Raw genomic sequence first — 230,124 nt, 5'->3', positions numbered from 1 at the left:
TCATCGTTTTGCTAATGGCGGCCAGCACGGACTCTTTAAACTCCGCATTGCGGCGAAAACGTACGCCGTTGGCCGCAATCACCAGGGCAATAATCAGGATGTAGATTTGCGATCCGGTGAGGATAAAGGCGTTTCTGTCCGCTTTAAATAGCGCAAAAAAGAAATGCCGTTCGTAAAACCACGTGAAGAGATAGATAAACGGTATGGCAATCACCGCTGCCCTGACCACATTTTTGCGGCCGATCCACGCCGCAATCTGCGGATCGCAAAAGAGCTGCCCCGTCAGATAAAACAGCAGCCACGTCCACAGGCGATACTGCGGCGACAATGAAAGCACGTGGACATCAGGATAGAGGGCTGACAGCAAATCGTACCCGTATGAGAAAAGCAGCAGGGTGACAATCACCCCGCAAAACAGCGTTCGCCGCTGGCTGAGCCACTCCACCGCCGGATGAAAAGTGTAAATCACGACAAATGCGAACACGAACCAGGGCTGGATAAGATATCCGCGCTGATAGGGCTCCCACAGGTAGTAAATGGTTACCCAGAACAGAAAGACGATCACCAGGCTTTTGATCTTATCCAGCTGCCAGCGCGTGCCGTGTCGGGATTGCCCATCCAGATATCCTGCAACCACAAAAAACAACGGCGTGGCGATGGTCGAAATGAAGGTAAAAAAACCGAGGATCCAGTGATAGTCATAATCGTAATGGTCCCAGGTGTTGTAGATGGTGAAGAAGGTGACCGCCGTCATACAGCCCAGCGTCTTGATGATGTTCAGCCCTGTCGCATTCATTGTTGTTCAGCTTCGTCCTTACGATGAAAACACGCGTAAATTACGGGGAGTACCAGCAGCGTCAGGATTGTAGCAAACCCAAGCCCAAACATAATCACAACGGCCATGCTCTGGAAGAACACATCCAGCAGCAGGGGGGCGAGGCCAAGCACGGTCGTAAAGGCGGTGAGCAGGATGGGACGCAGGCGCGACGTGGCGGCGTAAACGATCGCACTGTGCTGATCCTGCTGCGCTTTCTGCTGCTCTATCTCTTCCACCAGCACAATGCCGTTGCGGATCAGCATCCCGCTCAGGCTCAGCAGGCCAATCAGTGCCATAAAGCCAAAGGGGATCCCGGTAAGTAAAAAACCGGGCGTAACGCCGATCAGCGCCAGCGGCACGGTCAGCCAGATAGCGACGGCGTTTTTCACCGAACTGAACATCAGCACCGTGATCACAAACATCACCAGATACCCGAGCGGCAGCGTGGTAAATAGCCCCTGCTGCGCTTCGCTGGAGTTCTCCGCGTCCCCGCCCCATTCGATGCTGTAGCCGTGGGGCAGAGGCAGGGCATCTATTTGCGGCTTCACGCGGGCGAGAATATCGCCGGACGTTTGCTGGCTTAGCGGGTCAGGATCGGTCTGCACGGTCAGCACGCGCGAGCGGTCGCGACGCAGGATCAGCGGATCTTCCCACTCCAGCGCGAAGCCGCTGACGACGTTGCTCAGCGGAATATACTGCTGCCGGGTCTGGCTCCAGACCAGGACGTTATTCAGGTGATTGGCGTCCAGCCGCTCACTTTCCGGCGGGCGCACCACCACGGGTAACAAGTCGCTTCCTTCTCTGTACAGTCCCGCCCGGCTGCCGGAGAAATTCATCTCCAGGGCGTTATCGACGTCTTGCTTATCCACGCCAAGCTCACGTCCCAGCGCGGTGACGTACTGCGGGCGGATCACTTTGCTGCGGTTTTGCCAGTCGTTCCTGACGCTGTCCGTCGCCGGATCGCGCGTAAGAATACTGTCTACATGGCTGGCGATCAGACGCAGCCTGTCCGGATCGGGGCCCTTAATACGTATTTCAATGGCGCTGTCACCGGAGGGGCCAAACATCACCCGTTTCGTGCTGGCGTTAACCTGCGGGTAGTTCCGTGCAATGTACTCATCAACGTGGCGGGTCAGGGCGGGGATGTTACGCTGGTCGTCCATTCTCACCATGATTTGTGCATAGTTGCTGTACTGCCGCTGTCCGCTGTAGGTCAAAATAAATCGCATACTTCCCTGACCAATCGTCGAGACCGTAGTTTCCACGCCAGGCTGGCCGTTAATGGTTTTCTCGATATCACCGGTCATCTTCTCGGTCCAGTTAATGTCGGTCCCGTAAGGGAGCCAGAGATCGACAAAGAAAATTGGCGTACTGGATGAGGGGAAGAAGTTCTGCCGCACCGAGCCAAAGCCCCAGATGGCGGCAGCCAGCAGCGCGGCCATCACCATCAGCGTTGGCGCTTTACGCCGTAACAGCGCGTTGAGCACCGCCTGATAGATCCGATAGATGCGTTTGTCGTAGGGATCCGTTTCGTCGGCGTCTGGCGGTGCAGCGTCATGTTTAAACAGCCACCATTTAATCAGCACCGGCGTAATGGTGAGGGCTGAGAACCAGCTCAGCATCAGCGAAATCAGCAACACCTGAAACAGCGACTTACAGTATTCGCCGGTGGAGTCCTGCGACAGCCCGACGGGCGCAAAAGCCAGGATGGCGATGACCGTCGCACCCAGCAGCGGCAGCGCAGAGCGGCGAATAATCGCGTTAATGGCGTTAAGCAGGGGCGAGCCCTGCTGCCGGGCTATCAGTACCCCTTCGACAACCACAATGGCGTTATCGACCAGCATACTGAGGGCGATGATCAGCGCCCCCAGTGAAATACGCTGTAGTTCTATGCCCCAGAGATACATGATCAGCAGCGTGCCCAGCACGTTGAGCGCGAGGGAAAAGGCGATAATGAGCCCGCTGCGTAAGCCCATAAAGATCAGCAACACACCGACGACAATCGCCAGCGCCATCAGGAAATTAATGATAAATCCGTTGACGGAATGCCCGACCTCCGCCGCCTGATCGTAAAACAGGTCGATATGGATACCTGCCGGTTTCTCGGCTGACATCTGCTCAAGCTTCGCCTCCAGGGCATGTCCCACGTCGATCACGTTAACGCCGGGTATAAAGGAGACGCCCATGGTGACGGCTTTTCTGCCGTTGGCATGGTAGATGCTGGCAGGGGACGCATCCAGCCCGCGTGACAGGGTGGCAATATCCCGTAAACGGGTAGCCGCCCCAACGCCGGGCGGGGTCACTATGAGATCGGCCAGCTCGTCAATACTTTCGAATTCACCGGTAGGATGCAGACGAATTGACTCAGTACCGGAGGGGATCTCTCCCGCGCTGGAAACCACGTTCAGCCTGCTGAGCTGGGCAGAAAGCTGGTTAAGCGTAATCCCGCGCGCGGCCATTTTGCTCAGAGAAATGTCCACGTTAATCTGCTGGGTGAGGGCTCCGCCGATGGCCACTTTGCCCACGCCCGGCACGAGGACCAACTCCCGGCGCAGCTGCTCGGCATACCGCACCAGTTCCGGATTGCTGAATTCATCGCCGGAAATGGCAAAGAAAAAGCCGAACACATCGCCAAAATCGTCATTCACAAACGGGGTCACTACCCCCGGTGGAAACTGTCGGGCGGCATCTCCCACCCGGCGTCGCAGTTCATCCCAGATTTGCGGCAGCGCATTTGAGTGGTAGCGCGAGGCTATATTGACCGTGATCTGCGACAGGCCGCTGGAGGAGATGGAGCTGACGTTATCCAGGTAAGGTAACTGCTGAAGCGCGTTTTCCAGCGGCAGGGTGACCTCTTCCTCAACCTGCTGCGCCGACGCGCCCGGATAATGAGTGATTACCACCGCCGTTTTGATGGTAAACGCCGGATCTTCCAGTCTGCCGATGTTCAACAGGGCAATAATGCCACCTACGCCCAGCAGCAGAATAGTCAGCCAGACGCGAACCGGGTTGCTGATAAACTGACGAGAGATATCCATTACAGTCCCCGTTCACGCGTCCAGATACGTACCGGCTGGTTGGGATGTAACTCCCCAACGCCTGCGGCCACCACGCGTTCACCCGCCTTAAGCCCACCGACGATGACGACCCCCTCAGCGCTGACTTGCCCGACGCTGACCTTACGATCTTCCAGGTGCAACGTATCGCCTTCGCCCGTCACCACCCAGACGTGTGGCTCATTGCGCGGGCGGTTATCGGGGTTAAAGACCGCTTCAACCGGCACCACCAGCGCCTCACTGCCCACGCCCGCCGGTAGGTTGGTTAAATTGATGGTGACCGTTCCGCTGACGCCGCCCACGACGGGAAAATCATCCGGGCGGGGCATGGTTAAAATCACCTGCCAGGTCAATGTGTTGCTGTCGCTACTGCCTGAGTGCTCTTTGTACACAGCGGTAAACTCGCGACCGGGCAGGGCGTTGATCCTCACTACCGGTTTGTACTGCGCATTGCGGATATCGAAGGTGTTAAACAGGTTCTCTGGAAGGCTGAACACCACGTCCAGCAGGTCGGTACGGGTCAGGGTGACGACGGGCTGGCCGGCTGAGACGACCTGATGATTTCGCACATGTACGCTGGCCGCTGTCCCGCTAAAGGGGGCGACGAGCGTCATCTGGCTTAATTCCTCGCGAGCAATCTGTAGCGCGGCGTTTGCAGAATCGCGGTTTGCGCGCTGGACATCCATCTCGGCCTTCGACACGGCCTGGCGTCCTGCCAGGGTCTGGAAGCGGTCGAATTGCCGCTGAGCCAGGGTCGCCGCCGTTTGCCTGTCGTTCAGACGCTGCCGGGCTTCGCGATCGTTAAGACTGGCGAGCCTTTGCCCCTGTTTGACAACGGCACCCTGGCGAATGTCCAGGGTCTCAATCTGCCCGGCACGTTTGAACGCGAGATCGGTGGCGTCGCCGGATTCGATACGCGCGGGAAATACGCGCTGCTGCGCGTTGCCGGCCTTCACCACCTCTGCGACTTTTACCATTTTTGGCAGGGGCGCGGCGCGGTCGGGTTTGGGGTCGCACGCCGTCAGCAGCAATAAAACAGCAGGCAGAAGAGAGAGGTAGCGCTTCACAGTATTCCCCTGATAATAATTGTTTTATTTATTTCGTCATCAATGCTGGGGTGGCACTATTCCGCCAGGGCCGAGACGACCACATAGGTAAATAAACCGATTGCTGTGCTGGCGATAATGGCAAGCGCAATAAACAAACCAAGGCGAATCAGGCTTAAACCGTACATGCATTCCTCCATGAGGTTGAAGGTGGCGCGGGATAATGAGAATGAACGTGTTGCATGTCTGACTATGAGCATAGTCGGTGAATAAATAAATGTTAAATAACCATTATTAGTGGCGTGACATACTCAGGCGAAACAAGCGATACGATAGCGTATCCCCTTTGAATAACATCCTGATATTCCTGTGCTACGTTTAATAGCATCCATTCCTTTTTTCCGTAAAAGGCATTCACGCCTGTACCCATGGGTTTGATGCGATCTCTCCTGATTCACTCACTGTTGTGTTGGTTATAAAAAGGATGCTCGATATGTATAAAACACTTCTGGTGCCGGTGGATGTATACGAAACAGCGTTGTCTGATAAAGCGCTACAGCATGCCCAATTCCTGGCGCAAAGCGCATCGGGTAATGTCCATCTGCTGTACGTTATGCCAAAGTTCTCGGCGGAACTGACCCGCGGTTTTATTGCAGACGCGAGAAAGATGGATGAATATATGATTAATAATGCTAAAGAAAAACTGGCCGCGCTGGTAAAAAAAATCAGCCTGCCGGAAGCAAATGTCCATCTACATGTTCGCAGCGGGAATATACGTGATGAGGTAATCAAACTGGCGGATGAACTTAACGTCGGCGCGATTATTGTGGGGTCGCGCAATCCCAATATTCAAACCCATTTATTAGGGTCAGAGGCGGCGAGTATCGTTCGTTATGCACATGTTCCTGTTTTCGTTATTCGTTAATGACATGAAAGCAAGGTGATTTCTGAAAAGAACCCGAGGAAGGAACGATGATAACAGAAAAGCCTCACCATCCGTATTATCAACAGACCGTTGATGAAACCCTGACAAATATCCAATCCAGCCTGGACGGACTTACCAGTGCAGAAGCCACCGCCAGACTGGAAAAATACGGTGAAAATGCCTTACCGCAAAAACCGGGTAAACCTGGCTGGCTGCGCTTTCTGGCCCATTTCAACGATGTCCTTATTTACGTCCTTCTGGCGGCGGCGCTGCTGAAGCTGATAATGGGACACTGGGTGGATATGTTTGTCATTCTTGGGGTGGCCATCATCAACGCCCTGATTGGACATATTCAGGAGAGCAATGCGGAGAAATCGCTGCAAAGCATTCGTAATATGCTCTCCAGCGAGGCTGTGGTCATCCGGCAGGGCAACCATGAAACTATCCCGACGACAGCGCTGGTGCCGGGAGATATCGTGGTGATACGCGCCGGGGATCGCATTCCTGCCGACCTTCGCGTAATAGAGGCGCACAACCTGCGGGTGGAAGAAGCTATTCTTACCGGCGAATCCACGGTAGTGGAGAAAAGCAGCGATGCGCTCCACGGGGAGTTGCCGTTAGGCGACCGTTACAACCTGCTTTATTCTGGCACCACCGTCAGCTCCGGCGGGGGAAAAGGGCTGGTGGTGGCGACCGGTGGGGAGACCGAACTCGGCCATATCAACCAGATGATGTCGGACATTGAAAAACACCGTACCCCGCTGATGGTGCAAATGGACAAGCTCGGCAAGACCATTTTTATCACCATTCTGGTGATGATGCTGGCGCTGTTCGTTTTCAGTCTTATCTTCCGTGATATGCCCGTATCAGAGCTGGTGCTGTCGCTGATTAGCCTTGCGGTGGCGGCGGTGCCGGAAGGTTTACCGGCCATTATCTCTATCATCCTCTCGCTGGGCGTGCAGGCGATGGCGCGTCGCAAGGCGATTATTCGCAAGCTGCCTACCGTGGAAACGCTGGGGGCGATGACGGTGATCTGCTCGGATAAAACCGGCACCCTGACCATGAATGAGATGACGGTAAAAGCGGTGATTACCGCGGACACCACCTACCGCGTGGAGGGAGACAGCTACGAACCGGTGGGCAATATTCACCCTGTTGACGATCCAACACCGGTAACCGTGACCCAGGGGTCTGTGCTGGAGCGCTACCTGCGCACCGTCGATCTCTGTAATGACAGTCAGCTGATCAAAGATGAGCAGGGGCTGTGGAAAATCACCGGCGGGCCCACCGAAGGCGCGCTGAAGGTGCTGGCGGCAAAAATCCCGCTTCCGGCAATTGACGCCGAATTGCGCAGTAAAATCCCATTCGATTCGCAATATAAATACATGTCCACCCTTTATCGCCTGGGCGACGAAGAGGTGATGTTAATCACCGGTGCGCCGGACGTCCTTTTCCGTCTTTGCCAGCACCAGCAGACCCAAAACGGGCTGGAGCCGTTCAACCTGCACTATTGGGAAGAGAAGATTGAAGAGTATGCGCGCGAAGGATTGCGCATGGTGGCTGCGGCCTGGAAACCGGCCGCCAGCGGGCAGCGCGAGCTGACGCATGCGGATCTGCAAGAGGGGGTCATACTGCTCGGCATTGCGGGCATGATGGATCCCCCGCGCCCGGAAGCCATTTCGGCCATTGCCGACTGCTTGCAGGCGGGCATTCGCGTGAAAATGATTACCGGGGATCATCCACAAACGGCGATGAGCATTGGTCAGATGCTGGGTATTGGCAACGCGGCGAGCGCCATTACCGGGCGCGAACTGGAGGCGATGGACGACCACCAGCTGAGCGAGGCGGCGCAAAAATACGATATCTTTGCCCGAACCAGCCCGGAAGATAAATTCCGTCTGGTGCAGGCGCTGCAAAGTAAGCAGGAAGTGGTCGGGATGACCGGGGACGGCGTGAACGATGCGCCTGCGCTGAAGCGGGCGGATGTCGGCATCGCGATGGGGATCAAAGGTACTGAAGTCACCAAAGAAGCCGCCGATATGGTGTTAACGGATGATAACTTTGCCACCATTGCCCGGGCGGTCCATGAAGGGCGTCGGGTCTACGACAACCTGAAAAAGACCATTCTGTTCGTTATCCCGAGCAACATCGCCCCAGGCCCTGCTGATCATTATTGCCCTGCTGGCGGGGAACCTGATCCCGTTAACACCGGTACTGATCCTGTGGATGAACATGGCAACCTCGGCAACGCTGTCGTTTGGTCTGGCGTTTGAAGCGGGTGAGAAGGACATCATGAACCGGCCGCCGCGTAAGTCTAACCTGCACGTGATGGACGGTTACGCCATCTGGCGCGTGGTGTTTGTCGGCCTGATGATTGCCATCAGCGCCTTTGTGCTGGAGGCCTGGCTGCAACCTCGCGGCTACTCGCCGGAGTTCATCCGCACCGTGTTGCTGCAAACGCTGGTCACCGCCCAGTGGTTTTACATGCTCAACTGCCGCGTCACCGACGGCTTCTCCCTGAGTAAAGGTCTGCTGGCTAACAAGGGCATATGGATCGTGAGCGGCGTACTTCTGGCCCTTCAGCTTCTGATCGTCTATGCGCCGTTTATGCAGATGTTGTTCGGTACCGAAGCGCTGCCGTTCCGCTACTGGATCATTACCTTCCTGATCGGGTTCGCAATGTTCATGATTGTTGAAGCGGAAAAAGTCCTTACCCGGAGATGGCGCACGACGAAAGGATAACTGAATGAGTAGGCTAAGCCTGCCCACCGGCAGGCTTTCTCTTTGACCGAGTACAGAACACTATGATTCGATTTGCCGCGTTTGTTTTTACGCTTTGTATACTGGTTCCCGCTGCATCTGCTGTAACCTACCCACTCCCACCCGAGGGGAGCCGCCTGGTGGGAGCGCCGATAACTGTCACCGTACCTGAAGGCAATACCCTGCCGCTCGAAGCGTTTGCAGCGCAGCACGGGCAAGGGTTAAGCAATATGCTGGAAGCTAACCCGGGGGTAGATCCGTTTTTACCACGTGCCGGTACAGCGCTGGTGGTGCCGCAGCAGCTTATTCTGCCGCCAACCGTGCGTGAAGGGATTGTGGTGAACGTCGCGGAAATGCGTCTTTACTATTATCCACCCGGCAGCAACACGGTTGAGGTGCTGCCTATTGGCATTGGTCAGGCCGGGCGCGAAACGCCGCGTAACTGGGTAACCGCCGTTGAGCGCAAACAGGAAGGCCCAACCTGGTCACCCACGCCAAATACGCGACGTGCTTACGCGAAGGAGGGGAAAACGTTGCCCGCGTTCGTGCCCGCCGGGCCGGATAACCCGATGGGGCTGTATGCCCTTTATATCGGCAGGCTGTACGCGATCCACGGTACTAACTCAAATTTCGGCATTGGCCTGCGCGTCAGCCAGGGCTGCATTCGCCTGCGTAATAACGATATCAAATACCTGTTCGATAACGTTTCGGTGGGGACGCGGGTACAGCTTATCGATCAGCCCGTAAAAATGACCACCGAGCCGGATGGTAGCCGCTGGCTAGAGGTTCACGAGCCGCTTTCACGCAATCGCGCGGAATTTGAATCAACCCGAAAAGTGCCGCTGCCCATTTCGGCCGCGCAAAGGACGCAGCTGATAAGTGAAGGGGCGGGCACTGAGCTGGAACGGCGGTCGGGGATGCCGGTGAGGCTTGCAATGCCCGGTGGCGTTGCGCTTACCGGGCCTACAGGACCGTAGGTCGGATAAGCGGAGCGCCACCCGACAAACTTACCAAACGCAGAAAAGCAAAAAGCCTGCTTTAAAAGCAGGCTTTTCAAATTTGGCTCCTCTGACTGGACTCGAACCAGTGACATACGGATTAACAGTCCGCCGTTCTACCGACTGAACTACAGAGGAATCGTGTGAACGGGGCGCATATTATCGACCTGCGTACGCCTTGTCAAAGGATGGATCGCCGACTTTAGACTGTTTGCTGACAAAAACAGCAAACTGACGTTTTTGCCAACGGAATGCACCATTATTGTGCAGATATACCCCGAATGGGGCAGATCGGAATCCGTTGTCACTGTCTGAAAACAGGCACCAGCGATTGGCTTTCCTTATTTTCAGCCGCTTAGCAAAGATATTTATTCGCTGCCAAAACCTGGCATCCATATTGCAAAACCTGTTTAACAACACAGCCGTTACCGGCACGCTATTTTCGAACAGGGGGCAACATGAACTTAAGACGACTGAAATACTTCGTAAAAATCGTCGATATCGGCAGCCTGACCCAGGCGGCTGAAGTGCTGCATATCGCGCAGCCTGCGCTGAGCCAGCAGGTCGCGACTCTGGAAGGCGAAATGGACCAGCAACTGTTGATCCGCACCAAGCGCGGCGTAACGCCTACCGAAGCGGGAAAAATTTTATATACCCATGCCCGTACGATCCTGCGTCAGTGCGAACAGGCGCAGCTGGCCGTGCACAACGTGGGTCAGACCCTCAGCGGGAATGTCTCCATCGGCCTGGCGCCGGGAACGGCCGCATCGTCGGTAACCATGCCGCTGCTTCAGGCGGTGCGCGCGGAGCTACCAGAAGTGCTGGTTTATCTGCATGAGAACAGTGGTTCCGTGCTCAATGACAAACTGCTCAACGGTCAGCTGGATATGGCGGTGCTGTACGATCGCTCACCGGTTGCCGGGATCACCAGCCAGCCGCTGCTGAAGGAAGATCTTTATCTGGTCGGGACCCGTGATTGCCCCGGCCAGAGCATTGATTTAACCGCCGTGGCAGAGATGAACCTGTTCCTGCCGCGCGACTACAGCGCCGTGCGCGTTCGCGTTGACGAAGCGTTCTCGCTGCGCCGTCTGACGGCGAAGATTATCGGGGAGATTGATTCCATCTCCACGCTGACTGCCGCCATTGCCAGCGGCATGGGGGTAACGGTACTGCCCGAGTCTGCCGCACGTTCACTGTGCAGCGCGGCGAATGGCTGGATGGCCCGCATCACCACGCCATCCATGAGCTTACCGCTGTCGTTGAATATGTCCGCGCGCGGCTCCCTGTCACCGCAGGCGCAGGCGGTGAAAGAGATCCTGATGTCTCTGGTCAGTAAGCCGTCGCTGGAAAATCGCGAGCTGCAACTGGTCAGCTGATATTCCAAATAAGCATAAGATGCTGGTTTTTATTATTTGTTCTCCAGCCCGGCTGACTCTAACAATAGCCTTATGTCAGATGCGCCGGAGTGAATCGTGAATTTCCAGCAACTTAAAATTATTCGTGAGGCGGCCAGGCGGGATTACAACCTGACCGAGGTCGCTAACATGCTTTACACCTCCCAGTCGGGTGTCAGCCGACATATCCGCGAGCTTGAGGAGGAGTTAGGCATTGAGATTTTTATCCGTCGCGGCAAGCGCCTGCTGGGCATGACGGAGCCAGGCAAGGCATTGCTGACCATCGCTGAGCGCATTCTCAATGAGGCCAGCAACGTTCGTCGGCTGGCAGATCTCTTTACCAACGACGCGTCAGGTGTGCTGACAATCGCCACCACCCATACGCAGGCGCGCTACAGTCTTCCGACCGTTATCAAAGCATTTCGTGAGATCTTCCCGGACGTACGTCTGGAACTGATCCAGGGCACGCCGCAGGAAATCGAAGTGCTGCTGCATAACGGTGGGGCAGATATTGGTATCGCCAGTGAACGGCTGAGCAACGACCCGCTGCTGGTGGCGTTCCCGTGGTTCCGCTGGCATCACAGCCTGCTGTTACCCGCCGATCACCCCCTGAATCAGGTTTCGCCGTTGACGCTGGAAGAGATCGTCAAATGGCCGCTGATTACCTACCGGCAGGGCATTACCGGACGCTCGCGCATTGATGAAGCGTTCAAGCGTAAAGGGCTCACACCGGACGTGGTGCTGAGCGCGCAGGATTCCGACGTGATCAAAACCTACGTCGAGTTAGGGCTGGGGATTGGCCTGGTGGCCGAGCAGTCTGGCGGAGAATATGAAGCCGGAAATCTGGTGCGCCTGGATACGCGTCATCTTTTCGACGCGAATACCGTCTGGCTGGGGCTAAAGCGCGGGCAGCTTCAGCGCAACTACGTGTGGCGATTTATCGAGTTGTGCAATGCAGGGCTGTCCGTGGATGAGATCAAACGCCAGGTGATGGAGCCGGAAGAGGTGGCGATTGATTATCAGATTTAGTCGCTAATCAGTAGGTCGGGTAAGGCGCAGCCGCCACCCGGCAAATTTACCGAACCCACAAAAGCAAAAAGCCTGCTTTAAAAGCAGGCTTTTCAAATTTGGCTCCTCTGACTGGACTCGAACCAGTGACATACGGATTAACAGTCCGCCGTTCTACCGACTGAACTACAGAGGAATCGTGTGAACGAGGCGCATATTATCGACCTCAGTGCGCCTTGTCAAAGGGGAAAACACCGTTTTTGTTCGTTTGCCGACAATTTCAGCAAACCGATGATTTAATAGCAAATTTGCTTTCAAATTGCACAGCAAATCGCGCCGCCCGCAGACAGGCGGCGCGCAGGATCAGAACAGAACGGAGTAGTTCAGACCAAACGTACGGCCACGGCCTTTATAAGTATAAAGACCCGGTGCACCGTAGGTTGGACTATACAGCCCCGGTGCGCGCTGGCCCCAGGCGGTGGTGTAGTCTTTGTCCAGCAGGTTCTCCACGCTGAAGCTGACTTTGCCCACCGGCAGGGCGTAGCTGCCCAGGAAATCAACGGTGTTATAGGCATCGATCTTCTTACCGTCGGCGTCAGACACGTCGAAGGTTTGTGTGCTCTGCACGCGCAGGGCCCAGTCGCCCGGCGCCCAGTTCACCCATGCGCTGGCTTTCGACGGGCTGGCGCTGTCGACCGTCAGCTTCTCCCATTTCCCGTTTTCACGCGTTTCGGACTTGATGGCGTTAAAGTTCGCCCCGGTGCTCCAGTCGCTGTCGGTGAAGAAATAATCCACCTGGCCTTCAATCCCGTAGATACGACGTTTGTCGTCTTCCAGGTTGATGGTCATGTCGCTCTTGTTGATGGTGATGGTTTTATCCGAGAGCGAGTAGTAGGCCGCCACCTGGGTACGCAGGTTATCGCCGGTGAAGCGCCAGCCCAGCTCGTAAGCATTGACCTTAATACCGTCCAGCGTTGAGTCGTTCACGTTCACGCTGTTTTGCAGGCGATAGTGACCATCGACCAGCTGATAGGTGCCGGAGCCGTAGTACTTCGCCAGGTCCGGAATTTCGAAGCCCTGGGAGAAGTTAAACCACAGCTGTTGCTGTTCGGTCAGACGTCCAAGGATCCCGGCGTTAAACAGGAAGTTGTTGTAGTCGGTTTTCCCGCCCGGCACCGCGTCAGCGGAGGTGGCTTTGCCCGTGGCGATTGCCTGCTGCTGGGCGTAACCGACAAAATCGTCCACCTTGTTTTCGGTGTACTGGTAGCGCACGCCGCCGCTCAGGGTGATAGCGTCAATGTCATAGCTGGCTTGCAGGAACGGCGCGAGGTTGGTAATGCTGTATCCCGGGTAACGGCCCACGTTGTAGGCGTTGTCCAGCTCCATGCCGCCGCTCGCCGCCGCTTTGCTTAAGTCGAAGAACTGCTGGTTGGCGTCGAACGTTTCGTGATCGGCATCCACACCCCAGGTGAGGGTCAGGTCATCCATCGGCTTGCTGTTCAGCGTCAGCTTGCCGCCGTAAAAATCGGTTTTCTGCTGGGACGCGCCAATGCTGGTCACCGCGCCTTTGCTCAGCGTCGGGAACGGGTAGTAGGTAAGGCTCTCATCACGGTAGTAAATCTGCGCAACCAGATCCTGCCCCCAGAAGTCGGTGTTCGAGTACTGCAGGTTGATCAGGTGACGCTCTGTGCCCGGGATACGGTCAGAGTCCAGGTTGTCTTTGTTATAGGCTTTGGCATCGCCCGTGACCGCAGCGAAATTCTCTCCGAGGAACAGCCCGTGTTTGCCGTCGGATTCGCTCTTGTAGTACTGGGTGGTTAACTGGAGCTGCTGATGATCGTCGATGTTGATGGTGCCCGTTCCCATCACGTCGATACGGTCGGAATACTGCAAGCCGGTCTGGGTGTTATCGATAATCACCTCGTCGCCGTTGCCGTCATACCAGCCGCCGTAGCGCTGATAGGAGACCGACAGACGTCCAGAGGCGTTGTCGTTGCCGCCGCTCACGGCTGCTGAGACGTTCTCATCATGGTCGTTATGGCTGTTAAACCCGCTTTTTGCCCCGGTCTGGAACTCCACTTCGGTCTCCGGCTGGCCTTTTTTGGTGACGATGTTCACCAGACCGCCGGTACTGCCGCCGCCGTACAGCGAGGTGGCGCCGGAAATGACTTCGATACGGTCAATGTTGAACGGATCGATAGAGTCGAGCTGGCGGCTGTCGCTGCGGGACGAGTTCAGGCGCACGCCGTCCACCATCACCATCATGGAGCGACCGCGCAGGTTCATGCCGTAGTTGGTACGTCCCTGGCTGCTGACGTCCATGCCGGGGATCAGCTGGGCCAGCACCTCTTTAATCTCTTTCCCGCCCTGAACCTGCTGCTCAATTTCCGCCCGCTCTATAACCCAGGTGGTTTGCGCCATCTCTGCCACGCTGCGATGTGCCCGGCTGGCAGAAACCACAATATCTTCTTCCTTTTGTTCTTCCGCCCACGCAGAGGTAGAAAGCATGGCAAGCAAGCACGGATTTAAAACCCAAAGATGAGAACGTTTCATTGTTATGTTGATCCTGAATGTGTGTGTCAGTACTCGGTGGTCTTCATTAATGATTTAAAAACCTGGCTGCTCTCCGGGCTGGTGGTGCTCCGCCAGTGGATCACGCCGGGGGTGGTTGCCAGTTCAAACGGCTCGTCATCGTGAGCGCGATTCAGAATTCGCGCCGCGCGCCAGGCCATCAGGCTGAGCTGGGGTTCGGCAATACCGAGACGGTGCATCCCGGCATTGACGGCAAACAGGCGGTTGCTCTGCGGGCCGTCCCATTCAAGGGTAAAATCGTTGTTGATGCAGAAGGCTTCATCCTCATCCAGACGCAGTCGGGAAGAGAGCGGAGCGAGGAAAGCAGGCTGCACGGCGCGGTAGCCGGTGGCGAAAATCACCACGTCGCTCTCCAGCTGTTCGCGACCGCCGTCCAGGTGATGCTGGATGCTGAGGCGCTGCCCGTTCTCCTGGCGCGTCAGCGCCGTCACCGAGCGGGACGGCATCAGGTGCGCCCAGGGTTTTTCGCGCAGCACTTCGAAGCGGTGATACATAGCACGATAGATGGCCAGCAGCGACTCCGTGGTGATCCCGTCGGAGGTCATCTTCTGCTCCTGCAACATCTGGCGACGGGCGTCGTCACCGAGGGTGGAGAAGCTGTCCACATACTCCGGCGTGAAATATTCGTTAGCAAACGCGGCTTCATCCAGCGCGTTGAAGTTGTTGCGACGCGAGATCCAGTTGAGGCTCAGCGGCTGGCCCCATTCCCCACGGAAGATATTCAAAAACAGATCCGCACCGCTCTGGCCGCCGCCGACGACGGTGACGCGCCTGCCTGCTAAATCCGGCGTGCGCAGCATCATTTCGCTGGCGTGGAAGCAGGTGTCGTCCTGCGCGGTGACGCAGTCAGGAAGATTGATCTGCTTCCCAATCCCCACGCAGACGTGGCGCGCCAGGAAGCGATCCCGCTGGGTCACGACCTCAAACAGACCGTTTTGCTCATCAAAGCTGACCTGCTGCACCTGCTGGCTGAAGGCCAGATTAGTCAGGTTATCCGCCGCCCAGCACAGGTAGTCGGCAAACTCCTCGCGCGAGACGGTGCGCTGCTCGGTAGTGAGGAAACGGTAGAACTTTTTGCGCTGTACCAGGTAGTTCAGGAAGCTGTGGCGGTTGGTTGGCTCCACGGCGCTGACCAGATCCTTCAGGAAGCTGGTCTGCATGTGGCAGTCCGGTACCATCATTCCCGGGTGCCAGGAGAAGTGCGGCTTGCGTTCAAGAAACAGCGAGCTAAAACCGTCCAGCCCCTCTGCCAGCGCGGCAATACTGAGGTTGAACGGACCGATACCAATGCCGATGAAATCATAGGTTTTCATTGCGCTGACTCCTGGGAGACCAGAAAAAGAGGGTTATCAAGATCGCAGACGTAGTTCGGCAGCATGCGGCTGCCGCCGTCGTGTTCAGAGAAGGTCAGTTTGACCGGGTTGAGGATCACACGAATAATCTGCGGCTTAAACAGGTCGAACTTCGCGAAGCGCGCCGCAAGATCCGGATGGGCGGCCATATAGCGACGTAATACCTGCGCCAGGATCTGATAGAAGCGGGTTTCGCTCACGCCGGTTTGCAGGGTGAGACGGGAAATAAAGCGCAGCACCGTGACAAAGTTGCCGGTTTGCAGGTCGTGGATGATGTAATCCGCACTGAGGCGTGCGGTGACGGCTTTTACCTGCTCCGGCAGGCTCTGCGCCTGCGGGAAATCCTCGTCCACCAGGCGCATGTCGCCCTGGAAATCCTTCAGCAGAATGCGCTGTGGAACGTAATCTTTCATCACCAGCGTGACGTTCTGGCCGTGGGCGATGAGCGCCACCCCGTAGCGGCAGAGCAGGTGATAGAAGGGGATCACCGTCGCCTCAAACAGCTTTTCCAGCCATGCGTCTGCGGTTAACCCCGAGCGTTTGATCCATGCGTCAATCAGCGGGCGCCCGTCGTTATCGGTTTCCATCAGCGCGGCCATCAGCACCGCCTGTTCGCCATCCTGTAAATAGCAGGATGGGTTCTCGCGCCAGATCACCCCCAGCATCTCCTGATAGCGGTACGGCGCCTCAGGCAATGCGGCATAACCCGGATGCGACAGATATCCGGCTGCGGGTTCGCCAAGCACCTGCGCCCCGGAGTGAATCAGCGTGGCATCGCTGGCGAACTGCTGCTGTAGCCAGCGCGAGGCCAGCGGACCGGCGGCAATATACTTGCCCGGAATACCGCGGTAGCAGGAAGTGTTGTAGATGGTCAGCGGCAGCTTGATGTCATACGGCGCGCGACGGCTGGCATTGGTCAGCGTGCGCAGGGACTGCTGCGCCAGATACTCATCGCCGAACTCTCCCAGCTCCACCATCTCACCGCGCGCGAGCTGTGCCAGGAAATGAATGGCAATTTTTTGCTGCCACTGCCACGGATGCAGCGGCACCGGCAGCCAGCTGTCGTCCAGATCCAGCCCCTGCCAGCGGGCGTCGAATCGGGTGCGCTCGGCATCATCCATGGCGCTGGCGAGCAGGGTGTTGATATCGCAATCGGCGTCACTGCTCCAGACCAGACGATCGCGTTGCACGGCGACCCAGTGCAGACGAAAACGCCCGCGATATTCCGGCGCGTACTGGCGCAGGGCATCCAGCCCCCAGCCGCGGCGTCCCTTGTTGAAAATAAACTTCGGGTGACCGCGCATAAGGCACTGTAGTTCGTCCGGGTCGAGGTGGATCAGCGCATCGGCATCCAGCGTGTCACGCGCCTGCAACAGCTGCATGTCGCCCCGCAGCGTGGCGTAGAGATCTTCCATGTGCTCCGCCGTTTGCGCGTCGCTCATCTCCAGCACGGTGGCCAGTTGCAGCAGCGCGTTTTCCGCTTCGACCGCCGCGCCACTGGCGGTGGTCAGGGTATCAGGGTCAATATGCAGCCAGCCCCAGATCCCACGCGTGGCGCTAAACTGCCAGGTCGCGTTGCCCATACTGATGCGCCAGTAGTCCGCCGAAACCGGCTCGGCGCGCAGGGTGCGTTCATATTCCAGTTCAGCGAGGATCTTCGCCACCATCTCGCGGTTCACTTTCTGCCAGAGCGCGTTCACAGTTCCACCTCATGGAAGAAGCGGTGCCGCTCGCTCATGATGAGACGGGAGCGTTTGTGCGGGAAGTCGAACTCTTTCACCGTGTCAAAACCGGCGGGCGCCAGATGGCGGAACAGACGCTGGTTGTCGAAGCGCGGTTCCGCCACAATGCGCGCCGTACGCGGTTCATCGAGATACAGATAGTGGCTGAGGCCGCGCAGCCAGCTGCGGATATACTGCGCCCCGCGCCAGTTCTCTTCACCCACCAGCATGTGCAGTCCGCGATCATAGGGCTGCCAGCGGTAGTGGCGGCCAATGCGGTCTTCCGCCGCCCAGTAGAGTTCAAAATAGCCGAACGGCTGGTCGTCAAAACAGCCGATCACCGGGTAACAATAGGTCGAGTCGAGCTGACGGCGCAGGTAGTTTTCCTGCTCGGCCTGCGGGCCCGCCATCTCCCAGAAGGCGTTCACGCGTGGGGTGTTCATCCAGCGGGTAAAACGCTCGCCGTCCAGCGCCACGTCCGCCACGCGGAAGCTCAGGGTGCGCTTAATCTGCGGATCGTAACGGCGATACACTTCGCCCTGCGGACGATGAGGGCGCAGCGGGAAGTACAGCTGACGGCTTTCATCAAACTGCATTCCGCCGCTCGCCTGCGGACGTTCGCCTTTCAGCCACAGCGGCAGCTGCCAGAATATTTCGCGCGCCAGATAATCCCCGTTTGCGAGGCTAAACAGCGCCTGCGCCTGAGGTTCATCCTGCCAGGCGGCCCACGGCAGGGTAATGCCGGTCAGGGCGGGGGCGGCAACAAACAGCTGGTCGAGGGCGTCCACCAGCCAGCCGTCCGGGAGCCCGGCCAGACGCGCAAGGACCACGCTGCCGTCAAGACCCAGCGTCAGCGGCAGGTTTTGTTCCGTGGCCGTACAGCGAAAGCCGTAGCCGGAATGGACGATATTCGCGTTTGCCATCACGCCTTCTCCTTATAAAACGGGTTGCTAAAGTCGAAATAGATCACCGCCGGATCGACGATGGTGTTTTCGTTGCGATCGTGCAGGTAGCAGAAGAAGTTGCCTTTGCAGTTCCAGGTCGGGCTGTCGAGCACATAATCAAGGCAGCGGGTCTGCTTCGCCGTCATGCGCAGTTTGGCCAGCGCGTCACGCACGCGGGGCATCAGGTTCTCTTCGCTGTCGAAGCCGGCAGCGGCGAGCGCGGCGGTGACGGCAAGGGTAGAGTTCAGCAGCAGGTAATAAGGGAAGTAGCGCAGCAGCTGGCTCTCACCGAAGCGGTTTTCCACCTCGGTTTCGCCTGCCTCTTTCAGCCACGCGTCGGCCCCTTCGGTCCAGGCGCTGCCCTGACAATCGCGGTAGATCAGCCCAACGGGGAAATCCTGCTGCATCTCAACGAGGATATTTTGCTGGTGCGCCAGCAGGACCAGACCGTAGTCCGCCTCGGCGCTGAACAGCGGAAGCAATACGCGGTCGCAGTAGGCGTCCAGCCAGCAGCGGGCGGCCTGAGCGAGCGGGAGATCCAGACGCTCGCTCAGACGGCGCACCGCCGCCGCCAGCAGGCTGTCGCCGCCGTCCGGTGCCGCCTGGGTCAGGCTCACCAGCACGTTGGTTTGCGTTTCAGGGGTATCGAACAGCAGGTTGACGCGCAGGGCCATCAGGCTCTCTTCCTGAATGACGCCGTGCTCATCGCACAGCCCCGCCCAGCCGTCCTCCTGCATCACGCGCATGGTCGGGTAGCGCGCCTGAAGTTCCTGCCAGCGTGCCGTTTTCGCCAGCCGCGCCAGGCGCATGCCGCGCTTAACTTCTTTGACCGACAGCGTGCGCACGGAGTTGGTCAGCCGCACGCTGAGGGAAAACTTAATCATGTCGCTATTGGTTTCGCTGTACAGCGAGCGGGAAGAGCTGGTAGGCAGCCACTGTGCGCCCGCCTCGCCAAGTTCCCGCAGGGCACCTTTTTCAACCAGACGCTGGCACCACGGCTGCTCCAGCAAATAGGCAGCCTGCCACGGATGCATCGGCAGCAGCCAGCGGGTGTCGGTGAAGTGGCCGAGAAGATCCGGCGCACTCTGGGCCGCGAAGCGCAGCAGACGTTCACGCAGGGAGACGTTCAGGCTGTCCCCGGCAATCAGTTCATGCTCAACCGCAAACCAGCGCAGCGGGAAGCGCGAGGCGAAATCCGGCAGATAGCGGCGCGCCTCGGCCTCGTTAAACGGCTCGTGCGACTTTGGGGCAGGATGAAAAGCATGGCCGACCAGCAGCGCCTGTTCCGCTTCGGCAAAGGTCAGCGGCTTATCGCGCAGGTTTGCCCAGTTGTGGCGTAAATCAATGGCCTGCCAGGTGTGCGTATGGCTCTCCAGGACGCGCTGCTTAAAGCGCGCCAGCGTATCGGCGTCCAGAGCGCCTTTTACTGTCTCTTTTTCAAGAATGAAATCAATCAGTTGATGGAATGTGACCGTGTCACCGCCGTCGCTGTCGGCCTGAATCAGCGTGGCCGGGAAACAATACTGGTGATGCTGCGTGGGGGAGAAATAGCGTACCGGAACCCGGATGGCCTGGGTTGGGGAGAGCGGGATATGTATCTGCGATAACTCATCCGCACGGGTTGCGGGAAGATAGTGCCAGTCCTTCGTTTCGCGCAGCAGCGCGTTCAAAAAACACTGGGCCGCAACATCTGTACCGGCGGAGCGGGGCAGAGCACGCATAGATGTACCTCATTCCATGACTGATAATAATTCTCGTTATGATATTCATTCTGTTTACAGCCGCAACTATTTTTGCAATATTTGTTTTCATAAACTTCATAATTTCCACACATTTATTGACATTATCTTCACAATTCTATGCGCACCTGTACTGAGAACATCACTGACAATATGGCCCCGAAGGCAAACTGGCCCCTTGCACTGGGCGCTGGTTTATTGGGTATCGGACAAAACGGTTTGCTGGTCATGCTGCCGCAGCTGGTCTCCCTGACCGGACTGTCGCTCTCCGTCTGGGCCGGGCTGCTGATGTTCGGCTCGATGCTCTTTTTGCCCGCATCGCCCTGGTGGGGACGCCAGAGCGAGCGGCACGGCTGTAAGGTCGTGATGCTGGCCTCGTTAGGCGGCTATCTGGCGAGCTTCGTCCTGATGGCGCTGGTGGTCTGGGCGATGGCCAACGGCGCGCTGAATGCCCTCTGGGGAATGGCGGGCCTGGTTCTGTCGCGCATGCTGTACGGCCTGACGGTATCGGGGCTGGTGCCTGCGGCCCAGACGTGGGCCATTCAACGCGCGGGGCTGGATAAAAGAATGGCGGCGCTGGCAACGATTAGCTCTGGCCTTAGCTGCGGGCGTCTGCTGGGACCGCCTCTGGCCGCGCTGATGCTCAGCGTCAGCCCGGTCGCACCGCTCTGGCTGATGGCGCTGGCGCCGTTTATCGCGCTGCTTCTGGTGCTGCGCGAAGCCGCCGATCCCCCGCTGCCGCCGGTGGCGCACCAGTCGACGCGGTTACAGGCCTCTATGATGCCTTTCCTGCTGCTGGCGCTGCTGCTGGCGGCGCTGGTCAGCCTGATGCAGCTTGGTTTATCGCCGCATCTTCATCCTTTATTTAATGGCGATGCCGTGCAAATCAGCCATCATGTCGCCCTGCTGCTGAGCCTGGCCGCGCTGGCGACCCTGGCGGCGCAGTTTCTGGTGGTACGCCCGCAGCATTTTAGCCCGAGGGTTTTACTCTTAATTGCCGCGGTCTTGATGGTGGCGGGGCTTGGGCTGATGTGTCTCGCCAGTTTAGCCCTGTTCTACGTGGGCATTGTCATCACCTCGCTGGGTGCCGCCATGGCCACGCCGGGATACCAGCTTTTGCTCAACGATCGGCTGACGACGGGCAAAGGGGCAGGGGTGATCGCCACCAGCCATACGCTGGGGTACGGGGCCAGTGCGCTGCTGGTACCCGTGGTGACGCGCTTTTACGGTGAGCAGTTTTTGATTACTGCCGCATGGGGAATGGCGCTGCTGTTTCTCGCGGTGAGCGTGTGGGTACGATCGACCGATCGTACCCCTGCTGAACATTAGTGGAACGGATGAGAGGAGGTGCTGGCTGCGTCCTCACTTTGCCGCAGACGCTGGAGCGGATCCTGCTGGTAAAACTGGCAGAAACGCTGCCACAGCGCCGGGAAGCGTGGGGCGAAAAGCTCAGGTGCGCTAAAGAAATACTCGGACAGCACCGCAAAGCACTCGGCGGGATCGGTCGCGGCATAGGCATCAATGCTGGCCGCGCTTTCACCCACCAGGTCTATCTCATCCTGAATGTTTTCCATCGCCGCGTGCAGGTCGTGCTCCCATCCCGCGACTTCACGCAGCGGGATCAGCGGCACGCCGCTGGCGCGATCGCCGTTGCGGGTATCCAGCTTATGCGCTACTTCGTGAATGATCAGGTTGAAGCCCGAGGCATCGAACGAGTCCTGAATATCCAGCCAGTTGAGGATGATCGGCCCTTGCTGCCAGCTCTGCCCGGACTGCACCATACGCTGGTTGTGCACCAGCCCGATGTCATCCTCCCACTCATCATCGACGATAAACGGCGCCGGGTAGATCAGCACTTCGTGGAAGCCATCCAGCCATTCGATACCCAGCTCCAGTACCGGTAAGCAGAAGAGCAGGGCGATGCGCGAATTTTTAAGCGGATCCAGTTCGAAGCCCTGTAGCGGCACCAGCCGTTTTTGCTGTAAAAAACGCTCGGCCAGCTGAATCAGCTTTGATTGCTCTTCAGGCAAGAGATTCGCCAGCACGGGGATCGCCAGAGCCTCATCCCAGGGCAGCGCCATATTTCGACCAGCTTCGTTCGTTTTCCAGGGCCACTTAATCATCGCTTTGCTCGTTACTCGCACGTGAACAAAATGGAAAGGTCAGGGGCTGTTAGCATGCCAACATACTCTGTTAAGCAGTATGACACTCCTCTTCGGCGGCATGCAGACTGGCAGCCTGTTTAAGAGGAATCCAGCCCGCATAAACTATCACTATGTGCCGTAAGGTTGATAGCGCTTTAGGGGTATCCCCTTCATTTTGTGAAGTATGTCGTACGCGGCTATGATAAATCTCTTCTTACCCTACCGTGCTTAAGGATCCCGTCAGTATTATGCCCGTCAATTTTGACCTCAACGATCTCTATGCCTTCCGCGCTTTACTGGAATACGGCAATTTCCGTCTTGCGGCGGAGTCTATCTGCCTTTCCCAGTCGGCGTTGAGTCGCAGAATTGAAAAGCTGGAGGCGGCACTGGGGACAAAACTGTTCGACAGAACCACCCGGCGCGTCACGCTGACCCTGTATGGACAGACCTTTGCCGACCGGTGCGGGCAACTGCTTGTCGACGTGGAGTCCATGCTTTCGGATATCGATAAGGCCAGCGAGGAGCGCACGGGATTGATCACCGTGGCGACGGTGCCGTCAGCCGCCTGTTACTTTATGCCGGATGTGATCCGCCGCTTTCAGTCCCGTTACCCCCGCGTGCGCATTAAACTTATCGACAGCAGCGCCGGAAATGTTATCGAGGACGTCACCCGCGGACAGGCGGATTTCGGTATCTGCTTTGCCCGGAGTTTACAGCCCGACATCGAGTTTGTCCCCCTGGTGGAAGACGTCTACGTGGCCGCCTGCCGACGAGACAGCCCGCTTGCAAAAAGAAAAAGCCTGACGTGGCAGGCTTTTTATCAGCAGGATTATATCGGTCTGGATAAGACCTCCGGCAACCGCAATCTTCTCGACCAGCGGGTCGGACATATTCGGCCTGAGCGCCCCAGCATCTGCGAAACGCGGCACGTGACGACTATGCTCGGGATGGTTGAAGCCGGGATCGGCATTGCGGCCGTTCCCGCCATGTCAATGCCCCGCGCAGAGCATTCGCTGCTGACGTCGGTGCCTTTAACAGAGCCAGAGGTCAGGCGAACCGTGGGGTTGATTCGCCGCCGCGGGCGGATCCAGTCCTACATTGCTGCCGAACTCGAAACGCTGATCACCGAGCAGTATCGCGAGGTGCACTGACGGGCGTTAAGCCCGTTGCCGTAATGACGCTGGCCGCCTGTGGCGAGGAGAGAAAGGCCAGCAGCGCTTTTCCCTGCTCAGGATGGTCGGCCTTCTGCGTTACGGCTCCGGCGAAACGGGTAATGTACTGTATGTCGTCAGGCAACTTACCCACAAACGTCACGCCCGGGACCGGCAGAAGCTCGCTCACCTGCTGAAAGCCGAGATCGTATTTCCCTTTTGCCACTTCAGACGCCACCGGGATGCGCTCAACCCGGTGCGCTTTATTTTGGACCTGGCCGTCGATGCCCAGCTTACGGAACAACTGGCTCTCAACATACCGGCCGCTGGCGCTGTCGGAATAAGCCATGGAATGCGCCTTCAGCAGCGTTTGCCGCAGGGCGGGTACCGTACTGATATCCGGCACCGGCGCGCCCGCTTTGACGACCATCCCGACGGGCGAATCCGCCAGCTCCACGCGGGAGCCCGCCGCCGTCCTGCGATCCTGTTCCAGTTTCGCCAGCGCATCTCCAACCATAATCACCACGTCCGCTTTTTCGCCCCGGGCGAGCCGGGCCGGAATGGCCTGCGGTGTTTTGCCCATCGACGGGCCGGAGACCACAATGAGCCTGTCGCCGCTTTGCGCTTCGTACTGCGGCGCCAGCTTCTCCAGCGCCGCTTTGAAGCCGCCAGAAATCATCACCGTCACCTCCTGCGCAAGCGCGCCCGCGCTGAGGGTGGTGAAGGTCAGGGCGGCAATCACCGTTCTGAATGTAAGCATGAGGGATCACTCCTTAACGGTGGTTTGCAGAATTAACGTGCGACGACGATAGAGATAAAGCGTTGCCAGCAGGGCGCAAACGGCGGCAAAGCTCATCCAGTACCCCGGGGAGGCTTTGTCGCCGGTGTACTCAATTAAGGCGGTAGAAATCACCGGCGTGAAACCGCCAAAGACCGCCGTTGCCAGGCTATAAGCCAGCGAGAAGCCCGCCACGCGCACCTCTGCTGGCATGATCTCCGTCAGGGCCGGGATCATCGCGCCGTTATACAGGCCGTAGAGGAAAGAGAGCCACAGCAGCACGGTCAGCATCATTGAGAAACTCGGGGCTGCCGCCAGCATCGTCAGTGCCGGATAGCTGGTCGCCAGCGCCAGCAGCGTCATGGCGATAAGCACCGGTTTGCGTCCGAAGCGGTCCGATAGTGCACCGCCAATCGGTAGCCAGATGAAGTTAGAAATGGCTACCAGCAGCGTGACCAAAAGACTGTCCGAGGCGCTGAGCATCAGGACTTTTTTACCGAAGGTCGGTGCGTAAACGGTGATCAGGTAAAACGCGGTGGTGGTCATCGCCACCATCAGCATGCCCGCGATGACTACTGGCCAGTTGGCGAGCAGCGTTGTGAAGACCTGACGCATCGCCAGATGGTGGCGACGGGCGCTGAATTCCTCGGTCTCCTCCAGCTTGCGGCGCAGGAAAAAGATGAACGGCACAATCAGACAGCCAAACAGGAACGGAATACGCCACCCCCATTCGCGAATGGCACTCTCTTCCAGCACCATATTCAGCGCAAAGCCCATCGCCGCCGCGATCATAATGGCGACCTGCTGGCTACCCGACTGCCAGCTGGTGTAGAAACCCTTGCGGCCCGGCGTGGCGATCTCCGCCAGATAAACCGAAACCCCGCCCAGCTCGGCGCCTGCCGAAAAGCCCTGCAACAGGCGGCCGGTCAGCACCAGTAGCGGCGCCCACAGGCCAATGCTCTGATAGGAAGGGATCAGCACAATCAGAAAGGTTCCGGCGGCCATAATCGACAGGGTGACGATCAGCCCTTTACGGCGGCCCACTTTATCAATGTAAGCCCCCAGCACAATGGCCCCGATCGGACGCATCAGAAAGCCCGCGCCAAAGACGGCGAAGGTCATCATCAGTGACGCAAATTCACTGCTTGCCGGGAAGAACGTGTGGGCGATGTAGGTGGCATAAAAGCCGAACAGAAAGAAGTCGAATTGCTCAAGAAAGTTGCCCGACGTGACGCGGAAAATCGCGCCCGCTTTCGAACGAACCGTTGCAGGTGAGGTTGAGGAAACCATGATTATCTCCAGTTTTATAGTGACGTTATGCTCGTCTGTTTCTGAAAACTGGATCAGGAAGTGGAAATTGATAAGCGCAAATCGCGCATGGACTGATGCGTGTGGTGCATTAATGACAAAGCGTTGACCAGTATTTACATATTCAACAATAACTTAACATTTCAGTAATCTGTTATTTACCACATTTCGCTAAGTTGCTGATATATCAGTTTTGTGACACCGCGCAGGTGAGAAGCCAGGCGGGGCCTGGCTTGGGATTATCAGCGCAGCGCGTTCGCAATCGCGCTAAACATCAGCGACGCTTCCAGCGGCTGGGCGCTGAATGACGGCTCTGCCTGCGGCCAGGTGGACCACTGGACGATAACCAGATTTTCTTTCTGATTAACCACGATCATCTGACCAAAAATACCCAGCGCCCACAGGGAATCCTTCAGCGAATTTTCGACTTTCGGCTCCACGTTTGTGGCGGTGGCCGGCACTTCGTTGTTCCACCACTGGTAGCCGTACAAGCCCTTCGGATGCGCGGCGGACACCGATCCTTTGGCCTGTGTCCAGGCTGAGGACTGTTTCACCCAGCCCTCGGGGAGGATCTGATTTCCGTCCGGCAGTGTACCGTTATGCAGGATAAACTCCCCGAAACGCCCCCAGTCTTCCAGCGTGGCGTTAAATCCATGCGCACCCACGTCGTGCTGGCCTTTGCTGTAGGCATGCCACACGCCGTCGCTCGCCATGCCGTAAGGCTGCCAGATGCTTTTCTCCAGATACGCCGCGAGCGTCATGCCGGTGGCGCGCTCAAGCACATCGCCTAACAGCCAGGCGCCACCCGAGGAATAGGACCAGTTTTCACCCGCCGGGTGTTCACGGTGTAATCCTTTCACCAGGGTGCGCACGCAGTAGTAGGTGCCCGGTTTCGCTTCGCATTCGGTAAGCCGGGCGAAGTCTGACTGCGAGTTAGTGTAATCTTCGTTCCACGCCACGCCCGAGGTGTGGGTGATGAGCTGTTTTAGCGTTACGCCCTCCCAGGCGGTGCCTTTTAAATCCGGTTCGTACTGGGTGATGAGGTCGTCCAGGGAGTGGATTTTACCCTCTTTTATCGCAACGCCCACCAGCGCGGAAACCACCGATTTGCCCACGGAACGCGACGTCCAGAGCGTTGAGTTGGTATTGCCTTCTCCCAGGTATTTATAGGCCACTTTGCCATTTTTCAGCACCAGCATGCCGCTGACGTTCTGGCGTTTCAGGTAATCCTGAAGATTGTAAATCTTACCCTTCACCTGATAGCGGGCATCGGTGAGCGGTTTTTCTGCGGGCAGCAGCGGCGTTGCGTTGCCGTGGCGGAACACATCGCCCGCGTAGTTGCGGTAGTCATTGCGAAAGCCCACCACGCGATCGGCCTGGCTCCAGGTGAGCATGGTATGTGCGTCCGGGAGTCTGGCATCGAAAGGCGTCGGACAGGTCGTGAGGTCGGTACCGTTGCAGGCCGCCATGACGGCGGGCGAGAGCAGGCTGCTGACAACCAGCGCCGCGAGCAGCGTGCGGTTTGTTTTGATTTTCATATTTATCTCGTTTGGCTCAGGAAGGACTTCAGTTTAAGAACCTGCGGCCTATAATAAAAAACGCGTTATGGGGGAAAATCCCCCGGAAAAATCGCGTGGAGAATGACGTGGCATCCCTGATCTATTCCTTTGCCCAACTTGAGGCGTTCACCGCCGTCGCTGAGCACGGCAGCCTGATGAAGGCGGCCAGTAAACTCGGCAAAGATCGTACAACCTTGCGGGATCTGATCGATTTTCTTGAGGATGGGCTGGGCTACGCTCTGTTCCTGCGGGAGGGGCGCAGCCTGCGCCTGACGCCGGAGGGGGAGCAGCTTCAGCGGCAGGCGCACCTGCTGATGCGGCAGGCGCACCTGCTGATGCGGCAGGTCAAAGCATTTGAGGCGTTTGCCCGATCGGTGCCCGACAGCGCCACGCAGGACATTGCCCTCGTTTACGATCCGTTCACCCCCAGAGCTTTTTTACAGGCGCTGATTGCCACACTGGCGGCGAAAAAGATCCGCCTGAGCCTGACCAGCGCATCGCGCGATGAGGCGGAAGCCATGCTGGCGGACGGTCAGGCCGATCTGGGGATCTGCCAGGCGCGCAACCGCAGCGTGGGCAATGAGATGGAGTGGCGGGCGCTGGGGGCGATCGAAATGGATTTTTACGCCGCAACGGCGCTTTTTGCGGAGGTTGCGTCGCCGGTGTCGCTGCTCGATCTCTCTCTGGTTCCGCAGGTGATTATGCATGCCGCGTCAGACGAGCCGGTTGCCCGTCGCCTGCAAATTTCAGGGCACACGCTTTTCACTAACGAACTGGAGATGCTGCGCGGCCTGCTGGAGCAGGGCTGCGGCTGGGGGTTTTTGCCGACCCATCTTCACGCAACGCAGTGGAAAAATGTAAAAAGGCTGCCCACCGAAGTGGGCAGCCAGGGGATAAGCCAGACGATAGTCACCATCTGGAAGCCGGGCAGCGACAAGCGCGGGCTAATCAACGATACGCTCTCGCAGCTTCCGGCGTTATGGAAACGCTCAGCGCTGTGAACACCCTTTGCACTGTTTATTCTGGATCTGCTGGAAGAAGTCGTTGCCTTTGTCATCCACCAGGATAAACGCCGGGAAGTTCTCCACTTCAATTTTCCAGATCGCTTCCATTCCCAGTTCCGGATACGCCACGCACTCCAGACTCTTGATGCTGTTTTGCGCCAGCACCGCCGCCGGGCCGCCAATGCTGCCGAGGTAGAAGCCGCCGTGCTTATGGCAGGCGTCCGTCACCTGCTGGCTGCGGTTACCTTTGGCCAGCATGATCATGCTCGCACCGTGGGATTGCAATAAGTCCACGTAGGAGTCCATACGCCCGGCGGTGGTTGGACCTAAGGAGCCAGACGCGTAGCCTTCTGGCGTTTTGGCCGGGCCTGCATAGTAAATCGGGTGATCTTTGACGTACTGCGGCAGGGCTTCGCCGTTATCGAGCAGCTCTTTCAGCTTCGCATGGGCGATGTCGCGCGCCACAATAATGGTGCCATTCAGCGACAGGCGGGTGGAGACCGGGTGCGCGGAAAGCTGCGCAAGAATATCGGGCATCGGCTTGTTCAGATCAATGCTTACCACGTCGCCTTCTCCCTGCTGGCGCAGGGATTCAGGAATATACTGGCCCGGATTGTGCTCCAGCTTCTCAATCCAGATCCCCTCGCGGTTAATCTTCGCCTTGATGTTGCGGTCGGCGGAGCACGAAACACCCATGCCGATCGGGCAGGAGGCACCGTGGCGCGGCAGACGGATCACGCGAATATCGTGGGCGAAGTATTTCCCGCCAAACTGCGCGCCAAGGCCGAGGTTTTGCGCTTCCTGAAGCAGTTCCTGCTCGAGCTGGACGTCGCGGAACGCCTGGCCGTGCGCATTGCCTTCGGTTGGCAGGCCATCATAGTAGCGCGCAGAGGCGAGCTTGACGGTTTTCAGCGTGGCTTCCGCTGAGGTGCCGCCGATAACGAAGGCGATATGGTAAGGCGGGCAGGCCGCGGTGCCGAGGGTCCGCATCTTCTCAACCAGATAATTTTTCAGCTTCGCCGGGGTGATCAGCGCTTTGGTTTCCTGATACAGATAAGTTTTGTTGGCGGAACCGCCGCCTTTCGCCATGCAGAGGAATTTGTACTCGTCACCATCCACGCTGTAGAGGTCGATCTGCGCGGGCAGGTTGGTGCCGGTATTCACCTCTTTATACATATCCAGCGCCGCATTCTGCGAGTAGCGCAGGTTGTCTTCAATATAGGTGTTATACACGCCCTGGCTCAGCGCTGCTTCGTCACCGCCGCCGGTCCAGACGCGTTGGCCTTTCTTACCCATAATGATTGCCGTGCCGGTATCCTGACAGGTGGGCAGCACGCCTTTCGCCGCAATCTCGGAGTTGCGCAGGAATTGCAGGGCAACGTACTTATCGTTCTCGCTGGCTTCCGGGTCGCTCAGAATAGCCGCAACCTGCTTCTGGTGAGAGGTGCGCAGCATAAACGCCGCGTCGTGGAAGGCCTGCTGGGCCAGCAGGGTCAACGCCTCTGGCTCGACTTTCAGCACTTCCTGACCGTCGAACTCGGCAACGGAAACGTGCTCTTTGGTCAGCAGATAATATTCGGTGTCGTCATGCGCGAGTGGGAAGGGGTTTTGGTAGATAAAGGGTTTGTTTGACATAGCTTGCTCCACAAAAATTTAACCGCCGGAGGAAATGTCCGGCGGTCAGAAATCAGAACATCATGGACATCCACGGGTAACCAATCAGCAGCAGAGCTGCCAGGAAAATGGCGCCGAAGATGGTGCCGAGGCGCCAGTAGTCTTTGGTTGGCAGGTAGCCGCTACCGTAGTAAATCGGGCTTGGGCCAGTACCGTACGGGGTGATGATCCCCATCACGCCCAGCGAGGTCACCATCAGCAGGACGAACACTTCCATATTCATGCCCGGAATGGTGGAGGCGATAGTCAGCATCGCAGGCAGCAGCGCCGTGGTGTGCGCGGTGGTGCTGGCGAACAGGTAGTGCAGCAGGTAGAACGCCAGCAGCAGGACGATGGTGGCGACACCCGGCGAGATACCGCTCATTAGCAGGCCGCCTTCTTTACCCAGCCAGCTGATAAAGCCGGTGGAGGAGAGACCATCCGCCAGTGCCACCAGGGTGGCGAACCAGACGAAGGTATTCCACGCGGCTTTGTTGCCGGTGATGTCGTTCCACTCCAGCACGCCGGTCCACAGCATCAGGCCAACGATCAGCAGGGCAGCCATGGCCGGTTCAATCCACGCCGCGGCGAAGATCCACATCAGCAGCGCGCAGCACACGAACACCAGCAGCAGGATCTCATTGCGCGACAGTTTGCCCAGTTTTTCCAGTTCGCGGGTCGCCCACAGAGGTACTTCATTGTTTACCTTCACTTCTGGCGGGTAGAACCAGTAGGCCAGCAGCGGCATGGTCAGGATCAGCAGGATACCCAGCGGCAGGAAGGCGAGGAACCAGGTCCCCCAGGAGATATCAATTCCAACGGTGCTTTTCACCAGCGCCAGTGCCAGCAGGTTAGGTGCCAGAGCGGAAAGGAACATCGAGCTGGTGATACAAGCCGCGGTGATTGCCACCCACATCAGATAGGAACCGATTTTGCGCGCGCTTGGGTCGTTGGGTTTTGAACCGTACAACGGCGGCAGGTTAGCGATAATCGGGTAGATGGTCCCACCGCTGCGCGCGGTATTGGACGGGGTGAACGGGGCCAGCAGCAGGTCCGCGAAGGTAATGGCGTAACCGAGCGTCAGGCTGCGACGGCCCAGGTACTTCACCAGAATCAGCGCCAGACGGCGGCCGAAGCGGGTTTTGTCGTAGCCTGCGGCAAACATAAAGGCACCGAAGATCAGCCACACGGTGGAGTTACCAAACCCGCTCACCGCCCATTTAAAGGAGGCGCCCGCCAGCTTGAATTTCGGGTCAGCCAGCTGTTCGGGGCTAAAGAGCACCCACTGGCTGCACAGCGCAATCGCCACCACGCCGGTGAGGCCGATTACGGCGCCCGGCAGCGGTTCGAAAATCAACCCGACGATGACGCCAACAAAGATGGCGAAGTAGTGCCACGCATAAGGCGGCAGACCTTCCGGAACGGGGACAAACAACAGCAGGACGGCGACAATGACGGGCAGGGCCATCATCAGCAGGCGTTTTGCTGTTCCATTTGATGCCAGATTCGCCGCAGGAGGCGTTACAGCAGTTTTTGTTTTCATAGTTTCACGTCTTAAGTTGTCAAAAATTCGTCGTACAGCGAAAACACAAATTCGATTGCTTTATTCGTTTTGCTTTTTTTAGTTATTTAAGGTGCGTTTTTGTGTTTTCAGTAATAGCGATTTAACGCATTATTGTTTGCGCTAAATAAAAAATGATGATGTTTTTATATTGCGCCTTTGGATGCCATTACTATTGATCGCGATCAAAAAAACAGAATTGAGGACGTAATTTTATACTTTTTATAATAACCACTCTGAGTAGTGTGGTTATTCGCTATTTTTAAGCATTTTATTTATCAATTCTATAACATTATTATTTTGGACTGTGTTTTAAGTTTTGATTTCAAAGGGTTTTTGATGTGATTGGTGTATTGGCTTTACCATTGTTGATTTAACTTTTTTTAAATTAATGTGAACGTATAAAACATTCACGCTAACACCAATGTGTTATTAATGTTATCGCAGGGATTAAATAGTTTATTAACTAACGTAATGACTTTAGAAACTAAAAAAAGCTTTATATTAATGTCATGACATCGGCAAAAACACGAAATAAAAAATCCATACCGATAACGAATTCTTAATTTTTAAAGTTTGGAGTTTCTATTATGAGCACTAACGAACGTATTTTAAGCCCCTTCACATTACCGAATGGTACTGAACTGAAAAACCGTTTGTTAATGGCCCCGATGACAACCTGTACGGGGTATTACGATGGCACCGTGACCAGCGAGCTGGTGGAGTACTACCGTGCCCGCGCTGGCAGCATCGGCACCATTATCGTTGAATGCTGTTTTGTTGACGATCTCGGCCTTGCGTTCCCGGGCGCAATTGGTATTGATAACGACGAAAAAATCGCCGGACTGGCAAAAATCGCTGACGCCATTAAGTCCAAAGGTTCCAAAGCCCTTCTGCAAATTTACCACGGCGGCCGTATGGTCGACCCAAAACTGATCGGCGGCCGGACGCCGGTTGGCCCAAGCGCGGTTGCCGCGCCGCGTGACGGTGCCGCGACGCCGGTTGCTCTGACTTCAGAAGAAGTGGAAGGCATGATCGGCAAGTTCGGCGAAGCCGTACGCCGCGCAATTCAGGCCGGCTTCGATGGCGTCGAAATCCACGGGGCGAATACCTATCTGATCCAGCAGTTCTACTCCCCGAACTCTAATCAGCGCGACGACGAGTGGGGTGGCAGCCGCGATAACCGTGCGAAATTCCCGCTGGCGGTGCTGGACATTACCCATAAGATGGTGCGCCAGTACGCGGACGACGCGTTTATCATTGGCTACCGTTTCTCACCGGAAGAGCTGGAAGTCCCCGGCATTCGCTTCGAAGACACCCTGTATCTGCTGGAAAAACTGGCCGCTCGTGGGGTGGATTATCTGCACTTCTCCCTTGGCGCCGCCCTGCGTCCTTCTATCGTCGATACTCAGGACCCGACGCCACTTATCGAAAAATACTGCGCCATGCGCTCTGACACGCTGGCGCAGGTACCGGTGATGGGCGTTGGCGGCGTGGTGAATGCCACGGATGTGAATGAAGCGCTGGATCACGGTTACGACCTGATAGCCGTTGGCCGCGCCACCATCGCCTATCCGGACTGGACCGATCGCATCGCGGCGGGCGAAAGCCTGGAGCTGTTTATGGACAGTACCCGACGCGAAGAACTGAGCATCCCGGAACCGCTGTGGCGCTTCTCGCTGGTGGAAGCGATGATCCGCGACATGAGCATGGGCGAATCTAAATTCAAACCGGGCACCTTTATTGAAAAAGTGCAGGACGATGCTAACGAACTGGTGATTAACGTCAGCCTCGAAACCGACCGCATCGCCGATATCGAACTGGCCTCCGGCCCGAGTGAAGACGTGGCGTTTGTGACCAGTTTCGAAGAGATCCGCACCCGAATTCTGGATGCCAATACCCCGCACGTGGATGCTATCACCGGCGCGACCAGCCAGAGCGAGGCGGTGAAAAAAGCGGTCTCGAAGGCGATGCTGAAATCCAGCAAAGCGCTGGCGGCAGAAGAGGGCGCTGACCCGAATGAGACTAAAAGCGTGGACGTGGTGGTGGTCGGCAGCGGCGGCGCCGGTCTGGCGGCGGCGATTCAGGCTCACGACGAAGGCGCGAGCGTGCTGATCGTTGAGAAAATGCCGACTATTGGCGGGAACACCATCAAAGCCTCTGCCGGTATGAACGCGGCTGAGACCCGCTTCCAGCGCGTGAAGGGCATTCAGGACAGCAAAGAGCTGTTCTACCAGGAAAGCCTGAAAGGCGGTGGCAATAAGAACAACCCTGAACTGCTGCGTCGCTTTGTCGAGAACGCGCCGCAGGCCATCGAATGGCTGGCAACGCGCGGCATTATGCTCAACGACATCACCACCACCGGCGGGATGAGCATCGACCGTACGCACCGTCCGAAAGATGGTTCCGCGGTGGGCGGATATCTGATTAGCGGCCTGGTGCGCAATGTCAACAAACGCAACATCGAGGTGATGCTGGATACCTCCGTGAGCGACATCATCTTCGAAAACGGCCAAGTGACCGGCGTGCGTCTGACCACCGAAGAGAACGAAACCCTCACCGTGGCAACTAAAAGCGTAATTGTCGCGACGGGCGGCTTCAGCGCCAACAGCCAGATGGTGGTGAAATACCGTCCGGACCTGGAAGGGTTCGTGACGACTAACCACAAAGGCGCAACCGGCGGCGGTATCGCACTGCTGGAGCGTATTGGCGCAGGCACCGTCGATATGGGCGAAATCCAGATCCATCCAACCGTTGAGCAGAAAACGTCGTACCTGATTTCCGAATCCATCCGCGGCGGCGGGGCGATTCTGGTAAACCAGCAGGGCAACCGCTTCTATAACGAAATGTCGACCCGCGACAAAGTTTCGGCGCAAATCATCGCGCTGCCGGAGAAATACGCTTACATCGTCTTTGACGAGCATGTTCGCGCCAAAAACAAAGCCGCGGATGAGTACATCGCGAAAGGGTTTGTCACCAGCGCCAGCTCACCAAAAGCCCTGGCGGAAGCGCTGGGGATGGATCACCACCAGTTCCTGGCAACGCTGGAACGCTACAACGGCTTTGTGGAAAAACAGCATGACGATGATTTTGGCCGCACCACCGCGCTGCGTGCGCCTATCAACGAAGGGCCGTTCTATGCCATTCAGATTGCGCCGGGCGTGCACCACACCATGGGCGGTGTGACCATCAATACAGAAACCTGCGTGCTGGACAGCAACCACAACGTATTACCGGGAGCGTTTGCTGCGGGTGAGGTTGTCGGGGGTATCCACGGCGGTAACCGCATCGGTGGTAATGCGGTGGCAGATATCATTATTTTTGGTACGCTTGCCGGACATCAGGCGGCTATGCGTTCGAAAACACGGTAAGGCTCCTGTTTCCCCGGCGGCGCGGTGCTTGCCGGGGCTACATCTGAGGACTTATGCAATGCCTGATAGCCATCGCGTTTACAGTTACAACGCCGTTCTGATGGGCTCGCCCATCCTCCTGAAACTCTTCTCCCATGACGAAGCCCTCGCGTCCCGCGTGTTTCGCCTGATCAAACAGTACGAAGATCTCCTCACCGTCAACCGTGCGGATTCGCAGGTGATGGATGTCAACCATGCTGCCGGTCAGCATCCGGTTGTCGTCAGTCGCCCGGTGTTTGACCTGATCCGCTGCGCGAAAGCGGCCAGCCAGCCTACAGACAGTGCGTTCAACCTGGCGATAGGTCCGCTGGTCAAACGCTGGAAAATTGGCTTTAAGGGGGACGCTGTACCGCCCGCGGACGAGATCGCCGCCTTGCTGAGTATCACGGATCCTGCGAACGTGGTACTGGATGACGCCAACAGCAGCGTGTTTCTTACACGCCAGGGAATGGAGATCGATCTGGGGGCTATCGCCAAAGGTTATATCGCCGACAGGGTGCGGGATTACCTGCATAAAGAGGGCGCCGAACTCGGGTTGATCAACCTTGGCGGCAACGTCCAGACGTTAGGCTCGCCGGAGGGTGGCTGGCGCGTCGGGCTGAAAAAACCGTTCGCTGGTGACGCGCTGATTGGCGCCATAACGGTAGAAAACCGGTCGGTTGTGACGTCAGGCACCTATGAGCGCTACTTCGAGCAGAACGGCAAACGTTATCATCACATACTTGACCCGCGTACCGGCTACCCGCTGGATAACGAACTGGACAGCGTGACGATTATTTCGCAGGACTCCCTCGACGGCGATATCTGGACCACGCTGATCTACGGCATGGGCGTGGAGCAGGGCTGCGCCGCGCTGCGTTCGCGCCCCGATATTGAAGCCATTTTTGTCACCAAAACAAAAGAAGTGGTGATCTCCTCGATGCACCACTTCCGTTTTACCCTTCTGGACGACAGCTACCGAATTACTGGCAGTACTGTTTGAGCAGGCCGACCTGTTCCGGCTGCAAACGATAGCGATATACCGGTCGACCGGTGGCACCGTAGTGAATGCTAGTGAACAGGATATTGATTTGCGCCAGCCAGATCAGGTATTTGCGGCAGGAGACGCGGGAAATGTTGACCGCATTCGCCAGATCGTCGGTGGAAAATTCTATCTCCGGATGGCTGTCGATCCACTGGCAAATGGTGCGCAGCGTCTGCGGCGTTAAGCCTTTCGGTAATTTTTTGCTGTCGGCCAGCTCCGGCGCGCCGCCGTGGATCAGCCTGTCGACGTCGGCCTGTTCATAATACTGATGCGAGCCCATCAGACTGCGCTTTGCCTTCCAGCCGTTCAGCGCCTCTTCAAAACGCGGGAACTGGAACGGTTTAATCAGGTAATCCACCACGCCATAGTGTATCGACGTCTGGATCGTTGCGGCGTCGGATGCTGACGAAATCATGATAACGTCAATCGGGCGGCCCGATGCGCGGATGATGGGCAATAGATCCAGCCCGTTATCCTGCTGCATATAGACATCCAGCAGCACCAGATCGATCGGCTGGCCTGGGTTTGCGATCAATGCTTCGGCCTGGTTGAGCGTGGAAGCGACGCCGCAGCAGTTAAAACCCTCAACGCGGTTAACATACAGACGGTTGAGGTCGGCTACCATGGCGTCATCATCGACAATTAATACATTTATCACGCGATATTCCTCTCGCTATCCCAGGGGATCTGAACAAAAAATTGGGTAAATACGCCAGGCTCCGACTCGACGGTAATATCTCCGCCCAGGTTCTGGATCTGCTGACGTGCAAGGAACAGCCCAACGCCACGGTTTTCACCTTTTGTTGAGTAGCCCTTTGTAAAAATAGCCTCCAGCCGCTCGGGATCAATGCCGGGACCGTCATCGCTGACCTCACCGCTCAGCCAGCCGTTCTGATAATGCAGCAGCAGGCCGATCTCGCCTTCCGGCTGACCTTCCATCGCATCCAGGGCATTTTCGATTAAATTGCCCAGCACGGTGATCAGAACCGCAACCTGCTCTTCATTGCTGGTGTCAGGAAGCTGACTCTCCTCGGCCAGCGTCAGGGTCACTCCCGCCTCTTTGGCGCGGTTGATTTTACCCAGCAGGAAACCCGCAATGACCGGCGATTTAACCTTGCGCTGTATCGCGCCGATATCCGTCTGATAATTCTGTGCGGTCTGGATGATGTACTCTTCCAGCTTATCGTAGCGCTTCATGTGCAGCAGGCCGAGGATCACGTGCAGCTTGTTCATAAACTCATGCGTATGTGAGCGCAGGGCATCAACATAGTTGACCATACCATCGATACGCTGCATTAACTGGCTGATTTCGGTCTTATCGCGGAAGGTGCTGATTGCCCCGATGACCTGATTCTGGCTTTTCACGGGGACCATGTTGCACAGCAGTAGCCGTCCGTTACAGCCGATCTCCTGATCCTGGCGAGCAATGCCGGTTTTCGCCACTTCCCTAAGGCTGGCCAGCAGTGGTTCGCCGCTGCTCTCGGAGTGCTCACCCGAGCTCAGGAGCAAAATTTCTCTGGCGGTGTGGTTAATCATCGTCACGCGCCCGTGCATATCAACAGCCATCACGCCTTCGCGCAGGGACTGCAACATGGCCTGGCGCTGCTCAAAGAGGGCGGAGATCTCGTAAGGCTCAAGCCCGAAGAGAATACGTTTCAGAACCCGGACCAGACCCCATATCGCCACTGAGCTCATCAGAACGCTGAATAAGATGGTCCACACGGCATTGAGCCGACCGCGGGCAATCTGATCTTCAACTTTATTCAGCGAAATACCCACCACGACCACGCCGATCTGGTCGTGCCGATCGTCATAAACGGGCGTAAAGACGCGCAGTGCTTCCGCGAGCGCGCCGCGGTTCACGGAGACATTCTCTTTCCCTTCGAGGGCGGGCGTCAGATCGTCGCCAATAAAATGCAAACCTAACAGCGCTTCGTTTGGATGGGAATAGCGGATCCCACGCAAGTCGGTAACCACGGTAAACAGCAGGTCGTTGCGCTTCGTCACCGCCTGGGCAATCGGCTGGATGATGCCAGCCTGCGGCGATTCCATCAGGCCACGCTTGATCTCCGGGCTGTCGGCCAGCGTTCGGGCGATACCCAGCGCGGTATCTTTCACGTCATCGCGCGTGGCACGGGTGATCTGCACAGAGTACAGCGCGAAGACCACCAGCAGCACAGAGCCGATAATGGCGCACACCATCAGCGTAACCAGCGTATTCAGCTTAATAGGGCGCTTGCGCGTCGGGGGGAAGGGCTGCAAATCGCTCATTAACACTCCGCGATGAAAAAGAAAGGGCTAATTATCGCTGATGACGGGCATTTCATAAAGCCATGTAAAGAGAGGCGTTTCGTGAGCCTTCTCTCATGTGACCTGTATAAAACACTTTATAGTGTGGGGGTACTCATAATAAGGAGGCAGTTTATGAGCATTATGCTTACCGGTACGGCCAGGGAAAGACGGCACGCCAGCACGATGAACATCGACAGATTATCTACGCTGGATATGCTTAATGTCATACACCAGGATGACGCACAAATCTCTTCTGCACTTACCCCTCACTTAAGTATGCTGGCTCGCGTGGTGGATAACGCGGCGGCGACGCTTAGTCACGGTGGACGTCTGGTGCTGATCGGCGCAGGCGCGTCCGGAGGCGTGGCGAAGCAGGCGGCAGAAGCGTTCGCGCCGGGAAAACATCCGGTCATTGCGATGACAACAGGCGATAACGCCGGAAGCTACGCGCGCGGCGTTGCAGACCTTCAGACGATAAAATTCGGCGAGCACGACATGATGCTGGCGCTGTCCGTCAGCGGCAAAACGCCATGGGTTTGGGGCGCGATGCGTCATGCGTGGTCTCTGGGCTCAACGGTCGCGCTCATTACGGAGGATGCGCAAAGTGAAGCGGCGCAGCTGGCGAGCATGGTTATTGCCCCCGATCTGGGCGCGGATGTGGTTGCCGGGTATACCAACGCCAAAGCGGGCATTGCGCAAAGCATGATAATGCATATGGTCACCACCGGTCTGGCGATACGGACAGGACGGGTGTACAGCAACCTGCGTGTTGATCTGGAGGCAAGCAATACCAGATGGGCCGAGCGACAAATTGCCATTGTAATGGAAGCGGGGGGATGCTCTCGGGCGCAGGCGAAGGCGGCGCTGGAAAGCTGTAACCATCAGTGTAAAACGGCGGTGCTAATGGTGCTGACGGGTATGGATGCCTGGAAAGCACATGAATTACTTGCGCAGAATAACGGGTTTGTTCGCCTGGCCTTGCAGGAAGCGCCGTAATATTTCAGCGTCAAATAAAAAAAGCCCGCGTTGCGGGCTTTGCTATTTATGGGGATCAGAACTGGTAGATCATACCGATGCCAACGATGTCATCGGTTGCAATACCGTTGTCATTGTAGAAGGCATCATCTTCGTCCAGCAGGTTGATTTTATAATCAACGTAGGTGGAGAAGTTCTTGTTGAAGCTGTAGGTCATGCCCACGTCGATGTAGTTAACCAGATCCTGGTCAACATAGTCATAACCATTGCCTGGATGATAATCGTTACCACCCAAATCGATGCCTTTTGAATAGACCCACGCCAGGGATGGACGCAGACCGAAGTCAAACTGGTACTGCGCTACGGCTTCAAAGTTCTGAGTTTTGTTGGCGATGCCATCGTTGCCGTACGGAGTCATGTTGCGGGTTTCCGCATACATCATTGCCAGGTAGACATCATTCGCATCGTATTTTGCACCGATTGTCCACGCTTCCGCACGTTCACCGCCGGCATATTTGCTGAAGCGATTATAGGTACCTGCGCCGTAAGCAACCTGGTCGTTGGTACGGTCAGACGATGAATAAGCGGCACCCAGCGACAGACCGAAATCGAAGTCATAGGTAGTTGACATACCGAAGCCGTCGCCGTTCTGGAAACGAACATCATCATGGCCATTTTTGGTGCCTTCCTGATTTTCGTTTGCGTTAGCACCTTCATTAGCACCCTGATATTGCAGTGCGAAGTTCAGGCCGTTAACCAGACCGAAGAAGTCATTATTACGATAGGTCGCCACACCGTTAGTACGGCCAACCATATAGTTGTCGGTCCAGGTATAGGAGTCGCCACCAAATACTGGCAGCATATCGGTCCAGGCTTCAACGTCATACACGACGCCGTAATTACGGCCATAATCGAATGAGCCATATTCGCCGTATTTCAGGCCAGCAAAGGCCAGACGGTTAAAAGAGGTGTCGCCTGCGCCTTCGGTATCGTTAGCGTAGGTTTTATATTCCCACTGGCCGTAACCAATAAGATCGTTATTAATTTGTGTTTCGCCTTTGAAACCAATCTGGACATAGGTTTCATCGCCGTCGTCGCCTGGGTTGTCGGAGAAGGTATGACGTGCATCAACTTTACCGTACAGGTCAACTTTGTTGCCGTCTTTGTTATACATTTCCGCCGCATTTGCTGCGCCAGCCATTAATAACGCGGGTACAAGAATTGCCAGAACTTTTCTTTTCATTATATATTCCCTTTAAATATAAATTGTCTGAATATATGTAATTACCCTCCGTAACTACATGGCTGATACTATTCTATGGATTATTATTTAGGTTCAAAAATAAATGTAATTAAACTGGTAAAAATATTACAAAATATTTCGTTTTATTTCTTTATTTTTCGCGTGAATTAATTCATTGAAAATATAGCGGGTAATTATTATTAAGTATTTCTAAATTCTATTTATTAAGGGTTTTGATTCGGGTGTATTATAATTCACTCTCTTTTGAGCAACAGGATGGGATGATGGAACTTGCGCAGTGGCAGCACCGTTTTGAGCGCTGGCTCGACGAAAATCATTTTACTGATGATGCGGCGCACGATATCGCCCATTTTCGCCGCGTCTGGATGACGGCGCAGGCCATTATGGCTGACGGGGATTGCGATCCGCTGGTTGTGCTGACCGCATGCTACTTCCATGACATTGTCAGCCTGCCGAAAAATCACCCGCAGCGTAGTCACTCCTCGCGGCTGGCAGCGCGAGAAACGCGCCAGATCCTGAGCCGCGATTTTCCTGATTTTCCGCCCGATCGGTATGCGGCCGTTGAGCATGCCATTGAAGCGCACAGCTTCAGTGCCGGTATCGCGCCGCAAAGCCCGGAGGCCAAAACGGTCCAGGATGCCGACCGGCTGGAGGCGTTAGGCGCCATCGGCCTTGCGCGCGTCTTTGCCGTGTCCGGTGCGCTGGGCACCGCGTTGTTTGATGCCGACGACCCGTTTGCCGGGGCGCGTGCGCTGGATGATAAAGCTTTCGCGCTCGATCACTTTCAGACCAAACTCCTGCGCCTGCCGGACACCATGCAAACCGCACGGGGACGCGAACTTGCGCGTCACAATGCCGATTTTCTGATCCAGTTTATGGCGAAGCTGAGTGCTGAATTACAGGGCGATTACCTCGGAACCGACAGCCAGATATTGACCCATTTCCGTCGCAGTGTGCGATCCTGAACTGTGGTACTCTGTTTTCTGTCTTTATTGTCCGGTTAAGAGAATGCAGGAAAATCGATCAGTGACTGTGCCCGCGCCTGAGCGGGTTGAGAAATCAACGGCAGCCGTGCAGGCACTCCTGCGTCAGCTGCTGGAAATGTATGATGCTAAAACGCTGGCAAACCAGCTGGTGGCACATGGCGAGAGCCACTGGAGCCCGGCAATACTCAAGCGGCTGCTGATAAGCGACAGGGCAGGGCACCGCCTGAGCGACGGCGAGTTCTGTTATCTGCGTAACCTGCTGCCGCACCCGCCTGCTGCGCATCCGAATTATGCCTTTCGCTTTATCGATCTCTTTGCCGGTATTGGCGGCATTCGCCATGGCTTTGAAGCTATTGGCGGGCAGTGCGTGTTCACCAGTGAATGGAACAAACATGCCGTCCGCACCTATAAGGCGAACTGGTACTGCGACCCCAACGAGCACCAGTTTAATGCCGATATCCGCGACGTCACCCTGAGCCACAAAACCGGCGTCAGCGACGAAGAAGCCGCTGAGCACATTCGCAACACCATTCCGGCGCACGATGTGCTGCTGGCAGGCTTTCCGTGTCAGCCGTTCTCACTGGCTGGCGTGTCGAAAAAGAACGCGCTGGGACGTGCGCACGGCTTTGCCTGTGATACGCAGGGCACACTGTTCTTTGATGTTGCCCGGATTATTGATGCCCGCCGCCCGGCAATTTTTGTGCTGGAGAACGTCAAGAATTTAAAGAGCCATGACGGCGGCAAAACCTTCCGCATTATCATGCAAACGCTGGATGAACTGGGTTACGACGTGGCGGATGCAGAGGACATGGGGCCGGACGATCCGAAAATTATCGACGGCAAACACTTCCTGCCACAGCACCGCGAACGCATCGTGCTGGTGGGATTCCGCCGCGATCTCAATCTGAAAGGCGATTTTACGCTGCGCGATTTGCCCTCGCTGTATCCGGCGCGCCGTCCGACAGTGGCCGATCTGCTGGAGCCCGCCGTCGATGCGAAATTCATTCTGACGCCAGTGCTGTGGAAATACCTCTATCGCTATGCCAAAAAGCATCAGGCCAAAGGCAATGGCTTTGGGTTTGGCATGGTCAATCCGCTTAATCCTGACAGCGTGACGCGTACGCTGTCGGCGCGCTATTACAAAGATGGCGCGGAAATTCTTATCGATCGGGGCTGGGATAAGGCGCTGGGCGAAAAAGATTTCGACGACCCTCAGAATCAACAGCACCGACCGCGGCGCTTAACGCCGCGCGAGTGCGCCCGCTTAATGGGCTTTGAGGCGCCGCAGGGCTACAGTTTTCGCATTCCGGTGTCGGATACACAAGCCTATCGTCAGTTTGGCAACTCGGTGGTGGTGCCAGCCTTTGCCGCCGTCGCAAAACTACTGGCCTCACGCATCAGCAAGGCCGTTCAGCTGCGTCAGAGTGAGGCCGTCAATGGCGGACGTTCACAATAAGGCCACGCGGAGTAAAAACATGCGTGCCATCGGCACGCGTGATACCGCGATCGAAAAACGGATCGCTGGCCTCCTGACCTCCATCGGGTTTGAATTCAGGGTTCAGGATGCCACGCTTGCCGGGCGTCCTGATTTCGTGATCGATGCGTATCAATGCATCATCTTTACCCACGGCTGTTTCTGGCATCACCACGACTGCTATCTGTTTAAAGTCCCGGCGACACGCACCGACTTCTGGCTGGAGAAGATTGGCAGGAACGTCGAGCGTGATAAACGCGATGTTTCGCAGCTTTACGCCCAGGGCTGGCGGGTGCTGATTGTCTGGGAGTGCGCACTGCGCGGAAGAATGAAGCTGAATGACGTGGAACTGACGGAGCGGCTGGAAGAGTGGATCTGCGGCGGCGGTCAGGCCGCGCAGATCGATACCCAGGGCATTCACCCGATCACGGTTTCTCCACCTCACACGCCGTGACAATGGGTTTCGCGGGCAGTAAATATTTACCCAGCGTGACCAGCACCACGGCAAAGACAATCACGCCCAGCGCCAGCCATTCAATCGTCGACAGCACTTCGCCCGCAAAACCGGTACCCAGAAGCACGGCAACCACCGGGTTAACGTAGGCGTAGCTGGTGGCAACCGCCGGTGAGACGTTGCGGATCAGGTACATATAGGCGTTGATGGCAATAATCGAGCCAAACAGGGCCAGATACCCGACGGCCAGGAAACCTGAGAGATCTGGCATTGCCGTCAGTTTTTCACCCGTCAACGCCGAGGCAATCAGCAGCACGATGCCTGCCGCGAGCATTTCAATGGCACCCGCCATCATCCCGGAGGGCAGCTCAATGCGGGAGCCGTAGACCGAGCCGAAGGCCCAGCTCATCGAGCCGATCATGATCATAACGGCAGCCCAGGGGTTTCCGCTCAGGTTACCGCCGCTGTTCAGCATGATAATACCCACAAGCCCAATCGCGATGCCCAGCCATTCGAGCTTACGGGTGCGGATCCCGAACAGACGACTAAAGCAGAGCGTAAACAGCGGCACGGTCGCGACGACCACGGCGGCGATGCCCGACGGCACGTTCTGGTGTTCGGCGACGGTTACTGCGCCATTGCCCACCGCCAGCAGCAGCAGGCCAATCAGGGCGGCGTTAAGCAGGGGACGCAGCGGCGGTAGCTTGTGGCCGCGCAGCAATAAAAACGCCATCAGCAGCACGCCAGCCGTAAGGAAACGAATACCGGCCATCATCAGCGGGGGCCAGCTTTCCACGCCAATACGAATGACAAAGTAGGTGGATCCCCAGATGATATACAGGGAAAAAAGTGCTCCAATGAGCGGTAATAAATGCCGAAAACGCATAGTCCCTCACGACGAAATAAAAAGTTCGCTCATAGTTAACGCCAAAACTATCGGGCTGGCGAGTGCTTTAATTGTGTTGTTAATGTGAAATTTTTGTTGACGTGAGGTGCCTGTTTCCGGGCGCTGAGTTTTGTTCCATACTATTCACTTAATTAGCAAAAAAAGAAGGATAGAGATTTTGGCAGGAAGTAGCTTATTAACATTACTGGACGATATCGCCACCTTGCTGGATGACATTTCAGTCATGGGGAAACTGGCGGCGAAAAAAACCGCCGGGGTACTGGGGGATGACTTGTCACTTAACGCGCAGCAGGTCAGCGGCGTGCGAGCGAACCGTGAGCTGCCGGTGGTGTGGGGCGTAGCGAAAGGGTCATTTATTAACAAGGTGATCCTTGTTCCGCTGGCGCTTCTGATTAGCGCCTTTATACCCTGGGCCATTACGCCATTGCTGATGATTGGCGGGGCGTTCCTGTGCTTCGAGGGTGCCGAAAAAGTGTTGCATATGTTTGCCGCACGCAAAGAGAAAGACACCCCGGAAATGCGCCAGCAGCGTCTGGAAGCGCTGGCCGCGCAGGATCCAAAAACGTTCGAGCGCGATAAGGTCAAAGGTGCGATCCGTACTGACTTCATCCTTTCGGCCGAGATTGTGGCGATTACGCTTGGGATCGTATCCGAAGCACCGCTGATGAATCAGGTCATGGTGCTTTCGTTGATTGCCATTCTTGTAACGGTTGGGGTGTATGGGCTGGTCGGTCTGATCGTCAAGCTGGACGATATCGGCTTCTGGCTGGAAAAAAAATCCAGCGCAATTGCGCGCGGCATTGGGAAAAGCCTGCTGGTGCTGGCGCCGTGGCTGATGAAAACCTTGTCGGTGGTGGGAACCCTGGCGATGTTCCTGGTCGGCGGCGGAATTATCGTGCACGGTGTTGCTTCGCTGCATCACATGATTGAACATTTTGCGTCAGGCCAGGGAGCGGTAGTTGCTGCAATTCTGCCCACACTGCTTAACCTCGTACTGGGCTTTATCGTCGGTCTGATTGTGGTAGCCGTTGTTAAGCTGGTAGAAAAAGTACGCGGAAAATCGCACTAATTTTTGCTGACCCCGGATGCAAAAAGACCATTCCTCGTCTAAATTGAAAACGTTTCACCCTGATACAGGAGGCAGGTATGGTCTTTTTGGTCAGTGATGAAGTTAAGCCAAAGAATGGTGGTCCATGCATGATTGTCACCGGTTATTCCAGTGGAATGGTGGAGTGTCGGTGGCATGACGGATACGGCATTAAGCGGGAGGCTTTTCGTGAAGATGAGCTTCAGCCTGGTGATAAAAGGCAAAAACGCGATAAGGCTTAATCACACAACGCCCGGCCTTGCCGGGCGTTTTTACTGGCAGAAGACTTATCATATCGGATGGTGAGCGACACTCAGGGAGTGCGTGTGCAGCACAATACCTTTGTTGTAAAACAATCTTTTTTGCAGTGGCTGCATAAGCGTAGCAATCCCCGTTTGGTTGTTAACCTCTGTTTTATCGTTGTCCTGATCTTTTCCACCCTCCTGACCTGGCGCGAAGTTGTGGTACTGGAAGATGCCTATATCTCCAGTCAGCGTAACCATCTGGAAACGGTTGCCAGTGCGCTGGACAGACAACTCCAGTTCAGCGTCGATAAAATGCTGTTTTTTCGCCACAGCATGCGTGATGCGCTGGAAACGCCGCTGGCGTTTGGCGTGCTACATGATGCGGTAAAGCGTTTTGCCCGTTTGCGCGCATCCCCCACCTGGCAAATTGAGGTTGATAAACAGCGCACATTGCCGATCAACGGTGTGTCTGATGCCTTCGTTGAAAAGACCACCCTTCTGAATCGCGATGATGAGTTTCTTGATAATGAACTGTCCGCCGCGCTTGAAGTGGGGTATTTATTGCGTCTGGCATCCAGTTCTTCCGGCAACGAAGAGCGCGTGATTTATGTCTCTCGCGCCGGATTCTTTCTGGAAACGGATACGCCGGAAAATGCCAGCGATATCGTGCAGCGTTACTACTATCTGGTCACTCAGCCCTGGTTTACCCAACAGTCCGAGCGTGAGAACCGTGCGCGTGCCGTGCGCTGGTTTATCTCGCCTCCTTCCTCCTTTGTGGGCAAAAAGCCGCTGATCACCGCAAGTGTGCCTGTTTATTACAATCACGTCTGGTATGGCGTGGTGGCGATGGATTTCACCTTTGCCACCCTGCGTCGTCTGCTGGTGGAGGCCGTAGGCGATAACCCGGAAGGGGAATACCAGCTGTATGACAGTCGTCTCACCCTGCTCGCGACGTCTGGATCATCTGCTGCGGACGTTAATCATTTTGACGCGCCCGAACTAGCGCAGATAGCGCACGCAATAGAATCGGATTCCGAAGGCGGCATTCGCCTGGGGAGTCGTTTTGTCAGCTGGGAGCGTCTCGACCACTTTGATGGCATCGTCCTGCGCGTGCACACCCTGGAAGAAGGGGTGCGCGGCGATTTCGGCAGCATCAGTATTGTGCTGGCATTGCTTTGGGCGCTGTTCACCGCGATGCTGCTCATCTCATGGCTGGTGATCCGGCGCATGGTCAGTAATATGTATTCGTTGCAGAATTCGCTGCAATGGCAGGCCTGGCACGACCCTCTGACCCGGTTGAATAATCGTGGGTCGCTGTTTGAGCGGGCGAAAATACTGGCGAAGCAGTGTGAACAGCAGGCGCTGCCTTTCTCTGTCATCCAGATCGATCTTGACTGCTTTAAGAGCATTAATGACCGGTTCGGGCACCAGGCGGGTGATAAGGTGTTGTCCCATGCTGCGGGGCTGATTGCCAGTACCCTGCGCACTAAAGATATTGCCGGGCGCGTCGGCGGCGAAGAGTTCTGTGTGGTGCTGCCCGGCATGACGCTTGAAGAGGCGGCGGAAGTTGCAGAGCAGATCCGTGAGCGTATCGACAGCAAAGAGATCCTGATTAAGAAAAGTACTACCCTGCGCGTGAGCGCGTCGTTTGGCGTCTCTGGCGCGCAGGAGAAGGGCAATTATCACTTCGAAAATCTGCAATCCACCGCCGATGCGCGTCTGTATGAGGCGAAACAGCGCGGGCGTAACCGGGTCATCTGGCAGGATCACGTTAAAAAGTAATCAAGCCCCTCGCGCCAGCCGGCCGGTCCGGTGTGCTGAGTGCGATAAACCCGTGTGGGATCGTTGTTCTTAAGGCTGACCCCCTCCCGGTTGAAGCCTTTCACCACCACGGCGAAGGCTACGCTGTCCAGCAGAGGGGCATCATTGGGGCCGTCGCCCAGGCCCAGCGTTGTCGGGTCAAATCCGTCGTGCAGGCGATACTGTTCCACAAGCCAGTGCACCGCCACGTCTTTGCCACAGCTCGTGTCCAGAATATGCCAGAAGCGAGCACCCGGGACGATCTTCAGCCCCTGCCGGGCCAGTTCGGCTGCGAAGCGTTTCATTTGTTCATCACTGTCACGCCAGATCAGCGTCACGGAAGCCTCGTGTTTACGTGCAAGCGCCGCACGGGGACGGCTTAGCCCGGTCCATTCGGCGACCACGCGCTCATCCACATCGTCGAAGGTGGTGAATTTCAGATGCATCTCCTGGCGTACCCGGGCAATAAACTGCCAGATATCGTCATGCTTCTTTTCTGAGATGAACCGTGCGGCGTTTTCCCACCGTACGTCAGGCTGGATCGCCGCGCCGTTTTCCGCAATGTAGGGCAGCCCGCCAAGGCCAAGTTCCTGCTGGATGTCACGCATTTCGGACGCGGTTTTGCTGCTGCACAGAATGACTGGTACCTGTTCATCCTGTAATCTCTTCAGCCAGGAAGCGGCAGGCTGCCAGTCGAGAGTGTGAAAATCCAGCAGCGTACCGTCGAGATCGGTAAAGACGAGCAGAGTCTCCTTTAGCGAAGGCATAACGTCTCCTGAATAATGATGTTCATCTAAGAAAAGTCTTAAAAAACTCAGCATTGATGTCCCGTTGAAGTGGAAACGATCCCGATAAACCCACACGCGGCGCATGTTTATACTCATAACCAAAATTCACATGTATAAAATATAATATTCGCTAAGAGAATATATGCTTGTAAGACAAATCTGTTGGGGATAATGTCTTACCTGCATCAGATTTCCTGGTGTAACGAATTTACAAGTGCTTCTTGCATAAGCAAGTTTGATCCCGGTCATCCCCATGACCGGGATTTTTTTCGCCTTAGCGGTTCGTTTCCGAGACGCTAAAGTCATGGATATCCAGCTCGAATGCTTCAGCCAGTTCACGGTAGGTATGGTAATCACGACCATTGACCACGACACGGTCTGAATTATCCTCCGCGCGATGAACTTCGGACTCACTGATTTCATTAATGGCGGCAAGCAGGGCATCGACATCCACTTCCACCTCACGCTTAATGGTGTCGCTGTACTCTTTGTCAGTCTTCATGGCGGGCTCCTCATTTAACCGTCTCAACAGCTAAGTATAGACCGCACACAAAAACGCCATTCGCGTCAGGCGGCGATGCCAGCCAGGGTAATTTGTTCTACACTGGCTCAAAACCACAGGAGGAATGTATGAAGGTCAACGATCGGGTAACCGTCAAAACGGACGGTGGGCCGCGCCGCCCGGGCGTGGTGCTGGCAATAGAAGAGTTTAATGAAGGCACAATGTATCTGGTGTCGCTGGAAGATTACCCGCTCGGCATCTGGTTCTTCAACGAACTGGGGCACCCGGATGGGATCTTTGTGGAAACGGCGGAATAGGTCGGCGTCGGGGGCGTCTTCTCCCCGGCCCGGCTGCTGAAAAGCAAAATCTCTGGCCAGGCCAGAGATCAAGGTAGGGTACAACATGGCCGTGCAAATTAGCGCATATTAACGAAAATCCCATTCGTCACATTATCTGTCAGGCGTACGACATGGTATATCACTTGCTTATTATGCGTTTTAATTTTCCTTTTAATATTTCCTTTGTGTGACGATACTGTTTTTGCCTTGATATTCATCTGGTCTGAGATCTGAATTGTCCCTTGTCCAGCCATCCACATTCTTAGCATACTTGATTCAGTTCTGCTTAATGATAGGGTGGGTAAGTTAACCGCCCCTACATTCTTAACTTCTTTATTCAAATAATCGCCCAGAATGTCATCAAGCGACTCTGGTTTAATCGATTTCGAACTGATTAATAAGTTTTTACGCACCAACAAATACTCATCGAAATGAATATTGGCGATCGCCATAAAAACAATAAACAGGGTTCTGGGATGCTGATTAATGATCTGCTTAATGTGCTGACTGTTAGCGGGGTCGTGAATGAAACAGTCCTCATTAATAAACACCACGCCGGGCTTGTGAGTCTCACAAGCGGCTGCGAGTTCTTCAACGGTGTGTGCATCGTTGATGTCTCTCTTTCTTACCCCTCTGCTTGCTAAGTACCCGGTTAACCCTAGCCGGGTGTAGCTGCATAAATCCATAATGATCGTTGACATGGCATACCCTCACTCAATGCGTAACGATAATTCACCACCTGCCTGAGAGCTCATAAACAGCCATACGGGATGGAAAAAATCTAATAAAACCTGTGAGCATGACAAAGACTTTCAGGCGAACTCACTATCCCGTAAAGTTACGTATAATTTGCCAGGAATCATCTTAAAGTAAAGTAAATATTAAGTATTGTGAGGTGGTTAGAAACATTTAAACCGCGTCAGATATATCCTGGTAGATGTTTTTCAAGATTATTTTTAGGAATATCCTCAGAAAGACATTGCAAACACTGCGGGTTATTATTTGCGTGGAAGTTCGCTGACAATATCCGCTAAGAGATTGAATATCTCGCTGAATAAATGCTCGCAGAAGGGGGCGATAAGTGGCATCAATAATGACATTAATAAAAGGCCAACCGTCAACGTCACCGGAAAGCCGATGACGAATACCGACAGCTGCGGGGCCATTCGGTTGAGTAAACCCAATGCGAGGTTAACGGTGAGCAACAGGGTTATGACAGGCAGCGCCAGCATCAGCCCGTTGAGGAAGATCAGCCCGGCAGCCCGCACCAGCGCCAGAAAAGCGTTACTGTTCACCGGGTTGTCGCCAATCGGCAGCGTGTGGAAGGTGTCCACCAGCATAGAGATGAGCCACAGGTGGCCGTTGAACGAGAGAAACAACAGCATCGCCAGCAGGTCGATAATACGCGCCAGCACGGGCATATTCAGATGGCTGCCCGGGTCAACGAACGTCGCGAAAGACAGACCCATCTGCAAACCGATCAGTTCGCCCGCCGTTCGTACCGCGGCGAAGGCGAGCTGCATCGTAAACCCGACCGCCACGCCAATCATCACCTGTTGCAGGGCAATCCATATCGCATTCGGGGAAAAAATCGGGATATCCACCGCCGGCAGGGAAGGGGCAACGATAATGGTGATAACCATGCCCAACCCAATTTTGATGCGTTTAGGCACCGACTTTTCACTGAGTATGGGGGCGGTGGAGATCAGCGCCATGATGCGCAGCATCGGCCAGAAATAGATCCCGAGCCACTGAACAAACTGATCGCTGGTGAATTGCAGCATCGTCCGTCAGCCGATGATGTAAGGCAGATTGGTGAACAGGTTGCGCATGTAGTCCAGCAGCAAATTGAGCATCCAGGGCCCGGCAACGATAATCGCCACGAAGACGGCGATGATCTTCGGGATGAACGACAGGGTCATTTCGTTAATCTGCGTGGCGGCCTGAAGAATACTGATAATCAGACCGGTTACCAGCGCAACCAGAAGCAGGGGCGCGGCGACGGCAATCGCGACTTTCATCGCTTCCGTGCCCATCATCATGACCGACTCAGGCGTCATTGCGCGCTCCTCAACTGTAGAAACTCTGCGCCAGCGAGCTGACCAGCAGCTGCCAGCCGTCGACCAGCACGAACAGCATGATCTTAAAGGGCAGGGCAATGGTTGCGGGCGGGACCATCATCATCCCGAGCGCCATCAGGACGCTGGCGATCACCAGGTCAATAATCAGGAACGGAATGAAAATGGTGAAGCCAATCTGGAACGCCGTTTTCAGCTCACTGGTCACATACGCTGGCAGCAGAATGCGCATCGGCACCGCTTCCGGTCCCTGTAACTCGCCCGTGTTAGCGAGACGGGCAAACAGGGCCAAATCCGCTTCGCGCGTCTGGCGAAGCATAAATTCACGTAATGGCTGAGCCCCCTTTTCCAGGGCAACCTGCATGGAAATTTTATCTTCGCTGAACGGCTGGTACGCCTCGGTGTAAATCTTGTCGATCACCGGCGACATAATGAAAAAGGTCAGGAACAGGGCTAAACCCAGCAGCACCTGATTGGGCGGCGCGGACGGCGTGCCGAGCGCATTTCGCAGCAGACCAAACACAATGATGATGCGGGTGAAACTGGTCATCATCAGCAGGATCGCCGGGATAAAGGTCAGTGAGGTGATGAACACCAGCGTCTGCACGGAGAGGGACCAGCTTTGTCCCCCGTTCGCCAGCGGCGTGGAAACCAGCCCCGGCAGCTGCGCATACACAGAAGGCGCGAACAGGCCCAGACCTGCCAGCGTAAGCAATAACAAACGGCGCATCAGGATCTCCCGGAACGCTTGAGCAAACTCTTCATAACGGACTGAAAATCCGCAGGGGCCTGGGCGTTAGCCTCCACCGTGACAGGCGCAGGGGGCAGCGTGTGAAGAACGTTAATGCTGGAGGCGGTCACGCCCAGCACCAGTCGCGCATCTTCCACTTCCACAATGACCACGCGCTCGCGTGGGCCGAGTGTGGTGCTGGCGCTGACCTTCAATCCGCGCGTGCCGGCCGTTTTCCCCGCCAGCCCGAAACGCTTTGCCAGCCAGGCGGCGATAAGGATAAAGGCAATAATACCGAACAGCGCGCCGCTCACCTGAAGCAGCGGGGAGCCGGGTACGGCGGAGGGCGCGGACAGTGTTGCCTGGGTTTTCATACTTAACGGCTCAGGCGACGCATACGTTCGGAAGGGGTAATGATGTCGGTGATACGTACGCCGTATTTATCGGCCACCACCACTACTTCGCCCTGTGCAATCAGGTAGCCGTTGATCAGAATATCCAGTGGCTCACCCGCTAAACCGTCCAGGGCTACCACGGAACCCTGCGTCAGGCGCAGCAGTTCTTTAATAGTCATGCGGGTGCGGCCCAGCTCAACGGTCAGCTTGACCGGAATGTCCATAATCAGGTCGATGTCCTGCAACGTCCCGCTGACGTCGCCGCCGCCTAACTGCTGGAAGACCGCGTCTGCCGCGCTTTTCGTCGGCGTCGTTTTTTGCTCGTTTAACGCGTCAGCCCACAGATCGTCCAGTGCTCCGCTGTTTTCATCGGACGGATTGTTCATGTCACTCATTTGGGCTGTTCCTCATTCAGCGAATTCAAAATCGGGTTGATCAAGTGCTCAACGCGTAACGCATACTGGCCGTTAATCGTGCCGTACTGGCTTGTCAGCACGGGTACGCCATCCACATGGGCAATAATGCGGTCGGGTTTATCTATCGGCAAAACGTCGCCGGGTTGTAATTTCAGGATCTGCGATAACCGCATGGAGATGTCGGCAAAGTTAGCCACCAGCTCCAGCTGCGAGTGCTGAACCTGGCGCACCAGGTTCTCACGCCAGTTCTGATCTTCATGGCGTGAGTTCTCCAGCGGCGGGTTCACCAGCAGTTCGCGCAGCGGTTCAATCATGCTGAACGGCAGGCAGATGTTGAACTCGCCCGTCAGGTTGCCGATCTCGACGTGGAACGGGGTGTTCACCACGATGTCATTCGGTGAAGTGGTGATGTTGGTAAACTTCACCTGCATCTCGGAACGGACGTACTCCACTTCCAGAGGGTTAATCGCTTTCCACGCGTCGCTGTAGGATTCCAGCGCCAGCTTCAGCATGCGGTTGATAACGCGCTGTTCGGTATGGGTAAACTCGCGGCCTTCCACTTTGGTCGGGAAACGGCCATCGCCACCGAACAGGTTGTCCACTGCGATGAATACCAGGCTTGGCGAGAACACCACCAGACCGGTACCGCGCAGCGGTTTCAGATGGATCAGGTTAAGGTTGGTTGGCACCGGCAGGTTGCGGGCAAACTCATGATACGGCTGAATGCGGATCGCACCGACGGTGATATCCGGGCTACGACGCAGCAGGTTAAACAGCCCCATTCGGAACTGACGTGCGAAACGTTCGTTGATGATCTCCAGCGCCTGTAAACGCTCGCGCACCACGCGACGCTGGGTATTGGGATCGTAGGGACGAATATTATCGTCGCCGGTCAGACCCGGCTTCGGATCGTCACTCTTATCGCTGTCGCCATTGAGCAGCGCATCGATTTCTGCCTGAGAAAGAATACTGTCGCCCATGTCGTTACCGCAGAATGAAGGCTGTATACAGAACGTCAGTGACTTCCTGCTTAGGTTGGCCGTTGACCAGCGGGGTCGCCAGCGTCTGTTTGATCGCATCGACCAGCTTTTGCTTGCCCACATCGGTGGCGAGCGCGGAGGCATCCTGACGAGAAAACAGCAGCAGCAGACGGCTACGCACTTCTGGCAGGTAGTCGTTCAGACGTGCACGGGTAGCTTCATCTTTCAGACGCAGCGTAATGCCCACGTAAAGCACGCGATCCGCATCGCCGAGGTTCACGGTGAATGTATCCAGCGGGTAGAAGACCGGCGCCGGTGGAGGCGGCGCTTCAGCTTTGGCGGCTGCGCTGGAGGGTTCCTGCTGCATACGCCAGTAACTGTAGCCTGCGGTGGCGCAGGCCGCGAGGGTAATCAACACCAGCAGCGGGATCCAGATGGAACGCTTGCTTTTTTTGGTGATAGCGGAGTCTGTCATCTGATACGAGCTTCCTGTTTCGGTACAGCTTAATACGGTGATTATCCCGTGTCCGGCTTAGGTCAAAGCGTGGAAAAGACGGGGATAATCACGTTACCTCTGGCGTTTAGGCAAAGATGTCTACGGCACGGCTGCCGCGCGCGGCGGATTGCAGGGCGGCAGGGGCAGGCAATAACTCTTCGCTCTCCTCGTTAAACCCGCCATGCTGGCCTGAACGCGAAGCATGCTGTTGTTGCCCGGATGAAGATTGCTGCTGCCCGGCAAAGCCTTCGCTGCTGACGCTGCTTTGGGAAAGCTGAATGCCGTTTTCCGCAAGCTGCGTGCGCAGGATCGGCAGGGCCGCTTCCAGCGCCGCACGAACGTGGCTGTGGGGCGAAACCATCTGCAACTGCGCCTGGTTGTCATCCAGCTTAAGCGAAATTTGCACCTGACCCAGATCTTCCGGGTGCAGGCGTAGCTCTGCGGTCTGTTGGCCCTGTCTGGTGAACAGGGTGATGTGCTGGCTTAGATTCTGCTGCCATTCGTGCGTGCCCAGCGGCTGGCTTAACACCGGCGCGGTCGCAACGGTAGCGGCAGACTGGGGGGGTGCCAGGTGACTGATGATCGGTGCCAGCGTCGCGGTTGGGCTGGCGGCAGACGACGCCGTGCTCACTACGTCCTGCTTCTCCGCGACGGCGGCAACAGCTGGCGTAACGGCTGCCGTGGCGGGCAGCGACGTGTCGCTGTCCTGAACCGACGTTTTTTCCTGACCCGTTAACGCATGGCTAAGTGGCTGATGCTGGCCGTTGTCCGTCTGGGCTAGCGCAGAGGGTAGGGCGGCACGAGGGGCGACCTCCCCGGTGCTTGCTGGCTGCGTCGCCATTGGGGTGGTAGTCTGCTGGTGCGGTAACATCGCCATCAGCGCGCTTAACCCGGCCAGCTCCTCTTCTTCAGTCGTGGTCTCGCTGTTTGCTTTCGCGTCCGTCCGGGTCAGCGCCTTCAGCGCATCCGTATTCGCTGCGGGTTTCAGGCCGGAGACGAGGCTTTGCAGGGAGACGGCGGTATCTTCACCGGTCAGCGTCTCCTGGCGCGAGAGCAGCTCGGCGATTTTGGCCTGGAGCGTGGTATCACCGTTTTTTTCCTGTGCCGCTGTCGACAGCTTGCTTCCCGCCGCTTTCAGATCGGCCAGCGTCAGCGGAGCATCTTTGCCTTTGCCGGTGGTCTCGGTCAGCGCGCCCGCCAGCAGAGAGAGAAAATCTTGCGCGCCCTCAGCGCCTTTTCCGGTCAGTGTGCCGCCGGACGGGTCGCTGTCGGTCATCAGCAGTTGTTGCAGTGTGATCATTCTGGTTTCCTCATTGATGCGCGCTGGGCAAACTCATCCATTTTTTTCTGATCCAGACGGTTTTCCGCCAGGGTCGAGGCTGCAATCTGCCGGTCCTGTAAGGTTTGCCAGGCCTGCAACCGCTGTTTTTTCTCGCGCCAGAAATTCAGCGCGGTATCGACTTTTTGCGTCCACTGGTTAAGCTGCTGGCGATGCTGCTCAATCGCCTTTTCCAGCGTCTGGATAAACTGCTGATAGTTAATCCAGCGCTGGCTACCAATGCCCTGCGTCATGTCGGTGTTAAGGTTGGTGCGATATTCATGCTGATAGTCGATTAACATCTTCAACTGTTCTTCAGCCTGCTGGCACCCGCGTCGCATTGCGCCAAGTTGCAATGCGGCATCATCAACTTCTTTTTCAGCCAGATCTTTCAGCGTTGATAACGCGCTGTTCTGCGCCATGACCTTCGCCCTCCACCTGTGTTACACCTGCGGGAAAATCAGCTCCAGTGCCTGGAGGGAATCTTCCCAGTCGGCGCGTTCAAAAATACCCTGTTGCAGAAATGCCTCCAGCTGCGGCCACAGGGCAATCGCTTTATCGAGCATCGGATCGCTGCCTTTGGCGTACGCCCCGACGCTTACCAGATCGCGGTTGCGCTGGAAGCTGGAGAGCAGTTGTTTGAAGTTACGCACGCGGGCGTAGTGTTGTTCGGTGATCAAGGCCGTCATCGCACGGCTGATCGACGCTTCAATATCAATCGCCGGGTAGTGCCCGGCTTCGGCCAGACGGCGCGACAGCACGATATGGCCGTCGAGGATCGCGCGCGCGGAGTCGGCAATCGGGTCCTGCTGGTCATCGCCTTCGGTCAGTACCGTATAGAACGCGGTGATGGAGCCTCCGCCGCTGATGCCGTTCCCCGCACGCTCAACCAACGCCGGGAGCTTGGCGAAGACCGACGGCGGGTAACCTTTGGTCGCGGGCGGCTCGCCGATGGCCAGCGCAATCTCACGCTGCGCCATCGCGTAGCGGGTCAGGGAGTCCATAATCAGCAGCACGTGCTGGCCCCGGTCGCGGAAATCCTCCGCGATACGCGTGGCGTAGGCGGCACCCTGCATACGCAGCAGCGGCGACACGTCCGCAGGCGCGGCGATCACCACCGAGCGGGCGCGGCCCTCCGTACCAAGAATGTTTTCGATGAAATCTTTGACTTCGCGGCCACGCTCACCAATCAGGCCGACGACGATAACGTCCGCCTGGGTATAACGCGCCATCATGCCGAGCAGGACCGATTTACCCACGCCGGAGCCGGCAAACAGCCCCATACGCTGGCCGCGTCCCACGGTGAGTAGGGCGTTAATTGGCCGCACGCCGGTATCCAGTACGTGCTCGATTGGCGTGCGTTGCAGTGGGTTAAAGGGTTGGGTGATCAGCGCGCCGGTTTCGGTGGTATCAGGGGAGGGCAGGCCATCGAGCGGTTTGCCGCTCCCGTCCAGCACGCGGCCCAGCAGCGCCGGACCGAGCGGGAGCTGTTTGCCGCTTTGCAGGCCGTCACCGCTGATGTTTTTCGCGTAGACGCGGGCGCCGGGCAAAATCCCTTCCACTTCCTCAAGGGGCATGAGGAACAGTCGCTGGCCGTTAAACCCGACCACTTCACTTTCCACTTCACGCGTCTCACTCCCGTCCTGACGCTCAATCACGCAGGTGGCGCCGAGCGGAAGTTGCAGACCCGTGGCTTCCAGGACCAGACCGGTGGCACGCGTCAGGCGTCCATAACGACGAACGGATGGCAGCTGCGCCATCTTCGTTTCAAAATTATCGAGCGTGTTAAGCCAGCGCGTAAGGCGTGCGGTCATCAGACGACTCCCGGTGCCGCCAGGCGGCACAGTTCCTGCCAGCGGGTCGCGACGCTGGCATCCAGATCGCCCTCATCCGCCGAGACCTTACAGCCTCCGTGATGGAGCGACGGATCGCCGCGCAGCCGCCAGCCGTGCAGGCTCAGCGTCGCGCCGAGGCTCTCTTCCACGCGCTGCAAATCATCAGGATGCACGCGCAGCTGCGGTTTGCCGCTGAACAGCGGCTCCTGCTGGAGCAGCCCCTGGATTTGCTTAATCAGCGCGGCGTTATCCACGACCGGCGTCTGGCCGATCACCTGACGGGCCGCCTCCAGCGCCATCTGCATCAGGCGCGAGGCAATCACGCTGTCCAGCGCATCCAGCGTGTGCTGAAACTCGCTCACCAGCTGCTGCATGCGGGCATGCAGCGGCGCCTGCTGCTGGCGCGCCTGCTCAATGCCCTGCTCTAAACCTTTCGCCAGCCCTTCCTGATAACCCTGTGCGTGCCCGGTCTGACGGCCTTCGTTCATCCCGGCGTTGAAGCCTTGCTCGTGCGCCTGCATTTGCATCTGGGCCAGCATCTGGGCGCGCTGTTCCTCTTCACTCAGCTCGGGCACGCCCGCCCCGGCGTCGCCCTCATCGGACGACACTATGGCAGGGGTGAACTCTGCGGTGGGAGGGGAGAGGTCGTCAGGCGTCCAGCGCTTCCACGACAGTTCATCAGACATAGGTGTCGTCTCCGCTGCCAATCACCATCTCGCCGGTTTCTGCCAGACGACGAACAATAAGCAGGATCGCTTTCTGTTCGTTCTCCACCTGAGACAAACGCACCGGGCCACGGTTGGCCAGGTCGTCGCGCAGGATATCGGCCGCACGCTGGGACATGTTGCGCAGGAACTTCTCGCGCAGCGGCTGCTCGGCGCCTTTGAGGGCGATAAGCAGGGACTCCGAATCCACTTCCTGAAGCAGGCGCTGGATGCTGCGATCGTCCACTTCGACCAGGTTTTCGAACAGGAACATCTCGTCGATAATTTTCTGCGCCAGTTCGCCGTCGAACTCGCGCACCGCCGTAATAACCGCCTCTTCCTGCTGCGTTTTCATCAGGTTGATGATTTCCGCTGCCGTTCTCACGCCGCCCATTTTGCTGCGCTTGAGGTTCTGGCCGTCGAGCAGGTTGTTCAGCACTTCGGTCAGCTCCGCCAGCGCGGCTGGCTGGACGCCGCCGAAGGTGGCGATACGCAGCATCACGTCGTGGCGCAGGCGCTCGTCGAACAGCGCCAGAATATCGGCCGCCTGGCCCCGTTTGAGGTGGACCAGAATGGTGGCGATAATCTGCGGGTGCTCGTCGCGAATAAGATCGGCGGCGCTTTGCGGCTCCATAAAGTTGAGCGTTTCGATCCCGCTGGCGGTGTCGCGCGTTTCGAGAATATCTTCCAGCAGGCTGGCGGCGCGCTCTTCGCCCAGCGCCTTAACCAGCACGGAGCGCAGGTATTCGTTGGCGTTGACGTTGAGCGCAGCAAACTGCTCGGCTTCCTGCTCAAACTCCGCCAGCACTTCGGTCAGTTGCTTGTTGGAGATCTGGCGCACGTTGGCCATCGCCGCGCTGAGGATCTGCACTTCTCGCTGAGAGAGGTGTTTAAACACCTCCGCCGCGCGATCTTCGCCAATGGTCATCAGCAGGATGACGCTCTTATCGGTGCCTGTAAGCGTATTACTCATGTTCGTTACCCATCCAACCGCGGATGACCAGCGCGACGACGCGCGGATCGTTATCTGACATTTCGCGAATGCGCTGGCTCATCACCTCTGCGCCCATACGCTGGTTAGCACGACGCTGCTGCATCTGTTCATCTTTGCTGAGACGAACTTCAACCGCTTCTTCCTCGTCCGGACGCGCGTTCTTCTGTTCCAGCGCAGCTTTTTCGGCTTCAGCGCGACGCTGAAGCTGAGGACGGACACCCTTACGCCACAGCAGCCACGCGACAATCAGCACCAGCAGCCAGCGACCTGCGGACATCAGCTGATCGAAGAACGCCTGCTGTTGCCAGAACGGCAGTTCGCCACCGGTCTCATCCACCGGGTTGAACGGTGAGTTCACAACGTTGAGGGTATCGCCACGTTTTTCAGAGAAGCCCATCGCTTCGCGGGTCAAATCTTCGATCTGCTTCATCTGCTCTGCCGTGAGCGGCAGCGGTTTACCGTCCGGCAGCGTTTTGTAGTTCACCACCACGGCAACAGAGAGACGCTGAATATCTCCCGTGTTCAGTTTGGTATGGCGGATAGTCCGGTCGACTTCGTAGTTGGTCGTTTCGTTACGGCTGCTGTTACGCGGGCCGGCACTGTTCGCGGTCGAGGTCGTCTGCTGATTCGTTTGCTGACCGTTCTGCGGGTTGGCCGGCGGCGTGGAGATTGGCGCGGCGTTGGCAGGCGCAGGCTGGTTAGAGAGCGCACCCGGCACACCGCCAGGATACTGGCCACCGACCTGTTCCGTCTCATTGATCTGACGCGAGCGTAACACGGCGCGAGAAGCATCCCCGTTCGGGGCGTACTGCTCTTCGGTCTGTTCTTTATTCGAGAAATCAATCTGCGCGGTGACCTGCGCATGTACGTTGCTGTTACCCACCACCGGGCCCAGAATAGCTTCGATACGGCGCTGGAGACGGCCTTCCACGTCGGCAGCGTATTTCAGCTGGGCGTCGTTGAGATCGCGCCCGGCGGTGTTGGACTGCGTCAGCAGGTGACCGCTCTGATCCACCAGCGTAACGTTACCCGGCGGCAGACCGGCTACCGCACTGGAGACCAGGTGCGTGACGGCGCTGATCTGCCCTTCATCCAGCGCACGGCCAGGTTCGAGGTTAACCGTCACAGAGGCAGAAGGGGACTTTTGTTCGCGGACAAACAGGGACGGCTTAGGCATCGCCAGGTGCACGCGGGCACTTTTCACCGGGCCTAAGGTTTCAATCGTACGGGCCAGCTCACCTTCCAGCGCGCGCTGGTAGTTAACCTGCTCGCTGAACTGGCTGATGCCGAATTTTTCCTGATCCAGCAGTTCAAACCCAACCGCGCCGCCTTTCGGCAGCCCCTGCTGGGCGAGACGCAGGCGAAGCTCGTGCACTTTATCTGCCGGCACTTCAAGCGCACCGCCGTTATCGGCAAAGCGATACGGGATGTTCATCTGGGTCAGCTGGGTGACGATGGCACCGCCATCCTGGTCGGAAAGGTTGCTGTAGAGCGTGCGGTAATCCGGGCTTTTTGCCCATAAGACCATCGCGACAACGATCGCAATGGCGGCAGCGCCTGCCACAATCAACGGGATCTTAGGGTTGGCGCGAAGGCGGTTCATCCACTCGAGTGATTTATTCTGCGGCGCTGTCGATGCTGCTGTCGCACTCATTGCGCACCTCTTAAATCCTGGTGGTTTACGTTATTCGTGTAGAGAAACAAAACTGACTCCCGGGTCGGCAAACACGACAAAAGTTCCATACTGATGGCCCTGCCATTATTTGATGAATCGGGATTTTCTATGCGTCAAATAACCTGGTTTTTTAACGCTATTTACCGCCATTATCTTATTGACAAGCTGTTAGTCTTGACCTCGTAAAAAACCATCCAGGGGAGAGTCATGGCTATACAGGGCATTGAAGGGGTACTCAGTCAGTTACAGGCGACGGCGATGACCGCCCGTAATCAGAGCGTAACTGACCAGCCGCAGGGCATTAGCTTCGCCGGTCAACTGCATGCGGCGCTGGACCGGATCAGCGATAAGCAAAACGCGGCCCGTACCCAGGCTGAGAGATTTACCCTCGGTGAACCCGGCGTGGCGCTCAACGATGTGATGGCCGATCTGCAAAAAGCGTCGGTGTCATTGCAGATGGGGTTGCAGGTGCGTAACAAGCTGGTGTCGGCGTATCAGGACGTGATGTCGATGCAGGTGTGAAACCTTCCAATCTTACGCTGGCAGCCTGATGGCTTTAATGCCACAATATTTTTTTCTTCGCATGCAGGAAAGATGATGAAAAAAGTAGCAATTGTGGCTGCAATGCTGACGTTAGCGGGATGCGTTCAGGTCGAAAACTATCAGGAAGTGGTTAAGCATCCGGCACCTTCGCATCTGGCAGGTTACTGGCAGTCGAAAGGGCCGCAGAGCGCGATGGTGAGCCCGGAGGCGATTGCCACGCTGGTGGTGACGCCAGAGGGTGATACCCTGGACTGCCGTCAGTGGCAGCGCGTTATCGCGGTGCCGGGTAAGATCATGCTGCGTTCAGATGATTATTATAACGTGACCGAAAAACGAGACGTCTATCCGCTCGATCGTGATGGGGCGGCGCTGGAGTATGACGGCATGGAACTGTACAAGGTTGACCGCCCAACGGTGGAATGCGCAGATTACCTGAGCAAGAATCCGCTGGAGAGTAAGCTTCCGTAACCGTTTTGGAGTTTGCGCCCTACCCGTGGTCTGAGGGATCTCCACAAAATAATGCCTTCACCGTCGGCCCCCTCTCCCTGGAGGGAGAGGGCTGGGGTGAGGGGGAACATACGGCTCTGGTGGTCATTCCGTTCACTTTATGTTCCTTGCTACTCTGTAGCGACATGAGCGGTGAACGTGCCAGGGTGGCTCAGTCGCCACCACCCTGGCGACCCGGGCTCCCGGCGGAAAATCGCCGCTTCGCGGTACCCTCAGCTTTTTCCTTCAGGCTATCGGGACGGGCATGAGCCTGCATCCATGCAGGCCACGCCCTCTCGGCGCTTCCCTGCGCCTCGCCCCGGCCTTACGGAAACGCTTCGGCGATTTACAGCCGGACCAGGGCATTGCTGAAAGTCCTCAGTTATTATGAAGGCAACGTTATTGCTTCTGCTTTCAAATTACTGGGGATATCTCTCCCTGTGGGAAAGGGTCGGGGTGAGGGCATCAGGCCGCACCTTTCCCGTACTACAGTGCGTCTTCAATCACCCAGACGCTGACGCTTCCCCCGTTACAGAAGAACGTCCCTTCGCCATCCGCCGCCGTGGTCACGGTTTCCTCGCGGTTGCCTAAAAAATCCCGCCAGGTCTTATTGCCGTAATTCTCGCCGAGGCAGATCGTCTTCTCACCGTTATCACCATTCGACAGCACCACCACACAGCCCGGGTGCTCCTCTGTCCCGCTGCGGCTAAACGCAATGCAGTTTGGATGATCGAAAAAGAGGGTTTGCACGCCGTGGGCAAAACGCTGCCGGGCGAGGATCAGCTCGTGGAGCTGTTCAATCACCGGCATATCGATGTGATACGTCTCGCCATCCCCGCCGGTGTCGTCATAGCTGGCGCCAAAAAGATCCGGATAGAACACGCTCGGCACGCCGTTTTCACGCAGCAGGATGAGCGCGTACGCCAGCGGTTTGAACCAGGCTTCAACCGGGGCTTCCAGCGCCTGCAAGGGTTGGGTGTCGTGGTTGGCCACCAGCGTCACGGCATGGAACGGATCGGCTTCCACCAGCGTACCGGTGAAAATCTGGCTCATATCGTAGTCGCGTCCCTGGCGTGACGCTTCGTGAAATTTCATTTGCAGTGGCGCATCAAACAGCATGGTTTTGCCGTCTACCTGATTGATGTAGTGCTGCAATTTATCCACTTCGTGAGACCAGTATTCCGCCACAATAAACAGCGGCTGCGGGGCCACCTCCTGGACATGTTCAATCCACTCTTTATAGAACCAGGCCGGAATGTGTTTTACCGCGTCCAGGCGGAAGCCGTCGCAGTGGGTTTGCTCCATCACCCAGCGCGCCCAGTATTTGATCTCCTCCGTCACCGCGTGGTTGCGAAAATCAATATTTTCACCCATCAGGTAATCGAAATTGCCCATCTCGTCGTCGACCTGATCGTTCCAGCCTTCGCCGGTGTAGTCGTTCACGATTTTGAAGATACCGTCCTCACTGGGATTTTCAATGTGGTCGATACCGCTAAAGCATTTGTAATCCCAGATGAACTGCGAATACTGGCCGGCCCGAACGGGAAAGGTGTAGCGCGTCCAGGCTTCACATTCGATGATCTCATCGCTGATTTGGGTGCGATCCTGAGCATCCACGCGTTGCACGCGGACAGGTTCCTTTTCATCGGCGCCCATTTTGTGGTTGACCACCACGTCCAGAAGCACCGCAATCTGGTTACTTTTTAAGGCGTTGATGGCCTCCAGCAGCTGGGCTTTATCGCCGTATTTGGTGGCGACACTGCCTTTCTGGTCAAACTCACCGAGGTCGAAAAGGTCATAAGAGTCATACCCGACGGAATAGCCGCCGGATGCGCCTTTGTAGGCCGGGGGTAACCAGACCATATTGATGCCGATTTCGTTCAGGTTGGGGGCTAATGCCGTGACTTCTCGCCACAATTCACCGCCGGTGGGGTAGTACCAGTGAAAACATTGTAAAAGTGTTGGGTTGCGCATGCACCATCTCCATGAGGTCGCGAAACTCAAGTATGGAGCAGGTTTGGCAGAAATGCCTGGCGAACGAAACGGTTAACGCTTGCCCGCCAGTTAAATGGCTAATTAATATCGCTATTACTTTGCGGAACAAGGACATGACCGCCCTGATTACCGTAGGTGGAGAGAACGGTTTTCTGGATGGAGGATTGCCCAACCAGCTTCGCCAGCTCATCCATTCTGGCTTGCAGCAATGTTTTTACCTGGCCTTCGTTGTCCAGGATCACCCGCAGCGTCGGGCGAAGCTGCTCCTGAATCTGCATCGAAGGTTCACTTTCCTGAGTGAGACGAGCCAGTGAGTGCACCGCATTAACATAGTCGGTTTCACAGATGATCAGATCATCCCATAGTCCCTGCCGCGCCAGTCGCAACATCAACTGGCTCTGCTCAAGGAGTTGCTGATAAAGGGCATAAAGTTGCGGTGCGTTACTCATTAGACGGCGTCCTGCATCAGTTGTGGCGTACCGGCAACCTCCTTCCACCCGTCAGCGATATTGCGCAGCAGGTTTTCCACCTCTTCGATGGCGCTGGCGTCGTTATTCACGTTGGCGTGCAGGAGGCGACGTACCATATAGGCATAAAGGGCAATCAGGTTTTGCGTAAGCTCATCACCGTTATTTTCCACCAGGCCAACCTTCAGCCCGTTTTCGATAATGTTGATGGCTTTTGAGAGCGCCAGCCCTTTAGCAGGAATATTACCGTCTGCCAGGAACAGACGCGCGCGTACCAGCGCGCTGAGGGCTCCATCAAATAGCATGATTACCAGCTGCTGCTGGCTGGCGCTCATCACCGCGCTTTCAACTTCTATCTTTGCGTAGGCCTGCGTGCCTTTTGCGCCGTACATGTTATCCCCCTCGGGTCTGATTAGCGTTTACTACTTGTTACTGGACGTATTTTCGAACTGCTGCGTCAGGTAGCTGCTGGTAGAGTTCAGCGAGTTCATCATGACGTCTAATTGCGTAAACTGTTCTTTATAACGCGCTACCATGGTGTCGATACGCTCGCTGGCCGCGTTATATTGCTTAGTTAAATTGTTCAGGGTTTTACTGACACCATCTTTGGCAGCCTGAATGATGCCGGTACTGGAGAGCCAACCTGTGAGGTTTGTTCCAACGGTGGTGGTGATACCGGATGTTTTCCCGTCACCGATCAGCAGGTCTTTGATACCAGCCGCGCTTTTTTTCATTGCCGCGCTAAGCTTGTCATCATCCACTTCCAGTTTACCGGTGCTTGGGTCGGTAGTGATGCCAGCTTGAGCCAGGGTCTTGATATTGGAACTGGTGTGAGGATTATTCAGCACGCTTCTCAACTGAGTCTGAATAGTGCGTAGCGTACTGTCGCCTAATAACGCGCCGTTACTGGTATTCTGAGCGTCTGAACCCGCATCCACAGCAGTATATTTTGTGAGGCTGCTGAAAGTATCTTGCAGGGAGTTATACGCCGTCACCCAGTCGTTTATCGCTTTGGTCGCTTTAGTGTTATCGGTAGTGATCGTTAAGGTCTGATTACCGGTTGTCACGTCGTTCAGGTTGAGAGTGATATCTTCCAGCGCATCACTGATTGTATTGCTGCTGTTTTCAATATCAACGTTATTAACTTTCAATAGCGCATTTTGGGCCGTAACGCTTTCCATCATGCCGTTAGTGGTATCTGCGCTATTACCGTTGTAGCCCATGAAGGACTGAAGTGCCGTATCGCCGCTGACACTAATAGTCATGGCATTGTCTTTACCGGTATCTTTTGACGTAATGGACAGACGATACTCACCATTACCGACGTTAATAATACTGGCACTTACGCCAGCATCCGCTTTGTTGATCGCATCTCGGATTCCACTCAGAGATGAGTTTTCCGCACTGATATCAATAGTGACAGGTTTCTTGTCACCACCTTGCTGAATGGTGATGGCGCTGTCCGCCGTCGCAATCGCCGTTTTATTATCACTTTGCGTTTTAGCTGTTGTCAGGGTTTGCGCCTGCGCAAGCTGCGATACGTTAATGGTGTATTTACCCGCAATCGCGCTGCCGGTGGTTGTGGCACTGAAGGCTGTGCTGCTGCTGGCGGTGGTAGTCGCTGTAAACAGATCGGCTTTGCTAAGTGCAGTATTTGCCGTCTGGAAGGATTCCAATGCACTTTTCAGCGTGCCGTAGGCACTAAGTTTTGCTGTATAGGAAGTCTGCTGCTTAGAGATCGGCGTCAGTTGTGCTTTTTGTGCAGCGGTCAGACTGTCCAAAATGTCGCCTAACTGCAAACCTGATCCGACTCCCAACGTAGAAATACTTGCCATATTTATTCCTTAATGTAACGACACGTAGAACGAATAGTGGGGTTATCGGCCTCAACTCAGGAAAGTTTACGGTTAGGTTCAAATTTTTAATGGCGAGAATAACGCTATTGGAGAAGAGTATTTCTGTGGCTAAAAAAAATGATGCGATCCTGAAAAAAAATCTAAAGGTTGGTTTGGACCAGACGATAACACCATTGACGGCGATGAAGCCGAAGGGTGGAAACCCAAATCTAACCCACAGATTTGATGAACAACAGGAAACGTAATCATGGCACAAGTCATTAATACCAACAGCCTCTCGCTGATCACTCAGAACAACATCAACAAGAACCAGTCTTCAATGTCTACCGCCATTGAGCGTCTGTCATCTGGTCTGCGTATCAACAGCGCAAAAGATGATGCTGCTGGCCAGGCGATTGCTAACCGCTTCACCTCCAACATCAAAGGTCTGACTCAGGCTGCACGTAACGCTAACGACGGCATCTCTGTTGCACAGACTACTGAAGGCGCACTGTCTGAAATCAACAACAACTTACAGCGTATTCGTGAGCTGACCGTTCAGTCTTCTACCGGTACTAACTCCCAGTCTGACCTGGACTCAATTCAGGATGAAATCAAATCCCGTCTGGACGAAATTGACCGCGTATCTGGTCAGACCCAGTTCAACGGCGTGAACGTGCTGGCAAAAGACGGCTCCATGAAAATTCAGGTTGGCGCGAACGATGGCCAGACCATCACCATCGACCTGAAACAAATAGACTCTAATACTCTGAAACTGTCCGGTTTTAACGTTAACGGTAAAGGTGGCGTAGCCAACGCAGTTGCAACTGCAGCCGATATGACCGCTGCTGGCTTTACCCTGGCTGGTAATACGTACACAGGTTCTGCAGGATTTAAAGCTGCATCTTCTGCAGATGTATTAGGTAGCCTGGCAAATGGTGACACTGTCCTCAGTGCTGGCACTGTTGCTGATGGTCTCTCAGGAGCAGCAAATACCTACACCTACGATAAAGCAAACGACAAGTTTACTTTCGGTGTAACAGGCGCGACCTCTGCACAGGTTCTGAGCTACCTGAACCCATCTGCGGGCGACACTACCTCAGCTACCGTTACTATCGGTACAACTAAACAAGACGTCATCATTGCTAAAGACGGTACTTTAACCGCTAAAGATGATGGTGCTGCTCTGTATCTGGATACTACCGGCAACCTGACCAAAAACAGCGCGGGTACCCCACCAGTTGCAACACTGGCTGGTCTGCAGGCTAACGGCGGTGGTACTGCGATTGCTTCTTCTATTACCACTGCATCTGGCGAAACCCTGACTCTGGCAGGCGGTACGGCTGGTACTATCGATGTTACTAATGCCTCTATCAGCGCTGACAAACTGCAGAGCGGTGCTGCTGCAGCAGGTTATACAACATCTACCGGCTATGCCGTAGACAACGCCGGTGCGGTTAAAAACGGTGCTGCGGATGTGTATGTTGATAACAACGCTGCATTAACCACCACAAATACAGCTACTTATTTTGTTCAGACTGATGGCTCTATCACCAATGGTTCTGGCAAGGTTGCGCACAAAGATGCGAATGGTAAGATCACCACTGACGCTCAGACTGCTACTACTGCCACTACTGACCCACTGAAAGCCTTGGACGACGCTATCAGCTCCATCGATAAATTCCGTTCTTCTCTGGGTGCGGTACAAAACCGTCTGAGCTCTGCGGTAACCAACCTGAACAACACCACCACCAACCTGTCTGAAGCGCAGTCCCGTATTCAGGACGCCGACTATGCGACCGAAGTGTCAAATATGTCTAAAGCGCAGATCATCCAGCAGGCTGGTAACTCCGTGTTGGCCAAGGCTAACCAGGTTCCTCAGCAGGTTCTGTCTCTGCTGCAAGGCTAATCGCCTGATTACGCTTAAACCCCGCTTCGGCGGGGTTTTTTCTATCCACGCACAAGCGTAACCCCCCAAATAACCCCTCATTTCACCCACTATTCACCCGATTAAAACCCCTCCAGAATCGGATAATCATGCCGATAACTCAACTAACGCAGGGCTGTTTATCGTGAATTCACTCTATACCGCTGAAGGTGTAATGGATAAACACTCGCTGTGGCAGCGTTATGTTCCGCTGGTGCGTCACGAAGCATTGCGCCTCCAGGTGCGTTTGCCGGCGAGCGTGGAACTGGACGATCTGCTACAGGCGGGCGGTATCGGGTTATTGAATGCAGTTGACCGGTACGACGCTCTGCAAGGAACGGCATTTACGACTTACGCAGTGCAGCGTATTCGTGGTGCGATGCTGGACGAGCTGCGCAGCCGCGACTGGGTGCCGCGCAGCGTTCGCCGCAACGCGCGCGAAGTGGCGCATGCGATGGGGCAGCTGGAACAGGAACTGGGGCGCAACGCGACGGAAACCGAAGTGGCGGAGCGTCTGGGCATTCCTGTTGAAGAGTATCGCCAGATGTTGCTCGATACTAATAACAGCCAACTCTTCTCTTATGATGAGTGGCGCGAAGAGCATGGCGATAGCATCGAGCTGGTGACGGATGAACATCAGCAAGAAAACCCGTTACACCACTTACTGGAAGGGAATTTACGCCAGCGCGTGATGGAAGCGATTGAAGCTTTACCGGAACGTGAGCAACTGGTGTTAACCCTCTATTACCAGGAAGAGCTCAATCTCAAAGAGATTGGCGCCGTGCTGGAGGTGGGCGAGTCACGGGTGAGCCAGCTGCACAGCCAGGCCATTAAACGCCTGCGCACAAAACTGGGTAAGTTATAGGTGAGTCATTCGCCTTGGAAATGCCGCACAACGTATTGACAACCAGGAGTTATCATGACGGTGCAGCAATCTAAAAGACGGCCTTTAAGCCGCTACCTGAAAGACTTTAAACACAGCCAGACGCATTGCGCCCACTGTAAAAAATTACTCGACCGCATCACGCTGGTTCGTCGCGGTGAAATCGTGAATAAGATTGCGATTTCCCGCCTCGACACGCTGATGGATGAAGCCGCCTGGCTTGAAGAGCGAAAAGAGTGGGTAGCGCTTTGCCGTTTCTGTGGCGATCTCCACTGCAAAGAGCAAAGCGACTTCTTCGATATTATCGGCTTCAAGCAATTCCTGTTTGAACAAACGGAGATGAGTCACGGCACCGTGCGTGAATACGTGGTTCGCCTGCGCCGCCTGGGTCAGCATTTGACCATGCAAAATATCTCCCGCGATCTGTTGACGACCGGATACCTGGATGAAAATCTGGAGCCCTGGCTGCCCGCCACCAGTACCAACAATTACCGCATCGCGCTGCGAAAGTACGCGCAATATAAAGTCCAGATGCCGGGCGTCATAAAGCAGAAAGTCCACGCCGGAACAACTTCTGATATATATTAAAAAAGAATAAGATGTAGCGCAGCCGCCTTTGACGTTGCAGGCGATTTCTCTACACTACTCAAAAATTCCACTGTATCGGAGTACTTATGAAATTAGCAGTTCTGGGTCGTCAGGCGCTGATGGGGATGATGGCCGTTGCGCTGGTCGCGGGGATGAGCGTGAAAACGTTCGCGGCAGATAATCTGCTCAACAAAGTCAAAGAGCGCGGCACGCTGCTGGTTGGGCTGGAAGGAACCTATCCTCCGTTCAGCTTCCAGGGCGACGACGGTAAGCTGACCGGTTTTGAAGTGGAGTTTGCGCAAGAGCTGGCCAAGCATCTCGGCGTCAAAGCCTCCCTGAAACCGACCAAATGGGATGGTATGCTGGCGTCACTGGATTCCAAACGTATCGACGTGGTGATTAACCAGGTGACCATTTCTGACGAGCGTAAGAAGAAGTATGACTTCTCCACGCCGTACACCGTGTCCGGTATCCAGGCGCTGGTGAAGAAAGGTAACGAAGGCAGCATCAAATCCGCCGCGGATCTGAAAGGTAAGAAAGTCGGCGTCGGTCTGGGCACCAACTACGAAGAGTGGCTGCGCCAGAACGTGCAGGGCGTGGACATCCGCACCTATGATGATGACCCGACGAAATACCAGGATCTGCGCGTAGGCCGTATAGACGCCATTCTGGTTGACCGCCTGGCAGCGCTGGATCTGGTGAAGAAAACCAACAATACCCTGGCCGTCGCGGGCGATGCGTTCTCCCGTCAGGAGTCCGGCGTGGCGGTGCGTAAAGGTAACGAAGATCTGCTGAAAGCCATTGACGGCGCCATTGCTGAAATGCAGAAAGACGGCAGCCTGAAGGCGCTTTCTGAGAAGTGGTTCGGCGCAGACGTGACGAAATAAGTCTCTGACCGACAAAAAAGGCGCTTTTAAAAGCGCCTTTTTTATTTCTCGTGCGTCTGCGTGCATAATGAAATAACAATTGTTTGCGTGACCGGAGGAACCATGTCACTACAGAATTTAACGCGCTTTCCCCGTCTGGAATTTATCGGCGCACCCACGCCGCTGGAGTATCTGCCGCGATTTTCTGACTATCTGGGGCGCGATATTTTCATTAAGCGTGACGATGTGACGCCCATGGCGATGGGCGGGAATAAGCTGCGCAAGCTGGAATTTCTCGCCGCCGATGCCCTGCGCGAGGGCGCGGATACGCTGATCACCGCCGGGGCAATTCAGTCTAACCACGTTCGCCAGACGGCGGCAGTGGCGGCGAAGCTGGGCCTTCACTGCGTAGCCCTGCTGGAGAACCCGATTGGCACGCAGGCAGAGAATTACCTGACTAACGGTAACCGCCTGATGCTGGATCTGTTCAACGTCCAAGTTGAAATGGTTGACGCGTTGACCGACCCGGCTGCACAGCTTGATGAACTGGCGACGCGCCTGGAAGCGCAGGGCTTTCGTCCGTACGTCATCCCGGTTGGCGGCTCGAATGCGCTGGGTGCCCTCGGCTATGTTGAGAGCGCGCTGGAAATCGCCCAGCAGTGCGAAGGCGCGGTGAGTTTGTCCTCGGTGGTAGTGGCGTCCGGCAGTGCCGGGACCCATGCCGGTTTAGCGGTCGGGCTTGAGCAACTGATGCCGGACGTAGAGTTGATTGGCGTGACGGTTTCCAGAAGCGTTGCGGATCAAAAGCCGAAAGTCGTCACCCTGCAACAGGCGGTGGCAGAACAGCTTGCGCTTCAGGCGAAGGCGGAAATATTGCTGTGGGATGACTACTTCGCGCCGGGCTATGGTACCCCCAATGATGAAGGGATGGAGGCCGTTAAGCTGCTGGCCCGCCTCGAAGGTATTCTGCTTGACCCTGTCTATACCGGTAAGGCGATGGCGGGCCTTATCGACGGTATCGCCCGCAAGCGCTTTAAGGATGAAGGACCCATTTTGTTTGTTCATACTGGCGGGGCGCCTGCGCTGTTTGCCTATCATCCCCATGTCTAAAAATCAGGTAGAAAAATAATAATGCAAGAAAGTATTCAACTGGTTATTGATTCGCTGCCGTTCTTGCTTAAAGGCGCGGTGTTTACTTTACAGCTCAGTATCGGCGGTATGTTCTTCGGGCTGGTGCTCGGGTTTGTGCTGGCACTGATGCGCATGTCGAACGTCTGGCCGGTGCGGTGGCTGGCGCGGTTTTACATCTCCGTGTTTCGCGGAACGCCGCTTATCGCCCAGCTGTTTATGATTTACTACGGGCTGCCCCAGTTCGGTATCGAGCTGGATCCGATCCCGGCGGCGATGATTGGCCTGTCGCTGAATACGGCGGCGTACACCTCTGAAACGCTGCGTGCGGCGATCTCGTCCATCGATAAAGGACAGTGGGAAGCAGCGGCCAGTATCGGGATGACCCCGTGGCAGACGCTGCGCCGGGCGATCCTGCCCCAGGCGGCGCGCGTGGCGCTACCTCCGCTGAGCAACAGCTTTATCAGCCTGGTGAAAGACACCTCGCTTGCGGCGACCATTCAGGTGCCGGAGCTGTTCCGTCAGGCGCAGCTGATCACCTCGCGCACGCTGGAAGTGTTTACCATGTATCTGGCGGCCTCGCTGATTTACTGGGTAATGGCGACGGTGCTGTCCGCCCTGCAAAACTATTTTGAAAACCAGCTTAACCGCCAGGAGCGAGATCCAAAATGAGTGCAATTGACGTCAAAAACCTGGTGAAAAAATTCCACGGGCAAACGGTGCTGCACGGCATCGACCTTGAGGTTGAGCAGGGCGAAGTGGTAGCAATTATCGGCCCGAGTGGGTCAGGGAAAACCACGCTGTTGCGCAGCATTAATTTGCTTGAGCAGCCCGAAGGTGGGACGATCCGCGTGGGCGATATCACCATTGATACCGGGAAACCCATCAGCCAGCAAAAAGGGCTGATTCGCCGCCTGCGTCAGCATGTTGGCTTCGTATTCCAGAGCTTTAATCTCTTTCCGCACCGTACGGTGCTGGAAAATATTATCGAAGGTCCGGTCATCGTAAAGGGTGAACCAAAGGAAGACGCGACGGCCCGCGCCCGCGAGCTGCTGGCAAAGGTTGGCCTGGCCGGGAAGGAGACGAGCTATCCGCGTCGGTTATCTGGCGGGCAGCAGCAGCGTGTCGCCATTGCGCGCGCGCTGGCGATGCGCCCGGATGTGATCCTGTTCGACGAACCCACATCCGCACTCGATCCTGAGCTGGTCGGGGAAGTGCTTAACACTATCCGACAGTTGGCGCAGGAAAAACGCACGATGGTGATTGTGACGCATGAAATGAGCTTCGCTCGCGACGTTGCCGATCGGGCAATTTTCATGGATCAGGGGCGAATAGTAGAGCAGGGGCCAGCTAAGGCGCTGTTTGCCAATCCTCTGCAGCCTCGAACCCGCCAGTTCCTTGAAAAATTCTTAATGCAGTAGCATTTTCACGCTCAATTTGCTCCAGATGTCACTTCTGGAGCAAATTATCCTCCCATAAATTCAGTTTTGTTGATTTTTTATTCCACCCGATGTGGGTAAGCCATCGCCAAATTAAAGATAATCCGTCTGTGGTCGATATTTTATATAAATGATCCTGCTTTATGTGTTAGGTTATATTCACCATAATAATGATTATCTTTATCAGAGGCTTCATTCGGCAAGTATGAGGGATATAGACTTTTTCACCTGGCGACGGGAATGCGTCCTCCGGTTTCAGGAAATGACCTGTGCTGACGAGGTATATCAGGAACTTCAGCGACAAACGCAGGCGCTTGAATTCGATTATTATGCGCTTTGTGTTCGACACCCTGTGCCATTTACCCGCCCGCGAACATCCGTCCATTCCAGTTATCCGCAACAATGGATGGCGCAATATCAATCCGAGAATTATTTCGCCATTGACCCGGTACTGAAGCCGGAGAATTTCATTCAGGGTCATTTGCCCTGGACGGATGAATTATTCACGGATGCCCAGCAATTATGGGACGGCGCGCGGGACCACGGTTTACGTAAGGGAATAACGCAGTGTCTGATGCTGCCAAATCATGCGCTCGGCTTCCTCTCCGTGTCATGTACTAGCTTACAGGCACACTCGATATCCAGTGAAGAGATTGAGCTGCGTTTACAAATGCTGGTTCAGATGGCGCTCACTACACTGTTGCGCTTTGAACATGAGACGGTGATGCCGCCGGAAATGAAATTCAGCAAGCGTGAACGGGAAATTCTGAAGTGGACCGCAGAAGGGAAGACGTCGGCAGAAATTGCCATCATTCTTTCCATCTCGGAAAATACCGTCAACTTCCATCAGAAGAATATGCAGAAGAAATTCAACGCGCCGAATAAGATCCAGATAGCGTGTTATGCCGCGGCGACTGGGCTTATTTGACTGATATCACGTTCTGCGTGTCAGACGAGGAAAAGGCTGAATGCACTGCATCCAGCCTTTTTTGTTACTGGCGGTAGGCTTGTTTAATTTGCTTAACTGTATTGGCAAAAACAGCGGATTCCGCCTGATCTTCCATCTGCGCGATCTGTTTTTCCATTTTAATGATCACACGCCCAGCATCAGCCTGGCCCATCGCCTGTAGCATAAGCGTCAGCAGCGACTTCAGGCAGTTTACTTCCTGTGCCAGTTCCTGGTTATTCTCGGCAGTGGCAAATTCAGGTGTGCTCATTTATTTTCCTCATTATAAAACAGCGCATGAGCGCGACGATGAAAGTTAAGGCGGCGGAGTATACCACAAGCTGCGGCAAAAAATGCAGTGGTTGTTTTTTATACTTTTACGCGTATTGATTATTGGCCGGTGTGGATTATGAAGGTAATCTGCCCAATATGTTAGCGACAATTAAATGTTTATCGCCGGTACGCCATCCGTTAATTGTTGTTACAAAAAAATGAGAGCATTTTTTAGTTTACGTTAACAAATGTTTTGATGGCTTTTTGAATGCTGGTGCTAAAAAAATAGCGGTAAAGCCCAGTACACATGGGTTTTCTTTCCACTTACTGTACAGCCTAATTTCCAAAAACGAGACCCGAATCGTATAGCCGATTTTTTAGCGTTTTAATCTTGCATGGAAAACCGTTAATATAAACCCAATTAGCAGTCAGTAGCGTTATCCCTATTCTGGAGACATTTCCTTTGATCAACGTCCTTCTTGTTGATGACCACGAACTGGTGCGCGCAGGGATACGACGCATTCTTGAAGATATAAAGGGTATTAAAGTAGCCGGCGAGGCGTGCTGTGGCGAAGATGCCGTCAAATGGTGTCGCGCGAACTCCGCAGACGTGGTGCTGATGGATATGAACATGCCCGGTATTGGCGGGCTTGAAGCCACGCGCAAAATCGCGCGCATGTTCGTTGATACCAAAGTCATCATGCTGACCGTCCATACCGAAAATCCGCTGCCCGCCAGGGTCATGCAGGCGGGGGCTGCGGGGTATCTCAGTAAAGGCGCTGCGCCGCAGGAAGTCGTCAATGCGATCCGCACCGTTCACGCAGGGCAGCGCTATATCGCTTCTGATATTGCTCAACAGATGGCGTTGAGTCAGATTGAACCGGAAAAAACGGAATCTCCGTTTGCCAGTTTGTCTGAGCGCGAATTGCAGATTATGCTGATGATCACTAAAGGTCAGAAGGTGAATGAGATTTCTGAACAACTGAATCTCAGCCCGAAAACGGTCAACAGCTATCGCTATCGGATGTTCAGTAAACTGAACATCCACGGTGATGTCGAACTGACTCACCTGGCCATTCGCCATGGTTTGTGCAATGCGGAGTCGTTAATAAGTCAGTGAGTGAAGCGTTCGATTCAAAAGCATTTCTGAAAACCGTCACCAGCCAGCCAGGCGTCTACCGGATGTATGATGCTGGCGGTACGGTTATCTATGTCGGTAAGGCGAAAGATCTGAAGAAACGCCTTTCAAGTTATTTCCGCAGCAACCTTGCCTCCCGTAAAACCGAAGCGCTGGTCGCACTTATACACAACATTGATGTCACCGTAACGCACACGGAAACGGAAGCGCTGCTCCTTGAGCACAACTACATTAAGTTGTATCAGCCGCGCTACAACGTTCTGCTGCGTGATGACAAGTCCTATCCGTTTATCTTCCTGAGCGGCGACACGCACCCGCGGCTGGCGATGCATCGTGGCGCAAAGCATGCGAAAGGTGAATATTTCGGCCCCTTCCCGAATGGTTATGCCGTGCGGGAAACGCTGGCGCTTTTGCAAAAAATCTTCCCTGTTCGCCAGTGCGAAAACAGCGTTTATCGCAACCGCTCCCGGCCATGCCTGCAATATCAGATTGGCCGCTGCCTGGGACCATGCGTTGAAGGGCTGGTGAGCGAAGAAGAGTACGCGCAGCAGGTGGAATATGTCCGCCTGTTTTTAGCCGGGAAAGACGATCAGGTGCTGACGCAACTGATTACCCGCATGGAAAAAGCCAGCGCGGCGCTGGAATTTGAGGAGGCCGCACGCATCCGCGACCAGATCCAGGCGGTGCGCAGGGTGACCGAGAAGCAGTTTGTTTCCAATACGGGCGACGACCTCGATGTCATCGGTGTTGCCTTTGACGCCGGCCTGGCCTGCGTTCACGTGCTGTTTATTCGTCAGGGCAAAGTGCTCGGCAGCCGCAGTTACTTCCCGAAAGTGCCGGGCGGGACTGAGATGGGTGAAGTGGTGGAGACCTTTGTCGGCCAGTTTTATTTGCAGGGCAGCCAGATGCGTACGCTGCCCTCGGAGATCCTGCTTGACTTCACGCTGGACGATAAAACCCTGCTGGCGGACTCACTTTCAGAGCTGGCAGGTCGCCGGGTGAATGTCCAGACGAAACCGCGCGGCGATCGTGCGCGTTATCTGAAGCTGGCGCGAACCAATGCCGCCACGGCGCTGACCACCAAACTTTCCCAGCAATCGACCGTCAGCCAACGTTTAACCGCGCTTGCTGCGCTGCTCAAGCTGCCGGAAGTGAAACGCATGGAATGCTTCGACATCAGCCATACGATGGGTGAGCAGACCGTGGCGTCGTGTGTGGTCTTTGATGCCAATGGACCACTGCGGGCAGAGTATCGTCGCTATAACATCACCGGCATTACGCCCGGTGACGATTATGCCGCCATGAACCAGGTGCTGCGCCGTCGCTATGGTAAAGCGATTGAAGAGAGCAAAATCCCGGACGTTATCCTTATCGACGGCGGGAAAGGGCAGTTGGGGCAGGCGAAGGCGGTATTCGAATCGCTCGACGTGGAGTGGGATAAGAACCATCCGCTGCTGCTAGGGGTAGCGAAAGGGGCAGATCGTAAGGCTGGCCTGGAAACGCTGTTCTTTGAGCCGGAAGGCGAGGGCTTTAGCCTGCCGCCAGATTCCCCTGCACTGCACGTGATCCAGCACATCCGAGATGAGTCGCACGATCATGCCATTAGCGGACACCGCAAAAAACGGGCGAAAGTGAAAAATACCAGTACCCTTGAGACGATTGAAGGCGTCGGGCCAAAACGTCGCCAGATGCTGTTGAAGTATATGGGCGGATTGCAAGGATTACTCAACGCCAGTATGGAAGAAATTGCAAAAGTGCCGGGTATTTCGCAAGGGCTGGCAGAAAAGATCTACTACTCGTTGAAACATTGAGGGCTCTGTAGCAACATAGAGCTAAATTTTACTGACAACAGACAGTTACCGTCATCATGCGATTTAATATCCCTACGTTGCTTACTCTCTTTCGCGTTGTGCTCATTCCGTTCTTCGTCCTGGCATTTTACCTGCCGGTCGTCTGGGCGCCTTTTGCCTGTGCGCTTATTTTCCTGATTGCCGCCGTGACGGACTGGTTTGACGGTTATCTGGCGCGTCGCTGGAACCAGAGTACCCGCTTTGGCGCGTTCCTCGATCCGGTTGCGGATAAGGTGATGGTGGCAATCGCGATGGTGCTGGTGGCGGAACATTATCATACCTGGTGGGTGACGCTGCCTGCCGCGACCATGATTGGCCGTGAGATTATTATCTCTGCCCTGCGCGAGTGGATGGCGGAGCTGGGTAAACGCAGCAGCGTGGCGGTGTCCTGGATCGGTAAAGTTAAAACCACTGCGCAGATGGCGGCGCTGGTGTGGATGCTGTGGCGTCCGAATGCCTGGGTAGAGTGGGCCGGCATTGGTCTGCTGTGGGTTGCGGCGGTGCTGACATTGTGGTCAATGCTGCAATATTTGAACGCTGCGCGCGGTGATTTGCTTGAACAGTGATCGTTTCGGCTTAATTTTCAGCAAACGATCCTGAGATGCAAAAAATAACGTTGACTCATAACGTCATATCAGTAGAATGCAACGCATCGAACGGCGGCACAGTAAGCCGGACGATAATGAAATCAAGTGCTTAGCAAGTCGTTAAATAGTTACTTGATAACATGCGGGAATAGCTCAGTTGGTAGAGCACGACCTTGCCAAGGTCGGGGTCGCGAGTTCGAGTCTCGTTTCCCGCTCCAGATTAATGCATCGGCAGTTTGCGGGTGCTGGTCGAAAGACAAAAGATTTAAGGCGCGTTAGCAAAGCGGTTATGTAGCGGATTGCAAATCCGTCTAGTCCGGTTCGACTCCGGAACGCGCCTCCACTTTCTTCCCTGGCCGGATGGTGGAATCGGTAGACACAAGGGATTTAAAATCCCTCGGCGTTCGCGCTGTGTGGGTTCAAGTCCCACTCCGGCTACCATGGGAAAAGTATAATAAAATCAATGATAAGCAGTGTCGTGTAAACCACCGAAAGGTGGTTTTTTATTGCCTAATTTTCGCCATTCGCCATTCGCCATTCTTTCGCCATTCGGCTTCACCATAAAAAGAGGGCATTACTGCCCTCCGACTACCGGAACTATAGGAATTTTTCTATCATAACGTGCTGTCTGTGACGCGTTTTTATGACCAGCGTTTCCCTGTTTTTCGTTAAGCGTTCCTTCCAGATCCGATATCCCTTTAGATTTGCTGCTACGAAGTTAGGTTATGGTAATAACCAGGCTGACTTAGTCTATGGCGTCGTTGATCTCTCTTTATCGGCATATGGTGCGGGCAGAAAAATTTTGGGTCCCAGAGAGAGGTCCTGGAGTTCATTCCACGATTATATCAGAGGTTGGCAAGAGGCATCTAAAACCGCAATGGCGCTGGATTTGACCAGTGGAAGTATTACGGGGTGGCAGATGTACCAGATAGCAAAAGAGAATTGATTATGTCTCAAGAGTTAGAATTTTCGCTTCATCCACCTGTTTGGCCTGTCGTGGCCTATTTCATTGTATCTATTGCAATTTTTCTCTTGCTTTATCTCGGCAAACTAAAAGTTAACAGGCTGCATAAATACCCGCTATTTATCGCGTATAAGGTGTTTGTAATCACTATTGCAGCCGTTCAAATAAACATCTTTGCCAATGGCTACGAGTTTGTCAGCAGCTTTTTGCATATAGATTTTGACCCCTATCGCTATGACTCGGTATATTGGGGCTCATTGTTTTTCTCCATAATTTACTTGCTGGCATTGCCCCGGAACAAGTTTTAGCATAATGAAATTTTCATTTAAGGGACGCTATGTCTTTACCGCCATTGTATGCACTGCGTGCGTTTGAAGTTGCTGCGCGGTTGAACTCCTTCAGAAAAGCCGCTGAAACGCTCAATATTACGCCGGGCGCGGTCAGCAGACATGTCCGTACCCTTGAACTGTGGTTCGACTGCGAGCTTTTCAAAAGGCAAGGTCCTCGCGTGGAGGTCACTGAAGCCGGGCGAGTGCTTGCCGGACAGCTGAACGAAAGCTTCACGAGCATTGAATGGGCCTGCCGGGCATTTCGCAGTGAAAACCATCTGCTGCGGTTAAAAACACCCAGCACCCTGACCATGAGATGGCTTCTCGACGTGCTGCGATCTTTTCGCAACAACCATGCAAAACCGCAGGTGGAGATTGCCAGCGTCTGGATGGACATTGACACCGTTGATTTCAATCTTGAGCCATACGACTGCGCCATCCTTCTCGGTAATGGCCGTTTTGGTGAGACAACGGAAAGCCAGCTGCTTTTTCATGAATGGCTTATCCCGGTTTGCACCCCATCGCTTATCGAACCGGCCCGGCAGCAGCTTTCACAATGCGATTTGATCCATCCTTCACCGGACAGACGTGACTGGCGGCGCTGGCTGCGAAGAACAGGATTGTTTCCGGGGCTCGATATGAGCAGCGGCATGGTGTTTGATACCCTTGAACAGGGAAGTATCGCCGCGATGAACGGGCACGGCATCGCTATCGCCGACCTGCATCTCACGCTTGATGCCCTGAAAAGCGGCCTGCTGGGCCTGCCGTTCAGGGAAGCTATCGCGACGGGAGATGGTTACTACCTCGTCTGGCCAAAAAATTCGCTCAAAAGAGAGAGCATCCAGCACCTTCTGGGCTGGCTGCAAAACCATACCCCGGTCGTTCCGGCTCTGGATATCGATTACCTGGAATACGATGAAAGCCGGGTTTATTAAAACCGTTATGAGTAAGAGATGTTTGCCATCTTTTTATAGCGTTCTGGCAAAGCGCTGTTCAGGCTGAGTACCTTATCCAGAATATAAAATGCTGGCGTGTTTTTCTGCTGCTCAGCGTCAATAATTGCACCGCGTAATATCGTGGCGGCAGACGAAATCCTGTGAAAATATTCTTCAGTCTCAGGCGTCTGTAATTCACCCGACGTGGCGTAGCGCACGTGCGGCCAGCCGGAGAAGTCGAGCATCGGAAGGGGCTTTCCTGCTTCAGGATGACAGGCTGAAATCAGCGCAGCCGCTTGCTTAGGGTCGCGATGGGCAACGGACAGCATGTATACGCGCTGCGAAAACGGTGAAAGAGCCTCAGAGTGATGTTTCTTAGCCATAAGCATGGCCATAAAATCCTGTAAATCATCGGCTGAATCGGTGTCAGGTGGTAATACAGTTTTCAATAACTGATATAACGCATCAAGTGTCATATTTGCCCCGGATCCTCTTATCATTATTATTCAGTTTGCGGCTGAACGTTTTATCGACCCGCGCAAAGGCGGGTCGTAAAGATGATATTTGAATGCGGTCGCATCAGAAAAACGATTAATAATGGCAATCACTGTGAGTTTTTCTCACTATAGCCTCCAGGCTTCACACGCCGCCCAGGTACGCCTTCCTCACCTCTGGATCCTTCAGCAACGCCTCGCCGCTGCCGCTTAACCGAATCTGGCCGTTAACCATCACATAGCCGCGGTCGGACAACTTCAGCGCGTGGTGGGCATTCTGCTCGACCAGAAAAATCGTCATTCCGTTACGGGCCAGTTCGCGCAGCGTCTGGAAGATCTGTTTAACCACGATGGGTGCGAGGCCGAGGCTGGGTTCATCCAGCAGCAGAAGTTTAGGACGGCTCATCAGCGCCCGGGCAATAGCCAGCATCTGCTGTTCACCGCCGGAGAGCGTCATCGCCCGCTGGTTACGCCGCTCCTTGAGGCGAGGGAAGAGGTCGAACATGCTTTGCATATCTTCAGCTGCATGCTGATTGCCGACGGGGATTGTCCCCATCAGCAGGTTCTCTTCTACAGACATATCCGGGAAAATGCGTCGTCCCTCAGGTGCCTGCGCGATGCCGCCGGTGGCAACATAGTGGGTGGATTTGTGGCTGATATCCTCGCCGCAGAAGAGGATCTGCCCGTTGCGGATCCGGGGCTGACCAAAGACTGACATCAGTAATGTTGACTTCCCCGCGCCGTTAGCGCCAATCAGGGCCACGGTTTCCCCTTTGTTTACCTCAAGTGAAACCTGCTTCAACGCCTGGATCACCCCGTAAAAAACGTCCACATTATGAAATTGAAGCATCGGTGCGCTCACAGATTTACCTCGCTTTCGTCGGTGCCCAGATACGCGGCAATCACTTTTTCATTGTGCTGGATCTCAGCCGGTTTACCTCTGGCAATCACATCGCCGTGATCGAGCACAATGATGTCATCTGAAATGCCCATCACCATCCCCATATCATGCTCGATCAGCAAAACCGTGATGTCGTGGTGGTCGCGCAGGAACCGGATGATCTCGCTCAGCTTGTGCGTCTCCACCGGGTTCAGGCCGGCAGCAGGTTCATCGAGACAAATCATCTCCGGGTCGGTGCACATGGCGCGGGCGATTTCGAGGCGTCGTTGCTGGCCATAGGACATTTCCCCGGCCAGACGGTTCGCGCAATCTACCAGATCCACCACCTCCAGCCAGTAAAACGCCCGGTCCAGCGCCTCGTTCTCTGCCCGACGATACGCAGGGGTGTTCAGCACCCCCGCCAGCAGATTGCGGTTGACGCGCATGTGCTGTGCCACCAGCAGGTTTTCCACAACGGACATCTCGCGGAACAGGCGGATGTTCTGAAACGTGCGCGCAAGACCCGCGCGGTTCACCAGATGCGTGCCGCCAAACATCTTATAGAACAGGCGTTGACCAAGCTGCGCCGGGCTGAGCCAGTCGCCCGGCTGGAGTTTCTGGCCGAGCACCTGAATGACATTGGTGGTTTTATTTCGTGCATTGAACAGAATGTTGCCGCCGGAGGCCCGGTAGAAACCGGTCAGGCAGTTAAAGACGGTTGTTTTTCCCGCGCCGTTAGGCCCAATGAGTGCAGTAATAGAGCCGCGCTGCACCTCAAGATTGACGTCGTTTAAGGCCTTGATCCCGCCGAAGTGCATCATCAGATGTTCTACACGCAAAATCGTTGCGTTCATGGCGCCACTCCTTTACGCACGGCAAATCCGCTGCGGTTGATGCGGATCAGACCGCGAGGACGCCAGATCATCATCACCACCATCAGCATGCCAAACAGCAGCACGCGGTATTCCGCAAAGCTGCGCAGCAGTTCCGGCGTGACGGTCAGCACAAAGGCGGCCAGTACGACGCCGACGGTGGAGCCCATCCCGCCCAGGACCACAATCGCGAGGATGAGAGCCGATTCAAAAAAGGTGAAAGAGGTGGGGTTAACAAACCCCTGCCAGGTGGCAAAAAACACCCCGGCGATACCTGCCGTCGATGCGCCCAGGGTGAAGGCCGAGAGTTTGACCAGAACGTGGTTGAGCCCCATGGAACGGCAGGCAATCTCATCCTCACGGAGCGCTTCCCACGCCCGTCCAATGGGCATTCGGGTCAGCCGGTGTTTAATGTACAGCACCAGCATGACTACCAGGAAAAGCACCGCATAGATGAAGATAAACTTCATGTTGGGGTTATAGTTCAGGCCGAAGAACTCGTGGAAAGGGACGCCGCCTTCTTTGGCGCGTCGGCCAAACTCCAGGCCAAAAAAGGTCGGGGCAGGGGCTGAAACGCCGTTAGGCCCGCCGGTGAAGGTAAGCCAGTTGTTCAGCACCAGACGGATGATCTCGCCAAACCCGAGCGTGACGATGGCGAGATAATCCCCGTGCATGCGTAACACCGGAAAGCCGAGCAGGGCGCCCGCGCCCGCAGCCATTAGCGCCGCCAGCGGCAGCATGCTCCAGAACCCAAGCCCCAGATACTGATACCCGAGCGCCAGCCCGTAAGCGCCGATGGCATAGAAGGCGACATAACCCAGATCCAGCAGCCCTGCCAGGCCAACGACAATGTTCAGCCCAAGACCGAGCAGGACGTAGATCAGTCCGAGTATAGCGACCGTCAGAACGTATTTTGTGGCCACAAACGGGAAGCAGATCGCCAGCGTGACAATCAGCGGAATGATCCAGCGCATGCGGCTTTTATACGCCGGTGGCCGGACATACACCCCCGCATTGTCGGATTCAAACCGCGCCTGTAAACGTCTTCCGGCCGCCGTAGCTGAAAAGGCGCTCAGCAAAAAGCGTCCCAGCATCACCGTGCCTACAATCCACGCCAGCCGCTGGCCGTCAAAGGTAAAGCTGTAACCATCCAGTATGACGCCCGCAATCGGGCCGAAAATAATCAGGGCGATCATTCCGGAAAAAATCGCGTCCAGAATGCAGCGCTTCAGGGAAAAGCCGTCAGAGGTCATCGCGTTGTTCCTTACACTTTAGCCACGACAGGGCGGCCCAGCAGCCCCTGAGGACGGAAGATCAGGATTAATACCAGCAATCCAAACGAGAACACGTCTTTATAATCCGAGTTCACCATCCCGGAGAATTGCGCTTCTGCGACGCCCAGAATCAGCCCGCCAAGCATCGCACCGGGCAGAGAGCCGATGCCGCCCAGCACCGCTGCCGTAAAGGCCTTGATGCCGATAACGAACCCGACGTAAAAATCAAAGGTGCCGTAATTCATGGTGATCAGCACGCCCGCCAGCCCGGCCATGGCTGCGCCGATAACAAACACCAGCGAAATAATTCTGTCGGTGTTGATACCCAAAATGGAGGCCATCTTACGATCCTGCTGCACCGCACGGCACATGCGCCCTAAGCGGGTACGGTTGATAATCCAGGTCAGCACCAGCATGCCCGCGAACGAGGCGATGAGAATAAAGACTTTGGTATAGGTTATCTGGACAAACCCTTCGCCGAGGTGAAAACGCAGCACACCATCCAGCATGGTCGGTACGCCCTGCTGCCGTGGGCCCTGGCTGAGCTGGACGTAGTTTTGCAGTATCAACGACATCCCGATGGCCGAAATCAGCGGCGCCAGACGCGTCGAATTGCGTAGCGGCTTATAGGCGATGCGCTCAATCGTCCAGCCATAAACGCCGGTGACCACGATGGTGAAAACAAGGGTTCCCAGGATCAGCAGCGGAAAGGAGTGGAGTCCAAAAAACGCCAGCAGGGCCAGGCCAATGGCCGAGAGATAGGCGGAGATCATATACACTTCGCCGTGGGCGAAATTGATCATACCGATGATGCCGTACACCATGGTGTAGCCGATGGCGATAAGACCGTAGACCGAACCCAGCGTTAAGCCATTAATTAATTGTTGCAGGAAGAATGTACTCATGGTCGCGCACCTGAATAAAGGGTTACGCCGACAGTCAGACCTGCCGACGTTGAGCAGATTCCGTCCCGTTATGGCACTTCTTTATATTTGCCTTTGTCGTCCCACTGGTAGACCACGTAGTCAGACACTTTGAGGTCACCTTTGCTGTCCCAGGCTTTTTTACCCATCACCGTGTCGACAGGGTTGGCCTTCAGCCACTCGCTGGCTTTTACGGAATCCGTCCCTTTCGTGGCCTTGAATGCCGCTGCGATAGCCTGCACAGACGCGTAGGCGTAGAGGGTGTATCCTTCTGGTTCAAATTTACCGGCGCGGAATTTCTCGATGACGGCTTTTCCGTCCGGGATCAGGCGCGGGTCTTTACCGAAGGTCATGTAAATACCGTTGGTGTACTTCGCCCCACCGGCGGCGGTGACCATCTCTTCATTGACGATACAGTCTCCCGAGAAGAACTTCGCCTGCACGCCCTGTTCACGCATCTGGCGAACCAGCGGGCCCGCTTCCGGGTGACAGCCCCCGAAGAACACCACGTCTGGTTTTTGTGCGCCAATTTTGGTCACCAGCGCGTTAAAGTCTTTCTCCCCGCGGGACAACCCTTCGTACATCACTTCCTTAACGCCGCGTTTCGCCAGCGCCGCTTTAGTGGCGTCCGCCAGCCCCTGACCGTAGGTGTCTTTATCGTGGATGATGACGACCCGTTTGGCTTTAAGCTTATCAAGAATAAAATCGCTGGCGACCTGGCCCTGCTGGTCGTCACGTCCGCACATGCGGAACATATCGCTCATGCCCCGCTCGGTAATAAGCGGGTTCGTTGAGCCGGGGGTGATGGAGAGGATCCCGGCATCGCTATAGACCTCGGAGGCGGGCATGGTCGACGAGGAGCAGAAGTGGCCGACGACCGCTTTCACTTTATCCTGATCGACTAAGCGGTTGGCGACGGCAACGGCCTGTTTGGGTTCGCAGGCGTCATCGCCCTGAACCAGTTTGATTTTCTCACCGTTGATCCCGCCAGCGGCGTTAATGTCTTCCGCCGCCTGCGTAGCGCCATGCCAGTATTGATCGCCATAGGTTGCGTTCGGGCCTGTGAACGGCCCGGCCACGCCGATCACGATATCGGCCTGTGCAGAAAAGGCCGTCACCAGACAACCGGCCAGCAACAGGGAGAGGGGAGTTTTGGTAAATTTCAGCGACATTATTATGTTCCTTAGCAAAGAGGTTTTTGCACCAGGTAGAAACCCGAACGCCTGATGGCATCGTAAATCCAAAAACAAGAGCGAGAACAAAATGCACTTTAGAAGCAATCTCGTGCTTAATACGGCGAGGATCCCACGCACCGCGAAGCGCGCAGAACATTAAGCAAAAAGGTTGCCAGAATGGTTAATCCCTTGACCGGGTCACAACACGTTGAGTATAGAGCGCCGTTTTATGCGCCTTTGCGGGATGAGATGAATTTACAGCGGAGATCACATCTCCTTAACAACAAAGCCCATAAGTTGTGCAACGGTCACGATTTGCACGTTTTTGCAGCAATAAAGACCTAAACTTCAGATAGGCATGCGCGGCGATATATGTCAGGATCGTTTTTTTTATCAGGAGTATCAGCAATGGCTGAAGGCCCATTAACTGAAAGCGAGATGGCGTGGCTGGAAGAGACATTAATCTCTTACGGACACGACGATGCATCCGTGATTGACGTGTCCGAACTGGACGGCATGCTTACCGCAGTACTTTCCGGTCCCGTTGTGGTGGAGCCCGACACCTGGCTGGTGGCGGTATGGGGTGGCGAGAAGTATATTCCGCGCTGGAAAAACGATCGTGAGATGAACCGTTTTATCGATCTCTGCTTTAAGCACATGAACGATATTGCCGAGCGCCTGAGCGAATACCCGGATCAGTTTGAACCGCTGTTTGGCTATAACGACGTTGACGGTCAGAGCTATACCGTAGTGGAAGAGTGGTGCTATGGCTACATGCGCGGCGTGGCGCTGACGGACTGGTCATCCCTGCCGGAAGCGCTGGAAGCGGATCTGGCGGTGATTGCCCTGCACGGAACGGAAGAGCACAGCGAGAAGCTGGAAGCGCTGACCGAAGAGGAGTATATGGCCAGCATCGAGAGCATTCAGCCTGCGGCGCTGCGTTTGTACAACTACTGGGTGGCTAATCCGCAGCAGCCGGAAGCGAAAAAGCCGATCGTGAACGGGTCGAAGGTGGGACGTAACGATCCGTGTCCGTGCGGGAGCGGGAAGAAGTTTAAGAGTTGCTGTCTGCACTGAAAAAAGGGGCTATTCATAGCCCCTTTTTTTATCCCACTTCCGGCAGCATCCCCGCTGCAATCAAAATCTGCACCAGAATAATCACCACCCCACAACCAAACACCACGCACAGCAGCGGCTTACCACCCGCCACGCGGTATCCTTGCTGCGGATGTTGCTGGCGGCTCTTCCACGCCAGCAGGGAAGGCAGCAGCAGGGCCAGTACCGATAACGCCACGCCAGCATACCCTAGCGCCATCACAAACCCGCGCGGATAAAAGAGCGCGAAGGCCAGCGGCGGCAGGAAGGTCATCGCCCCCGTCTGTAAGCGTCCGGCAACGGTATTGCGACGCTGGAACAGATCCGCCATATAGTCAAACAGGCCAAGCGCCACGCCGAGGAAGGAGGTTGCCAGCGCCAGGTCTGCAAACAGATGTACCGCCAGCTCCACGTGTGAAGAGGCCACCACGTTACGCAGGGCAACCAGGAATCCATTCAGACCAGAATGCTCTGCCATCAGGCCGATAAAGGTGGTGGAATCAATACTGCCCAGCGTCACCAGCTGCCAGAACAGGTAAGCAATCAACGGAATGGCGCTGCCGATCACAAAGACGCGGCGCAGCTTGCGAATATCCCCGTTCATATAGCTCACGATGCTCGGCACGCTGCCATGAAAACCGAAAGAGGTGAAAATCACCGGGATGGCCGAAAGCGCCAGACCTTTCTCAAGCGGGAGGGAGAGCAGGTTAACCTTGTGCACATGCGGTGCCAGCAGCACCAGCATCACAACAAGGAAGAGAATTTTGGCGCTGAACAAAAAACGGTTAAACAGATCGACCAGCGACGTGCCCGCACAAACCACACCGCCACCGATCAGCGTAAAGACAATGGCGCCTGTTTCCGGTGAAAGCGACGCACCGAAGCCGTCATTGATACTTGACGCAATTAGCTCCCCGGCGCCGCTGATGTAGGCGGCGGTCAGCGCGTACATCAGGAACATCATGCTGAAACCGGTGATCCACTGCCCGTAGCGTCCAAGATAGCGTGCAGCCAGGGAGCCTAAGCCGGTATCGGCAGGGACATGTTGATAAACCTCCAGCAATAATAGCGCGGTGTAACACATCAGGGCCCAAAGACCGCCCAGCAGCACTACGGTAACCCCAAACCCGACGCCGGCGGCAGCCAACGGCATGGCCAACATTCCTGCGCCAATTGTCGTTCCGGCGACGATAAAAATACTTCCCAGAGTTCTGTTCTTCACGCTTTCCTCTACAACGCTTCCATACCGCGACTCATTCTGCGGCGCAGAGTAAGGGAAAAGCACCATCTCGTCAAATCACCGTTACATAGGGTGTAATGATTAATTTACAAAAAGAAAGGGGGAACCTGCGCCAGCGCAAAGCGTGCCGTGGAGGGAGCATTTAGTCTGCTTTTTATTTGCGAGAGGTAATGATGTCAATTCACGGACACGACGTGCTGAATATGATGATTGAGTCAGGTGAGCGTTATACGAAGGAGAGTCTGGTTGAGGCGATACATGCCCGCTTTGGCGAAGCGGCGCGTTTCCATACCTGTTCAGCTTCGGAAATGACAGCCGCGGAGCTGGTGGCGTTTCTGGCGGCGCGCGGAAAATTCATTCCGGCAGCAGACGGATTTTCCACGCACGAAAGTAAAATTTGCCGTCATTGAATAAAGCGGTGCTGAAAACTCAGCACCGCTTTTCTATTAATTCTGCGTGTCGAGCGTCGACAGCTCTTTATCAATGAAGTACAGACCTTCCCCGGATTTACCTGCCAGAGATAATTTATCCAGCACGGATTTAAACAGCTTCTCTTCTTCGTGCTGTTCAGCCACATACCACTGAAGTAAATTAAAGGTTGGATAATCCTGACTGGTCATGGCGGCATGAGCCAGTTCATTTATTTTCTGGGTGATCAGCTGTTCGTGCTCATAGGTGGCACGGAACAGTTCATCAAGAGAGCCGTACTCGGCGAAAGGCGATACCACGTTATCAATGCGCGGCAGGCTGCCGGTGTCCGTCAGGTAATCAAACAGACGCTGCATGTGCGTCATCTCTTCCTGGGCATGACGACGCAGGAAGGCGGCAGCCCCTTCAAAGCTGTGATAGCTGCACCAGGCGCTCATCTGCTGATAAAGCAGGGAAGAAAATAGCTCAAGATTCATTTGCGCATTGAGCTTGTCGATCATTTCAGTTTTCAACATGGTGCAGCTCCGGTTTATTAATTCTGGTTCACGATGAGCGACACTATAATTTGTTATTTAATTATTTGCAAAAAGTAAAATAAATATTTATTTATTAAAAATACGAATGGGAATAAAACGCATTGCCGCCATTTGTATTTATTAATGAGAATTGTTTTTGTTCTTATTAAATAAACTGCCAGCGTGACTGGCAGTCGCGGTTAATACCACGGATTCTGGCTGGAAGAGGTAACGGCATATCCCTGACATTTATACTGAATGGTCACACTTTCGTTCAGACAGAGTGAACCGCTGATCAGGGTGCAGGTTTTAATCGGCTGCCCGTAGGCTGACGCGGAGGCGTAGCCCATACGTTGGCAGGCCTTTGTTGCCGTACCGTTATTAACATAGTCATCAGACCAGGCGTTTTGCAGCATGGTCTGGCCATAGTCGAGGCGCACAATTCCGTTTGGGGCATCCGTACTACTGACTTCTGCCTGACGGTTGATGCTGCACCCGGCGAGCAACAGGATCGTTCCGGCTATGATTACACGTTTCATGTTTCACTCTGCGTGACGGGAAATACGCCATTGTAACCAACGCGACGGGACGCAATGGCCGGAATAGCCGGAGGATCTGCCCTTTCACTCTACAACGAGCCGGGCCACCGAGCGAAATTGTGAGCGCATCTTTGTTTTTTAAAACAAGTTTTCACTTAATTTGAAAGTGCGTTTGTTTGATAGTAAGGTTAAGTTGAAAAGGTATCCACAGCGGGATCGCCCGCCATGCATTCAGGAGAGACAAGATGAAAATTGCACTGATGATGGAAAACAGCCAGGCCGCTAAGAATCCCATCATCCTTAATGAGCTGAAAGCCGTTGCTGATGAGAAAGGTTTCCCGGTCTATAACGTCGGTATGAGTGATGAGAACGATCATCATCTCACTTATATTCACCTGGGCATCATGGCGAGCATTTTGCTTAACGCAAAAGCCGTTGATTTTGTTGTCACCGGCTGCGGTACCGGGCAGGGCGCGTTGATGTCCCTGAACATCCATCCGGGTGTGATTTGCGGTTACTGCATCGATCCTGCGGATGCTTTCCTGTTCGCGCAAATCAACAACGGTAACGCGCTTTCTCTGCCGTTTGCGAAGGGCTTCGGCTGGGGGGCAGAACTGAACGTACGCTTTATCTTTGAGAAAGCGTTTACCGGACGCAATGGCGAAGGCTATCCACCAGAGCGTAAGGAGCCGCAGGTGCGTAACGCCGGTATTCTGAACCAGGTGAAAGCGGCGGTGGTAAAAGAAAACTATCTGGATACCCTGCGTGCAATCGATCCTGAGCTGGTTGAAACCGCCGTCTCAGGCCAGCGCTTCCAGCAGTGCTTCTTCGAGAACTGCCAGGACAAAGAAATCGAAGCCTTCGTGCGCGGTATTGTTGGCTGATTTCCTTTGCCGGGCGGTGCGTTGCCCGCCCGGCACAGAGCCTTACTTTTTCGATGATACCGCGCTGCCTGCATTTTTGGTCAGACGCAGCGTGTCAACCATTCCCACCAGGCAGATCAGCGCGATCGCCACAAATGCCAGCCGGAAGCTCATTCCCGGCATGCCGGCAATCCCCATCGTCTCACTGACTTTTTCCCCGATACGAATACCAATGGCCCCGAGCGTGATCCCAAGTCCCACGGCAAGCTGCGTTGCGGTTGAAAACAGCGTATTGGCATAGCTCATCTGCGCCGAGGGTACATCCGCAAAGGCCAGCGTACTGATGGCTGTAAACTGGATCGAACGAAAAACGCCACCCAGATAGAGGATCAGCATGACGAGCCACACAGGAGTCTGCGGCGTAAGAAAGGCGCAGGCCAGCAGCGCCAGGACATTCAGTGAACCGTTAATCAGCAACAGCCGCTTAAACCCCAGGCTGCGGATCAGGGGCGTCGTTGCCGGTTTAATGGTGAGATTGCCTACGAAAACGGCCAGCACCAGCAGGCCAGAATGGAACGCGTCCATGCCAAAGCCGACCTGGAACATCAGCGGTAACAGGAACGGAACCGCGCTGATGGAGGCGCGAAACAGCGATCCGCCGTACAGGGTGACGCGAAACGTCGGCACTTGCATCGCATCGAGCCTGATCATCGGCCAGGTTGCCCGCTTAAAGTGGCGAAGCGCCAGGCTCAACGCGACGACACCGACGATAAACAGCGTGGCGGTTAATTCTGTCCGCAGAGGCTCTGCGCCCATCAACTCCATCGCATAAACCAGGCTCACCATGGCAAGGGTGGTGACCACAAAACCCGGCAAGTCAAACGGTCGGCGCGTATCTTCATGCAGGTCCGGAATGATTCGCAGTGCCAGCAAAATGGCGATTATCCCCAGCGGCACATTAATAAAGAAGATCCAGCGCCAGTCGGCATAGCTTGTAATGAACCCGCCCAGCGGCGGGCCGATGATCGGCGCGACCAGCGCAGGCCACGTCAGGGTGGCGATTGCCGTGATGAGCTGATGCTTTGGCGTTGTACGTAACACGGCCAGGCGACCCACGGGCACCATCAGCGCGCCACCCATGCCCTGGAAGACGCGCATTGCGACAAACTCCTCGAGCGTGGTGGACAGGCCGCAAAATACCGAGGCCAGCGTGAAGATCGCCAGCGCGAGGGCAAATACTTTTCGCGCGCCGAAGCGGTCGGCGATCCAGCCGCTGGCGGGGATCAGCACGGCAAGGGTGATCAGGTAGGCGCTGATGCCGATATTCAGATCCACGGCCTGTACGCCGAAGCTTTTTGCCATATCCGGCAATGCGGTGGCGACCACCGTCCCGTCCAGAAACTCCATAAAGAAAGCACCGGCCACCAGCAGTGCCGCTGGCGATAATCCACGGCTCTCTTTGCCGGATACGTTTTCACTCATTCTCTTCCTGCCCGCTCAAAAAATTTTATAAAAATTTACTGGAATTTATAAGTCTGTAACGTGCGGATTTATCGTGCCTTTTTTTAACAAACTGGCAGCACTGAGGGTTTATTAACCGTGATGCAGGTCACAAAATGGTTGATTTTTGTGATGGTGGTCATATTATAAGCGTATTGATAATAACACCTGCATAACACGTTACTGGAGCAACATAATGAAACTGCGCAAAATCCTGAAAAGCATGTGGGCTAACTACTGCACAACGTTTAAAGACGTCCCACCGGGTGCGATGTTCTGATAAAAAAACCTGCTTCGGCAGGTTTTTTTATGTCTGCGGACGACGAGAGGGAGATGGAAGGGCGTCTGTTTTGCTACTATGGCGGCCTTTGAATAAGGAGAACCCCATGTCACAAAACCTGAGCGCCGATCAGGAACTGGTATCTGACGTCGTCGCCTGCCAGCTGGTTATCAAACAAATCCTTGATGTGATTGACGTTATCGCGCCGGTTGAGGTACGCGAAAAGATGTCGACCCAGCTAAAAAACATCGATTTCACCAATCATCCTGCTGCGGCGGACCCGGTTACGCTCCGCGCGATCCAGAAAGCGATCGCGCTGATTGAACTGCGCTTCACGCCGCAGGGTGAGTCACACTAAAATAAACCGATGTTTTAAAATTAGAAACCGTTTTCTGATTTTACGTCGAAGGGCGACAGAGTCTGTCGCCCGCAGAAGGTTCAAAAGAACGTCTGCACCAGCAGATAGCTCACCACGCAGGCACAGCTGACGCCAATCAGACCCGGCAGAATAAAGCTGTGGTTGATGATGAATTTACCGATGCGGGTGGTGCCGGAGCGATCGAATCCAATACAGGCCAGATCGCTCGGATAGGTGGGCAGCACAAAGTAGCCGTAGGAGGCCGGGAAGAAGGCCACCAGCATTTTCGGATCGATGCCTAACATCAACCCCATCGGGGCGACCGCGGTCAAGGCCGCGGCCTGGCTGTTGACCAGTTTCGACACCAGAAACAACACGATGGCATACGTCCAGGGATGACTCTTCACTACCCCCTCCAGTGCCATTTTCAGTTCGTCGAGATGCGCCTGGAAAAAGGTATCGCTCATCCATGCCACGCCAAACACCGAGAAGATGGCGACCATCCCCGCCTTAAATACCGCTCCGTTTGAAATGGCCGACGCATTAACCTTACAGGTCATCAGCATGATGGCCCCGGCAATAAGCATCATCATTTGAATGACAAGGTTCATCGACAGGGCCGTCATTTTGCCTTTGATCTCAAACGCCGGACGCAACTCGGGCAACGCACCCAGCAGGACCACAACCGCAATCCCGGCGAAGAAGATCCACGTTGACCAGTAGGCCTGTTTAGGGAAACGCTGATCCATCAACGTCTCCGTTCCCCCATAGATAAACTCCCGCTGTTTCGGATCTTTCAGCTTTTCCTGAAATTCAGGATCGTCTGCGAGGTTTTTGCCCCGGCGCAGGCTCCACAGTGCCGCAATGGCGACGCCAGACAGTGAGGCCGGTACGGAAACGGCGAGGATTTCGAGGATCCCCCACGCGTGGCCGATACCGTGCTGCGCACCCAGAATTGAGACCAGCGAAACGACGGCCACGGAAACGGGGGAGGCGGTGATCGCCATCTGTGAGGCCACCGAGGCCACCGCCATCGGCCGTTCCGGGCGAATGCCTTTTTTCAGGGCGATATCCGCGATAATGGGAAACATAGTGTAGACGACGTGGCCGGTCCCGCAGAGAAAGGTCAACATCCAGGTGGTAAACGGCGCGAGAAGGGTGATGTGCTGGGGATGTTTTCGCAGCAGGCGCTCTGCGAATTGCATCATCACGTTCAGGCCACCGGCGGTCTGTAGTGTTGCCGCGCAGCCGATGACGGCGAGGATCGTGAGCATCACGTCAACCGGCGGTTTACCGGGTTGCAGACCAAAGACAAAACTCAAAATAAACAGGCCGATGCCGCTTATCAGCCCCAGGCCCATCCCGCCGAAGCGGGTACCTACCAGCAGGCAGAGGATAATGACAATAAACTCAATGGTGATCATGATGCTCCCTCGTTAATGAATGTAATTAAACAAATCATTACACGTTGTGTGGTTATTCATTGGGAGCAAGATCTGATTTGTTAAATGTCAGCAAAAGCAGGGAGTTGGCACCCACTCCCTGACGGAAGCGGGTGAAGGGACTTAGTGGTGTTGCACGGTAGCTATGTCGAGAAGATGGCGGTCCGTCTGCTCCAGACAGATCCCCGCGCGTTTCGCGTTGCGGATTTCGTCTGCGAGCGTTTTCAGCAGCATGCCATCCTGCTGCTGTTCTCTGTCCATATCACGTAAAAACTTGAGGGTAATGATGTCCTGTTGCGCTTTGGCTTCATCGGCCAGCTTGTTCAGCTTCGTACAGCGTTGCTCATACTCTTCAAGCGTTTTCTGGAACAGTTCCTCCAGAGAGGAGTAATTATCTTCAATCGTTTCAAGCTCTTTGACTGTGGGATTGGCGCCGATGGCTTTCAAAAAGTTAAAGACACGCATCATGTGCGTGACGTTACTTTGCGCCTGAGTACGAAAGAAAGTGGCAGTGCCGTTGAGGCTTTTTCTGGAACACCAGGCGCTCAAATGCAGATGCAGATTTGAAGCATAAAACTCCAGGTTCATCTGGGCATTCAGTTTTTGCATCATCGTTTGGGTAGTCATACTCATATCCTTATTGACTGTGGGACTTGATGTCCGCTACGAAACCTGACCCGGCAGGTACTGACGATTGAATAACAGAAAAAGATTTCTGCAAGGTAAACAAACTCGAAAATTCACGTCCTGTGTTCGATTTAAATAAGCATACGCTTCTCTTGGAATTAAGAAAACTCTTAGTTGGGCTGTGTTTACCATACATTACAAATTTAAATATAGCGCAGAACAGAAAACAGGTGACGAGATATAATATTTTTTATCTATATGATTTCAATGATATTAAAATCAGTGCTTCCCATTTTTATCGTTTCAGGAAACCTTCTGTGGCGGGAAATTCTGTGAAAGTGTTAAATCAGAAATAATAACTGCAAATATATCCTGCTGTAGCAAATTTGAGCTAAATCAATTTTCACATAATATACCGTTCTGTGATCGCGTCGTAAGATTGTTATCTAACAAATCTGGAAAATGAAACGATGTTTTATATCTTTTCACTTGTAGGGGTTTATGATGACAAAAGTTGCGGTGCTGCTGGCACCTGGTTTTGAAGAAGCAGAAGCGATTATCACAGTGGATATCCTGCGTCGCTTGCAGATCGAGGTGGAAATGCTGGCCTGCGCGGAGTCCCGTGCGGTAGTGAGTTACCACAATATCCCCATGGTGGCTGACAGTACCTTAACGGAACGTATTAATACGCTGTATGACGCGGTCGTGTTACCCGGTGGGCCGCAGGGGAGTATCAATCTGGCGGCTAACCAGGAGGTGATACGCTTTGTTTCCGCGCATGACGAGCACGGCAAACTCATCTGCCCGATCTGCTCTGCGGCTGCGCGGGTGCTGGGCGCAAACGGGCTACTGAAGGGGCGGCGCTACGTCTGTTCCGGCGATCTTTGGCAGACCGTTGATGATGGAGTATATGTGGATGCGCCGGTCGTGGAGGATAACAACCTCATCAGCGGCAAGGGGCTGGGGCACGCTTTTGACTTTGCGCTGACGCTCTCTGCGCGTCTGCTGGGCGACGACGCCCCCGTGCGCGATCATGCTGAACACATCTATTACCGCTGGTAAATTTTCTGCCGGACGCTAAGGCGTCCGGGTTACAGGGATTTCTTAGCTGACCTTATGGATAATCCTGCTTAACTCCTTTCCATTTGTAGGACAATTACGTCCTTTTTTATGTCATTTTTCGCTGAATTTATGTACGCAATTACTGTAATTCTGCGGTGTGATGTCGCTCTCTTATGGATGATTAATTTCCCGCTAAAACTATCACCAGCAATAACGCTTATGAAGAGGTAAGCGCTAATGCCTTGTTTTAAGTCCGATTAAATAAGTTGTTCGCCATTATTCCCTACAGATAAGAATGCTAAAGCTGGAGTTTACCATGCACAAATTTACTAAAGCGCTGGCGGCCATCGGCCTGGCTGCCGTTATGTCACAATCCGCTATCGCTGAAAATTTAAAGCTCGGTTTTCTGGTTAAACAGCCGGAAGAACCGTGGTTCCAGACCGAATGGAAATTTGCTGATAAAGCCGGAAAAGATTTGGGATTTGAGGTAATTAAAATCGCCGTACCTGACGGCGAGAAAACGCTTAACGCCATTGATAGCCTGGCGGCGAGCGGCGCGAAAGGTTTCGTTATCTGTACGCCGGATCCAAAGCTGGGTTCAGCGATTGCCGCGAAAGCGCGCGGTTATGACATGAAAGTGATTGCGGTGGACGATCAGTTCGTGAATGCCAAAGGCAAACCGATGGATACCGTTCCGCTGGTGATGATGGCGGCCACCAAAATCGGCGAGCGTCAGGGCCAGGAGCTATATAAAGAGATGCAAAAACGCGGCTGGGATGTAAAAGAGACCGCCGTGATGGCGATTACCGCTGACGAGCTGGATACCGCCCGTCGTCGTACCACGGGCTCCATGGACGCGCTAAAAGCGGCTGGCTTCCCGGAAAAACAAATCTACAAAGTCCCGACCAAATCCAACGATATCCCGGGCGCCTTTGATGCGGCGAACTCCATGCTCGTTCAGCATCCGGAGGTGAAACACTGGCTGGTGGTGGGGATGAACGATAACACCGTGCTGGGCGGCGTGCGTGCAACGGAAGGCCAGGGTTTTAAAGCACCGGACATTATTGGGATCGGCATCAACGGCGTGGACGCCGTGAGCGAACTGTCTAAAGCGCAGGCGACCGGCTTCTACGGCTCTCTGCTGCCAAGCCCGGATGTCCACGGCTATAAATCCAGCGAAATGCTTTACAACTGGGTGACCAAGGGGGTTGAGCCGCCGAAATTCACCGAAGTAACCGATGTGGTGCTGATCACCCGCGATAATTTCAAAGAGGAGCTGGCGAAAAAAGGACTGGGCGGTAAGTAATACGCTGTGATTGCGCCCCTCACACGCCGTGAGGGGCCTGACGTACACACTACAGGAATCACGGAGTCGTTATGCAACAGTCTGATCCGTATCTCTCTTTCCGCGGCATCGGTAAAACATTCCCCGGCGTAAACGCGCTGACCGATATCAGCTTCGACTGCTATGCCGGCCAGGTTCATGCCCTGATGGGGGAGAACGGCGCGGGAAAATCCACGCTGCTAAAAATTCTCAGCGGCAACTACACGCCCACCACCGGCACGCTGGCCATTCGCGGCGAAGAGGTGGCCTTTGACGATACCACGGCAGCGTTAAACGCGGGCGTCGCCATCATCTATCAGGAGCTGCATCTCATTCCTGAAATGACCGTGGCGGAGAACATCTACCTGGGCCAGCTTCCGCATAAAAGCGGCGTGGTCAACCGCTCGCTGCTCAACTATGAAGCGGGCTTGCAGCTCAGGCACCTTGGGCTGGATGTCGATCCGCAAACGCCCCTTAAGTATCTCTCCATCGGCCAGTGGCAGATGGTGGAAATTGCCAAAGCGCTGGCGCGTAACGCCAAGATCATCGCTTTTGACGAGCCAACCAGCTCGCTCTCGGCGCGTGAAATTGAAAACCTCTTTCGCGTGATCCGCGAGCTGCGCAAAGAGGGCCGCATCATTCTGTACGTCTCCCACCGTATGGAAGAGATTTTTGCCTTAAGCGATGCCATCACCGTGTTTAAGGATGGCCGCTACGTGCGCACCTTCACCGATATGCAGCAGGTCAATCATGACCAGCTGGTGCAGGCGATGGTTGGGCGCGATCTGGGGGATATTTACCACTGGAAGCCGCGCGAGTACGGCCCTGAGCGTCTGCGTCTGGATAGCGTTAAAGCCCCAGGCGTGCGCACACCTATTTCACTCTCGGTGCGCAGCGGCGAAATCGTCGGGCTGTTTGGCCTTGTCGGGGCAGGGCGCAGCGAGCTGATGAAAGGGCTGTTTGGCGGGACGCGCATTACCCAGGGCCAGGTCTTCGTCGACGGGAAAAAGGTCGATATACAGAAGCCTGCGCAGGCGATTAACGCGGGCATCATGCTCTGTCCGGAGGATCGAAAGGCCGAAGGCATTATTCCAGTGCACTCGGTGCGCGACAACATCAACATCTCTGCCCGGCGCAAGTTCATCCGCGCGGGATGTCTGATTAACGACGGCTGGGAGGCGAGCAACGCTGATCACCATATCCGTTCGCTGAACATCAAAACTCCCGGGGCTGAACAGCTGATCATGAATTTGTCCGGCGGCAACCAGCAAAAAGCCATTCTGGGGCGCTGGCTGTCGGAAGACATGAAGGTCATTTTGCTGGATGAACCAACGCGCGGTATCGACGTGGGGGCGAAACACGAAATCTATAACGTCATCTATGAGCTGGCAAAACGCGGCGTGGCGGTGCTGTTCGCCTCCAGCGATCTGCCCGAGGTGCTGGGCGTCGCTGACCGCATTGTAGTGATGCGTGAAGGCGAAATTGCCGGTGAATTGCTGCATGAACAGGCGAATGAACAACAGGCGTTGAGTCTCGCCATGCCTAAAGTTAGCCAGGCTGTCGCCTGAGTAAGGAGTCAATGATGTCCTCTGTTACTACATCCGGAGCGCCGAAGTCGGCTTTCAGTTTTGGCCGCATCTGGGACCAGTACGGCATGCTGGTGGTTTTTGCCGCCCTGTTCGTTGCGTGCGCGATTTTTGTGCCAAACTTCGCGACCTTCATCAACATGAAGGGGCTGGGGCTGGCCATCTCCATGTCCGGCATGGTGGCCTGCGGAATGCTATTCTGCCTGGCCTCCGGCGATTTTGACCTGTCGGTCGCCTCGGTGATTGCCTGTGCCGGGGTCACCACTGCCGTGGTGATCAATATGACCGAAAGCCTGTGGATCGGCGTGCTGGCGGGGCTGATGCTCGGCGTGCTGAGCGGTCTGGTGAACGGCTTTGTGATTGCGCGCCTGAAGATTAACGCCCTGATCACGACGCTTGCGACCATGCAAATCGTGCGCGGTCTGGCCTATATCATCTCCGACGGTAAGGCGGTGGGGATTGAAGACGAGCGCTTCTTTACGCTGGGCTATGCCAACTGGCTGGGCTTGCCTGCGCCTATCTGGCTGACAGTAGCCTGTCTGATCCTGTTTGGTTTCCTGCTTAACCGCACCACCTTTGGTCGTAATACCCTGGCGATTGGCGGGAACGAGGAAGCGGCGCGTCTGGCGGGTGTCCCGGTCGTACGGACCAAGATCATTATCTTCGTGCTGTCCGGGCTTGTGTCGGCAGCGGCGGGGATTATTCTGGCGTCGCGTATGACCAGCGGCCAGCCAATGACCTCTATCGGTTATGAGCTGATTGTCATTTCAGCCTGCGTATTGGGGGGCGTATCCCTCAAGGGCGGCATCGGAAAAATCTCATATGTGGTGGCGGGGATCCTGATTCTGGGGACCGTGGAGAACGCCATGAACCTGCTTAATATTTCTCCGTTCTCTCAGTACGTCGTACGCGGCCTGATCCTGCTGGCAGCAGTGATCTTCGACCGTTACAAGCAAAAAGCTAAGCGTACCGTCTGATTTATTTTTAGCCACTCATCTGCTCAACTATTAACCATAGTTGACCCCCTGACCGGCCCGCCAGTTATGCTGACGGGCCGGTTGCTAAATGGCGAGCGCCGTCACACTGTCTATACTTACATGGCTGTTTTGTTCACTGTAAGGAGGATTAGGGTGGCTGACTTGTTAACCGCACCGCCTGTACTGCCCGGAAAATTTGCTTTCTTTTTTGACCTCGACGGGACGCTCGCCGGGATTGAACCGCATCCTGACGACGTTGTTGTACCGGATCTGGTGTTAGAGAATTTGCAGCAGCTCTCCCGACAGAACGAGGGGGCACTGGCATTGATTTCAGGGCGCTCAATGGCCGAGCTGGATGTGCTCGCCAGTCCTTATCACTTTCCGCTGGCCGGTGTGCACGGAGCGGAGCGCCGCGATATCCATGATCAACTGCATATAGTTTCACTCCCCGATACGCTGGTTCAGGCGCTGCATGCGCAACTCTCTTCTGCTCTGGAACTGCTTCCCGGTACGGAACTGGAAGCCAAAGGCATGGCCTTTGCGCTGCACTACCGTCAGGCGCCTCACCATGAGGCGGCGATCTTTTCGGTAGCAAGAAGCGTGGCGGAAGCCCATCCGGAGCTGGCGTTACAGCCGGGTAAATGTGTGGTCGAGATTAAACCAGCAGGAATTAATAAAGGCGCTGCCATTGCAGCGTTTATGGCGGAAGCGCCGTTTAAAGGGCGTACGCCAGTATTTTTTGGGGATGACCTGACCGATGAGGCCGGGTTCAGCGTGGTAAACCAGGCCAGTGGCATGTCTGTCAAGGTAGGGCCGGGTGAAACCGTTGCCGGATGGCGGCTGGAAAACGTCGCCAGCGTCTGGCAGTGGATATCTGATGTCGCTAACCAGCAACAACAACAAATAGCGCAAAACAACGGGAGAAATCATTATGGGTCGCTTAGTCGTCGTCTCTAATCGCATCGCACCGCCGGATGATAAAAAAGCCAGTGCCGGTGGCCTGGCGGTCGGGGTATTAGGTGCCCTCAAAGCCGCGGGTGGTCTCTGGTTTGGCTGGAGCGGGGAAATCAGTAATGATGAGAAACCGCTTAAAAAGGTGTCACGGGGCAATATCACGTGGGCTTCCTTCGCACTCAGTGAGAAGGACTATGATGAATATTATTCCGAGTTCTCAAACGCCGTGCTGTGGCCAGCGTTTCACTATCGTCTGGACCTGGTGAAATTCCAGCGTGAATCCTATGAAGGCTATATGCGCGTTAATGCGCTGCTGGCAGATAAACTGCTGCCGCTGATCGAAGAAGACGATATTTTATGGATCCACGATTACCATCTGCTGCCTTTCGCCAGAGAGCTGCGAAAACGTGGTGTGAATAACCGAATCGGTTTTTTCCTGCACATCCCTTTCCCGACGCCGGAGATTTTCACGGCACTGCCGCAGCATGAAGAGATCCTTGAGGCGCTGTCCGATTACGACCTGCTCGGTTTCCAGACGGAAAACGACAGGCTGGCCTTCCTCGACAGCGTGTCCGGTAAAACCCGACTGGTCACTCACGGCGGCAAATCTCACACCGCGTGGGGACGTAATTTCCATACCGAGGTCTACCCGATTGGTATTGAGCCAGACGAAATTGCCGAGCAGGCCTCCGGTCCATTGCCTCCGAAGCTTGCCCAGCTTAAGGATGAACTCAAGCACGTTAAGAATATCTTTTCGGTTGAACGACTTGATTATTCCAAAGGGTTGCCGGAGCGATTCCTCGCGTATGAAACCCTGCTGGAAAAATTTCCGCAGCATCACGGCAAGATTCGTTATACCCAGATAGCGCCGACCTCACGCGGTGAGGTTCAGGCCTATCAGGATATCCGTCACCAGCTTGAGACCGAAGCAGGGCGCATCAACGGGCGCTACGGGCAGCTTGGCTGGACACCACTTTTCTATTTGAATCAGCACTTTGAGCGCAAAATTCTGATGAAAGTGTTCCGCTATGCGGACGTCGGGCTAGTCACGCCCCTGCGCGACGGGATGAATCTGGTGGCAAAAGAGTATGTTGCAGCACAAGATCCTGCTGACCCGGGTGTGCTGGTGCTGTCTCAATTTGCCGGTGCGGCAAACGAGTTAACCTCAGCGCTGATTGTAAACCCTTACGATCGCGATGACGTGGCAAATGCCCTGAACCGTGCGTTAACTATGCCGCTTGCGGAACGTATTTCACGCCATTCGGAAATGATGGAGACCATCATGAAGAATGATATTAACCGCTGGCAGGCGCGTTTTATTGACGATTTGCGCGCGATCCAGCCGCAAAGTCAGGAAGGTGATCTGCAAAAAAAGATCGCGACCTTCCCTAAACTCGCCTGATTTTCTCCGGGGGCATTAATTGCCCCCAAGAGGCACCAGCAGGACATCAACCTGGCTTGACGAAACGATAGATTTTGCCGAGCATGCCGCACGAGAAAAAAAACTCTGGTTATGATTTCCGCAAATAACCAGGTCAATATTCTCTTTCTGACAGATGTCGAGTATATGCGCGCTTAATTCACCGGTCGCGATAACGGTCTGATGAATCGGATAGTCTGCCCTCTCCACCAACTCTTGCAGGAATTGGTGCGTTTCCTCCTGCAATACCTCACGTATATCTTCCAGCATCGGCGCAGCCAGCTGATTATACATTTCGGGTTCTGCAGCCAGCGTGATCAGGCTGATGCGGGCATTGGCGGGGCGGGCGATGGATACGGCTCGGGCGACAAGCTGGTGGCTTTCGGGAGAAACAGCAACTGAAACAAGCAGATGGGAGTAACTCATCACGCACTCCTTTGATGTCAGAATGACAAGTTTCCCCAGCTTTACCGCGAAAATGTCATTACTGCAAGAGGTGAATGCGTCATTAGTGTGAAGCTTATCATAATTATTCATTAATTATTCTTATAAGAAGAATAACTGAAAAGATGGCCTAAATGAAAAAAATTAACAGCTTAACGTAAATTACACATTTTCCCTTCCGGGTGGTTAACACGCCTTAACTCATCATCAACCCGGCGTAGATCGTTACGCAACGAAACTGATTTTTGTGTTGCCAGCGTTAACCCCCTGTTTTTACTTTATTAATTAATGGTAGTTTCAACGTGAAGTTTTCCCCATAGCAGATCAATGCGGATTTGCCCTGTCTTTACATTTCCCAGACCCAATTCCCCCGTCAGGATGCATGAGTATTCGTTCCTAAAGAATATAAACAAGCTTGGGTTGGATAAAAAACACCCAAATTACAAGTCACGCTGATGGATTTATGGGTTACATTCGCGTAAATTATGTGACACAGATCACATTTTTTTTAAATTCCAGGGGGGGCTGCATTGTATGTGTCAAAACTGACGAGTAGAGTTTGCGTCGAATTAGGAAAAATCTTAGTTATTTGTAAGAAAAGATAAAATGTGTAACCGACATTTTGGCCATGTTAACCGGTCACGCGCTTTACGACGTACAAACCTAAATTCAACTATGCATTTGGCCTTTTCTTTTTATACCGGGTGATTTCCCGGCGACATCACGGGGTGCGGTCTTTCCGCATAAAAATAATAGTTGGTTATTCGGGATGGGAAAAATGCATACATCCGAGTTGCTAAAACATATTTACGACATCAATTTGTCGTATTTATTGCTCGCGCAGCGTTTGATTAGTCAGGACAAACCGTCAGCGATGTTTCGTCTGGGTGTTAACGAAGAGATGGCAACCATGCTGGGGGGATTAACACTTCCGCAGATGGTCAAGCTGGCTGAAACCAATCAGCTTGTCTGCCAGTTCCGTTTCGATAACCCGCAGACCATTACGCGTCTGACTCAGGAATCCCGCGTAGACGATCTGCAACAGATCCACACCGGTATTCTTCTCTCCACCCGCCTGCTCAACGAAATCAGCCAGCCTGACGACGTAGCCCGGAAGAAAAGGGCTTAACAATGAGCGAAAAAAGCATTGTTCAGGAAGCCCGTGATATCCAGCTGGCAATGGAACTCATCACGCTGGGTGCGCGTTTACAAATGCTGGAAAGCGAGACGCAACTGAGCCGTGGTCGTTTGATCAAGCTGTACAAAGAATTGCGTGGTAGCCCACCGCCAAAAGGCATGCTGCCGTTTTCGACTGACTGGTTCATGACCTGGGAGCAGAACATCCATGCTTCCATGTTCTGTAACGCCTGGCAGTACCTGCTTAAAACAGGCTTATGCAGCGGCGTGGATGCCGTGATTAAAGCCTACAAACTTTACCTTGAGCAATGCCCGCAGCAGGAACAGGGACCCCTGCTGGCGCTGACCCGCGCCTGGACGCTGGTGCGTTTTGTTGAAAGCGGAATGCTTGAATTGTCGCGCTGCAACTGCTGTGACGGCAATTTTATTACCCACGCGCACCAGCCTGCGGGCAGCTTCGCCTGTAGTTTATGCCAGCCTCCATCCCGAGCCGTAAAAAGACGTAAACTTTCCCGGGATGCTGCCGATATTATTCCACAACTGCTGGATGAACAGATCGAACACGCTGTTTAACCCGAACCTGTGGGCAAGATTCCAGCAGCGGTAAGCGATTACCGCTGCTTTTTTTTACCCTGCGTTCAGGTCACGCGCTCGAAATGAACGTCCTGCCATAGTCACTAGCGGAAGGATGATGTCGTGCTTATCTTATTAGGTTACCTGGTAGTTCTCGGTACAGTTTTCGGCGGTTACATGATGACCGGCGGGCACCTTGGAGCACTCTATCAACCGGCTGAACTTGTCATCATCGGCGGTGCAGGGGTAGGGGCTTTTATCGTTGGTAACAACGGTAAATCGATCAAGGGCACGCTGAAGGCGATTCCGCTGCTGTTTCGTCGCTCGAAATACACCAAAAGCATGTATATGGATCTTCTGGCGCTGCTCTATCGCCTGATGACGAAGTCACGTCAGCAAGGAATGTTCTCGCTGGAGCGGGACATTGAAAACCCGAAAGAGAGCGAAATTTTCGCCAGCTACCCGCGTATTTTGGCTGACGCGATGATGCTCGATTTTATCGTCGATTACCTGCGACTGATCATCAGCGGCAACATGAACACCTTCGAAATTGAAGCCCTGATGGACGAAGAGATCGAAACCCACGAGAGCGAATCCGAAGTTCCGGCCAACAGCCTGGCGCTGGTGGGCGACTCGCTTCCGGCGTTCGGTATCGTGGCGGCGGTCATGGGCGTCGTTCATGCCCTGGCCTCGGCGGATCGCCCGGCGGCTGAACTGGGCGCCCTGATTGCCCACGCAATGGTGGGAACGTTCCTCGGTATTTTACTGGCATACGGCTTTATCTCCCCGCTGGCGAGCGTGCTGCGCCAGAAGAGCGCTGAAACCACCAAAATGATGCAGTGCGTGAAAATTACGCTGCTCTCAAACCTCAACGGTTATGCGCCACCGATCGCCGTCGAATTTGGCCGTAAGACGCTCTACTCCAGCGAACGTCCGTCGTTTATCGAACTGGAAGAGCATGTGCGCGCGGTGAAAAACCCCAACCAACAGACGACAACTGAGGACGCATGAAAAACCAGTCCCATCCGATCGTCATCGTAAAAAAACGCAAGCATAAGGGGCACGGGCACGGTTCTCACGGCTCATGGAAGATCGCGTACGCCGACTTTATGACCGCCATGATGGCCTTCTTTCTGGTGATGTGGCTGATCTCCATCTCCAGCCCGAAAGAGCTTATTCAGATTGCGGAATATTTCAGAACGCCGCTGGCGACGGCGGTCACCGGCGGGCCGCGCATATCGAACAGCGACAGCCCGATCCCCGGCGGCGGTGACGATTACACCCAGCAGCAGGGCGAAGTGAAAAAACAGCCTAACATCGATGAGCTGAAAAAACGGATGGAGCAGGCGCGCCTGAAAAAACTGCGCGGTGACCTGGATCAGCTGATTGAGGCGGACCCTAAACTGCGCGCGCTGCGTCCGCATCTGAAAATTGACCTGGTGCAGGAAGGGCTGCGTATTCAGATCATCGACAGCCAGAACCGACCGATGTTCAAAACCGGCAGTGCCGACGTGGAGCCCTACATGCGCGATATTCTGCGTGCGATTGCACCGGTGCTGAACGGCATTCCGAACCGCGTTAGCCTCTCCGGTCACACGGATGATTTCCCGTACGCCACGGGAGAGAAGGGATACAGCAACTGGGAGCTTTCTGCCGATCGCGCCAACGCCTCGCGTCGCGAGCTGGTGGCGGGTGGGCTTGATGATGGCAAGGTCCTGCGCGTGGTCGGCATGGCTGCAACCATGCGCCTGACCGACCGCGGACCGGATGACGCCATCAACCGTCGTATCAGTCTTTTAGTGCTGAACCAGCAGGCGGAGCAGGCCATCCTGCATGAAAACGCCGAAAGTCAGAATGAGTCACTGGACGATTTAAAACAGCCTGGGGCCGTCCCTTCGGCTGCCGTTCCAACATCGCCACCAGCCAATCCGAGGTGATAGCGTGAGCATGGATATTACCGATTTTTACCAGACATTTTTTGATGAAGCCGACGAATTGTTGGCCGATATGGAGCAACATTTGCTGGATCTGGTGCCCGAGGCACCGGACTCAGAACAGCTCAACGCCATCTTCCGTGCGGCGCATTCCATTAAAGGCGGAGCCGGAACGTTTGGATTTACCATTTTGCAGGAAACGACCCATTTAATGGAAAACCTGCTGGATGAAGCACGACGCGGTGAGATGCAGCTCAATACCGACATTATCAACCTGTTTTTGGAAACGAAAGATATTATGCAGGAACAGCTCGACGCCTATAAAAGTTCGGCAGAGCCTGATGCCGCCAGCTTTGAATACATCTGCAACGCGCTGCGTCAGTTAGCGCTGGAAGCCAAAGGTGAGGCGTCTGCGCCCGTTGTCCCTGCGGCAAAACTGAGCGTTGTTGACGCCGCGGCCAAACCAGACAGTGCGCCTGATGCGCCCGCAGGAAAATTGCGCGTAGTGCTGTCACGGCTGAAAGAGAACGAGGTCAACCTGCTGGAAGAGGAGCTGGGTAACCTGGCGACGCTCAGCAACGTGGTGAAGGGTAAAGACAGCCTGGCCGCGACGCTCGACGGCGGGATCGGTCAGGATGACATTGTGGCGGTGCTGTGCTTCGTGATTGAAGCGGATCAAATTGCGTTTGAAACCGAGGCGGCGGCCGTTGAAGTGCCCGCGCCGGCAGAAATTGCCCCTGCGGTAGTTGCCGCTGCCCCTGCACTGAAAGCCGTGCCCAAAGAGACGGCCGCCCCGGCCCGCGGTGAAAAACCGGCGGCGCGCTCCAGCGAGTCAACGAGCATTCGCGTGGCGGTGGAGAAAGTGGATCAGCTGATCAACCTGGTGGGTGAACTGGTGATCACCCAGTCGATGCTGGCCCAGCGCTCCAACGAGCTGGACCCAGTGACCCACGGCGATCTCATCACCAGCATGGGCCAGTTACAACGTAACGCCCGCGATTTGCAGGAATCGGTGATGTCCATCCGCATGATGCCGATGGAATATGTCTTCAGCCGCTTCCCGCGCCTGGTGCGCGACCTGGCCAGCAAGCTCAACAAACAGATCGAACTCACGCTGATGGGCAGCTCCACCGAGCTGGATAAGAGCCTGATTGAACGCATTATCGACCCGTTAACGCACCTGGTGCGTAACAGCCTCGACCACGGCATTGAGCTGCCGGAAAACCGCGTGGCAGCCGGAAAATCGCCAGTGGGCAACCTGATCCTGTCAGCAGAACATCAGGGCGGCAACATCTGCATCGAAGTGACCGATGACGGCGCGGGCCTGAACCGCGAGCGCATTCTGGCGAAGGCGATTTCGCAGGGCATGGCGGTCAACGAAAACATGACTGACGAAGAAGTGGGCATGCTGATTTTTGCCCCGGGCTTCTCAACCGCAGAGCAGGTCACCGACGTTTCCGGCCGCGGCGTGGGCATGGACGTGGTGAAACGTAACATTCAGGAGATGGGCGGTCACGTTGAGATCCAGTCTAAGCAGGGCGCGGGCACCACGATCCGTATCCTGTTGCCGCTGACGCTGGCCATTCTTGACGGCATGTCCGTTAAAGTGGCGGACGAAGTCTTTATTCTGCCGCTGAACGCGGTGATGGAATCCCTCCAGCCGCGCGAAGAAGATCTGCATCCGCTGGCGGGCGGCGAGCGCGTGCTCGAAGTGCGCGGCGAGTACCTGCCGCTGGTGGAACTGTGGAAAGTGTTCGAAGTGGACGGGGCAAAAACCGAGGCCACGCAGGGTATCGTTGTGATCCTGCAAAGCGCCGGACGCCGCTACGCGCTGCTGGTCGATCAGCTGATTGGTCAGCATCAGGTGGTGGTTAAGAACCTGGAAAGTAACTACCGCAAAGTGCCGGGGATCTCTGCTGCCACCATACTGGGTGATGGTAGCGTCGCGCTGATCGTCGATGTATCGGCACTTCAGGGATTAAATCGTGAACAACGTGTGGCGAACACAGCCGCCTGATTAAGTAAAAGGTAATAACATGACCGGTATGAGTAACGTAACGAAACTGGCGGGCGAGCCATCTGGGCAGGAATTCCTGGTTTTCACTTTAGGTGATGAAGAGTACGGTATCGACATCCTGAAAGTGCAGGAAATTCGCGGGTACGATCAGGTAACGCGCATCGCGAACACGCCAGCGTTTATCAAGGGTGTGACCAACCTGCGCGGTGTGATTGTGCCTATCGTGGATCTGCGCGTGAAGTTCAGCCAGGGTGATGTGGAGTACAACGATAACACGGTGGTGATTGTTCTGAATCTGGGGCAGCGCGTGGTGGGGATTGTGGTGGACGGCGTGTCAGATGTGCTGTCGCTGACCGCCGATCAAATCCGTCCTGCGCCGGAGTTTGCGGTCACGCTGTCGACGGAATACCTGACGGGGCTGGGTGCGCTCGGCGAGCGTATGCTGATTCTGGTGAATATTGAGAAGCTGCTGAACAGCGAAGAGATGGCGCTGCTGGATATTGCGGCGAATCACGTGGCATAAAATAATGCCGGGTGGCGGCTTCGCCTTACCCGGCCTACAAATGGCTCCAACACGTAGGCCGGGTACGCGCCAGCGCCACCCGGCTCTTTTGTATCTTTACGCCTCCTGCTCCACCAGCTCTGCCTCCGCTTCCCGCGCCCCTTCATTCTGCGACAGCATCGCCGTCGCAATCCCGTTCCCCAGCACGTTAATGGCCGATCTCCCCATATCCAGGAAATGGTCAATCCCCATCAGCAGCAGGATCCCGGCTACCGGAATGTTAAAGCTCGGAATGGTTGCCGCCAGCACCACCAGCGACGAGCGCGGTACGCCCGCAATGCCCTTCGAGGCCAGCATCAGCGTTAACATCAGCACCGTCACCTCGGTAAAACTCAGGTGAATGTTGTACGCCTGGGCAATAAACATTGAGGCGAACGAGCAGTACACCATGGAGCCGACCAGGTTAAACGAGTAGCCGATCGGCAGGACGAAAGAGGCGATATTCCGTGAACAACCAAAGCGCGCTAACTGCTCCAGCGTTTTTGGGTATGCCGCTTCAGAGCTGCTGGTGGTAAACGCCACCAGCACCGGATCTTTCAGCATCGCCACCAGACGGAAAATCTCTTTCTTCAGTACCATGTAACCCACGGCCAGCAATACAAGACAGGTCAGGAGGATCGCCACATAATAACCGCCAATAAACGAGGCATAGTTCAGCAAAATGCCCAGCCCCTGGGTGGCAATGACGGACGAAATCGCCGCGAAAATGGCCAGCGGCGCAACGTACATCACGTAGCCCGTCACCTTCAGCATAATGTGGGATACCACATCCAGCGCCGCGACCAGCGGGGCGTTGAATTTTTGGCCCAGTGACGCGCCGCCAATGCCGAAGAACATCGAGAAGACCACAATTTGCAGGATCTCATTGTTCGCCATCGCGCCGGCAATGCTGGTTGGAATGGTGTGTGACAGGAAGGCTTTCAGCGACATCCCGCTCACGGCCAGGCCGGTATCAACCGTCTCTGTCGGAATGCTCAGGTTCAGACCGCTGCCGGGTTGTTCAAGGGTAACAATAAACAGCCCCACCAGAATGGAAAGTACGGATGAGCTGATAAACCACACCATCGCTTTACCCCCGACGCGCCCAATCGTAGACGTTTCACCCAGCCTCATAATGCCCACCGTCAGGGTGCTGAACACCAGCGGGGCTATCACCATCTTGATCAGCCGCAGGAAAATATCGGTCAGCAGGGTGATGTTCTCCGACCAGGCCTGTATCGCGTCGGGCGAAGCATACTCATGGATCGCCGCACCGGAAAGAATGCCCGCCAGCATGAAAATCACGATGAAGAGCGTGAGTTTGTTTGCACTTGCCACAAAAAGATCCTCTATGCGCTAAAAGAGTTTCCTGCGTCAATGCATACAAAATTTTTATTTAAGCGCAGGAAAATATTCGGGGCATAAATTGAAGTATAGCTGCTTGAGTTACAACTTGTTTTTAATTTTTATGAAATTCGTTGTTTTTATCATGACGATATATTGTGACTCAGATCACACTACAGGCGATATATCCTCAAGTTAAGCAAGAATAATGCCCATTTTTTTTTGCTAACCCTTTGTAATGTTTGTTAATAACCTGTTAATTCGAGCGGGGTTGCCCTCTTTTTGATGAAAGTGGTTGAAGTGCTAACCATAAACTAAATTCTCAGTAACCGCGCCGGGGAATGTTTAAGCGGGGCTAACATACTGAACAGTATGAATAAAATATGGCAAGCGAACCTATATTTCTTCTGGAGGGTGGTAAATGAAAAGAAAACTTCTTTTTATCTGCGCGGGAACGCTGCTGACGGCGGCAACGGTCGGTCAGGCTCTCGCGGTCACCAGTAGCGGCACTATCGGCGCGACGTTGACGCTGACCAACGGCTGCTTGATCAACGGCTCGCCAACGCAAAACGGCATTAACTTCGGGACGCTCGATTTCGGCACTCATCCTGCAACATTCTCCACCCTGACAACCCAGTTAACCGGTGCCAGCGGAGGAAACACCTTTACCATTCAATGTACCACTGCCAGTTACACGGTGGCGATCACCGGCAACACTAACGCTACCGCACCCGGAACCGTTGTCGGCACCCCAGGTACGCCGGGCCGCTATCTGGTCAACACCGCCAATGCGGCGCAGGGCGTTGCCTACAGCCTGTTCAGCGATAGCGGTTACAACAACGTGGTTGCGAACAATGCCGCGTTGCCGGTCGCCTCTACTGCGGGTGGGGTGGATAGCTACACCCTCTATGCACGCATTACGGGCGGCGGCAATAGCGTGACGGTCGTACCGGGAACCTATACCGACACGATTAACGTCAGCGTCACCTACTGATTCAGCCATGAAGGCATTGTTATGTCTGCGCGACAGCGCAGAGGGCGTCGTGCACCCTTTTTTGACCCTGTTGGTCGGGCTGATGTTGATCCCAGACGCCGGGGCGGTGACGTCTCAGTCATTCAGGGTGAGCGCGACGGTTGTGCCTGGATGCTCGGTGAGCACCGGCACCGGCGGGCGTTTCGGTACGCTGAATTTCGGGACCCGCAGCGGCGTGGAGAGCGCACCGGTCAGCACCAGCTTTGTTGCCGACGGCGCGTTGTCCATCGCCTGCACACCGGGTGTGGCGCTAAGTATGAGCATTAATGGCGGTCAGAATTATAGCTCTGTGCGGCGGATGACGCGTTCAGGCGGGACAGAGGTGGTCGGTTACCGGCTCTACAGCAGCAGCTCTCTGGCCGCAAACAGTGAAATTGGGGTTAACCAGGCAATACCGATTACCTATACCAACAGCAATAACATCGCGCTGCCTCTTTTTGGCGTCGCGCTTTTGACCGGGTTTAGCCCGTCAGGAACGTATTCAGATCAACTCACCGTGACCTTGTCATGGTAGGAAAGGGAGAGCATTGATGAAGCCATTTTTCAGGCGGTCAGGCCTGTTGAGTCTGTTGGGGATAACGGCCCTTACAGCGGTTAAGGCGCAAGCAGCCGCAACCATTCTTCTTTGGCCTATCGATCCGTGGCTTTCGGCAGACGCCAGAGCAACTGAATTGTGGATCCAGAATCAGGGCAACAGCGCCACGACAATGCAGATACGCATTGTGCGCTGGAAACAGGAGGGCGGATATGAGCGTTACACCGCCCAGCAGGATGTGGTCGCCAGCCCGCCGATCGTGACTATCGCTAAAGGCAGTAAACAGCTTATTCGCCTGATTAAGCAGGGGACGATCCCGTCCGGCGTCGAGCAAGCCTACCGTATCATTGTGGATGAGATTCCCCAGCCGGATGCCAAAGCGGAACCGTCTATGGGCCTCAAACTGCAAATGCGCTATTCCATTCCCTTATTTGTTTATGGACAGGGGATCCCCACCCTCAACGAAGGAGAGCATCACGCGCTGGCGAACACTCAGCAGCTCAACTGGCGGGTCATTCAGGAGGAGGGGAAACCCGCGCTTGAGGTCCGCAATCAGGGGCAGGTTCACGTCAGGCTCAGCCAGGTTGCGGTTGAGCAGGGCGGGCAAAAACGCACGGTTGCCGAGGGGCTGCTGGGTTATGTGCTGCCAGGCAGCACCCGAAGCTGGCCGCTTCCGGCAGGGATTTATCAGCCGAATCGGATGAGCGCGCAAATTAATGCCAGGGATACGCAATGGCAATCGACGCCCGTCAACTGAAACCGGCGATGATGATCCTGCTTTGCGTCAGTACCAGCGCATTTGCCGAAACCGGCGACGACAGTTTACCGCCGCCGCCGGACGCGCGGACGATGAACGGCGAAGCTGTATTCCAGCTCGCCCTGGTGCTGAACCACTATGACACGGGTCTGGTGGTGCCGGTGACGCAGCGCGAGGGCGCCTGGTTTATTTCAGGAGCGGATTTGCTTCGCGCCGGACTGCCGCAGGAGCATGTGCCTGCCGGAGAGGTGAACCTTTCAACGCTCTCATCGGTACGCGTAGAGTATGACAGCAGCGCCCAGCGGCTCATGCTGACGGTCCCCCGGGACTGGGTTGCGGCACGGATCACGTCGTTTAGCGGTCAGAGCGCGCAAAGCAAGCCGCATTATGGCCGGGGCGCGCTGCTCAACTACGACGTTTATACCAACCATACCGAACATACGGGCGGCCAGGCGTCGGTGTGGCATGAGTTCCGCTATTTCAACGAAGACTATTCGTTTTCTTCGACAGGGTACGCCCGACAAAATTTCGCCGGAAGCAGCGGGCAGCAGGAAGGATACGTGCGCTATGACTCAACCCTGCTGATCACCAACGAGGAGGATGCCACCACCTGGACCGTCGGGGACGTCATCAGCGATGCGCTGAGCTGGAGCACCAGCGTGCGGATGGGCGGGATCAGCTACGGGCGCGACTTCTCCCTGCGTCCGGATCTGGTGACCTGGCCGCTGCCGGCGTTTTCCGGTGAGGCGGCCGTCCCGACCTCGGTCGATCTCTTTATTAATGGCTACCGTTCCGGCTCCACCCGCCTTCAGCCGGGGCCGTTTACCCTCACTAATCTGCCGTACATCAACGGCGCAGGGGATGCGGTACTGGTCACCACCGACGCGCTGGGACGTCAGGTGAGCACCACGCTGCCGTTTTATGTCAGCAGCGATCTGCTGAAGCAGGGGTTAAGCGACGGCGCCGTGACGCTGGGCAGCCTGCGGCGCAACTACGGTATAGAGAATTTTGACTATGGCCCGGCGGCGGGCAGCGGATCGTATCGCTACGGGGTGACCGACTGGCTGACGCTGGAGGGGCATGCGGAAGGGGCGGAGTCGCTGGCGCTCGGCGGCGCGGGCACGGTGCTGAAGCTCGGGCGTTTTGGCGTGGTGAATACGTCTTATACCCAAAGCCGGATGCGCGGCGACGAAGGGGGCCAGATGAACTGGGGCTATCAGTACAGCACCAGCGAGTTTAGCGTAGCGACCCAGCATACCCGACGCGACCGCGGCTTCGGCAACCTCGCCCTGTACGATCAGCCCACCGTTTATGATGAATATGATAACCCCGTTGCCAGCCTGAGCCGCAATACCGACCAGTACTCCTTAACCTTTAACCTCGGTGATTACGGCAATATCGGTGCGGCGTGGATCGGCGTGGAGAGTTTTGACAGCCGGAAAACCGAGCTGCTTAACCTCTCCTGGAGCCGAAATCTGTGGCGCTCAAGCAGTATTTACCTGGCGGCCAGCCGTGACCAGCAGCGGGACGACTGGACGGTTGCGCTGTCGTTGCAGGTCCCTCTGGGCGAACGTGACAGCGCCGCCGTTACCTTTGAAAACACGCCTGACGCAGGCAGCACTCAACGCATTAACTACAACCACTCGATGCCGTCTGACGGCGGCTTTAGCTGGAACATGGCCTGGGCCAACCAGTCGTGGTCGAGTAACTATCAACAGGCCACGCTCGGCTGGCGGAATAACAATGTTGAGCTTCAGGGCGGCGGCTACGGTGAGAAGGGGATGATGACCTGGTGGGGCGAGGCGATGGGCTCTGTCGTCCTGATGGACGGTGAGCTGTTTGCGGCGAACAAAATCAACGATGCGTTTGTGGTGATCAGCACCGACGGACATCCGGACGTACCCGTCAGCTACGAGAACCAGCCGGTTGGTAAAACCAATAATAAAGGTTATCTGCTGGTCAGCGGCGTTTCCGCCTATTACCCGGCGAGCTACCGCATTGATACCCTGAACTTACCTGCGGATACCCGGCTGAAAGAGACCGAGCGTCGGGTGGCGATTCGTCGGCATAACGGTTATCTGGTGGATTTCCCGATGGAGCAGGAGCGGGTTGCCAGCGTGATCCTGCATGACGCGCAGGGCAATGCGATCCCGGTGGGAAGCCAGGTCAAACGCGCGTCCCGCAGTAGCGCGGTTGTTGGCTACGACGGCCTCGCCTGGCTGGAAAACCTCAACGATGTGAATCCTCTGGAGGTCATCACCCCGGACGGTAAACGCTGTATCGCAACGTTGAACGTGGGCGAAAATCCCGAGCATAAGCTGCAAACCTACGGTCCGCTGACCTGCCGGGAGGCACCGTGAAACGCCTGTTGATAGCCATACTGCTGCTGTTCTCGGGCAGCGGCTGGGCGGCCTGCACCGTCAGTACGGTGAACGCCTCGTTTGGCAGCGTCACCTCATTCGCCCTGAGCAGTACGGGGGAGGTGCAAACCACCGGCACGCTGGTGGTGTCCTGCGATACTGTTCTCAACCTGCTAACCAACGACTCGGTGACGCTGACCTACACCTCGGCGTCGATAGCCGCCAACAGCCGCGCCACCATGAAACGTACCGATAATGCGGCCATCGCGGACGTTATCCCCACGCGCCTGTGCGGTGCCACTGGCTGCGGCGGAAACAGTGAAGTACAAATCAGCAAAACCTATACCTGGAATGGCAACACCCTGCTCGGGCTGCTGGGGTCAAGGCGCTACAACATTCCGCTTTATTTTCGTACTGTGCCGGGGCAGAACGTCACGGCCGGGCCGTACCAGGTGTTGTTAACGTTCAGCATCAACTACAACGTGTGCGCCGTTGGCGCGGGCGGGCTATGCCTGACCCCGCAAACCGGCACGGCAACTACCTCCATTCTCCTCAACATGACCGTCACCAACGATTGCAGCACGATGACCACGCCGGACGTGAATTTTAACAGCGCGCCGCTGGTGCAAAATTTTCCCACCGTTTCGCAGTCGATCGCCGTCACCTGCACCAAGGGCAGCACCTACACCATAGGCATTAATAATGGAGCAAACGCCCTGAACAACGTTCGTCGTATGGTTAGCGGCAGCAATTTTATGAGTTACGACATCTATAAAGAGGCGACCAGCAACCGCTGGGGCGGCAGTGGCGGCGAGCGCTGGGCCAGCGCCAGCTCATCCCAGGTCAGTACCGACGGGCTTTTACGCACCTATAACTACAGCGCTAAGGTCCTGACCAGCCAGGCCACGCCTCCTGCCGGAACCTACACCGACACGCTGATCGTTGACGTCGCGTTCTGACACCCCGCGCTTTTCCCTTTCGCAAATGTAAAGTTCCCGTGGCCCCTGCCGATAACACCGTTAATCAATCGATGAGAAGGTGTTGTATGTTGAACCGTATCCGCGTTGTCACAATGCTTATGATGGTGCTGGTCATTTTCGCACTTCTTCAGCTTATTTCTGGCGGCCTCTTTTTCTCCTCGTTAAAACAGAACCAGGACAGCTTCGCGGCCTCGAACGATTTGCGGATGCAGCAAAGCGAACTGACCACAACCTGGGATCTGATGTTGCAGACGCGTATCAATCTGAGCCGCTCGTCTGCCCGCATGATGATGGATCCGAACAACCAGCAGAGCAGCGCAAAAACGGAACTGCTGAAGAATGCGCGCGCCACGCTGGCAGACGCGGCGAAACATTACGAGGCCTTCAAAAAAATCGCCCCTCAGCCCGCAATGGCGCAGGCGAGCGCGAACATAGATGAAAAATATCAGGCCTACTTCGCCGGCCTCACGGAGCTGGTGCAGTTCCTGGAGAAGGGCAATATGGACGCCTATTTCGCGCAGCCGACCCAGGGCATGCAGAACGCCCTCGGCGCGGCGCTCGGCGAGTACGCCAAAGCCAGCGGCGAGCTTTATCACTCCGCCTTTACGCAAAGCCAGAACGACTACCGTTTCGCGAAATGGCAGATGGCGGTGCTCGCCCTCGCGCTGGTCATCGTGCTGGTGGCCGTGTGGTACGGCATTCGTCATATCCTTCTTAATCCGCTTGGCCGCGTCATTGCCCATATCCGCGATATTGGCCGGGGCGATCTCACGAAAACGCTGACCGTTTCTGGTCGCAACGAGATCACCGAGCTGGCGACCAGCGTCGACCATATGCAGCGTTCGCTGATTGATACCGTCGCCAACGTGCGCGAGGGGGCGGATGCCATCTATACCGGCACGAGTGAAATCGCGATGGGCAACAACGATCTCTCGTCCCGTACCGAACAGCAGGCGTCCGCTCTGGAAGAGACGGCGGCAAGCATGGAGCAGCTCACCGCGACCGTGAAGCAGAATGCCGACAACGCCCGTCAGGCGTCGCAGCTTGCAGAAAGCGCGTCCGACACCGCCCAGCGCGGCGGTCGGGTGGTCGACGGCGTGGTGAAAACCATGCATGACATTGCCGACAGCTCGAAGAAAATCGCCGATATCATCAGCGTTATCGACGGCATCGCCTTCCAGACCAACATTCTCGCGCTGAACGCGGCCGTTGAAGCGGCGCGTGCGGGCGAGCAGGGACGTGGGTTTGCCGTGGTCGCTGGCGAAGTACGTAACCTCGCCAGCCGCAGCGCCAATGCGGCGAAAGAGATCAAAGCCCTGATTGAAGACTCTGTTTCACGCGTGGATACCGGCTCGGTGCTGGTGGAAAGTGCGGGTGAAACCATGAATGACATCGTGAATGCCGTGACGCGCGTGACGGACATCATGGGTGAAATCGCCTCTGCATCGGATGAGCAGAGTCGTGGTATTGACCAGGTCGCTCTGGCGGTATCGGAAATGGATCGTGTGACGCAGCAAAACGCCGCCCTGGTGCAGGAGTCCGCTGCCGCGGCCGCTGCGCTTGAGGATCAGGCGAGCCGCCTGAAAATGGCCGTCTCGGCGTTCCGTCTTACTTCAAAAACAACAAATACGGTCAGCTCGCGGTCAGCGTACAGCGAAGCAACCCCGGCGCCCGTGACAACACCTACGCGCGCAGCGGTGACCGGACAAGATGAAAACTGGGAAACATTTTGACTGACAATTAAACCGCGGCTGCTTGCCGCTTGATGGGAGCGTGGATGTTAAATCGTATTCGTATCTCGACCACACTGTTTTTGATTCTGATCCTGTGTGGGGTTTTACAGGTTGGCAGTAACGGGTTGTCTTTTTGGGCGTTTCGCGATGGCTATCAGAATTTGCAGGAAGTTGAGACGAGTAATCAGCAGCGCTCCGCACTGGCACAAACGCGTGCCGTGCTGTTGCAGGCAAGCACTGCGCTGAACAAAGCAGGGACGTTAACCGCGCTGAGCTATCCGCCGGATGATATTAAGGCGCTGATGGTCGTGGCCCGCAGCAGCCTGAAGCAGGCCGACGCGCAGTTTAAGACGTTTACGGCGCAGGAGGCGGTGAGTGAGAAAGAGAAAACGCTGAAAGTCGCCATGAAAAAGACCTTTGATGTGTGGTACGGCGATCTCGACCATCAGGCGACGTGGCTGGAGAACAACCAGCTTTCTGACTTCCTGACCGCGCCGGTGCAGGCGTCTCAGGCGGCATTTGACGACAGCTTTAACGCATGGCAGCAGGATATTAACCAGTTTGTGGCGCGTGCCGGTGCGGACAGCCGTACCAGCTACCGCATGTCAGGGGTGATTTTCCTGACCATGGTGATCCTGGCCGCCCTGCTGACCGGCGGCTCGCTGTGGTGGTCGCGCAAAATGATCGTCCAGCCGCTGGCGATCGTCAGCAGCCACTTCGACAGTATTGCGAAGGGAGACCTGGCGCGTCCGGTGGCCGTGTATGGCAGGAATGAAATATCAGCGATTTTTGCCAGCCTGAAGGCGATGCAGAGTTCGCTGCGGGAAACGGTAAGCAACGTTCGTCAGGGCAGTTACGCCATGCATACCGGGATCTCAGAGATTGCGGCAGGCAATAACGATCTCTCATCCCGCACCGAACAGCAGGCGGCATCGCTGGCGCAGACGGCGGCCAGCATGGAGCAACTGACCGCGACGGTAAGCCAGAACGCCGATAACGCGCGTCAGGCGTCCGACTTGTCAAAACAGGCGGCGATGACGGCGAAACGTGGGGGCGACCAGGCTTCTCACGTCGCCAGCACGATGCAGCAGATTGCCGCCAGCTCGCAGAAAATTGGCGACATTATCAGCGTCATCGACGGTATCGCGTTCCAGACCAATATTCTGGCGCTGAACGCGGCCGTTGAAGCGGCGCGTGCCGGAGAGCAGGGGCGCGGGTTCGCGGTGGTTGCCGGTGAAGTCCGAAACCTCGCCAGTCGCAGCGCCAACGCGGCGAAAGAGATCAAAGGGCTGATAGAAGAGTCGGTCTCCCGCGTTCAGCAGGGCTCCGCGCTGGTGGATACCGCCGCGCAGACCATGCACGAGATTGTCACCTCCGTGACGCGGGTTAACGACATTATGGGCGAGATTGCCTCGGCGTCTGATGAACAACGCCGTGGTATTGAGCAGGTGGCGCAGGCCGTTACACAGATGGATCAGGTTACGCAGCAGAACGCCTCACTGGTGGAAGAGGCGGCGGCGGCTACCGATCAGCTGGCAAACCAGGCGGATCACCTTACCGGGTTGGTCGCCGTATTTAATGTGAAAGAGCACGTTGAAGCAGTAACAGAAGTCGGACGGTCACAGGCCGTGCCCGTTGTATCCTGAATGTGATTGAGAAGGCGCTATGACATCACCCATGCCCTCAGGGCAAACGTCATTATTGTTGCAGATGACACAGCGCCTCGCGCTGTCCGACGCGCATTTTCGTCGGATATGTCAGTTAATCTACCAGCGTGCGGGGATCGTGCTTGCGGACCATAAGCGAGACATGGTCTACAACCGGCTGGTGCGGCGCTTGCGCACGCTGGGGCTGGATGATTTTGGCCGCTATCTGAGCATGCTCGAAGCGAACCAGAACAGCGCCGAATGGCAGGCATTTATCAACTCATTAACCACCAACCTGACCGCGTTTTTCCGCGAGGCGCATCACTTCCCGGTGCTGGCGGAACACGCCCGTCGCCGTAGCGGAGAGTATCGCGTCTGGAGCGCGGCAGCCTCTACCGGGGAAGAGCCGTACTCGCTGGCCATCACCCTTGCAGACACCCTGGGAATGGCGCCGGGCCGCTGGAAAGTGTACGCCAGCGACATCGACACCGAAGTGCTGGAAAAAGCCCGTAACGGCGTTTATCGCCAGGATGAACTAAAAACGCTGTCTCCTCAGCAGCTACAGCGTTACTTCATGCGCGGTACCGGCCCGCATGAAGGACTGGTACGCGTACGCCAGGAGCTGGCGAACTGCGTGGAATTTGCTCCCGTTAATTTACTGGATAAGCAGTACAACGTGCCGGGGCCATTCGACGCCATTTTTTGCCGTAACGTGATGATCTATTTTGATAAAACGACGCAACAGGACATTCTGCGTCGCTTTGTTCCGTTGCTCAAGCCTGACGGTTTACTGTTTGCCGGGCACTCGGAAAACTTCAGCAACCTCGTGCGTGAGTTTAGCCTGCGTGGGCAAACGGTTTATGCGCTGAGTAAGGAAAAAGCATGAGTAAAATCAGGGTATTGTCTGTCGATGATTCTGCGCTGATGCGTCAGATCATGACCGAAATCATCAATAGCCACAGCGATATGGAGATGGTGGCAACAGCGCCCGATCCGCTGGTCGCGCGGGATTTAATCAAAAAATATAACCCCGACGTGCTGACGCTGGATGTCGAAATGCCACGCATGGATGGCATCGATTTCCTGGAAAAATTAATGCGCCTGCGCCCGATGCCGGTGGTGATGGTGTCATCTCTGACCGGTAAAGGTTCAGAAATCACCCTGCGCGCGCTGGAGCTGGGGGCGGTGGATTTTGTCACCAAGCCGCAGCTCGGCATTCGCGAGGGGATGCTGGCGTACAGCGAGATGATCGCCGAGAAAATCCGTACCGCGTCGCGCGCAAAACTGGCGGCCCACAAGCCGATGGCCGCGCCGGCAACCCTGAAGGCCGGACCATTACTCAGCTCGGAAAAACTGCTGGTCATTGGGGCCTCAACCGGAGGAACAGAGGCAATTCGCCATGTACTCCAGCCATTGCCGCTCTCAAGCCCGGGTATCCTGATTACGCAACATATGCCGCCGGGCTTTACCCGCTCATTCGCGGAGCGCCTGAATAAGCTGTGCCAGATCAGCGTGAAAGAGGCGGAAGACGGCGAGCGCGTGCTGCCAGGTCACGCGTATATCGCCCCGGGTGACAAACATATGGAGCTGGCGCGCAGCGGGGCGAACTATCAAATCAAAATTCATGACGGGCCGCCGGTTAACCGGCACCGTCCGTCGGTGGATGTGCTGTTTCATTCGGTGGCGAAACATGCGGGGCGCAACGCCGTGGGGGTGATCCTGACGGGGATGGGCAACGACGGCGCCGCCGGAATGCTCGCGATGCACCAGGCTGGCGCCTGGACGATTGCGCAGAATGAAGCAAGTTGTGTGGTGTTCGGCATGCCGCGCGAGGCCATCAATATGGGTGGCGTAAGCGAAGTGGTCGATCTTAGCCAGGTAAGCCAGCAGATGCTGGCGAAAATCAGTGCCGGACAGGCAATACGTATTTGACTCAGGAGTATTATTTTATGGCGGATAAAGAGCTTAAGTTTTTGGTTGTGGATGACTTTTCCACCATGCGTCGCATTGTGCGCAACCTGCTAAAAGAGCTAGGCTTCAACAACGTTGAAGAAGCAGAAGACGGGGTGGATGCGCTGAACAAACTCCAGGCTGGCGGGTTTGGTTTTGTGATTTCCGACTGGAACATGCCGAACATGGACGGTCTCGAACTGCTGAAAACCATCCGCGCGGATGCAGGCATGGCCTCTCTGCCGGTGCTGATGGTGACCGCAGAAGCGAAGAAAGAGAACATTATTGCCGCTGCACAGGCGGGCGCAAGCGGCTACGTGGTGAAGCCATTCACCGCGGCGACTCTGGAAGAGAAGCTCGGGAAGATCTTCGAGAAACTCGGCATGTGAGGTGATTGAAATGTTGCAACCTGCTATGAAACCCGTTGAAGAACATTCGCCGAGCGACATTATTGCCCGTATTGGTAGCCTGACCCGCATGCTGCGCGACAGCCTCCGTGAGCTGGGGCTGGACCAGGCTATCGCCGAAGCGGCGGAAGCCATCCCCGACGCGCGCGACCGTCTGGACTACGTGGTGCAGATGACCGCGCAGGCGGCCGAGCGAGCGCTGAACAGCGTTGAGGCGTCACAGCCGCACCAGGATGCGATGGAGAAGGGGGCGAAAGCGCTGACCCAACGCTGGGATGAGTGGTTTGAGAACCCCATTGAGCTGGCGGATGCCCGCGAACTGGTAACGGACACCCGTCAGTTCCTGGGCGATGTGCCAGGGCACACCAGCTTCACCAATGCGCAACTGCTGGACATCATGATGGCGCAGGATTTCCAGGACCTCACCGGCCAGGTGATCAAGCGCATGATGGATGTGATTCAGGAGATTGAACGTCAGCTGTTGATGGTGCTGCTGGAAAATATTCCGGAACCGGCTGCCCGTCCGAAACGCGAGAACGAAAGCCTGCTCAATGGTCCACAGCTTGACACCAGTAAAGCGGGCGTGGTGGCAAGCCAGGATCAGGTGGACGATCTGCTGGACAGTCTTGGTTTCTGATTGCCCTTCTGCCTCAGGCTGTGAACGCGGCCTGAGGTTGTTCAGAACAAAAACAGCGAAAAGAGCCCGAATAAACGGGCTTTTCCCGCCATTGGATTTTCTCTGCGCTGGCATGATACCCGTGAATTAATGGGCTGCGAGCAGGCACAGTGGCAGAAGAGAACGACGACAAAACAGAAGCCCCCACACCCCACCGACTTGAAAAAGCCCGTGAGGATGGGCAGATCCCCCGATCCCGAGAGCTGACCTCCCTGCTGATCCTGGTGGTGGGCGTCTGCATAATCTGGTGGGGCGGGGAGATGCTTGCCCGCAGACTGGCGGGAATGCTCTCTGCTGGCTTACGTTTTGATCACAGCATGGTCAATGACCCCAATCTGATCCTCATTCAGATCATCAACCTGGTTAAAAGCGCCATGATCGCTCTGCTGCCGTTGATTGCCGGGGTGGTCATCGTGGCTCTTGTTTCGCCGGTCATGCTCGGTGGCCTGGTGTTCAGCGGTAAATCGCTGCAACCGAAATTCTCCAAGCTCAACCCGCTACCCGGTATTGCGAAAATGTTTTCAGCTCAAACCGGGGCTGAGCTTCTTAAAGCGATCCTGAAATCGCTTCTTATGGGCAGTGCTGCCGGGTTTTTTCTGTGGCACCACTGGCCGGAGATGATGCGTCTGATCAGTGAATCCCCCATGACGGCGATGAAGAATGCCCTGAACCTGGTCGGATTAGGCTCGCTGCTGGTGGTTCTCAGCATTATTCCGATGGTGGCGTTCGACGTTATCTTCCAGATCTTTTCCCATATCAAGAAGCTGCGAATGTCGCGTCAGGATATTCGCGATGAATATAAACAGATGGAAGGCGACCCGCACGTCAAGGGCCGTATCCGCCAGATGCAACGTGCTGCCGCGCGTCGTCGCATGATGGAAGATGTGCCGAAAGCCGATGTGATTGTCACTAACCCGACCCACTACTCCGTGGCGCTTCAGTACGACGAAAACAAAATGAGCGCACCGAAAGTGGTGGCGAAAGGGGCCGGGCTAATTGCGCTGCGCATTCGTGAAATCGCGACGGAAAACCGCGTACCGATCCTTGAAGCACCGCCATTAGCCCGTGCGCTGTATCGCCACGCGGAAATTGGACAACAGATCCCGGGCCAGCTCTACGCCGCTGTCGCAGAGGTGCTGGCCTGGGTGTGGCAACTGAAACGCTGGCGTTTAGCGGGCGGTCAACGACCTGTAAAACCTGAGAACCTTCCGGTGCCTGAAGCACTGGATTTTTTGAACGAGAAGGACACTGATGGCTAATCTGGTGGCAATGTTGCGCCTGCCCGGCAACCTGAAATCGACGCAATGGCAGATCCTTGCCGGACCGATTCTGATCCTGCTAATTCTGTCGATGATGGTGCTGCCGTTACCGGCATTTATCCTCGACCTGCTTTTCACCTTCAACATTGCGTTGTCCATCATGGTGCTGCTGGTGGCGATGTTCACCCAGCGCACGCTGGAGTTCGCCGCGTTTCCAACGATCCTGCTGTTCACCACGCTGCTGCGCCTCGCGCTGAACGTTGCCTCCACGCGTATCATCCTGATGGAAGGGCACACCGGCGCGGCGGCGGCGGGCAAGGTGGTCGAAGCCTTCGGTCACTTCCTGGTGGGCGGCAACTTCGCCATCGGTATCGTGGTGTTCGTCATTCTGGTGATTATCAACTTCATGGTTATCACTAAAGGGGCGGGGCGTATCGCAGAAGTGGGCGCGCGCTTCGTGCTCGACGGGATGCCGGGCAAGCAGATGGCAATCGACGCCGACCTGAATGCCGGGCTGATTGCGGAAGATGAAGCAAAAAAACGCCGTGCCGAAGTGACCCAGGAGGCAGATTTCTACGGCTCCATGGACGGTGCGAGTAAGTTTGTGCGCGGTGACGCCATCGCGGGCATTCTGATCATGGTGATTAACGTCGTCGGCGGCCTGCTCGTCGGCGTGCTGCAACACGGCATGGACATGGGCCACGCAGCGGAAAGCTATACGCTGCTGACCATTGGTGATGGTCTGGTGGCGCAGATCCCGGCACTGGTGATCTCCACCGCGGCGGGGGTGATTGTGACCCGCGTCAGCACCGATCAGGATGTAGGCGAGCAGATGGTGGGGCAGTTGTTCAGCAACCCGCGCGTTATGCTGCTCTCCGCGGCGGTACTGGGCCTGCTCGGTATGGTGCCGGGCATGCCAAACCTGGTATTCCTGCTGTTCACTGCCGCGCTGCTGGGCCTTGCCTGGTGGATGCGTGGCCGCGAAACGCAGCCTAAGGCAGAGCCAGCGCCGGTCAAAATGCCTGAGAATACCCAGGCGGTGGAAGCCACCTGGAACGACGTTCAGCTCGAAGATTCGCTGGGGATGGAAGTGGGGTACCGCCTGATCCCGATGGTGGATTTCCAGCAGGATGGCGAACTGCTTGGCCGTATCCGCAGCATTCGTAAAAAATTCGCCCAGGACATGGGCTTCCTGCCGCCGGTGGTGCATATCCGGGACAATATGGATCTCCCGCCCGCCCGCTACCGCATCCTGATGAAAGGGGTGGAAATCGGCAGCGGTGATGCGTACCCCGGCCGCTGGCTGGCGATTAACCCTGGCACTGCCGCAGGCACGTTGCCGGGTGAGCAGACGACCGACCCGGCCTTTGGTCTGGCGGCCATCTGGATTGAGAGCGCCCTGAAAGAGCAGGCGCAGATCCAGGGTTACACGGTTGTTGAGGCCAGTACCGTGGTCGCGACGCACCTCAACCATCTTATTGGCCAGTTCTCCGCGGAACTGTTTGGACGTCAGGAGGCGCAGCAGCTGCTTGACCGCGTAACGCAGGAGATGCCAAAGCTAACCGAAGATTTGGTGCCGGGCGTGCTGACCTTAACCACCCTGCACAAAGTGCTGCAAAATCTGCTTGATGAGAAGGTGCCGATCCGCGATATGCGCACCATTCTGGAAACACTGGCCGAGCATGCGCCGCTCCAGAGCGATCCACATGAGCTGACGGCGGTGGTGCGCGTGGCGCTCGGGCGCGCCATAACCCAGCAATGGTTCCCGGGAACCGGCGAAGTGCAGGTGATTGGCCTGGACACGCCGCTGGAACGTCTGCTGCTTCAGGCCCTACAGGGCGGTGGCGGGCTGGAGCCGGGTCTGGCGGACAGATTGCTGGCGCAAACCCAGGAGGCGCTGGCGCGTCAGGAGATGCTGGGCGCGCCGCCGGTGCTGCTGGTGAATCATGCGCTGCGTCCGCTGCTGTCGCGCTTCCTGCGCCGGAGCCTGAACCAGCTGGTGGTGCTGTCGAATATGGAGCTGTCCGATAACCGCAATATTCGCATGACGGCGACCATAGGAGGGAAATAATGCGTAAGTGGCTGTGGATCTTATTTTTCCCGCTGGCGGTGCAGGCCGCAGGCGAGGGGGCATGGCAGGCCAGCAGTATCGGCTTAACGCTCAACCATCGGGGGGAGTCGATCTCCTCCCGTCCGCTGTCAGCCTCTGAGCCCGTCTCCGGGCAGATGACGCTGGTGGCCTGGAGTTACACCCTGACGGGACCCACACCGGCCGGGTTGCGGGTGCGGCTGTGCTCGCTGACCCGCTGCGCGGAAATCGAGGGCCAAAGTGGCATCACCCAGGCCTTCAACGGGGTGTCTGCTCAGGAACCTTTACGCTTTATCTGGGAAGTGCCAGGCGGTGGACGTCTGATCCCGGCGCTGAAGGTTCAGCGCAACGAGGTGCTCGTCAACTACCGCTAACTGCCCGCCTTTTCGCCAGTCTTCAGGCATTTCTGAAGGCTGGCTCGCAAAATTGACCTTCCCTTTTGATACAAAAGAAACGCTGTTTTATAAATCAGTGACACGCGTATTGACACTCTTTGCATTTTTGCCATTCACCACCCTGTGATGGCAGAAACAGAAAGGTTTCACCAGGTCGATACTTTTACTGTAGCCGTGTAAAAACTCCCGGACGAGGTTTGCTTACAGGGAGTCTCCCAAAACTGATTAGGGTTGACGGCAATGAAAACACGTAAAATTGGACTCGCAAATTATCTTGCTTACGGTTCAGGGGACTTCCTCGGAGCGGGGACTACCGCCCTGACGGCCGCCTGGCTTTTGTATTTTTATACGACCTTCTGTGGACTCACACCGATTGAAGCAACCTTTATCTTCGCCGCCGCAAGGGTGCTGGATGCGGTTGTCAGTCCGTTAATGGGCTTTTTAACCGATAATTTTGGTACCACCTGGCTGGGTAAGCGTTTTGGCCGGCGTAAGTTCTTCATCCTGCTCGGTATTCCCTGCGTTTTCAGCTACTCGCTGATGTGGGTAGGGGACATGAGTTTCTGGTATTACCTGCTGACGTATCTGATCTTTGATATTGTTTACACCATGATTCTGGTGCCGTATGAAACGCTGGTGCCGGAAATGACTGACGATTTCAAACAAAAAACCAAATTCTCCGGGGCGCGTATCTCCATGGCCCAGATGTCCGCCATTCTGGCCTCCTTCCTGCCGGGGATCCTGCTCACGCATTTCGGCAAAGACAACGCGATCTCCTTCTTCTATGCAAGCCTGGTCTTCTCCGTACTTTGCGCGCTGATGCTTACTTTCGTCTGGTTCTTCACCTGGGAGCGTCCGCGGGAAGAGTGGTCTGAAGCAGCCCTGCGCGCTGAAGAAGAGAAGAAAAAGCTGACCCTGGGACAGAGCCTGAACCGTCTTTTTGTCGAATTAAGTTCGACGCTGCGTATCAAGATTTTCCGCCAGCATCTGGGCATGTATCTCGGCGGCTATATTGCCCAGGATGTGTTCAACGCCGTATTCACCTATTACGTGGTGTTTGTGCTGATGCAGGAAGCATCCATGGCGTCCAACCTGCTGGGCACGATGGCCATCTTCCAGTTCCTCGCCGTGATTGGCATGATCCCGCTGTGCATTCGCTTCGGACCTGCGCCGTCTTACCGCATGGTGGTCGTGCTGTTTGGCCTGGCCTCGCTCTCTTACGCGGTGCTTTATTACGCGGGTCTGAGCGACGTTTACGCTCTGCTGCTGCTGATCTCTGCGGTTGCCGGTCTTGGCCGCGGGGGTATTAACTACGTACCGTGGAATACCTACACCTACATTGCTGACGTGGACGAAGTGATCACCGGTCAGCGTCGCGAAGGGATCTTCGCGGGCATCATGACGCTGACCCGTAAAGCGTCCCAGGCCGGTGCGGTAATGCTGGTGGGGATCGTGATGCAGATGTCTGGCTTTGTCAGCGGTCAAAAAGTGCAGCCTGCGGAAGTGAGCCACACTATCCTGATGATCCTGAGCGTCGGCACCATTCTGGTACTGTTCTGCGGCTTCCTGGTCTCCCTGCGCTTCAAACTCAATTTGCAGACCCACAGCACCCTGCGTGAAGAGACCGCGAAAATGCGCGAGTCCGGCCATGCGATGCCGGAGGCGGCGACCCCGCAGGCCCGCGCCACCGTGGAGATGCTGGCCGGTATGCCGTATGAATCCCTGTGGGGCAACAACAATATCGGTTACCTGAATCGCAACAAGCCGGCGGCCCCTTCGCTGAAGGATCGTGCGGTACTGAATTCGACATACAACAGAGGTTAAGATGATGAAAGTTTGGCCTGTCAAACATAGCCCGTTACTGCGTCAGCCTGAGCGCTTTATCGCCAGGGATGAACTGAAATCGCTGATTCAAAAGGTGACGCATAATCTGGTCAATATCCACGACAAAACGGGTGAGTTTTTGCTGCGGCTGGACGACGGGCGCGTAATCGACACCAAAGGCTGGGCCGGATGGGAATGGACGCACGGCGTTGGTTTGTACGGTATCTGGCAGTATTACTGCCAGACCGGTGACGCAGGCATGCGCGAGATTATCGACAGCTGGTTTAATGACCGTTTCGCAGAAGGCGCAACCACCAAAAACGTGAATACCATGTCGCCGTTCCTGACACTGGCGTATCGCTACGAAGAGACCAAAAACCCGGCCTGGTTGCCGTGGCTGGAAAGCTGGGCGGAATGGGCGATGAATGAGATGCCGCGCACCGAACATGGCGGCATGCAGCACATCACACTGGCGGAAGAGAACCATCAGCAGATGTGGGATGACACGCTGATGATGACGGTGCTGCCGCTGGCGAAAATCGGCAAGCTGCTTAACAAGCCGGAGTACGTCGAGGAGGCGATCTATCAGTTCCTGCTCCACGTACAGAACCTGATGGATCGTGAGACGGGGCTGTGGTTCCACGGCTGGAATTACGACGGCAATCACAACTTTGCCCGGGCCCGCTGGGCGCGCGGCAACAGCTGGCTGACCATCGTGATCCCGGATTTCCTCGAATTGGTGGATCTGCCAGAAAACAACGCCGTTCGTCGCTATCTGGTGCAGGTGCTAAATGCGCAGATCGCCGCACTGGCAAAATGTCAGGATGAGAGTGGATTGTGGCATACGCTGCTGGACGATCCTGATTCTTATCTGGAGGCGTCGGCCACGGCAGGGTTTGCCTACGGCATTCTGAAAGCCGTGCGCAAGCGGTATGTCGGCGCAGAGTATGCAGAGGTGGCGGAGAAAGCGATCCGCGGTATCGTGCAAAACATCTCGCCGGAAGGGGAACTGCTGCAAACGTCCTTCGGGACGGGGATGGGCAGCGATCTGGCGTTTTACCGCCAGATACCGCTGACCTCGATGCCGTATGGCCAGGCAATGGCGATTCTGTGTCTGACGGAATATTTGCGGAAATATTTTTAATACCTGAATAATAATCTCATTACTGCAAAGCCTCTTTTAGAAGAGGCTTTTTTTTATAATGGCACCGGGAAAATACCTTACGCTATCAATATCAGGCGTGTTATATATTGATGTGGTGAATACTAGGCTGGAAATACATTACGCTTAATATTAAATCGTGATTTTCTTCACAAAACATAATTCGTATTTATCCTGTTTTTTATCTGCGTTAAGATTCTTCTAATATTCATACAAGGAGTGATGCAATGGAAAATACAATGGGCGGTATTATCGTTAACCCTGCTGTAAATATGCATGCCGATAAAATGTCTGATGAACATATCAATATGTTCGACACGGTTTTCAAGGATATTGATGGTGCGGGTTATTTCCCACTACTGTATGTCGGAAGCCAGCTTGTGGCTGGCCAGTTCCATACCTTTATTGCGCTTCGCCGTTTTATCCATGCGGAAGGCCCGGAAAAATCACTGGTTAAGGTGATTATTTTTCAAAGCCTGAATAATGACTTTGCCATTCATTCAATTTCTGAGTTTTAATGATTTTAACTACGGATAATTATTTAGACTGAAAAGGACATCATTATGTGGAAATCAGCGAAAAGAGATGAGTTTATCCCATTGGACGCGCCTGTAGCAGGTTATGAAATAGGTGTTCCTGGTATCAAAGGACCATCTCCATTGTTTATTATTCGCGCAAAAGTGAATGGTGGGATTCATCCGGGGAAATGGGTGTTCGGCAATACGGCATGGGTCCCATGGGGAGGAAGAGAGCACTTTTGTAATGAATTTGAAGTTTACGTGGGCGCTTTAAAATGGGTAGACGTTAAGGATAAACATTTCCCACCGAATATGGTTGAGGCGGGACATGAAGCCAATGGCACTAAGCTCTACGTTGCCCGCGCAAAATTCGATAACGGTCTCTTTGTGGGTAAAGCTGGAAGTCACCTCAGCAGAGGTTGCTGCATCGGCTATAACGGCAGAGAGTATGAATTAGATACCTTCCAGGTACTCGTTCACGACTGATGGCGTTCATTTATAAAAAAACCCGGCAACCGCCGGGTTTCTTTTTTACATACGTTCTATGGTTTCGATACCCAGGGTATCCAGACCCAGTTTCAGGGTCTTCGCCGTCAGCTGCGCCAGCTTCAGGCGGCTGTTACGCACCGCTTCGCTCTCGGCGGTCAGGATAGGGCAGTGTTCGTAGAAGCCAGAGAACAGACCGGCCAGATCGTAAAGGTAAGCGCACATAACGTGCGGCGTACCGTCGCGCGCGACCACAGAGAGCGTCTCTTCGAACTGAAGCAGGCGGGCAGCCAGTTGTGCTTCACGGTCTTCGGTAAGGGTCACCGTGGCGTTCGCCAGCACGCTTTCGTCAATACTGGCTTTACGGAAGACGGAGAGTACGCGGGTGTAAGCGTACTGCATGTATGGCGCCGTGTTGCCTTCAAACGCCAGCATGTTGTCCCAGTCGAAGATATAGTCGGTGGTACGGTTCTTGGAGAGATCCGCGTATTTTACCGCACCGATCCCAACCGCGTTAGCCAGTTTCTCCAGCTCGTCAGCAGGCATATCCGGGTTCTTCTCGGCCACCAGGCGACGGGCGCGCTCCAGCGCTTCATCCAGCAGATCGGAGAGCTTCACGGTGCCGCCTGCACGGGTTTTGAACGGCTTACCGTCTTTACCCAGCATCATGCCGAACATGTGGTGTTCCAGCGGCACGGAATCCGGCACATAACCCGCTTTACGCACGATAGTCCACGCCTGCATCAGGTGCTGGTGCTGACGGGAGTCGATGTAATACAGCACGCGGTCCGCATGCAGGGTTTCGTAACGGTATTTCGCACAGGCGATATCGGTGGTGGTGTAGAGATAGCCGCCATCCTTTTTCTGGACGATCACGCCCATCGGTTCGCCTTCCTTGTTTTTATACTCATCAAGGAATACTACCGTTGCGCCTTCGCTTTCCACCGCCAGGTTTTTGGCTTTCAGGTCCGCCACAATGCCCGGCAGCATCGGGTTATACAGGCTTTCACCCATTACGTCGTCGCGGGTCAGGGTCACGTTCAGACGGTTATAGGTAAGCTGGTTCTGGGACATGGTGATGTCCACCAGCTTGCGCCACATCTCGAGGAAGTACGGATCGCCGCCTTGAAGTTTCACCACGTAGCTGCGCGCGCGCTCGGCAAAGGCTTCGTCTTCGTCGTAGTGTTTTTTGGCTTCACGGTAGAAACCTTCCAGGTCTGCCAGCGCCATTTCGCCTGCGTTTTCCTGCTGCTGTTTTTCCAGATATGCGATCAGCATACCGAACTGCGTGCCCCAGTCGCCTACGTGGTTAGCGCGGATCACCTTGTGACCGAGGAACTCCAGGGTACGCACGGCCGCATCACCGATAATGGTGGAGCGCAGGTGACCGACGTGCATCTCCTTCGCCACGTTTGGCGCGGAGTAGTCAACCACCACAGTCTGCGCTTCTGGCTGAGCCACGCCAAGACGGTCAGATTTCAGCGCCGCGTCAACGTGGCTTGCCAGGAACGCAGGCTCAAGGAAAATGTTGATAAAGCCCGGACCGGCGATTTCGGTTTTGCTGGCGATGCCGTTGAGATCCAGATGCGTCAGTACCTGCTCAGCGAGCTGTCGCGGCGGCATGCCCAGTTTTTTAGCCACTGCCATCACGCCATTAGCCTGATAGTCGCCAAACTGTACTTTCGCTGACTGACGAACCTGTGGTTCGCAATCCGCAGGCGCACCTGCGGCAATCAGTGCCTGACTGACTTTTTCTGAGAGAAGAGCCTGAATATTCACCTGGATACCTTACGTTTTTGATGCGGGTAAAAAACACCCACGCCAGTTTAAGAATTTAGGGCGGGAGTATACTGCAAATGCCCTCGGGCGTCAGCCCTGCGGGGGGCGAAGATCGCTCAGAATCCAGGCGAAGACGGTATGCATAATCATGCAGTCAAAAAAACCGTGATTCTGCGGTTGGTCGACAGAGGGCAACAGAGTAAATTAGCGGCTTTGCGACACGAAACGAGACTGACCTATGGCGAACTGGCACACCATTGACGAACTGCATGATATTTCCGCAGATTTACCGCGCTTCATCCAGGCGTTCACAGAACTTGCCACCCGTCTCGGGCTGGATATCGCGCCGCTTGAGGCCGATCACATCTCTTTGCGCTGCCACCAGAATGCCACCGCCGAACGCTGGCGGCGTGGCTTTGAACAGTGCGGTGAACTGCTGTCAGAGAATATCATTAACGGTCGCCCGATTTGCCTGTTCAAACTTCACGCGCCGGTTACGGTGGCGCACTGGCAATTCACCGTTGTGGAACTGCCCTGGCCAGGAGAAAAGCGTTATCCGCACGAAGGCTGGGAGCATATCGAAATTGTTCTGCCTGGGGAGCCCGAGACGCTGAACGCCCGTGCGCTGGCGCTGCTTTCCGAAGAGGGGTTAAGCCAGCCGGGTATTTTCGTCAAAACCAGCTCGCCAAAAGGTGAGCGCGAACGCTTACCAAACCCTACGCTTGCCGTAACGGACGGCAACGTGACGGTGAAATTCCATCCCTGGACTATTGAGCAGATCGTCGCCAGCGAAGCGTAAGCACTGTGAGCGTCGATCCAGACACGAATCGGGCAACGTGCCACGATGGTACGTTGAGTGAAATTTAAGGAGGATGACATGGCGCTGCTGGAAATTTGTTGTTACAGCGTGGAGTGTGCCGTCACTGCGCAACGGCAGGGGGCCGATCGCATCGAGCTTTGCGCGGCACCGAAAGAAGGGGGATTAACCCCGTCCTTTGGCGTGCAGAAATCAGCCCGTCAGGCCATCACCATTCCGGTGCACCCGATTATTCGCCCGCGCGGCGGTGATTTTTGTTATACGGCGGGTGAGTTCAGTGCCATGCTTGAGGATATCGCCCTCGTCCGTGATTCCGGTTTTCCGGGCCTGGTGATCGGTGTGCTGGACGAAGACGGAAACATCGATCTTTCGCGTATGCGCCAGGTCATGCGTGCAGCCCAGGGAATGGCGGTCACTTTTCATCGTGCGTTCGATATGTGTCAGGATCCGATACAAGCCTTTGATACGCTGGCAGAACTGGGCGTGGCGCGCGTTCTGACGTCGGGCCAGCAGCCCTCGGCTGAAAAAGGACTGAAATTAATTACGGAACTAAAAGTACATTCCGGTGTTCCAATAATCATGGCGGGCGCAGGAGTACGCGCCAGCAATCTGGAACTGTTTTTAAACGCAGGGGTGGAAGAGCTACACAGCTCGGCGGGTAAATGGATACCTTCACCCATGCGTTATCGCAATACAGGGTTGTCAATGTCGACGGATGCTGAAGCGGATGAGTACTCGCGCTACGGTGTGGATGGAGAGTCGGTTGCGGAAATGAAATCGCTGATTGAACGTCATCACGTGTAGCAACGTACCGATTTTTACCGCGCATCATGTCGCCCAATATGATGCTTGCTTGTACCAGGCCCCTGCAAATTACACAGGGGCCTTTTTTTCTCCTTCATATTTCAAGCCGCAGCCGCGTTGGCCGCCTCGCTCACCCCGGTCACTTACTGATGTAAGCTCCCGGGGATTCGCTGCGTTGCCGCCTTGCTGCAACTTGAACTATTTTGGAGAAAACGTGCGACGCGTAGGCCGGGTAAGGCGCAGCCGCCACCCGGCACAAACTACGGCTTGGTCGCAATCAATACCGCACGCATCGGGGCCGGATAGCCTTCGATGGTTTTACTGTGATCGTCCGGGTCGAGGAACTGCTCCAGCGATTCGGTGATCATCCAGTCGGTGCGACGCTGTTCCTCAACCGACGTCACGCACACATCGGCGATGCGTACATCGACAAACCCACATTTCTCCAGCCAGTTCTTCAGCGCCAGCGCGGAAGGGATGAAGTAAACGTTGCGCATCTGCGCATAGCGATCGCCTGGCACCAGAACGGCATGTTCATCCCCTTCGATGACCAGCGTTTCCAGCACCAGCTCACCGCCGCTGACCAGCTGATCTTTCAGTTGCCAGAGATGCTCCAGCGGGGAACGACGGTGGTACAGCACGCCCATCGAGAACACGGTATCAAAGGCTTTCAGAGCAGGGAGTTGCTCGATACCCAGCGGCAGCAGGTGCGCGCGCTGGTCGTTACCTAGCAGCTTTCGCACCGCTTCAAACTGGCACAGGAACAGCTGCATCGGATCGATACCGACGGCCAGATGCGCGCCTGCGCCGATCATGCGCCACATGTGATAGCCGCTACCGCAGCCCACGTCCAGAATGGTGCGCCCGGTCAGGTCGGATAAATGCGGCAGAACGCGATCCCACTTCCAGTCTGAGCGCCATTCGGTATTGATGTTCACGCCGTACAGCGAGAACGGCCCTTTGCGCCACGGCATCAGGTTACGCATCAGCGTTTCGATGCGGTTGATCTGCCCGGCCGGGAGCGGCTCTTCGCTCTCCGCCGTCACGCTGTGCAGTAAATCCAGACGATGAGGCGTCAGTTCAGGCAGAAACTCCACGGCGTTGGACCACTGCTTCAACAGACCATGCTGCTGATCGCGCTGCCAGGTGGCAATTTGCGCAGGCAGGGTTTCCAGCCAGTGGGATAGGTGGTTTTTGGCAATCAGCTGATAGAAATTACCGAACTCGATCATGCTGCGTCTCCGGCTTTCAGCGCCACCAGAGAACCAAAGTTAAAGCACTGGAACCACAGTTCGCTGTGTTCAAATCCGGCTTTGCGCAGGCGCGCTTTGTGTGTTTCAACGGAATCCGTCAGCATGACGTTTTCAAGCATGCTGCGCTTCTGGCTGATCTCCAGCTCGCTGTAGCCGTTTGCACGCTTGAAATCATGGTGCATGTTGAACAGCAGTTCGCCCACGCTGGCGTCTTCAAAGCTGAATTTCTCAGACAACACCAGCGCGCCGCCCGGGTTGAGGCCCTGATAAATTTTATCCAGCAACCGCTGACGATCGTCCGGCACCAGGAACTGAAGGGTAAAGTTCAGGACCACCATCGAGGCGTTCTGGATGTCGATATCGCGGATATCGCCTTCCACCACCTCCACAGGCGTAGGGGCTTTATATGCGTCAATGTGGCGACGGCAGCGTTCAACCATGGCCGGTGAGTTATCGACAGCCACAATCTTGCAGCCTTCGTGATGAACGTTACGACGAATGGACAGCATTGCCGCTCCCAGCGAACAGCCCAGGTCATAGACCTGCGTGCCGGGTTGAACGAAACGCTCCGCCAGCATGCCGATCATGGAGATGATATTGGAATAACCGGGAACAGAGCGCTGGATCATATCCGGGAAGACTTCGGCTACCCGTTCATCAAAGGTCCAGTCGCCCAGGCTGGCGATAGGCGCGGAAAAAAGCGTGTCGCGATCTGACATAACGTAAAAATCCGGGAAAAATAAAGGGGCATATTGTGCGCTAATGGAAGGAGAAAACCAACTCCCACGGCATATACCAAAGGTTAGCCAGCACCATCAGCAAAAGCGAGCACCAGGTCGCGCTCATGCCGGAACGACGCCAGCGGATCAGGCGGTGGTGAAAACCATAATAATGCATCAAACGCCCTGCAATCAGCAGCAGCCCACAGACGTGCACCATCCAGGTTTCAGCGCCATCCATCTCCATTAACAGCAGTAAAATTAACGCGACGGGAATGTACTCGACCGCGTTGCCGTGGATCCGGATTGCGCTTTGCAGCTCAGAAAAGCCCCCGTCACCGTAGGAGACGCGGTACTGCATTCTCAGGCGCACAACATCAAATGAAAATTTAATCAGCAGTAATGCACCTAACACCGCATACAGCGCGCTGACCATACTAACTCCCTGTTTTTGGCAGATGGCACGTCTCTATGATAGGGGGTGATTTCAGAAAAGAGAAGATTGTTGTGGGATGGACGGCGCGGGGCCAACCGACGGAACCGCCTGCTGCAAGGCCTGCCAGAGAGCATCGACCAGTTCAGGTGCCTGGGCAATATCCGGCGTATGTAAAAACAGGTACGGGGTGGTGGTTTGCTCCCATTTCGCGAGCGTTTGCAGCCAGACGGCGAACATCTCTTCATTCTGTTGCATGTTATCGCTGCCGATAAACCGGACCATCGGGTTCTGCGCGGTAACAATGGCGTGAACCGGTACTTTCGGTTTTTTGCGCTGGGCATCAACAACGGCTTCGCTGTGCGGGATTGCGTTGTGCACGGGGCGGCTGTCGAGGATCACGCGGTTGACCGATCGTTTATGCAGGCCGCGATTCAGCGCTTTCTCCGCGTCGCCTTTGGCAAAGAAATCTGGATGCCTCACCTCCACACCGTACGTGAAATCGTGGGGCAGGGCGTCGAGAAACTGCCAGAGGGCTTGTAGATCGCGCGGGCCGAACGTGGCGGGAAGCTGGAGCCAGTACTGGCCAACACGGTTTGCCAGGGGCGACATCCGGGTGAAAAACTCGTGGGTTAAATCATCGCAGTTTCGCAGCGCGGCGTTGTGGGAGATGGTTGCCGGAAATTTGAAGCAAAAGCGGAAATCGTCGGTGGTTTGCTCGCGCCAGCGCTCGACGATCTCCGTGCGTGGCAGAGCGTACAGCGTGGTATTGCCCTCCACGCAGTTAAAGTGTCGGGCATACTCTTCAAGGCCAGTAATACCCAGGCGCACCCATTTCGGGTGCGACCACTGGGGCAAACCCACGTACATCATAGCGCGCTGAGGATCTCATCCGTGCTGCGCACGCGACCAATACGCGGGAAGATATGGGTCATGCTGCCCTGATGCTGATCCGCAGAGGCTGCGCTGCACGCATCTTCCGCTATCACCAGATTAAAGCCCAGCTCCCAGGCGTTACGGGCGGTGGATTCCACACCGATGTTGGTGGAGATCCCGCACAGAATAATAGTGTCTATCCCGCGACGGCGCAGCTGGAGCTCCAGGTCAGTGCCATAGAATGCGCCCCACTGGCGTTTGGTGACTTCTAAATCGCTGTCGCGTTTACCGAGCGAGACCGGGTATGTCCACCAGTTGTCCGGCAGCGCATGCGCCGGGGCCTGAGCATCAACTGGCTGCTTTAGCGCTTCGGCGAAATCAGTGGACCAGCCGACACGCACCATGACGACAGGCGCACCGCTGGCCCGGCATTTTTCCGCCAGACGCGCAGCACGGCTTACAACATCGTCAGCGGTGTGTGGACCACCGGCAAAAGGCAGGATCCCTTCCTGTAAATCAATGACCACAAGGGCGGTTTTGGTGGCATCAAGCGTTAACATTGTCACTCCAGTAAAATTAATTGCTTTTTTACACCTTACGACGGGATGGCCTGTTATCGGTCGGATAATTTTGTTAATTTTTGTGAGAATAGACAATAAGAGCACAGCAAACACGCGTCAGGCCGTGCTTCGCTCTTATCGTGCGGCAGAATTTCCAGTATAATAGCCGCCTTTTTTCATCCAGTTGTGACATACAGAAAGCTGCGACATCGTAGCCTGTAAGACAGGCGACAATCAGCCTGCGGCTAATTAAGGGATATCTCATGCGTACAGAATATTGCGGGCAGCTGCGTCAGTCCCACGTCGGGCAGCAGGTCACCCTGTGTGGTTGGGTCAATCGTCGTCGCGATCTTGGTAGCCTTATCTTTATTGATATGCGTGACCGCGAAGGTATCGTTCAGGTGTTCTTCGATCCGGATCGCGCTGATGCGTTGAAGCTGGCCTCTGAGCTGCGTAATGAGTTCTGCATTCAGGTGACGGGCACCGTGCGTGCGCGTGACGAGAAAAACATCAACGCCGATATGGCGACCGGTGCTATCGAAGTGCTGGCGTCCGATCTGGTGATTATCAATCGCGCAGAAGCGTTGCCGCTGGACTCCAACCACGTCAACACCGAAGAAGCGCGTCTTAAATACCGCTACCTAGATCTGCGTCGCCCGGAGATGGCTCAGCGCCTGAAAACCCGTGCGAAAATCACCAGCCTGGTGCGTCGCTTTATGGATGACCACGGTTTCCTCGATATCGAAACCCCGATGCTGACCAAAGCCACGCCGGAAGGCGCGCGCGACTACCTGGTGCCATCCCGCGTCCATAAGGGCAAATTCTACGCGCTGCCACAGTCACCACAGCTGTTCAAGCAGCTGCTGATGATGTCCGGCTTCGACCGCTACTATCAGATCGTGAAATGCTTCCGCGATGAAGATCTGCGTGCAGACCGTCAGCCAGAATTTACCCAGATCGATGTCGAAACCTCCTTCATGACCGCCGGGCAGGTGCGTGAGGTGATGGAAGCCCTGGTGCGTAGCCTGTGGAACGACGTAAAAGGCGTTGAGTTGGGCGATTTCCCAATCATGACCTTCGCGGAAGCCGAGCGTCGCTACGGCTCCGACAAACCAGACCTGCGTAACCCGATGGAGCTGGTGGACGTGGCAGACCTGGTGAAAGCCGTTGAGTTCGCGGTCTTTGCTGGTCCGGCTAACGATCCGAAAGGCCGCGTGGCTGCCCTGCGCGTACCGGGCGGTGCTGCGCTGAGCCGTAAGCAGATTGACGACTACGGCAACTTCATCAAGATCTACGGTGCGAAAGGTCTGGCCTATATTAAAGTAACCGAGCGTGCTAAAGGTCTGGAAGGCATTACCAGCCCTGTTGCGAAATTCCTGAATGCGGACATCGTGGAAGCTATTCTGGAGCGCACCGGCGCGCAGGACGGCGATATGATCTTCTTCGGCGCAGACAACAAGAAAGTCGTTGCGGATGCGATGGGCGCGCTGCGTCTGAAGCTCGGCAAAGACCTGAACCTGACCGATGAAAGCAAATGGGCGCCGCTGTGGGTGATCGACTTCCCGATGTTTGAAGACGACGGTGAAGGCGGCCTGACCGCGATGCACCACCCGTTCACCTCGCCAAAAGACATGACGGCGGCGGAACTGAAGGCTGCACCGGAAGATGCGGTAGCGAATGCCTACGATATGGTTATCAACGGCTACGAAGTGGGCGGCGGCTCCGTGCGTATTCACAGCGGTGAAATGCAGCAGACCGTGTTCGGCATTCTGGGCATTAACGAGCAGGAGCAGCGCGAGAAGTTTGGCTTCCTGCTTGACGCCCTGAAATACGGTACGCCTCCGCACGCGGGTCTGGCCTTTGGTCTTGACCGTCTGACCATGCTGCTGACCGGCACCGACAACATCCGTGATGTTATCGCCTTCCCGAAAACCACCGCAGCGGCGTGTCTGATGACTGAAGCGCCAAGCTTTGCCAACCCGGCCGCGCTGGCTGAGCTGGGCATTGAGGTGGTGAAGAAGGAAGAGAAAAACTGATATGACATATAAGCGTCCCGTTTCGGTTCTGGTGGTCATTTATGCAGAAGACTCGAAGCGGGTGCTGATGTTGCAGCGGCGCGACGATCCTGATTTCTGGCAGTCGGTTACCGGCAGTCTGGAAGAGGGGGAGTCCGCGCCGCAGGCCGCCGCGCGTGAAGTAAAGGAAGAGGTCGCCATTGACGTTGCTCGCGAGCAACTGACCCTGAAGGACTGTCAGCGCACGGTGGAGTTTGAAATTTTTAGCCATTTACGTCATCGCTATGCACCGGGAATTGAGCGCAATACGGAATCGTGGTTCTGCCTTGCGCTTCCCCATGAGCGGGAGATCGTGTTCACGGAACACCTGACCTACCGCTGGGTGGATGCGGCGGATGCCGCCGCACTGACCAAGTCATGGAGCAACCGGCAGGCGATAGAAGAATTTGTAATTAACGCTGCCTGAGAAGGCGCGATTTTTGGAGAACTTTTTATGGCAGGTCATAGTAAGTGGGCCAACACCAAACACCGTAAAGCGGCACAGGATGCCAAACGCGGTAAAATCTTTACCAAAATCATTCGTGAGCTGGTAACAGCGGCGCGTCTGGGTGGCGGCGATCCGGCCTCTAACCCACGTCTGCGCGCGGCGGTGGATAAAGCCCTGTCCAACAACATGACGCGAGACACCCTGAACCGTGCAATCGCACGTGGCGTGGGCGGTGATGAAGACGCGAACATGGAAACCATCATTTATGAAGGTTACGGTCCTGGCGGTACGGCGGTGATGGTAGAGTGCCTGTCCGACAACCGTAACCGTACCGTTGCGGAAGTGCGCCACGCGTTCACCAAAACCGGTGGTAACCTGGGCACTGACGGTTCTGTAGCGTACCTGTTCAGCAAAAAAGGCGTCATCTCCTTCGAGAAAGGCGACGAAGATGCGATCATGGAAGCGGCGCTGGAAGCCGGTGCGGAAGACGTAGTGACCTACGACGACGGCGCTATCGATGTCTACACCGCATGGGAAGAGATGGGTGCCGTGCGCGATGCGCTGGAAGCGGCAGGTCTGAAAGCGGATAACGCTGAAGTGTCCATGATCCCTTCCACAAAAGCGGACATGGATGCAGAAACCGCACCGAAACTTCTGCGTCTGATCGACATGCTCGAAGACTGCGACGACGTGCAGGAAGTGTATCACAACGGTGAAATCTCTGATGAGGTTGCAGCGACTCTCTGATGAGAGCCTGTAAACCGTTTACGGGAGACGCGTGATGTCGATTATCCTCGGGATTGACCCCGGCTCACGCGTCACCGGGTATGGCGTTATCCGTCAGGTGGGACGCCAGCTAACCTACCTCGGCAGCGGCTGTATTCGTACCAAAGTGGACGATCTGCCGTCGCGCCTGAAGCTCATTTATGCGGGCGTGTCGGAGATCATCACCCAGTTTCAGCCGGACTTTTTCGCCATCGAGCAGGTCTTTATGGCGAAGAACGCTGACTCGGCGTTAAAGCTCGGGCAGGCGCGCGGCGTGGCGATAGTTGCCGCCGTGAACCAGGACCTGCCAGTGTTTGAATACGCGGCCCGTCAGGTTAAGCAGACGGTGGTGGGCATAGGTAGCGCTGAGAAAAGCCAGGTGCAGCACATGGTGCGTACACTGCTGAAGCTCCCGGCGAACCCGCAGGCCGACGCCGCCGATGCGCTGGCCATTGCGATTACCCACTGCCACGTCAGCCAGAACGCGATGCAAATGAGCGAGTCGCGGCTCAATCTGGCGCGAGGCAGATTACGATAATGACAAATCAGGCTGGATGTTTATCCAGCCTTTTTTTATTATGTCGGCAGTTAATTTCATCCAGAACGCAGGAGCGTCACGTGATAGGCAGACTCAGAGGCATCATCATTGAAAAACAACCCCCGTTAGTGCTGCTGGAAGTGGGTGGCGTGGGCTATGAAGTCCATATGCCGATGACCTGCTTCTACGAGTTGCCGGAGGCGGGCAAAGAGGCGGTTGTCTTTACCCAGTTTGTGGTGCGTGAAGACGCTCAGCTGCTGTACGGATTCAATAACAAACAGGAACGCACCCTGTTCCGCGAATTAATTAAAACCAACGGCGTCGGGCCCAAGCTGGCGCTGGCGATTCTGTCCGGTATGTCAGCGCCACAGTTTGTGAATGCCGTTGAGCGCGAAGATCCGGCTGCGTTAATTAAACTTCCGGGCATCGGCAAGAAAACCGCCGAGCGCCTGATTGTCGAAATGAAGGACCGCTTTAAAGGTCTGCATGGCGATCTGTTCACTCCGGCAGCCGATCTGGTGCTGACTTCACCGGGCGGGCCAGCGACGGATGATGATGCCGAGCAGGAAGCGGTTGCCGCGCTGGTGGCGCTGGGCTATAAACCTCAGGAGGCCAGCCGTATGGTGAGTAAAGTTGCCAAACCGGATGCCAGCAGTGAAACTCTGATTCGTGAAGCGCTGCGCGCTGCATTGTGAGGTAAAGGATGATTGAAGCAGACCGCCTGGTATCGGCAGGCACCATTCAGCCAGATGACGTGGTGGATCGCGCGATCCGTCCCAAACTGCTGGATGAGTACATCGGCCAGCCGCAGGTTCGTTCTCAGATGGAGATTTTCATCCAGGCGGCAAAGCTGCGCGGCGATGCGCTCGATCACCTGTTGATTTTTGGTCCGCCGGGGTTAGGTAAAACCACTCTGGCGAATATCGTCGCCAACGAAATGGGCGTTAACCTGCGTACCACCTCCGGCCCGGTGCTGGAGAAAGCAGGGGACCTGGCGGCGATGCTGACCAACCTCGAACCGCATGACGTGCTGTTTATCGATGAAATCCACCGCCTGTCACCGGTGGTGGAGGAAGTGCTCTATCCGGCGATGGAGGATTACCAACTGGATATCATGATCGGCGAAGGCCCGGCCGCGCGCTCGATCAAAATCGATCTGCCACCGTTTACCCTGATTGGTGCCACGACCCGCGCCGGCTCGCTGACCTCACCGCTACGCGACCGTTTTGGTATCGTGCAGCGTCTGGAGTTTTATCAGGTGCCCGACCTTCAGCATATTGTGGGGCGCAGCGCGCGCTACATGGGGCTGGATATGAGCGAAGAGGGAGCGTTTGAAGTGGCGAAACGTTCCCGCGGTACGCCGCGTATCGCCAACCGCCTGCTGCGTCGCGTGCGTGATTTTGCCGAGGTGAAGCACGATGGCACCATTTCGGCTGACATTGCTGCGCAGGCGCTGGATATGCTGAACGTTGATGCCGAAGGCTTTGACTATATGGACCGTAAGCTGCTGCTGGCGGTGCTGGATAAGTTCTTTGGCGGGCCGGTGGGGCTGGATAACCTGGCGGCGGCAATTGGCGAAGAGCGTGAGACTATCGAGGACGTGCTGGAGCCGTATCTGATCCAGCAGGGCTTTTTACAGCGTACCCCGCGTGGTCGTATGGCGACGGTGCGGGCGTGGAATCATTTCGGCATAACGCCGCCCGTGATGCCGTAAGTAGCGATTAATGGTAGCCCCGGTAAGCGAAGCGCCACCGGGGACATGCTGACTACTGCGCAGTCTTTTTCATCATACTGAAAATAAACAACACCGCCGCGCACAATACCACCGACGGCCCCGCTGGCGTGTCATAAAACGCCGAGAAGGTTAATCCGCCCGTCACTGCGATCATCCCGATTATCACCGCGATACCGGCCATTTGCTCCGGCGTACGCGCAAAACGACGCGCCGTGGCGGCAGGGATTATCAACAGCGACGTGATGATCAGCGCGCCAACAAATTTCATCGCCACCCCGATGGTTAACGCCGTCACCAGCATCAAGAGCAGCTTCACGCGCTGAAGCTTCACGCCGTCGACAAAGGCCAGATCGGGGCTGACGGTCATTGCCAGTAAATTCCGCCACTGCCACAGCAGGATCCCGAGCACCACCACCACGCCAATGGCAATGGAAATCAGATCTTCGGGCGTGACGGCCAGCAGATCGCCGAACAGATAAGCCATCAGGTCCACGCGGATGTTTGACATCAGGCTCACCACCACCAGGCCCAGCGACAGGGCGCTGTGCGCCATAATGCCGAGCAGGGTATCAATGGCCAGGTGAGGGCGTTTTTCCAGCCAGACCAGACCGGCGGCCAGCAGCAGCGTGACGACAATCACCGCATAAAAAGGGTTCACGTCCAGCAACAAACCAAACGCGACACCCAGCAATGACGCATGGGCCAGCGTATCGCCGAAATAGGACATTCTGCGCCAGACGACAAACGAGCCGAGTGGACCCGCGGCGCAGGCAAGCATAATCCCGGCCAGCCAGCCGGGCAGTAACAGTTCAATCATGAGTGTCCATTTCCCCGACGCAGGACAATTCGTCCCTGTAAATCATGGCGGTGATTGTGATTATGGCGATAGATGCCCAGCTGTTCGGCGCCACGATGGCCAAACATGGAGATAAATTCGGGATGCATTGACACCACTTCCGGCGTGCCGGAACAACAGATGTGATGGTTCAGGCACAGCACTTCGTCGGTTTTGGCCATTACCAGATGCAGATCATGGGAGACCATCAGCACCGCGCAGTTAAGCTCCCGACGGAGCTGGTCGATAAGATCGTACAGCGCAACCTGACCGTTGACGTCGACACCCTGCGTCGGCTCGTCCAGGACCAGCAGCTGAGGGCTGCTGAGCAGGGCGCGGGCAAGCAATACGCGCTGGGTTTCACCGCCTGACAGCTTTTGCAAAGGCGCCTCAACAAGATGTCCCGCCTGAACGCGTTTTAGCGCCGGTAGGATATCCGCTTTACGCGTACCGGGACGGAGACGCAGGAAGCGGCTCACCGTCAGGGGCAGGGTGGCATCAAGATGTAATTTTTGCGGCACATAGCCGATACGCAATTTGTCCTCGCGGACGATAACACCTGCGTCAGGGGCTACCAGGCCTAATACGACGCGCACCAGCGTCGATTTGCCTGCACCGTTAGGGCCGAGCAGCGTGAGTATTTTGCCGGGCTTCAGATTCAGCGACACGTCAGAAAGGACGCGGCGCTGGCCGAATGAGACCGAAACATTTTCAAGAGAAACTAAAGTCGTCATGTCAATTTAAGCTTGCAGAAGTCATCGAATGTTATAATATCACATTCCACGCATTCATTACGATGATTAGTCGCATTATGTTACAGAAAAATACGCTTCTTTTCGCAGCTTTATCCGCTGCTCTTTGGGGGACAACAGCACAAGATGTTAACGCTGCCGTTGTCGCTTCGCTTAAACCACTTGGCTTTATCGCCGCTGCCATCGCCGACGGTGTGACGGACACAGAGGTTCTTCTGCCTGACGGGGCCTCCGAGCATGATTATTCTCTGCGTCCGTCTGATGTAAAACGCTTACAGAACGCGGACTTAGTCGTCTGGATTGGTCCTGAGATGGAAGCGTTCATGCAGAAATCCGCTAAACAGGTCCCTGCGGAGAAACAGGTGACGATAGGTGAGCTGTCCGCTGTGAAACCGTTGCTGATGAAAGGGGCTGAGGACGAGGGCGACGAACACGACCACGACCATGCTCATGGCGAAAAAGGTGACGACCATCACCATCACGGTGAATACAACATGCATCTCTGGCTCTCCCCAGAGATAGCGCGGCTTACAGCGGTTGCAATCCACGACAAATTAGTGGAACTTATGCCGCAAAGTCGAATCAAACTCGACGCCAACCTGAAGGATTTTGAGGCTCAATTAGCCGCAACCGACAAACAGGTAGGTAACGAGCTCGCACCGCTTAAAGGAAAAGGGTACTTCGTTTTTCATGATGCCTACGGGTATTACGAGAAACATTACGGTCTGACCCCATTGGGGCATTTTACCGTCAACCCTGAAATTCAGCCTGGTGCGCAGCGTTTACATGAAATCAGAACACAGTTGGTTGAGCAAAAAGCGACATGCGTTTTTGCTGAGCCACAGTTCAGGCCAGCGGTCGTAGAAGCCGTGGCCAGGGGAACATCCGTGCGCATGGGAACCCTTGACCCGCTAGGTACGAACATCCAGTTGAGCAAAGCGAGCTATTCGCAGTTCCTCAGCCAACTGGCGAATCAGTATGCGAGCTGCCTGAAAGGAGATTAACGAGGAAGTGAATACGTGCAACAGATAGCCCGCTCTGTCGCCCTGGCATTTAACAATCTGCCTCGACCCCACCGCGTTATGCTGGGGTCGCTTACAGTTCTCACGTTAGCGGTCGCCGTCTGGCGGCCCTATGTTTACCACCCGAGTTCTGCCCCTATTATTAAAACCATCGAACTGGAGAAGAGCGAGATCCGCTCTCTGCTGCCTGAGGCCAGCGAGCCTATCGATCAGGCCGCACAGGAAGATGAAGCTATTCCCCAGGATGAGCTGGATGACAAGATCCAGAATGAAACCGGCATTCATGAATATGTTGTTTCTACTGGCGATACGCTGAGCAGCGTCCTGAACCAGTACGGTATCGACATGGGCAACATTAGCCAGCTTGCCGCATCCGATAAAGAGCTGCGTAACCTGAAAATTGGTCAGCAGCTTTCCTGGACCTTAACGCCCGACGGCGATCTGCAACGTCTGACCTGGGAGATGTCCCGTCGCGAAACCCGCACCTACGATCGCACCGCAAACGGTTTCAAAATGACCAGTGAAATGCAGCAGGGCGACTGGGTTAACAGCGTGATGAAAGGGACCGTCGGCGGCAGCTTTGTTTCCAGTGCCCGCGATGCTGGCCTGACCAGCGCTGAAATCAGCTCGGTGATCAAAGCCATGCAGTGGCAGATGGATTTCCGCAAACTGAAAAAAGGCGATCAGTTCTCTGTCCTGATGTCCCGCGAAATGCTGGACGGAAAGCGCGAGCAGAGCCAGCTGGTGGGTGTTCGCTTGCGTTCAGACGGCAAAGACTACTACGCCATTCGCGCGGAAGACGGTAAGTTCTATGACCGCAGCGGTACGGGCCTTGCAAAAGGCTTCCTGCGTTTCCCAACGGCGAAACAGTTCCGCGTCTCCTCCAACTTTAACCCGCGTCGTCTGAACCCGGTAACGGGTCGCGTAGCGCCGCACCGTGGCGTTGACTTCGCCATGCCGCAGGGCACGCCAGTGCTGGCGGTAGGTGATGGTGAAGTGGTCATGGCGAAACGCAGTGGTGCTGCTGGCTACTACGTGGCTATTCGTCACGGTCGTACGTACACCACCCGCTACATGCACCTGCGTAAACTGCTGGTCAAACCGGGCCAGAAGGTGAAACGTGGCGATCGCATCGCGCTGTCCGGTAACACAGGCCGTTCGACGGGGCCGCACCTGCACTACGAAGTGTGGATCAACCAGCAGGCGGTTAACCCGCTGACGGCGAAACTGCCGCGCACCGAAGGGCTGACCGGGAAAGATCGCAAAGATTACCTGGCGCAGGTGAAAGAGGTGATGCCACAGCTGCGCTTCGACTAAGCTAACACCCTCAAAAATAAGCCGGCGTCAGTGTGCGCCGGCTTTTTCTTTTGTACGCGGACGGCTGCCTCGCTACACTATCTGAATATATTTTTGCGTCACCAGACCCTGGAACCCGCATGGAAACCAAAAAAAACAATATTGAGTACATTCCCGAGTTTGAAAAATCCTTTCGCCACCCGCGTAACTGGGGCGCCTGGCTTGGCGTATACGCGTTTGCTGGCATGGCGTTACTACCTGCTTCCCTCCGCGATCCGGTTCTCGGAAAAGTGGGGTGCCTGGCAGGGCGCTTAGGTAAAAGCGCACGCCGCCGGGCGCAAATAAACCTTCTGTACTGCTTCCCGGATAAAACCGACGTCGAACGCGAAGCAATCATTGATGACATGTATACCACCGCGCCACAGGCCATGGCGATGATGGCGGAACTGGCGCTGAAAGGGCCGGAAAAGATCGTCGACCGCGTTGACTGGAAAGGGCTGGAAATCATCGACGAGATGCGTCGCAATGATGAAAAAGTGATTTTCCTGGTGCCGCACGGTTGGGGGGTCGACATTCCGGCAATGTTAATGGCATCGCAGGGCCAGAAAATGGCGGCGATGTTCCATAATCAGGGAAACAAAATCTACGATTTCGTCTGGAATACCGTGCGCCGTCGCTTTGGCGGACGCCTGCACGCCCGTAACGATGGCATTAAGCCTTTCATTCAGTCGGTACGTCAGGGTTACTGGGGCTACTATCTGCCCGATCAGGACCACGGTCCTGAGCACAGCGAGTTCGTCGATTTCTTCGCGACCTATAAAGCTACGCTACCCGCGATTGGTCGCCTGATGAAAGTCTGCCGCGCCCGCGTGATCCCGCTGTTCCCGGTTTATGACGGTAAAACGCATCGCCTGAGCATTGAGGTACGTCCGCCGATGGACGATCTGCTGACCGCGGACGATCGCACCATTGCACGCCGCATGAATGAAGAGGTGGAAGTGCTGGTGGGGCCACATAAGGAGCAATATACGTGGATCCTGAAGTTGCTCAAAACGCGTAAACCTGGCGAAACAGAGCCGTACAAGCGTAAAGAGCTTTTCCCGAAGAAATAGGAAACCTTCACCCCTCTCCCCTTAGGGGAGAGGGGATCGGAGCTTACTCTACGGTCAGTACGCGGGTGGTATTGGTTGAGCCGATGGTGCTCATCACGTCACCCTGCGTCACGATAACGATATCACCGGATACCAGATAACCTTTGTCGCGCAGCAGGTTCACGGCATCGTGCGCGGCGGCCACGCCATCGTTGGTGCTGTCGAAGTAGACTGGCGTCACGCCGCGATACAGCGCCGTCAGGTTCAGCGTACGCTCGTGACGGGACATGGCGAAGATCGGCAGACCGGAGCTGATGCGAGACGTCATTAGCGCGGTACGGCCAGATTCGGTCATGGTGATGATCGCCGTGACCCCTTTCAGGTGGTTGGCTGCGTACATCGCGGACATCGCAATCGCTTCTTCCACATTGTCGAACTGGATATCCAGGCGGTGCTTGGAGACGTTAATGCTTGGGATCTTCTCCGCACCCAGGCAGACGCGCGCCATGGCGGCCACGGTTTCCGCCGGATACTGACCCGCAGCGGTTTCTGCTGACAGCATCACTGCGTCAGTACCATCCAGCACGGCGTTCGCCACGTCCATGACTTCCGCACGGGTTGGCATTGGGTTGGTGATCATGGATTCCATCATCTGGGTGGCGGTGATCACCGCGCGGTTCAGCTGACGCGCGCGACGGATCAGCGCTTTCTGGATACCGACCAGTTCAGGGTCGCCAATTTCCACGCCCAGATCACCACGGGCAACCATCACCACGTCAGACGCCAGGATCACGTCGTCCATCGCGTCCTGATCGCAGACCGCTTCAGCGCGTTCCACTTTCGCAACGATTTTCGCATCGCAGCCTGCATCACGCGCCAGGCGGCGAGCATAGTTCAGATCTTCGCCGCAACGGGGGAAGGAGACGGCCAGATAATCCACGCCGATCTGCGCTGCGGTCACGATATCCGCTTTGTCTTTATCGGTCAGCGCTTCGGCAGACAGGCCACCGCCGAGTTTGTTGATGCCTTTGTTGTTGGAGAGCGGGCCGCCGACGGTCACTTCGGTGAACACCTTCATACCCTGAACTTCCAGCACTTTCAGCTGTACGCGTCCGTCGTCCAGCAGCAGGATGTCGCCAGGCACAACGTCAGCAGGCAGACCTTTGTAGTCGATACCCACTTTTTCCTTATCGCCTTCGCCTTTGCTCAGGTTGGCATCCAGCAGGAATTTATCGCCGATGTTGAGGAAGACTTTGCCTTCTTTAAAGGTCGATACGCGGATTTTTGGACCTTGCAGGTCACCGAGGATAGCAACATGGCGGCCCAGTTTAGCTGCGATTTCACGCACTTTGTCGGCACGTAATTTATGGTCTTCTGGCGTACCGTGAGAGAAGTTCATGCGCACCACGTTGGCACCCGCGGCGATAATCTTCTCGAGGTTATTATCGCGGTCGGTGGCCGGGCCTAGGGTGGTGACGATCTTGGTTCTGCGAAGCCTTCTGGACATGTAATACTCCGTTGACTGAAACAACTTTGGTGTTGCGTGAACATAGAATCGGCCTTCATCTATCGCAAGGCAGTAGCGAGGGGACCGAATGCCGTAAATCGTACATCGTCGTTATTAGGGAACATCGCTCTTTATAAGCAATTCTTTATCAAAACGCGATTCTTTCAGGGCTTCCTTGACCCGCTTCAAGTTATCCCGGAATTTTGCGCCCCGGCGTAAAGTAAAACCGGTCGCCAGCACGTCGATGACCGTCAGCTGCGCCAGGCGGGAGACCATCGGCATGTACATGTCGGTGTCTTCCGGTACGTCCAGGGTAATGGCGAGCGTTGCTTCCCGGGCCAGCGGCGTACCTGCCGTCGTCAGGGCGATGACCATCGCATCGTTGTCACGCGCGAGTTGCGCCAGCTCCACCTGGCTCTTGGTGCGGCCCGTATGGGAGATGAGTACCACGACATCATCTTCGCTACAATTCATACAGCTCATGCGTTGCAGCACAATGTCATCGGAGTAAATCACCGGCACGTTAAAGCGAAAGAACTTATTCATGGCGTCATGCGCCACGGCGGCGGACGAGCCAAGGCCAAAGAAGGCAATCCGTTTGGCCTGCGTAAGAAGATCGACCGCGCGATTCACTGAACTCATGTCCAGAGACTGGCGAACATGGTCGAGCGTGGCCATTGCCGATTCAAATATTTTTGCGGTGTAAGCATCAACGCTGTCGTCTTCATCTACATTGCGATTAACATACGGGGTACCGTTTGCCAGACTTTGTGCCAGATGCAGTTTAAAATCAGGAAAGCCGCGGGTGTCCAGACTACGACAGAATCGATTGACCGTCGGTTCGCTGACGCCCGATTCCTGTGCCAGAGCGGCGATGCTTGAATGAATCGCCTGAGCGGGCGCGGCGAGAATAACTTCGGCCACTTTGCGCTCGGATTTGCTAAGGTGTTCCAGTTGAAACTGGATTTTTTCCAGCATGTTCATTGTTAACAAGACGCTCATGAGGGCATAAACGATTTCATAGAGATGAAACCTTGATTCGATTTAGCCGATATTACCCCCGGGACACCCGAAAGGGTAATCGTCGACAAGAAATGTTGTTGTTTTTTTTCATTACTTGATCGACGTCGGGTTTTGCTCTGCCCCTGTTGCGCAAAGAATCGACGTTTGTTGCGTCACCAGACGGGCGTAATGGCCCGCGCGACGAAAAATCACCGTATCGCACGTGACGTTAAGCGCTAATGGTTTCAGGAAACGCGTAAAAGCAGTACAGTGCATTGTAATAAAATTACAACGATACCTGGCAGAGTACCAGGAGATCTAACTGAGGAGAATGACATGGCGGTAACGCAAACAGCCCAGGCATGTGACCTGGTCATTTTCGGCGCGAAAGGCGATCTTGCACGCCGAAAATTGCTGCCTTCCCTGTATCAGCTCGAAAAAGCGGGCCAGATCCATCCCGATACCCGAATCCTTGGGGTAGGGCGCGCCGACTGGGATAAGGAGGCTTATACCAAAGTCGTGCGCGAGGCGCTCGAAACCTTCATGAAAGAGAAAATCGATGAAAGCCTTTGGGATAAGCTGAGCGGGCGTCTCGATTTCTGCAATCTGGACGTCAACGATGTAAGCGCCTTTACCCGTCTGGGTGAAATGCTGGACCAGGAAAATCGCGTCACCATTAACTATTTCGCCATGCCGCCAAGCACCTTCGGCGCCATCTGCAAAGGTCTGGGCGAAGCGAAGCTGAACGCCAAACCGGCGCGCGTGGTGATGGAGAAGCCGCTGGGTACGTCGCTTGCAACCTCGCGTGAAATCAACGACCAGGTGGGCGAGTTCTTTGAGGAGTGTCAGGTTTACCGTATTGACCACTATCTTGGTAAAGAGACGGTTCTGAACCTGCTGGCGCTGCGTTTTGCCAACTCCCTGTTTGTGAACAACTGGGACAACCGCACTATCGACCACGTGGAAATTACCGTGGCGGAAGAGGTGGGCATCGAAGGCCGCTGGGGCTACTTCGACCAGGCCGGCCAGATGCGTGACATGATCCAGAACCACCTGCTGCAAATTCTGTGCATGATTGCCATGTCTCCACCGTCAGATCTGACGGCCGACAGCATTCGTGACGCCAAAGTGAAAGTGCTGAAATCACTGCGCCGTATTGACCGCTCCAACGTGCGTGAGAAAACCGTGCGCGGCCAGTACACCGCAGGTTTTGCCCAGGGGAAAAAAGTCCCTGGCTATCTGGAAGAAGAGGGCGCGAACAAGTCCAGCAACACCGAAACGTTTGTGGCGATCCGCGTGGATATCGACGACTGGCGCTGGGCCGGCGTGCCGTTCTACCTGCGTACCGGGAAACGTCTGCCGGCAAAATGCTCCGAAGTGGTGGTCTACTTCAAAAATCCGGAACTGAACCTGTTCAAAGAATCCTGGCAGGAACTGCCGCAGAACAAACTGACTATTCGTCTGCAACCGGATGAGGGGGTGGATATTCAGATCCTGAACAAAGTGCCGGGTCTTGATCACAAACACAACCTGCAAACCACCAAACTCGACCTGAGTTACTCTGAAACTTTCAACCAGACGCATCTGGCCGATGCTTACGAGCGTCTGCTGCTGGAAACCATGCGTGGTATCCAGGCGCTGTTCGTCCGCCGCGATGAAGTGGAAGAGGCGTGGAAGTGGGTCGACTCAATCACCGAAGCGTGGGCAGCCGACCAGGACGCGCCAAAACCGTATCAGGCGGGAACATGGGGACCTGTCGCCTCCGTTGCGATGATCACCCGTGATGGCCGCTCCTGGAACGAGTTTGAATAACCCCCATCTCTAGCCCAAAGGTGTTATTTTACCGGTAACATGATCTAACACAGCAAGTGGCATAATTTTTAATCTTTTAAGCTCCGCGTGGATTCACCCGCGGAGCTTTTTTTATTACACTCCCTTCAGACATTTTGCCCCTGCGCTCCGGATATCAGGCGTTTCAGCGTTGTTAACAACCGTCAGAAACTGTGTAAACTCCCGAGCCTGGACAGATAAATTAGAGGAGCTTTTATGAATCCGACATTGTTACGCGTAACACAACGCATCGTTGAACGCTCGAAAGAGACCCGTGCTGCCTACCTTGCCCGCATCGAACAGGCGAAGAGTGAAACGGTCCATCGCTCACAGCTGGCCTGCGGGAATCTGGCCCACGGCTTTGCCGCCTGCCAGCCTGGTGATAAAGACGCGCTGAAAAGCATGCTGCGTAACAATATCGCCATCATTACCTCCTATAACGACATGCTTTCAGCCCACCAGCCGTATGAGGTTTACCCGTCTATCATCCGCAATGCGCTGCACAGCGTGAACGCGGTGGGCCAGGTTGCAGGCGGCGTGCCGGCCATGTGTGATGGCGTGACTCAGGGACAGGACGGTATGGAGCTGTCTCTGTTGAGCCGCGAAGTGATCGCCATGTCGGCGGCAGTGGGCCTCTCTCACAATATGTTTGATGGCGCGCTCTACCTGGGCGTATGCGACAAAATCGTCCCGGGGCTGGTGATGGCCGCGCTGTCGTTTGGCCATCTGCCAGCGATTTTTGTGCCGTCAGGCCCGATGGCAAGCGGTCTGCCAAACAAGGAAAAAGTCCGTATCCGCCAGCTGTATGCCGAAGGAAAAGCGGACCGTCAGGCGCTGCTGGAAGCGGAAGCCGCGTCCTATCACGCGCCGGGCACCTGTACGTTCTACGGTACGGCTAACACCAACCAGATGGTGGTGGAGTTTATGGGGATGCAGCTGCCGGGCTCGTCGTTCATCCAGCCGGATGCGCCACTGCGTAAAGCGCTGACCGAAGCCGCAGCCCGTCAGGTGACGCGTCTGACCGGTAACGGCAACGAGTGGATGCCAATGGGCAAAATGGTGGATGAAAAAGTCATCGTCAACGGGATTGTCGCCCTGCTGGCGACCGGCGGTTCAACCAACCATACCATGCACCTTGTCGCGATGGCGCGCGCGGCGGGCATTCTGATCAACTGGGATGACTTCTCCGAGATCTCCTCCGTGATACCGCTGATGGCGCGTCTGTACCCGAACGGTCCGGCGGACATTAACCACTTCCAGGCCGCGGGCGGCGTGCCGGTGCTGATGCGCGAGCTGCTGAAAGGCGGCCTGCTGCATGAGGATGTCAACACGGTGGCGGGCTTTGGCCTGCATCGCTATACCCTTGAGCCGTGGCTGAACAACGGTGAGCTGGACTGGCGCGAGGGGGCGATCAACTCGCTCGATCCTCAGGTTATCGCGACCTTCGAACAGCCGTTCTCTCCTCACGGCGGCACCAAAGTGCTGAGCGGTAACCTTGGGCGTGCCGTAATGAAAACTTCTGCCGTGCCGGAAGAGAATCAGGTTATCGAAGCCCCGGCGGTGGTGTTTGAAAGCCAGCACGACGTTTTACCTGCCTTCGACGCGGGTCTGCTTGATAAAGACTGCGTAGTCGTGGTGCGTCATCAGGGACCAAAAGCGAACGGGATGCCAGAATTACATAAACTTATGCCGCCGCTTGGTGTATTATTGGACCGCCGTTTCAAAATTGCGCTGGTGACCGATGGACGCCTCTCGGGGGCATCCGGTAAAGTGCCTTCAGCGATTCATGTCACCCCGGAAGCCTACGACGGCGGCCTGCTGGCGAAAGTCCATGATGGAGACATGATCCGCGTTAACGGTCAGACAGGCGAGTTAACCCTGCTGGTGGACGAAGCAGAGCTGGCGGCGCGTCAGCCACATATTCCTGACCTGAGCGCATCCCGCGTGGGTACCGGACGCGAAATGTTTGGTGCGTTGCGTGAGAAACTCTCCGGTGCGGAGCAGGGCGCAACCTGTATTACGTTTTAAGACGACTTGATTTTAACGATCTGGCGAGAGAAAACTCTGATGAAAAACTGGAAAACAAGTGCAGAAGCAATCCTGACTACTGGCCCTGTCGTGCCGGTTATTGTGGTAAACAAACTGGAGCACGCTGTCCCAATGGCGAAGGCGCTGGTTGCGGGTGGCGTTCGTGTTCTGGAAGTGACCCTGCGTACTGCCTGTGCGATGGATGCGATTCGCGCTATCGCCAAAGAAGTGCCGGAAGCGATCATCGGTGCTGGTACGGTTCTGAATGCGCAGCAGCTGGCGGAAGTGACCGAAGCGGGCGCACAGTTTGCCATCAGCCCGGGCCTGACCGAGCCGCTGCTGAAAGCCGCAACCGAAGGTTCTATTCCGCTGATCCCGGGTATCAGCACCGTTTCTGAACTGATGCTGGGTATGGACTACGGCCTGAAAGAGTTTAAATTCTTCCCTGCTGAAGCGAACGGCGGCACCAAAGCGTTGCAGGCGATTGCAGGCCCATTCTCCCAGGTGCGTTTCTGCCCAACGGGCGGCATCTCTCCGGCCAACTACCGCGACTACCTGGCGCTGAAAAGCGTGCTATGCATCGGTGGCTCCTGGCTGGTTCCGGCGGATGCGCTGGAAGCAGGCGACTGGGATCGCATTACTAAACTGGCTCGCGAAGCGGTAGAAGGCGCGAAACAGTAACAAATGCTCAATGCATAAAGCAGGCCCTCTGGCCTGATGCTGGTCACTTTATGTGACCAGCATGTATAAGTTCTTCTTCTTCTCCCCACAAACATTTTTAATATCCCTAACCCCAGGCGTATCATTCTTCATTATTAAATAATCCCTCACTTATATATTTGATGAATAATTCATTCTTAATTTATCTGTGATGAGATTGCCTGGGCTCTTTTTATTTGTTCTGTGAATAATATTACTTCCTTTGAGTCAATTCAACTTGAGGTTGGGTATTTTAATAGGAGAGCGATAGGTGTATTGTTTTTAATAAACGGAATGTTTGTTAAAAGGATAGATAATAATGTCAGGGGAATCTGAGGTGGCTCAACGGTGGGACACGTTAAACAGATATTTATTGTATTTCCCGCGTAGCAAAAATGTTATTTCTGATGTTCATTCTTTTACAGGAAAAGAGATATTAAGCGAGCCTTATCGCTATACCATTCGCTTTACCAGTCCGGATCAAAACATTGCCATTAATGCTGTTCTTAATCAAAGGGCTGAGTTTATTCTGCGTGCACCCAATCTGGAAGCCTCATGGCATGGGCAAACCTCCTGGCTGCCGGTTCGCCAGATTAATGGCACGATCACCCAATTTTCCCGGCTGATGTCTTCAGGTGACGAAGCACTGTATGAATGCGTGCTGGAGCATGTGCTGGCGCTGCTGGATCAAAATTACCGTTCTGCGGTTTACATGAACATGACAGTCCCGGAGCTCGTTACAAAGCTGATGAAGGACAGTGGTCACTTTGACGGCTACAACATTGATTTTGACCAACTGAGCCACAGCTATCCACGACGGGAAATGATCGTTCAGTGGAAAGAAACCGATTTGCGGTTCATCCGTCGGCTGCTGGCAGAGATAGGGATCTGGTTCCGTTTTGAGAATCACAACAAAGTGAAAACGGAAACCGTCGTTATTTTTGGGGATTCTGCGCGTCGTTACAACTTCAGCGACAAACAGATGCCTTATGTCCGACATTCAGGCATGACCAGTTATAACGAATACATCACCGATCTGGAGGAGCAGCACGGCCTGATCCCAAAAAATGTGTTGGTTCGCACCTATAACTACCGTGACCCGCAATCGCCGCAGACGGATAAGACCGTTAAAACGAGCGATATTCCCGAAGGTGTAACGACAGGCCAACACTATCACTATGCCGATCACTATCTTGCTGCGGGGGATTTTCACGGTGAAGAGGCGGAAACCGCCGCATTTTACGCCCGTCTGCGTTATGAACGCCTGTTGAACGGACAGAGTCTTCTGGGGGCGACAACCAGCGATCCCGAGCTTCAGCCAGGCATTATGTTTTATCCCTCAGGGCCTGTACCTGACGGTTTTAAGTCCGGGTTTGTGATAACTGCGATGACTATCCGCGGCAGCCGTGCTGAACACTATCGCGCCGTACTTTCTGGGATCCCCTATATCCACGGCTATAGCTTCCGTCCTGAATACTTATCCCGGCCGATGATAGCCGGAACGGTGCCCGCCAGAGTGAAGGCTATCGGGGGAGATAAAACCTATGCCGGACTTGATGCGGTTGGACGCTACCGGGTTAAGTTCGATTTTGACCTTGATGAAAAACGGGTCGGATTTGAAAGCGCCCTGGTACGCCTCGGCAGACCGTACGCCGGTGACACTTTTGGTATTCACTTTCCGTTGCTGGAGGGGACTGAAGTTGCTGTTGGTTTTGAAGGCGGCGACCCGGACAGACCTTTTATCGCCCATGTCATGCACGACGGCAGCCACCCGGATTTAGTCACAAACCGTAACGATACCCGAAACGTGATCCGCACGGCCGCGTTGAACAAGATCCGTCTTGAAGATCGTCGCGGGCAGGAACACATCAAAATCTCTACCGAGTACGGCAAAGGGCAAGTGAGTGTGGGCCACCTGGTTGATGCTGAGGGCAAAAAGCGCGGGGAAGGTGTGGAGGCTCGCACCGACGACTGGATGGCGCTGCGTGCTGCCAAAGGCGTGATGATCACCACGGAAGCACAGCCCCGCGCGGGGGGTAAGCAACTGGATATGACAGCGGCTATTGCACAACTCGAAAAGGCGCTATCGCTGGCGATGACCCTACAACAAAGTGCGCTTACGGCAGGTGCGAGTAATGTGGAAACCGATCGGCAAAATGCGCTCAGCCAGACGCTGAGTCATCTCGCGGAGCCCGGTATTTTGGCATATGGAAAAAGTGGAATTGCGCAGGTTACGCCGGACAGCCTGCAATTGTCAGCCGGGAAAGACCTGATTGCCACAGCGGGCGGGAATGCCAGCGTGAATGTGGTGAAAAAATTCTCGCTGGCCGTAGGGGAAAAACTGTCGCTGTTTGCCCGCAAACTCGGCATCCAGATGATTGCCGGTGCGGGGGATATTACGACGCAGGCGCAGCGGGGCGAAATGCACATGCTGTCGCAGCAGGATTTCACGCTGACGAGCACCGCCGGGAAAATGAACGGCAGTGCCAGAAAGGGAATGCAGTTTGTCTGCGGGGGCGGCGGGATCCGGATCAGCCCGACCGGACTGGTCACGATTTTCTCGCCGACGGGCATTGAGCTCAAAGCGCCGAGCCTGAAATACGACGGTCCGGAAAGTGTGTCGGTACCGACGCCATCCTTTGACAAAGGCGCCTTTAAACTTCGCTACAAACTGCACGCCGGCGATGATCCGGAGCAAATTCTGGCAAACAAAAAATTCAGGCTGACCAGTGCATCCGGACAGGTGGTGGAAGGCGTGACGGACAGCTGCGGTCGTTCACCCCTGCTCGATGCTGACGACCTCGACAGCTATAAAATGGAGATAATGGAATGACGGAGGCGAAGACAAAACCCTACGCTCCACGGGTGGTATCAGAAGGCGATATTCCGGTACACAAAACCCTGGGCGAAGTCGCCCAGACGCGCAACGTCGGGATACCGCGTCCGATGCCCGGCATTGTGATCCTCGTCCATGGCGTGAACGACGTGGGTGAAGCTTACCAGAATCAAGAGAAAGGAATACTTGTCGGGCTGGGTAAGCGACTCAACCGGCAGGATTTTTACGCCCACGAATGGAAAGACTACAGAATTATCACTCCCGGGCGTTCCCCCATCATCCCGTTTTACTGGGGATATAAACCGGTTACGCATGCTGACTACCGGGCGGACCAGAAGCGCTACCGGGAGGAAGTCGGGAAGCTGAGTGACAAAGCGCATCTGCCCTATGATGCGTACCAGGAAGATAACGAGACGAATAAAAAGTCGCTGGGTAATGACGGGAAAGGGCCGTTTCAGTACCAGAACGATAACTTTAAAAATGCACTTGATACGAGTTTTGCCAAGGGGGGCGGGACCTTTGCCAACGCAACGACGACGATCCCGGATATGCTGGGACCCGGCGCCGGTGGCTTCGGCGTTGCCGCTGCGGGATTTGCCTCGCTGCACTTCAATGATGGCGATTTTACCCATCCCATTTATGAAAACCCGCACCGCATTTACCAGTTTTTTGCCGCTCAACGGCTGGCGGATTTGATTATTCAGATTCGTCAGCCGTTAGTAACTCAAAACGATGTTATCAATATCGTCGCTCACAGTCAGGGCACGATTATTACTATGCTGGCAAATATGCTGGTGAAACAGGCCGGATACGATCCGGTAAATTGTGTGATTCTTAATCACTCACCATATTCTCTTGAGTCGCGCGTGGCTGAAAATATTCAGCCGGGCTATCAACAGACCGACGACGCCAGACAGCAGACATTTAAAAATTTCTGTCGCCTGATGCATACGCAATGGAAAGGGGGTGGGAAAATGGCAGAGAGCGAATTACTTGCTCTGGAGGCCTCCTGTACCCTGCGTAAACCTTCCGATAATCCGCTGCGAACGGATGGCAGATATTGCCGAAGCAACGACGGTAAAGTGTATAACTACTTTTGCCCGAACGATGGCGTCGTGTCGCTGGAGAATGTGCAGGGGTTTGGCTGGCGGGGCATTCCTCAGAATATTGCCAGTGATATACCGAATCTGTTTCAGCGTGTGTTTTACCAGCATGGTGAAGTAGGAAACATCCCTGACGCTAACCCCTTTGAGTTACAGCCGCGAAATGAGGGGGATGCAAAATATGCCTTTCTCACGAACGCCAGTTACAGCGCTCGCGATGTGGTGATAAATGGTGAGGAGTTACCGGAACCTTTTATTTTCAAACTTCAGGGGGAGGATAATCACCCGGATAACGATCCTAAAACCAGTGATAAACCGTATACCTATTATGTCGATCCGGACAGCCCGGACGCCTACATTTCCTATTCCGCCAAAGCCAGCGCCATTAAGCGCACAGTAACGACAACCTTTGCTGTGAACCGCTATCAAAATATTGGCTGGCAGCCTGGTCACGTTTTATCTGCTTCAGAGCTTAAAGAAGAGAGTTTTGAACGCAAGCATGAAGTTATTTATGGTGAGGTGTCAGGTTCGCGTGATTTTCAGTTAGTTACCCTTACCTGGAAGAAAACACCGGAAGAACTGCAAGCGGAATGGCAGAAAATTGACCCGGTAGGCTACAGCCAGCACTCCTCTATTGTGATGAGTGAATTTGTGCCATCGCACGCTATGGCGTTTGATTTGGCTATTGGGCAGTGCAAATCATTCGATTATCAGGCGGGGAAATTTTGGGAAGGGTTGCTACATCGGGCAGACTGGCGCGATCCGCAGAACGGTTATCCTGCCGCTAAAGAATATTACCGTACCGGAATGCTAGATGAACAGCGTACGAAATGGTTTATGAATAAGCCTGATGAGGTGCTTCCAAAAGGGGAGTACGGTGTGGAAAACCACTTTAATAATGCCTCGCCAGCCATGCCGTCACGCGAACTGTCCATCAGAAATCAGGATGTGGCAAATTTGCAATGGGATATGCCAAAGCCCATGAGTGATAGTCAACTGGCTAAAGGATAGAGCATGAAAATATTTATTATCGGCCTGACGACCTTAGCTGTTTTGCTTGTGACCGGATGCCTGGCTAAAGAACCGCCGACGCAGGTAGTTTATCGATTCGATGATCATCGTTATCTCGAACTGAAAGGGTGGGATTGTGAAGGCGAACTCTGGTACACGGATACTAAGCGAGGCATTCACACCGAACCAGTTAGTCAGTTTTATCGACTCTTTACCCGTAAATTTATTCATCCATCAGAGCGATATATTGCACTGACGGGATGGGGAGTGAGTGGATTCATAGTATCTAAGGACTATGGGAAAACGTGGCGCTCAGTAGCGTTTTCACCAAATCATAATGAACCCAATGGTGATGACTACGCGCCGTATGAGGATATTATTTCTTTCACCGTCGTCAACGATCAGGGCTTTTTACTAACCAAGCACCGGCTGTATATGTCATCAAAGCCATTTGAAGACCCGCGCATTCTGCCCGGTGGGCCGGGGATTGCCTATACCGTGGATGACGGAATGGGAAATAAAGTCAGCGGGAAGCTGGAACCCCGTTCCCCTGGCTGGGCCTGGGGAATGGTCTACATGACTAAACAGGGGCTTGAGGGCAGCACGCAGCAACTTAAGGCAAACTGGCAAGATTTACCCGACAGCGTACCCGAAGTGAAGGAGTACACCGGCTGGGATCATATGCGCTGTGATATGGATGCGGGGCGATAACTGATGAAAGGATTATGTACCGTTCTCGCAGCTACGTCCGTTGTGCTGGCAACCGGATGCCAGGCGAAAGAACCGCCGACACAGGTTGTTTACCGGTTCGATGATCATCGTTATCTTGAGTTAAAAGGCTGGGGCTGTGAAGGCCAGCTCTGGTATACAGATACGAAAAGGGGTATTCATTCACAGCCTTATTTTCAATTTTATCGAGTATTTACCCGTAAGTTTATTCATCCATCAGAACGATATATCTCAATTCCTAACTGGGAGGTGGATGGGTTTCATGTATCGAAAGACTATGGCGAAACATGGAAAGCTGTCGGTTTTTCCCCAGCGGGTAATGAACCAAATGGAGATAACAGAGCACCCGCAGAAGATGCAGTGTCTTTTACCGTCGTCAACGATCAGGGCTTTTTACTGACCAAGCACCGGCTGTACATGTCGTCAAAACCATTTGAAGACCCGCGCATTCTGCCCGGTGGGCCGGGGATTACCTATACCGTGGATGACGGAATGGGAAATAAAGTCAGAGGTAAGCTGGAACCCGGTTCTTCTGGCCCTGCTTGGGGGCTGGATTACATCACCAAAGAAGGTCTGCACGAAGATATAGCTCAATTTAAGACAAACTATCAGGACCTACCCGACAGCGTACCCGAGGTGAAGGGCTATACCGGCTGGGATCATATGCGCTGTGATATGGATGCGGGGCGATAACTGATGAAAGGATTATGTACCGTTCTCGCAGCTACGTCCGTTGTGCTGGCAACCGGATGCCAGGCGAAAGAACCGCCGACACAGGTTGTTTATCGGTTCGATGATCATCGTTATCTCGAACTGAAAGGCTGGGATTGCGAAGGTGAACTCTGGTTTAGCGATACTAAGAAAGGTATCCATTCACAAATTGCCAGTCAGTTTTATCGAATCTTCACCAAAAAATTCGTGCATCCTTCAGAGCACTATCTTGCTATTCCGTGGTGGGGAAATGTTACTGGTGGTTTTTCAGTATCAAAAGACTATGGGAAAACGTGGGAAAGAGGTGGTGCATCTATGTCACCAGGGAGCAATGAACCTGATGGAAGTAACGCTCCTTATTATGATGATGTCATATCTTTCACCGTCGTCAACGATCAGGGCTTTCTACTAACCAAGCACCGGCTGTACATGTCGTCAAAACCATTTGAAGACTCGCGCATTCTGCCCGGTGGGCCGGGGATTACCTATATCGTGGATGACGGAATGGGAAATAAAGTAAGCGATACGCTGGACCCCCGTTTCCCTGGCTGGGCCTGGGGAATGGTCTATATGACTAAGCAGGGGCTTAAGCACAGCACGCAGCAATTTAAGGCTAACTGGCAAGATTTACCCGACAGCGTACCCGAAGTGAAGGAGTACACCGGCTGGGATCATATGCGCTGTGATATGGATGCGGGGCGATAACTGATGAAAGGATTATGTACCGTTCTCGCAGCGACGTCCGTTGTGCTGGCAACCGGATGCCAGGCGAAAGAGCCACCGACGCAGATAGTTTACCGGTTTGATGATCATCGCTACCTTGAGTTAAAAGGCTGGGGCTGCGAAGGTGAACTCTGGTATACGGATACTCTTCGGGGTATTCATACCAGGCCCGTCAGTCAATTTTATCGGATTTTCACCAAAAAATTTGTTCATCCTTCTGAACGATATATTGCCATACCCACCTGGGATGACCCAGGAACAATGATTTCAAAAGATTATGGTAAAACATGGTCTCCCCAGTTTTTTTCGGTAGGGCCTAATGAGCCCGATGGTACTAACCAACCATCCTATGAGGATATTATTTCTTTCACCGTCGTCAACGATCAGGGTTTTTTACTGACCAAACACCGGCTGTATATGTCATCAAAGCCATTTGAAGACCCGCGCATTCTGCCCGGTGGACCGGGGATTGCCTATACCGTGGATGACGGAATGGGAAATAAAGTAAGCGGGAAGCTGGAACCCCGTTCCCCTGGCTGGGCCTGGGGAATGGTCTACATGACTAAACAGGGGCTTGAGGGCAGCACGCAGCAACTTAAGGCAAACTGGCAAGATTTACCCGACAGCGTACCCGACGTGAAGGGCTATACCGGCTGGGATCATATGCAATGCAACATGGATGCGGGAAAATAGGAAGATAAAGTGATGAAAGGCGTCATTAGGTTAAACGATCCGCTGATAAGCGGAGGAAAAGTCACTAAGGCCTCTGGGGCAGACTTTATGGGTCAGCCCGTGGCCTTGAAAGATGATCTTGTGCAGTGTCCGCTCCATAAAGGGACGTTCCCAATCACTGAATGTCACCCAACCTGGACCATGCATGGCCGTGGGGTTGTGGTAGATGGCTGTCGCGCGGCGTGTGGATGTGAAATCAAAAGTACCTTACCTGTGGCGGGAGCTTCGTAATGCGCGCGTGGTGGTTATACAAAAAACAGCCAGACCCGGATTCCACTCTGCCAGTCGTCATGATTGTTTTCCTCTATGTGATAGCCGTCGCAATGGGCCTCGCGATCCGGGCTCTAACCTGGCCTGAACAGGAACACGTTACGGCTCTCTTTTTTGTGCCTTCAGTTATTCTGCCCATCTGTGTTGTGTCGTTGTTAGTTTTTACAAGTTTCATATTTCATGACGCCAACATTCATTATGCTGAAACCCGAAAATTCATAGCAAAAGAGCAGGAGATTAATTTAAAGGCGTATGCGCGGAAAAATATGGCTATCGCAGCATGGTCTTCAATAACCCCCCTGGAGCAACCCGCGCTGAATATGTTGAAACTGGAAGGCGAATTTCCGCTGGCACCGAAAACGCCGGTTAACATTCAGCTGGAAGATCGCTTCGACCAGACCAGGAATGAACAGATGTTTTACCGCTTACTGGACCCGATGGCAGAAAAATTGAAGGGCTATAACTACCGTATTTTTGAAACCGTTGTCTGGGTTCGCGGAGGGATTGGATCCTGCATTGATGAACTGAGACGCACTCTGGAGCGGTTGGGTATTGAAACGGCCAGCACGTGTAAAATTGAGTACAGCACAGAATGCCCTGACTACGTGATCGTTAGCCAATGGATGAACTTATCTGATTACAGAGTTGAAAACCGGCTGATTGTTATCGTTGATTTACATGAAGAAAGCGGCGAATCAAAGAGCATGGAAAATGCATGTGCATTCCTGCTGACTAGTCATTATGTCCGGGAGGAGGGCGAAAAACCGGTATATTTATATCAGCCTATGTCTGATGTGACCGATGTAGAGGACAAAATGGCGGTCTTCCTTGAGACGGGTTCGGTACTTACGCCGAAAAATCTCTGGTATACCGGGCTGTCCCGTATTGAAAAATATCCATTAATGCAGGCACTGGACAAAAAAGCGCTCACGGTGGAACGGCTGGATATCGATGCCTCTCTGGGCGCAAAGAGTGCCGGGTATCGGTGGCTGGCTCTGGCATTTGCGGCGGATGCGGTAAAATATGCCCAGGGGGAGCAACTGGTAGCTTATTCAGACAAAAACAAATTTTGTATTACTGCGCTTTCCTCCATGAAGACAGCTATCCCAAAAAAACTTACCTGGTGTAACTGGAGTAATCCCCTTTATCCTGCGGGGATGGCGGCTTTATTCTGCGTGTTATCCCTCATTGCCTATCGTATCAGTTTCCTGGCGCAAAACGATCCGCCAGCAATCTGGGAACTGATTGCGAGCATAATCATTCCCTTCGTTATTTTTATAGGCCTCGGTAGTTTTGTTTTCATCTCGAAAACGAATGAAGCCCACGAGGACATGGAATACGAATGGAAGCGATAGAAACGAAACAACGTTAATCATGCTATGTGGCTGGTCGCTTACTTGACCAGCCTTTAGTTATTTACCCTGTCACTTTCACCGCAGTGGCCGCTTTTTTCGCTCTCGCGACGGCTTCGTCCACGTTTTCCCCGGTCGCTAATGCCACGCCCAGACGACGGCTTCCGTCGATCTCCGGTTTGCCGAACAGCCGAACCTGCAAGCCTGCGCCTACCGCACCTTCGACGTTATCAAAGGTGACATTCTGGCTGGTCAGCTGCGGCAGGATCACCGCCGAGGCTGCCGGGCCGTACTGACGGATGCCGCCAACCGGCAGGCCGAGGAAAGCACGTACGTGCAGCGCGAACTCAGAGAGATCCTGCGAAATCAGCGTGACCATCCCGGTATCGTGCGGGCGAGGGGAGACTTCACTGAAGATCACCTCGTCGCCGCAAACAAACAATTCCACGCCGAACAGGCCGTAGCCGCCCAGCGCCAGCACCGTTTTGCGGGCGATCTCCTGCGCGCGTGCCAGCGCCAGCGCGCTCATTCGCTGCGGCTGCCAGGATTCGCGATAATCGCCGTCTTCCTGGCGATGACCAATCGGGTCGCAGAAATAAACACCGTCCACGGCGCTGACGGTGAGCAGGGTAATTTCAAAATCAAACTTCACCACGCCTTCTACGATGACGCGCCCGGCACCGGCACGGCCGCCCTGCTGGGCATAGTCCCAGGCTTTGTCCAGCGTGCTGCTGTCGCGGATAAAGCTCTGCCCTTTGCCGGAGGAGCTCATTACCGGCTTAATGATGCACGGGTAGCCAATCTCCTCTACGGCCTGGAGAAACGCAGCTTTATCCCCGGCAAAACGGTAGCTGGAGGTCGGGAGCTGTAATTCTTCTGCCGCCAGGCGACGAATGCCTTCCCGGTTCATGGTCAGTTTTGCCGCTGTGGCACAGGGCACCACGCGCTGGCCTTCCTGTTCAAGGGCAACCAACATCTCAGTGGCAATGGCCTCAATTTCAGGTACCACGAAATCCGGTTTTTCGTCGGCAATTAACGCCCGCAGGGCATTACCGTCAAGCATATCGATGACGTGCGAGCGATGCGCGACGTGCATGGCGGGCGCATTCGCATAACGGTCCACCGCAATCACTTCCACACCCAAACGCTGGCATTCAATGGCCACTTCTTTACCCAGTTCACCCGATCCCAACAGCATAACGCGCGTCGCGGCAGGACGCAGCGCGGTTCCTAAACGAGTCATAAAAATCCCCCTGAAAAAGATGCGGGCAGTATAAACGAAAACGTTTGCGTCTGTCTTGTATGGGGATAACCGGACACGGGGGAAATTTGCGCTTCTTTAGCACTGACAGACATTTCCTGACACCCGCTCGCTTAGGCTGTGAAGGTTACGCACTGTTACGTGAGGAAAAATATGTCAGGCTGGATGAATCAACTGCAATCCCTGTTGGGACAAAAAGGCTCGTCGTCCGGCGAGCAGGGTCTGAGCAAGCTGCTTGTGCCGGGTGCGCTCGGCGGGCTGGCCGGTTTGCTGGTTGCCAATAAATCATCGCGGAAACTGCTTACCAAATACGGTACCGGCGCGCTGCTGGCGGGCGGAGGGGCTATTGCAGGCTCCGTCTTATGGAACAAATACAAAGACAAGGTGCGCAACGCGCATCAGGATGAACCGCAGTACGGGAAGCAGGTTTCGCCGTTAGATTTACGCACCGAGCGTCTGATCCTCGCCCTGGTCTTTGCAGCCAAGAGCGACGGGCATATTGATGCCAGTGAACGTGCCGCAATTGAACAGCAGATGCGGGAAGCGGGCGTTGAGGAGCAGGGCAGGGCGCTGGTGGCGCAGGCCATCGAACAGCCGCTCGATCCGCAGCGTCTGGCGCAAAGCGTGAAAAACGAAGAAGAGGCGCTGGAACTCTATTTTCTGAGCTGTGCTGCCATCGATATCGATCACTTTATGGAGCGCAGCTACCTGAACGCCCTGGGTGATGCGCTGAAGATCCCACAGGACGTTCGTGAGGGAATTGAGCAGGATATTCAGCAGCAGAAGCAGACCCTCGCGGGCTAGAAGGCCATGTTTCGCTTGCATCATACGCGTGTTTTGCCAACCTTATAGGATGTAAAACGAAAAAGTAAGAATGCCATGCCTCCAAAAGCCCGACGTACTCCTTATGCGATCACCACGCATGGCGATACGCGTATCGATAACTACTACTGGCTGCGGGACGATTCTCGTTCCCGGCCAGAGGTGCTCGACTATCTGCACGAGGAAAACGACTATGGCCGCCAGGTCATGGCCAGCCAGCAGGCGCTTCAGGATCAGCTCCTGAACGAAATGGTGCAGCGTATCCCCCAGCGTGATGTCTCTGCCCCGTGGTGCAAAAACGGTTATCGCTATCGCCATATTTATGAGCCGGGAAACGAATATCCCATCTACCAGCGCCAGTCTGTGCTAAGCGCCGAGTGGGACGAATGGGAGATCCTGCTGGATGCTAACAAACGTGCTGCCCACAGTGAGTTTTATACGCTGGGCGGCATGTCCATTTCCCCCGATAACGCCATTATGGCGCTGGCTGAGGATTACCTCTCCCGCCGCCAGTACGGTTTGCGTTTCCGCAATCTTGAAACGGGAAACTGGTATCCCGAAATGCTGGATAATGTCTCCCCCGATTTCGTCTGGGGTAACGATTCAGAAACGGTCTACTACGTTAAAAAGCATGCCTCAACGCTGCTGCCTTATCAGGTCTGGCGTCATACGGTGGGGACCGATTCCGCCGACGATGAGCTTGTGTATGAAGAAAAAGACGAGACGTTCTACGTCAGCCTGCATAAAACCTCGTCTCGCCACTACGTGATTATCTTCCTTGCCAGCGCCACCACCTCTGAGGTGCTGCTGCTGGATGCCGAACTGCCGGATGCCCAGCCGCTGTGCTTCCTGCCGCGCCGTAAAGATCATGAGTACAGTCTGGATCACTTCCAGCACAGCTTTTACCTGCGTTCGAACCGCGAGGGTAAAAACTTTGGCCTTTATAAAACCAAAGTGCGCGATGAACGGAAGTGGGAAGTGTTAATTCCTGCGCGCGATCAGGTGATGCTGGAGGGGTTCACCCTGTTTACCGACTGGCTGGTGGTGGAAGAGCGTCAGCGCGGACTGACCAGTATCCGCCAAATCAACCGCAAAACCCGCGAAGTGGTGGGCATTGCGTTCGATGACCCGGCTTACGTGACGTGGATCGGCTTTAACCCGGAACCGGAATCGTCCCGCCTGCGGTACGGCTATTCGTCAATGACTACCCCGGACACGTTGTTTGAGCTGGATATGGACACCGGGCAGCGTCAGGTGATTAAACAGGCGGAGGTCCGGGGATTTGAGTCGGAAAATTATCGCAGTGAACACCTGTGGGTGACCGCGCGCGACGGCGTTGAAGTCCCCGTGTCTCTCGTCTACCACAAGGATCACTTCAACAAAGGTAAAAACCCCATCCTCGTCTACGGTTACGGCTCCTACGGATCCAGCATGGACGCCGATTTCAGCAGCAGCAGGCTGAGCCTGCTCGACCGCGGTTTTGTTTATGCGATTGCCCATATTCGCGGCGGCGGCGAGCTGGGTCAGCACTGGTATGAAGACGGAAAATTTCTCAAAAAGAAAAATACCTTCAATGACTACCTTGATGTCTGCGATGCGCTGATCGCGCAGGGTTATGGCGATCCGCAACTCTGCTTTGGCATGGGGGGCAGCGCCGGAGGCATGTTAATGGGAGCCGTGGTAAACCAGCGGCCTGAACTGTTTAAAGGCGTTATCGCTCAGGTGCCGTTTGTGGACGTGGTGACGACCATGCTGGACGAAACCATTCCGCTGACCACCGGGGAGTTTGAGGAGTGGGGGAACCCGCAGGATGAAACCTATTACCGCTACATGAAAGAGTACAGCCCGTACGATAACGTCGAGGCGAAAGCCTATCCGCATATGCTGGTGACCACCGGCCTGCACGATTCCCAGGTGCAGTACTGGGAGCCCGCGAAATGGGTGGCGAAGCTGCGTGAGCTAAAAACTGACGATAATCTGCTGCTGCTGTGTACCGATATGGACTCGGGGCACGGAGGGAAATCAGGGCGATTTAAATCCTATGAAGGGGTGGCGCTGGAGTACGCCTTTTTGATTGGCCTGGCGCAGGATACGCTGCCAGGCCGCGCGGGAACTCAGGCTTCGCCTAAATAATGCTTCAGCGTCAGGCGCAGTTCCGGGCTCATTCTGTCGAGGTTGTTGTACAGCCAGCGCAGATAGCCCGGATCGTTGTCCGCCACTTCCGATACCGGTTTTCCACGATATTTACCGAACGTGAAGGTGGTCAGTAGGGCGGGGCGGCCGGTAATGGTCGCCATATCGTCCGGCGTCCAGCCGGAAGTATTCATGATATCAATCAGGAGCGCTGCGGTGATGTAGCAGTCATAGAGGGCGCGGTGATGATGCAGCCCTTCCGGCGTCCGCACGCTTAGTTTGCGCGACTTATACAGCGCCATATTGCTGTATTTGATCCCCGGCCACAGACGGCGCGCCAGCTTCATGGTGCAAATCCATTCACCGGGCATCTCCGGCAGCACGCGGCGGTCAAAGCTGGCGTTATGGGCGACATACCACTGGCTACCGTGGTAAAGAGGGATGATCTCTTCAATCCACGGCTTATCCGCCACCATCGATTCCGTAATGCGATGAATTGCCATCGCCTGCGCACTGATGGGACGGTCCGGGCGCACCAGGTGGCTCATTGGATTGACTATCTTTCCGTCAACCACGTCGACAGAGGCGACTTCCACAATTCCACCCTGCAAATCGCAGGTTTCGGTATCGATAACGCGCAGCATTGATCGCTCCTGATCCTAAAATGCCTAGCCTAATGGAATGATATCCCCTTGCCAACCCTGTCGGCCCAAAGAACCGGTTAACAGCAACTCTCCCTTATCGGCACGCACGATCAGCTGACCTTTTTCATCCCATAAGGCGCTACCGCTGCGCGCGTTCGCCATTAATACCGCGATGGCGTACTTATGCGCGAAGCGTTGTAACGAACTGATGGATTGCCGCCAGCGTTGCTCACCCACCGCCAGGCTGCTGGTGAACAGCGTTGCCTCTGGGTCTAGTTCCGGGGCGTCAGCCTGATTATCAACGATGGTTAACCGTTTATTGCCAGGATTAACACCCGCACCGTTACCCTGCGGATAGCGCCGGATGGTCGACAGGTTAGGGGTGAAAAGCGCGAGTCCTTTCTGTTGCTGGAGAGTAATACCGGCAATCACCGTGATGAAACGTGACTGCGCCGCGTGAAGGAGGGGGGCAAGCTGCAAATCGTCGGGGGGTGGGGGTAAGGTTGTTCCGCCAGGGCCGGTAAGCGAAAGCTCCGGAAAGACGACTAAATCGCACCCATGCGAGGCAGCCTCGGCAATAAAGTGCAGGTGATGTTTTACGTGCTCATCAACACAGTTGTGCCGCGGAGCATACTGAGCCGCGGCAATAGTCCATCGTGACATCGTGACTTCCTTATACACTAAGTCGCTGGGATTTTAAGATTACACCTAAATTTATCAGGGTTTTCTTATCCTGCCACATAACGCGTAAGGAAGTGTAACGGGACGTTAAGCTTATTTAACTTTAGGTTCGTACGGCAGGCGCGAGAGATTAACGGAGGCGAGGCGATGCGCAATAAGACGTTCGCGGAACCAGTCGCGCAGATGCGCGGGTTGTTCACGCTCTACCACTTCAGCCACGACGGGCATGTTGTAACGCTCTTTGAATGCGACCCCCGCGGCGGCGAGATCGACATTCACTTTGTCCATCTCGTCCTGAGGAAGGGCGGCCAGGTTAACGTTCATTTCCTTCTCCTTTTTCTGCGGCGGCAACGTTACCGCGATTGTTCAACGATGACAAGGGAGCAAAGGATGTTCCTCGACTCGTTAATTATACAGAGTTATTCTTTAGCATTCAGGCATAACGAAAAGGAATGATTGTGATGCACTTTACCCCTTCCCGCGTCGGGTGTGCGCTGGTGTTTCTGCTCTCTTCGGCAATCGCGCCATCAGCTCTGGCCCATGCGCACCTTAAGCAACAATCCCCGCAGGAAAATACCGTCGCGACGGCACCCGACGTCATTACCCTGAATTTCTCGGAAGGCATTGAACCTGCCTTCAGCGGCGTCGTGGTGACGGACGCGCAGCAGCACAAAATCCAGACCGGCGCGGTGAAGCGTGACGAGAAGGATAACGCAAAGCTGATTGTTCCTCTTGAGAAACCGTTGACGACCGGCACCTATACGGTGGACTGGCATGTGGTCTCCGTGGACGGCCACAAAACCAAGGGCAGCTATCACTTTAGCGTGAAATAGTATGCTGGCCCTGAGCTACGTAGCGTTTCGCTTTATCCATTTTGTTGCGCTGATACTACTGTTCGGCAACGCGTTATACAGTGTCTGGTTTGCACCGTCTTCGTTGCAGCGCCTCATGACGCAGCGTTTCCAGCGCCAGCAGAATATCGCGGCCTTAATCAGCCTGATGGCTGCTCTGCTGATGTTCGGCCTGCAAAGTGGGTTAATGGGCAACGGCTGGGGGGATGTCATTCGCCCGGCGGTCTGGCGCAGCGTGCTGGGCACGCAGTTTGGTGGCGTCTGGCTGTGGCAAATGGTGCTGGCCGCTGTGACCGCGGGTGCTGCATGGCTTACCCCGCAAAAGGGCTCACGGCTGTTACTGCTCGCGATGGGGCAACTGTTGCTGCTGGCGGGCGTGGGACATGCCGCGATGAACGGTGGCGCGCCGGGTGCGTTGCATCGTCTGAACCATGCGCTTCACCTGCTCTGCGCCGCCACCTGGGTGGGCGGTTTACTGCCGCTGCTGTTCTGTATGCGGCTGGCGAAAGGCCGCTGGCAGCCAGCCGCTATCTTTACCATGATGCGCTTCTCCCGCGTGGGGCATTATGCCGTGGCGGGCGTGCTGCTGACCGGGATAATCAATACGCTCTTTATTGTAGGCATAGACGTGCCGTGGGAAGCGCCTTATGTACGGCTGTTGTTGTTCAAATGTGCGCTGGTCATCATGATGGTGGCAATTGCGCTGGCGAATCGGTATTTTCTTGTGCCACGCTTTCGCCCTGATGCCGGGCGGGAACAACAGATTTTTATCAGGATGACACAGGCAGAAGTGGTGCTGGGCGCGCTGGTACTGGCGGCCGTCAGCCTGTTCGCGACCTGGGAACCCTTCTGACAAGGTTTAATAACTTATGAAAAAGACACTGCTTTCTCTTTTACTTCTCACCTGTGCCAGCAGTGCGCTGGCCGCGCCGCAGGTCATCACCGTCAGCCGGTTTGAAGTGGGTAAGGACAACTGGGCATTTAATCGTGAAGAGGTCATGCTCACCTGCCGTCCCGGTAACGCGCTGTATGTCATCAATCCCAGTACGCTCGTGCAGTATCCGTTAAATGACGTAGCGGAGCAGCAGGTTGCCAGCGGGAAAAGTAACGGACAGCCTGTCAGCGTGATCCAGGTGGATGACCCGGCAAACCCCGGGCAGAAGAAGAGTCTGGCACCGTTTATTGAGCGCGCTAAAAAGCTCTGCTAGCCGTCAGGTTTCCAGTAAAAAAAAACCGCAGGTGCTTGTAAAAGCTCTGCGGTTTTTCACATTTAGTGATGTTCTGACGCTTTTTTTCAGACCACTTTTACTGTGGACTGGAAAACCTGACGTCGTCATCTATTCTTAAAGGGCAAGGCGATTGAGCCTGCATTAATGCCAACTTTTAGCGCACGGCTCTCTCCCAAGAGCCATTTCCCTGGACCGAATACAGGAATCGTATTCGGTCTCTTTTTATCTGCATGAAAATAAACGATAAAATCCGGTTTTCGTCTCAGCAGAAGGTTCACTTCCTGTGCGCCTGCTTCAAACATACCACAACCCGGCAGGCGTAAGTCCAGTCCTTTTTGGCTGTTTTGTTAAATTTTTGTTTGTATTTTGCCTGAGACGACTGCGGGATCAATGCGCGCATGTACGGAAGCCGCAATATCATCAAGTAACGCAAAGCGGCGACGGTATTCGGCGCGTTTTTTGCTGGCAATCTCCTCCAGTGCTTTACGCTCCATCTGGAGCGGCAACTGCCAGCAGAAGGGGGAGAGTTTCTTTCCGTTCAGGCCTTCCCAGAACTCGTCGTAGCTGGCGTGAAAATGACGCCCTTTGCTCAGACGGTAGCGCAGCGCGCGGAAAACATGGCCTTCATCGCTGACGGCAAAAATCGCGCTGATGTTCGAGCGTGAGGCAAGCTGGAAGATCACCTCCATCAGCACGCGTTTCGGGAAAAGCCCATGGCAGGCACGGGTAGCCTGCTTAATCACCTCCCGTGAAACATGACGACGTGGACCCTGGAGGCCGCCGATCACCAGCACCATACGGCCGTTACTGCGTGCGACACAGAACGTCAGGCTGGCAAGCAGCGTGTTGTCATTGTCATGCAGCCAAAGCGTGCTTTCGCCTTCACGTTCAGCCTTACCTGCGGACGAGGCGTGGACGGTATAGATTTCGCCGTTTTTTGCCTCGAACCGGACAACCGGCACCTCTTGCGGATTGGTCAGCGCGTGGGCGAGGGCGGTATTTGTCAGACTATCAATCCACTGATAGTGGCTGACGATAGCATCGGCCCGGTCGTTTGAGTTCAGGCCACGCATCAGATACTGGCGGTGAGTTTTGCTCGGCAAGGTAATTTGAGAGGTGAGCAGCCTGTCGAAATCATCGCGCCCGGATAGCGCCTCCAGCATGCGATGGGTGGAGGACCAGAATAAAAGCGAGCGCAGAAGGAACTTTAACCGGTAATCACGTTTGTGCCAGATTGGGCCGGGAACGCGTTTCCCTCTCACCAGTTCAGAAATAATATTTGTGCGATGCGGATAAAAAACATCGTTTTGCAGGTGTATGTTTGACACGTGAAAATCCCTCTTTTTATTCCACATTATTTTAAAGGCCAGGGAATAAGGGATTAATAGCGCAGCGATCTTTATTTCCGGCTGGTTTATGGTTTGTTTGGATTCGCGATATCCAACGCCAGCGCATGACATTTTCTGTGGCAGCTATACTTCTTACAGGAGGCGTTATGTATCAGAAAATAGAGGGAGAACACTGGCGTCATGTCTGGGTTGTCAGCGATATTCATGGTTGCTATCAGTGGCTTATGGATGAGCTTAAACGACGGCATTTTAATCCTGCTGCGGATCTGCTTATCTCGGTGGGGGATATTATCGACCGCGGTCCCGACAGCGTGAAATGTTTACAGTTGATGCAGGAAAAGTGGTTTTATGCGGTACGCGGTAATCACGAGCAAATGGCGTTAGATGCGCTTGAAAATAATGATTTTAGTCTCTGGTCGATAAATGGCGGTAACTGGTTTACCGGGCTTACGGTCGCTCAACAAAAGCAGGCGAAGGATTTACTCGACGCGTGTCGGGACTTACCGCACATTATTGAAATAACCTGCAAAAACGGTCTGAACGTGATTGCTCATGCGGATTATCCCGCCGCCGAATATGCCTGGCATAAGCCGGTAGATGCCCAGCGGGTGCTGTGGGATCGCGACCGGTTAATGGGCTTTATGGTGGGTAGAGGGCAGGGCATTAGCGGTGCGGATCACTTCTGGTTCGGACATACGCCTGTGGACAAGCGCTACGATTTCAACAATCTGCACTACATTGATACGGGAGCGGTGTTCGGGGGCTTTCTGACGCTGACGCAGCTTCAGTAATAAATAACCCGCCTTCGGGCGGGTTCTCTTTGGGTTATGCAAGACGCAAGACCCAGGCATCGGTTTTACTGTCGTAATGTTCACGGTACAGAACGGAATGTTCCCCATCAAGGATCGCCGGGACGCTGGTATCTGCATCCCAGGCGTCCAGTTGCATGCACAAATCCGGATCGGATTTGCAGGGAATACTTAACGTTCGTTCGCCTTGTGCTTCGCCGCGCAATTCAGCGTCGTCGATTTCAAAAGCGCCAATGCGTACGCTGGTTTTCGTCATAATGCTCTCCGGTTTGTTGCCCAAAATCTGGTATGACCAGTGCAGTCATCCATTTTTGATCCTAGACAAGGAGAGAGAAATCGCCAGTAAAAAAATGCGTTTTTTCAGTCAGTGCGGCTGTTACCGGTAAACAGGCGACCATCGCGTACCAGTTCACGCGGATAGCTATTTTTCAGCCGCGAGCCGACTTTTTTCGCCAGCCCGAGCGGATAGCCCTGATACGTCACGATGACTTCATCCTGTGACGGGCCGTCTTCCGGGTAAACGTCACGACCGCGATACCACTCTTCCGCTTCATGATGCGTCAGGGCGAAGGTGTTCTCATTGCCTGCCAGCGCAATGACCGCTTCGTGCTGCCAGCGATATCCTTTGTTGTGGATCTCCGCCAGGCGAATACCGAGGCGGGAGAAACGCACCTTACCAATCAGCGGTTCGATGTTGACCGGGAACAGCCACAGCTCTTTGTCACGCATCCAGAGGCGCAGGCTCTCATCCCAGTGCAGTCCCACTTTGTTGGCAGCCGCTTGCGCCTGTGCCGCCTCACGGCCTTTGACCGGCGCGAACGGGAAGTTGCCGACCTTAAACTTAGGGACAGGCAGCGGATCGACGGCGCGGGTTTTACGCAGTCGTGCTACAAAGAACCCCTCGCAATCGTAAATCTGCGGGAAGACGTGCAGGAAGCCTTCAGGGGTGGCCGCGTGACTGGCCGAATCGAAGAGGGTGTCCAGCGGCAGAAACTCGACGGCATCCGCATAGCGTTGCCTGAGCCACAGGCAGACGTCCTCGTTTTCATCACGATTCAGCGTGCAGGTGGAGTAAACCAGCGTTCCACCGGGGCGCAGGGCATGAAACGCACTGTCGATCAGTTCACGCTGCGTGGCGGCGATCTCCAGGTTGCTTTCAACGGACCAGTTTTTTAACGCATCAGGATCTTTACGCACTACGCCTTCGCCGGAGCAGGGCGCGTCGAGCAGGATGGCATCAAAAGCTTCCGGCAAGGCAGCGCCAAACACGCGACCGTCGAAGTGTGTTAACGCGACGTTGTGGATCCCGCAGCGGCTGATATTGGCGTGCAGGACTTTGACGCGGCTGGCGGAAAATTCGTTGGCGAGGATCGCGCCGCGGTTGTTCATCCGGGCGGCAATTTGCGTGGTTTTAGAGCCCGGCGCCGCCGCGACATCCATCACCCGCTCAGGCTGGTTTCCGTCGGCAAACAGCGCGGCAACCGGCAGCATGGAGCTGGCTTCCTGAATATAAAACAGCCCGCTCAGGTGCTCGGCGGTGCTGCCGAGCGGCAGGCTCTCCTCGTCATCCCGCTCGATCCAGAACCCTTCCTCACACCACGGCACCGGCGTCAGCTGCCAGCCGTAGGAGGAGACGAGATCCAGAAACGCTCCGACGCTGATTTTCAGCGTATTGACGCGAATACTTCGACGCAAAGGGCGCTGGCAGGCGGCGACGAAATCGTCGAAAGAGAGATGAGCAGGAAGCTCCTCGCGCATCTGTGCGAGGAATTGTTCAGGAAGAAATACGGAGTTTTGAGCCACGGGCACACCACAGGGAAACATTCAGGCGCGCAGTGTAACATAAAGGCTCCGGCGCGTTGACACCGGAGCCTGCGAGATTAACGCGGCAGCGCCGTTCCCCATTCGCGCCACTCTTTCGGTTCACTTTCCAGCAGCAGGAAGTGTTTTCCTGCCTGCGCCTTAGGCGCCAGAGGCGTGCCAGGCGGCGTCGCGAAGGCAATGCCGCCGCGAATGAACTGGTTAAAGGTCCCCGTTTTGACCACGCCACCGGTCAGGCCGAAGTCCAGCGAGTAGCCTGAAGCCAGCCAGAACACCGAGTTGTTGCGAACCAGATGCTGATAACGCTGGCTGATGCGCAGGCCGACCATCACGCGATCGGACAGATTACCCAGCGTCAGGCTTGTTACTGTCCCCACTTCAATACCGCGGAACAGGACCGGCGTACCGATGCCCAGCGAACCGGCTTCCGGTACTTCAACCACAATGCTCAGACCGTCCAGATAACGGGAATCGGTGATGGTCGCCTCCTGCAACTCAAACTCACGACGCGCGTTGCCCCGACCCGGTTCAACGTTAATGTACGGCTGAAGTATGGTGTCGAGATGCTCAACCCCTGCGGCAGAAATTTGCGGCGTAACCACCGAGAAGCGCGAGCCTGCCCGGGCGAACGTCTGTACATATTCCGGATAAAGCACGGCGGTAGCCTGAACTTCATTGCGCGCGGTGATCAGCGTCAGCTTCTGAACCTGCCCGATATCAATTCCGAGATAGCGGATAGGCATGCCTTCTGCCAGTTTACCGGCATCAAAGGTGTGCAGGGTAATCTGTCCCCCGACGGCGCGCGCCGCGGTTTCAGACGGGAAGAGGATCCGCTTGTCACCTTTACGCATGTTGCCGCCCGCGCCGCTCAGGTTATCGAAGCTGATCGCACCGCGCAGGGCACGGGAGAGGGGAGACGCCTGTACGGTCAGCCCGTTGCCGTTGAGCTGCACTTTCGCGCCGCCTTCAGCCCAGAACACGCTGTTTGGCGTGAGCAGCTTGCGATACTCCGGCTTGATATGCAGTTCGATATCAAACGCGTCCGCACGAGGACGAACGGTGATCACTTCTCCGACCTCAAACTTACGATAAAGAACGACGGAACCTGCCTGGACATCCGGCAGCGTTTCAGCGCTTAAGGTCAGCGTGGTGGTCGGCAGGTCGCCGAGGCTGTTTTCAATGGCTTTGTCCAGATTGGCGAACAGTGGATAGCTCTCACGCAGCGCGCCTTTGCTGCCCGGCAGAATGCGGATCCCGCCGTTAACCCACTCGCTGGCGCTGGCGCCGAGGAACTCAACGCCGTCCAGACCCACCTTCACGTCGACCCGGCTGTTCACCACAAATTTACTGTCGCCGTGCACAAGGTTGCCGTACTGCGGATCGATGGCGGCGGAGAAGGAGACCCCTTTTTCCGTCAGCTTTCGTTCCAGAACCTGACCCACCTGCACACCGTGCAGGATTAGCGGTTGACCGGCTTCGATACCATAGCTTTCCGGCGCATTCAGCTTAACCGTCAACACGCCCGGTTTTTGCAGCAGAGCTTTATCCGCCGGCGCGATGACAAAGTTTTTATTCGGCGCACCTTCACCGGGGATCAGCTCAAAGGTGCTTCCCGTCAGCAGGGAACTGATGCTAGCGTCGCTGAGGGAGAGCTTCGGATTACGCAGCTCGATGCGTGTTTTTTCCCGCAGGAGGTCCACAACGCTCGGATCCACCGTCATTTCGCCGGTAACGGAGCCGCCCGCGTTGAGGGTTAATTTTGTCAGTTGCCCGACCTCTAAACCCTGGTACATCAGCGGGGTCGAACCGGCTTTCAGGCCTTTGGCATCCGGCAGGGTCAACTTGACGATGACACCGCGCTGGCTGTGTGCCAGGTCGGCGTACAGACCAAAGGTATCCTCTGCGGCGGCAGGGCTGGAGTCAGCAGGTGAGTCGAAGGCGATAGCGCCATTCACCAGCGCCGCCAGGCTCTCAAGCTTCACTTTCGCACCGCTTAAGCTCAGGTCAGCATCGACGCCGGAGACGTTCCAGAAGCGGCTGCCTTTTTTTACCAGGTTGGTAAAACGGCGATCGATCAGTACATCAATGGTCACGCCATCTTTGTTCGGGTTAATGGCGTAGTCGTAAACGCGGCCAACCGGAATTTTGCGGAAATAGACCAGAGAACCACTGTTCAGCGAGCCCAAATCCGGCGCGCGGAGGTGGATCATCAGATCGCCGTTATTCAGCCGATATTTCGGCTGGGTATCCAGCGCAACAAAGTGATCCTGTGGCTCACCTTTGCCAGGCATCATGCCGATATAGTTACCGCCCACAAGCGCATCCAGCCCGGAAACGCCGGCCAGGGAGGCTTTAGGCGTGACCAGCCAGAACTGCGTTTCGGCGCGCAGGGCATCCTGCATGTCAGACTTAATGCTCGCCCGGACCTGGATTTTGTTCAGCCCTTTGCCGAGGGAAATATCCTGCACGGTACCCACTTCCACCCCCTGGAAGCGAACGGGGGTACGTCCGGCGACAATGCCGTCCGCAGACTGGAAATCAATCGTGATGGTACTTCCGCGATCTTCATAGCTCGTCCAGATAAGCCAGCCTGCGATCATCAGCGCGATGACAGGCAGCAACCAGAATGGCGAAATGCGGCGTTTTGTTTTAATTCTCGCTTCAGTCGGCGAAGCGGGCGTTTCCTGACTCATGTGCGTCCCAAAGTAAGCGGCTGTCCAGCCATTCCACTGCAAGAATAGTCAATATCACCGCAGAGCCGAAATAAAAAGCTGCGGGTCCCATGGTAAAAGCAAGTAACTGATCGCGATTGATGAGCGACATCATCAGCGAAATCACGAACAGATCCAACATCGACCAGCGACCAATCCAGGTCACGAATCGCAGAAGCAGGATGCGGGTGCGTAGTCCTTGTTCGCATTTAAAGTGAATGCTGATAAGTAGCGTAAACATCACCACCACTTTGGTAAAGGGCACCAGAATACTGGCGATGAACACAATGGCGGCAACCCCCACGTTACTGTGCGCCAGAGAGATAATCCCCGAAAGGATAGTATCTTCCTGTCGGGCGCCGTTCACATAAATTACGGAGATCGGCAGCATATTGGCCGGGAATAAAAATATCAGTGAGGCGATAAGCGCCGCCCAGCATTTTTGCAGGCTGTTGTTGCGCCGCAATCTTAACGGAATGTGGCAGCGAGGACACCTCCCGCGTTTATCCGGAAAACCGGTGTAATGGCACCCCAGGCAAACGCGCAGGTTTTCATCAGGCCGGGTCGCGGGACGCTGAGGGTAAAATCGCTCCCAAAGCTGTTCAACATTCAGATGAATCAGGGTCAAAATACTCAGCAGGACCAGTGAAATAAACGCAAAAAGGCCAATGCCGGGTTGTAAAAACGCATAATCCTGCACCTTAATGGAGGCCACACCGACGCCCACCAGATAGATGTCCAGCATCACCCACTCCTTGAGCTTTTCCAGCATGAGCAGGACAGGGCGCAGGTTCATCCCCAGAATGTTGCCAAACCACAGGTAGGCAATTGCCGCGACCAGCACCAGCGGTGCGCCGACGACGCAGAACAGCACCATAGCGCCGGTGAGCGGATCGCCCTCGCGCGTCATCTGCCAGATCCCCTGCAATACGTTAGCGTCAATACGCACGCCAAGCAGGTAGAGCTTTAACAGCGGCTCGGTCCAGGCGAACGGCATCAGCAGCAGCATGGTAACCGCCATTGCCGCCAGACGCGTCAATGACCAGTCCCGGCCATCGCGAATTTTGGCATCGCAGCAAGGGCAAAAAGCACTTTGGTGCGATTTCATCTTCGGCAACATAAAAAGCGTATCGCACTGGGGACAACGCTGATAATGTGCACGAGGCAGAGCCTGGCTTACCGTACGGACAACGATCTTTCTTGTCGGCGTAATTTGGGGTGTTTTTAGGGCCATCAGTCGCACACAGATAAGTATTGTTGAAAGTTATAATAACTCATGAACGGATTCATCTTGAGCATGAGCGCATTTAATGCTTATTTTAATAGGCTATGCGGTAATTATGTAAGATAACTAAGTGATTGAATAATGAACAAAACAGAATTCTACGCGGATCTGAATCGCGATTTTAAGGCATTAATGGCAGGGGAAACCAGTTTCTTAGCCACTCTGGCAAATACCAGTGCGTTACTGTTCGAACGCCTTTCTGACGTGAACTGGGCGGGCTTTTATCTGCTGGAAGGCGACACGCTGGTGCTGGGGCCTTTCCAGGGGAAACTCGCCTGCGTACGCATCCCGGTAGGTCGCGGCGTGTGCGGTACCGCAGTGGCGACCCGTCAGGTTCAGCGTGTCGAAGATGTACATGCGTTTGACGGCCACATTGCCTGCGATGCCAGCAGCAATTCTGAAATCGTACTGCCGCTGGTGGTTAAAAATCAGATTATTGGCGTTCTGGATATCGACAGCACGGTCTTCAGCCGCTTTACTGCCGAGGATGAGCAGGGGCTGCGCGCGTTGGCCGCAAACCTGGAAAATGTTCTGGCAGAGACCGATTATCATAAATTCTTTGCGAGCGTCGCAGGATAATCAACGGATAACGTAGCATTTACTGATAGCGTCATTATAATGTCGCCTGTTCATGCCTGCGCTTGTTGGCAACGTCCGTTGTAATCAGGAAATTTCATGGAAAATCAACCTAAGTTGAATAGCAGTAAAGAAGTTATCGCATTTCTGGCCGAGCGTTTCCCGCAGTGCTTCAGCGCTGAAGGTGAAGCGCGTCCTCTGAAAGTCGGTATCTTTCAGGATCTGGTCGCGCGCGTTGAGGGGGAGATGAACCTCAGCAAAACGCAGCTTCGTTCTGCCTTGCGCCTTTATACCTCGAGCTGGCGTTACCTGTACGGTATCAAGCCGGGTGCGACCCGTGTCGACCTTGACGGCAACCCGTGTGGTGAGCTGGACGAGCAGCACGTAGAACATGCGCGTAAGCAGCTTGAAGAAGCCAAAGCTCGCGTTCAGGCACAGCGTGCTGAACAGCAGGCCAAAAAACGCGAAGCCGCAGCGGCAAACGGTCAGGAAGACGCCCCTCGTCGCGAGCGTAAACCGCGTCTGGCACCGCGTCGTACTGAAAATAACGATCGCAAACCGCGTGCTGACAAACCAGCAGCTAAAGCCCCACGTGCGCCGCGCGAAGAGCCGCGCCACACCCCAGTTTCGGACATCAACGCCCTGAGCGTAGGTCAGTCTCTGAAGGTTAAAGCGGGTAACAATGCGATGGATGCCACCGTACTGGAAATCACCAAAGATGGCGTTCGTGTACAGCTGACTTCTGGTATGTCAATGATTGTACGCGCAGAACACTTGTTGTTCTGAAACGGAGGCCGAGCCTGGCATGAACACTTTTTTTAAGCTCACCGCGCTGGCTGGCCTGTTTGCTATAACAGGCCACGCTTTCGCTGTGGACGATATTACGCGTGTTGATCAAATTCCGGTTCTCAAGGAAGAAACTCAGCACGCGACGGTGAGTGAGCGCGTGACGTCGCGCTTTACTCGTTCGCACTATCGTCAGTTCGATCTCGATCAGGCCTTTTCGGCCAAAATCTTTGACCGTTATCTGAACTTGCTGGATTACAGCCATAACGTACTGCTGGCCAGCGATGTCGAACAGTTCGCTAAACGCAAATCCGAAGTGGGTGATGAGCTGCGCTCCGGAAAGCTGGATCTTTTCTACGATCTGTACAACTTATCGCAAAAGCGCCGTTTTGAGCGTTATCAATACGCGCTGAAAGTGCTGGAACGTCCGATGGACTTCACCGGCAACGACACCTTTAATCTGGACCGCAGCAAAGCGCCATGGCCGAAAGATGAGGCTGAACTGAATGCGCTGTGGGACGGAAAAGTCAAATATGACGAACTGAGCCTCAAGCTCACAGGCAAAGACGAGAAAGAGATCCGTGAGACGTTAAACCGTCGCTACAAATTCGCAATTCGTCGTCTGGCGCAGACCAACAGTGAAGATGTTTTCTCGCTGGCGATGACCGCGTTTGCGCACGAAATTGATCCGCACACTAATTATCTCTCTCCACGTAACACCGAACAGTTCAATACCGAAATGAGCCTGTCTCTGGAAGGTATCGGTGCTGTGCTTCAGATGGATGATGACTACACCGTTATCAACTCCATGGTGGCCGGTGGCCCTGCGTCGAAAAGCAAAGCGATCAGCGTAGGCGACCGTATTGTCGGTGTAGGTCAAACCGGAAAGAGCATGGTGGACGTGATTGGCTGGCGACTTGATGACGTAGTTGCGTTGATCAAAGGGCCGAAGGGCAGCAAAGTTCGCCTGGAGATCCTGCCTGCCGGAAAGGGGACCAAAACCCGTATCGTTACTCTGACCCGTGAGCGTATCCGTCTGGAAGATCGCGCGGTGAAAATGTCGGTGAAAACCGTGGGTAAAGAGAAGGTTGGCGTTCTGGATATCCCTGGCTTCTACGTTGGCCTGACCGATGATGTAAAAGTGCAGCTCCAGAAGCTTGAAAAGCAGAATGTCAGCAGTGTGATCATCGACCTGCGCAGCAACGGCGGCGGGGCATTGACCGAGGCCGTCTCGCTCTCAGGGCTGTTTATCCCGTCTGGCCCGGTGGTTCAGGTGCGCGATAACAACGGTAAAGTGCGTGAAGATGCCGATACCGATGGCGTGGTCTACTATAAGGGTCCGCTGGTGGTGCTGGTCGATCGCTTCAGCGCCTCTGCATCGGAAATCTTCGCTGCTGCCATGCAGGATTACGGCCGGGCGTTAATCGTCGGCGAACCGACGTTTGGCAAGGGCACCGTTCAGCAGTACCGCTCTCTGAACCGTATTTACGACCAGATGCTGCGTCCTGAATGGCCGGCGCTGGGCTCAGTACAGTACACCATTCAGAAGTTTTACCGTGTTAACGGCGGCAGTACGCAGCGCAAAGGCGTGACGCCGGACATCATGATGCCGACAGGTACCGAAGAGACGGAAACGGGCGAGAAGTTTGAAGATAACGCGCTGCCGTGGGATAGCATTGATGCCGCGACATTCGTGAAATCGGGTGATATGAAACAGTTCGGTCCGGAACTGCTGAAAAATCACAACGACCGCATCGGGAAGGATCCGGAATTCCAGTACATCATGAAGGACATCGCGCGTTTCAACGCTCTGAAAGCGAAACGGAACATTGTCTCTCTGAACTACGCCCAGCGTGAGAAAGAGAATAATGAAGATGACGCGACACGTCTGGCGCGTATCAACGATCGCTTCAAACGTGAAGGCAAGCCTCTGCTCAAAAAACTGGACGATCTGCCTAAGGATTACCAGGAGCCCGATCCGTATCTGGACGAGACGGTGCATATCGCGCTTGATCTCGCGAAGCTGGAAAAAGAGAAACCTGCCGTACAACCTGCTCCGACAAAATAATCCCCCAACAGGCACAAGAAATTGTGCCTGTTTCTTTTTGTTCCTCATCCTTCCGTCAGGCAGATTTCCAATTGTGTAAAGTTGTGTCTTTCTGGTGACTTACGCCGTCTGGATGCTTGAAAATAGCCGCAATACCCATACGATGTGGGTAATCGCATAGTGCGTTTTGTTAAACTGAGGTTAAAAGAATATTATGATGCGAATCGCGCTCTTCCTGCTCACCAACCTGGCGGTGATGGTGGTATTCGGGCTGGTGCTAAGCCTGACGGGAATTCAGTCGAGCAGCGTTCAGGGTCTGTTGATTATGGCGCTGCTGTTTGGTTTCGGCGGCTCTTTCATTTCACTGCTGATGTCGAAGTGGATGGCACTGAAATCCGTGGGCGGTGAAGTTATTGAGCGGCCGCGTAACGATATGGAACAGTGGTTGATGAGCACGGTTGCTCAGCAGTCAAAGCAGGCGGGCATAGCCATGCCGCAGGTGGCGATCTACCACGCGCCGGATATCAACGCGTTTGCTACCGGTGCGCGTCGTGACGCGTCCCTGGTGGCCGTCAGTACCGGTCTGCTGCAAAACATGAGCCGTGACGAAGCGGAAGCGGTTATTGCTCACGAGATCAGCCACATCGCTAACGGCGATATGGTCACCATGACCTTGATCCAGGGCGTGGTGAACACCTTCGTTATCTTTATTTCCCGTATTCTGGCGCAGATTGCTGCCGGATTTATGGGTGGCAACCGTGATGAGGGTGAAGAGAGCAACGGTAACCCGCTGATCTATTTTGCTGTTTCAATGGTGCTGGAGCTGGTGTTCGGTATCCTGGCAAGCATCATTACCATGTGGTTCTCCCGTCATCGTGAGTTCCACGCGGATGCCGGTTCTGCGAAACTGGTGGGTCGTGAGAAGATGATTGCTGCGCTGCAACGTCTGAAAACCAGCTACGAGCCGCAGGAAGCAAACAGCATGATGGCCTTCTGCATCAATGGTAAATCAAAGTCGCTGAGCGAGCTGTTTATGTCACACCCGCCGCTGGATAAACGTATTGAAGCGCTGCGAAGCGGCGAATACCTGAAGTAATCCCGCCGGATGAAAAAAACCGGGCAGGAGACAATCTCCGCCCGGTTTTTTTATGCCTGCGCCTTTGGCTGGGTCACACGAAGGCCGCTAATGATAGCCGCGAGGGTCGCCAGTGTCCCTGCGGTAATCAGCGCAACGTGTGTCGCATTTTGCCCGGCAAGGTTAAACATCAACGCCACCATTGCGGCCCCGGTGCTTTGCCCTAACAGTCTTGCCGTACCCAGCATCCCGCTGGCACCACCGCTGCGATGACGTGGGGCAGAGGTGATAATTGTGTGGTTGTTAGGTGACTGGAACAGACCAAAACCTGCCCCGCACAGGATCATGCGCCAGATAATATCCAGATCCCCCGGCGAGGAGGGCAGGAGCGACAGCGCAAACAGTCCTGCTGCCATGACGATCAGCCCGATAGCCCCCAGCAGTCCGGCATGAACGCGCTCAATAAGGTACCCGGCCAGCGGGGCCATCACCATGGTTGCCAAAGGCCAGGGCGTGAGCAGCAAGCCTGTTTCCACTTCCGAACGGCCAAGCACGCTCTGCAAAAAGAATGGCAGCGCAACCAGCGCCAGCATCTGGGCGCAGAACGAGCAAATGGAGGTACAAATTGATAGTGAAAACAGCGGAATACGCAGCAAATCAACCGGCAGTAACGGCACGGGCAGCGCCAGCTGGCGTCGTACAAAGAAAAAGCCGATGATAAGCAGGGCAACGATTTCTGCAGCAATGAGCGACAAAGACTGTCCCTGCGCAAATCCGCTCAGCGCAGTAATCAGCAGGCCAAAGGTCAGCGCGTTCATCACAGCGCTGGGCAGGTCAAAACGTGGCATGGTGTTTTTCGGACCATTTTCCGGAAGATAGCGCAGGGCGAAGAAGATCGCCACAATGCCCAGCGGCACGTTAATGGCAAACAGCCACTGCCACGAGGCAACGGACAGAATGGCGGCGGCAATCGTCGGCCCGGCGGCGGACGACACGGCCACAATAAAGGAGTTAATGCCCATGCCGCGCCCCAGATGGCGATGAGGATAGATAAGCCGTATCAGGGCCGTGTTCACGCTCATTAGCGCCGCACCGCCAAAACCCTGTGCGATACGCGCAAGCGTAAGGGTGTGCAGTGAATCGGAAAGGGCACAGAAGAGCGAGGTGAGAGTAAAGACCACCAGCCCGCACTGATAAACCCGGCGATAACCAAACATATCGCCCAGGAAAGAGAGTGACAAAAGGGAAATCACAATCGCTATCTGGTACGCGTTCACAATCCAGATGGAGCTTGCCGGAGAAGCATTAAGGTCTTTGGCAATGGTAGGAAGAGCCACATTGGCAATCGCACCGTCAAGGACAGCCATCGAAATGCCGATGACAATAGTGGCAATTGCCCCGTACCGCTGTGGTAAGGGCAGGCCATCAGAAACGTTTTTTTGCATGGGAAAAGAATGACTCAGTGTGAAATTATTTTCAGAGTAACTATTTTAGCATCGTTATTTCGGTTTTATGTCGCAGATTTGTAACGAAGTAAACCCAGATAGATTGCAGCGCGCATCACACGAATTTATAATAAAAACCGGTTCTGATTTTTATAAAACACTCTCCATGAGGTGATAAATGGCAATCGCAGATTTGGATAAGCAGCCAGATTCTGTTTCTTCCGTGCTGAAGGTGTTTGGCATCTTGCAGGCGCTCGGAGAAGAGCGTGAAATTGGTATTACAGAGTTGTCGCAGCGTGTGATGATGTCGAAAAGCACCGTTTATCGCTTTTTGCAGACGATGAAATCATTGGGTTATGTCGCGCAGGAAGGAGAATCAGAAAAATATTCTCTGACCCTGAAACTGTTTGAATTGGGCGCCCGCGCCTTGCAGAACGTGGATCTGATCCGCAGCGCTGACATTCAGATGCGTGAACTTTCGCGGTTGACGAAAGAGACAATTCACCTCGGCGCACTGGATGAAGACAGCATCGTTTACATCCACAAAATTGACTCCATGTACAACCTGCGCATGTATTCACGCATCGGTCGTCGTAACCCGCTGTACAGTACCGCAATTGGTAAAGTCCTGCTGGCCTGGCGCGATCGTGAAGAGGTTAAGCAAATCCTTGACGGTGTGGAATACAAACGCAGCACCGATCGCACGATTACCAGTACGGATGAACTGCTGAGCGTGCTGGATAAAGTGCGTGAGCAGGGTTATGGGGAAGATAACGAAGAGCAGGAAGAAGGGTTGCGCTGCATCGGTGTGCCGGTGTTTGACCGCTTCGGCGTTGTCATTGCGGGACTGAGCATCTCTTTCCCAACGCTGCGTTTCTCCGAAGAGCGTCTTCATGAGTATGTGGCAATTCTGCATACCGCAGCGCGCAAAATTTCAGAGCAGATGGGCTATAACGAATACCCGTTCTGATCAATGCCTCCAATAAAAACGCCGCACTCTTGCGGCGTTTTTGTAAGCGAAATTTAGCTCTGATTAGCCGTTATCAACCACAACAGATGATTTACGCAGCACAGGACAGTTGGTTAACCCGATGATCCCGCTGTCGGAATGGATGTACTGAGCCGTGCTTACCCCCTGGGCAGTGAGATATTTACACTGAATACCCAAACCCGCGGCATTCTCTTTGCTTCCCATTAATACGCCATACCCACTTAACAGCAGGCCGATCCACACAAGTGCCAGTACAATTATCGTACGAACGAGTAAACGCATCGATGCCTCTTTTTTCTTTGTTGTCATGGAGTAAGCGTAACGGGTTTACGCAGTGAAACAAGTGCACGATTCCGAAAAGCGTCTGTTGAAGGTACAGTTAGCCCCTGTTTAAGATAGCCGTGATAACCTGGCTACATCAGGTCATAAGACGGAGTGTGGAGTGAAAAAAATACGCTGGGTAATTCTGATTATAGTGCTGATAGCATGCGTGGTGCTGTGGACGCAGACTATCAATGTGATGTGCGATCAGGATGTACAGTTCTTTAGCGGCATTTGTTCAATCAATAAGTTTATCCCCTGGTAGTGGCTATTTTTGCACTGAGCGATTTCCTTACGTGGCTGCAGTGGTAAAATGACTGTTTTTACTGAGGTGGTGAAATGGGTGAGTTAATGAATTCGGGGCTGCTGAGCATTGCATCCTTGGTAATGTCTTTAGTGGTGCTGGTCGTTGGACTGGTGCTGTGGTTCTTCGTTAATCGCGCCAGCTCCCGCACAAACGAGCAGATTGAGCTGCTGGAAGCATTGCTCGATCAGCAGAAACGGCAGACTGCGTTGCTGCGTCGTCTGTGCGAAGCCAACGAGCCGGAGGAGAAAGCGGTGCCGAAGGAAGCTGATGTTCAAAAACAAGACGAGGAAGAGTTCATTCGCCTGGTGGCCGAACGATAGTCTGCCCGGAACGGGGAGGTGGCCTGACGTACGGCGTAAATCTCCTCCCTTATCAAATGTAACCCATAACATCCCAACATATAATTAAGCAGCAGTTAACTACTGTTTCAGTATACTGAAAACTGGCGAATATTTATCCTTAAACAAGTCATACCGTTTCGTTGAATAAATTGTGAGCTTTAACTTTCCCGAAGTGTTTTATTTTTATCGAAACGTTTTGCTTGCCTTGTTTTGAGGCAGAGTCATAAAAATTTCATTATTTTGGTGCAGAATAACGCTTATTAAATGGTGGATTTTAATACAGTTAGCAAAATGTATTTAACATCGTTTATTCACTGTCACCCTCTGGTGCATTGCGATGTTTTCAGCATAACTTTTCACAAAATGTTCTAACTCAGTCATTCCTTTAAAGAAAATCAGGGATTGGGATGGACGCTTTGAAATGATTGAGCTATGTTTAAAAAGTCTTTGATTACAGGGCGCGCCAGCGCACCCTGTGGGCGGTGAGGTCAGGTGGCGCTTCATTTGACAATTCGCATAACTGTGCAGATTGTTATGGAGTAACGCCTGAATTTGTGCGGCGGATCGAGACACGTTTAAAAATGGCTTGCCATATTAAACGTTGTGTGTGATAACACGTTTTGGGTCAAACGAGGTACAGTTCTGTTTATGTGTGGCATTTTCAGTAAAGAAGTCCTGAGTAAACACGTTGTCGTTGAATACCGCTTCTCTGCCGAACCTTATATTAGTGCCTCAAGCAGTAATGTCTCAGTTTTATCTATGTTAAAGCCTGCGGGCTAAGAAAACACTCTAAGGAATTTTGCAAATGGCAAAGATTAAAGGTCAAGTTAAGTGGTTCAACGAGTCTAAAGGTTTTGGTTTCATTACTCCTGCTGACGGCAGCAAAGACGTGTTCGTACACTTCTCTGCAATCCAGGGTAACGGCTTCAAAACTCTGGCTGAAGGCCAGAACGTTGAGTTCGAAATTCAGGACGGCCAGAAAGGCCCAGCTGCGGTTAACGTAACTGCTATCTGATCGAATCACTGCTGACTGAAGCGCTTAGCGCTTCGATCTCAGACATAAGCCTCGCCGATGCGGGGCTTTTTTATTCACTTATTTTTCAAAATGTTACGTATTCCTCCTCTGTTATTATCTTGTTGCAAACCCGCGAGATTATTAGCATTGTTTTCCCGCCTTATTATCCCTTTTTCCCGTTAAATCAGGGCGTTGATTAACAGCCCTGGGGTTAAAGTGAAAAAAAAGACAATAACGGCCAACGGAAACTTTACACCGGCACGTTTTGCACTTCTGTGTCTCGCCATCTTTTGTAGCCTTGCTTTTCTGTTAGGCCGCGTGGCATGGCTACAAATTATCAAACCGGATAATCTGGTGAAGCAGGAGGATATGCGTTCCCTGCGCGAAGTGGCGATAGACGCCCCGCGTGGGATGATTGTTGACCGTGAAGGGCGTCCCCTTGCGGTAAGCGTACCTGTCCAGGCCGTCTGGGCCGATTCCAAAACTGTGCTTGATAAAGGGGGGATCGGCTTTGATTCGCGCTGGCAGGCCCTGGCAAATGCTTTACACCTTTCTCTGAGCACGCTCGCATCGCGAATAAACAGCAATCCGCACGGGCGATTCATTTATCTAGCTCGTCAGGTTGATCCCTCCCAGGCAAAGTGGATTGATAAGCTGCGTCTCCCCGGTATCAACCTACGCGATGAGTCCCGTCGCTTTTATCCTGCCGGACACGTGGCGGCAAACCTGATTGGCTTCACTAATATTGATGGTCAGGGTATTGAGGGCGTCGAGAAAAGCTTTAACACGCAGCTCACCGGGAAGGCAGGCGTGCGGCTGGTCAGGAAAGATCGATTCGGGCATGTGGTTGAGAACCTCACGGAGGTGGCGCCCGTACCGGCACATAATATCCAGCTTAGTATCGATGAACGCCTGCAAACTATCACCGAAGACGCGCTGGATAATGCCGTGGCGTGGAATAAAGCCGAGTCAGGCGCGTCGGTGCTGATTAATATCCAGACGGGCGAAATTCTGGCGATGGCGAGCTTCCCTGACTTCAACCCCAACAATCGGGAAGGGGCAACACTGGATGACTTTCGTAATCGCGCGATCAGCGACACCTTTGAACCGGGTTCGACCGTTAAGCCTCTGGTGCTGATGACGGCGCTACAGCAGGGGCTGGTGCAGCCTGACAGCGTGATAGACACGCATCCCTACACCATTGATGGTCATCGTATTCGCGATGTGGGTTACTACCCCGAGCTGACCATGACCGGGATCCTGCAAAAATCCAGCGACACGGGCGTATCCCGTCTTTCTCTCGCGATGCCCGTGCAAAGGTTACTTGATACCTATAAAAACTTTGGTTTTGGCGAGAGTACCGGGCTTGGCTTAACGGGAGAAAGCTCAGGTTTACTGCCGCAGCGAAAATTCTGGAGTCAGTTAGACAGGGCGACCTTTGCCTTTGGGTATGGCCTGATGGTTACCCCCCTTCAACTGGCGCATGTGTATGCCACCATCGGTAGCTATGGCATTGAACGGCCTCTGTCCATCACCCGTATCGATCCCCCCGTGATTGGCAAACGGGTGATGCCCGGGGAGATTGTTCACGAGGTGGAACACATGATGGAGAGCGTCGCGTTACCCGGCGGTGGCGGGATCAAAGCGGCGGTGCGTAACTATCGTGTGGCGATTAAAACCGGGACGGCCAAAAAAATCGATGAACACGGTAAGTATGTGAATAAATACGTCGCCTACACAGCAGGCGTTGCACCCGCCAGCGATCCCCGTTTTGCACTGGTGGTGGTGATCAACGATCCGAAAAACGGAGCCTACTACGGCGGGGCCGTTTCCGCGCCCGTGTTCAGCGAAATTATGGGTAACGTCTTGCGCCTGGAAAACGTGAAGCCAGACGGGCTGCCGGCAGATTCTGACCATCTGATCGTGATGCGTCACCCAGCCGTTTATAACCCTGGCGAATAGCGGTACACTTCGCCTTTTGGTTTTCGCCCTGGAGCTGTCATGTCTTTCAGTTGTCCCCTTTGCCACGCGCCGCTGACGCGCGCGGAGAAAACGTTTATCTGTCCACTGGGACATCAGTTTGACCGGGCTAAAGAGGGCTATGTCAATCTTCTGCCAGTACAGCACAAGCGCTCCCGGGATCCGGGTGACAGCGCGGAGATGATGCAGGCGCGCCGGGCGTTTCTTGATGCCGGGCACTATCAACCGCTCAGGGATGCCGTTGTCGACTTACTCCGTCAATATCTGACAGAAGGCGCATCCGCCATGTTGGATATCGGCTGCGGCGAGGGCTACTACACCGCCACGTTTGCTGACGTCGCGGCTGGGAAGGGCGCCGAAACTTACGGGCTGGACGTGTCGAAAGTGGCTATCCGTGCAGCAGCAAAACGCTACTCAGCGGTAACGTTCTGCGTGGCCTCCAGCCACCGCCTGCCGTTTGAGGAAGCGAGTATGGACGCCGTAGTACGTATCTATGCCCCGTGCAAGGCAGAGGAGCTGGCGCGCGTCGTTAAGCCCGGCGGGTGGGTTATCACCGTTACGCCGGGACCGCGTCATCTGCTGGAGCTAAAAGGGCTGATCTATGATGAAGTTCACCTGCATGCGCCGCACTCTGAACAGCTGGCGGGCTTCGCGTTAAAGCAGACGCAGTCAGTGGCGTATGAGATGACGTTGCAGGGAAGTGAAGCGGTGGCGTTACTGCAAATGACGCCGTTTGCGTGGCGGGCAAAACCAGAGGTGTGGGAAACGCTGGCAGCACAGACAGAATTTCGCTGCCAGACGGATTTCAGCATCCATTGCTGGCAGCGCGAAGATTAACCCGCGAAGTGTGCCCAGAGTATTTGGGCACCAATTCCGATCAACACGATACCGCCCAGAATTTCGGCGCGTTTGCCTAACAGCGGGCCAATGAACCGCCCCACCATCATCCCCAGCGTTGACATAATCAGCGTGGCGCAGCCAATCGCCAGCGCGGTGGCGATAATATTGACCTGCAAAAACGCCAGACCGACACCGACGGCCATTGCGTCCAGGCTGGTTGCGATAGCGGTTGTCACCAGAAGCCAGAAGCCGTGGCGTTGCAGCGGCGCATCATCTTCATCGCTGTTGCCACGAAAACCTTCAATTACCATGCGTCCGCCGAGGAACACCAGCAGCACGAAGGCGATCCAGTGGTTCCACTCCAGCACAAACTGGCTGGCGAGCATCCCCAGACCCCAGCCTATAAGCGGCGTCAGCGTTTCGATTGCGCCAAAGATGAGACCGGTGCGCAGGGCTTCGGAAAATTTAGGTTTATGGAGAGTGGCACCTTTACCGATAGAGGCGGCAAATGCGTCCATGGACATGCCAAAAGCCAGAAGGATCGTAGCGGAGATATTCATAAGTGCGTCCAGACCGGGGATATCCATATGACACATCACTGCCCCCAGTAAACAGCAGTTGATGTATCTATGGTCTCGCCTGATCGCTTTTGGCACAGTAAGTGTGCTGAATACGATCCGTACGCGCCACGTTTTGCAACGAGTATGTTGACACGTACATTTCCCGCAGGCAGGAAATCGGCTACTCCCCAACGACGGGCGCAACCTTAACATATTTTGAGAATATAAAACAACAACGAAGATGGCTTTATAAAGCCACTATGTTGATAACGATTTTCATTTAGGTTTATGCGTAAAAGTATCGTTAATAAATATAAGTTAATTCGCAGGGGAGATATAGCATCGGCTATATTTCTGGTATGAGAATAATACAATACATAGCCGATGCTATAAAATTAATTCATTGAGTTTTAAGGAGTAATTTGTAGATTTTTTCCAGGTCGTCAATATTTTTGACCCGAATGAGCAGGCGGCGTTGTTCTAATTGCATCACCAGAACTCCGTCTTCGGATAAATTCATCTCTTTAATGCGGTTATATTCTATCCAGACATTGGCGAAGAAGAATCCGTGTTTTTTAAAAATGAGTTTTGGCGAGCGGATCCAGAACAGATAAATCGCCATTAATGCCAGCGCACATAATAACCATGTGGTTAATATTGCGCCGTGGCTGGTCACATTATTGTAAATCAGGATGACTACCAGACCGGCGAAGATAAACGCATCAATGCGCCCACGGCGTAAGAGGGGAAGGGTCAGCAGCGTCTCGCCGTGGCGGCGAGGCATAATGAACTCGTCATAGATCGCGTAAGCCAGAAGGGCAACAATAAATAAAACCAGTACGGTGTCCGTGACAGTCATTCATCCTCCAGATAAAAAGACCGGGGGCAAGCCCCCGGTCGGTAACGCATTTTATTACAGACCCAGCAGGCCGACGGCGTAGCCCGCGATACCGATGACGAAGAAGCCAACGATGATCCACAGCGGGTTCACTTTCTTACGCAGCAGCCACATACAGGCGAAGGTTAACAGCAGCGGTACCAGGCCAGGCATCAGCTGGTCCAGAATGGTCTGCACGGTGGTGACGCGCGTCTGACCATCCTGACCGGTGATCGTCGATACCACCAGCGGGATGTTCACGTGCGTCCACTTGTTTACCAAAGCCCCCATTACAAACAGGCCGAGGATTGACGCCCCCTCAGTCAGTTTTTGCAGGAAGCCGCCGCCCATATCCTTAACGATATCCACCCCTTTACGGTAACCATACGCCACGCCGTAGTAGCGGGTCAGCAGACGCACCGCGTTGAACAGGATAAAGAACAGCAGGGGACCAAGCAGACTGCCGCTCATGGCGATCCCGGCGCCCAGTGCCGCAAAGACCGGACGCACGGTACCCCAGAAGATCGGGTCGCCCACGCCTGCCAGCGGCCCCATCAGACCGACTTTAATACCGTTGATAGCACCATCGTCGATCTCAGCCCCGTTTGCACGCTGCTCTTCCATCGCCAGCGTTACGCCCAGAACAGGCGCCGCTACGTAAGGGTGGGTGTTGAAGAATTCCAGGTGACGCTTAATTGCCTGACGGCGTGCTTCGTTGTTTTCCGGATACAGGCGTTTGATTGCCGGCACCATGGAGAAGCAGAAGCCGAGCGCCTGCATACGTTCGAAGTTCCATGAACCCTGAAACAGGTTAGAACGGATGAACACGCCACGAATATCACCCGGAGTGAGTTTTTTCTCAGTGGTAGTTTTTGTCATATCAACCATTTCGCTCACCTGTTAGTCCAGTTCGTTATCGAGATCGTTGTTACCAGCAGCCTGCGCAGGGGCACCCGCGACACGGTTGTATTTCGGGCTGAGCTGGATATAAAGAATCGCCATCACCGCACCAATCACACCCAGCGCAACCAGGTTGAAGTTGGTGAATGCAGCGGTAACGAAGCCAAGGTAGAAGAACGGCATCAGATAGCCTGCGCGCATCATGTTGATGACCATCGCGTAACCTACGACCACAATCATACCGCCCGCGATATTCAGACCGCCGGTGACCACTTCTGGTATGGCGTTCAGCATACTTTGAACTTCACTGGTCCCAACGGAAATCGCCACGATAACGGCCGGAATAGCGATACGCATCGCCTGCAGGAACAGGGACGAGACGTGGATCCAGGAGAGCGCTGTCAGGTTGCCGTTATCGGCCGCCTTATCCGCCGCGTGCTGGAAGGCAACGGTGATGGTACGAACAATGATGGTCAGCACCTGGCCTGCCGCGGCCAGTGGAATGGCCAGCGCGATACCGGCACCGATACTCTGATGACCGGCGATAACCAGAACGGTCGAAATAATGGACGCCAGCGCGGCATCTGGCGCAACTGCCGCACCGATGTTCATCCAGCCGAGGGCGATCATTTCCAGGGTACCACCGATGATGATACCGGTTTTCATGTCACCGAGAACGGCGCCAATCAACGTACAGGCCACCAGAGGGCGGTGGAACTGAAATTCATCAAGTACGGACTCCATACCCGCAATACACGCGACGATGAACACCAGCACAATCTGAAGAGTAGTAATCTCCATTGCACTTCTCCTATTACATAAGCTCTATATGAAAAACCGGCCCGGGCTTATTTCCCCACTTTGCCGATCAAATCCATCATTTTCAGTTTCTGATCCGTGGAAACCTTACGGGCTTCCAGCTCGATACCGCGTGCATTCAGCTTGTTGAAGGCCTCGATATCTTTCGCATCCACTGAAATCGCGTTGTTGACCTGCGTTTTGCCCTGACGGAAAGCCATACCGCCAATGTTAACGGAGGTGATTTTCACGCCGCCTTCAACAATGCGTTCAACGTCTGTCGGGTTGGTGAACAGAAGCATCACGCGTTCGCCCGCATATTTCGGGTTGTTGTAAACGCGGATCATTTTGGCGACATCCACGACGTGCGCGGTGACGCCCGGCGGTGCAACCTGGGTAAGAAGGGTTTTACGGACAGTGTCGGCGGCCACTTCGTCACTGACCACGATGATGCGTTGTACGTTGGTCTCTTTGGTCCAGCGCGTCGCCACCTGGCCGTGGATCAGACGGTCATCAATACGCGCAAGGCCGATAACCATGTAATCGTTCGGCCCCATTGGCTTCGCCGGTGCCGCGGCTTTTGGTGCAGCAGGGGCAGGTTTTTCAACCGGCTGTGCTTTCAGCGCCTTCACGCCTTCGCGACCGGTTTCCACCGCCAGCGCCACCAGCTCGTCAAAGCCTGGGTTGTCGTCACGCGCCATGAAGGTTTCCACCAACATTGGGATATTTACCCCGGCGACGACTTCATAATGCTCTTTATCGACGACAATGCGGCTGGCAGCGTTGAACGGGCTGCCGCCCCATGTATCCACGAGAAACAGCACGCCTTTGCTGGTATCCAGCTTCTCAAGCTGAGCAGTGTACTTTTCAATCAGCGTCTCGGCGTTTTCACCGGGAACGAAATCGATCCAGCCGACGTTTTCCTGCTCGCCCAACAGCATTTCTGCCGTTTTGAGTAACTGCTCCGCAGCCCAACCATGTGTGCCTATGACAATAGCAATGGTCACTTGCTACCTCCTATTATTATCATTTATACGTCTGCCAGGCAGGCGTACTGAGAATCGTATTGGCGAACCGAATCGATTCAGATAAGGGTTAGAGTTCTAAAAAACCAAGACTTCCGCGAATTATTTTAGATAGTGAAAAAATAATTTATGTGATGAAGATCCGTAATTTAGCTACGCCTTACAGATTTTTCTGTAAGATAAACCACGTGTGTTACAGAAGTTTGCAAAGGAACGTAAATCTTTGCTAAAAACCCATTGTCTCTGATATGTTTAGCGTCCGTTTAATTATTCAGGAGTATAGGGCTACAGCCCACTATATGGACCGTCACCGACGTCAGTCATCTTCCAGGCCATCCCGCGCCTTATTCACCGGCGACCATCGCCACGCATCGACCCCCATTCCCTTTGAAATGCCCGAAATTAGCGGGGCACCGTTTTGTCATTCCTTTAGCAGGAGCGTGTCATGGAATTCTTAATGGACCCGTCAATCTGGGTAGGCTTGCTTACGCTGGTCGTGCTGGAGATCGTTCTCGGTATTGATAACCTGGTGTTTATTGCCATCCTTGCGGATAAGCTGCCGCCGAAACAGCGTGATAAAGCCCGTCTGATCGGCCTCTCGCTGGCGCTGATCATGCGACTGGGCCTGCTGTCCGTGATCTCGTGGATGGTTACGCTGACTAAGCCTCTGTTCACCGTCATGGATTTCACCTTCTCCGGCCGTGATTTAATCATGCTGGTGGGGGGGCTTTTCCTGCTGTTCAAAGCTACAACAGAGCTGCATGAACGGCTGGAGAACCGGCAGCATGATGATGGTCACGGTAAGGGGTATGCCAGCTTCTGGGTGGTGGTCCTGCAGATTGTGGTGCTTGATGCGGTCTTCTCACTGGATGCGGTGATTACAGCGGTTGGCATGGTGAACCATCTGCCGGTGATGATGGCGGCGGTTGTGATTGCGATGGCGGTAATGCTGCTGGCGTCGAAACCGCTGACGCGTTTCGTCAACCAACATCCGACGGTCGTTGTGCTGTGTCTGAGTTTCCTGTTGATGATTGGTCTGAGCCTGGTGGCAGAAGGTTTTGGTTTCCATATACCGAAAGGCTACCTGTACGCCGCGATTGGCTTCTCGATTCTGATCGAGCTGTTTAACCAGATTGCGCGCCGTAACTTCATTAAGCAGCAGTCGAATCAGCCGCTGCGCGCGCGTACCGCCGATGCGATCCTGCGCCTGATGGGCGGGCGTCGTCAGGTGAACGTGCAGGCGGATAACGAGAACCGTAACCCGGTTCCGGTGCCGGAAGGCGCGTTTGTGGAAGAAGAACGCTACATGATCAACGGCGTGCTTTCGCTGGCCTCCCGCTCCCTGCGCGGCATTATGACGCCGCGCGGTGAAATCAGCTGGGTGGACGCCAACCTGAGCGTCGACGAAATTCGCCAGCAGCTGCTCTCCTCGCCGCACAGCCTGTTCCCGGTCTGTCGGGGCGAGCTGGATGAGATCATCGGTGTGGTGCGCGCGAAAGAGATGCTCGTGGCGCTGGAAGAGGGCGTCAACGTCGAGGCCGTAGCGGCCGCGTCGCCTGCCATCGTGGTGCCGGAGACGCTGGATCCGATTAACCTGCTGGGCGTGTTGCGTCGTGCTCGCGGGAGCTTTGTTATCGTCACCAACGAATTTGGTGTGGTACAAGGTCTGGTAACGCCGCTGGACGTGCTGGAAGCCATTGCCGGTGAATTCCCTGATGCGGATGAAACGCCAGAAATCGTTGCCGACGGTGACGGCTGGCTGGTGAAAGGCACCACCGACCTGCATGCGCTCTCGCACACGCTGGGCGTCGAAAACGTGGTCAATGACGATGAAGACATCGCCACGGTAGCGGGGCTGGTGATTGCCGTTAACGGGCAGATCCCGCGTATCGGTGATGTGCTTGAGCTGCCGCCGCTGCAAATTACCATCGTTGAAGCCAACGACTATCGCGTTGATATGGTTCGTATTGTTAAAGAGCACTCTGTACACGACGAAGAAGAGTAACGCTATCTAGCGTAACGGCAATAAAGGCACGATGTGTCCGTTGTGACGGGCTGGCGGAGGGTTACTTTCCGCCAGCCATTTCGGAAACTCCCGCAGCGGCATCGGCCGCGCATACAAGTACCCCTGCAAAATATGTACGCTGTGGCGGCGCAAATAGCGTGACTGCTCCTCGGTTTCAACCCCTTCTGCAACCAGTTCAATATTCAACCGCTGGCCCAGCGCAATAATAATATCCGTTACCGTTGAGTTCACGGCGTCGGTGCCGATCGCGGTGGTGAAGGATTTATCAATTTTCAGCACGTCCGGGTGAAGTTTTTCAAGCCACGAAAGAGAACTATTGCCCGTACCAAAATCATCAATCGCAAGCTTCACCCCTTTGCGATGCAGCTCCCGCACGATGCGGTAATCCACATCCAGCAACGCATCGCGCTCGGTTAACTCTACAATCAACTTTTGAACAGGGTTCGCCTTAAACCAGATGCGGTTAAGATCCCGGATCAGCGCAGCGCGGCGAAAATGGCTGGCGGCCACGTTGATGCCAATATGGAAATCCCGTGAGGCCGGGAAAAAGCCTATCTGCCGCACCGTTTCGCTGATGACGTAGCGGGTAAGCGGAACAATCAGGCTATGTTCTTCAGCCAGGGGGATAAAGACATCGGGAGAAATCCAGCCCTGACGCGGGTTGTTCCAGCGCAGGAGGATCTCGACGCCAACGCATTCCCGGGTGCGGGCGTTTACCAGAGGCTGGCAGAAGAGTTCAAACTCCCGGGCAGCAATCCCCATATTAATTTCCCAGGTGAAACTTATGCGTCGCGCCGTGGCAAGCCAGGCGATATAGCCCATCAGTAAACTGAGCATCAACGCCAGCGGTAGCTGGGTGGGCAGATTTTTCAATGCCATTTGGCCTGCCCCCGGGCCGCTGACCGTGAGGCTGAAAGGGTAGTGCTGTGAAGACTGTTCCAGCAGGGAGGCGTGTTCATCGAAGGTCGGCGTATTCGTCACCTGCTGCCCGTCGCGGAGAAAATTATCGCCTACTCTCAGGACCACGTCGGTGATTTGTGGCCGCTGTGGCTCCAGAATCATTTTGGTGATGAGATCGATATTCACTACCTCCATCAACCCGTCACGGCCGTCGCCCGCAAGGGGTGACCACTGAATCAGTACCGGACTGCCCTTTAACAGCCACCGATCGGTCAACAAGATCAGCCTGGGTTCACTGGACGGAAGCATCGGCTCAATGTCACTGACGGGCATATTTCGGCTGCCAAATACGCTCGAGCAATACAGTATTCCGTCTTTGACGAGGGCGATGGAGCGCACGGTCTGGAGGATCGCCGCCTGTTTTCGCAGAATCGGATTCGCTTCAGCGCAGGGCATATCAACCAGAAAACGTAGAGTTTCACGCTGGGTTTCTAACGCAAGAAGCACCTTATCAAGCGCACGCACTGTGTGGTGAGTAAAGTCGTGGATCCGATCCTGATTAATGTTGCGCTGTGAAATAAAGCGAATGCCCAGCGTCAGGACGAGCGTAACGAGCGCAACCGTAACACAGACGATAACGCGTTTTCGGCGATAGTCTTTAATGATCGTTTGTGCAGTTTGCATGAACGGTCGCCTGATAAGCACCGGCCGGAAAAGCCAGACGCAACAGTGACAGTGTAGTGGGGAATACGTGAAGCGACGAGAGGCGGTGGGAAAATTCGCCCATCTGTTGCAGATGGGCGAAAAGGAAGGTTTAGTCGCACTGCACCTTAATGGCCAGACCGCCGCGCGAAGTCTCACGGTACTTCGCGTTCATGTCCTTGCCGGTTTCGTACATGGTTTCAATAACCTTATCCAGTGACACGCGTGGCTCGCTGGTACGGCGCATCGCCATACGCGAGGCGTTGATCGCTTTGACGGAGGCGATGGCGTTACGCTCAATGCACGGTACTTGCACCTGGCCGGCAACCGGGTCACAGGTCAGACCGAGGTTGTGCTCCATGCCGATTTCCGCCGCCACGCACACCTGCTCAGGGCTTGCGCCCAGCAGTTCCGCCAGACCGGCCGCCGCCATAGAGCAGGCCACGCCCACTTCACCCTGACAGCCTACTTCGGCACCGGAGATGGAGGCATTCATCTTGTACAGCGCGCCGATAGCGCCTGCCGCGAGGAAATAACGGATATAGATCTCCGGTGTCACGGGCTCAATAAAGTGATCGTAGTAGGCCAGCACCGCCGGAACGATACCGCACGCGCCGTTGGTTGGCGCCGTCACCACGCGACCACCCGCTGCGTTCTCTTCGTTAACCGCCAGCGCAAACATGTTCACCCAGTCAACCACATTCATTGGATCATTGGAGAATTTGTCGGTGGTGACCAGCATACGGCGAAGCGCAGAGGCACGACGTGGCACACGCAGTGGCCCAGGCAGAACCCCCTCGGTGTTCATCCCGCGGTCAATACAGGCGCGCATGGTTTGCCACACGTTAGCAAAATAGTCTTCGATCTCTTTCTTGCTGTGCAGCGCCAGTTCGTTCTGCATCACCATGCCGGAGAGGGAGAGACCGGTCTCTTTGCAATAGGCCAACATCTCGGTGGCAGATTTAAACGGATAGGGCACATTCACATCGCCCGCGCTCTCTTTGCCAAAGTGTTCTTCGTCAACGATAAAGCCGCCGCCGATGGAGTAGTAGGTTTTACTGTAGATCTCTTTTTCGCCGCTCCAGGCGTGGATGGTCATACCGTTTTCATGCAGCGGCAGGTTGTCGCTACGAAAACGCATCCCGTCATCCTGCGGGAAGTCCACTTCGTGCTGACCGTTAGCCAGCAGCAGACGACCGCGCGTTTCCACGTCGCGGATAAATGCCGGAATGGCATCAATATCAACTGTGTCCGGCATATTGCCCGCCAGACCCATAATAATGGCGATATCGGTGTGGTGGCCTTTACCCGTTAATGACAGTGAACCGTAAACGTCTACGGCGACACGGGTAACGCTTTCCAGTAATCCTTTTTCGACCAGATCATCGACGAACTGTTTACCGGCCTTCATCGGCCCTACAGTGTGGGAAGAAGATGGACCAATCCCCACTTTGAACATGTCGAATATACTAATCACTTTCACACTCCTGACAGGGTTACTGGGGTTCCAGTAACGATGTTATAACTGCGCATAGTGTAAGAGGGAACACTAACCTCGGCTTAACTATTCACATGAATTAAACTAATGGTTAACGATGGTTTAGCTAATAGCGCGACGCCGATCGCAAACCTGCCAGAAAAGGGTGGAATGTAAAGTATAGTCAAGGCTTCAGGCCGATTTGTAGCGCAAGCTCACGAATGATGCCTGCCGTCATGCCCCAGACAAAATAATGCTGATACCACGACAGCCAGACCCGATGATCGTGCCCGCGGCGGTGAATATCCAGAGGATGATAGCGGCCCAGACGAAGGGCCTCTTCAAGCGGCATTTCGAACACCGCTGAAACTTCATCGACGCTGGCGTGATACTGAAGATCGGGCGGAATAATGCCGACGACCGGCGTGACCTGAAAACCGGTTACGCTGTCCACTGGCGGCAGCACGCCAATTACCTCGACCGCCTCCGGGGGGATCGCCACCTCCTCATGCGCTTCGCGCAGCGCGGCGGCAATCAGGGAAGCATCGGTGCTGTCCACCGCGCCGCCCGGAAACGCAACCTGACCGGCGTGTTTTCGCATATGCGGTGAGCGCTGGGTAAGCAACAGACCCGGCTGTTCACGACGCACGACCGGGATCAGTACCGCCGCCTGACGTTGATTCAGCGCGGCGCGGTTAACCTGGGGCCGCAGAAGCTGAAAGCGCGACAGAAAATCATCCAGCGTCAGGTTGTCTTTCTTCACCGTGAGTTCTCCAGTTGTTTCAGGATACGATTCACTTTATCAAAGGTTTCCTGATATTCCGCCCCGGCCTGGCTGTCGGCCACAATGCCGCCGCCTGCGGAACAGTAAAGGTTACCGTCGCAGGCCGTCAGGGTGCGAATAGTGATGCTGGTATCCATGGTTCCGCACAGGCTCACATAGCCGATGCTGCCGCACCAGGCGTTGCGGCGATGCGGTTCCAGTTCGTCGATGATCTCCATCGCGCGGACCTTCGGCGCGCCGGTGATGGAGCCGCCCGGAAACGCGGCGCGGAGCAGATCGCAGGCGGTCCGCGAGGCCGGCAGGCGTGCAGTGATAGTACTGACCAGATGATGTACCGCCGGGAAAGGCTCCACAACGAACAGCTCCGGCACGCGCACGCTGCCCGGCTCGGCGACGCGGCCAATATCATTGCGCATCAGATCGACAATCATCAGGTTTTCAGCGCGATCTTTCGGCGAGGCCGCCAGCGTCTCCGCCTGCTGGCGGTCGGCGTTAGCATCGGCAAGGCGCGGCAGGGTGCCCTTGATCGGGCGGGTCTGAATAATACCGTCAGCCAGATGAATAAAACGCTCAGGCGAAAGGCTGAGGATGGCGCCGTGTTCAAGGCGTAAAAATGCGCTAAACGGGGCCTTATTGCTGGCATTGAGGCGAGTAAATGCCTGCCATTCGTCTCCCCGGTACGCCGCCTGGAAACGCTGGGCAAGGTTGACCTGATAACAGTCGCCGCTGTGAAGATACGCCTGCACGCGAGAGAATTTTTCCGCATATTCCGCCGCGCTCATGTTCGAGTGCCAGCCAGAGGTCAGCATAAAGTGTTCCGCTGTGGCGGGCCGTTGCGCCTCAAGCCAGGCCAGACGCGCCTGCACGTCTCGGTGGCTAAGCAGGGAAACCGTCTGCTTACGGTGATCCACGATTAGCGCCCAGTCATACAGCCCCACCGCCATATCCGGCAGGGAAATATCCGCCTGCGCATGCTCGGGCAGCTTTTCGAAACGGCGACCCAGATCGTAACCAAACAGGCCCAGCGCGCCCCCCTGGAAAGGCAGATCCGGATCCGGTGTGGCAGATAAGCCCAGAGCATGGATCTCGTTCTGAAGCCGCATCAGCGGATCGTCCGTGGGTGACAGCGCATCGGTCGTCAGCGTTTTAACCGGGTCGGCCACCAGAATATCAAAGCGGCTGTAGGGGTGATCCGCATGCCCGGAGTGCAGCAGCATGGCAAAAGGAAGGTGGCTCAGACGGGCAAACCAGAACTCGGCGGCGTCTGCACGCCAGGGTAAGGTCATAACAGTGGGGAAGCGCATGTTCATGTATGGCATACTACCGGGTAGCGTGAAATAATTAGCGCGAATAATTTAGCAGGAGTTAACGATGTTTGCAGGTTTACCTTCTCTCAGTCATGACCAACAGCAGAAAGCGGTAGAGCGGATTCAGGAACTGATGGGCCAGGGTATGAGCAGCGGAGAAGCGATCACCGTCGTCGCTCAGGAAATTCGCGCCAGTCATACCGGCGAGCGGATAGTGGCGCGATTTGAAGATGAAGATGAATAACCGGGCTTAAACTGCCGCGATAATCTTAATCTCCACCTTATACTCCGGTTTCATCAGCGTGGCCTGTACGGTGCAGCGTACAGGCGCGTGACCCGCCACTACCCACGCATCCCAGGCTTTATTCATCTCCGCGAAGTCGTCTTTATTCGCCAGGAAAATCGTCGCGTCCAGAATGCGGGATTTATCGCTGCCCTGTTTTTCCAGTACGGCGTCGATCTGCGCCAGGGTGTTAGCGGTTTGCTCGAAGGCGTCGGCGTCCAGATTGGCAGGGACACCGGTGTAGTACAGCGTCTGGTTGTGGATCACCACGTCAGACCAACGGGCTTCGGCATCAATGCGCGTAATTGTCATAAACGTATCCTCGTTATCTTTCATCGTCAGGCGGCAAGACTGCCATATTGTTCCGCCGTCGTCACTATTTGGGGTGGCACCGGAGAGAAGGGGCTGACATAATCCCTGTGCAAAAATACAGTGAGAGAACACCGTGGCAGACGATTTTTCCCCTGAAGGTCAGTTAGCACAGGCAATTCCCGGTTTTAAACCGCGCGAACCCCAACGTCAGATGGCGCATGCCGTCGCGCATGCCATCGACAAGGCGCAGCCGCTGGTTGTGGAGGCCGGCACCGGTACGGGGAAAACCTACGCTTACCTCGCTCCTGCGCTGCGGGCGAAAAAAAAGGTGATCATCTCTACGGGATCAAAAGCGCTCCAGGATCAGCTCTACAGCCGCGATTTACCCACGGTGGCGAAAGCGCTGAAATACAAAGGGCGTCTGGCCTTGCTGAAAGGGCGTTCTAACTATCTGTGTCTGGAGCGTCTCGAACAGCAGGCACTGGCGGGCGGTGACCTGCCGGTACAAACACTCAGCGATGTGATCGTCCTGCGCGCCTGGGCCAACCAGACGGAGGAGGGGGACATCAGCACCTGCGCGAGCGTGCCGGAAGACTCCCCGGCCTGGCCGCTGGTGACCAGCACCAACGACAACTGCCTCGGCAGCGACTGCCCGCTGTATAAAGACTGCTTTGTGGTGAAAGCGCGTAAAACGGCGATGGACGCCGACGTGGTGGTGGTGAACCATCACCTGTTTCTTGCGGATATGGTGGTCAAGGACAGTGGTTTCGGCGAGCTAATCCCGGAGGCGGAGGTGATGATCTTCGATGAAGCCCATCAGCTACCGGACATCGCCAGCCAGTATTTTGGCCAGTCGCTCTCCAGCCGTCAGCTTCAGGATCTGGCGAAAGATATTACCATTGCCTATCGCACCGAGCTCAAAGATACCCAGCAGTTGCAGAAGTGCGCGGACCGCCTGGCGCAATGCGCACAGGATTTCCGCTTACAGCTTGGCGAGCCGGGCTATCGCGGCAACCTGCGCGAACTGCTCGCGGACAAAAATATCCAGCGCGCGCTGCTTCTGCTCGATGATGCCCTTGAACTCTGTTACGACGTGGCGAAGCTGTCCCTCGGACGTTCAGCGCTGCTGGACGCCGCCTTCGAGCGGGCCACGCTCTACCGTGGGCGGCTGAAGCGGCTGAAAGAGATCAACCAGCCGGGCTACAGCTACTGGTATGAATGTACCTCGCGCCACTTTACCCTGGCGCTCACGCCGCTGACCGTTGCCGATAAATTCAAAGAGGTGATGGCGCAAAAGCCCGGCACCTGGGTCTTTACCTCGGCCACGCTGTCGGTCAACGACGATCTGCACCACTTTACCGAGCGTCTCGGCATTGAGCAGGCTGAATCCTTACTCCTCCCAAGCCCGTTCGACTATGAGAAACAGGCGCTGCTGTGCGTGCCACGCAATCTGCCGCTGCCTAACCAGCAAGGGGCGGCGCGCCATCTGGCGGCCATGCTAAAGCCGATGATTGAGGCCAACAACGGACGCTGCTTTATGCTCTGCACCTCTCACGCCATGATGCGCGATCTGGCCGAGCAGTTCCGCGCGACCATGACGTTGCCGGTGCTGTTGCAGGGGGAAACCAGCAAAGGCCAGCTGCTCCAGCAGTTTGTCAGCGCCGGTAATGCCCTGCTGGTGGCGACCAGCAGCTTCTGGGAAGGGGTGGACGTGCGCGGCGATACGCTCTCGCTGGTGATTATCGATAAGCTGCCATTCACATCGCCGGACGATCCGCTCCTGAAAGCACGCATGGAGGACTGCCGTCTGCGCGGGGGCGATCCGTTCGACGACGTCCAGTTGCCGGACGCGGTTATCACGCTTAAACAGGGGGTAGGGCGACTGATACGCGACGTCACCGACCGCGGAGTGCTGGTGATCTGCGACAATCGCCTGGTGATGCGTCCCTACGGCGCCACCTTCCTCGCCAGCCTGCCGCCTGCGCCGCGCACACGGGATATTAAACGCGCGGTCCGCTTCCTGGCGAACCCGACGGCGGAGTAATTCTTCCCGGAGTGTGTTAAGATGCGCGCCATTTTGTGACTGACCATTGCGAGAGCGCGACGACTGATGCGAATTCTGGCTATTGATACCGCGACAGAGGCCTGTTCCGTTGCCCTGTGGAACGACGGTACGACTTTTGCTCATTTCGAAGAGTGCCCACGGGAACACACCCAACGTATTCTGCCCCTGGTAAAAACCATTTTAACCGAGGGCAACACCGCCCTGACTGACCTCGACGCGCTGGCCTACGGCCGTGGCCCGGGCAGCTTTACGGGCGTACGTATCGGGATTGGCATTGCGCAGGGGCTGGCGCTGGGCGCTGACCTGCCGATGATCGGCGTTTCAACGCTTGCGACTATGGCTCAGGGTGCCTGGCGCATGACCGGTGCCAGCCGCGTGCTGGCCGCGATTGATGCCCGCATGGGTGAAGTCTACTGGGCGGAGTACACCCGTGACGAAAACGGCGTCTGGCACGGCGAAGAGTCGGAAGCCGTGCTTAAACCTGATGCCGTCACCGAGCGCCTGAAACAGCTCACCGGTGAGTGGGCGACGGTCGGAACCGGCTGGCCGGCATGGCCTGAGATGGCGAAGGACACCGGCCTTACGCTGGTGGACGGTAACATGCTCCTGCCTGCCGCCGAAGATATGTTGCCTGTTGCCTGTCAGCAGCTTGCCGCAGGAAAAACCGTGGCCGTTGAACACGCCGAGCCGGTTTATTTACGAAACACCGTCGCGTGGAAGAAACTTCCTGGCCGCGAGTGAATCTCAGTAACAGGAACTGAGAAAAAGGAGTCGCATCATGGCGGTTCAGACTAAAGTTGTACGCTTTTTTATGGCAGGCGCGGTTGCCATAGCACTGAGCGGGTGCGTCACCGTTCCTGATGCGATCAAGGGCACCAGCCCGACGCCACAGCAGGATCTGGTACGCGTGATGAATGCTCCGGAGCTGTATGTCGGGCAGGAAGCGCGCTTTGGCGGCAAGGTGGTTGAAGTGCTAAACCTGCAGGGGAAAACCCGGCTGGAGATTGCCACCGTTCCACTGGACAGCGGCGCACGGCCTGTTCTGGGTGAAGCCTCGCGCGGGCGGATCTACGCTGACGTCAGCGGCTTCCTCGATCCGGTAGATTTCCGCGGGCAGCTGGTGACCGTCGTCGGGCCGATTACCGGTTCGGTGGCGGGGAAAATCGGCAATACGCCATACAAATTTATGACCATGCAGGTGAACGGCTACAAACGCTGGCGTATCGCCCAGCAGGTGGTGATGCCGCCACAGCCAATCGATCCGTGGATGTGGGGTCCGCATCCGTATCGTTACGGCTACGGTGGCTGGGGTTGGTACAATCCAGGCCCTGCACAGGTTCAAACAATCGTAACTGAGTAACTTACTGTTATTGTTAGGAAAGAGACAGCGGCTCAGCCGCTGTCTCTGTTTTTTTACGGACAAAACGAAAAAAAAGAGTGACGCGCTTCGCAACCTGCAATCTGAGCAATTAATAAACTGGTACGCTGAGTTAATATAATGTTAACAAACTGTTTATTATCGGGGCTGTGATGACGACGAACACTCATTTCAGAGGTGATGCATTGAAAAAGGTTTGGCTTAACCGTTATCCCGCGGATGTCCCTGCGGAGATCAATCCTGACCGTTATCAATCCCTGATTGAATTATTTGAACACTCGGTACGGCGCTACGCTGACCAGCCCGCATTTGTGAATATGGGCGAAGTGATGACTTTCCGTAAGCTGGAAGAGCGCAGCCGGGCGTTTGCGGCCTATTTACAGGAAGGGTTGGGCTTGCAGAAAGGGGATCGCGTCGCGCTGATGATGCCAAACCTGCTGCAATACCCGGTGGCGCTGTTCGGGATCCTCAGGGCGGGGATGATCGTGGTTAACGTTAACCCGCTCTATACCCCACGCGAGCTGGAACATCAGTTGAATGACAGCGGTGCGGCGGCGATTGTGATTGTCTCCAACTTTGCCCACACGCTGGAAAAAGTCGTTGAAAGAACTCAGGTTAAGCACGTCATTCTGACGCGCATGGGCGACCAGCTCTCTACCGCGAAAGGTACGCTGGTCAACTTTGTCGTGAAATACGTTAAGCGGCTGGTGCCGAAATACCACCTGCCGGATGCCATCTCCTTCCGCCGCGCGCTGCATGCGGGCTACCGGATGCAGTACGTTAAGCCGGAGATCGTGTCAGAAGATCTGGCGTTCCTGCAATACACCGGCGGTACCACCGGCGTGGCTAAAGGGGCGATGCTGACCCATCGTAATATGCTGGCGAACCTTGAACAGGTGAACGCCACCTACGGGCCACTGCTGCACCCGGGCAAGGAGCTGGTGATCACCGCGCTTCCGCTGTATCACATTTTTGCGCTGACCATGAACTGCCTGCTGTTTATCGAGCTTGGCGGTCAAAACGTATTGATCACCAACCCGCGCGACATTCCGGGGCTGGTTAAAGAGCTGGCGAAATACCCGTTCACCGCCATGACCGGCGTGAACACCCTGTTTAACGCGCTGCTTAACAATAAAGAGTTCCAGCAGCTCGATTTCTCCACGCTGCATCTTTCTGCGGGCGGCGGGATGCCGGTTCAGCAGGCGGTTGCCGAGCGCTGGGTAAAACTCACCGGACAGTATCTGCTGGAAGGCTATGGTCTGACGGAGTGCGCCCCGCTGGTCAGCGTCAACCCGCATGACATCGACTACCACAGCGGCAGTATCGGTCTGCCGGTCCCGTCGACGGAAGCTAAACTGGTGGACGATGAGGGTAACGAAGTGCCTCACGGCGAACCGGGCGAGCTGTGCGTCAGAGGGCCGCAGGTGATGCTGGGCTACTGGCAGCGCCCAGATGCCACGGATGAGATCATCAAAGACGGCTGGCTGTACACCGGCGACATTGCGGTGATGGATGACGAAGGTTTTCTGCGTATCGTCGATCGCAAGAAAGACATGATCCTCGTTTCCGGTTTCAACGTCTATCCGAACGAAATCGAAGACGTGGTGATGCAGCACAGCGGCGTGCTGGAAGTGGCAGCGGTGGGGGTTCCTTCCGGCAGCAGTGGTGAAGCGGTGAAGATATTTGTGGTCAAGAAAGATCCTTCTCTTACCGAGGAAGCGCTGATAACGTTTTGTCGCCGGCAGCTGACGGGCTATAAAGTGCCGAAGCTGGTGGAATTCCGCGATGAGCTGCCGAAATCCAACGTCGGGAAGATATTACGACGAGAATTACGTGACGAAGCCCGTGCCAAAGTGGACAATAAGGCCTGAGCTTCACGTTAATCGCCCAGACGCCGGTTAAGCCGGCGTTTTTTATGGGCGCAAACAAAAGAGAGTCCGATTTGAATTACCAGATGATCACTACCAACGACGAGCTGGCTTCGCTGTGCGAGGTGACGCGTGATTTCCCCGCTATCGCCCTGGATACGGAATTTGTCCGTACCCGCACGTACTACCCGCAACTGGGCCTGATCCAGATGTATGACGGCAAACACGTGTCGTTGATTGACCCCCTCGGCATTACCGACTGGGCGCCAATGCGCGAGCTGTTGCTTGATACCGCCGTGACCAAATATCTGCACGCTGGCAGTGAAGATCTGGAAGTCTTTCTCAACACCTTTGGCATCATGCCGCAGCCGCTGATTGATACCCAGATCCTCGCGGCGTTCAGCGGTCGTCCGCTCTCCTGGGGCTTCGCGGCGATGGCGGAAGAGTACACCGGTCTGACACTGGATAAGAGCGAATCGCGTACCGACTGGCTCGCGCGCCCGCTGACGGCGCGTCAGCTTGAATACGCCGCGGCAGATGTATTCTACCTGCTGCCGATTGCTGGCCAGCTTATGAAAGAGGCTGAGGCGTCCGGTTGGCTGTCTGCCGCCCTGGACGAGTGCCGCATGACGCAGCAGCGTCGTCAGGAAGTGGTTGATCCGAAAGAGGCCTGGCGTGACATCACTAACGCCTGGCAGCTGCGCACCCGTCAACTGGCCTGTCTGCAACTGCTGGCTGACTGGCGGCTGCGTAAAGCGCGTGAGCGCGATCTGGCGGTTAACTTCGTGGTGCGTGAAGAACACCTGTGGGCGGTGGCGCGCTATATGCCGGATAGCCTTGGCGAACTGGACAGCATTGGCCTTTCCGGGAGTGAGATCCGTTTCCACGGTAAAACGCTGCTCGCGCTGGTAGAGAAAGCTCAGCAGCTGCCGGAGGACGCACTGCCAGAACCACTGCTTAACCTGATGGATATGCCGGGCTACCGCAAGGCGTTCAAAGATATCAAAGCGCTGGTGCAGACGGTGGCGGGGGAAAGCAAACTGAGCGCCGAGCTGCTGGCTTCACGTCGTCAGATTAACCAGCTGCTGAACTGGCACTGGAAGTTGAAACCGCAAAATGGTTTACCGGAACTGGTCGCCGGATGGCGGGGGGAACTGATGGCTGAACGGCTGAACACCCTGCTGGAAGGGTATCCGCGCTAAAGAATTGTAGCCCCGGTAAGCGCCGCGCCACCGGGGAAATTGCCGGGCGGTACGATGCTTGCCCGGCCTACAAAACCACAAACGGATTAACGCGACTCTTCCGCTTCCGGAAGCGTCACGTTCAGCTCCAGAATCGAAATATCCCCGTCTTTTTGCTCCAGCTGAACGGTGACCATTTCCGGGTCAATCTGCACGTATTTGCAGATCACTTCCAGAATGTCTTTGCGCAGCTGCGGCAGGTAGTGCGGTTCGGCGTCGCTACGACGACGTTCCGCCACAATGATTTGCAGACGTTCTTTTGCGATGTTGGCGGTGCTTTTTTTCCGCGAGAGAAAAAAGTCCAGTAATGCCATAACTTATCCTCCGAACAGGCGTTTGAGGAAACCTTTCTTCTCTTCTTCAATGAAGCGGAAAGGACGTTCTTCTCCCAGCAGACGGTCAACGGTATCCGCATACGCTTTACCCGCGTCTGCCTGTGTATCCAGGATCACGGGCTCACCCTGGTTAGAGGCGCGCAATACGGACTGATCTTCCGGGATCACGCCAACCAGTTTGATGCGCAGGATCTCCAGCACGTCTTCCATGCTCAGCATGTCACCTTTGTTCACCCGACCCGGGTTGTAGCGGGTCAGCAGAAGGTGCTCTTTGATCGGCTCCTGGCCATTTTCCGCGCGACGAGATTTCGAGGCCAGAATGCCGAGAATACGGTCGGAGTCACGTACTGACGAGACTTCCGGGTTAGTAGTGATGATGGCTTCATCCGCGAAGTAGAGCGCCATCAGCGCGCCGGTTTCGATACCGGCCGGGGAGTCGCAGACCACGAAGTCGAACTCCATCTTTTTCAGATCGTCGAGCACCTTTTCCACGCCTTCACGGGTCAGCGCGTCTTTATCACGGGTCTGGGACGCCGGGAGAATGTAGAGGTTCTCGGTACGCTTATCTTTAATTAGCGCCTGGTTAAGCGTGGCATCGCCCTGAATGACGTTCACGAAGTCATACACCACGCGACGCTCGCAACCCATGATCAGGTCCAGGTTACGCAGACCGATATCGAAGTCGATTACGACGGTTTTCTTTCCCTTCTGGGCCAAACCAGTAGCGATGGCCGCGCTGGAGGTGGTCTTGCCAACGCCTCCTTTACCCGAAGTCACAACAATAATGCGTGCCATAGAAATTCCTTGTTAAAAGGGATCAATTTAACGGTTGAACGGTCAAAGCGTTATCTGCCAGCTGCAGACGAGCCGCTTTGCCATAAAATTCGGCTGGGATTTTATCGCTCAGCCAATATTCACCTGCGATAGACACCAGTTCTGCCGTCAGGTGAGTACAAAAAATTTGTGCTTCTCGATCGCCGCTGGCGCCCGCAAGCGCACGCCCACGCATCATACCGTAAACGTGAATATTGCCGTCTGCAATCAGTTCTGCGCCCGCACTGACGTGGCTTGTAACAATCAGATCACAGTTTGGCGCATAAATGCGCTGACCGGAACGAACCGGCAGATCAATCAATCGCGTTTTTGTGACTGGGGCTACATTTTGCGCCGAAGGCGGGGGAGCGGGAACGGTTGCAGGCGTTGCGCGCGGGGATTTTTCTTTACCCTCGTTTAACAAGGGCAAACCCGCGCGTTCAATTTCGGCTTTTAACTCTGCGTCTTTACAGCCGCTTATACCCACGATGCGCAACCCCGTGGAGACGACGGCCTGCTGGAGTCGCTTCCAGTTAACCGGCCCCTCAAGGTCGCTTACATTGACGACAACAGGAGCATGCTTAAGAAAAGCGGGAGCCTGCGCGATTTTGTCTTCTAACGCCTGACGAATAACCTCGGGTTTTGCATCATGCAAATGAACCACTGATAAGGTGAAGCTACTGCCTTTAAGCTCGATGGGCGTATTTGACATCCTGGCCTTACTCAATTTGCTATTAACCGCAACACATCGCCGCGATATTCCGAAGAGTATCAGGCATGTTATAGTCAGGAGTATATTGAGGCAAGCAACCACCCATTAATTCAGAGTAAAAACATGTTTTGTGTGATCTACAGAAGTACCAGCCGCGACCAGACCTACCTTTATGTCGAAAAGAAAGACGATTTTTCCCGCGTGCCTGAGGAATTAATGAAAAGCTTTGGCCGACCGCAGCTGGCGATGCTGCTGCCGCTGGACGGCCGTAAGAAGCTGGTGAACGCCGATCTGGAGAAAGTCAAAAAGGCGTTAACCGAGCAGGGCTATTATTTACAGCTTCCGCCGCCACCGGAGAATTTATTAAAACAGCATCTTGAGGTGAGCGGAAAGAAATAAGCCCGGGTCATTCCGGGAACAACTCATCAACCGATTAGGGGTCGACCATGTATCAACATCATAACTGGCAAGGTGCTTTACTGGATTATCCCGTCAGCAAAGTGATCTGCGTGGGCAGCAACTATGCAAAACATATTCAGGAGATGGGCAGCGCCGTGCCGGATGAGCCTGTTCTGTTTATTAAGCCAGAAACTGCACTGTGCGATATTCGCCAGCCGCTGGTTCTGCCGCAGGGGCTGGGCTCGGTGCATCATGAAGTGGAGCTGGCGGTGCTGATCGGCGCGACGCTGCGCCAGGCGACCGAAGAGCATGTTGAGAAAGCGATTGCGGGTTACGGTGTCGCGCTCGACCTGACCCTGCGCGACGTCCAGAGCAAAATGAAGAAAGCGGGGCAGCCGTGGGAAAAAGCCAAGGGCTTTGACAATTCATGCCCGATTTCCGGTTTCGTTCCGGTGAGTGAATTTACCGACGATCCGCAGAATACGCCCCTCAGCCTGAAGGTCAACGGCGAGATCCGCCAGCAGGGGACGACCGCTGACATGATCCATAAGATCGTTCCGCTGATTGCCTACATGAGCCGCTTCTTCACCCTGAAACCCGGCGACGTGATCCTTACCGGCACTCCGGAAGGTGTGGGGCCGCTGCACAGTGGCGACGAGCTGGACGTCAGTTTTAACGGCCTGTCGCTGAAAACCCGCGTGCTGTAAAAGCACCTTGCCGCCTGAAAAGGGCGGCAAAACTTGCATCAACGTGCCAGACTCGTTATAAGGTGCGCTCTATTTTGACGTGTGGACATCCCGATGAACGACATTCCTTTCTGGCAAAGCAAAACTCTCGACGACATGACCGACGCGGAGTGGGAATCGTTGTGTGACGGCTGTGGGCAGTGCTGCCTGCATAAGCTGATGGATGAAGATTCGGATGAGATCTATTTCACCAACGTAGCCTGCAAGCAGTTAAACATCAAAACCTGCCAGTGCCGCAACTACGAGCGACGTTTCGACTATGAGCCGGACTGCATCAAGTTAACCCGTGAAAATCTGCCGACCTTTGAGTGGCTGCCGCATACCTGCGCGTATCGCCTGCTGGCGGAAGGTAAAGATCTGCCCACATGGCATCCGCTGTTGACGGGGTCGAAAGCGGCGATGCACGGCGAGCGTATTTCCGTGCGCCACATTGCGGTGAAAGAGTCCGAGGTGCAGGACTGGGAAGACCACATTATGAATCACCCTAATCGGTGATAATAAAAAACCCGCCGAGGCGGGTTTTTTATTGTGCGCAATTTTGTCGGGTGGCGCTGCGCTTACCCGACCTACAAAACTGACGTTGCCGTTTCGCTTTTACCTTCCAAAAAGATCGCGTTTCTTTGGCTTGAACGGCTGGGCAATCAGCACCAGCAGGGCTACCACGAAGTAGGCGACAAAAATGCCCACCAGCCACTGCGGCATCTCCAGCGTCAGAAACTCCCACTGGCGTACAGAGCAGTCACCGGAGGCCACAAACACCTGCGGCAGCCATTTATCCAGCGGCAGCCAGCTCGGGAAGCGGGCGGCAAAGTCGCAGGTCATAAACGGCGACGGGTGAAGCTGCATCTGGGTGTGCTCCCAGGCAAGCGCAATCCCTTTCCCGGCGCTGTACAGCCAGATGGCAATTGCGGCATAGCGTAACGGTGTTTTAGGTGCAATCGCACCTACCAGACCTGCGCCCATAATGCCGAACAGCGCACAACGCTCATAAATACACAGGACGCAAGGTTTCAGCCCCATTACATGCTGAAACCACAGCGCGACCATTTCCAGCGCAAAGGCGGTCAGGGCCATCAACAACCACGCTCCGCGACCGCGTGAGCACTGGTTCAAAAATCGCAACATAATCATTTCCCTGGAACATGCTTAGACAGCGCAGTGTAAACGAATTTTAATGCGCCGCAAGTATACCTGCTTGCAACAACCATTGCGTACAGGGAACGAGAGTAATTTTGATGCACAGCAAACCAACAAGGGTAAGCACCAGCGTGTACGGCAGCGCCATCCAGACCATTCTTCCATAAGAAAGTCGTATGAGTGGCGCCAGCGCCGAGGTCAGCAGGAAGAGGAAGGCCGCCTGACCGTTCGGGGTTGCCACGGAGGGGAGGTTGGTTCCAGTGTTGATCGCCACCGCCAGCAGCTCGAACTGTTCACTGCTGACAATCCCTTGCTCCATCGCGGCTTTGGCCTCATTGATGTATACCGTCCCGACAAAGACGTTATCGGATATAGAAGACAACAGACCGTTAAACAAATAGAACAGCGTTAGCTGCGAATCTGGCGTGGCCTGAAGCACAAACGCGATGATTGGCGCGAACAGATGTTGGTCAATAATCACCGCCACGACGGCGAAAAACACCGCCAGCAGGGCGGTAAACGGCAGCGCTTCGGTAAAGGCTTTTCCGATAGCATGTTCGTCCGTGACGCCGCTCAGGCTGGTTGCAAGAATAATTACCGACAGACCAATCAGCCCCACCTCGGCAAGGTGGAAGGCCAGCGCAGCGATAAGCCACACGCCGATGATGCCCTGTGCAATCAGGCGCAGCGTCTCCTGGCGCGTGCGTTGTTTGCGGCTCTGCTCGTCAAACTTATGCAGCTCCTGACGGACCTGATCGGGCAACTTCGCGCCATACCCAAAAAGGTTGAATTTTTCGACCAGCACGCAGGTCGCTAAGCCGCAGATCAGAACGGGCACGCTGACCGGCGCCATGCGCAGGAAAAATTCGCCAAAATGCCACTCAGCCGCTTTGGCGATAATCAGGTTTTGCGGCTCTCCGACCATTGTCATCACGCCCCCCAGCGCCGTCCCCACGCCCGCATGCATCATCAGGCTGCGCAGAAACGCGCGGAACTGCTCGAGCACATCGCGGTTGTGCGCCTCAACGTGGCTGTCGTCCTGTAAGTTATCGCCAGGACGAGACGAGGCGACCCGGTGGTAAATACCGTAAAAGCCGACGGCGACGCTGATCACCACAGCCACAACCGTCAGCGCATCCAGGAAGGCAGAGAGGAAAGCCGCGGCGAGGCAAAACGCCAGCGAGAGCAGCGTTTTCGACGGAATGCTCAGCAGCAGACGGGTGAAGATAAACAGCAGAAGCTGCTTCATAAAGTAGATCCCCGCCACCATGAAGATCAGCAGTAGCAGGACTTCAAGATTCGACGCAATCTCGTTTTTAACATGCTCCGCGCTGGTCATTCCAATGACCACGGCTTCCAGCGCCAGCAGCCCGCCGGGCAGCAGCGGATAGCACTTCAATGCCATCGCCAGGGTAAAGATAAACTCGGCGACCAACATCCACCCGGCAACGAAGGGATCCAGCAAAAAGATAACAGGATTAACGACCAGGAATACCAGTAGAGTGAGTTTGTACCAGCCAGGTGACTGACCTAAAAAGTTGCGCCACAGCGCGCGCCCAAATGAAATTTCCACGACAGACGTCCTTTCCCCGTCAAATAAGACAAGACATCAGTATACGCAAAAACGGCGGCGGAGAGGGGGATAAAGCCATTTTGTAAATTTCATAAAAATGAAACGGCGATCCCTCTTTTCTGTCTCTGCTGCGCTATCTGCCTCTGCGCGCCTCTGGTATGATGAGTGCAATTTGCTAAAGCTGTGTAATGGAAATCTCACTATGGTCATTAAGGCGCAGAGCCCGGCGGGTTTCGCGGAAGAGTACATCATTGAAAGCATCTGGAATAATCGTTTCCCTGCGGGATCAATTCTACCTGCTGAACGCGAACTCTCTGAACTGATTGGCGTCACCCGTACCACGCTGCGAGAAGTGCTCCAGCGTCTGGCGCGCGATGGCTGGTTGACGATACAGCATGGCAAACCCACTAAGGTGAATAACTTCTGGGAAACGTCCGGGCTGAATATTCTGGAAACGCTGGCGCGTCTCGATCACGAAAGCGTACCGCAGCTGATTGACAATCTGCTTTCGGTGCGCACCAACATCGCTACCATTTTCATCCGCACCGCGTTTCGTCAGCATCCTGAAGATGCGCTGAAGGTGCTTGCCACAGCCAATGAGGTGGAAGACCACGCGGACGCCTTTGCGACCCTCGACTACAACGTGTTCCGCGGTCTGGCGTTTGCTTCCGGCAATCCGGTTTACGGTCTGATCCTGAATGGAATGAAAGGGTTATATACACGCATTGGTCGTCACTACTTTGCCAACCCTGAAGCCCGCAGCCTGGCGCTCGGCTTCTACCATAAACTGAGCAAGCTCTGCACCGAAGGGCTGCACGATCAGGTCTATGAAACGGTGCGTCGTTATGGCCACGACTCCGGTGAAATCTGGCACCGAATGCAGAAAACCCTGCCGGGTGATTTAGCGATTCAGAGTCGCTGAAATAAAAAACCTCTCGATTGAGAGGTTTTTTTCGCCCGGTGGCGGCTTCGCCTGACCCGGCCTACAGGTCCCGTAGGCCCGGTAAGCGTAGCGCCACCGGGCAAAAAATCCCACTACAGCGTATTCAACCGCGCCGGACACCGCTCCAGCAGCTCCACGCTGCCATCTTCATTCTGCTGCTCCAGCGACACGTCAAATCCCCACAGGCGATGCACATGCTTCAGCACTTCCTTACGCCCCTTATCCAGCGGCGCGCGGTTGTGAGGGATATAGCGCAGCGTCAAAGAGCGGTCACCGCGCAGATCCACATTCCAGACCTGAATGTTCGGTTCAAGATTGCTCAGGTTGTACTGAGACGACAGGCGCGAGCGGATCTCACGATAGCCCTCTTCGTTGTGGATCGCAGAGATCTCCAGGTAGTTGTTGCGGTCATCATCCAGTACGGTGAAGAAGCGGAAATCACGCATGATCTTCGGCGACATGAACTGGCTGATAAAGCTCTCATCCTTAAAATCACGCATCGCGAAGTGCAGCGTTTCCAGCCAGTCAGAACCGGCAATATCCGGGAACCAGTATTTGTCCTCTTCGGTGGGCGACTGGCAGATACGCTTGATATCCTGGAACATGGCAAAGCCGAGTGCGTACGGGTTAATGCCGCTGTACCACGGGCTGTTATACGCTGGCTGGAATACCACGTTGGTGTGGCTGTGCAGAAACTCCATCATAAACCGCTCGGTGACTTTTCCTTCGTCATACAGGTGGTTAAGAATGGTGTAGTGCCAGAAGGTCGCCCAGCCTTCGTTCATCACCTGGGTCTGCTTCTGAGGATAGAAATACTGGCTCACCTTGCGCACGATGCGCAAGATCTCACGCTGCCACGGCTCCAGCAGTGGGGCGTTCTTCTCCATAAAGTAGAGCAGGTTTTCCTGCGGCTCGGAAGGGTAACGACGCGCCTCGGCGACGGTTTTCTCCTCCTCACGTTTCGGCAGGGTGCGCCACAGCATATTCACCTGGCTTTGCAGATACTCCTCGCGGCTCTTCTGCCGGGCTTTCTCTTCCTGCAATGAGATCTTCTGCGGACGCTTATAGCGGTCAACGCCGTAATTCATCAGCGCGTGGCAGGAGTCCAGCAGCTTCTCTACCTCGTCCACGCCGTAGCGCTCTTCGCAGTCGGTAATGTATTTGCGGGCGAAGATCAGGTAATCGACGATGGAGCTGGCGTCCGTCCAGCTGCGGAACAGATAGTTATTTTTGAAGAACGAGTTATGTCCATAGCAGGCGTGCGCCATCACCAGCGCCTGCATGGTAATGGTGTTCTCCTCCATCAGATAGGCAATACACGGGTTAGAGTTAATAACGATTTCATACGCCAGCCCCTGCTGTCCGTGCTTATACAGTCGCTCCGTTTCAATGAATTTTTTACCAAACGACCAGTGCGGATAGTTAATCGGCATCCCGACGCTGGAGTAAGCGTCCATCATCTGTTCCGAGGTGATGACTTCAATCTGATGGGGATAGGTGTCCAGACGATAGAGTTTGGCCACCCGGTCGATCTCCGCCAGGTAGACATCCAGCAACTCGAAGGTCCAGTCGGGTCCATCGCTCAGACGGGTGCTGTCCCTTGACATGGAATCTAGTGTAGCCATTAGCGCGCCCTCGTTGTTGGTCGCTCTCTCTGACTGGAGAGCCTCCTTTCAAGCATAGATCACCCCATTCAAATACGCGGGGCGCAGAAATTTTTTCTTTGCGATTTCCCGTTTTCGATACGGCAAAAAAAGCGGTGCTCGCAGAATTTTCTACTGGTTAAAAATAACGCGCAGCAGGAGATCCCAAATAAGCGCCATCCCCTGATACAGCGGTATATGTGAGTTGAGTCACCATAAAAAAGTCATATGTTGAATAATATTTTCAGCTAGGTTATCAATCTGTAATTAGATGATTGTTCTTTTGCTCATAATGGAGTGGCTATGCGTGTTGTCATACTGGGAAGTGGTGTCGTTGGCGTAACCAGCGCCTGGTATTTAAGTCAGGCGGGACATGAGGTTACCGTTATCGATCGCGAATCCGGTCCGGCGCTGGAAACCAGTGCGGCGAATGCGGGGCAGATCTCCCCGGGCTACGCTGCGCCGTGGGCGGCCCCGGGCGTTCCGCTGAAGGCGATCAAATGGATGTTTCAGCGACATGCGCCGCTGGCGATAAGCCTTGACGGCACGCAGTTCCAGCTTAAGTGGATGTGGCAGATGCTGCGCAACTGCGACACCCGCCACTACATGGAAAACAAAGGGCGCATGGTGCGCCTCGCAGAATACAGCCGCGATTGCCTGAAAGCGCTGCGTTCCTCAACGGGGATCGAATATGAAGGGCGCCAGGGCGGCACACTTCAGCTGTTCCGTACCGCGCAACAGTACGAAAACGCGACCCGCGATATCGCCGTGCTTGAAGATGCGGGCGTACCCTATCAGCTGCTGGAAGCCAGCCAACTTGCCCAGGTGGAGCCAGCACTTGCCGAGGTCGCGCACAAGCTGACGGGCGGCCTGCGTTTACCGAACGATGAAACCGGCGACTGCCAGCTTTTCACCCAGCGTCTGGCGCGCATGTGTGAGCAGGCCGGGGTGAAATTCCGCTTCAACACCTCTGTCGACAAGCTGCTGTCGGAAGGGGAGAAGATTTACGGCGTGAAGTGTGGAGAAGAGGTGATCAAAGCCGATGCTTACGTGATGGCGTTCGGATCCTATTCTACCGCGATGCTGAAAGGGATCCTGGATATCCCGGTCTATCCGCTGAAAGGCTACTCCCTGACCATTCCCGTGAAAGAGGACAGCGGCGCGCCGGTATCAACTATTCTTGATGAAACCTACAAAATCGCCATCACCCGCTTCGATAACCGGATTCGCGTCGGGGGCATGGCGGAAATCGTGGGCTTCAATACCGAACTGCTCAAACCACGTCGTGAAACGCTGGAGATGGTCGTCGGCGATCTCTTCCCGCGCGGCGGTTTCATTGAGCAGGCGACGTTCTGGACCGGCCTGCGTCCAATGACCCCGGACGGCACGCCGATTGTGGGCCGTACGCCATACAAAAATCTGTGGACAAATACCGGCCACGGTACGCTTGGCTGGACCATGGCCTGCGGTTCGGGCCAGCTGCTTAGCGACCTGATTTCCGGGCGGACGCCAGCAATTCCGTTTGACGATTTAAGCGCCGCACGCTATCAATCAGGGTTTACCCCCTCGCGTCCACAACACCTGCACGGCGCGCATAATTAAGGAGTCGTCATGTCCCGTCCCATTCTGGCCCAGCTGGATTTGCAGGCGCTGAAGGATAACCTGCAAATTGTTCGTCGTGCTGCGCCGGGTTCTCGTGTCTGGTCGGTGGTGAAAGCCAACGCCTACGGTCATGGTATCGACCGTATCTGGAGTGCGCTCGGCGCCACCGACGGTTTTGCCTTGCTGAATCTGGAAGAGGCCATCCTGCTGCGTGAGCGCGGCTGGAAAGGACCGATCCTGCTGCTGGAAGGATTCTTCCATGCGCAAGATCTGCCTCTGCTGGATAAGTACCGCCTGACGACCAGCGTTCACAGTAACTGGCAGATCAAGGCCATTCAGGACGCGAAGCTGCATGCCCCGCTGGATATCTATCTCAAAGTGAACAGCGGTATGAATCGTCTGGGCTTCCAGCCTGAACGTGTGCACACGGTCTGGCAGCAGCTTCGTGCGCTGAAAAACGTCGGTGAGATGACGCTGATGGCGCATTTTGCCGATGCGGAAAAGCCGGACGGCATTGCCGATGCTATGGTCCGCATTGAGCAGGCGGCAGAAGGGCTGGACTGTCCGCGCTCGCTGTCGAACTCAGCGGCAACGCTCTGGCATCCCGAGGCGCATTACAACTGGGTGCGCCCAGGGATCGTTCTGTACGGCGCGTCACCCTCAGGTCAGTGGCAGGATATCGCCAACAGCGGCCTGAAGCCGGTGATGACGTTACGAAGCGAAATTATCGGCGTGCAAACCCTGAAAGCGGGCGATACGGTGGGCTATGGCAGCCGCTATCGGGCAGCGGGCGAACAGCGTATCGGTATCGTGGCGGGGGGCTATGCAGATGGTTATCCGCGCATCGCCCCGAGCGGCACGCCGGTGTGGGTCGATGGCGTGCGTACGGGCACGGTAGGCACCGTCTCAATGGACATGTTGGCTATTGATTTGACGCCATGTCCTCAGGCGGGGATCGGCTCACCGGTTGAGCTGTGGGGCAACGAGGTTAAAATTGATGATGTGGCCGCTGCGGCGGGCACTGTCGGGTATGAACTGATGTGCGCGCTGGCGTCAAGAGTGCCTGTTGTGACGGTGTAACATGTGTGTGCCGGGTGGCGGCTTCGCCTTACCCGGCCTACAAAAGCCCGAACGTAGGCCGGGTAAGCGTTAGCGCCACCCGGCAAAAAAGCAGCTACTCCTCCTCCTCCTCCATCGGCCTTACGCCGACTTTGCGCACCGCGTTATCCTCTTTCTCGGCCACCGTCCAGACCATCCCGGCAAACTCCACCTGGTCACCGACGACCGGTGCAGCCCCTAATAATTGCTGAATAATCTCGCCCAGTGTTTGCTGGTTATCGCGATTCTCCATTCCTCCCTCCAGCCCATAAATCAGCGCCACATCCGCAAAGCGGGCGCTGGCTTCGAGGATAAAATCGCCGAAGAAACGCTGATCCAGCGCCACCGGGGGCGACTGGCTGAACAGCTTGCCAAGGGCAGGCAGGTCGCGCTCGCGGCCAATCACGCAGAGGATATCGTTCTCTCGCAGCCGCGTGCTGCCGGTCGGGTGAAGCAGGGCGTTATCCCGGAACAGGGCGGCAATACGCGTTTCAGCGGGCATATGCAGATCGCGTAGCGAAGCACCCACGCACCACTTATCGGCGCTTAGCTGATAGACAAACTGTTCCCACGGGTTGTCTGGGTGAATATCCAGCCCCACGCGGGAGACCGGCCAGCCAACGGGCGGTACCACCACTTTGGCTTTTTTCGCCGCCCAGCCCAGCGACGTCCCCTGGAACAGCAGCGATACCAGCACCACAAAGAAGGCGACGTTGAAGAACAGACGAGCGTTGTCCAGCCCGGCCATCATCGGGAAAACCGCCAGGATAATCGGCACCGCGCCGCGCAGCCCCACCCAACTGATAAATATCCGCTCACGCAGGTTAAACCCGCGGAACGGCAGCAGCCCGGCAAACACCGACAGCGGACGGGCGAAGAAGATCATCCAGGCCGACAAAAGCAGCGCTGGCACGACGATAGGCAGCAGGTCGGAAGGCGTCACCAGCAGGCCCAGCACCAGGAACATGGCGATCTGTGCCAGCCAGGCCAGCCCGTCAAAGTTTTGCAGTATCGCATAACGGTTACGAATCGGTCGGTTGCCCAGCAGGAATCCACAGAGGTAAACCGCCAGAATACCGCTGCCGTCCAGCGCGGTGGTGACGGCAAAGATCAGGATCCCGCCGCTCAGGGCCAGCAGCGGGTAAAGGCCGGAAGGCAGCGTAATACGGTTGATTGTCTGCTGTAACAGGTAACCGCCGCCGAGACCAATGATAATCCCGAGGCCAAACTGCTGGAGGATGTGCCAGGCGAACATCCAGCTCAGGCCAGTTTCGTGCTGCTGGATCATCTCAATCAGGGTGATGGTCAGGAACACCGCCATCGGATCGTTGCTGCCGGATTCAATCTCAAGCGTGGAGCCAACGCGCTCGTTCAGCCCCTTGCCGCCGAGCAGCGAGAACACCGCCGCCGCATCGGTAGAGCCGACAATCGCGCCAATAAGCAGGCCTTCCATCATATCGAGGTTAAACAGCCAGGCTGCCATCATACCGGTCAGGCCGGAGGTGATTAGCACGCCGACGGTAGCCAGAGACAGCGCCGGGCCTAAGGCAACGCGAAACGAACTTGCCTGGGTGCGCATGCCGCCGTCCAGCAAGATCACCGCCAGCGCGAGGTTACTTACCATATAGGCGAAAGGGTAATTATCGAAGGGGATACCGCCGATTCCGTCAACCCCCGCCAGCATGCCGATAGCCAGGAAAATGACAAGAATAGGTATGCCAAGGCGCGATGAAAATGAACTTAATAAAATGCTGAAGGTTACCAGGATGGAACCCAGAATGAAAAGACTGATTATCGCTGTGGCACTCAATGTCGTCTTACTCCCACCTCAATGTGAACGCTGTTATTAAAACCCTAACATATTAACAACTGTATCTGCGTTTTATTGAGGGGGAATAACGGCTTTTTTATGCCTTTAAGACCGGATGACCGCTGATTGTTAACCGACTGCCTGAATTACCGTGTGCAAGGTGCGCCCGGGCACCCAGTGGCAAGGTAATGGTTTGCTGCTCATGGCCGAAATTCAGACCGGCGATCACCGGAATATCCAGCCGGGAACGAATGAAATCGACCATCGTCTCCAGCGTGTAGCCCGCGTCGTAATCGTTGGGGGCTGACCCGCTGAAACTGCCCAGCACAATGGCCGACTGCCGATCCAGGATCCCGGCGTGATAAAGCTGTAACAGCATGCGTTCGACGCGGAACGGGTGTTCGTTGATATCTTCCAGCACCAGAATGCCGTCCTCGATCTGCGGCAGCCACGGTGTCCCAATCAGCGATACCAGCATCGCGAGGTTTCCGCCCCACAGCTGCCCTTCACATTCCCAGTGCGGTCCGTTGCCTTGCCACTCGACGGTAAACGTCGGGTTTTGCAGGGCGCGCCAGAAATGGTCCTGCGTAAACGCATCCAGCTCCGGCGCACCAAAGTTGCCGGCCAGCATCGGGCCGCTAAAGGTAATGACGTTATGCAACGCCAGCAGGCCGAGCTGGATCGCCGTGAAATCGCTGTGTCCGCAGATTAACAGCGGATCCTGCTGCTGGCGTGCGGCCAGCCCGGCCCAGTCGATGCTCTCCAGCAGTCGGCTTGCGCCATAGCCGCCGCGCACGGCCAGCACAATAGTGTTTTCACCTTCCAGCGTCGCCAGGCTGTTGATATCGCTCAGTCTCTGCGCCTCCGTACCGGCAAAACGCTGCATGCGGCGGGGGATAATTGTCTGATTTTCTACCTGATGGCCCATTTCCAGCAGGCGCTGAACGCCCCGCTGTGCCGCCTCCTGGTTGATGCAGTAGCCCGACGGTGCGATGAGATGAAACTGAGGCATGGCAATTCCTTGCTGAATGAGAATCTAATTGTCTATATCATGCCGCTTATACGCCGCCTGCTTCAAGGGGCGACGTACCGCGATGACCGGCTATAAGGATAGATGACGTGAAATTGAGATGGTTTGCTTTTTTGATTGTGTTGCTCGCTGGCTGTAGTTCAAAACATGATTATAAAAATCCCCCCTGGAATCCTGAAGTCCCGGTAAAGCGGGCCATGCAGTGGATGCCGATCAGCGAACAAGCCGGGAAGGCCTGGGGCGTGAGCCCGCGCCTGATCACCGCGATCATCGCCGTGGAGTCCGGCGGTAACCCGACGCTGGTGAGTAAATCGAATGCGGTGGGGCTGATGCAGTTAAAAGCCTCTACGGCGGGAAGAGAGGTCTATCGCTACATGGGCTGGAAGGGACAGCCATCCACCAGCGAGCTGAAAAACCCGGAACGTAATATCTCTATGGGAACCGCTTACCTGAGCATTCTGGAGCATGGCATTCTGAAGGGGATTGACGATCCGGAAGTGATGCAATATGCGCTGGTGGTGTCGTACGTTAACGGAGCTGGTGCGCTGCTCCGAACCTTCTCATCCGATCGCAAAGAGGCGATAGAAGAGATTAACGATATGGATAAAGATGAATTCTTCGAACACGTTGTGAAGAATCATCCGTCAGCACAGGCTCCACGTTATATCTGGAAAGTACAGAAAGCAATGGACGCCATGTAACGTCTTTGTCGGGCGGCAGCACGCTGCCCGACGCCTTTCAGCGCACTTTATTCGCGCGTTCCCGCGCTTCACGCTCCAGTGAAAAAATGATGCGCTGTAGTTCGCGCTCGGCGCCTGGACCGACATTCAGAAAGCGAAAACTCAGTCGCGGCGTGGTAATGGTTTCGTTTTTGCCGTCCACCACCTTGCGCTCGCTGATGGCAATCAGCTGGGCGTCAAACCAGAAGCGTCCCCATCCGCCCATATCCAGCTCGATCTGACTAAAACGCATACCTTCCACCAGCCCCTCCGGCTTCGGCATATCCATCAACGCTCCCATGCCGCCCAGCGACAGGTCGAAGAGACGAAAGCGGATCTCTTTTTTGTCCGGCATTTTCGCCTTACAGAAGTAGGCCGGGTGAAGCGGGGCGCTGATGCGAAAATACTCGCGGCGCTGCACGAACCAGAGATTAGCGGGCAGGGGGGTGATAAACGCAGGCAAACCCTGGTACACGATCGTGGTCAGGCGAGGCAGTATAAACTCGACTTTAGCCCCCTGCGTTTCGGCCATCACCGAGAGGTTTTCTGCCTGTAGCGCGGCACGGTTTTCATCGCTCTGGCTACCCAGATCCACGATCAGGTGTTCTGCCGTCACGTCCAGGATCTTGCTGATAAACTGGCTGGTTGACCAGTTGATGCGCAGCGGCACCTCGCCCTTTTTCAGGTCGCGTAACACCCCTAATACAGCCAGCGGATTTTGTTTCAGGAACTGCTCACTGTAGCTACTCACGCCAGATGGCTCCTCGATAGATGACAGACTGTCTCTGGGTTATCGGCACGCTGGCATGAAACTTAATACAAACGATCTGTTTTTCTCCGCTGATATTGATTCGGTAATAAAAATGATAATAATTGTCGTTCCCAATATCATCTAATAATAAGACGACACTATGAGCACCTCACGTTTTGCGTTATGCGCGTTGGCAGGCGCCGTTACGCTGGCATTGCAGACACAGGCTTTCGCAGAAGAACCCACCATCGTGGTAACCGGTACAGAGCAGGGCAGCGCGCTCCCTGCCTGGACCAATAGCGCCACGAAATCAGCCGTCGCGGAAAGTAAAACGCCGCAGGTGATCAACACCATCGCCGCTAAAGAGATTGAGCAGCGGCACGCCAGTTCGGTAAACGAAATCCTGCGCTATGCGCCGGGCGTTTCCACGGAGGTGCGCGGGAGCACCTCTTACATGAGCGAGTACAAAATCCGCGGGTTCAACGTCGATCAGGAGTTCTACAACGGCCTGCAACTTCCCTATAACGTCACCGGGAACACCAAAGCGCGAATCGATCCGCTGCTGATTGAGAGCGTCGATATCCTGAAGGGGCCGTCATCCGTGCTGTATGGCGGCGGCTCCCCGGGCGGGCTGGTCAATATTCAGAGTAAAAAGCCGCAGAAAGAGGCGAAAACGGAACTGGGCTTTAATACTGGAAACCGCAAACTGAAAGAGGGGTACCTGGATTCCACGGGGCAGATCGCGAACAGCGACTGGAACTATCGTCTGCTGGGCAAAGCGACGGAAAGTGACGAACAGGCGCACACCACGCGCTATGAAAACTATCTGGTGGCCCCCTCCGTGACCTGGCAGCCGGATGACAAAACGCGCCTGACCATTGACGCGCTGGCGCAAAATACGCCGAGCCTGACGCCGTCTGATCCGATGCCGCTAAGCTATCTGCGGTCTAAATACGCCGATCGTCGTGACTATGCCGGGGATGAGTGGAGCGGCTTCAAACAGCGCCAGTGGATGCTGGGCTACAGCTTTGAGCATGAGTTTGACAGTGGCTGGGGCTTTAACCAGAAAGCGCGCTACTTTGACGTGGATACCCACCAGCGCAGCGCCTATTCCACCGGGACGGGCAGCGAGGTCTTCCAGCTTAACCGCTTCGCCTATACCACGGATGAAGATTTGCAGAGCTTCAACATTGATAACCAGGTTACCCGAACCGTCGCGCTGGGGGACTGGCAACATCATCTGCTGGCGGGCTTTGACTACCAGAAGCTGAACTCTCACTTCCATTATCGTTACGCCTCGTCCACACCGGGTATCGATATGCGCAATCCGGATCACTCGCAGATCGATAACGATGCGCTGGGGCTTGAAACAGCGCAGAAAAACCGTCTCGGCTATCAGCAGAATGGCTATTACCTTCAGGATCAGATTGCGTTTGGCGGGCTTAACGTGCTGGCCAGCCTGCGCTTTGACGACTACCGTTCCGTCACCACCAACTATCTGCAAAACGGTGACAAAGCCTGGGTATCGCAGGATCGCCTCACCAAACGACTGGGGGCGCTTTATGCCTTCGACAATGGTCTCTCGCCGTTTATCAGCTATTCGGAAGGTTTCGCACCGGTATCGCCGCAGGGTACGCTGACCGCGAAAGACGTTAAGCCCACCACCAGTAAGCAGGTGGAGGGTGGGGTGAAATATCTGCTGGCGGAATATGCAACTACCTTCACCGCCTCGGTGTTTAACATTCGTCAGAAAAATGTGGTGACCAGCGATCCGGGCTTCCTCAACTACCGACAGACCGGGGAAGTGGAATCGAAAGGCGCGGAGCTTTCCGCTATTAGTCGTCCAACGGATAACCTGACGCTGATTGCTAATTATGCCTACACCCACGCCATCAATACCGAAGATGACAAGTACCAGGGCAAACGACCGACGCAGGTCCCTGAGAACGCCTTTAATCTGTGGGGAGATTACACCTTTGACAGCACGCCGCTGAGAGGGTTAACGCTGGGGGCTGGTGCACGCTACACCGGGCCGATGGAGATCTCGCCAGCCAATGATGCAGGCAAGCTGGGCGGTACGACGCAGTACGATCTGGCGGCATCTTACCGCATGGGCGAACTGGCGCCATCGCTGGAGGGGCTGACGCTGAAAGCGAGCGCGCAGAACGTCACCAACAAAGAGACGCTCACCTGCTATGACGCGACCAACTGCTGGATAGGCCGCGACCGCACCTTCCAGGTCGGGGCGAACTACAGCTTCTGAAAAAAGCCCGGTGGCGCTACCGCACTGAACAGTCCCCTCGCCCCTTTGGGGAGAGGGTTAGGGTGAGGGGAACATACGGCTGTGGTGGTCATTCCGTTCACTTTATGTTCCCTGCTACTCTGTAACGACATGATCGGTGAACGTGCCAGGGTGGCTCAGTCGCCACCACCCTGGCGACCCGGGCTCCCGGCGGTAAATCGCCGCTTCGCGGTGCCCTCGGCTTATTCCTTCCGGCTTATCGGGTACGGGCGGAGGTACCGTCCCTGTAAAGCCCGCCCTCTCGGCGCATCCCTGCGCCTCGCCCCGGCCTTCAGGAAACGCCTCAGCGATTTACAGCCGGACCAGGTCATCGCTGAAAGCTCTCAGTTATTCTGAAGGCAGCGTTATCGCTTCTGCTTTGAAATCACTGGGGAACCCTCGCCCCTTTGGGGAGAGGGTTAGGGTGAGGGGCGCTACTGCGCCGCCTGTTTAGCAGGTGCAACATCATCGTTTGCCGCAAACTGATTCTCCGGTACGCTGTCGCACGGCTTCTCTTTCGGGCAGACCATGTCCAGCATCCTGAGCGTCACACCGTTACTCCAGCCGAAACCGTCCTGCAACGGATACTCACCGCCGCCACCGCCGGTACCGGTCGAAGAGACATCGTACTTCTCAACCAGTTTCTTCTCGCGATCGTAAGTATGCTGAACGTTTTTCAGGAAACGCCAGGTCACGTCCATCGCCACTTTCTGCTGACCATAGTTCTGCAACCCTTCCACCGCTACCCACTGCAACGGCGCCCAGCCGTTCGGCGCATCCCACTGCTGCCCGCTGTTGATGGTGGTGGTAGAAATACCGCCCGGTTTCAGCAGGCGCGACGATGCGGCTGCGGCCACTTTATTGGCGCGATCCTGTGATGCGGCCTTCACATACAGTGGGAAGAGGGCCGCGGCAGTCAGCTGATTACGCACCTTCCTGGTTTTCAGATCGTAATCCGCATACCAGCCCTCTTTATCGTTCCACAGGTGGCTCTCCATGGCTTTCTGACGTGCGGTGGCCAGCGCGTCATATTTACTTGCGCTTGCGGTATCCCCGTCTTCCTGGCTGGCACGGGCCAGCAGTTTTTCCATCTTAAACATCAACGCATTCAGATCCACCGGCACGATGCTGGTGGTGCGGATGGTACCCAGCTTCTGGGGATCGTCCATCCAGCGGGAGCTGAAATCCCAGCCCGAGGCCGCGGCAGAGCGCAGATCACGGTAAATCTCGGTGGCCGGACGGTTAGGGTTATTTTTGGCGGTAGTCACGTCATCCAGCCACGACTCAGGGCGTGGCGTGTCCAGATCGTCCCAGTAGCGGTTGAGGAGGGAGCCGTCATCCAGCTTCACCACGCGTTTGTTTGCCTGACCAGGCTGGAGCCCATCAGCCCCCTCCATCCAGTAGGCATACTCCTTCTCCATCTGCGGACGGTATTTCTTCAGTGCGTCGCTGTCATGCGTGGCCAACAGTTCCACCATCAAAGAAAAGAACGGTGGCTGAGAGCGGCTCAGGTAGTAGCTGCGGTTACCGTTAGGGATATGGCCCCAGGTATCAAGCTCGTATGCGAAGTTGTCCACCATGTCGCCGATCTTATCCCAGTGGCCGCTCTCGGCCAGCCCCAGCATGGTGAAATAGCTGTCCCAGTAATAGACTTCGCGGAAGCGTCCTCCCGGCACGACATAGGGTTTTGGCAGAGGCAGGAGGGAGTCCCATTTGTTCGCTTTGTCGGTGGTGCGGGTCAGCACAGGCCACAGATCGTCTATGTGTTCGCGCAGGCTCTGGCCCTCAGGGGGAACATATTTCTCACCCTCCTTCGGCAGGATAAAATTCATCTCCACGAAGTGACGCAGGTCAAAACCGGACTGGGTATGCTGCATCCGGTAATCCGCCAGGATCATCAGCGGGTCGCTTTTGGGAACGGCATCCGCGAAGGTTTTCTGATCCGGGAACAGTTTGGCGCTCTGAACGTCATTAAAGAGGGGGCCAAGAAGAATATCAGGTGAGCTTTGCTGGCTCGTTGGCTGGTCTTCAGCATAACCAAATGCGGTAACACCGAGTAGTGCGCCTGCCAACGCAAGGGGTAAAAAAGCGGGGCGTCGTGCGCGAGGTCTTATCATCGGTTCGTCTCCTGTCTTCGCTGAGCAGCGTGACCGCTGTTGTCAATTACCTGAAAACCTTAGACGAATATCGATAACTTCGCGTGTTGAATGTCCCATTTTTCGCATAACCAGAAAATTCGGGTGCGCTTTCACTACACCAGGGTTGGATTACTTAATTTTTAACCACAACACGGAAAGGCCGGGTAAGCTTCACGCCACCCGGCTTAAGCCCTACAACCCTTTTTTATCCATCAGCACCGCCAAATCCACCAGACGGTTTGAGAAGCCCCACTCGTTGTCATACCATGACAGGATCTTCACCATACTCCCGCCAATCACCAGCGTTGAAAGCCCGTCGATAATGGATGAGCGCGGGTCGCCCTGATAATCACTGGAGACAAGCGGTTCATCGCTGTAGCCCAGGATGCCTTTCAGCGGCCCGCTACCGGCAGCCTGACGGAACGCGTCATTCACCTCTTCGGCGGTCACGTTGCGGCTCAGCGTCACCGTCAGATCGACAATCGACACCACTGGCACCGGCACGCGCAGGGAATACCCGGTGAGTTTACCGTCCAGTTCGGGGATTACTTTCCCGAGCGCTTTTGCCGCGCCGCTGGAATAAGGCACAATCGATAATGCTGCCGCACGCGCGCCGCGCAGATCTTTTTCTGGCTGGTCATGCAGCGCCTGGCTGTTGGTGTAGGCAAGCGTGGTGTTCATCAGCCCGTGTTCAATGCCAAACTGCTGGTGCAGCACCTGCGCCGCTGGCGCCAGACCGTTAGTGGTGCAACTCCCGTTACTGACCACAAAATGCT

217 protein-coding genes, 5 tRNA genes and 4 pseudogenes (2 of these 226 only partly in view) are annotated in these 230,124 nt (G+C 55.2%); 127 read left to right on the top strand and 99 right to left on the bottom strand.

Annotation, left to right across the window (positions count from 1 at the left end):
• The 3 genes in view from L2Y28_RS13755 to L2Y28_RS13745 are tightly spaced (each overlapping or abutting the next) and all read right to left on the bottom strand, a layout consistent with a single transcriptional unit that may run on beyond the window.
• Positions 1-796: the 5' portion of an acyltransferase gene (locus L2Y28_RS13755; RefSeq protein WP_022648592.1), read on the bottom strand. Its footprint begins 170 nt before the window's first position; 796 of the gene's 966 nt are visible here — the first part of the coding sequence; it begins with the start codon at positions 794-796; its stop codon lies beyond the left edge, outside the window.
• Positions 793-3,855, bottom strand: coding sequence for an efflux RND transporter permease subunit (locus tag L2Y28_RS13750; protein WP_022648591.1), 3,063 nt, complete (start codon positions 3,853-3,855; stop codon positions 793-795). The genes L2Y28_RS13755 and L2Y28_RS13750 overlap by 4 nt, the downstream gene beginning before the upstream one ends.
• Positions 3,855-4,940, bottom strand: coding sequence for an efflux RND transporter periplasmic adaptor subunit (locus tag L2Y28_RS13745; protein ID WP_022648590.1), 1,086 nt, complete (start codon positions 4,938-4,940; stop codon positions 3,855-3,857). The genes L2Y28_RS13750 and L2Y28_RS13745 overlap by 1 nt, the downstream gene beginning before the upstream one ends.
• A 472-nt stretch (positions 4,941-5,412) precedes the next feature.
• Here L2Y28_RS13745 and L2Y28_RS13740 point away from each other — a divergent pair, with 472 nt between their 5' ends.
• From L2Y28_RS13740 to ldtA, 3 genes and pseudogenes are all read left to right on the top strand, one after another.
• Positions 5,413-5,844: a universal stress protein gene (locus L2Y28_RS13740; protein ID WP_022648589.1), complete on the top strand. Its 432-nt coding sequence runs from the start codon at positions 5,413-5,415 to the stop codon at positions 5,842-5,844.
• A 47-nt stretch (positions 5,845-5,891) separates the two neighbouring features.
• Positions 5,892-8,586 (top strand): annotated as a pseudogene (locus tag L2Y28_RS13735) (cation-transporting P-type ATPase).
• A 62-nt stretch (positions 8,587-8,648) separates the two neighbouring features.
• On the top strand, positions 8,649-9,581 hold the full coding sequence (ldtA, locus tag L2Y28_RS13730; protein ID WP_032622405.1) for a L,D-transpeptidase: 933 nt from the start codon (positions 8,649-8,651) through the stop codon (positions 9,579-9,581).
• 83 nt (positions 9,582-9,664) lie between these two features.
• Here ldtA and L2Y28_RS13725 read toward each other — a convergent pair.
• A tRNA-Asn gene (locus tag L2Y28_RS13725) sits at positions 9,665-9,740 on the bottom strand.
• 320 nt (positions 9,741-10,060) lie between these two features.
• On the opposite strand from L2Y28_RS13725, the gene nac reads away from it, so the two are divergent.
• Together nac and cbl are read left to right on the top strand one after the other, a co-directional pair.
• Entirely contained in the window at positions 10,061-10,978 is a 918-nt protein-coding gene (nac, locus tag L2Y28_RS13720; protein ID WP_022648585.1) for a nitrogen assimilation transcriptional regulator NAC, read from the top strand.
• Positions 10,979-11,074: 96 nt separating this feature from the next.
• The gene (gene cbl, locus L2Y28_RS13715) at positions 11,075-12,025 is read left to right on the top strand and encodes an HTH-type transcriptional regulator Cbl (RefSeq protein ID WP_003859532.1); all 951 of its coding nucleotides are present in this window, start codon (positions 11,075-11,077) and stop codon (positions 12,023-12,025) included.
• Between the two features lie 99 nt (positions 12,026-12,124).
• Here cbl and L2Y28_RS13710 read toward each other — a convergent pair.
• The 6 genes from L2Y28_RS13710 to L2Y28_RS13685 form a co-directional block, all read right to left on the bottom strand.
• A tRNA-Asn gene (locus tag L2Y28_RS13710) sits at positions 12,125-12,200 on the bottom strand.
• A 167-nt stretch (positions 12,201-12,367) separates the two neighbouring features.
• On the bottom strand, positions 12,368-14,557 hold the full coding sequence (locus tag L2Y28_RS13705; protein WP_022648584.1) for a TonB-dependent siderophore receptor: 2,190 nt from the start codon (positions 14,555-14,557) through the stop codon (positions 12,368-12,370).
• 26 nt (positions 14,558-14,583) lie between these two features.
• Complete coding sequence (locus L2Y28_RS13700; protein WP_022648583.1) at positions 14,584-15,909, bottom strand: lysine N(6)-hydroxylase/L-ornithine N(5)-oxygenase family protein; 1,326 nt, start codon at positions 15,907-15,909, stop codon at positions 14,584-14,586.
• Positions 15,906-17,648 (bottom strand): IucA/IucC family siderophore biosynthesis protein, encoded by a 1,743-nt coding sequence (iucC, locus tag L2Y28_RS13695; RefSeq protein ID WP_022648582.1) that lies wholly within the window; start codon positions 17,646-17,648, stop codon positions 15,906-15,908. Before iucC ends, L2Y28_RS13700 begins: the two co-directional genes overlap by 4 nt.
• Positions 17,645-18,592, bottom strand: coding sequence for a GNAT family N-acetyltransferase (locus L2Y28_RS13690; RefSeq protein ID WP_022648581.1), 948 nt, complete (start codon positions 18,590-18,592; stop codon positions 17,645-17,647). Before L2Y28_RS13690 ends, iucC begins: the two co-directional genes overlap by 4 nt.
• Complete coding sequence (locus tag L2Y28_RS13685; protein ID WP_022648580.1) at positions 18,592-20,334, bottom strand: IucA/IucC family siderophore biosynthesis protein; 1,743 nt, start codon at positions 20,332-20,334, stop codon at positions 18,592-18,594. The genes L2Y28_RS13690 and L2Y28_RS13685 overlap by 1 nt, the downstream gene beginning before the upstream one ends.
• 138 nt (positions 20,335-20,472) lie before the next feature.
• On the opposite strand from L2Y28_RS13685, the gene L2Y28_RS13680 reads away from it, so the two are divergent.
• Positions 20,473-21,681, top strand: a complete 1,209-nt coding sequence (locus tag L2Y28_RS13680) for an MFS transporter (RefSeq protein ID WP_022648579.1) — start codon at positions 20,473-20,475, stop codon at positions 21,679-21,681.
• Here the strand turns inward: L2Y28_RS13680 and mtfA are convergent.
• On the bottom strand, positions 21,678-22,475 hold the full coding sequence (mtfA, locus tag L2Y28_RS13675; RefSeq protein WP_022648578.1) for a DgsA anti-repressor MtfA: 798 nt from the start codon (positions 22,473-22,475) through the stop codon (positions 21,678-21,680). The genes L2Y28_RS13680 and mtfA overlap by 4 nt on opposite strands.
• Positions 22,476-22,744: 269 nt before the next feature.
• On the opposite strand from mtfA, the gene L2Y28_RS13670 reads away from it, so the two are divergent.
• Positions 22,745-23,647, top strand: coding sequence for a LysR family transcriptional regulator (locus tag L2Y28_RS13670; RefSeq protein WP_022648577.1), 903 nt, complete (start codon positions 22,745-22,747; stop codon positions 23,645-23,647).
• Here L2Y28_RS13670 and L2Y28_RS13665 read toward each other — a convergent pair.
• The 3 genes from L2Y28_RS13665 to L2Y28_RS13655 all read right to left on the bottom strand — a co-directional run bounded on the left by L2Y28_RS13665 (position 23,619) and on the right by L2Y28_RS13655 (position 27,271).
• The gene (locus L2Y28_RS13665; protein WP_022648576.1) at positions 23,619-24,407 is read right to left on the bottom strand and encodes a substrate-binding domain-containing protein; all 789 of its coding nucleotides are present in this window, start codon (positions 24,405-24,407) and stop codon (positions 23,619-23,621) included. The genes L2Y28_RS13670 and L2Y28_RS13665 overlap by 29 nt on opposite strands.
• A 6-nt stretch (positions 24,408-24,413) precedes the next feature.
• Positions 24,414-25,715, bottom strand: coding sequence for an MFS transporter (locus tag L2Y28_RS13660; RefSeq protein ID WP_022648575.1), 1,302 nt, complete (start codon positions 25,713-25,715; stop codon positions 24,414-24,416).
• Positions 25,716-25,975: 260 nt separating this feature from the next.
• On the bottom strand, positions 25,976-27,271 hold the full coding sequence (locus tag L2Y28_RS13655) for a serine hydrolase (protein WP_022648574.1): 1,296 nt from the start codon (positions 27,269-27,271) through the stop codon (positions 25,976-25,978).
• 95 nt (positions 27,272-27,366) lie between these two features.
• Between L2Y28_RS13655 and L2Y28_RS13650 the strand changes: the two genes are divergently transcribed.
• A complete protein-coding gene (locus tag L2Y28_RS13650; protein ID WP_032622408.1) occupies positions 27,367-28,293 on the top strand; it encodes a LysR family transcriptional regulator in 927 nt (308 codons plus the stop codon).
• Here L2Y28_RS13650 and fumA read toward each other — a convergent pair.
• Positions 28,282-29,931: a class I fumarate hydratase FumA gene (fumA, locus tag L2Y28_RS13645; RefSeq protein ID WP_022648572.1), complete on the bottom strand. Its 1,650-nt coding sequence runs from the start codon at positions 29,929-29,931 to the stop codon at positions 28,282-28,284. The genes L2Y28_RS13650 and fumA overlap by 12 nt on opposite strands.
• A 52-nt stretch (positions 29,932-29,983) precedes the next feature.
• Complete coding sequence (locus tag L2Y28_RS13640; protein ID WP_022648571.1) at positions 29,984-31,492, bottom strand: anion permease; 1,509 nt, start codon at positions 31,490-31,492, stop codon at positions 29,984-29,986.
• Positions 31,493-32,100: 608 nt separating this feature from the next.
• Here L2Y28_RS13640 and L2Y28_RS13635 point away from each other — a divergent pair.
• Positions 32,101-34,881 carry a flavocytochrome c gene (locus L2Y28_RS13635; RefSeq protein WP_022648570.1) on the top strand — a complete coding sequence of 927 codons (2,781 nt, stop codon included), beginning with the start codon at positions 32,101-32,103 and terminating at the stop codon, positions 34,879-34,881.
• A 58-nt stretch (positions 34,882-34,939) separates the two neighbouring features.
• Positions 34,940-35,902: an FAD:protein FMN transferase gene (locus L2Y28_RS13630; RefSeq protein WP_022648569.1), complete on the top strand. Its 963-nt coding sequence runs from the start codon at positions 34,940-34,942 to the stop codon at positions 35,900-35,902.
• Here the strand turns inward: L2Y28_RS13630 and dcuR are convergent.
• On the bottom strand, positions 35,883-36,602 hold the full coding sequence (gene dcuR, locus L2Y28_RS13625) for a two-component system response regulator DcuR (RefSeq protein ID WP_022648568.1): 720 nt from the start codon (positions 36,600-36,602) through the stop codon (positions 35,883-35,885). The genes L2Y28_RS13630 and dcuR overlap by 20 nt on opposite strands.
• The gene (locus L2Y28_RS13620) at positions 36,599-38,215 is read right to left on the bottom strand and encodes a sensor histidine kinase (RefSeq protein ID WP_022648567.1); all 1,617 of its coding nucleotides are present in this window, start codon (positions 38,213-38,215) and stop codon (positions 36,599-36,601) included. Before L2Y28_RS13620 ends, dcuR begins: the two co-directional genes overlap by 4 nt.
• Before the next feature lie 153 nt (positions 38,216-38,368).
• Between L2Y28_RS13620 and L2Y28_RS13615 the strand changes: the two genes are divergently transcribed.
• Positions 38,369-39,232 carry an N-acetylmuramic acid 6-phosphate etherase gene (locus tag L2Y28_RS13615; RefSeq protein ID WP_022648566.1) on the top strand — a complete coding sequence of 288 codons (864 nt, stop codon included), beginning with the start codon at positions 38,369-38,371 and terminating at the stop codon, positions 39,230-39,232.
• Between the two features lie 55 nt (positions 39,233-39,287).
• On the opposite strand, the gene ompC is transcribed toward L2Y28_RS13615, so the two are convergent.
• On the bottom strand, positions 39,288-40,454 hold the full coding sequence (ompC, locus tag L2Y28_RS13610; RefSeq protein ID WP_022648565.1) for a porin OmpC: 1,167 nt from the start codon (positions 40,452-40,454) through the stop codon (positions 39,288-39,290).
• Between the two features lie 284 nt (positions 40,455-40,738).
• On the opposite strand from ompC, the gene L2Y28_RS13605 reads away from it, so the two are divergent.
• From L2Y28_RS13605 to L2Y28_RS13595, 3 genes are read left to right on the top strand one after another with little or no spacing between them, the layout of a single operon-like run.
• Positions 40,739-41,440, top strand: coding sequence for a phosphohydrolase (locus tag L2Y28_RS13605; protein ID WP_022648564.1), 702 nt, complete (start codon positions 40,739-40,741; stop codon positions 41,438-41,440).
• A 43-nt stretch (positions 41,441-41,483) separates the two neighbouring features.
• The gene (locus L2Y28_RS13600; RefSeq protein ID WP_087878644.1) at positions 41,484-42,917 is read left to right on the top strand and encodes a DNA cytosine methyltransferase; all 1,434 of its coding nucleotides are present in this window, start codon (positions 41,484-41,486) and stop codon (positions 42,915-42,917) included.
• Complete coding sequence (locus L2Y28_RS13595) at positions 42,898-43,389, top strand: very short patch repair endonuclease (protein WP_022648562.1); 492 nt, start codon at positions 42,898-42,900, stop codon at positions 43,387-43,389. Before L2Y28_RS13600 ends, L2Y28_RS13595 begins: the two co-directional genes overlap by 20 nt.
• Here L2Y28_RS13595 and yedA read toward each other — a convergent pair.
• Positions 43,361-44,275 carry a drug/metabolite exporter YedA gene (gene yedA, locus L2Y28_RS13590; protein WP_022648561.1) on the bottom strand — a complete coding sequence of 305 codons (915 nt, stop codon included), beginning with the start codon at positions 44,273-44,275 and terminating at the stop codon, positions 43,361-43,363. The genes L2Y28_RS13595 and yedA overlap by 29 nt on opposite strands.
• Positions 44,276-44,453: 178 nt before the next feature.
• Here yedA and L2Y28_RS13585 point away from each other — a divergent pair, with 178 nt between their 5' ends.
• From L2Y28_RS13585 to dgcQ, 3 genes are all read left to right on the top strand, one after another.
• Entirely contained in the window at positions 44,454-45,365 is a 912-nt protein-coding gene (locus tag L2Y28_RS13585) for a DUF808 domain-containing protein (RefSeq protein ID WP_022648560.1), read from the top strand.
• A gap of 77 nt (positions 45,366-45,442) precedes the next feature.
• A complete protein-coding gene (locus tag L2Y28_RS13580) occupies positions 45,443-45,625 on the top strand; it encodes a YodC family protein (protein WP_022648559.1) in 183 nt (60 codons plus the stop codon).
• An 84-nt stretch (positions 45,626-45,709) separates the two neighbouring features.
• Entirely contained in the window at positions 45,710-47,410 is a 1,701-nt protein-coding gene (dgcQ, locus tag L2Y28_RS13575; protein WP_032622410.1) for a cellulose biosynthesis regulator diguanylate cyclase DgcQ, read from the top strand.
• Here dgcQ and L2Y28_RS13570 read toward each other — a convergent pair.
• On the bottom strand, positions 47,395-48,195 hold the full coding sequence (locus L2Y28_RS13570; protein WP_022648557.1) for a mannosyl-3-phosphoglycerate phosphatase-related protein: 801 nt from the start codon (positions 48,193-48,195) through the stop codon (positions 47,395-47,397). The genes dgcQ and L2Y28_RS13570 overlap by 16 nt on opposite strands.
• A 295-nt stretch (positions 48,196-48,490) precedes the next feature.
• Entirely contained in the window at positions 48,491-48,718 is a 228-nt protein-coding gene (gene yodD / locus L2Y28_RS13565; protein ID WP_017383339.1) for a YodD family peroxide/acid resistance protein, read from the bottom strand.
• A gap of 128 nt (positions 48,719-48,846) precedes the next feature.
• Here yodD and dsrB point away from each other — a divergent pair, with 128 nt between their 5' ends.
• A complete protein-coding gene (dsrB, locus tag L2Y28_RS13560) occupies positions 48,847-49,035 on the top strand; it encodes a protein DsrB (RefSeq protein WP_003859583.1) in 189 nt (62 codons plus the stop codon).
• A 98-nt stretch (positions 49,036-49,133) separates the two neighbouring features.
• Here the strand turns inward: dsrB and rcsA are convergent, their stop codons facing one another.
• The 14 genes and pseudogenes from rcsA to fliF form a co-directional block, all read right to left on the bottom strand.
• Complete coding sequence (rcsA, locus tag L2Y28_RS13555; RefSeq protein ID WP_022648556.1) at positions 49,134-49,757, bottom strand: transcriptional regulator RcsA; 624 nt, start codon at positions 49,755-49,757, stop codon at positions 49,134-49,136.
• 290 nt (positions 49,758-50,047) lie between these two features.
• Positions 50,048-50,840, bottom strand: a pseudogene (fliR, locus tag L2Y28_RS13550) (flagellar biosynthetic protein FliR); the annotation flags it as partial.
• Positions 50,841-50,846: 6 nt separating this feature from the next.
• On the bottom strand, positions 50,847-51,116 hold the full coding sequence (gene fliQ, locus L2Y28_RS13545) for a flagellar biosynthesis protein FliQ (RefSeq protein WP_003859587.1): 270 nt from the start codon (positions 51,114-51,116) through the stop codon (positions 50,847-50,849).
• Between the two features lie 10 nt (positions 51,117-51,126).
• Entirely contained in the window at positions 51,127-51,864 is a 738-nt protein-coding gene (fliP, locus tag L2Y28_RS13540) for a flagellar type III secretion system pore protein FliP (protein ID WP_022648554.1), read from the bottom strand.
• Complete coding sequence (fliO, locus tag L2Y28_RS13535; protein WP_022648553.1) at positions 51,864-52,238, bottom strand: flagellar biosynthetic protein FliO; 375 nt, start codon at positions 52,236-52,238, stop codon at positions 51,864-51,866. The genes fliP and fliO overlap by 1 nt, the downstream gene beginning before the upstream one ends.
• 2 nt (positions 52,239-52,240) lie before the next feature.
• Positions 52,241-52,654 carry a flagellar motor switch protein FliN gene (gene fliN / locus L2Y28_RS13530; RefSeq protein ID WP_003859592.1) on the bottom strand — a complete coding sequence of 138 codons (414 nt, stop codon included), beginning with the start codon at positions 52,652-52,654 and terminating at the stop codon, positions 52,241-52,243.
• On the bottom strand, positions 52,651-53,655 hold the full coding sequence (gene fliM / locus L2Y28_RS13525) for a flagellar motor switch protein FliM (RefSeq protein WP_006811158.1): 1,005 nt from the start codon (positions 53,653-53,655) through the stop codon (positions 52,651-52,653). The genes fliN and fliM overlap by 4 nt, the downstream gene beginning before the upstream one ends.
• Before the next feature lie 4 nt (positions 53,656-53,659).
• Positions 53,660-54,130, bottom strand: a complete 471-nt coding sequence (gene fliL, locus L2Y28_RS13520) for a flagellar basal body-associated protein FliL (RefSeq protein WP_003859598.1) — start codon at positions 54,128-54,130, stop codon at positions 53,660-53,662.
• Between the two features lie 106 nt (positions 54,131-54,236).
• Positions 54,237-55,451 (bottom strand): flagellar hook length control protein FliK, encoded by a 1,215-nt coding sequence (gene fliK / locus L2Y28_RS13515; protein ID WP_022648552.1) that lies wholly within the window; start codon positions 55,449-55,451, stop codon positions 54,237-54,239.
• A complete protein-coding gene (gene fliJ, locus L2Y28_RS13510) occupies positions 55,448-55,891 on the bottom strand; it encodes a flagellar export protein FliJ (protein ID WP_006811155.1) in 444 nt (147 codons plus the stop codon). The genes fliK and fliJ overlap by 4 nt, the downstream gene beginning before the upstream one ends.
• Before the next feature lie 21 nt (positions 55,892-55,912).
• A complete protein-coding gene (gene fliI / locus L2Y28_RS13505; RefSeq protein WP_022648551.1) occupies positions 55,913-57,283 on the bottom strand; it encodes a flagellar protein export ATPase FliI in 1,371 nt (456 codons plus the stop codon).
• The gene (gene fliH / locus L2Y28_RS13500; protein WP_022648550.1) at positions 57,283-57,990 is read right to left on the bottom strand and encodes a flagellar assembly protein FliH; all 708 of its coding nucleotides are present in this window, start codon (positions 57,988-57,990) and stop codon (positions 57,283-57,285) included. Before fliH ends, fliI begins: the two co-directional genes overlap by 1 nt.
• Positions 57,983-58,981 carry a flagellar motor switch protein FliG gene (fliG, locus tag L2Y28_RS13495; protein WP_003859608.1) on the bottom strand — a complete coding sequence of 333 codons (999 nt, stop codon included), beginning with the start codon at positions 58,979-58,981 and terminating at the stop codon, positions 57,983-57,985. The genes fliH and fliG overlap by 8 nt, the downstream gene beginning before the upstream one ends.
• Positions 58,974-60,656: a flagellar basal-body MS-ring/collar protein FliF gene (fliF, locus tag L2Y28_RS13490; RefSeq protein WP_022648549.1), complete on the bottom strand. Its 1,683-nt coding sequence runs from the start codon at positions 60,654-60,656 to the stop codon at positions 58,974-58,976. The genes fliG and fliF overlap by 8 nt, the downstream gene beginning before the upstream one ends.
• A gap of 228 nt (positions 60,657-60,884) precedes the next feature.
• On the opposite strand from fliF, the gene fliE reads away from it, so the two are divergent.
• On the top strand, positions 60,885-61,199 hold the full coding sequence (gene fliE / locus L2Y28_RS13485) for a flagellar hook-basal body complex protein FliE (protein ID WP_022648548.1): 315 nt from the start codon (positions 60,885-60,887) through the stop codon (positions 61,197-61,199).
• A gap of 75 nt (positions 61,200-61,274) precedes the next feature.
• Positions 61,275-61,688: a lipoprotein YedD gene (gene yedD / locus L2Y28_RS13480; RefSeq protein ID WP_022648547.1), complete on the top strand. Its 414-nt coding sequence runs from the start codon at positions 61,275-61,277 to the stop codon at positions 61,686-61,688.
• A gap of 504 nt (positions 61,689-62,192) precedes the next feature.
• Here the strand turns inward: yedD and amyA are convergent.
• The 4 genes from amyA to fliD all read right to left on the bottom strand — a co-directional run bounded on the left by amyA (position 62,193) and on the right by fliD (position 66,003).
• On the bottom strand, positions 62,193-63,680 hold the full coding sequence (gene amyA, locus L2Y28_RS13475; RefSeq protein WP_022648546.1) for an alpha-amylase: 1,488 nt from the start codon (positions 63,678-63,680) through the stop codon (positions 62,193-62,195).
• A 98-nt stretch (positions 63,681-63,778) separates the two neighbouring features.
• Positions 63,779-64,150, bottom strand: coding sequence for a flagella biosynthesis regulatory protein FliT (fliT, locus tag L2Y28_RS13470; RefSeq protein ID WP_006811148.1), 372 nt, complete (start codon positions 64,148-64,150; stop codon positions 63,779-63,781).
• A complete protein-coding gene (fliS, locus tag L2Y28_RS13465) occupies positions 64,150-64,560 on the bottom strand; it encodes a flagellar export chaperone FliS (protein WP_003859616.1) in 411 nt (136 codons plus the stop codon). Before fliS ends, fliT begins: the two co-directional genes overlap by 1 nt.
• 30 nt (positions 64,561-64,590) lie before the next feature.
• Positions 64,591-66,003, bottom strand: a complete 1,413-nt coding sequence (fliD, locus tag L2Y28_RS13460; RefSeq protein WP_023330162.1) for a flagellar filament capping protein FliD — start codon at positions 66,001-66,003, stop codon at positions 64,591-64,593.
• A 125-nt stretch (positions 66,004-66,128) separates the two neighbouring features.
• Here fliD and L2Y28_RS13455 point away from each other — a divergent pair, with 125 nt between their 5' ends.
• The 9 genes from L2Y28_RS13455 (at position 66,129) to sdiA (ending at position 73,762) form a co-directional block, all read left to right on the top strand.
• The gene (locus tag L2Y28_RS13455) at positions 66,129-66,269 is read left to right on the top strand and encodes a hypothetical protein (protein ID WP_154816805.1); all 141 of its coding nucleotides are present in this window, start codon (positions 66,129-66,131) and stop codon (positions 66,267-66,269) included.
• Positions 66,270-66,271: 2 nt separating this feature from the next.
• Complete coding sequence (locus tag L2Y28_RS13450; protein WP_022648544.1) at positions 66,272-67,912, top strand: FliC/FljB family flagellin; 1,641 nt, start codon at positions 66,272-66,274, stop codon at positions 67,910-67,912.
• Positions 67,913-68,075: 163 nt separating this feature from the next.
• The gene (locus tag L2Y28_RS13445; protein WP_003859623.1) at positions 68,076-68,795 is read left to right on the top strand and encodes an RNA polymerase sigma factor FliA; all 720 of its coding nucleotides are present in this window, start codon (positions 68,076-68,078) and stop codon (positions 68,793-68,795) included.
• A 54-nt stretch (positions 68,796-68,849) separates the two neighbouring features.
• Positions 68,850-69,401 carry a flagella biosynthesis regulatory protein FliZ gene (gene fliZ / locus L2Y28_RS13440; protein ID WP_022648543.1) on the top strand — a complete coding sequence of 184 codons (552 nt, stop codon included), beginning with the start codon at positions 68,850-68,852 and terminating at the stop codon, positions 69,399-69,401.
• Positions 69,402-69,487: 86 nt separating this feature from the next.
• The gene (tcyJ, locus tag L2Y28_RS13435) at positions 69,488-70,288 is read left to right on the top strand and encodes a cystine ABC transporter substrate-binding protein (protein ID WP_022648542.1); all 801 of its coding nucleotides are present in this window, start codon (positions 69,488-69,490) and stop codon (positions 70,286-70,288) included.
• A gap of 102 nt (positions 70,289-70,390) precedes the next feature.
• Positions 70,391-71,377 (top strand): D-cysteine desulfhydrase, encoded by a 987-nt coding sequence (dcyD, locus tag L2Y28_RS13430; RefSeq protein WP_022648541.1) that lies wholly within the window; start codon positions 70,391-70,393, stop codon positions 71,375-71,377.
• 21 nt (positions 71,378-71,398) lie between these two features.
• Positions 71,399-72,067: a cystine ABC transporter permease gene (gene tcyL, locus L2Y28_RS13425; RefSeq protein ID WP_022648540.1), complete on the top strand. Its 669-nt coding sequence runs from the start codon at positions 71,399-71,401 to the stop codon at positions 72,065-72,067.
• Positions 72,064-72,816 (top strand): L-cystine ABC transporter ATP-binding protein TcyN, encoded by a 753-nt coding sequence (tcyN, locus tag L2Y28_RS13420; protein WP_022648539.1) that lies wholly within the window; start codon positions 72,064-72,066, stop codon positions 72,814-72,816. Before tcyL ends, tcyN begins: the two co-directional genes overlap by 4 nt.
• A gap of 223 nt (positions 72,817-73,039) precedes the next feature.
• Positions 73,040-73,762 (top strand): transcriptional regulator SdiA, encoded by a 723-nt coding sequence (gene sdiA, locus L2Y28_RS13415; protein ID WP_032622448.1) that lies wholly within the window; start codon positions 73,040-73,042, stop codon positions 73,760-73,762.
• Positions 73,763-73,826: 64 nt separating this feature from the next.
• On the opposite strand, the gene L2Y28_RS13410 is transcribed toward sdiA, so the two are convergent.
• Entirely contained in the window at positions 73,827-74,051 is a 225-nt protein-coding gene (locus L2Y28_RS13410) for a DUF2594 family protein (protein ID WP_003859644.1), read from the bottom strand.
• Positions 74,052-74,516: 465 nt separating this feature from the next.
• On the opposite strand from L2Y28_RS13410, the gene uvrY reads away from it, so the two are divergent.
• From uvrY to L2Y28_RS13380, 6 genes are all read left to right on the top strand, one after another.
• Positions 74,517-75,173, top strand: a complete 657-nt coding sequence (gene uvrY / locus L2Y28_RS13405; protein WP_017384478.1) for a UvrY/SirA/GacA family response regulator transcription factor — start codon at positions 74,517-74,519, stop codon at positions 75,171-75,173.
• On the top strand, positions 75,170-77,002 hold the full coding sequence (uvrC, locus tag L2Y28_RS13400) for an excinuclease ABC subunit UvrC (RefSeq protein WP_022648536.1): 1,833 nt from the start codon (positions 75,170-75,172) through the stop codon (positions 77,000-77,002). Before uvrY ends, uvrC begins: the two co-directional genes overlap by 4 nt.
• Positions 77,003-77,058: 56 nt before the next feature.
• Positions 77,059-77,607 (top strand): CDP-diacylglycerol--glycerol-3-phosphate 3-phosphatidyltransferase, encoded by a 549-nt coding sequence (gene pgsA, locus L2Y28_RS13395; protein WP_003859652.1) that lies wholly within the window; start codon positions 77,059-77,061, stop codon positions 77,605-77,607.
• A 163-nt stretch (positions 77,608-77,770) separates the two neighbouring features.
• Positions 77,771-77,846: transfer RNA gene (locus L2Y28_RS13390), tRNA-Gly, on the top strand.
• A gap of 51 nt (positions 77,847-77,897) precedes the next feature.
• Positions 77,898-77,971: transfer RNA gene (locus L2Y28_RS13385), tRNA-Cys, on the top strand.
• An 11-nt stretch (positions 77,972-77,982) separates the two neighbouring features.
• Positions 77,983-78,069: transfer RNA gene (locus L2Y28_RS13380), tRNA-Leu, on the top strand.
• A 133-nt stretch (positions 78,070-78,202) separates the two neighbouring features.
• Here the strand turns inward: L2Y28_RS13380 and L2Y28_RS25515 are convergent.
• Positions 78,203-78,334, bottom strand: a pseudogene (locus L2Y28_RS25515) (integrase); the annotation flags it as partial.
• On the opposite strand from L2Y28_RS25515, the gene L2Y28_RS13375 reads away from it, so the two are divergent.
• The 3 genes from L2Y28_RS13375 to L2Y28_RS13365 are packed head-to-tail and all read left to right on the top strand — an operon-like array spanning position 78,272 to position 79,856.
• Positions 78,272-78,574 (top strand): DUF4225 domain-containing protein, encoded by a 303-nt coding sequence (locus L2Y28_RS13375; RefSeq protein ID WP_226860866.1) that lies wholly within the window; start codon positions 78,272-78,274, stop codon positions 78,572-78,574. The pseudogene L2Y28_RS25515 and the gene L2Y28_RS13375 overlap by 63 nt on opposite strands.
• Positions 78,541-78,900, top strand: a complete 360-nt coding sequence (locus tag L2Y28_RS13370) for a hypothetical protein (RefSeq protein WP_227746612.1) — start codon at positions 78,541-78,543, stop codon at positions 78,898-78,900. The genes L2Y28_RS13375 and L2Y28_RS13370 overlap by 34 nt, the downstream gene beginning before the upstream one ends.
• A gap of 29 nt (positions 78,901-78,929) precedes the next feature.
• Positions 78,930-79,856 carry a LysR substrate-binding domain-containing protein gene (locus tag L2Y28_RS13365; protein WP_022648534.1) on the top strand — a complete coding sequence of 309 codons (927 nt, stop codon included), beginning with the start codon at positions 78,930-78,932 and terminating at the stop codon, positions 79,854-79,856.
• A gap of 5 nt (positions 79,857-79,861) precedes the next feature.
• Here the strand turns inward: L2Y28_RS13365 and L2Y28_RS13360 are convergent, their stop codons facing one another.
• The 6 genes from L2Y28_RS13360 to L2Y28_RS13335 all read right to left on the bottom strand — a co-directional run bounded on the left by L2Y28_RS13360 (position 79,862) and on the right by L2Y28_RS13335 (position 85,471).
• Complete coding sequence (locus L2Y28_RS13360) at positions 79,862-80,332, bottom strand: hypothetical protein (RefSeq protein WP_022648533.1); 471 nt, start codon at positions 80,330-80,332, stop codon at positions 79,862-79,864.
• Between the two features lie 163 nt (positions 80,333-80,495).
• Positions 80,496-81,212, bottom strand: a complete 717-nt coding sequence (locus L2Y28_RS13355; RefSeq protein WP_032622411.1) for an ABC transporter ATP-binding protein — start codon at positions 81,210-81,212, stop codon at positions 80,496-80,498.
• Complete coding sequence (locus L2Y28_RS13350; RefSeq protein ID WP_022648531.1) at positions 81,209-82,084, bottom strand: ABC transporter ATP-binding protein; 876 nt, start codon at positions 82,082-82,084, stop codon at positions 81,209-81,211. The genes L2Y28_RS13355 and L2Y28_RS13350 overlap by 4 nt, the downstream gene beginning before the upstream one ends.
• Positions 82,081-83,355 carry a high-affinity branched-chain amino acid ABC transporter permease LivM gene (gene livM, locus L2Y28_RS13345; RefSeq protein ID WP_022648530.1) on the bottom strand — a complete coding sequence of 425 codons (1,275 nt, stop codon included), beginning with the start codon at positions 83,353-83,355 and terminating at the stop codon, positions 82,081-82,083. Before livM ends, L2Y28_RS13350 begins: the two co-directional genes overlap by 4 nt.
• An 11-nt stretch (positions 83,356-83,366) precedes the next feature.
• Positions 83,367-84,281: a branched-chain amino acid ABC transporter permease gene (locus tag L2Y28_RS13340; RefSeq protein ID WP_003859667.1), complete on the bottom strand. Its 915-nt coding sequence runs from the start codon at positions 84,279-84,281 to the stop codon at positions 83,367-83,369.
• Positions 84,282-84,349: 68 nt separating this feature from the next.
• On the bottom strand, positions 84,350-85,471 hold the full coding sequence (locus L2Y28_RS13335; RefSeq protein ID WP_022648529.1) for a branched-chain amino acid ABC transporter substrate-binding protein: 1,122 nt from the start codon (positions 85,469-85,471) through the stop codon (positions 84,350-84,352).
• Positions 85,472-85,882: 411 nt separating this feature from the next.
• On the opposite strand from L2Y28_RS13335, the gene L2Y28_RS13330 reads away from it, so the two are divergent.
• Positions 85,883-86,551: a YecA family protein gene (locus L2Y28_RS13330; RefSeq protein ID WP_022648528.1), complete on the top strand. Its 669-nt coding sequence runs from the start codon at positions 85,883-85,885 to the stop codon at positions 86,549-86,551.
• A 28-nt stretch (positions 86,552-86,579) separates the two neighbouring features.
• Here the strand turns inward: L2Y28_RS13330 and tyrP are convergent, their stop codons facing one another.
• Complete coding sequence (gene tyrP, locus L2Y28_RS13325; RefSeq protein ID WP_032622450.1) at positions 86,580-87,791, bottom strand: tyrosine transporter TyrP; 1,212 nt, start codon at positions 87,789-87,791, stop codon at positions 86,580-86,582.
• A gap of 188 nt (positions 87,792-87,979) precedes the next feature.
• Here tyrP and L2Y28_RS13320 point away from each other — a divergent pair, with 188 nt between their 5' ends.
• Complete coding sequence (locus tag L2Y28_RS13320; protein ID WP_032622412.1) at positions 87,980-88,219, top strand: YecH family metal-binding protein; 240 nt, start codon at positions 87,980-87,982, stop codon at positions 88,217-88,219.
• Between the two features lie 36 nt (positions 88,220-88,255).
• Here the strand turns inward: L2Y28_RS13320 and ftnA are convergent, their stop codons facing one another.
• Positions 88,256-88,753, bottom strand: coding sequence for a non-heme ferritin (gene ftnA, locus L2Y28_RS13315; protein WP_023330160.1), 498 nt, complete (start codon positions 88,751-88,753; stop codon positions 88,256-88,258).
• Between the two features lie 200 nt (positions 88,754-88,953).
• Positions 88,954-89,292, bottom strand: coding sequence for a YecR family lipoprotein (gene yecR / locus L2Y28_RS13310; RefSeq protein ID WP_022648524.1), 339 nt, complete (start codon positions 89,290-89,292; stop codon positions 88,954-88,956).
• A gap of 245 nt (positions 89,293-89,537) precedes the next feature.
• Between yecR and L2Y28_RS13305 the strand changes: the two genes are divergently transcribed.
• A complete protein-coding gene (locus L2Y28_RS13305) occupies positions 89,538-90,176 on the top strand; it encodes an RpiB/LacA/LacB family sugar-phosphate isomerase (RefSeq protein ID WP_022648523.1) in 639 nt (212 codons plus the stop codon).
• 42 nt (positions 90,177-90,218) lie between these two features.
• On the opposite strand, the gene L2Y28_RS13300 is transcribed toward L2Y28_RS13305, so the two are convergent.
• Positions 90,219-91,637: an MFS transporter gene (locus L2Y28_RS13300; protein ID WP_023330159.1), complete on the bottom strand. Its 1,419-nt coding sequence runs from the start codon at positions 91,635-91,637 to the stop codon at positions 90,219-90,221.
• A 214-nt stretch (positions 91,638-91,851) separates the two neighbouring features.
• Here L2Y28_RS13300 and azuC point away from each other — a divergent pair, with 214 nt between their 5' ends.
• Together azuC and L2Y28_RS13290 are read left to right on the top strand one after the other, a co-directional pair.
• On the top strand, positions 91,852-91,935 hold the full coding sequence (azuC, locus tag L2Y28_RS13295) for a stress response protein AzuC (protein WP_003859682.1): 84 nt from the start codon (positions 91,852-91,854) through the stop codon (positions 91,933-91,935).
• Between the two features lie 106 nt (positions 91,936-92,041).
• The gene (locus L2Y28_RS13290) at positions 92,042-92,293 is read left to right on the top strand and encodes a DUF2766 family protein (RefSeq protein WP_003859683.1); all 252 of its coding nucleotides are present in this window, start codon (positions 92,042-92,044) and stop codon (positions 92,291-92,293) included.
• Positions 92,294-92,373: 80 nt separating this feature from the next.
• Here the strand turns inward: L2Y28_RS13290 and L2Y28_RS13285 are convergent, their stop codons facing one another.
• Together L2Y28_RS13285 and L2Y28_RS13280 are read right to left on the bottom strand one after the other, a co-directional pair.
• Positions 92,374-93,717, bottom strand: coding sequence for an anaerobic C4-dicarboxylate transporter (locus L2Y28_RS13285; protein WP_022648521.1), 1,344 nt, complete (start codon positions 93,715-93,717; stop codon positions 92,374-92,376).
• A 141-nt stretch (positions 93,718-93,858) separates the two neighbouring features.
• Positions 93,859-94,362 carry a non-heme ferritin-like protein gene (locus tag L2Y28_RS13280; protein WP_022648520.1) on the bottom strand — a complete coding sequence of 168 codons (504 nt, stop codon included), beginning with the start codon at positions 94,360-94,362 and terminating at the stop codon, positions 93,859-93,861.
• A 504-nt stretch (positions 94,363-94,866) separates the two neighbouring features.
• Between L2Y28_RS13280 and L2Y28_RS13275 the strand changes: the two genes are divergently transcribed.
• The 6 genes from L2Y28_RS13275 to otsA all read left to right on the top strand — a co-directional run bounded on the left by L2Y28_RS13275 (position 94,867) and on the right by otsA (position 101,667).
• Positions 94,867-95,424 (top strand): DJ-1 family glyoxalase III, encoded by a 558-nt coding sequence (locus tag L2Y28_RS13275; protein WP_032622413.1) that lies wholly within the window; start codon positions 94,867-94,869, stop codon positions 95,422-95,424.
• 316 nt (positions 95,425-95,740) lie between these two features.
• The gene (araF, locus tag L2Y28_RS13270; protein ID WP_023300466.1) at positions 95,741-96,730 is read left to right on the top strand and encodes an arabinose ABC transporter substrate-binding protein AraF; all 990 of its coding nucleotides are present in this window, start codon (positions 95,741-95,743) and stop codon (positions 96,728-96,730) included.
• Positions 96,731-96,801: 71 nt separating this feature from the next.
• Complete coding sequence (gene araG, locus L2Y28_RS13265) at positions 96,802-98,316, top strand: L-arabinose ABC transporter ATP-binding protein AraG (protein ID WP_022648517.1); 1,515 nt, start codon at positions 96,802-96,804, stop codon at positions 98,314-98,316.
• Positions 98,317-98,330: 14 nt separating this feature from the next.
• Positions 98,331-99,311: an arabinose ABC transporter permease AraH gene (gene araH, locus L2Y28_RS13260; RefSeq protein WP_022648516.1), complete on the top strand. Its 981-nt coding sequence runs from the start codon at positions 98,331-98,333 to the stop codon at positions 99,309-99,311.
• 153 nt (positions 99,312-99,464) lie between these two features.
• On the top strand, positions 99,465-100,268 hold the full coding sequence (gene otsB / locus L2Y28_RS13255; protein WP_022648515.1) for a trehalose-phosphatase: 804 nt from the start codon (positions 99,465-99,467) through the stop codon (positions 100,266-100,268).
• Positions 100,243-101,667, top strand: a complete 1,425-nt coding sequence (otsA, locus tag L2Y28_RS13250; RefSeq protein ID WP_022648514.1) for an alpha,alpha-trehalose-phosphate synthase — start codon at positions 100,243-100,245, stop codon at positions 101,665-101,667. Before otsB ends, otsA begins: the two co-directional genes overlap by 26 nt.
• Positions 101,668-101,682: 15 nt before the next feature.
• Here the strand turns inward: otsA and uspC are convergent, their stop codons facing one another.
• Positions 101,683-102,111: a universal stress protein UspC gene (gene uspC / locus L2Y28_RS13245; RefSeq protein WP_022648513.1), complete on the bottom strand. Its 429-nt coding sequence runs from the start codon at positions 102,109-102,111 to the stop codon at positions 101,683-101,685.
• A gap of 796 nt (positions 102,112-102,907) precedes the next feature.
• On the opposite strand from uspC, the gene flhD reads away from it, so the two are divergent.
• From flhD to cheW, 6 genes are all read left to right on the top strand, one after another.
• Positions 102,908-103,258 carry a flagellar transcriptional regulator FlhD gene (flhD, locus tag L2Y28_RS13240; protein ID WP_003859693.1) on the top strand — a complete coding sequence of 117 codons (351 nt, stop codon included), beginning with the start codon at positions 102,908-102,910 and terminating at the stop codon, positions 103,256-103,258.
• A gap of 2 nt (positions 103,259-103,260) precedes the next feature.
• Positions 103,261-103,839: a flagellar transcriptional regulator FlhC gene (gene flhC / locus L2Y28_RS13235; protein WP_022648512.1), complete on the top strand. Its 579-nt coding sequence runs from the start codon at positions 103,261-103,263 to the stop codon at positions 103,837-103,839.
• 123 nt (positions 103,840-103,962) lie between these two features.
• On the top strand, positions 103,963-104,850 hold the full coding sequence (gene motA, locus L2Y28_RS13230) for a flagellar motor stator protein MotA (protein WP_236919553.1): 888 nt from the start codon (positions 103,963-103,965) through the stop codon (positions 104,848-104,850).
• Positions 104,847-105,776, top strand: coding sequence for a flagellar motor protein MotB (gene motB / locus L2Y28_RS13225; RefSeq protein ID WP_022648511.1), 930 nt, complete (start codon positions 104,847-104,849; stop codon positions 105,774-105,776). Before motA ends, motB begins: the two co-directional genes overlap by 4 nt.
• Before the next feature lie 4 nt (positions 105,777-105,780).
• On the top strand, positions 105,781-107,790 hold the full coding sequence (gene cheA / locus L2Y28_RS13220; RefSeq protein WP_022648510.1) for a chemotaxis protein CheA: 2,010 nt from the start codon (positions 105,781-105,783) through the stop codon (positions 107,788-107,790).
• A 19-nt stretch (positions 107,791-107,809) separates the two neighbouring features.
• The gene (cheW, locus tag L2Y28_RS13215) at positions 107,810-108,313 is read left to right on the top strand and encodes a chemotaxis protein CheW (RefSeq protein WP_003859699.1); all 504 of its coding nucleotides are present in this window, start codon (positions 107,810-107,812) and stop codon (positions 108,311-108,313) included.
• A 96-nt stretch (positions 108,314-108,409) separates the two neighbouring features.
• Here cheW and L2Y28_RS13210 read toward each other — a convergent pair whose 3' ends face one another.
• Positions 108,410-109,669 carry a dicarboxylate/amino acid:cation symporter gene (locus L2Y28_RS13210; protein ID WP_022648509.1) on the bottom strand — a complete coding sequence of 420 codons (1,260 nt, stop codon included), beginning with the start codon at positions 109,667-109,669 and terminating at the stop codon, positions 108,410-108,412.
• A 427-nt stretch (positions 109,670-110,096) separates the two neighbouring features.
• On the opposite strand from L2Y28_RS13210, the gene L2Y28_RS13205 reads away from it, so the two are divergent.
• The 18 genes from L2Y28_RS13205 (at position 110,097) to L2Y28_RS13120 (ending at position 129,485) form a co-directional block, all read left to right on the top strand.
• Positions 110,097-110,669, top strand: a complete 573-nt coding sequence (locus L2Y28_RS13205) for a spore coat protein U domain-containing protein (protein WP_022648508.1) — start codon at positions 110,097-110,099, stop codon at positions 110,667-110,669.
• A 7-nt stretch (positions 110,670-110,676) separates the two neighbouring features.
• A complete protein-coding gene (locus L2Y28_RS13200) occupies positions 110,677-111,222 on the top strand; it encodes a spore coat U domain-containing protein (protein WP_022648507.1) in 546 nt (181 codons plus the stop codon).
• A gap of 16 nt (positions 111,223-111,238) precedes the next feature.
• The gene (locus L2Y28_RS13195) at positions 111,239-112,000 is read left to right on the top strand and encodes a molecular chaperone (RefSeq protein ID WP_022648506.1); all 762 of its coding nucleotides are present in this window, start codon (positions 111,239-111,241) and stop codon (positions 111,998-112,000) included.
• A complete protein-coding gene (locus tag L2Y28_RS13190) occupies positions 111,976-114,360 on the top strand; it encodes a fimbria/pilus outer membrane usher protein (protein ID WP_022648505.1) in 2,385 nt (794 codons plus the stop codon). Before L2Y28_RS13195 ends, L2Y28_RS13190 begins: the two co-directional genes overlap by 25 nt.
• The gene (locus L2Y28_RS13185; RefSeq protein ID WP_022648504.1) at positions 114,357-115,319 is read left to right on the top strand and encodes a spore coat U domain-containing protein; all 963 of its coding nucleotides are present in this window, start codon (positions 114,357-114,359) and stop codon (positions 115,317-115,319) included. Before L2Y28_RS13190 ends, L2Y28_RS13185 begins: the two co-directional genes overlap by 4 nt.
• A gap of 86 nt (positions 115,320-115,405) precedes the next feature.
• On the top strand, positions 115,406-117,073 hold the full coding sequence (gene tar, locus L2Y28_RS13180; protein WP_022648503.1) for a methyl-accepting chemotaxis protein II: 1,668 nt from the start codon (positions 115,406-115,408) through the stop codon (positions 117,071-117,073).
• 44 nt (positions 117,074-117,117) lie between these two features.
• Complete coding sequence (gene tap / locus L2Y28_RS13175; RefSeq protein ID WP_022648502.1) at positions 117,118-118,719, top strand: methyl-accepting chemotaxis protein IV; 1,602 nt, start codon at positions 117,118-117,120, stop codon at positions 118,717-118,719.
• Between the two features lie 19 nt (positions 118,720-118,738).
• On the top strand, positions 118,739-119,605 hold the full coding sequence (cheR, locus tag L2Y28_RS13170; RefSeq protein WP_017384409.1) for a protein-glutamate O-methyltransferase CheR: 867 nt from the start codon (positions 118,739-118,741) through the stop codon (positions 119,603-119,605).
• A complete protein-coding gene (locus tag L2Y28_RS13165) occupies positions 119,602-120,651 on the top strand; it encodes a chemotaxis response regulator protein-glutamate methylesterase (RefSeq protein ID WP_014884341.1) in 1,050 nt (349 codons plus the stop codon). Before cheR ends, L2Y28_RS13165 begins: the two co-directional genes overlap by 4 nt.
• 17 nt (positions 120,652-120,668) lie before the next feature.
• Positions 120,669-121,058, top strand: coding sequence for a chemotaxis response regulator CheY (gene cheY / locus L2Y28_RS13160; protein WP_000763862.1), 390 nt, complete (start codon positions 120,669-120,671; stop codon positions 121,056-121,058).
• A gap of 10 nt (positions 121,059-121,068) precedes the next feature.
• Positions 121,069-121,713, top strand: a complete 645-nt coding sequence (cheZ, locus tag L2Y28_RS13155; protein WP_022648501.1) for a protein phosphatase CheZ — start codon at positions 121,069-121,071, stop codon at positions 121,711-121,713.
• 149 nt (positions 121,714-121,862) lie between these two features.
• Complete coding sequence (gene flhB, locus L2Y28_RS13150) at positions 121,863-123,011, top strand: flagellar biosynthesis protein FlhB (RefSeq protein WP_022648500.1); 1,149 nt, start codon at positions 121,863-121,865, stop codon at positions 123,009-123,011.
• Positions 123,004-125,082, top strand: a complete 2,079-nt coding sequence (gene flhA / locus L2Y28_RS13145; protein ID WP_003859723.1) for a flagellar biosynthesis protein FlhA — start codon at positions 123,004-123,006, stop codon at positions 125,080-125,082. The genes flhB and flhA overlap by 8 nt, the downstream gene beginning before the upstream one ends.
• Positions 125,082-125,474: a flagellar protein FlhE gene (locus tag L2Y28_RS13140; protein ID WP_022648499.1), complete on the top strand. Its 393-nt coding sequence runs from the start codon at positions 125,082-125,084 to the stop codon at positions 125,472-125,474. The genes flhA and L2Y28_RS13140 overlap by 1 nt, the downstream gene beginning before the upstream one ends.
• Positions 125,475-125,735: 261 nt before the next feature.
• Positions 125,736-127,319: an MFS transporter gene (locus L2Y28_RS13135; RefSeq protein ID WP_022648498.1), complete on the top strand. Its 1,584-nt coding sequence runs from the start codon at positions 125,736-125,738 to the stop codon at positions 127,317-127,319.
• A gap of 4 nt (positions 127,320-127,323) precedes the next feature.
• The gene (locus L2Y28_RS13130; RefSeq protein ID WP_032622451.1) at positions 127,324-128,463 is read left to right on the top strand and encodes a glycoside hydrolase family 105 protein; all 1,140 of its coding nucleotides are present in this window, start codon (positions 127,324-127,326) and stop codon (positions 128,461-128,463) included.
• 245 nt (positions 128,464-128,708) lie between these two features.
• Positions 128,709-128,999, top strand: coding sequence for a hypothetical protein (locus L2Y28_RS13125; RefSeq protein WP_022648496.1), 291 nt, complete (start codon positions 128,709-128,711; stop codon positions 128,997-128,999).
• A 45-nt stretch (positions 129,000-129,044) separates the two neighbouring features.
• Positions 129,045-129,485, top strand: a complete 441-nt coding sequence (locus tag L2Y28_RS13120) for a DUF3421 domain-containing protein (RefSeq protein ID WP_022648495.1) — start codon at positions 129,045-129,047, stop codon at positions 129,483-129,485.
• Between the two features lie 45 nt (positions 129,486-129,530).
• Here L2Y28_RS13120 and argS read toward each other — a convergent pair whose 3' ends face one another.
• Complete coding sequence (argS, locus tag L2Y28_RS13115) at positions 129,531-131,264, bottom strand: arginine--tRNA ligase (RefSeq protein ID WP_022648494.1); 1,734 nt, start codon at positions 131,262-131,264, stop codon at positions 129,531-129,533.
• Between the two features lie 238 nt (positions 131,265-131,502).
• On the opposite strand from argS, the gene L2Y28_RS13110 reads away from it, so the two are divergent.
• Positions 131,503-132,063 carry a VOC family protein gene (locus L2Y28_RS13110; RefSeq protein WP_022648493.1) on the top strand — a complete coding sequence of 187 codons (561 nt, stop codon included), beginning with the start codon at positions 131,503-131,505 and terminating at the stop codon, positions 132,061-132,063.
• Between the two features lie 78 nt (positions 132,064-132,141).
• Positions 132,142-132,885, top strand: coding sequence for a copper homeostasis protein CutC (cutC, locus tag L2Y28_RS13105; RefSeq protein WP_022648492.1), 744 nt, complete (start codon positions 132,142-132,144; stop codon positions 132,883-132,885).
• A gap of 260 nt (positions 132,886-133,145) precedes the next feature.
• On the opposite strand, the gene cmoB is transcribed toward cutC, so the two are convergent.
• The 5 genes from cmoB to L2Y28_RS13080 are packed head-to-tail and all read right to left on the bottom strand — an operon-like array spanning position 133,146 to position 136,726.
• Positions 133,146-134,117, bottom strand: a complete 972-nt coding sequence (cmoB, locus tag L2Y28_RS13100) for a tRNA 5-methoxyuridine(34)/uridine 5-oxyacetic acid(34) synthase CmoB (protein WP_015570275.1) — start codon at positions 134,115-134,117, stop codon at positions 133,146-133,148.
• Positions 134,114-134,857 (bottom strand): carboxy-S-adenosyl-L-methionine synthase CmoA, encoded by a 744-nt coding sequence (cmoA, locus tag L2Y28_RS13095; RefSeq protein ID WP_236919552.1) that lies wholly within the window; start codon positions 134,855-134,857, stop codon positions 134,114-134,116. Before cmoA ends, cmoB begins: the two co-directional genes overlap by 4 nt.
• Positions 134,858-134,897: 40 nt before the next feature.
• Positions 134,898-135,293 carry an MAPEG family protein gene (locus L2Y28_RS13090; protein WP_003859737.1) on the bottom strand — a complete coding sequence of 132 codons (396 nt, stop codon included), beginning with the start codon at positions 135,291-135,293 and terminating at the stop codon, positions 134,898-134,900.
• A 51-nt stretch (positions 135,294-135,344) separates the two neighbouring features.
• Positions 135,345-136,163 (bottom strand): DUF72 domain-containing protein, encoded by an 819-nt coding sequence (locus L2Y28_RS13085; RefSeq protein ID WP_022648491.1) that lies wholly within the window; start codon positions 136,161-136,163, stop codon positions 135,345-135,347.
• Positions 136,160-136,726, bottom strand: a complete 567-nt coding sequence (locus tag L2Y28_RS13080) for a hydrolase (protein ID WP_022648490.1) — start codon at positions 136,724-136,726, stop codon at positions 136,160-136,162. Before L2Y28_RS13080 ends, L2Y28_RS13085 begins: the two co-directional genes overlap by 4 nt.
• 263 nt (positions 136,727-136,989) lie before the next feature.
• Here L2Y28_RS13080 and aspS point away from each other — a divergent pair, with 263 nt between their 5' ends.
• From aspS to ruvB, 6 genes are all read left to right on the top strand, one after another.
• Positions 136,990-138,762: an aspartate--tRNA ligase gene (aspS, locus tag L2Y28_RS13075; RefSeq protein ID WP_022648489.1), complete on the top strand. Its 1,773-nt coding sequence runs from the start codon at positions 136,990-136,992 to the stop codon at positions 138,760-138,762.
• Between the two features lies 1 nt (position 138,763).
• Positions 138,764-139,207: a dihydroneopterin triphosphate diphosphatase gene (nudB, locus tag L2Y28_RS13070; protein WP_022648488.1), complete on the top strand. Its 444-nt coding sequence runs from the start codon at positions 138,764-138,766 to the stop codon at positions 139,205-139,207.
• 27 nt (positions 139,208-139,234) lie between these two features.
• Positions 139,235-139,975, top strand: a complete 741-nt coding sequence (locus L2Y28_RS13065) for a YebC/PmpR family DNA-binding transcriptional regulator (RefSeq protein WP_003859747.1) — start codon at positions 139,235-139,237, stop codon at positions 139,973-139,975.
• 34 nt (positions 139,976-140,009) lie between these two features.
• The gene (gene ruvC / locus L2Y28_RS13060; RefSeq protein ID WP_014884319.1) at positions 140,010-140,531 is read left to right on the top strand and encodes a crossover junction endodeoxyribonuclease RuvC; all 522 of its coding nucleotides are present in this window, start codon (positions 140,010-140,012) and stop codon (positions 140,529-140,531) included.
• 80 nt (positions 140,532-140,611) lie between these two features.
• Positions 140,612-141,226 (top strand): Holliday junction branch migration protein RuvA, encoded by a 615-nt coding sequence (ruvA, locus tag L2Y28_RS13055; RefSeq protein WP_022648487.1) that lies wholly within the window; start codon positions 140,612-140,614, stop codon positions 141,224-141,226.
• Positions 141,227-141,234: 8 nt separating this feature from the next.
• Complete coding sequence (gene ruvB / locus L2Y28_RS13050) at positions 141,235-142,245, top strand: Holliday junction branch migration DNA helicase RuvB (RefSeq protein ID WP_022648486.1); 1,011 nt, start codon at positions 141,235-141,237, stop codon at positions 142,243-142,245.
• A gap of 52 nt (positions 142,246-142,297) precedes the next feature.
• Here the strand turns inward: ruvB and znuB are convergent, their stop codons facing one another.
• Both znuB and znuC read right to left on the bottom strand, forming a co-directional pair.
• The gene (gene znuB, locus L2Y28_RS13045) at positions 142,298-143,083 is read right to left on the bottom strand and encodes a zinc ABC transporter permease subunit ZnuB (protein ID WP_022648485.1); all 786 of its coding nucleotides are present in this window, start codon (positions 143,081-143,083) and stop codon (positions 142,298-142,300) included.
• A complete protein-coding gene (gene znuC / locus L2Y28_RS13040; protein ID WP_003859757.1) occupies positions 143,080-143,835 on the bottom strand; it encodes a zinc ABC transporter ATP-binding protein ZnuC in 756 nt (251 codons plus the stop codon). The genes znuB and znuC overlap by 4 nt, the downstream gene beginning before the upstream one ends.
• A gap of 77 nt (positions 143,836-143,912) precedes the next feature.
• On the opposite strand from znuC, the gene znuA reads away from it, so the two are divergent.
• The 3 genes from znuA (at position 143,913) to lpxM (ending at position 147,283) form a co-directional block, all read left to right on the top strand.
• Positions 143,913-144,857, top strand: a complete 945-nt coding sequence (gene znuA, locus L2Y28_RS13035; RefSeq protein WP_032622452.1) for a zinc ABC transporter substrate-binding protein ZnuA — start codon at positions 143,913-143,915, stop codon at positions 144,855-144,857.
• Positions 144,858-144,872: 15 nt separating this feature from the next.
• The gene (mepM, locus tag L2Y28_RS13030; RefSeq protein ID WP_022648483.1) at positions 144,873-146,192 is read left to right on the top strand and encodes a murein DD-endopeptidase MepM; all 1,320 of its coding nucleotides are present in this window, start codon (positions 144,873-144,875) and stop codon (positions 146,190-146,192) included.
• A 119-nt stretch (positions 146,193-146,311) separates the two neighbouring features.
• Positions 146,312-147,283, top strand: coding sequence for a lauroyl-Kdo(2)-lipid IV(A) myristoyltransferase (gene lpxM / locus L2Y28_RS13025; protein WP_022648482.1), 972 nt, complete (start codon positions 146,312-146,314; stop codon positions 147,281-147,283).
• Between the two features lie 43 nt (positions 147,284-147,326).
• On the opposite strand, the gene pyk is transcribed toward lpxM, so the two are convergent.
• Both pyk and L2Y28_RS13015 read right to left on the bottom strand, forming a co-directional pair.
• Positions 147,327-148,769, bottom strand: a complete 1,443-nt coding sequence (gene pyk, locus L2Y28_RS13020) for a pyruvate kinase (protein ID WP_003859767.1) — start codon at positions 148,767-148,769, stop codon at positions 147,327-147,329.
• 114 nt (positions 148,770-148,883) lie between these two features.
• On the bottom strand, positions 148,884-149,753 hold the full coding sequence (locus L2Y28_RS13015; RefSeq protein WP_003859769.1) for a MurR/RpiR family transcriptional regulator: 870 nt from the start codon (positions 149,751-149,753) through the stop codon (positions 148,884-148,886).
• A 354-nt stretch (positions 149,754-150,107) separates the two neighbouring features.
• Here L2Y28_RS13015 and zwf point away from each other — a divergent pair, with 354 nt between their 5' ends.
• The 11 genes from zwf (at position 150,108) to L2Y28_RS12960 (ending at position 163,798) form a co-directional block, all read left to right on the top strand.
• Positions 150,108-151,583, top strand: a complete 1,476-nt coding sequence (gene zwf / locus L2Y28_RS13010) for a glucose-6-phosphate dehydrogenase (RefSeq protein ID WP_022648481.1) — start codon at positions 150,108-150,110, stop codon at positions 151,581-151,583.
• A gap of 234 nt (positions 151,584-151,817) precedes the next feature.
• Complete coding sequence (gene edd, locus L2Y28_RS13005) at positions 151,818-153,629, top strand: phosphogluconate dehydratase (RefSeq protein WP_022648480.1); 1,812 nt, start codon at positions 151,818-151,820, stop codon at positions 153,627-153,629.
• A gap of 39 nt (positions 153,630-153,668) precedes the next feature.
• Positions 153,669-154,310, top strand: coding sequence for a bifunctional 4-hydroxy-2-oxoglutarate aldolase/2-dehydro-3-deoxy-phosphogluconate aldolase (kdgA, locus tag L2Y28_RS13000; protein WP_003859774.1), 642 nt, complete (start codon positions 153,669-153,671; stop codon positions 154,308-154,310).
• 337 nt (positions 154,311-154,647) lie between these two features.
• Positions 154,648-157,161, top strand: a complete 2,514-nt coding sequence (locus tag L2Y28_RS12995) for a type VI secretion system tip protein VgrG (protein WP_022648479.1) — start codon at positions 154,648-154,650, stop codon at positions 157,159-157,161.
• Positions 157,158-159,278, top strand: a complete 2,121-nt coding sequence (locus tag L2Y28_RS12990) for a DUF3274 domain-containing protein (RefSeq protein ID WP_022648478.1) — start codon at positions 157,158-157,160, stop codon at positions 159,276-159,278. The genes L2Y28_RS12995 and L2Y28_RS12990 overlap by 4 nt, the downstream gene beginning before the upstream one ends.
• A 3-nt stretch (positions 159,279-159,281) precedes the next feature.
• Complete coding sequence (locus L2Y28_RS12985; RefSeq protein WP_022648477.1) at positions 159,282-159,989, top strand: hypothetical protein; 708 nt, start codon at positions 159,282-159,284, stop codon at positions 159,987-159,989.
• 3 nt (positions 159,990-159,992) lie between these two features.
• On the top strand, positions 159,993-160,700 hold the full coding sequence (locus L2Y28_RS12980; protein ID WP_022648476.1) for a hypothetical protein: 708 nt from the start codon (positions 159,993-159,995) through the stop codon (positions 160,698-160,700).
• A 3-nt stretch (positions 160,701-160,703) separates the two neighbouring features.
• Positions 160,704-161,423 carry a hypothetical protein gene (locus L2Y28_RS12975; RefSeq protein WP_032622416.1) on the top strand — a complete coding sequence of 240 codons (720 nt, stop codon included), beginning with the start codon at positions 160,704-160,706 and terminating at the stop codon, positions 161,421-161,423.
• A gap of 3 nt (positions 161,424-161,426) precedes the next feature.
• Positions 161,427-162,134, top strand: coding sequence for a hypothetical protein (locus tag L2Y28_RS12970; protein WP_022648474.1), 708 nt, complete (start codon positions 161,427-161,429; stop codon positions 162,132-162,134).
• 12 nt (positions 162,135-162,146) lie between these two features.
• A complete protein-coding gene (locus L2Y28_RS12965; protein WP_022648473.1) occupies positions 162,147-162,404 on the top strand; it encodes a PAAR domain-containing protein in 258 nt (85 codons plus the stop codon).
• A complete protein-coding gene (locus L2Y28_RS12960; RefSeq protein ID WP_022648472.1) occupies positions 162,404-163,798 on the top strand; it encodes a hypothetical protein in 1,395 nt (464 codons plus the stop codon). Before L2Y28_RS12965 ends, L2Y28_RS12960 begins: the two co-directional genes overlap by 1 nt.
• Positions 163,799-163,859: 61 nt before the next feature.
• On the opposite strand, the gene purT is transcribed toward L2Y28_RS12960, so the two are convergent.
• Positions 163,860-165,038, bottom strand: coding sequence for a formate-dependent phosphoribosylglycinamide formyltransferase (gene purT, locus L2Y28_RS12955; protein ID WP_022648471.1), 1,179 nt, complete (start codon positions 165,036-165,038; stop codon positions 163,860-163,862).
• Positions 165,039-165,209: 171 nt separating this feature from the next.
• Here purT and L2Y28_RS12950 point away from each other — a divergent pair, with 171 nt between their 5' ends.
• Together L2Y28_RS12950 and ptrB are read left to right on the top strand one after the other, a co-directional pair.
• Positions 165,210-165,860 carry a tellurite resistance TerB family protein gene (locus L2Y28_RS12950; protein ID WP_022648470.1) on the top strand — a complete coding sequence of 217 codons (651 nt, stop codon included), beginning with the start codon at positions 165,210-165,212 and terminating at the stop codon, positions 165,858-165,860.
• Between the two features lie 75 nt (positions 165,861-165,935).
• On the top strand, positions 165,936-168,011 hold the full coding sequence (gene ptrB / locus L2Y28_RS12945; protein ID WP_022648469.1) for an oligopeptidase B: 2,076 nt from the start codon (positions 165,936-165,938) through the stop codon (positions 168,009-168,011).
• Here ptrB and exoX read toward each other — a convergent pair.
• From exoX to L2Y28_RS12930, 3 genes are all read right to left on the bottom strand, one after another.
• Positions 167,993-168,655, bottom strand: coding sequence for an exodeoxyribonuclease X (gene exoX / locus L2Y28_RS12940; RefSeq protein WP_022648468.1), 663 nt, complete (start codon positions 168,653-168,655; stop codon positions 167,993-167,995). The two genes, ptrB and exoX, sit on opposite strands and share 19 nt — an antisense overlap.
• A 24-nt stretch (positions 168,656-168,679) precedes the next feature.
• Positions 168,680-169,318: a nitrilase-related carbon-nitrogen hydrolase gene (locus L2Y28_RS12935; protein ID WP_022648467.1), complete on the bottom strand. Its 639-nt coding sequence runs from the start codon at positions 169,316-169,318 to the stop codon at positions 168,680-168,682.
• A 111-nt stretch (positions 169,319-169,429) separates the two neighbouring features.
• On the bottom strand, positions 169,430-169,660 hold the full coding sequence (locus L2Y28_RS12930; protein WP_003859784.1) for a DNA polymerase III subunit theta: 231 nt from the start codon (positions 169,658-169,660) through the stop codon (positions 169,430-169,432).
• A 137-nt stretch (positions 169,661-169,797) separates the two neighbouring features.
• On the opposite strand from L2Y28_RS12930, the gene yobA reads away from it, so the two are divergent.
• From yobA to L2Y28_RS12915, 3 genes are read left to right on the top strand one after another with little or no spacing between them, the layout of a single operon-like run.
• Positions 169,798-170,169 carry a CopC domain-containing protein YobA gene (yobA, locus tag L2Y28_RS12925; protein ID WP_022648466.1) on the top strand — a complete coding sequence of 124 codons (372 nt, stop codon included), beginning with the start codon at positions 169,798-169,800 and terminating at the stop codon, positions 170,167-170,169.
• A 1-nt stretch (position 170,170) separates the two neighbouring features.
• Entirely contained in the window at positions 170,171-171,040 is an 870-nt protein-coding gene (copD, locus tag L2Y28_RS12920) for a copper homeostasis membrane protein CopD (RefSeq protein WP_022648465.1), read from the top strand.
• Between the two features lie 16 nt (positions 171,041-171,056).
• Positions 171,057-171,395, top strand: coding sequence for a YebY family protein (locus L2Y28_RS12915; protein WP_022648464.1), 339 nt, complete (start codon positions 171,057-171,059; stop codon positions 171,393-171,395).
• 125 nt (positions 171,396-171,520) lie between these two features.
• Here L2Y28_RS12915 and L2Y28_RS12910 read toward each other — a convergent pair whose 3' ends face one another.
• On the bottom strand, positions 171,521-171,718 hold the full coding sequence (locus tag L2Y28_RS12910) for a hypothetical protein (RefSeq protein WP_032609507.1): 198 nt from the start codon (positions 171,716-171,718) through the stop codon (positions 171,521-171,523).
• Between the two features lie 45 nt (positions 171,719-171,763).
• Complete coding sequence (locus L2Y28_RS12905) at positions 171,764-172,744, bottom strand: VirK/YbjX family protein (RefSeq protein WP_022648463.1); 981 nt, start codon at positions 172,742-172,744, stop codon at positions 171,764-171,766.
• A gap of 167 nt (positions 172,745-172,911) precedes the next feature.
• On the opposite strand from L2Y28_RS12905, the gene pphA reads away from it, so the two are divergent.
• Positions 172,912-173,556: a protein-serine/threonine phosphatase gene (gene pphA, locus L2Y28_RS12900; protein ID WP_022648462.1), complete on the top strand. Its 645-nt coding sequence runs from the start codon at positions 172,912-172,914 to the stop codon at positions 173,554-173,556.
• 34 nt (positions 173,557-173,590) lie between these two features.
• Here the strand turns inward: pphA and L2Y28_RS12895 are convergent, their stop codons facing one another.
• From L2Y28_RS12895 to yebS, 4 genes are all read right to left on the bottom strand, one after another.
• Positions 173,591-173,830 (bottom strand): YebV family protein, encoded by a 240-nt coding sequence (locus L2Y28_RS12895; RefSeq protein WP_006811010.1) that lies wholly within the window; start codon positions 173,828-173,830, stop codon positions 173,591-173,593.
• A 104-nt stretch (positions 173,831-173,934) separates the two neighbouring features.
• Positions 173,935-175,398, bottom strand: a complete 1,464-nt coding sequence (rsmF, locus tag L2Y28_RS12890) for a 16S rRNA (cytosine(1407)-C(5))-methyltransferase RsmF (protein WP_032622418.1) — start codon at positions 175,396-175,398, stop codon at positions 173,935-173,937.
• Between the two features lie 56 nt (positions 175,399-175,454).
• A complete protein-coding gene (locus L2Y28_RS12885) occupies positions 175,455-178,088 on the bottom strand; it encodes a PqiB family protein (protein WP_022648460.1) in 2,634 nt (877 codons plus the stop codon).
• Positions 178,057-179,340, bottom strand: a complete 1,284-nt coding sequence (gene yebS, locus L2Y28_RS12880) for a membrane integrity lipid transport subunit YebS (protein ID WP_022648459.1) — start codon at positions 179,338-179,340, stop codon at positions 178,057-178,059. The genes L2Y28_RS12885 and yebS overlap by 32 nt, the downstream gene beginning before the upstream one ends.
• 132 nt (positions 179,341-179,472) lie before the next feature.
• On the opposite strand from yebS, the gene L2Y28_RS12875 reads away from it, so the two are divergent.
• The 4 genes from L2Y28_RS12875 (at position 179,473) to htpX (ending at position 183,896) form a co-directional block, all read left to right on the top strand.
• The gene (locus L2Y28_RS12875; protein WP_006811006.1) at positions 179,473-179,970 is read left to right on the top strand and encodes a GAF domain-containing protein; all 498 of its coding nucleotides are present in this window, start codon (positions 179,473-179,475) and stop codon (positions 179,968-179,970) included.
• A gap of 96 nt (positions 179,971-180,066) precedes the next feature.
• Positions 180,067-180,753, top strand: coding sequence for an RNA chaperone ProQ (gene proQ, locus L2Y28_RS12870; RefSeq protein WP_022648458.1), 687 nt, complete (start codon positions 180,067-180,069; stop codon positions 180,751-180,753).
• A gap of 19 nt (positions 180,754-180,772) precedes the next feature.
• Positions 180,773-182,821 carry a carboxy terminal-processing peptidase gene (prc, locus tag L2Y28_RS12865; protein WP_003859896.1) on the top strand — a complete coding sequence of 683 codons (2,049 nt, stop codon included), beginning with the start codon at positions 180,773-180,775 and terminating at the stop codon, positions 182,819-182,821.
• Positions 182,822-183,014: 193 nt separating this feature from the next.
• Positions 183,015-183,896: a protease HtpX gene (gene htpX, locus L2Y28_RS12860; RefSeq protein ID WP_022648457.1), complete on the top strand. Its 882-nt coding sequence runs from the start codon at positions 183,015-183,017 to the stop codon at positions 183,894-183,896.
• Between the two features lie 50 nt (positions 183,897-183,946).
• On the opposite strand, the gene L2Y28_RS12855 is transcribed toward htpX, so the two are convergent.
• A complete protein-coding gene (locus tag L2Y28_RS12855; protein ID WP_022648456.1) occupies positions 183,947-185,320 on the bottom strand; it encodes an MFS transporter in 1,374 nt (457 codons plus the stop codon).
• 178 nt (positions 185,321-185,498) lie between these two features.
• On the opposite strand from L2Y28_RS12855, the gene kdgR reads away from it, so the two are divergent.
• Positions 185,499-186,290, top strand: a complete 792-nt coding sequence (kdgR, locus tag L2Y28_RS12850; protein ID WP_022648455.1) for a DNA-binding transcriptional regulator KdgR — start codon at positions 185,499-185,501, stop codon at positions 186,288-186,290.
• A gap of 63 nt (positions 186,291-186,353) precedes the next feature.
• Here the strand turns inward: kdgR and L2Y28_RS12845 are convergent, their stop codons facing one another.
• The gene (locus tag L2Y28_RS12845) at positions 186,354-186,593 is read right to left on the bottom strand and encodes a YobH family protein (protein ID WP_022648454.1); all 240 of its coding nucleotides are present in this window, start codon (positions 186,591-186,593) and stop codon (positions 186,354-186,356) included.
• Between the two features lie 160 nt (positions 186,594-186,753).
• Here L2Y28_RS12845 and mgrB point away from each other — a divergent pair, with 160 nt between their 5' ends.
• The 6 genes and pseudogenes from mgrB to rlmA all read left to right on the top strand — a co-directional run bounded on the left by mgrB (position 186,754) and on the right by rlmA (position 191,112).
• The gene (gene mgrB / locus L2Y28_RS12840; RefSeq protein WP_003859906.1) at positions 186,754-186,897 is read left to right on the top strand and encodes a PhoP/PhoQ regulator MgrB; all 144 of its coding nucleotides are present in this window, start codon (positions 186,754-186,756) and stop codon (positions 186,895-186,897) included.
• Between the two features lie 74 nt (positions 186,898-186,971).
• Positions 186,972-187,259 (top strand): YebO family protein, encoded by a 288-nt coding sequence (locus L2Y28_RS12835; protein ID WP_022648453.1) that lies wholly within the window; start codon positions 186,972-186,974, stop codon positions 187,257-187,259.
• A gap of 669 nt (positions 187,260-187,928) precedes the next feature.
• Positions 187,929-188,073: pseudogene (locus L2Y28_RS12830) on the top strand (DUF2627 domain-containing protein).
• Between the two features lie 12 nt (positions 188,074-188,085).
• On the top strand, positions 188,086-188,295 hold the full coding sequence (gene cspE / locus L2Y28_RS12825; RefSeq protein ID WP_001062678.1) for a transcription antiterminator/RNA stability regulator CspE: 210 nt from the start codon (positions 188,086-188,088) through the stop codon (positions 188,293-188,295).
• A gap of 216 nt (positions 188,296-188,511) precedes the next feature.
• Positions 188,512-190,257 (top strand): peptidoglycan glycosyltransferase FtsI, encoded by a 1,746-nt coding sequence (gene ftsI, locus L2Y28_RS12820; RefSeq protein ID WP_023330154.1) that lies wholly within the window; start codon positions 188,512-188,514, stop codon positions 190,255-190,257.
• Between the two features lie 39 nt (positions 190,258-190,296).
• Positions 190,297-191,112: a 23S rRNA (guanine(745)-N(1))-methyltransferase gene (gene rlmA, locus L2Y28_RS12815; RefSeq protein WP_022648451.1), complete on the top strand. Its 816-nt coding sequence runs from the start codon at positions 190,297-190,299 to the stop codon at positions 191,110-191,112.
• Here rlmA and mntP read toward each other — a convergent pair.
• The 5 genes from mntP to manX form a co-directional block, all read right to left on the bottom strand.
• Positions 191,109-191,675 carry a manganese efflux pump MntP gene (gene mntP / locus L2Y28_RS12810; RefSeq protein ID WP_032622454.1) on the bottom strand — a complete coding sequence of 189 codons (567 nt, stop codon included), beginning with the start codon at positions 191,673-191,675 and terminating at the stop codon, positions 191,109-191,111. The genes rlmA and mntP overlap by 4 nt on opposite strands.
• A 400-nt stretch (positions 191,676-192,075) precedes the next feature.
• Positions 192,076-192,534: a DUF986 family protein gene (locus L2Y28_RS12805; RefSeq protein WP_022648449.1), complete on the bottom strand. Its 459-nt coding sequence runs from the start codon at positions 192,532-192,534 to the stop codon at positions 192,076-192,078.
• A gap of 54 nt (positions 192,535-192,588) precedes the next feature.
• The gene (locus L2Y28_RS12800) at positions 192,589-193,440 is read right to left on the bottom strand and encodes a PTS mannose transporter subunit IID (protein WP_006810994.1); all 852 of its coding nucleotides are present in this window, start codon (positions 193,438-193,440) and stop codon (positions 192,589-192,591) included.
• A 12-nt stretch (positions 193,441-193,452) separates the two neighbouring features.
• Positions 193,453-194,253: a PTS mannose transporter subunit IIC gene (gene manY, locus L2Y28_RS12795; protein WP_022648448.1), complete on the bottom strand. Its 801-nt coding sequence runs from the start codon at positions 194,251-194,253 to the stop codon at positions 193,453-193,455.
• Positions 194,254-194,300: 47 nt separating this feature from the next.
• Positions 194,301-195,257, bottom strand: coding sequence for a PTS mannose transporter subunit IIAB (manX, locus tag L2Y28_RS12790; RefSeq protein ID WP_022648447.1), 957 nt, complete (start codon positions 195,255-195,257; stop codon positions 194,301-194,303).
• Positions 195,258-195,720: 463 nt separating this feature from the next.
• Here manX and yoaE point away from each other — a divergent pair, with 463 nt between their 5' ends.
• Positions 195,721-197,280 carry a CNNM family cation transport protein YoaE gene (yoaE, locus tag L2Y28_RS12785; protein ID WP_023300354.1) on the top strand — a complete coding sequence of 520 codons (1,560 nt, stop codon included), beginning with the start codon at positions 195,721-195,723 and terminating at the stop codon, positions 197,278-197,280.
• A 6-nt stretch (positions 197,281-197,286) separates the two neighbouring features.
• Here the strand turns inward: yoaE and L2Y28_RS12780 are convergent, their stop codons facing one another.
• From L2Y28_RS12780 to pabB, 4 genes are all read right to left on the bottom strand, one after another.
• Positions 197,287-198,885 (bottom strand): EAL domain-containing protein, encoded by a 1,599-nt coding sequence (locus L2Y28_RS12780; protein ID WP_022648445.1) that lies wholly within the window; start codon positions 198,883-198,885, stop codon positions 197,287-197,289.
• Between the two features lie 130 nt (positions 198,886-199,015).
• The gene (gene sdaA / locus L2Y28_RS12775) at positions 199,016-200,380 is read right to left on the bottom strand and encodes an L-serine ammonia-lyase (protein ID WP_022648444.1); all 1,365 of its coding nucleotides are present in this window, start codon (positions 200,378-200,380) and stop codon (positions 199,016-199,018) included.
• Between the two features lie 184 nt (positions 200,381-200,564).
• Positions 200,565-201,143: a CoA pyrophosphatase gene (locus L2Y28_RS12770; protein WP_022648443.1), complete on the bottom strand. Its 579-nt coding sequence runs from the start codon at positions 201,141-201,143 to the stop codon at positions 200,565-200,567.
• On the bottom strand, positions 201,140-202,474 hold the full coding sequence (pabB, locus tag L2Y28_RS12765) for an aminodeoxychorismate synthase component 1 (RefSeq protein WP_032622420.1): 1,335 nt from the start codon (positions 202,472-202,474) through the stop codon (positions 201,140-201,142). Before pabB ends, L2Y28_RS12770 begins: the two co-directional genes overlap by 4 nt.
• Before the next feature lie 61 nt (positions 202,475-202,535).
• Here pabB and L2Y28_RS12760 point away from each other — a divergent pair, with 61 nt between their 5' ends.
• Positions 202,536-202,715 carry a YoaH family protein gene (locus tag L2Y28_RS12760; protein ID WP_022648441.1) on the top strand — a complete coding sequence of 60 codons (180 nt, stop codon included), beginning with the start codon at positions 202,536-202,538 and terminating at the stop codon, positions 202,713-202,715.
• Positions 202,716-202,721: 6 nt separating this feature from the next.
• Here the strand turns inward: L2Y28_RS12760 and L2Y28_RS12755 are convergent, their stop codons facing one another.
• Positions 202,722-203,066, bottom strand: a complete 345-nt coding sequence (locus L2Y28_RS12755; protein ID WP_022648440.1) for a RidA family protein — start codon at positions 203,064-203,066, stop codon at positions 202,722-202,724.
• 133 nt (positions 203,067-203,199) lie between these two features.
• Here L2Y28_RS12755 and L2Y28_RS12750 point away from each other — a divergent pair, with 133 nt between their 5' ends.
• From L2Y28_RS12750 to rnd, 5 genes are all read left to right on the top strand, one after another.
• Entirely contained in the window at positions 203,200-205,110 is a 1,911-nt protein-coding gene (locus L2Y28_RS12750; RefSeq protein ID WP_022648439.1) for an ATP-dependent DNA helicase, read from the top strand.
• A gap of 66 nt (positions 205,111-205,176) precedes the next feature.
• The gene (gene tsaB, locus L2Y28_RS12745; RefSeq protein WP_022648438.1) at positions 205,177-205,872 is read left to right on the top strand and encodes a tRNA (adenosine(37)-N6)-threonylcarbamoyltransferase complex dimerization subunit type 1 TsaB; all 696 of its coding nucleotides are present in this window, start codon (positions 205,177-205,179) and stop codon (positions 205,870-205,872) included.
• A gap of 37 nt (positions 205,873-205,909) precedes the next feature.
• Positions 205,910-206,491 carry a Slp family lipoprotein gene (locus L2Y28_RS12740; protein ID WP_022648437.1) on the top strand — a complete coding sequence of 194 codons (582 nt, stop codon included), beginning with the start codon at positions 205,910-205,912 and terminating at the stop codon, positions 206,489-206,491.
• Positions 206,492-206,694: 203 nt separating this feature from the next.
• Positions 206,695-208,380 carry a long-chain-fatty-acid--CoA ligase FadD gene (gene fadD / locus L2Y28_RS12735; RefSeq protein ID WP_072201026.1) on the top strand — a complete coding sequence of 562 codons (1,686 nt, stop codon included), beginning with the start codon at positions 206,695-206,697 and terminating at the stop codon, positions 208,378-208,380.
• A gap of 83 nt (positions 208,381-208,463) precedes the next feature.
• Positions 208,464-209,579 carry a ribonuclease D gene (rnd, locus tag L2Y28_RS12730; RefSeq protein ID WP_126510668.1) on the top strand — a complete coding sequence of 372 codons (1,116 nt, stop codon included), beginning with the start codon at positions 208,464-208,466 and terminating at the stop codon, positions 209,577-209,579.
• A gap of 86 nt (positions 209,580-209,665) precedes the next feature.
• On the opposite strand, the gene minE is transcribed toward rnd, so the two are convergent.
• The 3 genes from minE to minC are packed head-to-tail and all read right to left on the bottom strand — an operon-like array spanning position 209,666 to position 211,478.
• On the bottom strand, positions 209,666-209,932 hold the full coding sequence (gene minE / locus L2Y28_RS12725; RefSeq protein WP_003859937.1) for a cell division topological specificity factor MinE: 267 nt from the start codon (positions 209,930-209,932) through the stop codon (positions 209,666-209,668).
• Positions 209,933-209,935: 3 nt separating this feature from the next.
• Positions 209,936-210,748 carry a septum site-determining protein MinD gene (gene minD, locus L2Y28_RS12720; protein ID WP_003859938.1) on the bottom strand — a complete coding sequence of 271 codons (813 nt, stop codon included), beginning with the start codon at positions 210,746-210,748 and terminating at the stop codon, positions 209,936-209,938.
• Positions 210,749-210,770: 22 nt separating this feature from the next.
• Entirely contained in the window at positions 210,771-211,478 is a 708-nt protein-coding gene (gene minC, locus L2Y28_RS12715; protein ID WP_022648434.1) for a septum site-determining protein MinC, read from the bottom strand.
• Positions 211,479-211,601: 123 nt separating this feature from the next.
• Between minC and L2Y28_RS12710 the strand changes: the two genes are divergently transcribed.
• The 3 genes from L2Y28_RS12710 to L2Y28_RS12700 all read left to right on the top strand — a co-directional run bounded on the left by L2Y28_RS12710 (position 211,602) and on the right by L2Y28_RS12700 (position 213,118).
• Positions 211,602-211,877: a YcgL domain-containing protein gene (locus tag L2Y28_RS12710; RefSeq protein ID WP_006810982.1), complete on the top strand. Its 276-nt coding sequence runs from the start codon at positions 211,602-211,604 to the stop codon at positions 211,875-211,877.
• Between the two features lie 47 nt (positions 211,878-211,924).
• Positions 211,925-212,584, top strand: coding sequence for a fumarylacetoacetate hydrolase family protein (locus L2Y28_RS12705; protein ID WP_022648433.1), 660 nt, complete (start codon positions 211,925-211,927; stop codon positions 212,582-212,584).
• Between the two features lie 93 nt (positions 212,585-212,677).
• Positions 212,678-213,118 carry a YcgN family cysteine cluster protein gene (locus L2Y28_RS12700; protein ID WP_022648432.1) on the top strand — a complete coding sequence of 147 codons (441 nt, stop codon included), beginning with the start codon at positions 212,678-212,680 and terminating at the stop codon, positions 213,116-213,118.
• A 99-nt stretch (positions 213,119-213,217) separates the two neighbouring features.
• Here the strand turns inward: L2Y28_RS12700 and dsbB are convergent, their stop codons facing one another.
• Together dsbB and nhaB are read right to left on the bottom strand one after the other, a co-directional pair.
• The gene (gene dsbB / locus L2Y28_RS12695; RefSeq protein ID WP_032622423.1) at positions 213,218-213,748 is read right to left on the bottom strand and encodes a disulfide bond formation protein DsbB; all 531 of its coding nucleotides are present in this window, start codon (positions 213,746-213,748) and stop codon (positions 213,218-213,220) included.
• A gap of 46 nt (positions 213,749-213,794) precedes the next feature.
• On the bottom strand, positions 213,795-215,333 hold the full coding sequence (nhaB, locus tag L2Y28_RS12690; RefSeq protein WP_022648430.1) for a Na(+)/H(+) antiporter NhaB: 1,539 nt from the start codon (positions 215,331-215,333) through the stop codon (positions 213,795-213,797).
• Positions 215,334-215,535: 202 nt separating this feature from the next.
• Here nhaB and fadR point away from each other — a divergent pair, with 202 nt between their 5' ends.
• Positions 215,536-216,255 (top strand): fatty acid metabolism transcriptional regulator FadR, encoded by a 720-nt coding sequence (fadR, locus tag L2Y28_RS12685; protein WP_015570315.1) that lies wholly within the window; start codon positions 215,536-215,538, stop codon positions 216,253-216,255.
• Between the two features lie 113 nt (positions 216,256-216,368).
• Here fadR and L2Y28_RS12680 read toward each other — a convergent pair whose 3' ends face one another.
• Positions 216,369-217,901 (bottom strand): SpoVR family protein, encoded by a 1,533-nt coding sequence (locus L2Y28_RS12680; protein ID WP_022648429.1) that lies wholly within the window; start codon positions 217,899-217,901, stop codon positions 216,369-216,371.
• Positions 217,902-218,222: 321 nt separating this feature from the next.
• Here L2Y28_RS12680 and L2Y28_RS12675 point away from each other — a divergent pair, with 321 nt between their 5' ends.
• Together L2Y28_RS12675 and dadX are read left to right on the top strand one after the other, a co-directional pair.
• Positions 218,223-219,521: a D-amino acid dehydrogenase gene (locus L2Y28_RS12675; RefSeq protein WP_022648428.1), complete on the top strand. Its 1,299-nt coding sequence runs from the start codon at positions 218,223-218,225 to the stop codon at positions 219,519-219,521.
• Positions 219,522-219,530: 9 nt separating this feature from the next.
• The gene (gene dadX, locus L2Y28_RS12670; RefSeq protein ID WP_022648427.1) at positions 219,531-220,601 is read left to right on the top strand and encodes a catabolic alanine racemase DadX; all 1,071 of its coding nucleotides are present in this window, start codon (positions 219,531-219,533) and stop codon (positions 220,599-220,601) included.
• Positions 220,602-220,695: 94 nt separating this feature from the next.
• Here the strand turns inward: dadX and L2Y28_RS12665 are convergent, their stop codons facing one another.
• Together L2Y28_RS12665 and ldcA are read right to left on the bottom strand one after the other, a co-directional pair.
• Positions 220,696-222,429: a potassium/proton antiporter gene (locus L2Y28_RS12665; RefSeq protein WP_022648426.1), complete on the bottom strand. Its 1,734-nt coding sequence runs from the start codon at positions 222,427-222,429 to the stop codon at positions 220,696-220,698.
• A 97-nt stretch (positions 222,430-222,526) separates the two neighbouring features.
• Positions 222,527-223,441 carry a muramoyltetrapeptide carboxypeptidase gene (ldcA, locus tag L2Y28_RS12660; protein WP_022648425.1) on the bottom strand — a complete coding sequence of 305 codons (915 nt, stop codon included), beginning with the start codon at positions 223,439-223,441 and terminating at the stop codon, positions 222,527-222,529.
• A gap of 107 nt (positions 223,442-223,548) precedes the next feature.
• On the opposite strand from ldcA, the gene emtA reads away from it, so the two are divergent.
• The gene (gene emtA, locus L2Y28_RS12655; RefSeq protein WP_022648424.1) at positions 223,549-224,160 is read left to right on the top strand and encodes a membrane-bound lytic murein transglycosylase EmtA; all 612 of its coding nucleotides are present in this window, start codon (positions 223,549-223,551) and stop codon (positions 224,158-224,160) included.
• Between the two features lie 37 nt (positions 224,161-224,197).
• Here the strand turns inward: emtA and L2Y28_RS12650 are convergent, their stop codons facing one another.
• A complete protein-coding gene (locus tag L2Y28_RS12650; protein ID WP_022648423.1) occupies positions 224,198-224,929 on the bottom strand; it encodes a flagellar brake protein in 732 nt (243 codons plus the stop codon).
• 160 nt (positions 224,930-225,089) lie between these two features.
• Between L2Y28_RS12650 and L2Y28_RS12645 the strand changes: the two genes are divergently transcribed.
• Positions 225,090-227,192, top strand: coding sequence for a TonB-dependent siderophore receptor (locus tag L2Y28_RS12645; RefSeq protein ID WP_022648422.1), 2,103 nt, complete (start codon positions 225,090-225,092; stop codon positions 227,190-227,192).
• 452 nt (positions 227,193-227,644) lie between these two features.
• Here L2Y28_RS12645 and L2Y28_RS12640 read toward each other — a convergent pair whose 3' ends face one another.
• Entirely contained in the window at positions 227,645-229,327 is a 1,683-nt protein-coding gene (locus tag L2Y28_RS12640; protein WP_022648421.1) for an alpha,alpha-trehalase, read from the bottom strand.
• Between the two features lie 213 nt (positions 229,328-229,540).
• Positions 229,541-230,124 carry the 3' portion of a type I glyceraldehyde-3-phosphate dehydrogenase gene (gene gap / locus L2Y28_RS12635; protein WP_236919551.1) on the bottom strand. The gene runs 427 nt beyond the window's last position, so only the last 584 of its 1,011 coding nucleotides appear in the window; its start codon lies beyond the right edge, outside the window; the stop codon is at positions 229,541-229,543.

The organism is Enterobacter sp. JH25, from assembly GCF_021725435.1.
Taxonomy (GTDB): Bacteria; Pseudomonadota; Gammaproteobacteria; order Enterobacterales; family Enterobacteriaceae; genus Enterobacter; species Enterobacter intestinihominis.
Note: the sequence above shows the minus strand (reverse complement) of the source record. Positions and strands in the feature narration are given on the sequence as shown.

Excerpts from the sequence above, each read along its gene's own strand:
- L2Y28_RS13750 (WP_022648591.1), bottom strand. The coding sequence starts at position 3,855 with ATGGATATCTCTCGTCAGTTTATCAGCAACCCGGTTCGCGTCTGGCTG.
- L2Y28_RS13740 (WP_022648589.1), top strand. The coding sequence starts at position 5,413 with ATGTATAAAACACTTCTGGTGCCGGTGGATGTATACGAAACAGCGTTG.
- ldtA (WP_032622405.1), top strand. The coding sequence starts at position 8,649 with ATGATTCGATTTGCCGCGTTTGTTTTTACGCTTTGTATACTGGTTCCC.
- nac (WP_022648585.1), top strand. The coding sequence starts at position 10,061 with ATGAACTTAAGACGACTGAAATACTTCGTAAAAATCGTCGATATCGGC.
- L2Y28_RS13705 (WP_022648584.1), bottom strand. The coding sequence starts at position 14,557 with ATGAAACGTTCTCATCTTTGGGTTTTAAATCCGTGCTTGCTTGCCATG.
- L2Y28_RS13700 (WP_022648583.1), bottom strand. The coding sequence starts at position 15,909 with ATGAAAACCTATGATTTCATCGGCATTGGTATCGGTCCGTTCAACCTC.
- L2Y28_RS13690 (WP_022648581.1), bottom strand. The coding sequence starts at position 18,592 with ATGGCAAACGCGAATATCGTCCATTCCGGCTACGGCTTTCGCTGTACG.
- L2Y28_RS13685 (WP_022648580.1), bottom strand. The coding sequence starts at position 20,334 with ATGCGTGCTCTGCCCCGCTCCGCCGGTACAGATGTTGCGGCCCAGTGT.
- L2Y28_RS13680 (WP_022648579.1), top strand. The coding sequence starts at position 20,473 with ATGCGCACCTGTACTGAGAACATCACTGACAATATGGCCCCGAAGGCA.
- mtfA (WP_022648578.1), bottom strand. The coding sequence starts at position 22,475 with ATGATTAAGTGGCCCTGGAAAACGAACGAAGCTGGTCGAAATATGGCG.
- L2Y28_RS13670 (WP_022648577.1), top strand. The coding sequence starts at position 22,745 with ATGCCCGTCAATTTTGACCTCAACGATCTCTATGCCTTCCGCGCTTTA.
- L2Y28_RS13665 (WP_022648576.1), bottom strand. The coding sequence starts at position 24,407 with ATGCTTACATTCAGAACGGTGATTGCCGCCCTGACCTTCACCACCCTC.
- L2Y28_RS13660 (WP_022648575.1), bottom strand. The coding sequence starts at position 25,715 with ATGGTTTCCTCAACCTCACCTGCAACGGTTCGTTCGAAAGCGGGCGCG.
- L2Y28_RS13655 (WP_022648574.1), bottom strand. The coding sequence starts at position 27,271 with ATGAAAATCAAAACAAACCGCACGCTGCTCGCGGCGCTGGTTGTCAGC.
- fumA (WP_022648572.1), bottom strand. The coding sequence starts at position 29,931 with ATGTCAAACAAACCCTTTATCTACCAAAACCCCTTCCCACTCGCGCAT.
- L2Y28_RS13640 (WP_022648571.1), bottom strand. The coding sequence starts at position 31,492 with ATGAAAACAAAAACTGCTGTAACGCCTCCTGCGGCGAATCTGGCATCA.
- L2Y28_RS13635 (WP_022648570.1), top strand. The coding sequence starts at position 32,101 with ATGAGCACTAACGAACGTATTTTAAGCCCCTTCACATTACCGAATGGT.
- L2Y28_RS13630 (WP_022648569.1), top strand. The coding sequence starts at position 34,940 with ATGCCTGATAGCCATCGCGTTTACAGTTACAACGCCGTTCTGATGGGC.
- L2Y28_RS13620 (WP_022648567.1), bottom strand. The coding sequence starts at position 38,215 with ATGAGCGATTTGCAGCCCTTCCCCCCGACGCGCAAGCGCCCTATTAAG.
- L2Y28_RS13615 (WP_022648566.1), top strand. The coding sequence starts at position 38,369 with ATGAGCATTATGCTTACCGGTACGGCCAGGGAAAGACGGCACGCCAGC.
- ompC (WP_022648565.1), bottom strand. The coding sequence starts at position 40,454 with ATGAAAAGAAAAGTTCTGGCAATTCTTGTACCCGCGTTATTAATGGCT.
- L2Y28_RS13605 (WP_022648564.1), top strand. The coding sequence starts at position 40,739 with ATGGAACTTGCGCAGTGGCAGCACCGTTTTGAGCGCTGGCTCGACGAA.
- L2Y28_RS13600 (WP_087878644.1), top strand. The coding sequence starts at position 41,484 with ATGCAGGAAAATCGATCAGTGACTGTGCCCGCGCCTGAGCGGGTTGAG.
- L2Y28_RS13595 (WP_022648562.1), top strand. The coding sequence starts at position 42,898 with ATGGCGGACGTTCACAATAAGGCCACGCGGAGTAAAAACATGCGTGCC.
- yedA (WP_022648561.1), bottom strand. The coding sequence starts at position 44,275 with ATGCGTTTTCGGCATTTATTACCGCTCATTGGAGCACTTTTTTCCCTG.
- L2Y28_RS13580 (WP_022648559.1), top strand. The coding sequence starts at position 45,443 with ATGGTCTTTTTGGTCAGTGATGAAGTTAAGCCAAAGAATGGTGGTCCA.
- L2Y28_RS13570 (WP_022648557.1), bottom strand. The coding sequence starts at position 48,195 with ATGCCTTCGCTAAAGGAGACTCTGCTCGTCTTTACCGATCTCGACGGT.
- yodD (WP_017383339.1), bottom strand. The coding sequence starts at position 48,718 with ATGAAGACTGACAAAGAGTACAGCGACACCATTAAGCGTGAGGTGGAA.
- dsrB (WP_003859583.1), top strand. The coding sequence starts at position 48,847 with ATGAAGGTCAACGATCGGGTAACCGTCAAAACGGACGGTGGGCCGCGC.
- rcsA (WP_022648556.1), bottom strand. The coding sequence starts at position 49,757 with ATGTCAACGATCATTATGGATTTATGCAGCTACACCCGGCTAGGGTTA.
- fliQ (WP_003859587.1), bottom strand. The coding sequence starts at position 51,116 with ATGACGCCTGAGTCGGTCATGATGATGGGCACGGAAGCGATGAAAGTC.
- fliP (WP_022648554.1), bottom strand. The coding sequence starts at position 51,864 with ATGCGCCGTTTGTTATTGCTTACGCTGGCAGGTCTGGGCCTGTTCGCG.
- fliO (WP_022648553.1), bottom strand. The coding sequence starts at position 52,238 with ATGAAAACCCAGGCAACACTGTCCGCGCCCTCCGCCGTACCCGGCTCC.
- fliN (WP_003859592.1), bottom strand. The coding sequence starts at position 52,654 with ATGAGTGACATGAACAATCCGTCCGATGAAAACAGCGGAGCACTGGAC.
- fliM (WP_006811158.1), bottom strand. The coding sequence starts at position 53,655 with ATGGGCGACAGTATTCTTTCTCAGGCAGAAATCGATGCGCTGCTCAAT.
- fliL (WP_003859598.1), bottom strand. The coding sequence starts at position 54,130 with ATGACAGACTCCGCTATCACCAAAAAAAGCAAGCGTTCCATCTGGATC.
- fliK (WP_022648552.1), bottom strand. The coding sequence starts at position 55,451 with ATGATCACACTGCAACAACTGCTGATGACCGACAGCGACCCGTCCGGC.
- fliJ (WP_006811155.1), bottom strand. The coding sequence starts at position 55,891 with ATGGCGCAGAACAGCGCGTTATCAACGCTGAAAGATCTGGCTGAAAAA.
- fliI (WP_022648551.1), bottom strand. The coding sequence starts at position 57,283 with ATGACCGCACGCCTTACGCGCTGGCTTAACACGCTCGATAATTTTGAA.
- fliH (WP_022648550.1), bottom strand. The coding sequence starts at position 57,990 with ATGTCTGATGAACTGTCGTGGAAGCGCTGGACGCCTGACGACCTCTCC.
- fliG (WP_003859608.1), bottom strand. The coding sequence starts at position 58,981 with ATGAGTAATACGCTTACAGGCACCGATAAGAGCGTCATCCTGCTGATG.
- fliF (WP_022648549.1), bottom strand. The coding sequence starts at position 60,656 with ATGAGTGCGACAGCAGCATCGACAGCGCCGCAGAATAAATCACTCGAG.
- fliE (WP_022648548.1), top strand. The coding sequence starts at position 60,885 with ATGGCTATACAGGGCATTGAAGGGGTACTCAGTCAGTTACAGGCGACG.
- yedD (WP_022648547.1), top strand. The coding sequence starts at position 61,275 with ATGAAAAAAGTAGCAATTGTGGCTGCAATGCTGACGTTAGCGGGATGC.
- amyA (WP_022648546.1), bottom strand. The coding sequence starts at position 63,680 with ATGCGCAACCCAACACTTTTACAATGTTTTCACTGGTACTACCCCACC.
- fliT (WP_006811148.1), bottom strand. The coding sequence starts at position 64,150 with ATGAGTAACGCACCGCAACTTTATGCCCTTTATCAGCAACTCCTTGAG.
- fliS (WP_003859616.1), bottom strand. The coding sequence starts at position 64,560 with ATGTACGGCGCAAAAGGCACGCAGGCCTACGCAAAGATAGAAGTTGAA.
- fliD (WP_023330162.1), bottom strand. The coding sequence starts at position 66,003 with ATGGCAAGTATTTCTACGTTGGGAGTCGGATCAGGTTTGCAGTTAGGC.
- L2Y28_RS13450 (WP_022648544.1), top strand. The coding sequence starts at position 66,272 with ATGGCACAAGTCATTAATACCAACAGCCTCTCGCTGATCACTCAGAAC.
- fliZ (WP_022648543.1), top strand. The coding sequence starts at position 68,850 with ATGACGGTGCAGCAATCTAAAAGACGGCCTTTAAGCCGCTACCTGAAA.
- tcyJ (WP_022648542.1), top strand. The coding sequence starts at position 69,488 with ATGAAATTAGCAGTTCTGGGTCGTCAGGCGCTGATGGGGATGATGGCC.
- dcyD (WP_022648541.1), top strand. The coding sequence starts at position 70,391 with ATGTCACTACAGAATTTAACGCGCTTTCCCCGTCTGGAATTTATCGGC.
- tcyL (WP_022648540.1), top strand. The coding sequence starts at position 71,399 with ATGCAAGAAAGTATTCAACTGGTTATTGATTCGCTGCCGTTCTTGCTT.
- tcyN (WP_022648539.1), top strand. The coding sequence starts at position 72,064 with ATGAGTGCAATTGACGTCAAAAACCTGGTGAAAAAATTCCACGGGCAA.
- sdiA (WP_032622448.1), top strand. The coding sequence starts at position 73,040 with ATGAGGGATATAGACTTTTTCACCTGGCGACGGGAATGCGTCCTCCGG.
- L2Y28_RS13410 (WP_003859644.1), bottom strand. The coding sequence starts at position 74,051 with ATGAGCACACCTGAATTTGCCACTGCCGAGAATAACCAGGAACTGGCA.
- pgsA (WP_003859652.1), top strand. The coding sequence starts at position 77,059 with ATGCGATTTAATATCCCTACGTTGCTTACTCTCTTTCGCGTTGTGCTC.
- L2Y28_RS13375 (WP_226860866.1), top strand. The coding sequence starts at position 78,272 with ATGACCAGCGTTTCCCTGTTTTTCGTTAAGCGTTCCTTCCAGATCCGA.
- L2Y28_RS13365 (WP_022648534.1), top strand. The coding sequence starts at position 78,930 with ATGTCTTTACCGCCATTGTATGCACTGCGTGCGTTTGAAGTTGCTGCG.
- L2Y28_RS13360 (WP_022648533.1), bottom strand. The coding sequence starts at position 80,332 with ATGACACTTGATGCGTTATATCAGTTATTGAAAACTGTATTACCACCT.
- L2Y28_RS13350 (WP_022648531.1), bottom strand. The coding sequence starts at position 82,084 with ATGAACGCAACGATTTTGCGTGTAGAACATCTGATGATGCACTTCGGC.
- livM (WP_022648530.1), bottom strand. The coding sequence starts at position 83,355 with ATGACCTCTGACGGCTTTTCCCTGAAGCGCTGCATTCTGGACGCGATT.
- L2Y28_RS13340 (WP_003859667.1), bottom strand. The coding sequence starts at position 84,281 with ATGAGTACATTCTTCCTGCAACAATTAATTAATGGCTTAACGCTGGGT.
- L2Y28_RS13335 (WP_022648529.1), bottom strand. The coding sequence starts at position 85,471 with ATGTCGCTGAAATTTACCAAAACTCCCCTCTCCCTGTTGCTGGCCGGT.
- L2Y28_RS13330 (WP_022648528.1), top strand. The coding sequence starts at position 85,883 with ATGGCTGAAGGCCCATTAACTGAAAGCGAGATGGCGTGGCTGGAAGAG.
- L2Y28_RS13320 (WP_032622412.1), top strand. The coding sequence starts at position 87,980 with ATGATGTCAATTCACGGACACGACGTGCTGAATATGATGATTGAGTCA.
- ftnA (WP_023330160.1), bottom strand. The coding sequence starts at position 88,753 with ATGTTGAAAACTGAAATGATCGACAAGCTCAATGCGCAAATGAATCTT.
- yecR (WP_022648524.1), bottom strand. The coding sequence starts at position 89,292 with ATGAAACGTGTAATCATAGCCGGAACGATCCTGTTGCTCGCCGGGTGC.
- L2Y28_RS13305 (WP_022648523.1), top strand. The coding sequence starts at position 89,538 with ATGAAAATTGCACTGATGATGGAAAACAGCCAGGCCGCTAAGAATCCC.
- L2Y28_RS13300 (WP_023330159.1), bottom strand. The coding sequence starts at position 91,637 with ATGAGTGAAAACGTATCCGGCAAAGAGAGCCGTGGATTATCGCCAGCG.
- azuC (WP_003859682.1), top strand. The coding sequence starts at position 91,852 with ATGAAACTGCGCAAAATCCTGAAAAGCATGTGGGCTAACTACTGCACA.
- L2Y28_RS13290 (WP_003859683.1), top strand. The coding sequence starts at position 92,042 with ATGTCACAAAACCTGAGCGCCGATCAGGAACTGGTATCTGACGTCGTC.
- L2Y28_RS13285 (WP_022648521.1), bottom strand. The coding sequence starts at position 93,717 with ATGATCACCATTGAGTTTATTGTCATTATCCTCTGCCTGCTGGTAGGT.
- L2Y28_RS13280 (WP_022648520.1), bottom strand. The coding sequence starts at position 94,362 with ATGACTACCCAAACGATGATGCAAAAACTGAATGCCCAGATGAACCTG.
- L2Y28_RS13275 (WP_032622413.1), top strand. The coding sequence starts at position 94,867 with ATGACAAAAGTTGCGGTGCTGCTGGCACCTGGTTTTGAAGAAGCAGAA.
- araF (WP_023300466.1), top strand. The coding sequence starts at position 95,741 with ATGCACAAATTTACTAAAGCGCTGGCGGCCATCGGCCTGGCTGCCGTT.
- araG (WP_022648517.1), top strand. The coding sequence starts at position 96,802 with ATGCAACAGTCTGATCCGTATCTCTCTTTCCGCGGCATCGGTAAAACA.
- araH (WP_022648516.1), top strand. The coding sequence starts at position 98,331 with ATGTCCTCTGTTACTACATCCGGAGCGCCGAAGTCGGCTTTCAGTTTT.
- otsA (WP_022648514.1), top strand. The coding sequence starts at position 100,243 with ATGGGTCGCTTAGTCGTCGTCTCTAATCGCATCGCACCGCCGGATGAT.
- uspC (WP_022648513.1), bottom strand. The coding sequence starts at position 102,111 with ATGAGTTACTCCCATCTGCTTGTTTCAGTTGCTGTTTCTCCCGAAAGC.
- flhD (WP_003859693.1), top strand. The coding sequence starts at position 102,908 with ATGCATACATCCGAGTTGCTAAAACATATTTACGACATCAATTTGTCG.
- flhC (WP_022648512.1), top strand. The coding sequence starts at position 103,261 with ATGAGCGAAAAAAGCATTGTTCAGGAAGCCCGTGATATCCAGCTGGCA.
- motB (WP_022648511.1), top strand. The coding sequence starts at position 104,847 with ATGAAAAACCAGTCCCATCCGATCGTCATCGTAAAAAAACGCAAGCAT.
- cheW (WP_003859699.1), top strand. The coding sequence starts at position 107,810 with ATGACCGGTATGAGTAACGTAACGAAACTGGCGGGCGAGCCATCTGGG.
- L2Y28_RS13205 (WP_022648508.1), top strand. The coding sequence starts at position 110,097 with ATGAAAAGAAAACTTCTTTTTATCTGCGCGGGAACGCTGCTGACGGCG.
- L2Y28_RS13200 (WP_022648507.1), top strand. The coding sequence starts at position 110,677 with ATGAAGGCATTGTTATGTCTGCGCGACAGCGCAGAGGGCGTCGTGCAC.
- L2Y28_RS13195 (WP_022648506.1), top strand. The coding sequence starts at position 111,239 with ATGAAGCCATTTTTCAGGCGGTCAGGCCTGTTGAGTCTGTTGGGGATA.
- L2Y28_RS13190 (WP_022648505.1), top strand. The coding sequence starts at position 111,976 with ATGGCAATCGACGCCCGTCAACTGAAACCGGCGATGATGATCCTGCTT.
- tar (WP_022648503.1), top strand. The coding sequence starts at position 115,406 with ATGTTGAACCGTATCCGCGTTGTCACAATGCTTATGATGGTGCTGGTC.
- tap (WP_022648502.1), top strand. The coding sequence starts at position 117,118 with ATGTTAAATCGTATTCGTATCTCGACCACACTGTTTTTGATTCTGATC.
- cheR (WP_017384409.1), top strand. The coding sequence starts at position 118,739 with ATGACATCACCCATGCCCTCAGGGCAAACGTCATTATTGTTGCAGATG.
- L2Y28_RS13165 (WP_014884341.1), top strand. The coding sequence starts at position 119,602 with ATGAGTAAAATCAGGGTATTGTCTGTCGATGATTCTGCGCTGATGCGT.
- cheY (WP_000763862.1), top strand. The coding sequence starts at position 120,669 with ATGGCGGATAAAGAGCTTAAGTTTTTGGTTGTGGATGACTTTTCCACC.
- cheZ (WP_022648501.1), top strand. The coding sequence starts at position 121,069 with ATGTTGCAACCTGCTATGAAACCCGTTGAAGAACATTCGCCGAGCGAC.
- flhA (WP_003859723.1), top strand. The coding sequence starts at position 123,004 with ATGGCTAATCTGGTGGCAATGTTGCGCCTGCCCGGCAACCTGAAATCG.
- L2Y28_RS13140 (WP_022648499.1), top strand. The coding sequence starts at position 125,082 with ATGCGTAAGTGGCTGTGGATCTTATTTTTCCCGCTGGCGGTGCAGGCC.
- L2Y28_RS13135 (WP_022648498.1), top strand. The coding sequence starts at position 125,736 with ATGAAAACACGTAAAATTGGACTCGCAAATTATCTTGCTTACGGTTCA.
- L2Y28_RS13130 (WP_032622451.1), top strand. The coding sequence starts at position 127,324 with ATGAAAGTTTGGCCTGTCAAACATAGCCCGTTACTGCGTCAGCCTGAG.
- L2Y28_RS13125 (WP_022648496.1), top strand. The coding sequence starts at position 128,709 with ATGGAAAATACAATGGGCGGTATTATCGTTAACCCTGCTGTAAATATG.
- L2Y28_RS13120 (WP_022648495.1), top strand. The coding sequence starts at position 129,045 with ATGTGGAAATCAGCGAAAAGAGATGAGTTTATCCCATTGGACGCGCCT.
- L2Y28_RS13110 (WP_022648493.1), top strand. The coding sequence starts at position 131,503 with ATGGCGAACTGGCACACCATTGACGAACTGCATGATATTTCCGCAGAT.
- cutC (WP_022648492.1), top strand. The coding sequence starts at position 132,142 with ATGGCGCTGCTGGAAATTTGTTGTTACAGCGTGGAGTGTGCCGTCACT.
- cmoB (WP_015570275.1), bottom strand. The coding sequence starts at position 134,117 with ATGATCGAGTTCGGTAATTTCTATCAGCTGATTGCCAAAAACCACCTA.
- cmoA (WP_236919552.1), bottom strand. The coding sequence starts at position 134,857 with ATGTCAGATCGCGACACGCTTTTTTCCGCGCCTATCGCCAGCCTGGGC.
- L2Y28_RS13090 (WP_003859737.1), bottom strand. The coding sequence starts at position 135,293 with ATGGTCAGCGCGCTGTATGCGGTGTTAGGTGCATTACTGCTGATTAAA.
- L2Y28_RS13085 (WP_022648491.1), bottom strand. The coding sequence starts at position 136,163 with ATGATGTACGTGGGTTTGCCCCAGTGGTCGCACCCGAAATGGGTGCGC.
- L2Y28_RS13080 (WP_022648490.1), bottom strand. The coding sequence starts at position 136,726 with ATGTTAACGCTTGATGCCACCAAAACCGCCCTTGTGGTCATTGATTTA.
- aspS (WP_022648489.1), top strand. The coding sequence starts at position 136,990 with ATGCGTACAGAATATTGCGGGCAGCTGCGTCAGTCCCACGTCGGGCAG.
- nudB (WP_022648488.1), top strand. The coding sequence starts at position 138,764 with ATGACATATAAGCGTCCCGTTTCGGTTCTGGTGGTCATTTATGCAGAA.
- L2Y28_RS13065 (WP_003859747.1), top strand. The coding sequence starts at position 139,235 with ATGGCAGGTCATAGTAAGTGGGCCAACACCAAACACCGTAAAGCGGCA.
- ruvC (WP_014884319.1), top strand. The coding sequence starts at position 140,010 with ATGTCGATTATCCTCGGGATTGACCCCGGCTCACGCGTCACCGGGTAT.
- ruvB (WP_022648486.1), top strand. The coding sequence starts at position 141,235 with ATGATTGAAGCAGACCGCCTGGTATCGGCAGGCACCATTCAGCCAGAT.
- znuB (WP_022648485.1), bottom strand. The coding sequence starts at position 143,083 with ATGATTGAACTGTTACTGCCCGGCTGGCTGGCCGGGATTATGCTTGCC.
- znuC (WP_003859757.1), bottom strand. The coding sequence starts at position 143,835 with ATGACGACTTTAGTTTCTCTTGAAAATGTTTCGGTCTCATTCGGCCAG.
- znuA (WP_032622452.1), top strand. The coding sequence starts at position 143,913 with ATGTTACAGAAAAATACGCTTCTTTTCGCAGCTTTATCCGCTGCTCTT.
- lpxM (WP_022648482.1), top strand. The coding sequence starts at position 146,312 with ATGGAAACCAAAAAAAACAATATTGAGTACATTCCCGAGTTTGAAAAA.
- pyk (WP_003859767.1), bottom strand. The coding sequence starts at position 148,769 with ATGTCCAGAAGGCTTCGCAGAACCAAGATCGTCACCACCCTAGGCCCG.
- L2Y28_RS13015 (WP_003859769.1), bottom strand. The coding sequence starts at position 149,753 with ATGAACATGCTGGAAAAAATCCAGTTTCAACTGGAACACCTTAGCAAA.
- zwf (WP_022648481.1), top strand. The coding sequence starts at position 150,108 with ATGGCGGTAACGCAAACAGCCCAGGCATGTGACCTGGTCATTTTCGGC.
- edd (WP_022648480.1), top strand. The coding sequence starts at position 151,818 with ATGAATCCGACATTGTTACGCGTAACACAACGCATCGTTGAACGCTCG.
- kdgA (WP_003859774.1), top strand. The coding sequence starts at position 153,669 with ATGAAAAACTGGAAAACAAGTGCAGAAGCAATCCTGACTACTGGCCCT.
- L2Y28_RS12995 (WP_022648479.1), top strand. The coding sequence starts at position 154,648 with ATGTCAGGGGAATCTGAGGTGGCTCAACGGTGGGACACGTTAAACAGA.
- L2Y28_RS12990 (WP_022648478.1), top strand. The coding sequence starts at position 157,158 with ATGACGGAGGCGAAGACAAAACCCTACGCTCCACGGGTGGTATCAGAA.
- L2Y28_RS12985 (WP_022648477.1), top strand. The coding sequence starts at position 159,282 with ATGAAAATATTTATTATCGGCCTGACGACCTTAGCTGTTTTGCTTGTG.
- L2Y28_RS12980 (WP_022648476.1), top strand. The coding sequence starts at position 159,993 with ATGAAAGGATTATGTACCGTTCTCGCAGCTACGTCCGTTGTGCTGGCA.
- L2Y28_RS12975 (WP_032622416.1), top strand. The coding sequence starts at position 160,704 with ATGAAAGGATTATGTACCGTTCTCGCAGCTACGTCCGTTGTGCTGGCA.
- L2Y28_RS12970 (WP_022648474.1), top strand. The coding sequence starts at position 161,427 with ATGAAAGGATTATGTACCGTTCTCGCAGCGACGTCCGTTGTGCTGGCA.
- L2Y28_RS12965 (WP_022648473.1), top strand. The coding sequence starts at position 162,147 with ATGAAAGGCGTCATTAGGTTAAACGATCCGCTGATAAGCGGAGGAAAA.
- L2Y28_RS12960 (WP_022648472.1), top strand. The coding sequence starts at position 162,404 with ATGCGCGCGTGGTGGTTATACAAAAAACAGCCAGACCCGGATTCCACT.
- purT (WP_022648471.1), bottom strand. The coding sequence starts at position 165,038 with ATGACTCGTTTAGGAACCGCGCTGCGTCCTGCCGCGACGCGCGTTATG.
- L2Y28_RS12950 (WP_022648470.1), top strand. The coding sequence starts at position 165,210 with ATGTCAGGCTGGATGAATCAACTGCAATCCCTGTTGGGACAAAAAGGC.
- ptrB (WP_022648469.1), top strand. The coding sequence starts at position 165,936 with ATGCCTCCAAAAGCCCGACGTACTCCTTATGCGATCACCACGCATGGC.
- exoX (WP_022648468.1), bottom strand. The coding sequence starts at position 168,655 with ATGCTGCGCGTTATCGATACCGAAACCTGCGATTTGCAGGGTGGAATT.
- L2Y28_RS12935 (WP_022648467.1), bottom strand. The coding sequence starts at position 169,318 with ATGTCACGATGGACTATTGCCGCGGCTCAGTATGCTCCGCGGCACAAC.
- L2Y28_RS12930 (WP_003859784.1), bottom strand. The coding sequence starts at position 169,660 with ATGAACGTTAACCTGGCCGCCCTTCCTCAGGACGAGATGGACAAAGTG.
- yobA (WP_022648466.1), top strand. The coding sequence starts at position 169,798 with ATGCACTTTACCCCTTCCCGCGTCGGGTGTGCGCTGGTGTTTCTGCTC.
- copD (WP_022648465.1), top strand. The coding sequence starts at position 170,171 with ATGCTGGCCCTGAGCTACGTAGCGTTTCGCTTTATCCATTTTGTTGCG.
- L2Y28_RS12915 (WP_022648464.1), top strand. The coding sequence starts at position 171,057 with ATGAAAAAGACACTGCTTTCTCTTTTACTTCTCACCTGTGCCAGCAGT.
- L2Y28_RS12910 (WP_032609507.1), bottom strand. The coding sequence starts at position 171,718 with ATGTTTGAAGCAGGCGCACAGGAAGTGAACCTTCTGCTGAGACGAAAA.
- pphA (WP_022648462.1), top strand. The coding sequence starts at position 172,912 with ATGTATCAGAAAATAGAGGGAGAACACTGGCGTCATGTCTGGGTTGTC.
- L2Y28_RS12895 (WP_006811010.1), bottom strand. The coding sequence starts at position 173,830 with ATGACGAAAACCAGCGTACGCATTGGCGCTTTTGAAATCGACGACGCT.
- rsmF (WP_032622418.1), bottom strand. The coding sequence starts at position 175,398 with ATGTTTCCCTGTGGTGTGCCCGTGGCTCAAAACTCCGTATTTCTTCCT.
- L2Y28_RS12885 (WP_022648460.1), bottom strand. The coding sequence starts at position 178,088 with ATGAGTCAGGAAACGCCCGCTTCGCCGACTGAAGCGAGAATTAAAACA.
- yebS (WP_022648459.1), bottom strand. The coding sequence starts at position 179,340 with ATGGCCCTAAAAACACCCCAAATTACGCCGACAAGAAAGATCGTTGTC.
- L2Y28_RS12875 (WP_006811006.1), top strand. The coding sequence starts at position 179,473 with ATGAACAAAACAGAATTCTACGCGGATCTGAATCGCGATTTTAAGGCA.
- proQ (WP_022648458.1), top strand. The coding sequence starts at position 180,067 with ATGGAAAATCAACCTAAGTTGAATAGCAGTAAAGAAGTTATCGCATTT.
- prc (WP_003859896.1), top strand. The coding sequence starts at position 180,773 with ATGAACACTTTTTTTAAGCTCACCGCGCTGGCTGGCCTGTTTGCTATA.
- htpX (WP_022648457.1), top strand. The coding sequence starts at position 183,015 with ATGATGCGAATCGCGCTCTTCCTGCTCACCAACCTGGCGGTGATGGTG.
- L2Y28_RS12855 (WP_022648456.1), bottom strand. The coding sequence starts at position 185,320 with ATGCAAAAAAACGTTTCTGATGGCCTGCCCTTACCACAGCGGTACGGG.
- kdgR (WP_022648455.1), top strand. The coding sequence starts at position 185,499 with ATGGCAATCGCAGATTTGGATAAGCAGCCAGATTCTGTTTCTTCCGTG.
- L2Y28_RS12845 (WP_022648454.1), bottom strand. The coding sequence starts at position 186,593 with ATGCGTTTACTCGTTCGTACGATAATTGTACTGGCACTTGTGTGGATC.
- L2Y28_RS12835 (WP_022648453.1), top strand. The coding sequence starts at position 186,972 with ATGGGTGAGTTAATGAATTCGGGGCTGCTGAGCATTGCATCCTTGGTA.
- cspE (WP_001062678.1), top strand. The coding sequence starts at position 188,086 with ATGGCAAAGATTAAAGGTCAAGTTAAGTGGTTCAACGAGTCTAAAGGT.
- rlmA (WP_022648451.1), top strand. The coding sequence starts at position 190,297 with ATGTCTTTCAGTTGTCCCCTTTGCCACGCGCCGCTGACGCGCGCGGAG.
- mntP (WP_032622454.1), bottom strand. The coding sequence starts at position 191,675 with ATGAATATCTCCGCTACGATCCTTCTGGCTTTTGGCATGTCCATGGAC.
- L2Y28_RS12805 (WP_022648449.1), bottom strand. The coding sequence starts at position 192,534 with ATGACTGTCACGGACACCGTACTGGTTTTATTTATTGTTGCCCTTCTG.
- L2Y28_RS12800 (WP_006810994.1), bottom strand. The coding sequence starts at position 193,440 with ATGGTTGATATGACAAAAACTACCACTGAGAAAAAACTCACTCCGGGT.
- manY (WP_022648448.1), bottom strand. The coding sequence starts at position 194,253 with ATGGAGATTACTACTCTTCAGATTGTGCTGGTGTTCATCGTCGCGTGT.
- yoaE (WP_023300354.1), top strand. The coding sequence starts at position 195,721 with ATGGAATTCTTAATGGACCCGTCAATCTGGGTAGGCTTGCTTACGCTG.
- L2Y28_RS12780 (WP_022648445.1), bottom strand. The coding sequence starts at position 198,885 with ATGCAAACTGCACAAACGATCATTAAAGACTATCGCCGAAAACGCGTT.
- pabB (WP_032622420.1), bottom strand. The coding sequence starts at position 202,474 with ATGAACATGCGCTTCCCCACTGTTATGACCTTACCCTGGCGTGCAGAC.
- L2Y28_RS12760 (WP_022648441.1), top strand. The coding sequence starts at position 202,536 with ATGTTTGCAGGTTTACCTTCTCTCAGTCATGACCAACAGCAGAAAGCG.
- L2Y28_RS12755 (WP_022648440.1), bottom strand. The coding sequence starts at position 203,066 with ATGACAATTACGCGCATTGATGCCGAAGCCCGTTGGTCTGACGTGGTG.
- tsaB (WP_022648438.1), top strand. The coding sequence starts at position 205,177 with ATGCGAATTCTGGCTATTGATACCGCGACAGAGGCCTGTTCCGTTGCC.
- L2Y28_RS12740 (WP_022648437.1), top strand. The coding sequence starts at position 205,910 with ATGGCGGTTCAGACTAAAGTTGTACGCTTTTTTATGGCAGGCGCGGTT.
- rnd (WP_126510668.1), top strand. The coding sequence starts at position 208,464 with ATGATCACTACCAACGACGAGCTGGCTTCGCTGTGCGAGGTGACGCGT.
- minE (WP_003859937.1), bottom strand. The coding sequence starts at position 209,932 with ATGGCATTACTGGACTTTTTTCTCTCGCGGAAAAAAAGCACCGCCAAC.
- minD (WP_003859938.1), bottom strand. The coding sequence starts at position 210,748 with ATGGCACGCATTATTGTTGTGACTTCGGGTAAAGGAGGCGTTGGCAAG.
- minC (WP_022648434.1), bottom strand. The coding sequence starts at position 211,478 with ATGTCAAATACGCCCATCGAGCTTAAAGGCAGTAGCTTCACCTTATCA.
- L2Y28_RS12710 (WP_006810982.1), top strand. The coding sequence starts at position 211,602 with ATGTTTTGTGTGATCTACAGAAGTACCAGCCGCGACCAGACCTACCTT.
- L2Y28_RS12705 (WP_022648433.1), top strand. The coding sequence starts at position 211,925 with ATGTATCAACATCATAACTGGCAAGGTGCTTTACTGGATTATCCCGTC.
- L2Y28_RS12700 (WP_022648432.1), top strand. The coding sequence starts at position 212,678 with ATGAACGACATTCCTTTCTGGCAAAGCAAAACTCTCGACGACATGACC.
- dsbB (WP_032622423.1), bottom strand. The coding sequence starts at position 213,748 with ATGTTGCGATTTTTGAACCAGTGCTCACGCGGTCGCGGAGCGTGGTTG.
- fadR (WP_015570315.1), top strand. The coding sequence starts at position 215,536 with ATGGTCATTAAGGCGCAGAGCCCGGCGGGTTTCGCGGAAGAGTACATC.
- L2Y28_RS12680 (WP_022648429.1), bottom strand. The coding sequence starts at position 217,901 with ATGGCTACACTAGATTCCATGTCAAGGGACAGCACCCGTCTGAGCGAT.
- L2Y28_RS12675 (WP_022648428.1), top strand. The coding sequence starts at position 218,223 with ATGCGTGTTGTCATACTGGGAAGTGGTGTCGTTGGCGTAACCAGCGCC.
- dadX (WP_022648427.1), top strand. The coding sequence starts at position 219,531 with ATGTCCCGTCCCATTCTGGCCCAGCTGGATTTGCAGGCGCTGAAGGAT.
- ldcA (WP_022648425.1), bottom strand. The coding sequence starts at position 223,441 with ATGCCTCAGTTTCATCTCATCGCACCGTCGGGCTACTGCATCAACCAG.
- L2Y28_RS12645 (WP_022648422.1), top strand. The coding sequence starts at position 225,090 with ATGAGCACCTCACGTTTTGCGTTATGCGCGTTGGCAGGCGCCGTTACG.
- L2Y28_RS12640 (WP_022648421.1), bottom strand. The coding sequence starts at position 229,327 with ATGATAAGACCTCGCGCACGACGCCCCGCTTTTTTACCCCTTGCGTTG.